The 193,497-nt window shown below is 66.1% G+C and carries 192 protein-coding genes and 1 pseudogene (1 of these 193 only partly in view); 76 read left to right on the top strand and 117 right to left on the bottom strand.

Annotated elements, in window-relative coordinates:
- Positions 1 to 117 precede the first annotated feature (117 nt).
- The 4 genes from LOC56_RS08670 to LOC56_RS08655 form a co-directional block, all read right to left on the bottom strand.
- Positions 118 to 465 carry an RNA polymerase-binding protein RbpA gene (locus tag LOC56_RS08670; RefSeq protein ID WP_229951869.1) on the bottom strand — a complete coding sequence of 116 codons (348 nt, stop codon included), beginning with the start codon at positions 463 to 465 and terminating at the stop codon, positions 118 to 120.
- 245 nt (positions 466 to 710) lie between these two features.
- Positions 711 to 1,676, bottom strand: a complete 966-nt coding sequence (locus LOC56_RS08665) for an SPFH domain-containing protein (RefSeq protein WP_229951868.1) — start codon at positions 1,674 to 1,676, stop codon at positions 711 to 713.
- A gap of 107 nt (positions 1,677 to 1,783) precedes the next feature.
- A complete protein-coding gene (locus tag LOC56_RS08660; protein ID WP_229951867.1) occupies positions 1,784 to 2,263 on the bottom strand; it encodes an NfeD family protein in 480 nt (159 codons plus the stop codon).
- A gap of 209 nt (positions 2,264 to 2,472) precedes the next feature.
- On the bottom strand, positions 2,473 to 3,309 hold the full coding sequence (locus tag LOC56_RS08655; RefSeq protein ID WP_229951866.1) for a methyltransferase domain-containing protein: 837 nt from the start codon (positions 3,307 to 3,309) through the stop codon (positions 2,473 to 2,475).
- A 57-nt stretch (positions 3,310 to 3,366) separates the two neighbouring features.
- Between LOC56_RS08655 and LOC56_RS08650 the strand changes: the two genes are divergently transcribed.
- Positions 3,367 to 5,406: a S9 family peptidase gene (locus tag LOC56_RS08650; RefSeq protein WP_229951865.1), complete on the top strand. Its 2,040-nt coding sequence runs from the start codon at positions 3,367 to 3,369 to the stop codon at positions 5,404 to 5,406.
- A 13-nt stretch (positions 5,407 to 5,419) separates the two neighbouring features.
- On the opposite strand, the gene LOC56_RS08645 is transcribed toward LOC56_RS08650, so the two are convergent.
- Positions 5,420 to 6,049 (bottom strand): peptide deformylase, encoded by a 630-nt coding sequence (locus tag LOC56_RS08645; protein ID WP_331460922.1) that lies wholly within the window; start codon positions 6,047 to 6,049, stop codon positions 5,420 to 5,422.
- 64 nt (positions 6,050 to 6,113) lie between these two features.
- Here LOC56_RS08645 and LOC56_RS08640 point away from each other — a divergent pair, with 64 nt between their 5' ends.
- Positions 6,114 to 6,665, top strand: a complete 552-nt coding sequence (locus LOC56_RS08640; RefSeq protein WP_229951864.1) for an SOUL family heme-binding protein — start codon at positions 6,114 to 6,116, stop codon at positions 6,663 to 6,665.
- Here the strand turns inward: LOC56_RS08640 and LOC56_RS08635 are convergent.
- The 4 genes from LOC56_RS08635 to LOC56_RS08620 form a co-directional block, all read right to left on the bottom strand.
- Positions 6,638 to 7,195: a GNAT family N-acetyltransferase gene (locus LOC56_RS08635; protein WP_229951863.1), complete on the bottom strand. Its 558-nt coding sequence runs from the start codon at positions 7,193 to 7,195 to the stop codon at positions 6,638 to 6,640. The two genes, LOC56_RS08640 and LOC56_RS08635, sit on opposite strands and share 28 nt — an antisense overlap.
- On the bottom strand, positions 7,196 to 7,630 hold the full coding sequence (locus LOC56_RS08630; RefSeq protein WP_229951862.1) for a cytidine deaminase family protein: 435 nt from the start codon (positions 7,628 to 7,630) through the stop codon (positions 7,196 to 7,198).
- Positions 7,631 to 7,719: 89 nt separating this feature from the next.
- A complete protein-coding gene (locus LOC56_RS08625) occupies positions 7,720 to 8,022 on the bottom strand; it encodes a DUF4193 domain-containing protein (protein WP_229951861.1) in 303 nt (100 codons plus the stop codon).
- Between the two features lie 1,125 nt (positions 8,023 to 9,147).
- A complete protein-coding gene (locus tag LOC56_RS08620; RefSeq protein WP_229951860.1) occupies positions 9,148 to 9,984 on the bottom strand; it encodes a class I SAM-dependent methyltransferase in 837 nt (278 codons plus the stop codon).
- A gap of 236 nt (positions 9,985 to 10,220) precedes the next feature.
- Here LOC56_RS08620 and LOC56_RS08615 point away from each other — a divergent pair, with 236 nt between their 5' ends.
- Positions 10,221 to 10,550 (top strand): helix-turn-helix domain-containing protein, encoded by a 330-nt coding sequence (locus tag LOC56_RS08615; protein ID WP_229951859.1) that lies wholly within the window; start codon positions 10,221 to 10,223, stop codon positions 10,548 to 10,550.
- Here LOC56_RS08615 and LOC56_RS08610 read toward each other — a convergent pair.
- Both LOC56_RS08610 and LOC56_RS08605 read right to left on the bottom strand, forming a co-directional pair.
- Positions 10,534 to 11,145 (bottom strand): ClpP family protease, encoded by a 612-nt coding sequence (locus LOC56_RS08610; RefSeq protein WP_229951858.1) that lies wholly within the window; start codon positions 11,143 to 11,145, stop codon positions 10,534 to 10,536. The two genes, LOC56_RS08615 and LOC56_RS08610, sit on opposite strands and share 17 nt — an antisense overlap.
- Positions 11,142 to 11,771: a ClpP family protease gene (locus tag LOC56_RS08605; RefSeq protein ID WP_229951857.1), complete on the bottom strand. Its 630-nt coding sequence runs from the start codon at positions 11,769 to 11,771 to the stop codon at positions 11,142 to 11,144. Before LOC56_RS08605 ends, LOC56_RS08610 begins: the two co-directional genes overlap by 4 nt.
- A gap of 193 nt (positions 11,772 to 11,964) precedes the next feature.
- Here LOC56_RS08605 and LOC56_RS08600 point away from each other — a divergent pair, with 193 nt between their 5' ends.
- The 5 genes from LOC56_RS08600 to LOC56_RS08580 all read left to right on the top strand — a co-directional run bounded on the left by LOC56_RS08600 (position 11,965) and on the right by LOC56_RS08580 (position 16,711).
- Positions 11,965 to 12,408 (top strand): YciI family protein, encoded by a 444-nt coding sequence (locus LOC56_RS08600; RefSeq protein WP_229951856.1) that lies wholly within the window; start codon positions 11,965 to 11,967, stop codon positions 12,406 to 12,408.
- A gap of 2 nt (positions 12,409 to 12,410) precedes the next feature.
- Complete coding sequence (locus LOC56_RS08595; protein ID WP_229951884.1) at positions 12,411 to 13,658, top strand: RNA polymerase sigma factor; 1,248 nt, start codon at positions 12,411 to 12,413, stop codon at positions 13,656 to 13,658.
- A gap of 107 nt (positions 13,659 to 13,765) precedes the next feature.
- Positions 13,766 to 15,397 (top strand): glycoside hydrolase family 13 protein, encoded by a 1,632-nt coding sequence (locus LOC56_RS08590; protein WP_229951883.1) that lies wholly within the window; start codon positions 13,766 to 13,768, stop codon positions 15,395 to 15,397.
- A 144-nt stretch (positions 15,398 to 15,541) separates the two neighbouring features.
- A complete protein-coding gene (locus tag LOC56_RS08585) occupies positions 15,542 to 15,889 on the top strand; it encodes a UBP-type zinc finger domain-containing protein (protein WP_229951855.1) in 348 nt (115 codons plus the stop codon).
- Positions 15,890 to 15,925: 36 nt separating this feature from the next.
- Positions 15,926 to 16,711, top strand: a complete 786-nt coding sequence (locus tag LOC56_RS08580; protein WP_229951854.1) for an SDR family oxidoreductase — start codon at positions 15,926 to 15,928, stop codon at positions 16,709 to 16,711.
- Positions 16,712 to 16,717: 6 nt separating this feature from the next.
- Here LOC56_RS08580 and LOC56_RS08575 read toward each other — a convergent pair whose 3' ends face one another.
- Positions 16,718 to 17,812, bottom strand: a complete 1,095-nt coding sequence (locus LOC56_RS08575; RefSeq protein ID WP_229951853.1) for a lysylphosphatidylglycerol synthase transmembrane domain-containing protein — start codon at positions 17,810 to 17,812, stop codon at positions 16,718 to 16,720.
- Between the two features lie 170 nt (positions 17,813 to 17,982).
- On the opposite strand from LOC56_RS08575, the gene LOC56_RS08570 reads away from it, so the two are divergent.
- The 5 genes from LOC56_RS08570 (at position 17,983) to LOC56_RS08550 (ending at position 21,216) form a co-directional block, all read left to right on the top strand.
- Complete coding sequence (locus LOC56_RS08570) at positions 17,983 to 19,128, top strand: ABC transporter permease (RefSeq protein WP_229951852.1); 1,146 nt, start codon at positions 17,983 to 17,985, stop codon at positions 19,126 to 19,128.
- Positions 19,125 to 19,826, top strand: a complete 702-nt coding sequence (locus LOC56_RS08565; RefSeq protein ID WP_229951851.1) for an ABC transporter ATP-binding protein — start codon at positions 19,125 to 19,127, stop codon at positions 19,824 to 19,826. The genes LOC56_RS08570 and LOC56_RS08565 overlap by 4 nt, the downstream gene beginning before the upstream one ends.
- 25 nt (positions 19,827 to 19,851) lie before the next feature.
- The gene (locus LOC56_RS08560) at positions 19,852 to 20,457 is read left to right on the top strand and encodes a TetR/AcrR family transcriptional regulator (RefSeq protein ID WP_229951850.1); all 606 of its coding nucleotides are present in this window, start codon (positions 19,852 to 19,854) and stop codon (positions 20,455 to 20,457) included.
- On the top strand, positions 20,454 to 20,858 hold the full coding sequence (locus tag LOC56_RS08555) for a DUF3054 domain-containing protein (protein WP_229951849.1): 405 nt from the start codon (positions 20,454 to 20,456) through the stop codon (positions 20,856 to 20,858). The genes LOC56_RS08560 and LOC56_RS08555 overlap by 4 nt, the downstream gene beginning before the upstream one ends.
- Before the next feature lie 76 nt (positions 20,859 to 20,934).
- The gene (locus LOC56_RS08550; protein ID WP_227921514.1) at positions 20,935 to 21,216 is read left to right on the top strand and encodes an Lrp/AsnC family transcriptional regulator; all 282 of its coding nucleotides are present in this window, start codon (positions 20,935 to 20,937) and stop codon (positions 21,214 to 21,216) included.
- A gap of 27 nt (positions 21,217 to 21,243) precedes the next feature.
- Here the strand turns inward: LOC56_RS08550 and trpD are convergent, their stop codons facing one another.
- Positions 21,244 to 22,290, bottom strand: a complete 1,047-nt coding sequence (gene trpD / locus LOC56_RS08545; RefSeq protein ID WP_229951848.1) for an anthranilate phosphoribosyltransferase — start codon at positions 22,288 to 22,290, stop codon at positions 21,244 to 21,246.
- Between the two features lie 160 nt (positions 22,291 to 22,450).
- Here trpD and ctaE point away from each other — a divergent pair, with 160 nt between their 5' ends.
- The 4 genes from ctaE (at position 22,451) to qcrB (ending at position 26,777) form a co-directional block, all read left to right on the top strand.
- Complete coding sequence (ctaE, locus tag LOC56_RS08540; RefSeq protein WP_229951847.1) at positions 22,451 to 23,089, top strand: aa3-type cytochrome oxidase subunit III; 639 nt, start codon at positions 22,451 to 22,453, stop codon at positions 23,087 to 23,089.
- Positions 23,090 to 23,171: 82 nt separating this feature from the next.
- On the top strand, positions 23,172 to 23,972 hold the full coding sequence (gene qcrC / locus LOC56_RS08535) for a cytochrome bc1 complex diheme cytochrome c subunit (protein WP_229951846.1): 801 nt from the start codon (positions 23,172 to 23,174) through the stop codon (positions 23,970 to 23,972).
- 85 nt (positions 23,973 to 24,057) lie between these two features.
- Positions 24,058 to 25,089, top strand: coding sequence for a cytochrome bc1 complex Rieske iron-sulfur subunit (gene qcrA, locus LOC56_RS08530; RefSeq protein ID WP_229951845.1), 1,032 nt, complete (start codon positions 24,058 to 24,060; stop codon positions 25,087 to 25,089).
- Between the two features lie 2 nt (positions 25,090 to 25,091).
- Complete coding sequence (qcrB, locus tag LOC56_RS08525) at positions 25,092 to 26,777, top strand: cytochrome bc1 complex cytochrome b subunit (RefSeq protein ID WP_229951844.1); 1,686 nt, start codon at positions 25,092 to 25,094, stop codon at positions 26,775 to 26,777.
- Between the two features lie 97 nt (positions 26,778 to 26,874).
- On the opposite strand, the gene LOC56_RS08520 is transcribed toward qcrB, so the two are convergent.
- The 7 genes from LOC56_RS08520 to LOC56_RS08490 all read right to left on the bottom strand — a co-directional run bounded on the left by LOC56_RS08520 (position 26,875) and on the right by LOC56_RS08490 (position 33,633).
- Positions 26,875 to 27,432: a hypothetical protein gene (locus LOC56_RS08520; protein WP_229951843.1), complete on the bottom strand. Its 558-nt coding sequence runs from the start codon at positions 27,430 to 27,432 to the stop codon at positions 26,875 to 26,877.
- A gap of 60 nt (positions 27,433 to 27,492) precedes the next feature.
- Positions 27,493 to 28,290: a GntR family transcriptional regulator gene (locus LOC56_RS08515; protein ID WP_442860083.1), complete on the bottom strand. Its 798-nt coding sequence runs from the start codon at positions 28,288 to 28,290 to the stop codon at positions 27,493 to 27,495.
- Between the two features lie 212 nt (positions 28,291 to 28,502).
- Positions 28,503 to 28,904 carry a cytochrome c oxidase subunit 4 gene (locus LOC56_RS08510; RefSeq protein ID WP_229951842.1) on the bottom strand — a complete coding sequence of 134 codons (402 nt, stop codon included), beginning with the start codon at positions 28,902 to 28,904 and terminating at the stop codon, positions 28,503 to 28,505.
- A complete protein-coding gene (gene ctaD / locus LOC56_RS08505) occupies positions 28,904 to 30,628 on the bottom strand; it encodes an aa3-type cytochrome oxidase subunit I (protein ID WP_229951841.1) in 1,725 nt (574 codons plus the stop codon). Before ctaD ends, LOC56_RS08510 begins: the two co-directional genes overlap by 1 nt.
- 8 nt (positions 30,629 to 30,636) lie before the next feature.
- The gene (gene ctaC / locus LOC56_RS08500) at positions 30,637 to 31,494 is read right to left on the bottom strand and encodes an aa3-type cytochrome oxidase subunit II (RefSeq protein ID WP_229951840.1); all 858 of its coding nucleotides are present in this window, start codon (positions 31,492 to 31,494) and stop codon (positions 30,637 to 30,639) included.
- Between the two features lie 182 nt (positions 31,495 to 31,676).
- Entirely contained in the window at positions 31,677 to 32,057 is a 381-nt protein-coding gene (locus tag LOC56_RS08495; RefSeq protein WP_229951839.1) for a HesB/IscA family protein, read from the bottom strand.
- 160 nt (positions 32,058 to 32,217) lie between these two features.
- A complete protein-coding gene (locus LOC56_RS08490) occupies positions 32,218 to 33,633 on the bottom strand; it encodes a dipeptidase (protein ID WP_229951838.1) in 1,416 nt (471 codons plus the stop codon).
- 38 nt (positions 33,634 to 33,671) lie between these two features.
- Here LOC56_RS08490 and LOC56_RS08485 point away from each other — a divergent pair, with 38 nt between their 5' ends.
- Positions 33,672 to 34,265 (top strand): DUF3043 domain-containing protein, encoded by a 594-nt coding sequence (locus LOC56_RS08485; RefSeq protein WP_229951837.1) that lies wholly within the window; start codon positions 33,672 to 33,674, stop codon positions 34,263 to 34,265.
- Positions 34,266 to 34,331: 66 nt separating this feature from the next.
- On the opposite strand, the gene LOC56_RS08480 is transcribed toward LOC56_RS08485, so the two are convergent.
- A complete protein-coding gene (locus LOC56_RS08480) occupies positions 34,332 to 35,402 on the bottom strand; it encodes a quinone-dependent dihydroorotate dehydrogenase (protein ID WP_229951836.1) in 1,071 nt (356 codons plus the stop codon).
- A gap of 78 nt (positions 35,403 to 35,480) precedes the next feature.
- Here LOC56_RS08480 and LOC56_RS08475 point away from each other — a divergent pair, with 78 nt between their 5' ends.
- Complete coding sequence (locus LOC56_RS08475) at positions 35,481 to 36,479, top strand: alpha/beta hydrolase (RefSeq protein ID WP_229951835.1); 999 nt, start codon at positions 35,481 to 35,483, stop codon at positions 36,477 to 36,479.
- Here LOC56_RS08475 and LOC56_RS08470 read toward each other — a convergent pair.
- From LOC56_RS08470 to LOC56_RS08435, 8 genes are all read right to left on the bottom strand, one after another.
- Positions 36,463 to 37,308 (bottom strand): isoprenyl transferase, encoded by an 846-nt coding sequence (locus tag LOC56_RS08470; protein WP_442860082.1) that lies wholly within the window; start codon positions 37,306 to 37,308, stop codon positions 36,463 to 36,465. The genes LOC56_RS08475 and LOC56_RS08470 overlap by 17 nt on opposite strands.
- A 41-nt stretch (positions 37,309 to 37,349) precedes the next feature.
- Positions 37,350 to 38,099, bottom strand: a complete 750-nt coding sequence (gene recO, locus LOC56_RS08465; protein ID WP_229951834.1) for a DNA repair protein RecO — start codon at positions 38,097 to 38,099, stop codon at positions 37,350 to 37,352.
- Positions 38,100 to 38,166: 67 nt separating this feature from the next.
- Positions 38,167 to 39,909 carry a 2-isopropylmalate synthase gene (gene leuA, locus LOC56_RS08460; protein WP_229951833.1) on the bottom strand — a complete coding sequence of 581 codons (1,743 nt, stop codon included), beginning with the start codon at positions 39,907 to 39,909 and terminating at the stop codon, positions 38,167 to 38,169.
- Positions 39,910 to 40,085: 176 nt separating this feature from the next.
- On the bottom strand, positions 40,086 to 41,609 hold the full coding sequence (locus tag LOC56_RS08455; RefSeq protein ID WP_229951832.1) for an LCP family protein: 1,524 nt from the start codon (positions 41,607 to 41,609) through the stop codon (positions 40,086 to 40,088).
- Between the two features lie 90 nt (positions 41,610 to 41,699).
- Positions 41,700 to 42,629 (bottom strand): GTPase Era, encoded by a 930-nt coding sequence (gene era / locus LOC56_RS08450; RefSeq protein WP_229951831.1) that lies wholly within the window; start codon positions 42,627 to 42,629, stop codon positions 41,700 to 41,702.
- Complete coding sequence (locus LOC56_RS08445; protein WP_442860087.1) at positions 42,622 to 43,926, bottom strand: hemolysin family protein; 1,305 nt, start codon at positions 43,924 to 43,926, stop codon at positions 42,622 to 42,624. Before LOC56_RS08445 ends, era begins: the two co-directional genes overlap by 8 nt.
- 20 nt (positions 43,927 to 43,946) lie before the next feature.
- Positions 43,947 to 44,423, bottom strand: coding sequence for an rRNA maturation RNase YbeY (ybeY, locus tag LOC56_RS08440; RefSeq protein ID WP_229951829.1), 477 nt, complete (start codon positions 44,421 to 44,423; stop codon positions 43,947 to 43,949).
- On the bottom strand, positions 44,420 to 45,517 hold the full coding sequence (locus LOC56_RS08435) for a PhoH family protein (protein WP_442860086.1): 1,098 nt from the start codon (positions 45,515 to 45,517) through the stop codon (positions 44,420 to 44,422). The genes ybeY and LOC56_RS08435 overlap by 4 nt, the downstream gene beginning before the upstream one ends.
- 381 nt (positions 45,518 to 45,898) lie before the next feature.
- Between LOC56_RS08435 and LOC56_RS08430 the strand changes: the two genes are divergently transcribed.
- Entirely contained in the window at positions 45,899 to 46,870 is a 972-nt protein-coding gene (locus tag LOC56_RS08430; protein WP_229951827.1) for a GerMN domain-containing protein, read from the top strand.
- A gap of 15 nt (positions 46,871 to 46,885) precedes the next feature.
- On the opposite strand, the gene LOC56_RS08425 is transcribed toward LOC56_RS08430, so the two are convergent.
- From LOC56_RS08425 to hrcA, 3 genes are all read right to left on the bottom strand, one after another.
- Positions 46,886 to 47,653: a 16S rRNA (uracil(1498)-N(3))-methyltransferase gene (locus LOC56_RS08425; RefSeq protein ID WP_229951826.1), complete on the bottom strand. Its 768-nt coding sequence runs from the start codon at positions 47,651 to 47,653 to the stop codon at positions 46,886 to 46,888.
- Position 47,654: 1 nt separating this feature from the next.
- Positions 47,655 to 48,794, bottom strand: coding sequence for a molecular chaperone DnaJ (dnaJ, locus tag LOC56_RS08420; RefSeq protein WP_229951825.1), 1,140 nt, complete (start codon positions 48,792 to 48,794; stop codon positions 47,655 to 47,657).
- A gap of 105 nt (positions 48,795 to 48,899) precedes the next feature.
- Positions 48,900 to 49,913, bottom strand: a complete 1,014-nt coding sequence (hrcA, locus tag LOC56_RS08415; RefSeq protein WP_229951824.1) for a heat-inducible transcriptional repressor HrcA — start codon at positions 49,911 to 49,913, stop codon at positions 48,900 to 48,902.
- 221 nt (positions 49,914 to 50,134) lie between these two features.
- Here hrcA and LOC56_RS08410 point away from each other — a divergent pair, with 221 nt between their 5' ends.
- Both LOC56_RS08410 and LOC56_RS08405 read left to right on the top strand, forming a co-directional pair.
- Positions 50,135 to 50,983, top strand: coding sequence for a DUF3097 family protein (locus tag LOC56_RS08410; protein ID WP_229951823.1), 849 nt, complete (start codon positions 50,135 to 50,137; stop codon positions 50,981 to 50,983).
- 117 nt (positions 50,984 to 51,100) lie between these two features.
- Entirely contained in the window at positions 51,101 to 51,529 is a 429-nt protein-coding gene (locus LOC56_RS08405; protein WP_229951822.1) for a DUF4870 domain-containing protein, read from the top strand.
- 69 nt (positions 51,530 to 51,598) lie between these two features.
- Here LOC56_RS08405 and hemW read toward each other — a convergent pair whose 3' ends face one another.
- The gene (hemW, locus tag LOC56_RS08400) at positions 51,599 to 52,831 is read right to left on the bottom strand and encodes a radical SAM family heme chaperone HemW (RefSeq protein ID WP_229951821.1); all 1,233 of its coding nucleotides are present in this window, start codon (positions 52,829 to 52,831) and stop codon (positions 51,599 to 51,601) included.
- Positions 52,828 to 54,681, bottom strand: a complete 1,854-nt coding sequence (lepA, locus tag LOC56_RS08395; protein ID WP_229951820.1) for a translation elongation factor 4 — start codon at positions 54,679 to 54,681, stop codon at positions 52,828 to 52,830. Before lepA ends, hemW begins: the two co-directional genes overlap by 4 nt.
- A 175-nt stretch (positions 54,682 to 54,856) precedes the next feature.
- On the opposite strand from lepA, the gene LOC56_RS08390 reads away from it, so the two are divergent.
- Both LOC56_RS08390 and rpsT read left to right on the top strand, forming a co-directional pair.
- The gene (locus tag LOC56_RS08390; protein ID WP_229951819.1) at positions 54,857 to 55,531 is read left to right on the top strand and encodes a type II toxin-antitoxin system PemK/MazF family toxin; all 675 of its coding nucleotides are present in this window, start codon (positions 54,857 to 54,859) and stop codon (positions 55,529 to 55,531) included.
- A gap of 174 nt (positions 55,532 to 55,705) precedes the next feature.
- Positions 55,706 to 55,966, top strand: coding sequence for a 30S ribosomal protein S20 (rpsT, locus tag LOC56_RS08385; RefSeq protein ID WP_146361896.1), 261 nt, complete (start codon positions 55,706 to 55,708; stop codon positions 55,964 to 55,966).
- A 146-nt stretch (positions 55,967 to 56,112) separates the two neighbouring features.
- Here rpsT and holA read toward each other — a convergent pair whose 3' ends face one another.
- The 5 genes from holA to leuS form a co-directional block, all read right to left on the bottom strand.
- Positions 56,113 to 57,150 carry a DNA polymerase III subunit delta gene (gene holA, locus LOC56_RS08380; protein WP_229951818.1) on the bottom strand — a complete coding sequence of 346 codons (1,038 nt, stop codon included), beginning with the start codon at positions 57,148 to 57,150 and terminating at the stop codon, positions 56,113 to 56,115.
- Positions 57,151 to 57,323: 173 nt separating this feature from the next.
- The gene (locus LOC56_RS08375; protein WP_229951817.1) at positions 57,324 to 59,741 is read right to left on the bottom strand and encodes a ComEC/Rec2 family competence protein; all 2,418 of its coding nucleotides are present in this window, start codon (positions 59,739 to 59,741) and stop codon (positions 57,324 to 57,326) included.
- A 472-nt stretch (positions 59,742 to 60,213) separates the two neighbouring features.
- On the bottom strand, positions 60,214 to 61,032 hold the full coding sequence (locus tag LOC56_RS08370) for a helix-hairpin-helix domain-containing protein (RefSeq protein WP_229951816.1): 819 nt from the start codon (positions 61,030 to 61,032) through the stop codon (positions 60,214 to 60,216).
- Between the two features lie 249 nt (positions 61,033 to 61,281).
- The gene (locus tag LOC56_RS08365; RefSeq protein WP_229951815.1) at positions 61,282 to 62,430 is read right to left on the bottom strand and encodes a DegV family protein; all 1,149 of its coding nucleotides are present in this window, start codon (positions 62,428 to 62,430) and stop codon (positions 61,282 to 61,284) included.
- A gap of 12 nt (positions 62,431 to 62,442) precedes the next feature.
- Positions 62,443 to 64,944 (bottom strand): leucine--tRNA ligase, encoded by a 2,502-nt coding sequence (leuS, locus tag LOC56_RS08360; protein ID WP_442860085.1) that lies wholly within the window; start codon positions 64,942 to 64,944, stop codon positions 62,443 to 62,445.
- Between the two features lie 343 nt (positions 64,945 to 65,287).
- Between leuS and LOC56_RS08355 the strand changes: the two genes are divergently transcribed.
- The gene (locus tag LOC56_RS08355; RefSeq protein WP_229951813.1) at positions 65,288 to 66,319 is read left to right on the top strand and encodes a sigma-70 family RNA polymerase sigma factor; all 1,032 of its coding nucleotides are present in this window, start codon (positions 65,288 to 65,290) and stop codon (positions 66,317 to 66,319) included.
- Here LOC56_RS08355 and LOC56_RS08350 read toward each other — a convergent pair.
- The 5 genes from LOC56_RS08350 to LOC56_RS08330 form a co-directional block, all read right to left on the bottom strand.
- Positions 66,310 to 67,281, bottom strand: a complete 972-nt coding sequence (locus LOC56_RS08350) for an SDR family oxidoreductase (RefSeq protein ID WP_229951812.1) — start codon at positions 67,279 to 67,281, stop codon at positions 66,310 to 66,312. The genes LOC56_RS08355 and LOC56_RS08350 overlap by 10 nt on opposite strands.
- Positions 67,278 to 68,216: a bile acid:sodium symporter family protein gene (locus LOC56_RS08345; RefSeq protein WP_229951811.1), complete on the bottom strand. Its 939-nt coding sequence runs from the start codon at positions 68,214 to 68,216 to the stop codon at positions 67,278 to 67,280. Before LOC56_RS08345 ends, LOC56_RS08350 begins: the two co-directional genes overlap by 4 nt.
- Positions 68,216 to 69,568 carry a flavin-containing monooxygenase gene (locus LOC56_RS08340; RefSeq protein ID WP_229951810.1) on the bottom strand — a complete coding sequence of 451 codons (1,353 nt, stop codon included), beginning with the start codon at positions 69,566 to 69,568 and terminating at the stop codon, positions 68,216 to 68,218. The genes LOC56_RS08345 and LOC56_RS08340 overlap by 1 nt, the downstream gene beginning before the upstream one ends.
- Positions 69,569 to 69,716: 148 nt before the next feature.
- Positions 69,717 to 71,240, bottom strand: a complete 1,524-nt coding sequence (glpK, locus tag LOC56_RS08335; protein WP_229951809.1) for a glycerol kinase GlpK — start codon at positions 71,238 to 71,240, stop codon at positions 69,717 to 69,719.
- Positions 71,241 to 71,302: 62 nt separating this feature from the next.
- Positions 71,303 to 72,046: an MIP/aquaporin family protein gene (locus LOC56_RS08330; protein WP_229951808.1), complete on the bottom strand. Its 744-nt coding sequence runs from the start codon at positions 72,044 to 72,046 to the stop codon at positions 71,303 to 71,305.
- A gap of 197 nt (positions 72,047 to 72,243) precedes the next feature.
- Here LOC56_RS08330 and LOC56_RS08325 point away from each other — a divergent pair, with 197 nt between their 5' ends.
- Genes LOC56_RS08325 through LOC56_RS08315 form a run of 3 tightly spaced genes read left to right on the top strand, consistent with a single transcriptional unit; the run spans position 72,244 to position 75,101 of the window.
- On the top strand, positions 72,244 to 73,080 hold the full coding sequence (locus LOC56_RS08325) for an aldo/keto reductase (RefSeq protein ID WP_229951807.1): 837 nt from the start codon (positions 72,244 to 72,246) through the stop codon (positions 73,078 to 73,080).
- Positions 73,081 to 74,010 (top strand): alpha/beta fold hydrolase, encoded by a 930-nt coding sequence (locus LOC56_RS08320; RefSeq protein ID WP_229951806.1) that lies wholly within the window; start codon positions 73,081 to 73,083, stop codon positions 74,008 to 74,010.
- A gap of 2 nt (positions 74,011 to 74,012) precedes the next feature.
- Complete coding sequence (locus LOC56_RS08315; RefSeq protein WP_229951880.1) at positions 74,013 to 75,101, top strand: glycosyltransferase family 4 protein; 1,089 nt, start codon at positions 74,013 to 74,015, stop codon at positions 75,099 to 75,101.
- A 3-nt stretch (positions 75,102 to 75,104) separates the two neighbouring features.
- Here the strand turns inward: LOC56_RS08315 and LOC56_RS08310 are convergent, their stop codons facing one another.
- Positions 75,105 to 76,118 carry an NADP-dependent oxidoreductase gene (locus LOC56_RS08310; protein WP_229951805.1) on the bottom strand — a complete coding sequence of 338 codons (1,014 nt, stop codon included), beginning with the start codon at positions 76,116 to 76,118 and terminating at the stop codon, positions 75,105 to 75,107.
- Between the two features lie 44 nt (positions 76,119 to 76,162).
- Positions 76,163 to 76,597 carry a MarR family winged helix-turn-helix transcriptional regulator gene (locus LOC56_RS08305; protein ID WP_229951804.1) on the bottom strand — a complete coding sequence of 145 codons (435 nt, stop codon included), beginning with the start codon at positions 76,595 to 76,597 and terminating at the stop codon, positions 76,163 to 76,165.
- A gap of 105 nt (positions 76,598 to 76,702) precedes the next feature.
- Here LOC56_RS08305 and LOC56_RS08300 point away from each other — a divergent pair, with 105 nt between their 5' ends.
- Positions 76,703 to 77,677, top strand: coding sequence for a phosphotransferase family protein (locus LOC56_RS08300; RefSeq protein WP_229951803.1), 975 nt, complete (start codon positions 76,703 to 76,705; stop codon positions 77,675 to 77,677).
- A 3-nt stretch (positions 77,678 to 77,680) separates the two neighbouring features.
- Here the strand turns inward: LOC56_RS08300 and LOC56_RS08295 are convergent, their stop codons facing one another.
- On the bottom strand, positions 77,681 to 78,169 hold the full coding sequence (locus LOC56_RS08295; RefSeq protein ID WP_229951802.1) for a DUF2306 domain-containing protein: 489 nt from the start codon (positions 78,167 to 78,169) through the stop codon (positions 77,681 to 77,683).
- Between the two features lie 203 nt (positions 78,170 to 78,372).
- On the opposite strand from LOC56_RS08295, the gene LOC56_RS08290 reads away from it, so the two are divergent.
- From LOC56_RS08290 to LOC56_RS08275, 4 genes are all read left to right on the top strand, one after another.
- Positions 78,373 to 80,010, top strand: coding sequence for an HNH endonuclease (locus tag LOC56_RS08290; RefSeq protein WP_229951801.1), 1,638 nt, complete (start codon positions 78,373 to 78,375; stop codon positions 80,008 to 80,010).
- Positions 80,011 to 80,200: 190 nt separating this feature from the next.
- Positions 80,201 to 80,938, top strand: a complete 738-nt coding sequence (locus LOC56_RS08285) for an MBL fold metallo-hydrolase (protein WP_229951800.1) — start codon at positions 80,201 to 80,203, stop codon at positions 80,936 to 80,938.
- Positions 80,939 to 81,088: 150 nt separating this feature from the next.
- Positions 81,089 to 81,565 (top strand): Hsp20/alpha crystallin family protein, encoded by a 477-nt coding sequence (locus tag LOC56_RS08280; protein ID WP_229951799.1) that lies wholly within the window; start codon positions 81,089 to 81,091, stop codon positions 81,563 to 81,565.
- 231 nt (positions 81,566 to 81,796) lie between these two features.
- On the top strand, positions 81,797 to 81,946 hold the full coding sequence (locus LOC56_RS08275; RefSeq protein WP_227921395.1) for a hypothetical protein: 150 nt from the start codon (positions 81,797 to 81,799) through the stop codon (positions 81,944 to 81,946).
- Between the two features lie 160 nt (positions 81,947 to 82,106).
- Here the strand turns inward: LOC56_RS08275 and LOC56_RS08270 are convergent, their stop codons facing one another.
- The 13 genes from LOC56_RS08270 to pyrR all read right to left on the bottom strand — a co-directional run bounded on the left by LOC56_RS08270 (position 82,107) and on the right by pyrR (position 96,991).
- Complete coding sequence (locus LOC56_RS08270) at positions 82,107 to 84,314, bottom strand: primosomal protein N' (protein WP_229951798.1); 2,208 nt, start codon at positions 84,312 to 84,314, stop codon at positions 82,107 to 82,109.
- Positions 84,315 to 84,320: 6 nt separating this feature from the next.
- The gene (metK, locus tag LOC56_RS08265; RefSeq protein WP_229951797.1) at positions 84,321 to 85,544 is read right to left on the bottom strand and encodes a methionine adenosyltransferase; all 1,224 of its coding nucleotides are present in this window, start codon (positions 85,542 to 85,544) and stop codon (positions 84,321 to 84,323) included.
- Between the two features lie 56 nt (positions 85,545 to 85,600).
- Positions 85,601 to 86,878: a bifunctional phosphopantothenoylcysteine decarboxylase/phosphopantothenate--cysteine ligase CoaBC gene (coaBC, locus tag LOC56_RS08260; protein WP_229951796.1), complete on the bottom strand. Its 1,278-nt coding sequence runs from the start codon at positions 86,876 to 86,878 to the stop codon at positions 85,601 to 85,603.
- A 32-nt stretch (positions 86,879 to 86,910) separates the two neighbouring features.
- A complete protein-coding gene (rpoZ, locus tag LOC56_RS08255; protein WP_227921386.1) occupies positions 86,911 to 87,174 on the bottom strand; it encodes a DNA-directed RNA polymerase subunit omega in 264 nt (87 codons plus the stop codon).
- Between the two features lie 26 nt (positions 87,175 to 87,200).
- Positions 87,201 to 87,770 (bottom strand): guanylate kinase, encoded by a 570-nt coding sequence (gene gmk, locus LOC56_RS08250; RefSeq protein ID WP_229951795.1) that lies wholly within the window; start codon positions 87,768 to 87,770, stop codon positions 87,201 to 87,203.
- 41 nt (positions 87,771 to 87,811) lie between these two features.
- The gene (gene mihF / locus LOC56_RS08245; RefSeq protein ID WP_229951794.1) at positions 87,812 to 88,129 is read right to left on the bottom strand and encodes an integration host factor, actinobacterial type; all 318 of its coding nucleotides are present in this window, start codon (positions 88,127 to 88,129) and stop codon (positions 87,812 to 87,814) included.
- A 115-nt stretch (positions 88,130 to 88,244) separates the two neighbouring features.
- Positions 88,245 to 89,114, bottom strand: a complete 870-nt coding sequence (gene pyrF, locus LOC56_RS08240; protein WP_331460921.1) for an orotidine-5'-phosphate decarboxylase — start codon at positions 89,112 to 89,114, stop codon at positions 88,245 to 88,247.
- Complete coding sequence (gene carB, locus LOC56_RS08235) at positions 89,107 to 92,400, bottom strand: carbamoyl-phosphate synthase large subunit (protein ID WP_229951793.1); 3,294 nt, start codon at positions 92,398 to 92,400, stop codon at positions 89,107 to 89,109. Before carB ends, pyrF begins: the two co-directional genes overlap by 8 nt.
- A complete protein-coding gene (carA, locus tag LOC56_RS08230) occupies positions 92,400 to 93,536 on the bottom strand; it encodes a glutamine-hydrolyzing carbamoyl-phosphate synthase small subunit (protein ID WP_229951878.1) in 1,137 nt (378 codons plus the stop codon). The genes carB and carA overlap by 1 nt, the downstream gene beginning before the upstream one ends.
- A gap of 38 nt (positions 93,537 to 93,574) precedes the next feature.
- The gene (locus LOC56_RS08225; protein WP_229951792.1) at positions 93,575 to 94,090 is read right to left on the bottom strand and encodes a PH-like domain-containing protein; all 516 of its coding nucleotides are present in this window, start codon (positions 94,088 to 94,090) and stop codon (positions 93,575 to 93,577) included.
- On the bottom strand, positions 94,090 to 95,418 hold the full coding sequence (locus LOC56_RS08220) for a dihydroorotase (RefSeq protein WP_229951791.1): 1,329 nt from the start codon (positions 95,416 to 95,418) through the stop codon (positions 94,090 to 94,092). Before LOC56_RS08220 ends, LOC56_RS08225 begins: the two co-directional genes overlap by 1 nt.
- Positions 95,415 to 96,410 carry an aspartate carbamoyltransferase catalytic subunit gene (locus LOC56_RS08215; protein WP_229951790.1) on the bottom strand — a complete coding sequence of 332 codons (996 nt, stop codon included), beginning with the start codon at positions 96,408 to 96,410 and terminating at the stop codon, positions 95,415 to 95,417. Before LOC56_RS08215 ends, LOC56_RS08220 begins: the two co-directional genes overlap by 4 nt.
- On the bottom strand, positions 96,407 to 96,991 hold the full coding sequence (gene pyrR / locus LOC56_RS08210; protein WP_229951789.1) for a bifunctional pyr operon transcriptional regulator/uracil phosphoribosyltransferase PyrR: 585 nt from the start codon (positions 96,989 to 96,991) through the stop codon (positions 96,407 to 96,409). Before pyrR ends, LOC56_RS08215 begins: the two co-directional genes overlap by 4 nt.
- Before the next feature lie 145 nt (positions 96,992 to 97,136).
- On the opposite strand from pyrR, the gene LOC56_RS08205 reads away from it, so the two are divergent.
- Positions 97,137 to 98,357: a PrsW family intramembrane metalloprotease gene (locus tag LOC56_RS08205; RefSeq protein WP_229951788.1), complete on the top strand. Its 1,221-nt coding sequence runs from the start codon at positions 97,137 to 97,139 to the stop codon at positions 98,355 to 98,357.
- Between the two features lie 86 nt (positions 98,358 to 98,443).
- Here the strand turns inward: LOC56_RS08205 and nusB are convergent, their stop codons facing one another.
- The 13 genes from nusB to LOC56_RS08140 all read right to left on the bottom strand — a co-directional run bounded on the left by nusB (position 98,444) and on the right by LOC56_RS08140 (position 110,874).
- A complete protein-coding gene (nusB, locus tag LOC56_RS08200; protein ID WP_227921364.1) occupies positions 98,444 to 98,854 on the bottom strand; it encodes a transcription antitermination factor NusB in 411 nt (136 codons plus the stop codon).
- Complete coding sequence (gene efp, locus LOC56_RS08195) at positions 98,851 to 99,414, bottom strand: elongation factor P (RefSeq protein WP_227911484.1); 564 nt, start codon at positions 99,412 to 99,414, stop codon at positions 98,851 to 98,853. The genes nusB and efp overlap by 4 nt, the downstream gene beginning before the upstream one ends.
- 102 nt (positions 99,415 to 99,516) lie before the next feature.
- A complete protein-coding gene (gene aroB, locus LOC56_RS08190) occupies positions 99,517 to 100,638 on the bottom strand; it encodes a 3-dehydroquinate synthase (protein ID WP_229951787.1) in 1,122 nt (373 codons plus the stop codon).
- Positions 100,639 to 101,181: a shikimate kinase gene (locus LOC56_RS08185; RefSeq protein ID WP_229951786.1), complete on the bottom strand. Its 543-nt coding sequence runs from the start codon at positions 101,179 to 101,181 to the stop codon at positions 100,639 to 100,641. It lies immediately after the preceding gene.
- Positions 101,171 to 102,379 (bottom strand): chorismate synthase, encoded by a 1,209-nt coding sequence (gene aroC / locus LOC56_RS08180; protein WP_229951785.1) that lies wholly within the window; start codon positions 102,377 to 102,379, stop codon positions 101,171 to 101,173. Before aroC ends, LOC56_RS08185 begins: the two co-directional genes overlap by 11 nt.
- Before the next feature lie 32 nt (positions 102,380 to 102,411).
- Complete coding sequence (locus LOC56_RS08175; protein ID WP_229951784.1) at positions 102,412 to 103,281, bottom strand: shikimate dehydrogenase family protein; 870 nt, start codon at positions 103,279 to 103,281, stop codon at positions 102,412 to 102,414.
- 2 nt (positions 103,282 to 103,283) lie between these two features.
- Positions 103,284 to 104,498: an endolytic transglycosylase MltG gene (gene mltG, locus LOC56_RS08170; RefSeq protein ID WP_229951783.1), complete on the bottom strand. Its 1,215-nt coding sequence runs from the start codon at positions 104,496 to 104,498 to the stop codon at positions 103,284 to 103,286.
- On the bottom strand, positions 104,495 to 105,067 hold the full coding sequence (gene ruvX / locus LOC56_RS08165; protein ID WP_229951782.1) for a Holliday junction resolvase RuvX: 573 nt from the start codon (positions 105,065 to 105,067) through the stop codon (positions 104,495 to 104,497). Before ruvX ends, mltG begins: the two co-directional genes overlap by 4 nt.
- A gap of 1 nt (position 105,068) precedes the next feature.
- Entirely contained in the window at positions 105,069 to 107,762 is a 2,694-nt protein-coding gene (gene alaS, locus LOC56_RS08160; RefSeq protein WP_229951781.1) for an alanine--tRNA ligase, read from the bottom strand.
- A 95-nt stretch (positions 107,763 to 107,857) separates the two neighbouring features.
- On the bottom strand, positions 107,858 to 108,112 hold the full coding sequence (locus LOC56_RS08155; RefSeq protein ID WP_227921347.1) for a hypothetical protein: 255 nt from the start codon (positions 108,110 to 108,112) through the stop codon (positions 107,858 to 107,860).
- A gap of 27 nt (positions 108,113 to 108,139) precedes the next feature.
- Positions 108,140 to 108,514, bottom strand: coding sequence for a DUF948 domain-containing protein (locus LOC56_RS08150; protein ID WP_229951780.1), 375 nt, complete (start codon positions 108,512 to 108,514; stop codon positions 108,140 to 108,142).
- A 229-nt stretch (positions 108,515 to 108,743) separates the two neighbouring features.
- Positions 108,744 to 109,370 carry a 30S ribosomal protein S4 gene (rpsD, locus tag LOC56_RS08145; RefSeq protein ID WP_104054795.1) on the bottom strand — a complete coding sequence of 209 codons (627 nt, stop codon included), beginning with the start codon at positions 109,368 to 109,370 and terminating at the stop codon, positions 108,744 to 108,746.
- A gap of 208 nt (positions 109,371 to 109,578) precedes the next feature.
- On the bottom strand, positions 109,579 to 110,874 hold the full coding sequence (locus tag LOC56_RS08140) for a replication-associated recombination protein A (protein WP_442860084.1): 1,296 nt from the start codon (positions 110,872 to 110,874) through the stop codon (positions 109,579 to 109,581).
- A 188-nt stretch (positions 110,875 to 111,062) separates the two neighbouring features.
- Between LOC56_RS08140 and LOC56_RS08135 the strand changes: the two genes are divergently transcribed.
- Positions 111,063 to 111,650, top strand: coding sequence for a Vms1/Ankzf1 family peptidyl-tRNA hydrolase (locus LOC56_RS08135; RefSeq protein WP_229951778.1), 588 nt, complete (start codon positions 111,063 to 111,065; stop codon positions 111,648 to 111,650).
- A gap of 26 nt (positions 111,651 to 111,676) precedes the next feature.
- Here LOC56_RS08135 and LOC56_RS08130 read toward each other — a convergent pair whose 3' ends face one another.
- The 3 genes from LOC56_RS08130 to aspS all read right to left on the bottom strand — a co-directional run bounded on the left by LOC56_RS08130 (position 111,677) and on the right by aspS (position 115,477).
- Entirely contained in the window at positions 111,677 to 112,717 is a 1,041-nt protein-coding gene (locus LOC56_RS08130) for a nitronate monooxygenase (protein ID WP_229951777.1), read from the bottom strand.
- Between the two features lie 8 nt (positions 112,718 to 112,725).
- Positions 112,726 to 113,562 (bottom strand): PhzF family phenazine biosynthesis protein, encoded by an 837-nt coding sequence (locus tag LOC56_RS08125; RefSeq protein WP_229951776.1) that lies wholly within the window; start codon positions 113,560 to 113,562, stop codon positions 112,726 to 112,728.
- Positions 113,563 to 113,683: 121 nt separating this feature from the next.
- Complete coding sequence (gene aspS, locus LOC56_RS08120; protein ID WP_229951775.1) at positions 113,684 to 115,477, bottom strand: aspartate--tRNA ligase; 1,794 nt, start codon at positions 115,475 to 115,477, stop codon at positions 113,684 to 113,686.
- Positions 115,478 to 115,554: 77 nt separating this feature from the next.
- Here aspS and LOC56_RS08115 point away from each other — a divergent pair, with 77 nt between their 5' ends.
- Positions 115,555 to 116,904, top strand: a complete 1,350-nt coding sequence (locus LOC56_RS08115; protein WP_229951774.1) for an APC family permease — start codon at positions 115,555 to 115,557, stop codon at positions 116,902 to 116,904.
- A 6-nt stretch (positions 116,905 to 116,910) separates the two neighbouring features.
- On the opposite strand, the gene LOC56_RS08110 is transcribed toward LOC56_RS08115, so the two are convergent.
- On the bottom strand, positions 116,911 to 117,921 hold the full coding sequence (locus LOC56_RS08110; protein ID WP_229951773.1) for an adenosine deaminase: 1,011 nt from the start codon (positions 117,919 to 117,921) through the stop codon (positions 116,911 to 116,913).
- A gap of 154 nt (positions 117,922 to 118,075) precedes the next feature.
- Positions 118,076 to 119,431 carry a histidine--tRNA ligase gene (gene hisS, locus LOC56_RS08105; protein ID WP_229951772.1) on the bottom strand — a complete coding sequence of 452 codons (1,356 nt, stop codon included), beginning with the start codon at positions 119,429 to 119,431 and terminating at the stop codon, positions 118,076 to 118,078.
- A 184-nt stretch (positions 119,432 to 119,615) separates the two neighbouring features.
- Between hisS and LOC56_RS08100 the strand changes: the two genes are divergently transcribed.
- The 3 genes from LOC56_RS08100 to LOC56_RS08090 all read left to right on the top strand — a co-directional run bounded on the left by LOC56_RS08100 (position 119,616) and on the right by LOC56_RS08090 (position 122,568).
- On the top strand, positions 119,616 to 120,374 hold the full coding sequence (locus LOC56_RS08100) for a peptidylprolyl isomerase (RefSeq protein ID WP_229951771.1): 759 nt from the start codon (positions 119,616 to 119,618) through the stop codon (positions 120,372 to 120,374).
- A gap of 53 nt (positions 120,375 to 120,427) precedes the next feature.
- A complete protein-coding gene (locus tag LOC56_RS08095) occupies positions 120,428 to 121,858 on the top strand; it encodes a DUF349 domain-containing protein (protein WP_229951770.1) in 1,431 nt (476 codons plus the stop codon).
- 101 nt (positions 121,859 to 121,959) lie between these two features.
- Positions 121,960 to 122,568, top strand: coding sequence for a type IV toxin-antitoxin system AbiEi family antitoxin (locus tag LOC56_RS08090; RefSeq protein ID WP_229951769.1), 609 nt, complete (start codon positions 121,960 to 121,962; stop codon positions 122,566 to 122,568).
- Positions 122,569 to 122,593: 25 nt separating this feature from the next.
- On the opposite strand, the gene LOC56_RS08085 is transcribed toward LOC56_RS08090, so the two are convergent.
- The 8 genes from LOC56_RS08085 to LOC56_RS08050 form a co-directional block, all read right to left on the bottom strand.
- Positions 122,594 to 124,930 carry a RelA/SpoT family protein gene (locus LOC56_RS08085; protein WP_229951877.1) on the bottom strand — a complete coding sequence of 779 codons (2,337 nt, stop codon included), beginning with the start codon at positions 124,928 to 124,930 and terminating at the stop codon, positions 122,594 to 122,596.
- Positions 124,931 to 125,201: 271 nt separating this feature from the next.
- Positions 125,202 to 126,218 carry a protein translocase subunit SecF gene (secF, locus tag LOC56_RS08080; RefSeq protein WP_229951768.1) on the bottom strand — a complete coding sequence of 339 codons (1,017 nt, stop codon included), beginning with the start codon at positions 126,216 to 126,218 and terminating at the stop codon, positions 125,202 to 125,204.
- A complete protein-coding gene (gene secD, locus LOC56_RS08075) occupies positions 126,218 to 127,945 on the bottom strand; it encodes a protein translocase subunit SecD (RefSeq protein WP_229951767.1) in 1,728 nt (575 codons plus the stop codon). Before secD ends, secF begins: the two co-directional genes overlap by 1 nt.
- A 93-nt stretch (positions 127,946 to 128,038) precedes the next feature.
- Entirely contained in the window at positions 128,039 to 128,458 is a 420-nt protein-coding gene (locus tag LOC56_RS08070; RefSeq protein WP_229951766.1) for a preprotein translocase subunit YajC, read from the bottom strand.
- Positions 128,459 to 128,559: 101 nt separating this feature from the next.
- Positions 128,560 to 129,651 carry a Holliday junction branch migration DNA helicase RuvB gene (gene ruvB, locus LOC56_RS08065; RefSeq protein ID WP_229951765.1) on the bottom strand — a complete coding sequence of 364 codons (1,092 nt, stop codon included), beginning with the start codon at positions 129,649 to 129,651 and terminating at the stop codon, positions 128,560 to 128,562.
- Between the two features lies 1 nt (position 129,652).
- A complete protein-coding gene (gene ruvA / locus LOC56_RS08060; RefSeq protein ID WP_229951764.1) occupies positions 129,653 to 130,279 on the bottom strand; it encodes a Holliday junction branch migration protein RuvA in 627 nt (208 codons plus the stop codon).
- A gap of 73 nt (positions 130,280 to 130,352) precedes the next feature.
- Positions 130,353 to 130,952, bottom strand: a complete 600-nt coding sequence (gene ruvC, locus LOC56_RS08055; RefSeq protein ID WP_229951763.1) for a crossover junction endodeoxyribonuclease RuvC — start codon at positions 130,950 to 130,952, stop codon at positions 130,353 to 130,355.
- An 11-nt stretch (positions 130,953 to 130,963) separates the two neighbouring features.
- A complete protein-coding gene (locus tag LOC56_RS08050; RefSeq protein WP_227921280.1) occupies positions 130,964 to 131,722 on the bottom strand; it encodes a YebC/PmpR family DNA-binding transcriptional regulator in 759 nt (252 codons plus the stop codon).
- A 278-nt stretch (positions 131,723 to 132,000) separates the two neighbouring features.
- On the opposite strand from LOC56_RS08050, the gene LOC56_RS08045 reads away from it, so the two are divergent.
- From LOC56_RS08045 to LOC56_RS08035, 3 genes are all read left to right on the top strand, one after another.
- Entirely contained in the window at positions 132,001 to 133,272 is a 1,272-nt protein-coding gene (locus LOC56_RS08045) for a Mur ligase family protein (protein ID WP_229951762.1), read from the top strand.
- Positions 133,269 to 134,015 carry a type 1 glutamine amidotransferase gene (locus tag LOC56_RS08040; RefSeq protein ID WP_229951761.1) on the top strand — a complete coding sequence of 249 codons (747 nt, stop codon included), beginning with the start codon at positions 133,269 to 133,271 and terminating at the stop codon, positions 134,013 to 134,015. Before LOC56_RS08045 ends, LOC56_RS08040 begins: the two co-directional genes overlap by 4 nt.
- Before the next feature lie 63 nt (positions 134,016 to 134,078).
- Positions 134,079 to 134,711 carry a class I SAM-dependent methyltransferase gene (locus LOC56_RS08035; protein WP_229951760.1) on the top strand — a complete coding sequence of 211 codons (633 nt, stop codon included), beginning with the start codon at positions 134,079 to 134,081 and terminating at the stop codon, positions 134,709 to 134,711.
- Positions 134,712 to 134,818: 107 nt separating this feature from the next.
- Here LOC56_RS08035 and LOC56_RS08030 read toward each other — a convergent pair whose 3' ends face one another.
- Positions 134,819 to 136,507 (bottom strand): HNH endonuclease, encoded by a 1,689-nt coding sequence (locus LOC56_RS08030; RefSeq protein WP_229951759.1) that lies wholly within the window; start codon positions 136,505 to 136,507, stop codon positions 134,819 to 134,821.
- 376 nt (positions 136,508 to 136,883) lie between these two features.
- On the opposite strand from LOC56_RS08030, the gene LOC56_RS08025 reads away from it, so the two are divergent.
- Positions 136,884 to 137,318, top strand: coding sequence for a class I SAM-dependent methyltransferase (locus tag LOC56_RS08025; RefSeq protein WP_229951758.1), 435 nt, complete (start codon positions 136,884 to 136,886; stop codon positions 137,316 to 137,318).
- 244 nt (positions 137,319 to 137,562) lie between these two features.
- Here the strand turns inward: LOC56_RS08025 and LOC56_RS08020 are convergent, their stop codons facing one another.
- Positions 137,563 to 138,891 carry a CapA family protein gene (locus LOC56_RS08020; protein ID WP_229951757.1) on the bottom strand — a complete coding sequence of 443 codons (1,329 nt, stop codon included), beginning with the start codon at positions 138,889 to 138,891 and terminating at the stop codon, positions 137,563 to 137,565.
- Positions 138,892 to 139,005: 114 nt separating this feature from the next.
- Here LOC56_RS08020 and LOC56_RS08015 point away from each other — a divergent pair, with 114 nt between their 5' ends.
- On the top strand, positions 139,006 to 141,030 hold the full coding sequence (locus LOC56_RS08015; protein WP_229951756.1) for a M3 family metallopeptidase: 2,025 nt from the start codon (positions 139,006 to 139,008) through the stop codon (positions 141,028 to 141,030).
- A 101-nt stretch (positions 141,031 to 141,131) separates the two neighbouring features.
- Here LOC56_RS08015 and pgsA read toward each other — a convergent pair whose 3' ends face one another.
- The 5 genes from pgsA to LOC56_RS07990 form a co-directional block, all read right to left on the bottom strand.
- The gene (gene pgsA, locus LOC56_RS08010; RefSeq protein ID WP_229951755.1) at positions 141,132 to 141,749 is read right to left on the bottom strand and encodes a phosphatidylinositol phosphate synthase; all 618 of its coding nucleotides are present in this window, start codon (positions 141,747 to 141,749) and stop codon (positions 141,132 to 141,134) included.
- A 3-nt stretch (positions 141,750 to 141,752) separates the two neighbouring features.
- Positions 141,753 to 142,337 (bottom strand): HIT family protein, encoded by a 585-nt coding sequence (locus LOC56_RS08005; protein ID WP_229951754.1) that lies wholly within the window; start codon positions 142,335 to 142,337, stop codon positions 141,753 to 141,755.
- Positions 142,338 to 142,352: 15 nt separating this feature from the next.
- A complete protein-coding gene (gene thrS / locus LOC56_RS08000; protein WP_229951753.1) occupies positions 142,353 to 144,365 on the bottom strand; it encodes a threonine--tRNA ligase in 2,013 nt (670 codons plus the stop codon).
- A gap of 75 nt (positions 144,366 to 144,440) precedes the next feature.
- Entirely contained in the window at positions 144,441 to 147,866 is a 3,426-nt protein-coding gene (locus tag LOC56_RS07995; RefSeq protein WP_229951752.1) for a DNA polymerase III subunit alpha, read from the bottom strand.
- Positions 147,867 to 147,886: 20 nt separating this feature from the next.
- A complete protein-coding gene (locus tag LOC56_RS07990; RefSeq protein WP_229951751.1) occupies positions 147,887 to 148,198 on the bottom strand; it encodes a DUF6504 family protein in 312 nt (103 codons plus the stop codon).
- 404 nt (positions 148,199 to 148,602) lie between these two features.
- Here LOC56_RS07990 and LOC56_RS07985 point away from each other — a divergent pair, with 404 nt between their 5' ends.
- A complete protein-coding gene (locus tag LOC56_RS07985) occupies positions 148,603 to 148,968 on the top strand; it encodes a hypothetical protein (protein ID WP_229951750.1) in 366 nt (121 codons plus the stop codon).
- Positions 148,969 to 148,973: 5 nt separating this feature from the next.
- Here the strand turns inward: LOC56_RS07985 and LOC56_RS07980 are convergent, their stop codons facing one another.
- A complete protein-coding gene (locus LOC56_RS07980; RefSeq protein ID WP_229951749.1) occupies positions 148,974 to 150,578 on the bottom strand; it encodes an MDR family MFS transporter in 1,605 nt (534 codons plus the stop codon).
- Between the two features lie 33 nt (positions 150,579 to 150,611).
- Positions 150,612 to 152,294: an MDR family MFS transporter gene (locus LOC56_RS07975; RefSeq protein WP_229951748.1), complete on the bottom strand. Its 1,683-nt coding sequence runs from the start codon at positions 152,292 to 152,294 to the stop codon at positions 150,612 to 150,614.
- A 279-nt stretch (positions 152,295 to 152,573) separates the two neighbouring features.
- Here LOC56_RS07975 and LOC56_RS07970 point away from each other — a divergent pair, with 279 nt between their 5' ends.
- The gene (locus LOC56_RS07970; RefSeq protein ID WP_229951747.1) at positions 152,574 to 153,617 is read left to right on the top strand and encodes a DUF2776 family protein; all 1,044 of its coding nucleotides are present in this window, start codon (positions 152,574 to 152,576) and stop codon (positions 153,615 to 153,617) included.
- A gap of 28 nt (positions 153,618 to 153,645) precedes the next feature.
- Here LOC56_RS07970 and LOC56_RS07965 read toward each other — a convergent pair whose 3' ends face one another.
- From LOC56_RS07965 to LOC56_RS07950, 4 genes are all read right to left on the bottom strand, one after another.
- Positions 153,646 to 154,218 (bottom strand): DUF2087 domain-containing protein, encoded by a 573-nt coding sequence (locus tag LOC56_RS07965; protein WP_229951746.1) that lies wholly within the window; start codon positions 154,216 to 154,218, stop codon positions 153,646 to 153,648.
- Positions 154,205 to 155,035, bottom strand: coding sequence for a hypothetical protein (locus LOC56_RS07960; protein ID WP_229951745.1), 831 nt, complete (start codon positions 155,033 to 155,035; stop codon positions 154,205 to 154,207). Before LOC56_RS07960 ends, LOC56_RS07965 begins: the two co-directional genes overlap by 14 nt.
- A gap of 19 nt (positions 155,036 to 155,054) precedes the next feature.
- Complete coding sequence (locus tag LOC56_RS07955) at positions 155,055 to 155,870, bottom strand: hypothetical protein (protein ID WP_229951744.1); 816 nt, start codon at positions 155,868 to 155,870, stop codon at positions 155,055 to 155,057.
- An 82-nt stretch (positions 155,871 to 155,952) separates the two neighbouring features.
- Positions 155,953 to 156,291, bottom strand: a complete 339-nt coding sequence (locus tag LOC56_RS07950; RefSeq protein ID WP_229951743.1) for a chorismate mutase — start codon at positions 156,289 to 156,291, stop codon at positions 155,953 to 155,955.
- 96 nt (positions 156,292 to 156,387) lie between these two features.
- On the opposite strand from LOC56_RS07950, the gene LOC56_RS07945 reads away from it, so the two are divergent.
- Positions 156,388 to 156,825 (top strand): VOC family protein, encoded by a 438-nt coding sequence (locus LOC56_RS07945; protein ID WP_229951742.1) that lies wholly within the window; start codon positions 156,388 to 156,390, stop codon positions 156,823 to 156,825.
- Positions 156,826 to 156,832: 7 nt separating this feature from the next.
- On the opposite strand, the gene LOC56_RS07940 is transcribed toward LOC56_RS07945, so the two are convergent.
- Positions 156,833 to 157,621: an SOS response-associated peptidase gene (locus LOC56_RS07940; protein ID WP_229951741.1), complete on the bottom strand. Its 789-nt coding sequence runs from the start codon at positions 157,619 to 157,621 to the stop codon at positions 156,833 to 156,835.
- 134 nt (positions 157,622 to 157,755) lie between these two features.
- On the opposite strand from LOC56_RS07940, the gene LOC56_RS07935 reads away from it, so the two are divergent.
- Positions 157,756 to 157,980, top strand: a complete 225-nt coding sequence (locus LOC56_RS07935) for a mycoredoxin (protein ID WP_227933722.1) — start codon at positions 157,756 to 157,758, stop codon at positions 157,978 to 157,980.
- Positions 157,981 to 158,100: 120 nt separating this feature from the next.
- Positions 158,101 to 158,610 carry a hypothetical protein gene (locus tag LOC56_RS07930; protein WP_229951740.1) on the top strand — a complete coding sequence of 170 codons (510 nt, stop codon included), beginning with the start codon at positions 158,101 to 158,103 and terminating at the stop codon, positions 158,608 to 158,610.
- A gap of 31 nt (positions 158,611 to 158,641) precedes the next feature.
- Here LOC56_RS07930 and LOC56_RS07925 read toward each other — a convergent pair whose 3' ends face one another.
- The gene (locus LOC56_RS07925) at positions 158,642 to 159,658 is read right to left on the bottom strand and encodes a zinc-dependent alcohol dehydrogenase family protein (protein ID WP_229951739.1); all 1,017 of its coding nucleotides are present in this window, start codon (positions 159,656 to 159,658) and stop codon (positions 158,642 to 158,644) included.
- Positions 159,659 to 159,869: 211 nt separating this feature from the next.
- Here LOC56_RS07925 and LOC56_RS07920 point away from each other — a divergent pair, with 211 nt between their 5' ends.
- From LOC56_RS07920 to LOC56_RS07900, 5 genes are all read left to right on the top strand, one after another.
- A complete protein-coding gene (locus tag LOC56_RS07920; protein ID WP_227921218.1) occupies positions 159,870 to 160,955 on the top strand; it encodes an S-(hydroxymethyl)mycothiol dehydrogenase in 1,086 nt (361 codons plus the stop codon).
- Positions 160,955 to 161,596 carry an MBL fold metallo-hydrolase gene (locus tag LOC56_RS07915; RefSeq protein WP_229951738.1) on the top strand — a complete coding sequence of 214 codons (642 nt, stop codon included), beginning with the start codon at positions 160,955 to 160,957 and terminating at the stop codon, positions 161,594 to 161,596. Before LOC56_RS07920 ends, LOC56_RS07915 begins: the two co-directional genes overlap by 1 nt.
- 54 nt (positions 161,597 to 161,650) lie before the next feature.
- On the top strand, positions 161,651 to 162,202 hold the full coding sequence (locus LOC56_RS07910) for a hypothetical protein (RefSeq protein ID WP_229951737.1): 552 nt from the start codon (positions 161,651 to 161,653) through the stop codon (positions 162,200 to 162,202).
- A gap of 112 nt (positions 162,203 to 162,314) precedes the next feature.
- Positions 162,315 to 162,893 carry a hypothetical protein gene (locus LOC56_RS07905; RefSeq protein WP_229951736.1) on the top strand — a complete coding sequence of 193 codons (579 nt, stop codon included), beginning with the start codon at positions 162,315 to 162,317 and terminating at the stop codon, positions 162,891 to 162,893.
- Between the two features lie 65 nt (positions 162,894 to 162,958).
- Complete coding sequence (locus LOC56_RS07900) at positions 162,959 to 163,777, top strand: DUF427 domain-containing protein (protein ID WP_229951735.1); 819 nt, start codon at positions 162,959 to 162,961, stop codon at positions 163,775 to 163,777.
- A gap of 7 nt (positions 163,778 to 163,784) precedes the next feature.
- On the opposite strand, the gene LOC56_RS07895 is transcribed toward LOC56_RS07900, so the two are convergent.
- On the bottom strand, positions 163,785 to 164,162 hold the full coding sequence (locus LOC56_RS07895; RefSeq protein WP_442860081.1) for a VOC family protein: 378 nt from the start codon (positions 164,160 to 164,162) through the stop codon (positions 163,785 to 163,787).
- 208 nt (positions 164,163 to 164,370) lie between these two features.
- Between LOC56_RS07895 and LOC56_RS07890 the strand changes: the two genes are divergently transcribed.
- Both LOC56_RS07890 and LOC56_RS07885 read left to right on the top strand, forming a co-directional pair.
- Positions 164,371 to 164,646, top strand: a complete 276-nt coding sequence (locus LOC56_RS07890; protein WP_229951733.1) for a hypothetical protein — start codon at positions 164,371 to 164,373, stop codon at positions 164,644 to 164,646.
- Positions 164,647 to 164,667: 21 nt separating this feature from the next.
- Positions 164,668 to 164,958, top strand: a complete 291-nt coding sequence (locus tag LOC56_RS07885) for a hypothetical protein (protein ID WP_229951732.1) — start codon at positions 164,668 to 164,670, stop codon at positions 164,956 to 164,958.
- A 101-nt stretch (positions 164,959 to 165,059) separates the two neighbouring features.
- Here LOC56_RS07885 and LOC56_RS07880 read toward each other — a convergent pair whose 3' ends face one another.
- The 3 genes from LOC56_RS07880 to LOC56_RS07870 all read right to left on the bottom strand — a co-directional run bounded on the left by LOC56_RS07880 (position 165,060) and on the right by LOC56_RS07870 (position 167,720).
- Positions 165,060 to 165,794, bottom strand: coding sequence for an NADPH-dependent F420 reductase (locus LOC56_RS07880; protein WP_229951731.1), 735 nt, complete (start codon positions 165,792 to 165,794; stop codon positions 165,060 to 165,062).
- Positions 165,795 to 165,798: 4 nt separating this feature from the next.
- Positions 165,799 to 166,671, bottom strand: coding sequence for a helix-turn-helix domain-containing protein (locus LOC56_RS07875; RefSeq protein WP_229951730.1), 873 nt, complete (start codon positions 166,669 to 166,671; stop codon positions 165,799 to 165,801).
- Positions 166,672 to 166,913: 242 nt separating this feature from the next.
- Positions 166,914 to 167,720, bottom strand: coding sequence for a PIG-L deacetylase family protein (locus tag LOC56_RS07870; protein WP_229951729.1), 807 nt, complete (start codon positions 167,718 to 167,720; stop codon positions 166,914 to 166,916).
- A gap of 229 nt (positions 167,721 to 167,949) precedes the next feature.
- Between LOC56_RS07870 and LOC56_RS16175 the strand changes: the two genes are divergently transcribed.
- Together LOC56_RS16175 and LOC56_RS07865 are read left to right on the top strand one after the other, a co-directional pair.
- On the top strand, positions 167,950 to 168,084 hold the full coding sequence (locus tag LOC56_RS16175; RefSeq protein WP_269437955.1) for a hypothetical protein: 135 nt from the start codon (positions 167,950 to 167,952) through the stop codon (positions 168,082 to 168,084).
- Positions 168,085 to 168,140: 56 nt separating this feature from the next.
- Positions 168,141 to 169,583 carry a lipase maturation factor family protein gene (locus tag LOC56_RS07865; RefSeq protein WP_229951728.1) on the top strand — a complete coding sequence of 481 codons (1,443 nt, stop codon included), beginning with the start codon at positions 168,141 to 168,143 and terminating at the stop codon, positions 169,581 to 169,583.
- On the opposite strand, the gene LOC56_RS07860 is transcribed toward LOC56_RS07865, so the two are convergent.
- From LOC56_RS07860 to LOC56_RS07850, 3 genes are all read right to left on the bottom strand, one after another.
- On the bottom strand, positions 169,580 to 170,353 hold the full coding sequence (locus LOC56_RS07860; protein WP_229951727.1) for a pullulanase X25 domain-containing protein: 774 nt from the start codon (positions 170,351 to 170,353) through the stop codon (positions 169,580 to 169,582). The genes LOC56_RS07865 and LOC56_RS07860 overlap by 4 nt on opposite strands.
- A 100-nt stretch (positions 170,354 to 170,453) precedes the next feature.
- Positions 170,454 to 171,194, bottom strand: coding sequence for a lipoate--protein ligase family protein (locus tag LOC56_RS07855; RefSeq protein WP_229951726.1), 741 nt, complete (start codon positions 171,192 to 171,194; stop codon positions 170,454 to 170,456).
- A gap of 3 nt (positions 171,195 to 171,197) precedes the next feature.
- Positions 171,198 to 171,983, bottom strand: coding sequence for a thioesterase family protein (locus LOC56_RS07850; protein WP_229951725.1), 786 nt, complete (start codon positions 171,981 to 171,983; stop codon positions 171,198 to 171,200).
- A 98-nt stretch (positions 171,984 to 172,081) separates the two neighbouring features.
- Between LOC56_RS07850 and LOC56_RS07845 the strand changes: the two genes are divergently transcribed.
- Entirely contained in the window at positions 172,082 to 173,056 is a 975-nt protein-coding gene (locus LOC56_RS07845; protein ID WP_229951724.1) for an aldo/keto reductase, read from the top strand.
- A gap of 21 nt (positions 173,057 to 173,077) precedes the next feature.
- Here LOC56_RS07845 and LOC56_RS07840 read toward each other — a convergent pair whose 3' ends face one another.
- A complete protein-coding gene (locus LOC56_RS07840; RefSeq protein WP_227921180.1) occupies positions 173,078 to 173,782 on the bottom strand; it encodes an SOS response-associated peptidase in 705 nt (234 codons plus the stop codon).
- Between the two features lie 97 nt (positions 173,783 to 173,879).
- Here LOC56_RS07840 and LOC56_RS07835 point away from each other — a divergent pair, with 97 nt between their 5' ends.
- Positions 173,880 to 174,209 carry a hypothetical protein gene (locus LOC56_RS07835; RefSeq protein WP_229951722.1) on the top strand — a complete coding sequence of 110 codons (330 nt, stop codon included), beginning with the start codon at positions 173,880 to 173,882 and terminating at the stop codon, positions 174,207 to 174,209.
- A gap of 6 nt (positions 174,210 to 174,215) precedes the next feature.
- Here the strand turns inward: LOC56_RS07835 and LOC56_RS07830 are convergent, their stop codons facing one another.
- Positions 174,216 to 174,551, bottom strand: coding sequence for a TfoX/Sxy family protein (locus LOC56_RS07830; RefSeq protein WP_229951721.1), 336 nt, complete (start codon positions 174,549 to 174,551; stop codon positions 174,216 to 174,218).
- Positions 174,552 to 174,577: 26 nt separating this feature from the next.
- A complete protein-coding gene (locus LOC56_RS07825) occupies positions 174,578 to 175,423 on the bottom strand; it encodes an aldo/keto reductase (protein ID WP_229951720.1) in 846 nt (281 codons plus the stop codon).
- 114 nt (positions 175,424 to 175,537) lie between these two features.
- Here LOC56_RS07825 and LOC56_RS07820 point away from each other — a divergent pair, with 114 nt between their 5' ends.
- From LOC56_RS07820 to LOC56_RS07805, 4 genes are all read left to right on the top strand, one after another.
- On the top strand, positions 175,538 to 176,545 hold the full coding sequence (locus LOC56_RS07820; RefSeq protein ID WP_229951719.1) for an NAD-dependent epimerase/dehydratase family protein: 1,008 nt from the start codon (positions 175,538 to 175,540) through the stop codon (positions 176,543 to 176,545).
- Positions 176,546 to 176,706: 161 nt separating this feature from the next.
- The gene (locus tag LOC56_RS07815; protein WP_229951718.1) at positions 176,707 to 177,270 is read left to right on the top strand and encodes a TM2 domain-containing protein; all 564 of its coding nucleotides are present in this window, start codon (positions 176,707 to 176,709) and stop codon (positions 177,268 to 177,270) included.
- A gap of 88 nt (positions 177,271 to 177,358) precedes the next feature.
- On the top strand, positions 177,359 to 177,778 hold the full coding sequence (locus tag LOC56_RS07810; protein ID WP_229951717.1) for a LexA family protein: 420 nt from the start codon (positions 177,359 to 177,361) through the stop codon (positions 177,776 to 177,778).
- Positions 177,771 to 179,078: a Y-family DNA polymerase gene (locus LOC56_RS07805; RefSeq protein WP_229951716.1), complete on the top strand. Its 1,308-nt coding sequence runs from the start codon at positions 177,771 to 177,773 to the stop codon at positions 179,076 to 179,078. The genes LOC56_RS07810 and LOC56_RS07805 overlap by 8 nt, the downstream gene beginning before the upstream one ends.
- A 10-nt stretch (positions 179,079 to 179,088) precedes the next feature.
- Here the strand turns inward: LOC56_RS07805 and LOC56_RS16170 are convergent, their stop codons facing one another.
- On the bottom strand, positions 179,089 to 179,703 hold the full coding sequence (locus tag LOC56_RS16170) for a M15 family metallopeptidase (protein WP_229951715.1): 615 nt from the start codon (positions 179,701 to 179,703) through the stop codon (positions 179,089 to 179,091).
- A 236-nt stretch (positions 179,704 to 179,939) separates the two neighbouring features.
- Here LOC56_RS16170 and LOC56_RS07795 point away from each other — a divergent pair, with 236 nt between their 5' ends.
- The 6 genes and pseudogenes from LOC56_RS07795 (at position 179,940) to LOC56_RS07770 (ending at position 184,647) form a co-directional block, all read left to right on the top strand.
- Complete coding sequence (locus tag LOC56_RS07795) at positions 179,940 to 180,506, top strand: MOSC domain-containing protein (RefSeq protein WP_229951714.1); 567 nt, start codon at positions 179,940 to 179,942, stop codon at positions 180,504 to 180,506.
- Positions 180,507 to 180,814: 308 nt separating this feature from the next.
- Positions 180,815 to 181,207 carry a hypothetical protein gene (locus tag LOC56_RS07790; protein ID WP_229951713.1) on the top strand — a complete coding sequence of 131 codons (393 nt, stop codon included), beginning with the start codon at positions 180,815 to 180,817 and terminating at the stop codon, positions 181,205 to 181,207.
- Between the two features lie 15 nt (positions 181,208 to 181,222).
- Positions 181,223 to 181,423 (top strand): annotated as a pseudogene (locus tag LOC56_RS07785) (molybdenum cofactor biosysynthesis protein); the annotation flags it as partial.
- Between the two features lie 104 nt (positions 181,424 to 181,527).
- Positions 181,528 to 181,899, top strand: a complete 372-nt coding sequence (locus LOC56_RS07780; protein WP_229951712.1) for a DUF6507 family protein — start codon at positions 181,528 to 181,530, stop codon at positions 181,897 to 181,899.
- Positions 181,900 to 182,039: 140 nt separating this feature from the next.
- Positions 182,040 to 184,088: an alpha/beta hydrolase gene (locus LOC56_RS07775; RefSeq protein ID WP_229951711.1), complete on the top strand. Its 2,049-nt coding sequence runs from the start codon at positions 182,040 to 182,042 to the stop codon at positions 184,086 to 184,088.
- Between the two features lie 52 nt (positions 184,089 to 184,140).
- Entirely contained in the window at positions 184,141 to 184,647 is a 507-nt protein-coding gene (locus tag LOC56_RS07770; RefSeq protein ID WP_229951710.1) for a hypothetical protein, read from the top strand.
- A 318-nt stretch (positions 184,648 to 184,965) separates the two neighbouring features.
- Here the strand turns inward: LOC56_RS07770 and LOC56_RS07765 are convergent, their stop codons facing one another.
- Positions 184,966 to 186,357: a CoA transferase gene (locus tag LOC56_RS07765; protein ID WP_229951709.1), complete on the bottom strand. Its 1,392-nt coding sequence runs from the start codon at positions 186,355 to 186,357 to the stop codon at positions 184,966 to 184,968.
- A gap of 69 nt (positions 186,358 to 186,426) precedes the next feature.
- The gene (locus tag LOC56_RS07760; protein ID WP_229951708.1) at positions 186,427 to 187,419 is read right to left on the bottom strand and encodes a helix-turn-helix transcriptional regulator; all 993 of its coding nucleotides are present in this window, start codon (positions 187,417 to 187,419) and stop codon (positions 186,427 to 186,429) included.
- A gap of 100 nt (positions 187,420 to 187,519) precedes the next feature.
- Here LOC56_RS07760 and LOC56_RS07755 point away from each other — a divergent pair, with 100 nt between their 5' ends.
- The 6 genes from LOC56_RS07755 to arfB all read left to right on the top strand — a co-directional run bounded on the left by LOC56_RS07755 (position 187,520) and on the right by arfB (position 191,111).
- On the top strand, positions 187,520 to 187,948 hold the full coding sequence (locus LOC56_RS07755) for a VOC family protein (protein ID WP_229951707.1): 429 nt from the start codon (positions 187,520 to 187,522) through the stop codon (positions 187,946 to 187,948).
- Positions 187,949 to 188,094: 146 nt separating this feature from the next.
- Positions 188,095 to 188,928, top strand: a complete 834-nt coding sequence (locus LOC56_RS07750) for an SDR family oxidoreductase (protein ID WP_229951706.1) — start codon at positions 188,095 to 188,097, stop codon at positions 188,926 to 188,928.
- Positions 188,929 to 189,059: 131 nt separating this feature from the next.
- Positions 189,060 to 189,842, top strand: a complete 783-nt coding sequence (locus tag LOC56_RS07745) for an alpha/beta fold hydrolase (protein WP_229951705.1) — start codon at positions 189,060 to 189,062, stop codon at positions 189,840 to 189,842.
- Positions 189,839 to 190,408: a DUF1697 domain-containing protein gene (locus tag LOC56_RS07740; RefSeq protein WP_229951704.1), complete on the top strand. Its 570-nt coding sequence runs from the start codon at positions 189,839 to 189,841 to the stop codon at positions 190,406 to 190,408. The genes LOC56_RS07745 and LOC56_RS07740 overlap by 4 nt, the downstream gene beginning before the upstream one ends.
- A gap of 7 nt (positions 190,409 to 190,415) precedes the next feature.
- Entirely contained in the window at positions 190,416 to 190,655 is a 240-nt protein-coding gene (locus tag LOC56_RS07735; protein WP_229951703.1) for a hypothetical protein, read from the top strand.
- A gap of 33 nt (positions 190,656 to 190,688) precedes the next feature.
- Entirely contained in the window at positions 190,689 to 191,111 is a 423-nt protein-coding gene (gene arfB / locus LOC56_RS07730) for an alternative ribosome rescue aminoacyl-tRNA hydrolase ArfB (RefSeq protein ID WP_229951702.1), read from the top strand.
- A 43-nt stretch (positions 191,112 to 191,154) separates the two neighbouring features.
- Here arfB and LOC56_RS16390 read toward each other — a convergent pair whose 3' ends face one another.
- The 3 genes from LOC56_RS16390 to LOC56_RS07710 form a co-directional block, all read right to left on the bottom strand.
- Positions 191,155 to 191,694 (bottom strand): DivIVA domain-containing protein, encoded by a 540-nt coding sequence (locus LOC56_RS16390; RefSeq protein ID WP_442860080.1) that lies wholly within the window; start codon positions 191,692 to 191,694, stop codon positions 191,155 to 191,157.
- A 118-nt stretch (positions 191,695 to 191,812) separates the two neighbouring features.
- Positions 191,813 to 192,457 carry an NUDIX domain-containing protein gene (locus LOC56_RS07715; protein ID WP_229951701.1) on the bottom strand — a complete coding sequence of 215 codons (645 nt, stop codon included), beginning with the start codon at positions 192,455 to 192,457 and terminating at the stop codon, positions 191,813 to 191,815.
- Positions 192,454 to 193,497, bottom strand: the 3' portion of a protein-coding gene (locus tag LOC56_RS07710) for a nicotinate phosphoribosyltransferase (protein WP_229951700.1). 504 nt of this gene lie beyond the right edge of the window; only the last 1,044 of its 1,548 coding nucleotides appear in the window; its start codon lies beyond the right edge, outside the window; its stop codon occupies positions 192,454 to 192,456. Before LOC56_RS07710 ends, LOC56_RS07715 begins: the two co-directional genes overlap by 4 nt.

Below are 193,497 nucleotides of genomic sequence, written 5' to 3'. Positions count from 1 at the left end.
ACCCCCCGGCGGGGTTTGTTAAAACCCACCGGGGGGGGGGGGCCCTTTGGCCCCCCGCCCCGCTTTTTTGTCTCTGCACGCCGGTTGTCCGTTGACCGGACACCGCGCTGCATGGATCTAGGCGCTGGTGCGCTCTCCGCGGCGTTCGCGCAGGATGTTCAGGCGGTCCTGGAGGATCGTCTCAAGTTCCTCGATGCTGCGTCGTTCCAACAGCATGTCCCAGTGCGTCCGCACCGGCTTGTCGTTGCTGGTGTCCGGCTTCTCGCCGTCCACCAGAAGCGCTTCCTTGCCGGTCTTGGAGATCCAGACCGGAGGAACGTCCGCTTCGGCAGCGAAAGTTACGAAAACACGCTCGCCGTCCTCACAGCGGTATTCCACCCGCTGGCGGGGAGCCGGCTCCACACCGGATTCAGTCTCCATGCTCTGCGCGCCCAGGCGCATACCCCGCAGGCTACGATCGCTCATCTTTTCTCCCTCTTCAATCCGCTGGATCCGCTGGCGGATCCCTTGTTATGCCGGTGCCGTGCCCGCCTGCCGCCCGGAGGCGGACCGGCAGGTAAACCTAAGGCTGGCCGTCACAGCCAATACAACGCCGACGACGCCGCAGCTGTTCCCGTCGGCGGTCCCGTTCGGTGCCGCAGCTATTGCCCGGCAAACAACCGATTATACCGGCACCGAACGGGAATCGGCTAACAGGGGAGCGGAACGGGCTAGGCTCCGGCTGCGGGGCCTGCCGCGGCTGCGGGTCCGGAAGCCTGGGCCGGGGTGCTCCCGTTGGACGAGTGCATGGCCGCGTCCGGCACAAAGTCGCCCAATGCGCTGCCGACACCCTTGAGGGCTTCGCCCAGCTCACTGGGGATGATCCACAGCTTGTTGGACGTGCCTTCGGCCAGCTTCGGCAGGGTCTGCAGGTACTGGTAGGCGAGCAGCTTCTGGTCCGGGTTGCCCTTGTGGATGGCATCGAAGACCTTGGCGATGGCCTGCGCCTCACCGTCGGCGCGCAGGATGGCGGCTTTCGCGTCACCCTCGGCAGCGAGGATGGCGGCCTGCCGGCGTCCTTCGGCGGTGAGGATCTGCGACTGCTTGGTACCTTCGGCCGTCAGAATGGTTGCGCGGCGTTCCCGCTCGGCCCGCATCTGCTTCTCCATGGAATCCTGGATCGACAGGGGCGGTTCAATGGCCTTGAGCTCCACCCGGGAGACCCGGATACCCCAGCGGCCGGTGGCGTCATCCAGGACGCCGCGCAGCTGGCCGTTGATCTGGTCACGGGAGGTCAGCGCCTCTTCCAGGTTCAGGCCGCCCACCACGTTGCGGAGCGTGGTGGTGGTCAGCTGCTCCACGGCCTGGATGTAGTTCGCGATCTCATAGGTTGCTGCCCGGGCATCCGTGACCTGGAAATAGACCACGGTATCGATGGAGACCACGAGGGAGTCCTCTGTGATGACCTGCTGCGGGGGGAAGGACACCACCTGTTCACGCAGGTCCAGCAGCGGCAGCATCCGGTCCACAAACGGAACCAGGATGGTCAGGCCGGGATTCAGCGTGCGCTGGTACTTGCCAAGCCGTTCCACCACGCCTGCCCGTGCCTGCGGGACGATCTTGACCGCCTTGACCAGGATGACCAGTACAAAGATCACCAGGACGGCGAGAATTAATAGGACTGCTGTTCCACTCATGTTCCCCCTTGCGTTCCACGCGATCCGGGACGGATTCCGCGGTTTGGTTCAGCGGAATTCCTTCCGGAATTCCCGCATTTGGTTCGGCGGCCATGCCGCCTGATTTGTCAGTGTGCTGCTGTTGATCCGGTTCCGGCCGCCTGGACCAGGGCGGTAGCACCCTCGATCCGTGCGACGCTGACCTCGACGCCCGCGGGCAGCGGGGATCCGTCAACGCTGCGGGCAGTCCACGTGTCGCCGCCGATTTTCACCGTTCCGGAGGAACCCGTCACGGATTCCAGCGTCAGCGCAGGCGCGCCGATGATCCGGTCGATGTTGGACAACTGATCCTTGTCGCCCTTCTGCAGGTGTTTCAGGGCGATCGGCCGTACTACGCCGATCATGAGGACGGAGACCACCGCGAACACCACCACCTGCAGGAAGAGCGGGGCGGCGAAGAACGAGGCCAGCATAGCCGCCAGCGCGCCCACGGCGAGCATTCCGAAGAACAGGTCCAGGGTAAGGGCCTCCACGGCGGCGAATCCGAGGAAAAGAACCAACCAGAGGGCCCAGCCATAGCTGAGCATCCATTCGAAGACTTCCTGCATCCGCTTTCCCCTTATCTTCCGGACAGTTCCGCGTGTCCTGCTTGTCCTGAGTGTCCTGCGTGTCCTGCTTGTCCTGATCGTTCCCGTTGCCTACGGCACCGGCAGCGCGCGCGGCGGCGGTTACCGGGCGTTTAGTACATTCTGCCCGAGACCGTGCCGCAGACCTAGGGCCGCGGGCGGCGGATGGATAACGTTTTGTGCGTCAGGCCTCAGTCGGCGCGGAAGATCTGCAGGGTGAAGGACGCAGTCACCTCGACGGGGTCGGGCAGGGCGGCCAGGGTCCGTTCGAGGGCGGCCGGCTCCAGGTGCCGGGCGGAAGGACCCATCAACACGGCGTTTCGGACGTCCGCAGTGCGCAGCTGCATGGAGTACGTGCACTGCGTGCTGTGCAGGGCGGAGAATCCGGTGGACAGGGACGCACTGACCCGCTCTTCCTTTTCCGCAGCGATACCCAGCATGGCCGCCCCTGCCCGGATTTCCTGCAGGTGCTCCGGGCGCGGAGTCACCACTGCCAGGATGCCGCCGGGAGCCAGGACGCGGTGGAATTCCGGCGGGTTCCTCGGTGCGAAGACGTTCAGCACCACGTCCACGGAGGCATCCCGCAGCGGAAGCCGCCGCCAGACGTCCCACACCAGTGCGTAGGTTCCCGGCAGTGCGCGGGCTGCCCGGCGCAGCGCGTATTTGGAAATGTCCAGTGCCACCGCCTCGGCCCCCGGAAGCGGACGCAGTACCTCGCCGAGGTAGTAGCCGGTTCCCGCGCCGGCGTCGAGGACGGCACCCGCCTGGGGTGCTGAAGCCGACACGAGGCGTGCCAGCTCGGCCGCCATTGGCTGGTAGTGACCGGCCGCCAGAAAGTCCGTGCGGGCCTGGACCATGGCGGCGGTGTCCGCCTGGAATTTAGTGCCGCCGCCGGTAAGGAGATTGAAATAGCCCTGCTTGGCCGCATCATATCGATGGCCTGCCGGGCAGCTGAGGGACCGGAAATCGGGATCGGGTTCGAGGCTGCCGCCACAGACGGGACAGACCAGCAGCGGCAGGGAAGGCATGAATCCATCCTAAGGCGGCGGTTGGCCCCGGCGGCCGCGGACATTAGGCTTCGGAGCGTGAAACCATGTGACCTGCCTCTCCTGAATTCCCTGTCCGCCCCGGCCGTGCATCCCGATGCCCTGCACTGCGTGGTCTCAGTGACCCGCCCGGACTTCACCGCCGATGCCTATACCGGGCAGCTGTGGCGTATTCCGTTGACCCAGGGAGGCCGGCCGCGGCGGCTCACCCGCGGTTTCCGGGACACCTTGCCGAAGTACAGTCCCGATGGTTCCAGCCTCGGATTCCTGCGTGCGGCGCCGGGGGAGCCGGCTCAGCTGTACATCCTGGGCGCCGGCAGCGGGGAGCCCGTTCAGCTGACTGACGCATTGCTGGGTGTGTCCTGGTTCAATTTCTCCCCGGATGGCCGCAGTGTGGTGTTTTCCGCCCGCGTGCCGGAGGAAGGCCGGTACGGAACCACGGACGGCGTGGGTTCCGCCGCTGAGGATCCCCGGCTCATCACCACCTTCAAATACCGGATGAACGGCGTGGGCTACACCAATGACAAGCCCGTGCAGATCTTCCATTTGATGTTGCCTGACCTCGACGCCGAGCCGCACATCGAGCCGCGGGGCAGGGCCAGGGACGGCGGCGAACCCGAAAAGGGCCTGCCCGAGGCCGTGCAGCTGACTTCCGATCCAGCGGACCATCTGCAGCCGGTGTTCACGGCGGACGGCGGCCGGATCCTGTTCACGTCCTCCCCGGATCTGGACGCCTCCCTGGTGTCCGATGTCTTCAGCATCCACCCGGACGGCACCGGACTGACCCGGCTTACCAACCACGACGCCGGCAACCCGCTGACGGTCTCGGACCCGGTGGAAAGCACCAACGGGCACTGGCTGTTCTATCTGGGCCAGGAGGTTTCCGTTACCGGCACCGATTTCGTTGCCCGGAACACCGCCCTGTATGCGGCCCCGGCAGCGGACCCGACGGCGGTGCGCCGGCTGACGGACCCGGAGAGCGTAGATCTGGCGGAGGGCACCGTCGTGCCGCACAACGGTGCCGAGGTGCTGGTCTTCAACCGCACGCGCGGGGCGGGTGAGCTCCTGGCCGTGGATCCGCGCGGACGGGTGGAAGTTCTGGTGGCCGGCCCCCGGGTCGTGGAAGCCGCCGGCTCCGCAGACGGCACAGTGGTGGTCAGCTACACCGACCCGCGGACGGCCGGCGACCTCGCCGTCGTCGAGGACGGCAGCCTCCGCGCCGTCACTGATTTCTCCGAAGCGCTGCGCCGGGAAACCGCGGTTGCGCTGCCTGCCGAGGAAACGCACCCCTCCGGGGACGGCTATCCCGTGCACGGCTGGCTGGCCCTGCCCGAGGGACCCGGCCCGCACCCGGTGCTGCTGAACATCCACGGCGGTCCGTTCGCCCAATACGGGTGGGGTTATTTCGACGAGACACAGATCTACACCAACGCCGGCTACGCAGTGCTGATGTGCAACCCCCGCGGGTCAGCAGGCTACGGGCAGGCGCACGGGCGAAGCATCAAGGAAGCCATGGGCACCCTGGATCTGGCCGACGTGCTGGCGTTCGTGGACGGGGCGCTGGCCGTGCATCCGGAACTCGACGGAAGCCGGCTGGGCATCATGGGCGGATCCTACGGCGGCTACCTCACGGCGTGGACCATCGCGCACGACCACCGGTTCACCGCCGCCGTGGTGGAACGCGGCTTCCTTGATCCGCTGTCCTTTATCGGCTCAGCGGACATCGGCTGGTTCTTCAGCGCCGGCTACACGGGTACGGATCCGGCCGCAGTCCTGGCGCAGAGCCCGATGGCGTGCGTGGACTCCGTCCGCACCCCCACCTTCGTGGTCCATTCCGAAGAGGACCTGCGCTGCCCGGTGGAGCAGGCCCAGCGGTATTACACCGCACTGAAGCTGCGGTCGGTGCCAACGGAGCTGCTGCTCTTCCCGGGCGAGAACCACGAGCTCTCCCGCAGCGGCACGCCGTGGCACCGGCGCAGGCGCTTCGAGCATCTGCTCGCATGGTGGGCCCGCTGGCTGCCGACGCCGCAGAACCCGGCCCCGGAGCAGGCGCGCACGCCGGAGCCGGCCCGGGCCTAGAACCGGCCCGCGCCTAGAAACCCAGTATCCGCTGGGCCTCGCTGATACCCGGCGCGGCCCAGCGGCGGGCGTATTCGGCATTGCTGCACAGGGACCGGGGAAGCATCCTGTCCACGTACACGGTGCCGAAGAGATGGTCCGTTTCATGCTGGACTATCCGCGCCTGCCAGCCGCTGAAGCGTTCCATGCGCGGCCGGGACTTCAGGTCGGTGTAGTCCAGCACCACCGACCGGGGCCGGCGGACCACGCCTTGGTAACCCTCGAAGGACAGGCAGCCTTCGAAGAACTCGGCGGTCTCGTCCCCGTCGGCTTCGTACCGGGGATTGATGATCGTGAAGAAGGGCAGGGGAGACCGCTCCCGGACGGCCGAGGCCTCGGCTCCGGCGTCGAAGGTGTCCTCCAGCACCGCGATCTGCAGCGGAATACCCAGCTGGGGTGCAGCCAGCCCCACGCCGGGGGCGGCGTGCATGACCCGGCGCATAAGTGCTACGAGGGCATCCAGTTCGGCGGCGTCCAGTTCGCCGTCGAAGGGCAGCGCCTCGCGGCGGAGGGCGGGGTGCCCCAGTTGGACTATCGGCACGAGCTCCTGTTCGAGCATCGGCAGGACCAGGTCACGCAGCAGGGCGGTGGAATCTGTGGGCACCGCTTCATCCTAGTAGCCGCTGCGGTGTTCACGCGCAGCCGGGGCGGCGTAACGTGTGACCACCATGACCGAGCAGCAGCCGTATAACCTCCTGGGACGGTATCCAGATTTCGAGTTGCGCCATTACCCCGCGCACCTCGTGGCCCAGGTCACCGTGAACGCAGGCTTCCAAGGAGCCGGCAATGCCGGCTTCCGGCACCTCTACGCGTATATCAGCGGGCGGAACTCCGCTCCGTTGGAACCGTCGCCCGGAACCGAAGGCATGCCCCTGGCGATGACGGCTCCGGTCCTGCTGGAACCAAGTCCGCTTCCGGGTGCCTTCTGCGTGGCCTTCGTCCTGCCCGCGGAGCTGTCCGCTGCGTCCGCCCCGGTGCCGGAGGACCCGGCCGTCAGCATTGTTCCGGTGCGGGGGCGGACAGCTGCGGCGGCGGGGTTTTCCGGCCGCTGGAGCGAAGCCAACTATCAGAGCCATCTCCAGGTCCTCCTGGCAGCTGTGTCTGCCGAAGGGTTCACCCCTCTGGGCCGTCCGCGGTTCGCACGGTTCGACCCGCCGTTCCGGCCCTGGTTCCTGCGCCGCAACGAAGTGGTTCAGGACGTGGAGGGGCCGGGGGATTGAAGCGGCAGCACACTGATGTCCGGAACCGGATCGGATGCCAGCCGCGCGTGGGTTTCCACGTCGAAGCGGGCCCCGCCGTAGCGCAGCTTGGACCGTTCGATGCCTTCCGTCCGGAACCCGGCGTTCAGCGCCACCAGGCAGGATGCGGGGTTGTTGGTCCGGTGTCCCAGTTCGAGGCGGAAAAGCCCGCCGTCGCCTAGGGCCCACTCTGCTGCCGCCGCGACGCCGCGGGAGGCCAGCGAACGTCCCCGCGCGGATGGCGCCAGCCAATACGAGACCCAGGCGGTCTGGTGCCGGCTGTCGATCGCGCTGATTCCGATGTTTCCCACCGCCGTGCCGTCCACGTCAACCGCGAAGCTTCGCCGCTGCGGAGAATCGACCAGGACGGTGTCGAGATACCCGGCGGCCTGTCCGACGTCGTCGAGCCGGCAGCCCAGCTGGTGCTCTAGCGAAGGATCGGCGGCGAAGGCCGCATAGAGGGACGGTGCATCGGCCTGCGCCCAGGGACGCAGCAGGGGAGAGGCGGGCATTTACGCCGCGGGCGGGACGAATCCCAGCGGCAGCAGGTCGCCCGCGGGAATGCTGACCGGGCCGTCCGGCGTCGGCAGGATCACGCGGATACCGGGGTAGTAGTCGGCAAGGACCTGACGGTCCCGTCCGCACGGGCTTTGGACGCCTCGTCCGTGGTTGCCGACGGCAACGATGCAGGTGGGCTCGGCCGCTCCGGCCGCCCGTGCCACGCCCAGGGCAACAAGTTCGGCGCAGGGACCGCCCGTGAAGTGGTAGAGGTTCACGCCCGCGTGCATACCGCCGTCGGCCGTCCTGACCGCCGCGCCCATGGTGTGGATTCCGTCTTCGTCGGGGCCGGCGTCGGTGGCGGCGTCAATGGTGCGCCGGGCCAGGTCCACGAGCGCCTTGTCCGCCGGGGTGAGCGCAAGGGCGGATGGGGGAAGGGAGGTAGACATGCGGAGAGTCTACGGTGCGGACCCGGCGTTAAAGACAAACAGCCGAGTCCGCCGTCTGGCGGAACCCGGCTGTGCGGCGCGGGGAGAGACTAGCCCTCGCAGTCCAGGCAGTAGGCCTCGCCGTTCTTTTCGCGGGCGATCTGCGAACGGTGGCGTACGAGGAAGCAGGACATGCAGGTGAACTCGTCTGCCTGCGGGGGAACCACCTTGATGAGGAGTTCCTCGCCGGAAAGATCCGCACCCGGAAGGTCAAAACCGTCGATGGCGTCTGACTCTTCGACATCGATGACTGCTGTCATCGCTCCGCCACGCTGCTGAGCTTTCAGACCCTCGAGGGAGTCTGTGTGCTGGTCTTCTTCCTTGACGCGCGGGGCATCGTAATCGGTAGCCATTTTCTTGTGCTTATCTCCTGATTGTGGGGGGGGTGAAGCGTAGATCATATAGGGCAACGAAAGTCGCTGCACCAAACCGTACAGGCGTGGCGGACCACGTATGACGAAATACGGCAGGAAAGTGATCAACGTCCCGTCGGAAGTTTGTATTCCCGCTTTCGCGCCGGGAGCGGGGCAGGATCGGGGCGGGCCGAGTCCGGCGGCGCGGCAGGCTGCGGGGGCGGTTACGGGGCAGGCTGCGGGGCGGTTATGTCAACCCGGTGGTCCCGGTCAGCCCAGCCGGCGGAGGCATTATGTCAACCCGTCGAGGTGCTGTGAGCGCGGGTGGCGGAGACGGGAAACTGTCCGACCAGGTCGGCCGGTTTCCCGGGCGGGGCAGGAGCCAGCAGGCGGTTATGTAAAGCCGCGCAGACTGCCCCGGCAGGTTGCCGGGGGACGTTATGTCAACTGACTGGAGAGAGACGGTTCCGGTGCCGGGAGGCCGGAAACCGTGCGACCAGGTCGGCCGTTTTGGGAGCTTCAGCCAGAAGCGGCCTTTCGCCGCAGAACGGCGTCCCGGGCCTGGAGTCTGCACGGAAGAGTCCGAAGTTCGGCAAAAACCGGACAAAGCGCCAAAAACGGGGGATTAGCGGGTAATCGGGGCCGGATGGACGGTTCGGGAATATCTGTGGTTTCCGCCACTTCCGGCACCCCGGTTATAACGCCGATAATCCACATTATGTCAACTAGCGTTGAGGAGGGGGTCCCCCGGGACGTCTGCTGCGCCCCGTAGGGCCACGGGCTCGTTCGGTTGAGCCACGAACGGGTTCCGTTGAGTCGCGCCGGCGGCTGGCTGCATGGGATGCGCAGCGTGCGGTTCGCACAGGGTCCCAGGCTCTGTGACGTATGGGCGCCAATGTGACCCCATCAGTCACATCTGCACCATTTGGTGGGAGGCTGTGCACGGCGATTGGCCCGGTCCGGCACCGGGTCCCAGGCTCTGTGACATTCGGGGGCGGCGTGAACCCACCAGTCACATCAGCACCATTCGGTGGGAGGCTGTGCACGGCAATGCACGGCAACAGTCCCTACGGCGTCACGTCCCGGGATCGCGGCAGTGCTGGAGGAGGCTACAGGCCCACTCCCCTAGGCGCGGTGCGCGGTAACCAGCAGATACTCCCAGTCCATGGCCGTGCCGTCGGTGCCGGCACTGAATCGGCGAACCAGAGCCATCAGTTCCTCGTCCAGTGCTGCCGCCCGGTCGGGACTGCCCGCAATCGACTTGTACACCGCAATGGTGGGCCCGTAGTTCGCCTTGAAGAAAGCGAGAAACTCCTCCGGCGTCGCAAACCGGTCAACGCGCACCGTCCGGCGCTCAGCCCGGAACTCCTGCACCCGGCCGGCCAGCAGCGACTGCACATGGTCCACACTCCCCCAGAGCGGCGGCGGCTGCGCCCCGGGAGGCGGCGGCGGGGCGTACGGCTTCATAGTGGCGAACATCCGTCCGATGAATCCTTCGGGCGTCCAGTTAATCAGGCCGATGCGACCGCCGGGCCGGCAGACCCGCACCAGTTCGGCTGCCGCCTGCCGGTGATGCGGGGCAAACATCACACCCACGCAGGAGATCACCGCGTCAAAGGACCCGTCCGCGAATGGCAGAGCCTCGGCGTCGGCCACGACCCAGCTGAGGTGCGCCCCGCGTGCTTCGGCCAGACGCTTGCCGGACTCCAGGAGTTCCGGGGTCAGATCCGAGGCGGTCACGTCTGCCCCGGTCTCAGCGGCGGGAATGGCCGCGTTTCCCGTACCGGCCGCGACATCCAGCACTTCGTCACGATCAGTAATGTTGCAGGCCTGCACCAGCACGGGACCCAGACCGGAAATGATTTCGGTGGCCACAGCGGTATAGTTCCCGAGCGCCCATACCGCCCGGAGTTTTGCTTTGAGTTCCCGATCGTCTTCGGCACCGATTTGCGTTTCCGTCATGGTCCTCACGTCCTTGCAATGGCGGGACGGAAGACCGCCCCCTGGACTGGCTCTTGGTGGGGCAGCCGCACGCTGTTCCCGGCCATGCTCCACACTGTAGGACTGTGCCCGCCCGGACGAAAGACCCGCCCGCTTCAGGTAGCGGGCAACGACAAAGTTGCCGCCCTCCGCTCTGGGCAGAACTGCCGCTGGTCCGGACCCATGGCCCGGGGCCGCACTGCGTTTTACCATCAAGGATGAGCGAGATTCTTCCTTTCAACGGCCCGTCCGAAACCGCCTCCGACCCTTTGTGGCGCCAGGTGCTCGGAGAACTCCTGCGCCGACTGCGGCACGAACGCGGCTGGACCCTCGGCGGGCTTTCTGCGCGGGCGGGAATTTCGCCGCAGTACCTCTCGGAGATCGAGCGCGGACTGAAAGAGCCTTCCAGTGAGATGGTTGCCGCCGTCGCCGGAGCCCTGGGCATTACCCTGCTGGACCTCACGCTCGGGGTAGCCGAATCGCTGATCTCCACGGACGGCCAGGCAAGCGTTCCGGCGACGCAGGGCACGTTCAGGCTGGCTGCCTAAGGACCGCCCCCTTGGCGGCGATCACGTGGTCCAGCAGGCCGTACTCGCGTGCCGCTTCGGCTGTGAACAAGCGGTCCCGGTCGGTATCCGTCCGGAGCGTCTGCAGGCTCTGGCCGGTGTGGCGGGCGAGGACTTCCTCCATGTCGGAGCGCACCCGCACCAGCTCGTCCGCCTGCAGGATCAGGTCGGGAATGGTGCCGCGACCAGACGCTGCGGGCTGGTGCAGGATGACCCGCGCGTGCGGCAGCGCAGCGCGTTTGCCTTCGGCGCCGGCGGCCAGGAGGACGGCCCCCACAGCCACGGCCTGGCCGACGCACGTGGTGGCAACGGACGGGCGGATGAAGCGGATGGTGTCGTAGATGGCGAGCATGGCGCTGGGATCTCCGCCCTCGCAGTTGATGTACAGCTCGATGTCGGCTTCCGGGTTGTCCGACTGCAGGAAAAGCAGCTGGGCTATCAGCGCATTGGCGACGCCGGCATCGATGGCCGTGCCGACGTAGACAATCCGCTCCGTGAGCAGGTGCGAGTAAATGTCCATGATCCGTTCGCCGCGGGGATGCTGGGCGATGACGTTGGGGACGGTGTATGTGCTCACTGGGCTCCCTCCCGGACCAGGCTCCGGAATCCGGCCGTCACCCGGCCGGCCGGACGGAACTCCGCCAGGGACCCGGCAATGGCGTCAATAAAGCCGTAGTCGAGGGCTTCCTCTGCGGTATACCAGTGGTCACGCAGGGAATCGGCAAAGATCCGCTCGACGGGCTGGCCGGTATCCTCCGCAATCAGGCGCAGCACGGTGTCCCGCGTATAGCGCAGATCGTCCGCCTGGAGTTCGACGTCGGCCGCAGTACCGGCGAGTCCCGCAGACCCCTGATGCATCAGCACGCGGGAGTGTCGCAGAGCCCGGCGCTTGCCGCGTGTGCCGGCAGACAACAGGAACTGCCCGGCACTGCAGGCTATTCCGAAAGCGAGGGTGGATACGTCGTTGGGGATTGCACGCATGACATCGCGGATCGCCAGCATTGCGGGGACGGATCCACCCGGGGAATGGATCCAGAGTGCTATGTCGGATTTCGGGTCCTCAGCCGCCAGGGCAATCAGCTGCGTGGCCAGCAGGGTTCCATTGTCGTCATCCAGCGGCCCGTCCAAAACGAGGACACGGCGTTCGAAAAACTCTTGGCGGATTCTTTCGGTAAACAGCGGGGCTTTTTCGGTTTCATTCATGCCTCCACGCTGCGCCTGCCGGGACGGCAGGAGAAGGGGTATCTGCCCTCGGCGGATCTGCTGTCAGCAGTTCCCGCTGCGGTCCCGGAGCCGGAAAAGATTTTCCGGGCTGTCGATATCCATCCCGCCCGTTCGACGTCATAGTAGGAGGCGCATCAGCACCTTCTACGGAACAAGCAGCAGGGAGAGTGCCATGAAGTACATGTTCATCATGCGGGCCACGGACGAGGCCGTGCAGGCATCCAAGGGCATCCCGTTTGAGCAGATCATCAACCAGATGGGCGCCTACAACGAGTCAATGATCAATGCCGGAGTGATGATCGGCGGCGAAGGCCTGGCAGACGTCTCCGAGGGCAGCGGGTTGGTGGTGGATTTCTCCGAGGATCCTCCGCTGGTCACCGACGGCCCCTACGGCGAAACCCACGAGCTCTTCAACGGGTACTGGATTGTGCAGGTGGGATCCCGTGAGGAGGCGGCGGAGTGGGCCAGCCGCGCACCGCTTGGCCCCGGGTCCAAACTCGAGGTCCGGCGCGTGAACGAAGCCACCGATTTCGCCGACTTTGCGGACAACGAATACATCCGGAAGGAAGAACTGTGGCGTCAGGAAGAGGAGAACCTGACCGCGGAGAACAAATAGCCGTGGATTCCGCGGCAGCAGTCCGGGGACGCCTCGATGCCCTGTGGCGCATCGAAGGCGCCCGGATTGTGGCCGCCCTGGCCCGGGTGACCGGCGACGTCGGACTGGCCGAGGACGCTGCGCAGGACGCCGTCGCCGAAGCCCTGACCGCATGGAGCGGAACGGGTATTCCCCGTAACCCCGGTGCCTGGATCAGCGCGGTGGCCAGACGCCGGGCGATCGACAGGTGGCGGCGGGCCGAGCGGCTTCAGGACCGCTACGAGTTGCTGGCACGCCGGGCGCAGGACGAGGCAGCCCCGGAATGGGAGCCGCTGCCCGACGACGTGCTTCGGCTCCTCTTCACCGCGTGCCACCCGGTGCTCTCCACGGAGGCGCAGATTGCGTTGACCCTGCGGGTGGTCGGTTCGCTGGGCACCGCGGAGATCGCCCGGCTGTTCCTGGTCCCGGCCGCCACTGCGCAGCAGCGCATTGTCCGGGCCAAGAAAACACTGGCGGCGGCGCGGGTTCCCTTTGAACCGCCGGAGCCCAATGAGTGGACGCCGCGGCTGCGCGGTGTCCTGCATGTCATCTACCTGATGTTCACGGAGGGGTATGCGGCCACCGCAGGGGAGAACTGGACCCGGCCGGAACTGGCGAACGAGGCGCTGCGGATCGGCCGGATCCTCACCGGGCTAGTCCCTCGGGTACCGGAAGCACACGCGCTGGTGGCCCTGATGGAGTTCTCCGCCTCCCGCTTCGCCGCCCGCAGCGGTCCCGGCGGCGCACCCGTCCTGCTGGCGGATCAGGACCGTACCCGCTGGGACCGGGCGCAGATCCAACGCGGCGTCGCAGGTCTTGCCCGTGCCGACGAGCTGTCCATGGAACTCGGACGGAGCCGCGGCAGCTATGCCCTGCAGGCAGCCATTGCACAGTGCCACGCCACGGCCGCACGGCCCGAGCTCACGGACTGGCCGCGGATCGTCCTGCTTTACGAGGCACTGGGCCGGCTCTCCCCCGGTCCCGTGGTCGACCTGAACCGGGCCGTGGCAGTGTCCATGGCCACCGGGCCGGAAGCCGCCCTGGCCATCGTGGACCGGCTGGCGGCCGAAGGGGCCCTGCACGGATCCCACCTGTTGCCCAGTGTGCGGGCCGAGCTGCTGTCAAGGCTCGGCCGGACAGAGGAGGCACGGGCCGAGTTTTCCGCTGCCGCCGCGCTGGCCCGGAACCGCCGTGAACGGGAGGTGCTCGAACGCCGTGCCGCCGCTCCCTGAGACGTCAGCTGCGCCACACGCGTTGGTAGAGTCCAGACAACGTCGAAACACCTCCCACCCGAAGGACCGCCTTGACCGCTCCCGCGCAGCCATTCCCAGCCGACCCGATGAAGGATCCGCACTGGTGGCGGCAGGCCGCCGTCTACCAGATCTATCCGCGCAGCTTCGCGGATTCCAACGCAGACGGCCTCGGTGACCTGCCCGGCGTCACGGCCAAAGTCCCGTACCTCGCGCAGCTGGGGGTCGACGCCGTCTGGCTGAGTCCCTTCTACCCCTCGGCGCTCGCCGACGGCGGGTACGACGTCGACGACTACCGCGCCGTGGATCCGAGGCTGGGCAGCCTGGACAACTTCGATGACATGGCCGCGGCACTGCACTCCGCCGGCATCAAACTGATCGTGGACATCGTCCCGAACCACTCCTCCAACCGCCATGCCTGGTTCCAGGAAGCGCTGGCCTCTCCCAAGGGCTCCCCCGCCCGCAACCGCTATATCTTCCGCGACGGAACAGGACCCGGCGGCAGCCTGCCGCCGTCGGACTGGCAGTCCGTCTTCGGCGGCAGCGCCTGGGAGCAGGTGCCGGACGGGCAGTGGTACCTGCACCTGTTCGCCCCGGAACAGCCCGATTTCAACTGGGAGAACCCCGAGGTGCGCGCGGAGTTCCTCACCACCCTGCGCTTCTGGTCCGACCGCGGCGTGGACGGCTTCCGGATCGATGTGGCCCATGCCCTCGCGAAGGACCTCGCTGCACCCCTGGCAACCAGTGCCGAGCTGGCGGCCGAAGGTGAGGGCCTCGACGGCGGCCATCCGTTCTGGGACCGCGACGAAGTCCACGAAATCTATGCCGAGTGGCGGAAGCTGTTCAACAAGTACGATCCTCCGCGCACGGCGGTGGCCGAGGCCTGGGTACATGCCTCGCGCCGCGGGCGGTACGCCAGCCCCGAAGGCCTGGGCCAGGCGTTCAACTTCGACCTGCTGCAGGCGGACTTCGACGCCGCCCGGTTCCGGGAGATCATCACCGCCAACCTGGACCAGGCCGCGGCCACCGGGGCCTCCTCCACCTGGGTGCTGTCCAACCACGACGTCGTCCGGCACGCCACGCGTTACGGCCTGCCGCCCGCTCCGGCGGGCAGCGCCAAGGGACAGGACGGGAAAGCCTGGGTCTTCTCGGGCGGCACCGAACCGGCACTGGACCCGGAGCTGGGCCTGCGCCGGGCGCGTGCCGCCACCCTGCTGATGCTTGCGCTGCCCGGCTCGGCCTATCTGTACCAGGGGGAGGAACTGGGCCTGCATGAAGTGGCGGACATCCCGGACGCTGACCGGCAGGATCCCACGTTCTACCGCAACCCGGGTGTGGACAAGGGCCGTGACGGGTGCCGGGTGCCCCTGCCCTGGACCGTTTCAGGCCCCTCGTTCGGCTTCGGCGCCGGCTCCGCCCATCTGCCCCAGCCGGAGCACTTCGCGTCCGCTGCAGTATCCGCCCAGGAACAGGACGGGGACTCAACCCTACTGTTCTACCGCCGGGCACTGGAGCTCCGCGGAAAGCGGCAGGGTCCGGAGGAACTCGACTGGCTGGACAGTCCGGCCACCGTGCTGCACTTCCGGCGGCCCGGCGGGTGGCAGAGCATCACCAACTTCGGCGCCGAAGCCATCGGGTTGCCGGAGGGGTCGGTCCTGCACAGCAGCGGCCCGCTCGACGGCGGCCTGCTGCCGCCCGACACCACCGCATGGCTGGCCTAGGCCGGACCCCGGAACCGTTGCGCCCGGAACCGTTGCGCTCCGGCACCGGTTGACGGGGACGGCCGGGTAGCTACCGTGGTGGGGACGGCATCTCGACGTGCCGGCCGGTACTGACGACCCACCCGTACCTCAAGGAGGTCCCCCATGGACCAGATTCCCGGTATCAACGTTTCGGTTCCGCCCAGCGGCCCGGGCTGCGTGGAATGCGCCCAACTGGAGGGGTGGTGGTACCACCTGCGCCGATGTGCCGAATGCGGGCACATCGGCTGCTGCGACAGCTCCCCCGGGCAGCACGCCACCCTTCACCAACAGCAGACCGGGCATCCCGTCATCCGGAGCTTCGAACCCGGTGAGGAATGGTTCTGGAACTACGCGGATTCCTCGGTCTTCGCCGGGCCGGAGCTGGCCCCGCCGGCCCACCACCCGAACAGCCAGTCCGTTCCCGGACCGGCCGGCCGGGTGCCTCCGGGCTGGCAGGAGCTGCTGCACTAAATGCCGGTGCCGGGCTGACCGGTCTACACTGTAAACATGACTAGAACCTACATTGTGACCGGATCCGCCTCCGGCATCGGAGCAGCAACCGCCGCCATCCTGAAGGAACGCGGCAACACCGTCATCGGCGTCGACCTGCGCAACGCCGACGTCGAAGCGGACCTGAGCAAGCCCGAGGGCCGCTCCGCCGCCGTCGCCAAGGCCGTGGAGCTTGCCGGCGGGAACGTCGACGCCGTGATCGCCTGCGCCGGCATTTCCGCCCCGGCACCCATCACCGTCGCCGTGAACTTCTTCGGTGTTACGGATTTCCTGACCGAACTGGCCCCGGTCCTGGCCAAGAGCAGCGCGCCCCGCGCCGCCGTCGTCAGCTCCATGGCGAGCCTGCAGCCCAACTCCCCCGAGCTTGTCGACGCCATGCTCGCCGGCAACGAGGAAGAAGCCCTGCGGATCGGCCAGGCACTCGCCGACAACGGCCCCCAGACCGGCTACCTGAACTACCCGTCCAGCAAGCGGGCGCTGAGCCGCTGGGTCCGCCGTGAAAGCATCAGCCCGGCCTTCGCCGGCGCCGGAATTCCGCTGAACGCGGTTGCCCCGGGCACCGTCCTCTCCGCCATGACGCGCGACCTGCTGTCCACCCCGGAAGGCCGGGCCATGGTGGATGCCAACGTGCCGATGCCACTGAACGGCCACTCGGAACCGGAAGTTATTGCCCGCCTCCTGGTCTGGCTGACCTCCGAAGAGAACACGCACACCACGGGACAGACCATCTACACCGACGGCGGCGCCGACGCCACGCTGCGCGGCGACGACATCTGGTCCTAACCTGCCTCACCGCCCATCGGCGGAACCGTTGGCGCCGGTGAGGACTACCTCCCGGCGCCGGCGGCCCGCCCGGCGCAGCACGCCCAGCCGCAGTGAGGCATAGGCCAGCGCCCCTACGGGGATCGGCAGCCAGAACTGCAGGATCCGCCAGGACAGCACCCCCAGGACCGCCGCGTGTGAGGATGCGCCGAATCCGGTGAGAGTGGGTACCAGCAGCCCTTCCACCAGCCCTACCCCGCCGGGGGTCAGCGGCACCATCGACACCAGCCCGGCCAGGCAATAGGCAACCAGCAGCTCCCCCGGCCCCAGCACATGGCCAAACGCGGCCACCAGCACCCACAGGCAGGCGGCGTCCAGGAGCCAGCGGAGCGCCGCCAGCGCCACCCCGGCCAGAAGCCGTCGCGGCTGTGCACGGAACATCTGTGTTTCGCCGGCCACCGTCCGGACAAACTTTTCGGCACTGTCCGGGTGCATCAGCGGAACCGCACCCGCCACCGACCGCACCACCCGCACCGCCCCCGCGAGATGCCGGTCCAGGACGGCCAGCAGAGCCGTGACAAGCACGAACAGTGCCAGCACCACTGCCCCAGCGGCCGCGTAATAGCCGCTTACGTTCACCTGCCCGAGCATGGACAGCAACCCGATACCAAACAGCACACCGAGAACCAGGTTCGCTCCCAGCACCTGGATGGTTGCCGCGCTGAGCGCATCCTGCGGCGGACTCCCGGACAGGGTGAGCAGCCGGAAGCGGGCAGCGGCCGACGTCGTTCCACCGCCGGGCACCACGTGGTTAATGGCGGTGTCACACAGGTCGATCCGCACCAGCGTGAAATAGGACGGCCGGGAGGTGCCCGGCAACACCACCCGCGTCAGGGCGCTGTAGCTCAACCAGGAAGTGACCTCCAGGCACAAAGCACCCACCAGCACTATCAGCGGCAACCCGGCCAAGGACCGCAGGACGTTGTCGATACCGACCAGCTGCGGCAGGACCGCGTATTCGAAGACCAGCACCAGCACCACGCCCACCGCCATCGCGCGCAGGTACCGCCGGCGGCGGGACGAATGCCGGGAACCGCGTGCCGAGAAGCCGTGCCTGGGCATGGATCAAGCACAGCAGACGGTCTGCATCCATGCCAGCCCCCCCCGGTCTTTGCCCGGGCATGCAAGGCGCAACGCGCGCATTTCGCCTCGGCGGGCACTTTCTGACATGATGTTGGTATGTTACCGACACTGTGTTGGCAACATTTCCACCAATCCACCAAGGGGTTCCGATGTTCCTAGCGCTTCGAGAGCTGCGTTTTGCCCGGGCCAGGTTCGGACTGATGGGCGGCGTCGTCGCCCTCATCGCCGTCCTTATGGTCCTGCTATCCGGCTTGTCCTCCGGACTGGTCAACGACGGCGTGTCCGGCCTGAAAGCCATGCCGGCCACCGCCTTTGCCTTCAACGAAGGCACGAAAACCGACAATGCTTTCTCCCGCAGCGTTGTCGACGAACACCAGGCCACGGTCTGGGCCGAACAGCCCGGCGTCGAGGAGTCCGCCCTGATGGGCACCGCCATGATGAACGGCACCACCGGCAACGGCACTCAGGTTGACCTGGCCCTGTTCGGGATCAACGCCGATTCCTTCCTGGCGCCGACGGTCGGCGAAGGACGCAGCATTGCCGCACCCAACGAGATAGTGGTGTCAGCCACTGCAGCCGAAGAAGGCCTGCACATCGGTGACGTCGTCACCCTGGAGCGCATCGGCGTCGAGCTGACCGTAGTGGGCTACACCGACGGGCAGGCGACTTTCGGTCACGTCGACGTGGGCTACCTGCCGCTGGACACCTGGCAGTACCTGGCCAGCGGACAGAGTGCCCCCGGGGCGCCGACCGCTGACACCGTGTCCGGCGTTGACTTCGACACCGCCAGCACGGTTGCGCTAAAAGCAGCCGACGGTGCGGACATCGATTTCGCCGCCGGCGATGAAGCCGCCGGCACGGTCACCTCGACTTTGGCAGAATCCTTCAACGCCTCCCCCGGCTACTCCGCCGAAACCATGACCCTGGAAATGATCCAGATCTTCCTGTACGCCATCTGCGCCCTTGTCGTGGGCGCGTTCTTCACGGTCTGGACCATCCAGCGGAAACATGAACTCGCGGTGCTGCGCGCCGTGGGCGCCTCCACCGGGTACCTGCTGCGTGACGGACTGCTCCAGGCGGCCATCATCCTGGTGACCTCCACCGTTGCCGGCATTCTCGCCGGCCTCGCCATGGGTGCCGGACTGAGTGGTACGGCCATGCCGTTTGCCCTTGAGACCACTCCCATCCTGACGGCCACGGTCCTGACGATCGTCCTTGGTCTGGCAGGCGCCGCCCTGGCCATCGTTCGGATTTCCCGCGTAGACCCCCTGGCAGCCCTTGGAGGACAGAGATGAGCACCACCACTGAAGAACGCACCGCCGGCACGCGTACCGGCGGACTGCTGATCGAGTCCGCAAACCTGGCCCTGGGCGACGGTGACAGCACGGTGCAGGCCCTGGCTAACGTCTCGCTAACCGTCCGCCCCGGTGAGATGGTCGCCGTCGTCGGCCCGTCCGGTGCCGGAAAGTCCAGCCTGCTGGCCGTGGCCGGGGCCCTCACCACCCCCGATTCCGGGACCGTCCGGGTCAATGGAGTGGATCTGGGCACGTTGGGCAAGGCGGCCCGGGCCCGGTTCCGCCTGCAGGAGATCGGCTTCGTGTTCCAGTCCGGGAACCTGATTCCGGCACTGAATTCCGCGGAACAACTGCGCCTGATGCAGAAGCTTGCCGGCACCCGGGACACTCTCGACCCGTTGGAGCTCCTGGCAGCTGTGGGCATGGACCACAAGGCCCGGAGCCGGCCCGACCAGCTGTCCGGTGGTGAGCGCCAGCGGGTCGGGATTGCGCGTTCACTGGTGAACCGGCCGTCGCTGCTGCTCGTGGATGAGCCCACCGCTGCCCTGGACCGCGCCCGCAGCCAGGATGTGGTTGCCCTGCTCGCCCGGGAAACCCATGAGCGCGGCGTTGCTACAGTTATGGTGACGCACGATCACGACGTCCTGCACCACTGCGACCGCGTCGTCGAGATGGTGGATGGACGCCTCTCAAGCTAGCCACAGCACGAACAGGAGGGCATAAGTGCCCCGAATCACTGCCCCCACGGTGGCCGAACACCGGGCGGCACAGCAGCGTGCGCTGCTGGACGCGGCACGCACCCTCCTGGCCCGCACCGGCGAGGCCCCCAGCATGGCCGAAGTGGCCGCACTGGCGGGCCTCGCCCGCCCGAGCGCCTACCAGTATTACAAGTCCCGCCAGGATCTCCTCCACGCCCTGGTGCTGGACGTTTTCCCGCGCTGGACGCAGCGGGTGCGGGAAGCCATGGATGCGGAGCCGGAACCCGCGGACCGCATCATGGCCTACGTGCTGACGAACATCCGCCTGGTCGCGGAGGGTGAGCACGCCGTCGGCAACGCGCTGGCCGCCGTCGCCCCCGGCGAGGAACTGGACAACCAAAGTGCCATGATGCACCGCCAGTTGCTCACTCCGCTGGTGGAGACGCTGACTGTGATGGGCGTTCCGGATCCGGCGGTGACGGCCGAGCTCATCAACGCCATCGTGCATTCGTCCACCAGGCTGCTGGAGTCCGGCACCGGGCCGGAGACGGTCGAGGAGCGCGTTCGGGAACTCCTCGGCCCCTACGTCCGCGAAAACCGCACCATTCCCGTCCGGGAGGGCACCCCATGACAGACACGGCCACCCGATCTGCCCCAGCCGTCCGGACCTGGCCCCGGGTCCTCGCCTCGGACCTCGTCCTTATCGTCGTTTTCGCCGCCCTCGGCCGGCAAAGCCACGAACACGGCCTGGCCGTACTCGGCATCCTCACTACCGCACTACCTTTCCTGCTGGCATGCCTGCTCTCGTGGGGGGCCATGCGCGCCTGGCGGCGTCCGGCACGGCTATGGCCCGACGGCGTCGTCATCTGGCTCGGAACCGTGGCCGCCGGCCTGGGTATCCGTGCGCTGGCCGGCGGCGGCACTGCCGTCAGCTTCCAGGTGGTCACCTTGGCAGTGCTCGGGGCGTTCCTGCTCGGCCAGCGCGCGGCGTGGACAATGATCGCCCGCCGCCGGCGCCGTTCAATCCACTAGGCTCAGAGAGAGCAACAGCAGACAGCGCCGCATTCAGACACAGCCGCACTAAGAGACCCGCAGGGAAGGCCCCTCCATGATCACCGCTTTTGTACTCATCCAGACAGACTCCGCCAGGATTCCGGAATGCGCCGAGGAAATCTCCGAGATCGACGGCATCAGCGAGGTCTACTCGGTGACCGGCGAATGCGACCTGATCGCCATCGCACGGGTGCAGCGCCATGAGGACCTCGCCGATGCGATTGCCAACCGCCTGTCCAAGGTCGACGGGGTGATCGGAACCACCACGCAGATTGCGTTCCGTGCCTACTCGCAGCATGACCTGGACGCGGCCTTCTCGCTGGGCTTCGACAGCTAGCAGCCGCCGGCGGCCTGCCGGCCCCGCTTACTGCGTAACGGCCACCCAGCGCTCCAGTGCGGCCTGGGCCGCACCGCTGTCGATCGAGTCGCAGGCACGGACCAAACCGCGGGACAGCCGGTCAATCAGCGGGCCGTCCGCCTCGCGGTCCAGGGCCACCAGCGCCGCGGCCGCGTTCAGCACGACGGCGTCCCGCACCGGCCCCTTGTCCCCCGCCAGCACACTGCGCACCACTGCCGCATTCGCGGCGGCGTCACCGCCCCGCAGATCCTCCAGCGTGGCCCTGCTGATCCCGAGATCCAAGGGATCCACTACGGACTCCTCTACGGCCCCGTTACGGACCTCCCAGACGGTAGAGACACCGGTGGTGGTCATCTCGTCCAGCCCGTCGCCGCCGCGGAACACCAGGGCGCGCACACCGCGCCGAGCCAGCACGCCGGCCATCAGCGGTGCCAGCCGGGCGTCTGCGACGCCAATGGCCGATGCGCTGGGGTTGGATGGATTCGTCAGCGGCCCCATGAAGTTAAAGGCGGTGGCCACGCCCATCTCGCGGCGCGGCACGGCGGCAAACCGCATGGACGGGTGGAAGACCTGGGCAAAGCAGAACGTGATGCCGGCCTCAACGGCAGCCTGAGCCACCCGCTCCACTGACAGATCCAGCCGGACCCCCAGTGCTTCGATGACATCCGCCGATCCGGAGGCCGACGACGCAGCACGGTTCCCGTGCTTGACCACCTTCGCGCCCGCTCCGGCACACACGAGGGCTGCCATGGAGGAAATGTTGACGGTGTTGTGGCGGTCCCCGCCTGTGCCCACGATATCGAGGGTCTCCCCCGGGATGTTGATGGGCCGCGCACTGGCAACCATCGCCTCGACCAGCCCGGTGAGCTCGTCAACGGTTTCACCCTTGGCGCGCAGCGCCACGAGAAACCCTGCAATCTGGGAGTCCGTGGCATTCCCGGCCATGATGGTGGCCATGGCCCATCGGGTCTGCTCAGTAGAGAGGTTTTCGCCTCCGATGAGGGCATTAATCAGGCTCGGCCAGGTGTCACCGGAACTCGGAATCGTAGTCACACACCCTAGGTTATCTACGTTTCGTAGAAAAAGCTGATTTCTTTCTGTGAGGCCTATTTCCGCGCCAATACTGGGATCCGGGGCGGCCTTGCCCGCTTTGGACGCGCCGTCGGCCCCGATCTGTTGGAGAACTGGGCAGTTTTACCGCCATAATGTCTATGTGACAACAGCGACCCATGCCCCCAGTACCCCGGCTCACCCCACGCTGAACCGCCCCAATATGGTTTCCGTAGGAACCGTGGTGTGGCTCTCCAGCGAACTGATGTTCTTTGCTGCTCTTTTCGCCATGTATTTCACTCTTCGCTCGGTCTCGGCCGATCTGTGGGCCATGGAGACCGAGAAGCTGAACGTTCCGTTCGCTTTCGTGAACACGGTGATCCTTGTTTCCAGCTCCTTCACCTGCCAGTTCGGCGTCTTCGCCGCAGAACGACTTCAGCCTCGCCGCACCGGAGGGCTCCTGAAGTTCTCCCGTTGGGGCATGACTGAGTGGTTCCTGCTGACCTTCGTCCTCGGAGCAATCTTCGTCTCCGTACAGGCCTACGAATACGCCATGCTCGTCTCTGAAGGCGTCTCCCTCTCGTCGAACTCCTACGGTTCCGCGTTCTACATCACCACCGGTTTCCACGGCCTGCACGTGGCCGGCGGCCTGATCGCGTTCCTCTTCATCATCGGCCGTGCCTACGCCGCCAAGCGCTTCGGACACTTCGAAGCAACTTCGGCGATCGTAACCTCGTACTACTGGCACTTCGTCGATGTGGTCTGGATTGCCCTGTTCGTCATCATTTACTTCCTCAAGTAACACTGCTTGAGGACCCGCACCCCACGAAATACTTCAAAGTGGCACCAGTTTCCCAAAGACCACATAAGTTAGGAACTACGAAGTGAAGGCACTATCGCAAAGGCGGCGTCATCCCCTCGCAGCAGTCGCGCTGCTGCTGCTGGGACTCCTCGTTACGGGTGGTCTCTATGCCGTAGCCAACGGAGCCAACCAGGCCCAGGCAGCTACCACCACGTACACTGCCGAAGACGTCAACGAGGGCGAGAAGCTCTTCGTCGCCAACTGTGCAACGTGCCACGGCATTGAAGCCACGGGCACCGAAAACGGGCCTTCGCTGGTAGGCGTCGGCGCAGCATCGGTCGACTTCCAGGTGGGCACCGGCCGTATGCCGATGGCCATGCAGGGCCCGCAGGCCCAGGAGAAGCCGGTCCAGTTCAGCGAAGACCAGACCGCCGAACTGGCCGCCTATGTCTCCAGCCTCGGTGCCGGCCCTTCGGTTCCGGACTCGGAATACCTTGAGCCGAACACCACCGATGAAGAGGCATCCGCCAACGGCGGTGAGCTGTTCCGCGTGAACTGCGCGATGTGCCACAACGCAGCAGCTGCCGGCGGCGCCCTGACCCGGGGCAAGTTCGCTCCGAGCCTGGACGGCGTCAGCGAAAAGCACATCTACGAGGCCATGGTCACCGGCCCGCAGAACATGCCTGTCTTCAGTGACACCAACATCACTCCCGAGGACAAGCAGGACATCATCACGTTCCTCAAGGACATTGAAACCAGCGGCTCCCCCGGTGGAGCCCAGCTGGGCTCGCTCGGTCCGGTATCCGAGGGTCTGTTCATCTGGACCGCCGGTCTGGGAATCATCATCGCTTTCACCATCTGGTTGACCTCCCGGTCTTCCTAACCACAGCCGCGCTCACCTCCACGGGTGACATCACAGTTACATATAGGTCTATAAATGCAGTTTTCAGAGAAGGATGAGGGGGATCATGGGCGACCATAGTCACGGCAGTCCGAACACCTCGGGCACCGTCGCTACGGCTGGCCAGGGAGATGAGGAGAAGTTCCAGAATCCGGGACTTCCCCCACACCGCCCTCGTCTAGCCGACACAAATCCCCGCGCCGAAAAGCGGGCAGAGCGGCAGGTGGCGAGCCTGTTCATCGTGTCGATCATCGGCACCATCGTATTTTTCATCGGTTACTTCAGCATCCACCTGGATGATGCCAGCATCGCTGAACTGCGGCTGCAGAACATCCTCCTGGGGCTCGGCACCGCGTTCGCGATGCTCGGCATCGGCGTCGGCATTGTCCACTGGGCAAAGACGCTTATGCCGGACCACGAGATCACCGAAGAGCGTCACGAGATCCGTCCTGAAGAGGACCGCGTCGTCGCGGAGAAGATGGTTGGGGACATCATCGAGGAAACGGGCATCAAGCGCCGTCCCCTGATCCGCAACACCCTCCTCGGCGCCATGGTGCTGGCACCGCTGCCGGCTATCGCCGTCTTCCGGGACCTCGGCCCGCTTCCGGGCAACACCCTTCGCCACACGATGTGGAAAGAGGGTACCCGCCTGGTGCGCGACCCCAGCGGCACCCCGATCAAGGCATCGGATGTCACCCTGGGCTCGGCGTTCCACGTCATCCCCGACGGTCTGAACGACCTGCACGAGCACAAGCTCGAGGAAAAGGCCAAGGCCGTTGTCCTGCTGATGCGCCTGAACCCCGAGGACCTGAACCCCTCCCCCGGCCGCGAAGACTGGGCAGTGGACGGCATTGTCGCCTACTCCAAGATCTGCACGCACGTTGGGTGCCCGGTTGCCCTTTACGAGCAGCAGACGCACCACCTGCTGTGCCCGTGCCACCAGTCGACCTTCGATGTCACGCAGGAATGCAAAGTCATCTTCGGACCGGCCGGACACGCACTGCCGCAGCTGCCGATCGAGGTCGACAGCGAGGGCTACCTGGTCGCCCAGCGCGACTTCGAAGAACCTGTCGGACCGAGCTACTGGGAGCGTGGCTAACCATGAGTGTTACCTCTGCCACCCCTTACGAGGCCAAAACCCGTCTGGGACGCGTCACCAACTTCGTTGACTCACGGGTCAACGGCTCCGGCATGGTCAAGGGGCTGGGCCGCAAGATCTTCCCCGACCACTGGTCGTTCATGTTCGGCGAAGTTGCGCTTTACTGCTTCGTCATTCTGCTGCTGACCGGAACGTTCCTGACGTTCTTCTTCGATCCGTCCATGGCGGAAACGCGTTACGAAGGCAGCTACGTGCCGCTGCGCGGCGTGGAAATGTCCGTGGCCTATGAATCCTCCCTGAACATCTCCTTCGATGTCCGCGGCGGCCTCTTCATGCGCCAGGTGCACCACTGGTCGGCCCTGCTCTTCGTAGCGGCCGTCTCGGTGCACATGCTCCGCGTGTTCTTCACCGGAGCCTTCCGCAAGCCGCGCGAACTCAACTGGGTGGTGGGCGGTGTCCTGCTGATCCTGTCCCTGGCTGCGGGCTTCACCGGCTACTCCCTCCCCGATGACCTGCTCTCCGGCAACGGCCTGCGCATCATCGACGGCGTTATCAAGTCTGTCCCCGTAGTAGGCACCTACATCAGCTTCTTCCTCTTCGGAGGTGAATTCCCCGGAACCGCGATTATCGGCCGTCTCTACATGCTGCATATCCTCCTGGTTCCGGCGCTGATCCTGCTGATGATTGCGATCCACCTGTTCATGGTGGTCATTCACAAGCACACGCAGTTCCGCGGCCCCGGCCGGACCAACAACAACGTTGTCGGTTACCCGGTCGGCCCGGTCTACGCAGCGAAGGCCGGCGGCTTCTTCTTCATCGTCTTCGGCGTGATTGCAATCATCGCGGGCTTCTTCACCATCAACCCGATCTGGAACTACGGTCCCTACGATCCCTCCCCCGTGTCCGCCGGTACCCAGCCTGACTGGTACATCGGTTGGGTTGACGGCGCCCTGCGCCTGATGCCCGGCTACCTCGGCGCGTTCCCGCTTGAGTGGGTCATTCCGTTCCCGTGGGGCGATAACACCCTGTCGCTGAACGTGCTGTTGCCGGCCCTGGGCCCGGCAGGCCTCGTCTTCACCCTGCTGTTCGCATGGCCGTGGATCGAAGCCTGGCTGACCAAGGACAAGCGGGTCCACAACCTGCTGGACCGTCCGCGCAACGCACCGTACCGCACCGCCGTCGGCGTTGCAGGCATCACGTTCTACTGCGTTATGTGGGCTGCTGCCAGCTCCGACCTCATCGCCACGCACTTCCACGTGTCGCTGAACGATGTGACGTACTGGCTCCGTGTCCTGTTCTTCGTCGGTCCGATCCTGGGCTTCATCATTGCCCGCCGCATCGCCCTGGCGCTGCAGCGCAAGGACCGCGAGATTGTCCTTCACGGTGTTGAGAGCGGACGCATCGTCCGTCTCCCGCACGGCGAGTACATCGAGGTGCACGAGCCGCTGGACGAGTACAAGCGCTACCGCCTGGTGGACTTTGACTCCTACAAGGCGCTCCCGGCCCAGCCGGACGCCAACGGCAAGATCTCCCGGAAGGAGAAGCGACGCGCCAAGCTTTCCCGCTTCTTCTTCGAGGACCGCGTTGCTCCGGTGACGCCGTCCGAACTGGAGAATGCGCATCACCACGAATCGCCGTCCGAGGTTGCAGCCAAGGCTGACGACCAGGTATCGATCGAACAGCGCTAGCCGCAAGGCAGTGTAAGAAGAGGGCCCGACCGGATTATCCGGTCGGGCCCTCTTCTTGTTATCTGCACGCAGCGGCGACGCGCCGGTGCTTAGTTCGCTAGGCCAGCGTGAAGGGCCGCTTGGCCGGAAGCGGATACCGCTGCTTCAGGGCCGTCAGGTCGGCCACGGGCGCCGATCCGATGGTGAGCTTGGTGAAGTCGAGCAGCGGATCCCGCAGCACTACCTTCAGGCCTGCGACTGCCTTATTCACGTCCGGGACCAGGCAATAGATATTCAGCTTCCGCGGTGCGAACTCCGTGTGGTCCACCTCCCCCAGCCCCCGCCACAGGAAGTACGACGAAATGGCCTGGGTGGCCTTGTGCTCGAGGTAGCGGTCCCGCTCGGTGCCGGCGGCGGTCTTGAGTGCGTACTGAACGATGACCCAGTGTTGGTCTGCCGGATCAATCTCCGCGTACCCCTCTTCCTCCGAGGTGACGGCAAAGGCGTGCAGGAGGCCCTCCGCGGCTTCGGGCGCCACGTCCTGGACCTTCGCCGAGCCTTCGTAGCCCACGGGGCCGGAGGACAGCATCAACTGCCCCTCGTCCTCGTCGTAGAGCGCCTCACGGAAATGGAGCACTCCCGCCTCGTCGCGCTTGTACATCCGGATGGTGACCATAGTGGTGTTCCTCTTCCTGCTGTGGTTTCTGGGTGGGGCCTGCGGCCCCCTGGGTGGCGCTCAGACGCTCGGTCGCCGGCGCGGGTGGTAGGAGCGGGGGGTGCGTACTCCGGGCCGTTGCAGCGGAACCCAGAGCTTGTAGCGGTCCGCGCGGTAGTAGGACACCGAGTAGTCGACCATTGCCCGTGACACATAGGCGTGTCGCTGGATCTTCAGCACCGGTGCGCCGAGCTCAACGTTGAGCAGGCGGGCGATGGAGGCCGACGCCGCTGTTGCCTCGATGGTGTCCTCGCCCCACTCCATCACCAGGCCGTACCGCTCGCTCAGCACGTTGTAGAGCGACGTCGGCGGCTCTTCCTCGAGAATGCCGGGTACGTAGTGCGCCGGGATGAAGTTTTCATCCACGCTCATCGGTTCGCCGTCCGCCAGCAACTGCCTGCGGAAGCGGATAACCGGTTGGCCCGGTTCAATCTGCAACTCGCGCGCCACGAGCTGCGAGGCACCGATCTGCTCGAAGCTCAGGACATGTGCGTCAGGGACCATGCCGCGGCGGTGCATTTCCTCGGAGTAGGAGGTCAGCTGAACCTGCAGGTCCATCTTCGTGCGTGCCACGAAGGTCCCCAGCCCGACGACGCGCTCCAGGACGCCGTCCGCCACCAGGGCGTCCACGGCCTGGCGGATGGTCATGCGGGCGACGGAGAAGTGTTCGGAGAGCTCGCGCTCCGACGGGATGATCTCCCCTGCCCCGGCATGCGTTTCCACGAACCGGCGGAGGATGCCCTGGAGCTGCACGTGCTTGGCGATGCCCGCAGCGGGATCGATGCCCTCGGTAATCAGGCGCAGCCGGTGATTGCTCACCGGTTGTATTCCGAGCGAATGAACGGACCCGTAACGTGCATGTTTCTATTCCGCCCCTCCGGCTGGGAAAAGTGCTGCCGTCTAAGAATACCGGTTTCCCTGCACCACCCCTCCCCTGCACCGCTCCTTGTCCTGAGGTGGGCGGACCAACGCAAAAAGAAAGGACCCGCAGTCTCCTGCGGGTCCTTCCTTTTTATGCTGTTATGCAGTCCCTAGTGGGCGTGGTTTCCGCGGCTGTACTCGAAAACCCAGCCAACCAGCGCGATGACGGCCAGGCCGGCCCCGATGTACAGGATCCACCAGCCCACTGCCATGCCCAGGAAGCCGATAGCGGCGGAGGCACCCAGCAGCAGCGGCCACCAGCTCCAGGGGCTGAAGAAGCCCTGTTCGCCGGATCCTTCGTGGATCTCGGCGTCCAGGCGGTCCTCGGGCCGGGGGCCGACGCGCTTGCCGGTGAAGCCGATGTAGTAGGCGATCATGCCGGACATGCCGCCGGTGAGGAAGAGCGCCAGGTAACCGACGGGCTCCGTCCACTCCACCAGGTAGCCGTAGACCACGCCGACGACGACAAAGAACGGCGCCATGTAAGCGAAGAGTTTAGTCTCAACCTTCATTAGACTTTTTCCTTCCGGTCGCCGGGGCCGAATACCTTGGCAGCCGCGGAATCGTCAGTGACGTGCTGCTGCAGCTCGGGGTGGTGCAGGTCCAGTGCCGGACGCTCCGAACGGATCCGGGGCAGCGAGGTGAAGTTGTGGCGCGGCGGCGGGCAGGAAGTTGCCCACTCGAGCGAGCCACCGAAGCCCCAGGGGTCATCCACTTCAACCTTCTTGCCGTGGCGCCAGGTGATGTACACGTTCCAGAAGAACGGGATCATCGAGGCACCCAGGACGAAGGAGGCAATGGTGGAGAACTGGTTCATCGCGGTGAAGTTGTCTTCCACCAGGTAGTCGGCGTAGCGGCGCGGCATACCCAGGACACCCAGCCAGTGCTGGATGAGGAAGGTGCCGTGGAAGCCGATGAACAGGAGCCAGAAGTGGATCTTGCCCAGGCGTTCGTTGAGCATCTTGCCGGTCCACTTGGGCCACCAGAAGTAGAAGCCTGCGAACATCGCAAACACCACGGTGCCGAAGATGACGTAGTGGAAGTGTGCCACCACGAAGTACGTATCCGAGACGTGGAAGTCCAGCGGCGGGGAGGACAGGATGATGCCGGTCAGACCGCCGAAGAGGAACGTAATGAGGAAGCCGATGCTCCAGAGCATGGGGGTCTCAAAGGTAATGGACCCCCGCCACATGGTGCCGATCCAGTTGAAGAACTTCACGCCCGTAGGCACCGCGATCAACATCGTCATGAAGGCGAAGAACGGCAGCATTACTGCGCCGGTCACGTACATGTGGTGCGCCCAGACCGTCACCGACAGTGCGGCGATGGCGATGGTTGCGTAGACCAGGCCCTTGTAGCCGAAAATCGGCTTGCGGCTGAAGACCGGGAAGATCTCGGACACGATGCCGAAGAACGGCAGGGCGATGATGTAGACCTCGGGGTGGCCGAAGAACCAGAACAGGTGCTGCCACAGGATGGCGCCGCCGCGTTCCGGATCGAAGATGTGCGCTCCGAAGCGCCGGTCCGCGCCGAGGGCGAACAGTGCAGCTGCCAGGGGCGGGAACGCCATCAGGACGAGGATGGCCGTCACGAGGGTGTTCCAGGTGAAGATCGGCATCCGCCACATGGTCATGCCCGGGGCACGCATGCAGATGATGGTGGTGATGAAGTTGACCGCACCGAGGATGGTGCCGAAGCCGGACAGTGCCAGGCCGAAGACCCAGAGGTCTCCGCCCACGCCCGGAGAGAACGTGGTGCTGGACAGCGGGGTGTAGGCGAACCAGCCGAAGGACGCAGCGCCCTGCGGCGTAATGAAGCCGGCGACGGCGATGGTGCTGCCGAAGAGGAAGAACCAGAACGCCAGGGCGTTCAGCCGCGGGAAGGCGACGTCCGGTGCACCGATCTGCAGGGGCATGATGACGTTCGCGAAACCGGAGAACAGCGGGGTGGCGAACATCAGGAGCATCACGGTGCCGTGCATCGTGAACAGCTGGTTGTACTGGTCCTTGGTCTGCAGGATCTGCATACCGGGCTCAAACAGCTCCGCGCGGATGACCAGTGCCATCACGCCTGCGAGGCAGAAGAAGATAAACGAGGCAATCAGGTACATGTACCCGATCGTCTTGTGGTCAGTGGACGTAATCCAGCTGACAACGATTCGTCCCTTGGAGACGGGTACTACGCGTGGCGCAACCCTGGTGCCGGAATCTTCCGAAGTGTATTCGAGAGTAGTCATGACGTCACCTACTTCCTAACTTCGCTAGATTCTGAGTTGTACTGGCGGTCGTAGTCCTCGTCGACCTGCCCGGTGGGCAGTCCGGCTACGTACTCGTCGTACTCGGCTTCGGTGACAACCTTGACGTTGAAGAGCATTTCGGAGTGGTACTCACCGCAGAGCTCGGCGCACTTACCGTCGAAGGTTCCGGTCTTACCGGTTTCGAGGGTGATGACATTGGTGCGGCCGGGGTAGACGTCCATCTTCTGCAGGAACGCAGGCACCCAGAAGGAGTGCTGGACGTCGCGGGTGTTGAGCTGCAGCTCGATGGTCTGGTCAACAGGGAGCACCAGCGTGGGGAACTCATCCTGCTCGACTTCCTGGCCGTCGAGGTTTACCTGAACGCCCTGGTAGTACTTGTCTTCGTTGACATAGTTGAAGTCCCAGGACCACTGCTTGGCGCGCACATCAATGATGACCCGGTCCGGGTCATCGCTGGTTGCATTGATTGCCTTGATGTCCTGGTTGGTGAAGTAGAACAACACCAGAACCATGAACAGCGGCACGGCCGTGTAGAAAATCTCCAGCGGCAGGTTGTAGCTGAGCTGGCGCGGGTACCCGGTCTCGTTCTTGCGGCGGCGGTAGGCAACCATGCACCACAGGATCAAAGCCCAGGTGAGGATACCAACAGCCAAGGCAGCGATCCACGAGTTGACCCAAAGGTCAATGATCCGGCCGGTGTGGTTAGTGGTGTCGCGGTCCGTCGGCAACCAGCCCGTTTGAGCCTCCGATGAACACCCCGATAAAAACAACGCGCCGGCCGACGTTGCGGCTGAGATCTTTAAGATCCTGGCGCGTCGGCTGCTGGTTCGGTCCTGCGAACTCACAGACGGCCCTTCCTCTTGTTGCGTGCAAGTGCTGTCCGTACGGAGACAAAAAAGTTCCCGTTTACGGACATTAGTTTTACTACTACGTGTAGAGCTTACCCGTACGCGCGGCGATCCAGTGACAGATCACCGCCGCGCCGGGCGTTTAATGCTCCTATTGCGGGCCGCCGCAGCCATGGTTCCTAGTGGAAGGAATCTCCACAGGCGCATGAGCCGCCGGCATTGGGGTTGTCGATGGTGAACCCCTGCTTCGAGATGGTGTCCTCGAAGTCGATCGATGCGCCGGACAGGTAGGGGACGCTCATCTTGTCCACGATGACCTCGACGCCGTCGAAGTCACGGACGGCATCGCCGTCGAGGACGCGCTCGTCGAAGTAGAGCTGGTAGATGAGTCCCGAGCAGCCTCCGGGCTGGACTGCCACACGGAGACGGAGGTCGGTGCGGCCTTCCTGCTCCAGCAGGCTGCGGACCTTCTGTGCGGCTACATCAGACAGCAGTACTTCGTGTACGGGCAGCTCGGCCTCTGCTGCAGCGGTCGTGTTTTCGCTGGTGGAAACGCTCATAGTTTCTCTCTTTCCTCAGCTGGTCTTTCCGCGTGCACGCCTTGAATCGCCTGCCGCGGGCCGGACCAGTGTCTCAATGGTACGTCTGCTGGCCCCCAACGATCTAACAGGTGCCGGGCCTAAAAGAATTCCCGCCCGGCACCTGCTTTGGTCCTTTTTCCTAGCCTGCAACGGCTCCAAGGCGGGCGAGGAGCAGCGCTTCGGCCAGGATGGCGTTCCGGAAGTCGCCCAGGTCCAGTGATTCGTTGGCGCTGTGGGCACGTGAATCCGGATCCTCGACGCCGGTGATCAGGATCTGCGCCTCCGGGAACAATTCCACGAGGTCCGAGATGAACGGGATGGATCCGCCCATGCCCGATTCCACCGGCTCCACTCCCCACGCCCGTTCGAGGGCCCACAACGCGGTGCGTGCGGCGCTGGCAGTGGTGTCGGTGGCGAAGGCATTGCCCTGCTCCCCCGGTGTGAAGGTGACCTTGGCACCGAAGGGAGCATGAGCCTGGACGTGTGCCTCGACGGCTGCCATGGCCTCCTCCGGGCTCTGCCCGGGGGCCAGGCGCAGACTGAACTTCGCGCGGGCCTTGGGCTGGATGGTGTTGGAGGACATCGCCACGGTCGGTACATCTATGCCGATGATCGACAGGGCGGGTTTGGTCCACAGCCGGGAGGCAATGGAGCCCGTTCCGGCGAGCCGGACGCCGTCGAGCAGCGACGAATCGGCACGGAAGTCCGCCTCGGGGTACTCCACGGCGGCGTCGTCACCGGACACGAGTCCGGCGATGGCGACGTCGCCGGCGTCGTCATGGAACGTCGCAATCAGCCGGGCCAACAGGGTGGGCGCGTCCAGCACCGGACCGCCGAACATCCCGGAGTGCACGGCGTGGTCCAGCACCTGCACCTCCACGGTGCCGTCCACCAACCCGCGCAGGCTCGTGGTGAGCGCCGGTACACCTACCTTCCAGTTGCCCGAATCGGCAACCACAATAACGTCGGCGCGGAGCAGGTCCTGGTAGGTCTCCAGGAAGGTGCGGAAGGTCGGGGATCCAGCCTCTTCCTCACCTTCGATGAACAGGGTGACGCCGACGCCGGACTCCTCCCCCAGGACGTCCTCCAGGGCACGCAGTGCACCGATATGCGCCATGATGCCGGCCTTGTCATCAGCAGCGCCGCGGCCGTAGAGCCGTCCGTTGCGCTCTTCGGCGGTGAAGGGGTCGGATTCCCAGAGGTCCGGGTCCCCGGGCGGCTGGACATCGTGGTGGGCGTACAGCAGGACGGTGGGCGCGCCGGCCCGCGCAGGGCGGCGGGCGACGACGGCGGGGCCGCCGGGGGTGCCGTTGTTGTCCACGCGGAGCACGTGGACGTCTTCGATGCCGGCTTCGCGGACCAGCTCGGCGACGGCGGCGGCACTGCGGTTCAGGTGCTCGGGATCAAAGGAGTCCCACGCGATGCCCGGGATGCTCACCAGGGACTTGAGCTGCTCGACGGTCCGCGGGAAATCCGCGGCCACGCTGGCACGGAGGGCGTCCTCATGGACATCCGCGGATGAGGGATTTGCGTCTGGAGTGGGGTTGGAAGTCATAGCCAAAACCCTACAATCTTTCACGGTATCCTTGGGATGTGTTCGGACGAAAGAAAGAAGCGCCCACCGCGCAGGAAACTGTGGACCAGGCAGCTGCCGCTGACCAGGCAGCCAACGTACGGGTGGGCAAGGGTGCCCCGACGCCCCGCCGCAAGGACCAGGTAGCCGCCCGCCGGCGGCCGTTGGTTCCTGATGACCGGAAGGCGGCCAAGGCTGCCAACCGCGAGGCACTCCGGGAGGAGCGGATGAAGACCCGCCGCGCCCTGGACACCGGCGATGAGCGTTACCTTCCCCTCCGGGACAAGGGCCCCAACCGGCGGTTTGTCCGGGACATTGTTGATGCCCGCTGGAACATCGGCGAATTCATCATGATCGCTGCGCTGGTCTTCGTCCTGTTCAGCTTCATCCCGAGCGTCGATGTCCAGCTGATTGTGATGGCTGCCTTCTGGGTGCTGATCCTTTTGGTCATTGCGGACAGCTTTATGCTGCGCCGGCAGATCCGGAAGCGCCTGACGGCCAAGTTCGGCGGACCCAACCCCGGTGATGTCTGGTACGGGGTTTCCCGTTCCCTGCAGCTGCGGCGTTTCCGCCTGCCCAAGCCGCAGGTCCGCCGCGGCCAGTACCCCTCCTAAAGGTTTCCCAAGACAACTTCCGTATAAAAAATGAAAGGGCCGCCCTCGGGCGGCCCTTTCATTGCGTTAACGGCGGGACCGGGCCAGGCCCCGATTAATCCGTGCCGCCCAGAAAGGACCCTCATACAGGAACGCGGTGTACCCCTGCACCAGGACCGCACCGGCATCGAGGCGCTCCTGCACATCGGCAGCCGTTTCCACTCCCCCGACGGAAATGATGGCCGGACCGTCCTCCCCCAGCCCGGCGCGCAGCCGCCGCAGCACCTCGAGGGACCGTTTCTTCAGCGGTGCACCGCTGAGCCCGCCGACGCCGCAGGCAATGACGCGCTCCGGGTCGGTCACCAGGTTTTCCCGGGTGATGGTGGTGTTGGTGGCGATCACCCCGTCCAGCTTCAGGGACAGGGCGAGCTCGGCGACGTCGTCAATGTCCGCGTCGCTCAGGTCCGGGGCGATCTTGACCAGAAGCGGGACGTGCCGGCCGGCGGCCTCGTCTGCGGCGCTGCCCACCTGGGCCAGCAGCGGCCGCAGAGTGGAAATGTCCTGCAGCAGCCGCAGCCCGGGCGTGTTGGGTGAGCTGACGTTTACGGCGAGGTAGTCCGCATACGGGGCGAGGTTCCGGGTGCTGGCGAGGTAGTCCTCAACGGCGTCCGCGAGCTCGACGGTCTTGGTCTTGCCGATATTGACACCGATGACGGGGCGCGGCGTCCCGAAGGCTTTTGCCAGTGCCTGCCGGGCCTTGTCCAGCCGGGGCGCCACAGCCGCGGCGCCGTCATTGTTGAAGCCCATCCGGTTGATCACCGCCCGGTCCTCGACCAGGCGGAACAGGCGCGGCTTCGGATTGCCCGGCTGCGCGGAGGCGGTCACGGTACCCACCTCCACGTGTCCGAAGCCCAGGTTGCAGAGGGCAACAATGCCCGAGCCTTCCTTGTCGAATCCTGCAGCCAACCCGAACGGGGACGGAAACGTAAGGCCCAGTGCCTCGGTCCGCAGTACCGGGGCAGGGCGCATCAGGCGGCGCAGTACCGGTCCGGCCGGCGTGCGGGCGGCGGCACGGATCAGGACAAAACCGATCCGGTGGGCCAGTTCGGGGTCCATGCCCGAGAAAACGAGCCGGAAGAAGGCGGGATAGATGCGCATACGTCAAAGATTGCAGAACCTGCACCGTGTGCCAAACCCCAACGGCAAACCGGCGCGCGGTCGGCTAATGTCGGTTGCATGCGCCGGAAACACCCCACTTGGAAACCTGATGTTCTCGGCGACGGGTTCCGCAGCCTGACCCTCGAGCTTGGGGAAGACGACGAAGGCCCGGTGGTTGCCACCCTGGTTTCGTACTGTCCGCCGGTTCCGCCCGTCCCGGCCGAAGGCAAAATCGATGCCGTCCTGTACCTGCACGGATGGAGTGACTATTTCTTCCAGGCGGACCTGGCCCGGTTCTGGGCCGAGCAGGGTGCGGCCTTCTACGCCCTCGACCTGCGCAAGTACGGCAGAAGCCTGCGCCCGGGGCAGTCGGAGGGCTATGTGAGCGACCTGGCGGAGTACGACGCCGATATCGAGGCGGCGCTCGAGGCTATGGAGGCCGATATCCAGGCCCGTTTCGGCGCGGGCATGCGCACCACGCTGATGGCACACTCAACCGGCGGGCTGGTCGCCGCACTCTGGGCCGACCGTTTCCCCGAGCGCCTGCAGGCACTGATCCTGAACAGTCCATGGCTGGAACTCAGCGGCAGTTCCATGCTCCGCTTCGCCACCAACGGCCTGCTGGAACCGGTCGCCCGCCGGAGGCCCCGTACACGGTTGAAGATCCCTGAGTTCGGTTTCTACTTCCGGAGCATTAGTTCAGCGATGGACGGAGAGTGGGACGTGGATCCGCTCTGGCGGCCGCCGTTCAGCTTCCCGGTCCGCGCCGGCTGGCTCAGGGCTGTGCTCGCGGGCCACGCCCGGGTTGCCCGGGGCCTCGACATCCGGGTCCCGGTGCTGCTGCTGGCCTCTGCGGCCTCCACGATCGCCCCCACATGGAATCCGCTGATGCTGCGCACCGACAGTGTGCTGGACGTAAACCTGATGGTGCAGCGCGGCGTCCTGCTTGGCCCGGAGATCACCGTGTACCGGTTCGACGGTGCCCTGCATGACACCCTGCTTTCCGCGCTGCCCGTCCGCACCCGGGTCTACGAGGGGATCCAGCGCTGGTCCAGGGCCTTTATCCTCCCGCGCTAACTCCTGCCTTGTCAGGTGCAGCGGCAGATGTCTGGCGATCCGCTTCGTCGGCGTCCGTGCCACCGGCCGCCTTGTCTACGGCACCCCCGTACCTGCGGTCCCGGCGGGCGTAGATTTCCACCGCTTCCCACAGGGTCCGCCGGTCTACGTCCGGCCAGAGGGTATCCATAAAGACCATCTCGGCGTACGCGGACTGCCAGAGCATGAAGTTGGAGAACCGCTGCTCCCCCGAGGTGCGCAGGAACAGGTCGACGTCGGGCAGGTCCGGTTCGTCCAGGTATTTCTGGATGGTCTTCTCGGAAATGGATCCCGGCCGCAGCTTGCCTTTCTGGACGTCGGCGGCAATGGCGGCGACGGCGTCGGCGATCTCGGCCCGGCCTCCGTAGTTCACGCACATGTTCAAGGTGCACACGGTGTTGCTGCGGGTTTCCTCTTCCGCAATTTCCAGTTCCCGCACCACGCTTTGCCAAAGCCGCGGACGGCGCCCTGACCAGCGGATCCGTACACCCCACTCGTTGAGCTGGTCCCGCTGCCGGCGCAGCACATCCCGGCTGAAGCCCATGAGGAAGCGGACCTCCTCCGGGGAACGCTTCCAGTTCTCCGTGGAGAACGCGTACACGGAAACATGGCGGATGCCCATCTCGATGGCGCCGGCCATGACGTCCAGCAGCGCTGCCTCCCCGGCGCGGTGTCCCTCGGTCCGGGGCAGCCCGCGCTGGTTCGCCCAGCGGCCGTTGCCGTCCATCACGATCGCCACATGGGCTGGCACCAGTTCGGCCGGAACCTGCGGCGGAACCGCGCCGGAGGGGTGCGGAGCAGGCCTGCTCACGGGTCCTGCCGGCCTGGCAGCGGAAGATTTTGAACGCAAGGTCAGACACGCTCCACATGTTGAAGGGACCGCAGCACCCGTTCCAGGTGCCACTGAAGATATCCGGCCACCAGGCCGGCGGACTCGTGGCGCGGCTGCGGGCCGGAGGCGTCGGCTGTGGGCCAGTCGCCGGTAAGCAGCGCGCCGAGCAGCACCATGGTCTCCGGGGACGGCGACGCCGAGCCGGGCGGCCGGCAGGCGGCACAAACAGCTCCGCCCAGCGGTGCGGAGAACGCGGTGTGCGGGCCAGGGGCCCCGCAGCGTGCACAGTCGGTGAAGCTCGGTGCCCACCCGGCGGTGGACAGGGCGCGCAGCAGATAGGAATCCAGGATCAGCTCCGGGGCGTGGGAACCGCGGCTGAGGGCCGCAAAGGCGCCGATCACCAGCTGGTAGTGGGCCTTGGCGGATTCGCCGTCGATGTCGGTCAGCCGCTCCGCGGTTTCGGCAATGGCGGCCGCGGCCGTGTAGCGGGCGTAATCGGCTGCAATGCCATGCCCGTAGGCGCCCTTGGTCTGGGCCTGGGTCACAATGTCCATGTTTCGGCCGTGCGCGAGCAGCAGCTCGGCGACCATGAAGGGTTCCAGCCGGGCGCCGAACTTGCTTGAAGTCCGTCGAACGCCTTTGGCCACGGCACGGACCTGCCCGTGCTCGCGGGTGAGGAGGACGAGGATGCGGTCCGCTTCGCCCAGCTTATGGGTGCGCAGGACAACCGCGTCATCCCGATAGGTGCGGGATGCAAAGGATTTGGCCACGAAACCTATTTTCCCATGCCCGGGCACGCCCGGCGGACCGCTGCCGCCCGGCGTGCCTCCGGGCAGCCTAGGACTGGTCCCGGATGGCCCGGTTTACGGCCGAGATGACGGCCTTCAACGCGGACATGGTCGTGTTGGGATCGATCCCCACACCCCACAGCACCCGCTCCCCCACGGCCAGCTCAACGTACGCCGCGGCGTGCGCGTTGCCGCTGGCGGACAATGCGTGTTCGGTGTAGTCGAGCAGCCGGACGTCGATCCCGTCCTGGCCCAGGATTTCCAGCAGCGCCGCAATGGGACCGGTTCCGCTGGCCATCCGCCGCTTCACTATGCCGTCCGCGCTCAGGGTGGCGGTGAGGTTGAAGCGCCCGTCGGCAGCCGAGTCCGCGTTTACCGATGTCAGCTCGTAGTGTCCCCAGGCGGCGGCGTCGGACTCCGGTGTGTGCGGCAGGTACTCGTCCTGGAACACCTTCCAGAGCTCTGCTCCGGTGATCTCGCCGCCGGCGGTGTCCGTGCGGCGCTGGATCACTCCGGAGAATTCGATCTGCGCGCGGCGCGGCAGGTCCAGGTTGTGCTCATTCTTGAGCAGGTAGGCCACGCCGCCCTTGCCTGACTGGGAGTTCACGCGGATCACTGCTTCGTAGCTGCGGCCGATGTCCTTCGGATCGATCGGCAGGTAGGGCACGCCCCACTGCAGATCGTTCACCGTCTTGCCGTCCGCGGCGGCCTGGCTCTCCATGGCCTCGAAGCCCTTCTTAATGGCGTCCTGGTGGGAGCCGGAGAAGGCGGTGAAGACCAGGTCCCCGCCGTACGGTGACCGCTCGGGCACGGGGAGCTGGTTGCAGTATTCGACGGTGCGGCGGATCTCGTCCATGTCGGAGAAGTCGATCTGCGGGTCTATGCCGTGGCTGAACAGGTTCATGCCCAGCGTCACCAGGTCCACATTGCCGGTGCGTTCGCCGTTGCCGAACAGGCAGCCTTCGATCCGGTCCGCGCCGGCGAGGTAGCCCAGTTCCGCCGCTGCGACGCCGGTGCCCCGGTCATTGTGCGGGTGCAGGGACAGGATGACGGATTCGCGGTTCGCAATGTTCCGGTGCATCCACTCGATGGAGTCCGCGTAGACATTCGGCGTGGTCATTTCCACTGTCGCCGGAAGATTCAGGATCATCTGCCGGTCGGGGGATGCCTCCAGGACTTCCGCGACCGCGTCGGAGATCCGCAGGGCAAAATCCAGCTCCGTGCCGGTGTACGACTCGGGCGAGTACTCGTAGGTGACGTCGACGCCGCGCAGCTGCTCCTCGTATTTCCTGCACAGGCGCGCACCCGAGAGGGCAATATCCACAATGCCGTCGCGGTCCGTGTTGAACACAACGCGGCGCTGCAGCACCGACGTCGAGTTGTACAGGTGGACGATCGCCCGGTCCGCGCCCTCGAGGGATTCGTAGGTGCGCTCAATCAGGTGCTCCCGGGACTGGGTGAGGACCTGGATGGTGACGTCATCGGGGATCCGGTCCCCCTCGATAAGCTGGCGCACGAAGTCAAAGTCCAGCTGGGAGGCGGAGGGGAAGCCGACCTCGATCTCCTTGAACCCCATCTTCACCAGCAGGTCGAACATCTTATGCTTGCGTTCGGGCGTCATGGGATCGATCAGCGCCTGGTTCCCGTCCCGCAGGTCCACAGCGCACCAGCGCGGTGCCTTGGTGAGGACCTTGTCCGGCCAGGTCCGGTCCGGCAGGTCCACGGCAATCTGCTCGTGGAAGGGGACGTACTTGGTGATCGGCATGCCCGAGGGCTGCTGTGCGTTACGCATGGTGTTTGTCTGGCCTTTTCTAGTCGATCATCAGAAAGAATGGCCGGGCAACACAGACTCCGCAGCGAGGGGCGGCCTAAGCAGGTGCTTGTGTGGCCTCGCCGCGGCAGCTAAGGAGGAGGATCTCTGCGTGCACGTGATCAGACTAACACGCAGCCGTCCAGGTTCCTGAAGAGCTAGTTCCCAAACGCCGTCTGGCACGTAACCTGGGCCGCTGTTTGTCCGTCCAGGTCTCCCAGATCGCCCAGGTCCCCCATGGTGGAACCGCTGGCGAAGTCCGCGCCGATCTCCACGGACACCCCGGTGTAGGCGCCGCTTTGCACCACCTGCACGCCCGGGATATTAAGTGTCCGGGCCACTTCCATGGCCATCTCTTCATATCCGTAGCCGTAGAAGATCTGGGTGGCCGGGCTCTCGGCACCGGCTGTGCCGCCGGCAAGAGCCTGGATGAACCCTTTGGAGGTGAGGTACTCGAGGACCGCGGTGTCGCGGCCGGCGGTGCCCGAAGCGTTGACCAGTGTCACCGGAACCGCAGCAGGGTCGACGGCGGGGGCGGCAGGTTCCGCCGTCCCGGGGGCGGCAGGGGTGCCCGCTTCGGCCGTCTCCGTGGCCTCCGGTGACTCAGTTGCGCCCGCGGTGATGCCCTGGTCGGAAACCAGCGCGTCGAAGAGCGGCTGGGCCTTGTCCTCGTCGAGGACCAGCCGGTTGGTGTCGTATTCATACGGCACCACGGGAGCCGTTACGAAGGCAACGTTGCCGAGGTCAACGTCCTTGAGCCGGGTGGCCAGTGCAACCAGGTCGGGGATGTTCGCAAGCTCTTCGTCCACGGTGAGGTTCTTCGTGACGGTCTCCGCAATGGAATAGAGCTTGGGCAGGTTGTTCAGCGTTCCCTCTTCCTTGACCTTCCGGACCATGGAAGCCAGGAAGCTTTGCTGCGCGCGGATGCGGCCTTCGTCGCCGCCGTTGCCGAACCCGTGCCGGGTCCGGAGGAAGGCAAGGGCCTGCTCGCCCTGGACGCTGCTCACTCCGGCCGGCAGGTTCAGGCCGGAGAGCGGGTCGTCAACGGGCTGGTTGACGCAGACCTCCACGCCGCCGAGGGTGTTCGAAAGTTCCTTTACTGCATCGAAGTCGGCCATCATGAAGTGGTCGATCGACAGGCCGGTGACCTCGTTGATGGCAGCAACGGTGCAGCCGGGTCCGCCGTTACCCAGGGCGCCGTTCAGCTGGCCCAGGTCCATGGCGTCATACACCGTGCCGGATGCGGGATCCTCGCATGCCGGCAGCGGGACCAGAAGATCCCGGGGGAAGCTGACCACGGTGACATTCGAGCGGTCCGCCGTGAGATTCACCAGCATCATAACGTCGGAGTTGTTCGAGTTCTGCCCGTCACGCTGATCGGTGCCGAGCACCAGGATCTGCATGGGATCAGTGTTGGCATCTACCTGCTCCACCGATGTGTCGTCCGACCCAAGGTTCAGGGGCTGGGTATCGAAGTTACCCCTCAGCCTCAGCAGTTGAACGGCGCCGAACACCACCCCGCCGACCAGTACCAGGGCCAGTGCCGCGGCAATGCCTTTCAGCAGCGGGTGGCCGGCGGCGGCACCGCTCGAGAGGTGCCTGCCGCCTGGTTCTGCTGAACCCTTACCTGCAGTCGGTTTTCCCAAGGGGCCGCCGCCCGTTGCGGCACGGCGAGATGACATAGCCGGTCCCCTTCATGAATCAATGTGCTCAAACGAATGCTTCAAAGTGTACGGCCAGATCCCGTGGATACGGGACCGGGCCGCTCCGGACTAGAAACCGAGCTTCACCAGCTGCTTGGGATCCCGCTGCCAGTCCTTGGCGATTTTAACGTGCAGGTCGAGGTACACCTTGGTGCCCAGCAACGCCTCGATACCGCGCCGGGCGGTGGTTCCGACGTCGCGCAGCCGGGACCCGCCGCGGCCAATAATAATGGCCTTCTGCGACGAACGCTCTACGTAAAGGTTGACCCGGACATCCAGCAGCTGATTATCTTCGCTGCGTCCCTCGCGCGGCACAATCTCGTCCACCACCACTGCAAGGGAGTGCGGCAGCTCGTCGCGGACGCCTTCAAGGGCTGCTTCGCGGACCAGCTCAGCCACCATCACGGCTTCGGGCTCGTCGGTCAGTTCGCCGTCCGGGTACAGGGGCGGGGACGCGGGCATGTGCCCCGCCAGGACTTCCGCCACGGTGCCGACCTGGAATCCGTCGGCTGCCGAAACGGGCACGACGTCGGCCCATCCTGCCTCCCCCAGCACTTCATTGCCCAGCGCGGTGACGGACATCAGCTGCTTGGCCAGGGCGGCGCGGTCAACCAGGTCAGTCTTGGTAACCAAGGCAATTACGGGTGTCCGCTTCAGGGCCGCCAGCTGCGCAGCGATGTAGCGGTCGCCGGGGCCCACTGCCTCGTTGGCGGGCAGGCAGAAACCAACGGCGTCAACCTCGGCCAGGGTATCCGCCACCAGCTCGTTCAGCCGCTTGCCCAGCAGGGTCCGCGGACGGTGCAGGCCCGGGGTATCCACCAGGATCACCTGGGAGTCCTCACGGTGGACAATGCCGCGGATGGTGTGCCGGGTGGTCTGCGGCTTGGCGGAAGTGATGGCCACCTTGGAACCGACCAGCGCATTGGTCAGGGTGGACTTTCCGGCGTTGGGCCGGCCCACCAGGGAAACGAATCCTGCGCGGAACTGCGGTTCAGTCATTACGGGGTACCAATTCTGTAGAGCGGGTGCGCGGAGCAGGGTTTCTGCCCTCATCGCTGATTTCTTCGTTTTCCGTGTTCCAGGCCAGCACATGCGAAACACGGTTGCGCCGGCCCTCCAGACGTTCGGCGTGGAGGGCGATGCCTTCGACCACTACCTCGCTGCCGACAATCGGGACGCGGCCCAGGGCCTTGGCCAGGAGGCCGCCCACCGTGTCCACTTCATCATCCTCCAGTTCGACGCCGAACAACTCACCGAGGTCGTCGATGCCGGTCTTGGAGCTGACCCGGTAGCGGCCGTCGCCGAGGCCTTCGATGTCGGGGCGCTCCGAGTCGTACTCGTCCACGATTTCGCCGACAATCTCTTCGATCAGGTCCTCCAGCGTAACCAATCCCGCCGTTCCGCCGTATTCGTCGATGACGATCGCCACGTGCGTGGATTCGCGCTGCAGTTCCTGCAGCAGCTCGCTTACGGCCTTGGACTCCGGAACGTAGCGGACGCTCCGGGCGTAATCCTCGACCTTCTGCACCGAGGCGCGCTCCGGGTCACTGTGTATCTGCGCGGCGACGTCCTTCAGGTAGAGGATGCCCACCAGATGGTCCGCGCTGTCCTCGATCACCGGGACACGGGAATAGCCCGAGCGCAGGAACAGCGACATGGCCTGGCGCAGCGTGCTGCCGGCTTCGATGCACACCATGTCCGTGCGCGGGACCATGACGGACCGGACCTTGGTGTCGCCGAGTTCAAAGACCGAGTGGATCAGTTCCGCCTCGGTATCCTCGATCATGTCCGCATCGGACGCACGGTCCAGCAGTTCCCGGAATTCCTCTTCCGTGAAGAACGCGGCATCGGGTCCCTGGGTGCCGGGGGCGACGGCGGTGCCGAGGCGGACGAGCCATCCCGGGATCGGTCCCAGGACCGTCCGCAGCACACGGACCAGTCCGGCCGTGAGTACGACGACGGCCGTGACGTGCTTGCGTCCGATCTGTCTTGGCGAGACGCCCACGAGGACAAAACCGACGGCAGCCATGGTCACCGTGGCAAGCAGGCCTGCCAGCCAGATATTGTCCAGCAGCAGCTGGAAGAGCGTCGCCACGGAGACGGCCATGGCCATTTCGAACCAGACGCGCCAGAACCGCAGCGCGTGCATGTGTGCCACCGGGTGCGCCAGGATACGGCGCAGCGGGGCTCCTGCCTTGCCGTGGAGCAGCGCTTCGGCGTCCTGCCGGGGCAGATAGCCGTATGCCGATTCCGCGGCGGTCAGCAGGCCCGCCAGGACCATGAAAGCCATGGCCATGACGATGAGGACACCAATGCTCAACTTCGGGTCTCCTTGGGTGCCTGTTTACCCAGGTAGGCGGAAAGGAGGCGGCGCTGGAGACCGAACATCTCCTTCTCATCCTCCGGCTCGGCGTGGTCGTAGCCCAGCAGGTGAAGGACGCCGTGGGTGGTCAGGAGCAGCAGCTCCTCACCGGTGCTGTGGCCGGCGTCGGCGGCCTGCCGGGCCGCCACCTGGGGGCACAGCACAATGTCGCCAAGGACGCCGGCGGGGGTTATCCGGCCGGCGGTTCCGGGGCGCAGTTCGTCCATCGGGAAGGACAGCACATCCGTGGGACCGGGCAGGTCCATCCACTCGATGTGCAGCTTCTCAATGGCGTCCTCGTCCACGAGGATGATGGACAGGTCTGCTTCCGGATGGACGTACAGGCTGTCCAGGAGGTACCTGCCCAGCCGGGCGAGTTCCTCTTCATCGACAGCCGGTGCACTGGATTCGTTGTTCACTTCGATGCTCATGCGCGGGCCTCCCGGCTGCGTCCGGCACTGGAGTGGCCGTTGCTGTTGGACCGGGCGCCGTCGTTGGACCGGGCGCCGTCGTTGGACCGGGCGCCGTCTCCGCGGGCTGCCCCGGAGCGCCGGACCTCGTCCCATTCGCTGTAGGCCGTGACAATGTCACTGACGAGGCGGTGCCGGACAACGTCCACTGCCTGCAGTTCCGAGAATGCGACGTCGTCGATGCCGCCCAGGATGTCGTGGACAATCCGCAGGCCGGAGGCGGTGCCGCCGGGCAGGTCCACTTGGGTAACGTCGCCGGTGACGACCATCTTGGAGCCGAAGCCGAGACGGGTGAGGAACATCTTCATCTGCTCGGGCGTGGTGTTCTGGGCTTCATCGAGGATGATGAACGCATCGTTGAGCGTCCGGCCGCGCATGTAGGCCAGGGGCGCCACTTCAATGGTGCCGGCGGCCATCAGGCGGGGAATCGACTCGGGGTCCATCATGTCGTGGAGGGCGTCGTAGAGCGGCCGCAGGTACGGGTCGATCTTGTCGCTCAGGGTCCCCGGAAGGAAACCGAGCCGCTCCCCCGCTTCCACGGCCGGACGGGTGAGGATGATCCGGTTGACCTCTTTTTGCTGCAGGGCCTGCACCGCCTTGGCCATGGCCAGGTACGTCTTGCCGGTGCCCGCAGGACCGATGCCGAAAACAACCGTGTTGCGGTCAATCGCATCCACGTAGTTCTTCTGGTTCAGGGTCTTGGGCCGAATGGTCTTGCCCCGGGTGGAGAGGATGTTCTGCGTAAGGACATCGGCCGGGCGGTGCGTGCTCTGGTCCTTGAGCATGCTGATCAACTGCTCGAGAACCTGCGGTGTGACCCGGGTCTGGTGACGGGCCAGTACACGGACTTCATTGACCAGGCGTACGGTCTGCTCCACCTCCGCGGCGGGGCCGGACACGGACAGTTCGTTGCCGCGCACCATCAGGCTTACCTCGGGATTTGCCGTCTCAATGATCCTGAGCGCCTCATCGTTGGCACCCAGCGACTGGACCATGTGTTCCGTGGAGTCAAAGACTATTGTCTGGTTGTCCAGCCGAACGGTGCCGATTTCCATTGAAGATTCGGTCATATAGACGGCCCTTTCAGGCCTTTCATCGCCCCTTATAGAGTCTGGTTTTAAAAGTTCATCGAACTTTTTACGGTGGTGACGGTTGGTTCAGGTATCCGTCCCACGAAAGCAAACGCCCTGATGCGGGCGATTATTTCCCCTGAGCCCGGGTGCGGCCTCTGCGCGCCGCGCACCGCACGCTACCTAAATCTTACTTGATGCACCCCCCGGCGCACGGAACAGCATCCGGTTTTATCTCGGCCCCGCAACGGTGATGTCTCAATCGTGTTTCAGTCCGGGCGCAGGCCCGTCCACAGCGCGGGCGGGCCCCAAAGCATGTGCAAAGGTTGAAGACGTACGTTTTCGAGTTACCCCTTAGGAGGATGGATGGACGCCGGATCCAACAACGCAACGTCCTGTCTCCGAGGGCTTAGCCAGCGGTATTTCCTGGCCGGTTCGCTGGTGGCCGCGGCTGCACTGGGGCTGGGTGGATGCGGCGTTGTAGCCGAGAATCCCACCATCACGATGCCCTCGTCCTTCGACGCCGGCGAGGCCCCCGCCGCTGCTCCCATGACCGTCTCCCCGCCGGCGGAAGCGAGTTCCGTCGGAACCCTCATGCCGGTGTACTGGCTGGGACGAAACGACTCGACGGTCAGTCTCTACCGTGAGTTCCTTCACTCGGACAACACCGGTGATCCCATCGGTGAGGCAGTTCAGGCCATGACGGCGGACAAGCCGCTGGACCAGGACTACTTCACTCCCTGGCACGCGGCGGACAGTGTCACCGCCTCCATTTCCAGCAAGAACGTTATTACCGTGGACATCTCCTCGGATGCGTTCAAGGGCTCCCTTGACTCAGGCATGGCCCACCGTGCAGTGCAGCAGCTGGTCTACACCGCCACGGCGGCAGCCGCCAACGCGGATTTGACCACCGTGGGACAGGAAAGCAGCGTGGCGATCCTGGTGGACGGCAAGGAGGGGTACCGCGCGTTCGGCCATGTCCCCCTGGAGGAGCCCCTGAACAGGGACCCCGCACTGGTGGCACCGATCTGGGTGATTGATCCGCAGGAATCGGAGATCCGCGGCACGGATGTCGAGGTCAGCGGAACTGCGGTGGCGCAGACGACTGAACTGCATTGGCGGGCCGAACCCATAGTGGACGGCAGGCCGTCATCCGGGGCTGCGGCTTCCGGCAGCGTGGAACTGGACAAGGCGCCCGGCAAGACCGGCGAATTCAGCTTCACTGCTTCCCTCGCCCCGGGTGAATACAGCCTTCGGGTCTACTACACCGGGCAGGAGACCGCCGGGGATTCCAAGCGCATTACGGTCTCTGCTTCCCCGCAGGATCCGGGGCACTAGCCGGGCGGGCTTCCTCTACCAGCGGCCGAGCAGTTGATGCAGCACGGCCAGCGCCGCCGGCCCCGCCGTGGAGGAACGCAGCACGTGCGGTCCCAGCCGGACTGCGACGGCCCCGACGCCGCGCAGCGCTTCCAACTCGGCGGGACTGATGCCGCCTTCCGGACCTACGACTACCGCAATGGATGCGGAGGCGTCGTCCGGACCGCGCCTGCCGAGGTCCCGCACCGCATCCGCCAGCGGTACATCGGCCTCCTCATGGAGCACGAGGACAAGGTCAAGTTCCGCCAGCCGGGCCGGCAGGGCACGGCTGTCCAGGGCGGGCTCCACCGCAGGGATGCGGGAACGGCGGGACTGCTTGGCCGCGGCCAAGGTGAGGGCCTGCCACTTGGCCTGTCCCTTGGCCGCTTTCTCGGCCCGCCACCGGACAATGCTGCGGTCGGATTGCCACGGGATGACGGTGTCCACTCCCAGCTCCGTCGCGGCTTCCACTGCCTGCTCGTCCCGGTCCCCCTTGGCCAGTGCCTGCACCAGGAGGAACCGTTCGGGGGCAACCGGTTCGTCGAGAACGTCTGCCACCCGCAGTTCCAGAAGGGACGCACCGGTTTCCGTCACCGTGCCGGTGAGCCGGCGTCCGGCGCCGTCGACCACGTCCACGCTTTCACCGGCTTCGAGGCGCTTCACCGACACCGCGTGCCGCGCCTCCGGCCCCTCTAGGCGGAAGATGTCTCCGGGCCCGGCCGCCGCCACCTGCGCCGGGTCACCGAAGAAAATCGGGTTGGTCATCTCAGAGGTTGCCCAGACGGTCCCGCAGCTTGGCGAAGACGCCGTTGCCGGAGCTGTTCAGCTTTCCTTCGCTGTATTCCTCACCGCGCAGCTTGGCGAGCCGGCGGAGCAGTTCCTCCTGCTCGGAGTCCAGCTTCTGCGGGGTTTCCACGTGCAGGTGCACCCGGAGATCGCCGCGGCCGTGGCCACGCAGGTGCGTGACGCCCAGGTCATTGAGGACGGACACCTCGCCGGACTGGGTGCCGGGCTTCACGGTGATTTCACGTTCGCCGTCGAAGGTCTCCAGTGCAACCGTGGTTCCCAGCGCTGCGGCCGTCATGGGGATGGTGAGTGTTGCGTGCAGATCATCGCCGTCGCGGAGGAACGTCGGGTCATTGTTGACCCGGATCTCCACGTAGAGATCGCCGGCGGGGCCGCCGGCCATCCCGGCTTCGCCCTGTCCGCCGAGCTGGATCCGGGTACCGGTGGCGACGCCGGCGGGGATCTTGATGGTCAGGGTGCGCCGGTTGCGGACGCGGCCTTCTCCCGAGCACTCGTGGCAGGGGTCCGGGATAACGGTGCCGAAGCCGTTGCAGGTACCGCAGGGCGCCGAGGTCATGACCTGTCCCAGGATGGATCGGACGGCCCGCTGGACCTGACCGGTGCCGTGGCAGATGTCGCAGGTGCGCGGGGAGGTTCCGGGCTGGCAGCAGGAGCCGTCACAGGTGGGGCAGACGACTGCAGTGTCGACGTCGATCTTCTTGTTGGTGCCGAAGACAGCGTCCTTGAGGTCGATCCGGACGTTGATCAGGGCATCCTGTCCGCGTCGGCTGCGTGAGGCCGGTCCGCGTCCACCGCCCGGGGCGCCGCCGCCGAAGAAGGTGTCGAAAATGTCCTGGAAGCCGAAGCCCTGGGCACCGAAGCCGCCGCCGCCGAAGCCGTTGTCGTTGCCGTTCTCGTTGCCCGTGGTGTCGTAGATCCGCCGTTTTTCCGGGTCGGAAAGAACCTCGTAGGCGTGCGATACGGCTTTGAATTCGTCCGAGGCACCCGGAGCGTTGTTGACGTCCGGGTGCAGCTTGCGGGCTAGCTTCCGGTACGCCTTCTTGATTTCTTCACCGGTGGCGTCTCGTCCGACACCCAGAACCTGGTAGTGATCGCTCACTCGTGCACATCGCTTTCCTGTATTGCGTGCCTTCAAACTTTGAAGGCGGAGGTTGGGTTCCCGCCGGTTCCCCGGCGGGCGGGTCCGTCACTGCTGGGGACCGCGTTAGTTGTTCAGTATTCGGGACAGATACCTGGCCACCGCACGCACGGCCGCCATGGTGGTGGGATAGTCCATCCGTGTGGGGCCGAGAATGCCGACCTTCGCGGTGGCGTCGGGACCGTATCCCGTAGCCACCACCGATGCTTCCGACAATCCGCCGTGCGGATTCTCCCGTCCGATCCGGACGGCAACGCCGCGGGCATCCTGTTCCATCTCGGACAGCAGCCGGAGCATCACCACTTGTTCCTCAAGCGCTTCGAGCACGGGACCGATAGTCAGCGGGAAGTCTACAGTGGAGCGGGCCAGGTTGGCTGTCCCTGCCATCACCATGCGGTCCTCGCGGTTGATGCCCGCCAGCTGCTCCAGGCAGTGGCCCAGGGAGTTGCCGACGCGCCTGCGTTCGGCCGGCACGGTGGCTAGGGCATTGGCCAGCTGGCTGGTGATGCTGCTCAGCGGCGTGCCTGCCAACGCGGCCAGGAAGTGCTGGCGCAGGTCCATCAGGTCCGGCTCCGTCACCGGCTGCGGAACGGTAATGACCCGCTGCTCTACCCGGCCCGTGGTCGAGATGAGCACCACCAGCACCTGTGCCGGTGCCAGCAGGACAAATTCAATGTGCCGGACCTTGGCATTGCCCAGATGCGGGTACTGCACCACGGCCACCTGGTTGGTCAGCTGGGACAACAGCCTGACGGTACGGTCCATCACATCGTCGAGGTCATCGGCCTCCTCCAGCAGCGACTGGATGGCGCGGCGTTCGGGAGCCGAGAGCGGCTTGACGTCGGAAATCCGGTCAACGAACAGGCGGTAGCCCTTGTCAGTGGGGATGCGCCCGGCGGAAGTATGCGGGGCGGTGATCAGTCCCTCTTCCTCAAGGGCGGCCATGTCATTGCGGATAGTCGCCGAGGAAACGCCCAGGTGGTGGCGTTCCACGAGTGCCTTGGATCCCACGGGCTCGCGCGAATGGACGTAGTCCTCAACAATGGCGCGGAGGACCTCGAGTCGGCGTGGTTCACTCATGGTTTTCCCTCCCTGTTGATCGGCGGTTTGATCGGCGTTTTGACCTGCGTGGCGATCTGCGTCGTGATCTGCGGTGTGATCTTTGGGCAGAGCGCCGGACGTTTAGCACTCACAGTGTTCAAGTGCCAAGTCTAGTACGGATCGGCAGCGTTGCTAGCATTGAGGAACCCGTGGCCTGCTGCGGATTCCGCCCGATCAGAACCGTAAGTGAGGCAACTTCCGTGTCCAGCTTTTCCTGGGGTCCGCAGGACATCACCGCGCCGGCCCGGACCGTCCTGCGCAAAGTCGGCGCCGAAACCGGCCTGGTCCTTGAGGACGTGGCCTCGGGCTGGGTCGGCGCGGTGGTACGCGTGGAGAAATCCGGCGGACTGCACCTGATGGTGCTCGAAGACCGGCGCGGAAAAAAGAAATCCTTCGAACTCGGCTTCGGCTTCCTGCTCGAGGGCGAGCCGGTGGAAGTTGTGCCCGCGGCTGCTGCTTCAGCCAAGGCAGGTCCGGCCCGCACGGCATCCGGCTCCGTGCGCGTAGCCAACCAGCGCGCCCGCACCGCCCGCGCCAGCCGTATCTGGGTGGAAGGCAAGCACGACGCCGAACTGGTGGAAAAGGTCTGGGGCCATGACCTGCGGGTGGAGGGAATCGTCGTCGAGCCCCTCCACGGCGTCGATGACCTGTACTCCGCGGTTCGGGAGTTTGCCCCGGGCCCGGGACGCCGGCTGGGCATCCTGGTGGATCACCTGGTTCCGGGCTCCAAGGAATCGCGCATCGCCGCCGAGGCGATGACCTCCCCCGGCGCGCCGGGCAATGTCCTGATTGTCGGGCATCCGTACGTGGATGTCTGGCAGGCCATCAAGCCGTCCGTGATCGGACGTACCGCCTGGCCGGTGGTCCCCCGTCACCTGGACTGGAAAACCGGCATCCTGCAGGGACTGGGCTGGCCGCACCGGGACCACACCGACGTCGCAATGGGCTGGAAAAAGCTGCTGGGGCAGGTGAACAGCTATGCGGACCTGGAACCGTCACTGCTCGGACGGGTGGAGGAAGTCATCGATTTCCTGACCGTTCCCGGGTGAGACGCGCATCGCACTGCCTGCCTCCTTTCCTTTAGGAAGTGCGCGAACCAGTACCCTTGAGGAATACGTAGTAGCGGACCGACCCTGTGTCACCATGAGCCAAAAGGAATAAACGCCGTGTCCAACACACGCCAGAACCACCGCCCCCGACCTGAAGAACACGGCGGAGCGCAGCGTCCCGTCTACCAGGGCGCCCCGGCCAATGCACTGCCGCTGACCGCGTCCGAGGACCGGCAGTGGGCAACTCTGGCGCACTTCGGGGGCATCCTCGCTTTTGTTCCGTCGCTGATCATTTACCTGGTGTTCCGCGACCGCGGTCCGTTCACTGCACAGGAGTCCAAGGAAGCCCTGAACTTCACGCTCCCGCCCAGCATTGCTGCCCTGACGGTCTGGGCACTGTCCTTCATTCCCGAGATCGGCGGCTTCTTCGCCGTGCTCAATGCCATGATCTGGGTCTACGTTGCCGTGTCCTCGGTGATTGCAGGCATTGAGTGCAACCGCGGCCGGCCGTACCGCTACCCGCTCAACCTGCGCCGCATCCAGTAACGCCGCAGGAAGCAGCGCCGCATCCAGTAGCGGTGCAGGGCAGGTCCGCCGCCGGCACCGCCTCGGAACTCAGTCCGGCAGCAGCCGCCGGACCACCGCGTCCGCCAGCAGCCGTCCCGCGGGGGTGAGGATCACCTTTCCGGTCAGCGCAGCCCGCGGATCCACGAGTCCGTCCGCCATAAGCCCCGCCACGGCAAGCCTGCCGGGCTCACGCAGCCGGTCCAGGGCCAGGCCTTCGGCGAGACGGGTCCGCAGCATAACGTCTTCCACGTACCGGGTATCGGCGTCCAGGGTCTCCCGCCCGACGGCGGGCGACTCCCCCGCGGCGATCCGCTGGGCATAGGCGGTGGGATGCTTGGCATTCCACCAGCGGACGCCGCCGGCATGTGAATGGGCTCCCGGGCCGACGCCCCACCAGTCATCACTGCGCCAGTAGGCCAGGTTGTGGCGGCACTGGTCCTCGGGGGTGCGCGCCCAGTTGCTGACCTCGTACCAGTTCAGCCCGGCGGCGGTCATCATTTCATCCGCCAGCACGTACTTGTCGGCATGGTCGTCGTCGTCGATGGGCGGTACCTCGCCGCGCCGCATCCGGGCGGCAAGCTTGGTCCCTTCCTCGATGATGAGCGCGTAGGCGGAGATATGGTCCGGCTCGTAGCTCAGCGCCTCTTCGAGCGAGTGCTTCCAGTCGGCCATGGACTCGCCGGGGGTTCCGTAGATGAGGTCAACGCTCACGTGCAGGCCGGCGTCGCGCGCCCACTGAACCGCCTGCGGGACCCGCGACGGCGTATGCGTGCGGTCCAGCACTGCCAGCACGTGCGGCACGGCGGACTGCATACCGAAGGAAACCCGGGTGAAGCCGGCGTCGGCAAGCAGCTGCAGGGACTGCGGCGTGACGGAGTCCGGGTTCGCTTCGGTGGTGACTTCGGCGCCGGGAGCCAGGCCCCACTGGTCGACGGCGGTGCGGAGAATCAGCGCGAGGTCCTCCGCCGGGAGCAGCGTGGGCGTGCCGCCACCGAAGAAAACAGTGCCCATCCGGCGTTCCGGCAGTCCCGAACGCCGCAGGGCGTCCGCGGCGAAGACCACCTCGCGGGCCGCCGTTCCGCCGTAGGCTGCCTGCGACGCACCGCCGCCCAGCTCGGTGGCCGTATACGTGTTGAAATCGCAGTAGCCGCAGCGGACGGAGCAGAACGGAATGTGGACGTAGAGTCCGAAGTTCCGCTCCGCTGCTCCGTCCGCGGCCTGTGCGGGGAGGAGACCGTCGGCAGGGGCCGGGTCTCCGAGGGGCAGTGCACTGGGTGTCACTTCTTGGATTTGTCCTTGGACTCGTCGGAGGAAAGCGCAGCCACGAAGGCTTCCTGGGGAACTTCCACGCGGCCCACCATCTTCATGCGCTTCTTGCCTTCCTTCTGCTTTTCCAGCAGCTTGCGCTTACGGCTGATGTCGCCGCCGTAGCACTTGGCAAGCACGTCCTTGCGGATGGCGCGGATGGATTCGCGGGCGATGATGCGGGAACCGATGGCTGCCTGGATGGGCACCTCGAACTGCTGCCGCGGGATCAGCTCACGCAGCTTGCCGGTCATCATGACGCCGTAGGCGTAAGCCTTGTCCTTATGCGTGATGGAGCTGAAAGCGTCAACCTGCTCGCCCTGGAGCAGGATGTCCACCTTGACCAGGTCGGCGACCTGGTCGCCGTCGGCCTTCCAGTCCAGGGAGGCGTAGCCGCGCGTCTTGGACTTGAGGATGTCAAAGAAATCGAAAACGATCTCTGCCAGCGGCAGGCGGTACCGGATTTCCACCCGGTCCTCGGAGAGGTAGTCCATGCCGCCCAGGACACCGCGGCGGGCCTGGCACAGCTCCATGATGGCGCCGACAAATTCGTTCGGCGCCAGGATCGTGGCGGAGACCATCGGCTCGCGGACCTCTTTGATCTTGCCTTCGGGGTACTCGCTGGGGTTGGTCACAGTGACCACCTTTTTGTCCTCGAGCGTCACTTCGTACTCCACGTTGGGTGCGGTGGAGATCAGGTCGAGGTTATATTCGCGCTCGAGCCGTTCACGGGTGATTTCCAGGTGCAGGAGGCCCAGGAAGCCCACCCGGAAGCCGAAGCCCAGAGCCGCGGACGTCTCCGGTTCGTACACCAGCGCGGCGTCGTTAAGCATCAGTTTTTCCAGCGCCTCGCGCAGCACCGGGTAATCGGCACCGTCGATGGGGTACAGCCCGGAGAACACCATGGGTTTGGGGTCGGCGTAGCCTTCGAGTGACTTCTCGGCCGGCTTGGCGAGGTTGGTGACGGTGTCACCGACCTTGGACAGGCGTACATCCTTCACACCGGTGATGAGGTACCCCACCTCTCCGACGCCCAGGCCCTTGGACGGGGTGGGCTCGGGAGAGCTGACGCCGATTTCGAGGAGTTCATGGCTGGCCCGGGTGGACATCATCTGGATGCGTTCGCGCGGGGACAGCGACCCGTCGATCACGCGGACATAGGTGACGACGCCGCGGTAGGTGTCATACACGGAGTCGAAGATCATGGCTCGGGCGGGAGCATTGGGGTCGCCCACCGGTGCCGGAATCTCGCGGACAATCTGGTCCAGCAGGGCTTCAACGCCAACACCGGTCTTGCCGGAGACCCTCAGTACGTCCGCCGGATCGCCGCCGATCAGCTTCGCCAGTTCCTCGGCGTACTTCTCCGGCTGCGCCGCCGGGAGGTCGATCTTATTCAGGACCGGAATGATGGTCAGGTCGTTTTCCATCGCCAGGTAAAGGTTCGCCAGCGTCTGCGCCTCGATACCCTGGGCGGCGTCCACCAGCAGCACTGCTCCTTCGCAGGCGGCCAGGGAACGGGAAACCTCGTAGGTAAAGTCCACGTGGCCCGGGGTGTCGATCATGTTCAGGGCGTAGGACTGCCCGTCCAGCTCCCACGGCATGCGCACGGCCTGGGACTTGATGGTGATGCCGCGCTCACGCTCGATATCCATCCGGTCCAGGTACTGGGCCTTCATGTTCCGGTGCTCAACGACTCCGGTGGACTGGAGCATGCGGTCGGCCAGGGTGGACTTGCCGTGGTCGATATGGGCGATGATGCAGAAGTTTCTGATGATCGCCGGATCCGTCGCGGCAGGCACCGGCGAGAAGCGGGCCATGGGTGACACTGTGGCGGTTCCTTTACTGTTCCGGGACAATCCGGACGCGGCGCGGTGCGCGGGTGTCCTTGGTCCTGGCGGTTCTAGTGGGAGTTCTGTCGAGTTAACAGTCTCCCACGTTTGCCTGCCGCAGCAGGAACCGGACGCACCTGAGGTTTTGCGGCGGGGAGCATAACGTAGTGCCATGCCCTTTAACGCCCGCTCTTTTGCCTCGATTGCCCGCACGGCGCTCCGCCTGCTGCGCTCCGCTTCCTCCTCTGCCGGCCCCGCCGAAAGCGAAACCCGCAGCCCGGACCGCTCCCGCACACCGGATAGCCGCCGGACGCCGGAGACCCGGCGGACGCCGTCGCCCTCCCCCGGGGCCAAGGCAGCTCCCCCGCGCAGCCCGGCGACCCGGCAGCCGTCGACGTCGCCGACGTCGCGGTCATCCGCGCGGGCCATGCCTGCGGCCGCCGGGACGGGTTCCCTCGGTGACTACGCCGGTCCGGTCACCCCGGTCTACGCCCCGCAGCCCGACGGTGATCCTGATCCCGGCGAAGTGGTGTGGGCCTGGGTCCCGTATGAAGACGACCCCAGCCAGGCCAAGGACCGTCCGGTTCTGCTGATCGGGCGCAGCGGCGGCCTGTTGCTGGGCCTGATGATGACCAGCCGGGACCGGAACAACAGCAGCGGTTCCGACCCCCGCTACCTCGACGTGGGCACCGGCCCGTGGGACAGCAAGGGGCGTCCCAGCGAGGTGAGGCTGGACCGCGTGCTGCAGCTCGAACCGGGCAGCGTGCGCAGGGAAGGTGCAATCATGGATAAGAACGTGTTCCAGACAGTTGCCCGTCGGCTGGCCGTGATGCGTCCGGCACGCTGAACCGCCGCTTTAGTTACCGGAGCCCAAACTCTGCTAACATTTATTGCTGTGTGTCCGCGCAGGTCGACGGGCACTTTGGTTCAGGCGCCATTACGGTATCCCCACGCCGCTCAGTCAATGTCTGGGCTGAAATACCCTCACCGACCAAGTCCGCAATACAAAGAGAGTTTATAAGTGGCCAATATTAAGTCCCAGAAGAAGCGCATCCTCACCAACGAGAAGGCGCGTCAGCGTAACAACTCGGTGAAGTCCGAGCTGAAGACCGTCATCAGCAAGGTTGATGCCGCAGTCAAGGCCAGCGACAAGGACGCAGCAGCCGAAGCGCTGAAGACCGCCAGCCGCAAGCTGGACAAGGCCGTCAGCAAGGGCGTAATCCACAAGAACAACGCTGCCAACCGCAAGTCGGCCATCTCCAAGAAGGTCAGCGCGCTCTAACCAGCAGCCAGCATTACAGACTTACTCGGCGTGGCCGGTCCTTCGGGACCGGCCACGCTTTGTTTTAATCGGCGCTGCCGGCGGTGCGGCTGCCTCCGAACGCCGTGTGTTCCGGCAGAGCCAGCGCGGGCCGCGGGCAGCTGCTGCTAGCGCCCGGAGGCCGCCAGGGCGATGACGGTCACGGCCCGTTCCACGGCGTACACCGGGTCCCGTCCTGCTCCCTTGACCTGCGCATCGGCTTCGGCGAGGGCCTGGACGGCTTCGATCAATGATTCCGAGGTGAACCGCTGGGCATCGCGTCGAGCCTGGTCCACCTGCCACGGCGCCATGGAAAGGTCCTTGGCCATCGAGGCGGAGGATCCACGCAGGTTGGCCACCCGCGCCACTGCACGGACCTTCATGGCCAGGGCGCCTACCAGCGGCACCGGATCCACTCCGGTATCCAGCGCATGCCGGAGCATGGACAGCGCCTGCGCCGCGCGGCCGGCAAGGGCAGCGTCGGCAACCTTGAAGGCCGTGGCCTCGACCCGTCCGCCGTAATAGCGCTCTACGAGTTCCTCGGTGACCTCGCCGGTGGAATCGCTGATCAGCTGCTGGCAGGAGGCTGCAAGCTCGGAGAGGCTCGACCCGACGGCGTTTACCAGCGCCCGGGCCGCGCCCGGGTCGATCCTGCGACGGGCAGTGCGGAACTCCGAAGTGACGAAGTCCAGCTTCTCCGCATCTTTCTTGAAGGGCTGGCACTCCACGACGGGGGCTCCGGCAGCCTTGACCGCATCCAGCAGCTTCTTGCCCCGGTTGCCTCCCGCGTGGTGCAGCACCAGAACGGCGTCCGGAGACGGATCCTTCAAATAGGCCAGCGTTTCGGTGAGGAAATCCTCGTTCATCGACGCGAGATTTACGGCCTCGATAAGTTTCGCTTCGCCGAACAGTGAGGGGCTCGACTGCAGTGTCAGTTCCCCGGAGACATAGGTGGAGGCGTCGAAGTGCACCAGCTCCGTGTCGGGCTGCTTCTCCCGGAGCAGCCCGCGCAGCCGGTCCCGGGCCCGGGAGGCCAGATAGTCCTCTGGGCCTGCAAGCAGGACCACGGGGGCTGGTTCGACCTCGCGCCAGGAGACCGTCGCTGAGGACTTGCTTGCGGAGGACTTACTGCCGGAGCTGCGTTTGGAAGGGACTGCCGGATTCACAGCTGGTGCTCCTGGGATTGTGTGGCGGCCTGTTCCGGCCTGCCGGGGTAAAGGATCGAAAGGTACCCGCACCGCGGATAGCCTCCCTCCAAGATTGCCACGGTCCCGGGCGGCGGCCAATTTTTCGGCCTACGGCGGCCGTGTCTGCCGATCCTCAACGGGTTCTACGGAATCTACGGCGGCAGGCTCTGGACCTCAAGATCGTTGCCTTCACGCACAACCACTACTGTGCCGTGCTGGTCGGTGCGCGCCACCGCTGTGCCGGCAGCCCTGAGCTGCGTCAGGATTTCAGGCGCCGGGTGCCCGTACTCGTTGTCGGTACCAACGGAAATCAATGCCAGGGACGGCCGGACTGCGCGGATCCAGCCTTCACCGCCGTTGCGTGCCCCATGGTGGGCTACCTTCAGCACGTCGACGCCGGCACGGAGATTGGCCTGTGTTGCGAGAATCGCTGCGGCGGCCTCCTCCTCGGCGTCACCGGTGAACAGTACCCGCAGCGGCCGCTCCCCCTGGCCCGGACCCCCGACAGTCACCAGCAGGACGGCACTGGCATTGTTCTCCTCCCCGTCTCCGGCCGCAGGCACCGCACTGTCCGGAGCGGGTGGCCACAGGACCTCCCACTGCACGAGGCCGGCCGTTCCGGCCATCCCCTGGGCCAGGCGTGTCCGGGGTGCTGCCGTTCCGGCCAACTCCCCGGCCAGTTTCTCCGGCAGTTCAGGATCCGCCGACGAGTAGCCGACCTGCAGCACAGACCGTCCGGAAAGCACTCCGGCAGCACCGCCGTAATGGTCCAGGTGGGCATGAGTGAACACCAGGAACTCAACGGTCCGCACCCCCAGCCGATCAAGGCAGGCATCCATGGGGCCGGGCTCTCCGCCGGCATCGATCACCACGGCGCTGTCGGGCCCGGCACGGATGGCAAACCCGTCCCCCTGCCCGACGTCGCAGGCAGCCACCATCCACTCATCTTCCTGGCCCGGTTCTCCCTGCAGTGCACGGGCAGCAAGGACCGCGCCGCCCGGCAGGACCAGCGAAGCGGCTGCACCTGCCGCTACCCAGGGCCGATGGGGGAAGTACCACCCTGCGAAGCCGGCCCGCGGGTTTGCCGTCGAAGCCCGACGCCGGGCCCCGGTGTGCCTGTCCCGCTGGTCCGCGTCGTCCTCTCCGTTCACCGGTTCCGCCCGTTCCTCGCCGTTCGCTCTTTCCGCCCATCCCGCAAATACCCCGCCAGCTGTGCGCCGCGAGAGATACAGGATTCCCACAACGGATGCGCCCGCACACATGCTCATGAGCAGCACGCCAAGGCTGCCCTCCGGCCAGGCCACCAATGCACCGGGAACGGACTCAAAGGACCGGGCAGTTTTTGCCACCCACCAGCCTCCGGCAGCCGCAAGCAGAAGCGGCGGCGCCGCCAGCACGGGAGCAAGACCCACCAGTACGACGGCAAGCATCCCCGCAATGGTCACGGCAGGAACAACGGGCGCGGCCACCAGATTCGCAGGGACCGAATACACCGGCAGCTGAGGTTGCAGGAGCACCAGGACCGGAGAGCAAAACAGCTGCGCTGCGATGGGTATGGCCAGGGCCGCGGCCAACCAGCGGGGCAGGCGCATCGACAGCACCCGCACCAGATGCGGTCCCAGGACAATAAGCCCCAGCGTCGCGCAGACCGACAGGATGAAGGCGTAGTTTCCGCACAACCAGGGATCCATGCACAGCAGTACGGAGATCGATAGGAAGAGCAGTGCTGCCGAAAGACGTCCGCGTCCGGAGAGGACGGCGAGGGCGCCCAGCCCGCCCATTACCGCTGCACGCAGCACGCTGGGGTCCGGCCTTACAAGGAGCACGAACGCGGTTAGCCCGGTCAGGGCCAGCAGCACCGCCGGCACCCGCGGCATCCGCAGTGCCCGGGCGCTCAGGAAGATGAATGCCAGCAGATAGCTGCAGTTGGCGCCCGAGACAGCCGTCAGATGGGTCAGGCCGGTATTCTTCATCGCCTGCTCCAAGCCGGGATCGAGGCCGCCCCGGTCACCGAGCACCATGCCCGGAAGCAGTCCCTCGACGTCCGCACCCCGGTCTTTGGCCGCCTGTATAAAGGCACCGCGGAGTCCTGCCGTTGCGGCGTACCAGCCGCCGGCGGGCGTGACGTCGGGTGGAGCGGCAGCCCGCAGGAGGGCAAGGTTCCGGTCCCCTGCAGGGAGGGGCTGCAGGGATCCGGCACTGCTGAACCTGTCCCCCAACCTGATGGGGGCATAATCCTTCCCGCCGACAACCAGGAGTGTTGCCGAAGTTCCGAACCGCTGGCTGTCTGCAGTGCCCGATTCCGCCACGGCGTCAATAAGATAACGCGGCTTTCCCGTGAATCGGTCTGCCGCTGCGGGTCGTGCGTCTGAGGCAGCCCGCAGTTCCGCAGTGATGGCGGCTTCTTCCGCGATGAGCCCGGAGATTGGGCCGTTGGTGCGTGCGGACAGGCTGCCCGTAGCGCCGGCACAGACCAGTGCTGCCGCCGCAGCCGGGACAGCGGCACCTCGCAGGAAGGCGGCCGCTCCCGGTCGCAGAGAGTTGCTTCCGGCACGGTTAGGTGGCGTCATGCGGGGTGATTCCGAACGCGTATTGCCTCCCGTCCGGTTCCGGACCCGACCACGCGATGCCGTCGGGAGGCCACCCGATGCTGCCAGAACCAGAAGGACCGCCAGGACAGCGGCCGAGCCTGCCAAGGCCCATCCCGCCGGCGGCGGTAGCCGGACCGCAGCAAAGGCTGCGGCCCATACCGTTGCTGCTGCAGGCAAGAGCCGCAGTTCACGGAGCGGCGACGGCGCGTCAACGGATGCGGTCCCACGGTTGTCCCAGGCTTCCCGTGCCCTGGCGATTCCCGCACGGGTCCTCTCCCACCGGCTGCCGGCGGTTGCGCCCAGCCCCGCATTCCGCTCCGTGTTCCGCTCCCCGTAACCCGTTTCCGCGCCGCGTGTTTCCTGCGGAACTGAGCGCTGCGCTTCCGGATTCAATGCCGAAGCGACGTACCGTGACCACCTGCTCCTTTCCCGGCTGGACATCCGTCGGCTGCTAGACCGAGACCAACGGGAGCAATGCCGCCATCATCGCTTCCCCGATCCCGGGAACGGCGTCCAGATCTTCGGGCCGGCTGAACTTACCGTGCTCGGTACGCCATGTGATGATCCGCTCGGCCAGTACCGGGCCAATCCTCGGCAGGGTTTGGAGCTGCGTTGAGTCCGCGGTGTTCAGGTTGATGCTGCCCGAAGCACTGCCTTCAGCGGGCGGAACGGAACCACTCCCCGCGGGCGCGCTGCCCTCTGCCGCATTTCCTCCGGCGCCGGCCTGGCTCGGTGCACCCTCACCGATGCGCGGAACCAATACCATCGCGCCGTCCTCAACCAGGGCCGCGAGATTCACTCCGGCGAGGTCTGCATCGGCTCCCGTGCCACCGGCAGCATCAACGGCATCAACGATCCGACTCCCTGGCGCCAGCCGGACGACGCCTGGACGTTGCACGGCCCCAGCCACGTGGACCACCATGGTTGCCGTGCCCCCGCCTGGCTCCCCCGAATCTGACGGCAATGTCGAAGACGGCGGGGTAGCGGAAGCGGACGCAGGAGGCGAAGTACCCCGCGGGCTGCCGCTGTCTTCAGCCGCCAACGAAGGGTCGGCGGGAGGTGCAGACAGTTCGATGCTCGCCACCGGAACCGGACCGCGGTCCCGGAACAGCAGGATCGCTGCCCCGCAGCCCAGCAGCACACACACCGCCAGCACCGCTGCCGGCAGGGAGAACGCCCATCGGCGCCTCACTCCGGGGGTATCCCCATTCAACGGATCCAGGCCGTCCGAGCCGTGAATGTCGGCGGTGTCCCAACGGTGTTGTGCCATGGGGTAAAGCTAGGCTCCTGGGCGGGCCCGGTTCCCGGCGGGTTCGCCCTAGTGGACGAATCGGGGCCAGCCGGACCCACAAACGGCACTGTTGAGGACAAGAGAAACAGATGGGGAAGCAGGTGTGGGCATATTTCATTTGCACCGCTGCCCACGCACCCGCTCACCGGCCGAGTTTTCTGCGGCTTTACCGGCAACTCTTGGCCCGGTTCACCTTTTCAAGGGAAATAGCACCCGCTTTTCAGGCCTCTACGACCGTCGGGCACCCTGTTCTTTAGCGCCGCCGGAGGACTTGCTGCCCTTGGCTTTGGTCCCGGCGGACCTGGTCCGGGACGCCGCACTTGAGGCCGCTGGTTTCCCGGCCGCATTGCCGGTGTCCGTGCGGCCGCCTTCGTCGTCCGTGGCAACCCCGTCCGCCGGCACACCGGCACCAGCCGCTCCCGCGCCCTGCACTGTCTGGCCGGCAGGATCACTCCGGTCTCCTGCAACGGCGACGGCCAGTACCCCCAGCCCGGCATGGGCGGCCAGGACGGCTGGCAGCGGGCAGATGAGGATCTCCACCTCGGGCGCAGCGGCACCGACGATTCCGGCCAGCCGTTCGGCTTCCGAAGCGTTGCCGAAGTGGTGCACCGCGGCGCGGACCTTCCCGTCGCGTCCGGCAATGTCCTGCTGCACCAGTTCAGCCAGCCGTGCCAGCGCCTTGGGCGCCGTCCGAACACGTTCCAGCGGAACAACCATGCCGTCGCGGACCACCAGGATCGGCTTTACGGCAAGCAGGGTACCCAGCCAGCCTGCCGCCGCACCGATCCGCCCGCCACGGCGCAGCTGGTCCAGGCTCGGGACGTAAAAGAGGATAGTGGCATCGGCCGCTACCGAGCGGGCATCTGCCGCCACCTCCGACGCGGAAGAACCGGCCCGGGCGCTCTCCGTCGCCGCCGCCACGGCAAAACCGAGGCCCATGGCCGCCGTCGCACTGTCGATGACCTCCACCGGGACTTCAGCCGAACGGGCGGCAAGCCGCGCCGAATCCACGGTCCCGGAAAGCTGCCCGGAAAGGTGGACCGACACCACGGAGGTGCACCCGGCGGCAGCAAGCTCGCGGTAGGCCGCTTCGAACTGCCCCGGCGCCGGCCGGGAGGTCCGCACTTCATGGCCCTGCGCCATGGCCAGGGCAAGGGCGGGAATCAGTTCCGCGGATCCTTCGCCGTAGATCTGGTCCCCGATCATGACGGGCATGGGAACCACCCGGACGAAATCGGCCGCGTTGGCCGCTTCCGCCCAACCACCCGGCAGCGCCGACGCCGAATCGGTCACCACTCCCACGGACGGCCCGGGGACGGCCGCGGTTTCCCGCTGCCGTCCCCTGGCCCGCGATGCGAGCCGTTCGAGCCAGTCCATGGTTCCCGGCGCCTAGGCCGGGACGATGTTGACGAGCTTCGGCGCCCGGACGATTACCGTGCGGATGCCGCGTCCGTCAAGGAACCGCTGCACCGCGTCGGACGCCAAGGCGGCCTCCCGCAGGTCCTCCTCGCTGATGTCCGCGGCGACTTCCAGCCGGTCGCGGACCTTGCCCTGCACCTGGACAACGGCGGTGACCGTGTCCTGCACCAGCAGGGTTTCATCGACCACGGGCCAGCCCGCGTTTACGACGGAGGCTTCGCGGCCCAGCAGGTTCCAGAGGTCCTCGGCCGTGTAGGGTGCGAAGAGGCTCAGGATGACGGCGACGGCTTCGGCAGCCTCGCGCACTGCCGGATCGGCGGCGCCGGCACCGGAGTCGATGGCCTTGCGGGTCGCGTTGACCAGCTCCATCAGCTTGGCCACCACTACGTTGAACTTGTTGTTCTCCAGCAGTTCGGTGGCATCCGCGACGGTCCGGTGCGTGAGCGCACGCAGCTTCCGGTCCCCGGCCGAGTAGTCCACGCCGGGTTCGCTGGTGATGTCCTGCCCCAGGCGCCACGCGCGGGCCAGGAACTTCGCGGAGCCCGACGGCGACACATCCGCCCAGTCGACGTCGTCTTCCGGCGGGGAGGCGAAGATCATGGTCAGGCGCACCGCGTCCACGCCGTACTTGTCCAGCTGCTGGCCCAGGTCCACACCGTTGCCCAGCGACTTGGACATGGCCTTGCCGCCGTTGAGCACCTGGCCCTGGTTCAGCAGCGAAGCGAACGGCTCGCTGGCTTCCAGCAGCCCCATGTCGTGGACCACCTTGGTGAAGAAACGCGCATAGAGCAGGTGCAGGATCGCGTGTTCGACGCCGCCCACGTACTGCCCGACCGGCATCCAGTTCTTTGCTGCCTCGGGATCGAACGGTCCGTCGGTGAAGTGCGGGGACACGAAACGCATGAAGTACCAGGACGAATCCACGAAGGTGTCCATGGTGTCGGTGTCGCGCTTAGCGGGACCGTCGCACTTCGGGCAGGCCACGTTGACCCATTCCTCGGCGGAGGCAAGCGGAGAGGTGCCCTTCGGCGCCAGTGCTTCGCCGCGCAGTCCGGTGGGCAGCGTGACGGGCAGCTGGTCATCGGGGACCGGAACCTCGCCGCAGTTTTCGCAGTGGATGATCGGGATGGGCGTGCCCCAGAAACGCTGCCGGGACAGCAGCCAGTCACGCAGGCGGAAGTTCACGAACTTCTCGCCGGTGCCCTGTTCCTCGAGCATCCGGACGGCTGCGGGAATGGCTTCTGCCTTCGGCAGGCCGTCCAGGGCGCCGGAGTTGATCAGGGTGCCTTCGCCGGTGGTGGCCACACCGCTGACGGCGGGATCCTCTTCGCCGGTGTCCAGGACAGCCTTGACGGGCAGGTCGAAGGTCTTGGCGAAGTCCAGGTCACGCTGGTCGTGCGCCGGGACGGCCATGATGGCACCGGTGCCGTAGTCCGCCAGCACGTAGTCGGCGGCCCAGACGGGGAGCTTCTCGCCGTTCAGCGGGTTCACGGCGTACCGGCCGGTGAAGATACCGGTCTTGACGCGTTCGGTGGACTGTCGCTCGATGTCCGAAAGTGCCTTCACCGATTCGCGGTAGTCCAGCAACGCCTCGCGGTTTTCGTCCGTCACCAGGTCCAGCGCCAGCGGGGCGTCGGCGGCGACAACGAAGAAGGTGGCGCCGGCCAGCGTGTCCGGGCGGGTGGTGAAGACTGTGACCTGCTCGGCGGGCTTGCCGCCGTCGGCCTCGATGTTGAACCGGACGTGCGCACCCTCGGAGCGGCCGATCCAGTTTTTCTGCATGGCCAGCACACGCTCGGGCCAGTGGCCCTTGAGCTGTTCCATGTCATCGAGCAGGCGGTCGGCGTAATCGGTGATCTTGAAGTACCACTGGTTCAGCGACTTCTTGGTGACCTGGGTTCCGCAGCGTTCGCAGGCACCGTTGACTACCTGTTCGTTGGCCAGAACGGTCTGGTCCTTGGGGCACCAGTTGACCGGGGAGTTCTTCCGGTAGGCCAGGCCGCGCTCGTAGAACCGGGTGAACAGCCACTGGGTCCAGCGGTAGTACTCGGGGTCCGAGGTGTGGATCCGGCGGGACCAGTCAACGCTGATGGCGTAGCGCTTGAAGGACTCCGCCTGTGTCTCGATGTTGCGGTAGGTCCAGTCACTGGGGTGGGCGTTGTTCTTGATGGCCGCGTTTTCCGCGGGCAGGCCGAAGGAGTCCCAGCCGATCGGGTGCAGCACGTCATACCCGCGCTGGCGCCAGTAACGGGCGACGACGTCGCCCATCGCGAACGCTTCGGCGTGGCCCATGTGCAGGTCGCCGGAGGGGTACGGGAACATGTCCAGTACATAGCGTCGTTCGCGCGAGCCGTCGTCGGCAGGGGTGAAAACACCGAGGTCATCCCAGACCTTCGGCCATTTCTGCTCGATGGCCGCGAAACTGTAGACGGCCTCTTCCTGCTGATCAGTCTGTGACTGCGTGCTCACTATGCTTCGCCTCTGTCCTCAAAGAAAATCGATCCGCGCTGCGGGCCGTCGGTAAATCCGGCCCTTAAATTTTTGGGTCCTCCCCAGACACACAAAAGCCCCTCGACAAGCAAGGGGCGGCCGCGCACGGACGGTGCGCGGCTAGCTAAGGAGGAGTACTGCGATCATTTCTCCACTTTACAACAGCGCACGGCCCTCGGAGCCAGTGTGTTCGGGTGAGCCGCAGGCCGGATGGACCCCGGCGTATCTTTTACCCCTTCCCGTGCGTCTACCCGGTAGGACCAACGCAGGAATGCCATTGTTATCGCAGGTGCCGCCGGGGCGGCCGAACGGAATGGAGCCAGGAATGTCAGTAGCAGCAACGAAGCCGGAACCGGTAAACATCCAGGCCGGAGAACTTCGGCAGGCCAGAAGGAACTTCCTGGTAGCGCTCGAGCCTGTGCGCCCGGCCGTTTACCGATACTGCCGCAGATTGACCGGCACTGTCTGGGACGCCGAGGACCTGTTGCAGGAAACCCTGGTGAAGGCCCTCTCCGATGCCTCCCAGCGGCATGAACCCATCAGCAACGTGGAGGCCTGGCTGATCAGGGTCGCCACGAATACCTGGCTGGACACCCTGCGCCGCAGCGACCGGACGGCGCTGCAGGACTTCAGCGAACCGGGCGCGGACATGCCCGATGACGGCGCCGCGGATCCCCTGACGTCTCTGGAGGTGGAGTCGGCGCTGGGGCATTTGATGCTGGTCCTGCCCCCTCGGGAACGGGCCTGCGTGGTCCTCAAGGACGTGTTTAACTACTCCCTGGCCGAGATCGCGGAACTGCTGGACACCACCGCCGGGGCGGTAAAGTCCGCGCTTCACCGCGGCCGGGGCACGCTGGCAGCGGCCCGGGCGGGAGGATCCGTTCCCGCCGACGACGACGGCGCTGCCTCCGGCTCCGGCACCACACCGACGCAGCCGGAGGGGCACCCGGAGCTGCTGCGCCGCCTCGCCGATGCTTTCAACTCCTACGACATTGATGCCATGGTCAGCCTGTTCCTGACCGGCGGGCGCACGGTGGTGATCGGCAACGTCAGCGAAACCGGACACGAGGAGATCCGCACCGGCTCCATGACCCACACCTTCGGACCGGACGCCGCAGAGCTCTACCGGGCCAGCGTTCACCGCTATGACGGCGAGGACGTGATCCTCCTGTGGGAACGCCCCAAGGACGCGCCGGAGACGCCCGAGGTTGTAGCCGATGTCCTTCGCCTCAGCTGCGCCCTCGGGGAACCGCTGATTGCCGAACTTCGGTGGTACTTCTTCTGCCCCGAAGTCCTGGCCGAGGTGGCCGGCGGCCTGGGACTGCCCTTCAAGACGAACGGGGTTTCCTACTTCTGACGTATGTCCCGGGCGGCGTCCCTGGCTGCACGGAACGCGAGGAACGCTTCCCGGCTGGTGCGGGAAGGAGTAAAGCCGAACTCCTGCTTGAGTGCGGTGTTGTCCAGCACCGGCCGGTAGCGCAGGAACCGCACCTGTTCGGGACCGTGGACGGTCAGCCGCAGCAGGTGACCCAGCCAGAGCGCGGCAGCCAGGACGGGTGCCGGAACCGTGACGGTGCCGCGGCCCAGCAGTCCCGCTATCTCCCGGACAGTCAGCGCCCCGTCGCCGGCGACGTTGAAGATACCGCTGCGTCCCGTGACGACGGCCTGCACCATAATGCCTGCCACGTCTTCGTCCCAGATGAAAACAAACGGGGATTCGCTGCCGGCTACCCGCAGCAGTTTCCGCGCGTCGAAAAGGGCGGTTATCTGGTTGCGGACCCGCTCGCCGAGGATGGTGCCGATCCGGAAGATGGTCTGCTGCAGCTCGGGATGTTCTTCGCGGACCCGTGCCAGCTCCTCCTCGACCAGCCGTTTATGCCGGGAATAGGCAAACTCGTCATTGCCGCGCAGCGGATCGGATTCCTTCAGCCACGCGGGGTTGTCCGGGTGGTAACCGTATGCGGCGCCGGAGGAGGAAATGACCACATGCTTCACTCCGGAGGAGATGCAGGCCGCCAGGACATTTCGTGAACCCACCACGTCCACTCGGAATTCCTGTTCCCGGGTGGTGTGCTTGCCTGGATTCACGATGGCGGCCAGATGGACCACGGTGTCGATCCGGTGGGACTGCAGCAGCTGCGCCACGTCCGGGGAACATACATCCGCGAGGGCGTACTCGACCCCGGCCAGCCGGCGTTCCTCCGCCGGTTCCCGGATGTCCAGGCTGAGGACATACGAGATCTCCGGATGGTCCGCCAATCCGGCAACCACCGCACTGCCCAGGAAACCGTTGCCGCCGGTCACGCAGACCCGCGTCATCGTGCTGTCTCCCGCGGCTCTGGCTTGGCCGCCGCACTGCGGCGCGCATCCCGCCGTCGCCACCAGGCGGCCAGCAGCAGTCCGGCCAGGATGTCCCAGATGCCCCACCAGGCGGCCACCATTGCCATCCCGCCCAGCCCGGCGAAGAAGGTCAGAGTCAGCCCGAGCCCGAGCCCGGTATTGCGGGCACCTACTTCGAAGGTAAACGCCCGCCGGCTGGGCTCGTCCAGCCGCACCGCCGCTGCCGTCCAGTAGCCAACAGCCAGTGCCACCGCATCATGCAGCAGCACAACCAGGAAGATGGTCCCAAGATGCTCGCGGAGCGGGCCCAGGTTGCTGGCCGTCCCGGCAATAATGAAAACGAGCAGGGCCAGCAGGCCGATCCGCTGCACCCAGGGCCGCAGGATGTCGGTCACCGCGGGGAAGCGCCGGGCCAGGGGCATGCCGACTGCAAAGGGTACGCCGATGATGAGCAGGACCTGGACCAGCATTTCCCAGCGGTCCAGGGAGAAGTCCCGCATCAACCCGGCAGTGGCCGGATTCAGCCGCGCCCACAGCGCCACGTTCAGCGGCATCACGGCGATGGCCACCAGGTTCGAGACAGCGGTCATGGAAGCGGACAGGGCAACATTGCCGTGCGCCCGGTGCGTAAGCACGTTCGAAATGCCGCCGGGCGGACAGCAGGCAACGAGGATCATGCCCAGGGCGATCGATGCCGGGACCTGCAGGAGCAGCGCCAGCCCTACCGTCACCGCGGGAAGCACCAGGTACTGGGCGGAGATCCCCAGCAGCACTGCCTTCGGGCTGCGCGCCACGGTCCGGAAGTCCGCCGGACGCACCTCGAGGGCGATGCCCAGAATGATGATCGCGAGCACCACGTTCAGGATCAACAGGGAGGCAGGCGTGAAACTCAGGACGACGTCGTCGATGGGCATCAGCGGTTCACCTCTTCACGCGCTGCGGACCCGGCGGACGCCAGCCGGTCCAGGTGTGCTTCAAGTTCGGCCCGGTAGGCGTCCTTGTTCACGTAGTAGCTCATCCGGTCCAGGCCCAGGTAACGGTAGCCGCCGGTGACATCCGGAGACTTCCCCGCCAGCAGCTGCCGGAACTCCCCCGCCGCCTCCGGGGAGTGTTTTTGGGCGGCAAGGTAGGCCGCTGCCAGTTCCGCCTGCCGGAACCTTCCTTCCCAGCCCAGTCCGGAGGCTTCCACCATGCCGATCACGAGGAGGTTCTCCGCCTGTCGGCTGAAGATGTTCAGGTACAACGACGGCGACGGGCCGTCCCAGCCGAGCAGCGCCCGGTCCAGGAACGGATAGTCCAGGGCGTAGCCGGTGGCGAGCAGGAGGAGGTCGTACTCCCCCGTGCTGCCGTCCCGGAAGTGAACGGTGTGCCCGTCCAGCCGGGCAATGTCGCCCTTGACCTGTAGATCCCCGTGTCCCAGATGGTGCAGGATCAGGGAGTTCACCACGGGGTGGGACTCGTAGATGCGGTAGTCGGGCTTCGGGAAGCCGAAGCGGCGCGGGTCTCCGGTGAACATGCGCAGCAGCCGCTTGTCGAAGAACTGCTTCAGCGGCCGGGGCAGCGGCTTGCCCTGGTTCAGGGTGTCGGTGGGCCGGCCGAAGACGTACTTGGGAATGAAGTAGTAACCGCGCCGGACGCTGATATCGACCGCGGCGGCGTGGTGGACGGCGTCCACGGCAATGTCGCAGCCGCTGTTGCCGGCGCCGACAATCAGCACCCGCTTCCCAGCGAGCTCACGGGCATCTTTGTACTCTGCGGAATGGCGGATCTCTCCGGCAAACCGGCCGGGCAGGGCGGGCACTGCCGGCGTGTGCAGGGTGCCGGACGCAACAATGACGGCACCGAAACGGCCGCTACCGGGCCCGTCGGAGCCTTCCCACGAAACCGTCCAGGCGCCGTCGTCGGCCGGCACCGCTGCCGTGACCTTTACACCGAACCGAATGGCAGGGCGCAAACCGAAATGGTCCGCATAGGAGCGGAAATAGGCGTGCAGCCGGCGGTGCCCGGGATAGTCGGGAGTGTCCCCGGGCATGGGGAACTCGGAAAACTGGGTGGTGGATTTCGAGGAGATCAGGTGCGCCGATTCGTAAACCGTGCTGGCTGGATTCTTGATGTTCCAGAGCCCGCCCACGTCCGTGTGCTGTTCAAAGCCCACAAAGTCCAGTCCCTGTCGAGACAAGGCACGCATGGCGGCAAGGCCGCTGGGTCCGGAGCCGATGACGGCGACGGGCAGTTCCGATCGTATGGCGTTTGCTGCGGGAGACACTTCCACCTGCTTCTGTGACCTGCATCACTTAGCGATGCTGCCCGAACGGTACCGAACGGTGGATGTGCGGGTCAAACCGGCCCCGCCCGCGGGGGAAGCGAAAGGCCCCGGCAGTCTCGCTGCCGGGGCCTTTCACTCTGCGTACGGATTACTCAACGTCGTCGTCAACCCAGTCGAAGGTCTTGGTGACGGCCTTCTTCCAAAGCCGCATCTGGCGCTGACGCTCGGCGTCATCCATCTGCGGGGTCCAGCGCTTGCCTTCGGCCCAGTTCTGCTCGAGCTCGTCGGTGTCGTTCCAGAACCCGACGGCCAGGCCCGCGGCGTAGGCAGCGCCCAGTGCGGTGGTCTCGATGACCTTGGGCCGGACCACGTCAACACCGAGGATGTCGGCCTGGAACTGCATGAGCGCGTCATTGGCAACCATGCCGCCGTCGACCCGCAGCTCCGTCAGCGGAACACCGGAGTCGGCGTTCACGGCGTCGAGGACTTCCCGGGTCTGGAACGCGGTGGCTTCCAGTGCTGCCCGGGCAATGTGGTTCTTGTTCACGTAGCGGGTCAGGCCCACCATCGCACCGCGGGCATCCGCACGCCAGTACGGTGCGAACAGTCCGGAGAACGCCGGCACGATGTACACGCCGCCGTTGTCCTCCACCTTGCGGGCAAGCTCTTCGATTTCCGGGGCGCTGTTGATGATGCCCAGGTTGTCGCGGAGCCACTGGACCAGGGAACCGGTGACGGCAATGGAACCTTCGAGGGCGTAGACCGGCTTGGCGTCACCCAGCTGGTAGGCAACGGTGGTGATGAGGCCGTTCTCGGAACGGACAATCTCCTCGCCGGTGTTGAAGATCAGGAAGCAGCCGGTTCCGTAGGTGTTCTTGGCATCGCCCTTCTCGAACGCGGCCTGGCCGAACGTAGCGGCCTGCTGGTCGCCGAGGATGCCGGCCACCGGGGTTTCGCGCAGCAGCTGCGAGCCTGCAACCATGCCGTAGACCTCGGAGGAGGACTTGATTTCCGGCAGCATCGACCGCGGAATCCCGAATTCCTTGAGAATGTCCTCATCCCAGGTGAGGGTCTCAAGGTTCATAAAGAGCGTGCGCGAAGCGTTGGTGACATCGGTGATGTGCACGCCCCCGTCGGTCCCGCCGGTGAGGTTCCAGACAATCCAGGAGTCCGTGTTGCCGAACATGAGGTCCCCCGCCTCTGCCCGTTCACGTGCCCCCTCTACGTTGTCCAGGATCCACTTGATCTTCGTGCCCGAGAAGTACGTAGCCAGCGGCAGGCCCACAGTCTCCTTGAAGCGGTCCAGGCCGCCGTTTGCCGCCAGCTCGTTGACGATGGGCTGCGTGCGGGTGTCCTGCCAGACAATGGCGTTGTAGACGGGCTCACCCGTGTTGCGGTCCCAGACCACTGCCGTCTCACGCTGGTTGGTGATACCGACGGCGGCAATGTCGTGCCGGGTCAGGTTGGCCTTGGACAGGGCGCTGCCGACTACTTCGCGGACGTTCGTCCAGATCTCCATCGGATCGTGCTCCACCCAGCCGGCGTGCGGGAAGATCTGCTCGTGTTCCTTCTGCCCGGTGGAAATGATGTTTCCGTCGTGGCCGAAGACGATGGCCCGGCTGCTGGTGGTGCCTTGGTCGATGGCGATGATGTACCTGGGATTGTCAGGCATTGTTTCTGCTCCTTGCGGTGGGGGTCTTTGGGGGTGGCAGGCCAACAGGCCTGCCGCTGCGCTTATACCGGAAGCGGGAGGGGGATCTGGGCGCCGATCCAGCCGCCCAGCGCGCCGCCGATCAGCGGACCGACGACGGGCACCCAGGCGTAGGCCCAGTCGCTGCTGCCCTTGCCCGGGATGGGCAGCAGGGCGTGCACAATGCGGGGTCCAAGGTCACGGGCCGGGTTGATGGCGTAGCCGGTGGGGCCGCCGAGAGAGGCGCCGATGCCGAGCACCACGAGGGCCACGGCCAGCGGGCCAAGCTCCGTGGGGGTTCCTGCGAAGGCAACGATGGTGAAGACGAGGACAAACGTGCCCACGACCTCGGTCACAACGTTCCAGCCGTAGGACCGGATAGCCGGACCGGTGGAGAAAACACCCAGGATGTTGGCTGCGTCGGGCTCGTCGTCGAACTGCTTCTTGTAGGCGAGCCAGGCCACAAAGGCACCAATGATGGCACCGGCCATCTGCCCGGCGAAGTAAACCATGGCTGCGCCGAAGGAAACCTCGACGCCCGGCGCAAATTCCTCATTGCCGGCTGCCCAGAGACCTACCGTGACGGCGGGGTTGATGTGTGCGCCGGAAATAGCGGCCGCATACACGCCGGCAAAAACACCGATGGCCCACCCCCAGTTGACCATCAGGAACCCGCCGCCGGCACCCTTCGTTTTCGCCAGCGCGACGTTGGCCACGACACCGCAGCCCAGAATAATGAGGATGGCGGTGCCCGCCAGCTCACTGATGAAAACTTCTCCGAGAGTCACCATCGACTCCTCCGATCATTCGTATCTGTCCGCGACCCAAGTGGGAGGGCGGACTGTTGGTTTCTATGCAACCAATCTTTTGCAAGAAGCGCCATTACCTTAGCCGACCTGTTTGGCGCCACGCCAATCTTCACGCGGCGAAACAGGTAGTCAGGGCACGATTCGGCACCGTGCCCGCGCCTCGGTAAAGTCGTCCTATGCAGCCTGCAGCTCGAATACCGCTCAATAACGGCGTCCTGATGGATCAGGTCGGCTTCGGCACCTACAAAATACCGGCCGACGACGCCGCCCGGCTGTGCCTTGAGGCGCTCGGGGCAGGCTACCGGCACCTCGACACGGCGGCCCTGTACGGCAATGAAGCCGGGGTGGGCCAGGCCGTGAACACCTTCACCCGCGCGAACGGAGCCGAGCGCAGTGACATCTTCGTCACCTCGAAGGTCTGGAACACCGACCAGGGCTACGACTCCACTCTGCGTGCCTTTGACGCGTCCCTCACCCGGCTGGGCCTGGACTACTTGGATCTGTACCTCATCCACTGGCCGTGCCCGCAGCGGGGGCAGTTCGTCGACACGTACCGGGCGTTGGAGGAGCTCTACGCCGCGGGCCGGGTCCGTGGCATCGGCGTCTCCAATTTCCAGCCCGGCCATCTGCAGCAGCTGCTCGACGCGACCGGAATTGTCCCGGCGGTAAACCAGATCGAACTGCACCCCTGGCTGGCGCAGGAGGAACTGCGGCAACTGCACCAGCGGCTCGGAATCCGAACGGCTGCGTGGAGTCCGCTGGGCCGCGGCGCAGTCCTCGCGGACCCGGTTGTTGTGCGGATTGCCGCCGAACTCGGCCGCACGCCCGCGCAGGTGATCCTCCGCTGGCACCTGGACCTCGGCAACATCGTTATTCCCAAGGCCAGCAGCCCGGAGCGGATTGCCGGAAACCTGGACCTGTACTCCTTCGAGCTGACCGACGATCACCGGACGGCGTTGAACGGACTGGACCGGGGCCAGCGGTCCGGATCGCATCCCGACGAGGTGAACTGAATGTCCGGTACAGCAGCGCGGAGTTCGTCGACGCCGTCGGGCGCCCCTGTGCCTTTCTCCCGCAAGGCCGCAGTGCGGTCCTTTTCGGTGCACGGCACCGAGCAGGTCTGCCGGGACTTCGCGCCGGTAACGGAGGACGACGCCGGCCTGCCGCCGATCTTCATGGTCCATGGGTTCCGCGGCGACCACCATGGACTGCTGCGGATTGTCGAAGCACTCCCCCGCCACCGCGTCCTGGTGCCCGACCTTCCCGGCTTCGGCGCCGGAGCCGCCCTTCCCGGCCCGCACGATATCCCCGCCTACACGGCATTTGTCCGTGAAGCACTGGCCGACCTGGGCCTGGGCGCGGACACCGTCCTGCTCGGCCACTCCTTCGGCTCCATCATCGCCGCGCATCTGGCGGCCGAGTCGCCGGCGCTGGTCAGTGAACTGGTGCTCGTCAACCCGATCTGCGAGCCGGCGCTGGAGGGCCCGAAGGGGATCACCAGCAAGGCGGCTGAGCTCTACTACCGGCTGGCGGCGGCGTTGCCGGAGAAACCCGGCATGGCGCTGCTCCGCAGCCCGGTGATTGTCCGGGGCATGAGCATGCTGATGGCAAAAACGAAGGACCCGGACCTGCGCCGCTGGATCCATGCCCAGCACGATGCGTACTTCAGCGCCTTCGCGAACCGCCGAGTGGTCCTGGATGCCTTCCGGGCATCCATTTCGGCCACGGTGCGCGACGTCGCCGCGCAGCTTTCCATGCCCGTGCTGCTGATCGCGGCCGAACAGGACGACCTCGGATCGGTTCGGGGGCAGCGGCTGCTTGCGGAACTGATCCCCGACGCAGAACTGCAGATACTGCCCGGCGTCGGGCATCTGGTGCACTATGAAAAGCCGGCTGAGGCAGCCGATAAGATCGAGGATTTCCTGTCCCGGAGGCATGTATGAGGATGCGCCTGGCCGTAGACGCCCGGTTCACCCGCACCGACCACCATGACGGCATCAGCCGCTACGGCGCGAGCCTGATCGAGGCGGTGAGCAGGCACGCCGACGTCGTGATGCTGATTTCGGACGAACGCCAGCTGGGCCTGCTCCCGGACCTGCCGTGGGTGAAGGTCAACAGTCCGCTTTCCCCCGCGGAACTGTTCGTGGCTTTCCGGATCAACCGGCTCGGCGCCGATGCGGTTTTCTGCCCGATGCAGACCATGGGCAGCTGGGGTCGGAAGTATCCGCTGATCCTGACCCTGCATGACCTGATCTATTACCAGAACCCGACGCCGCCGTCGTTCCTTCCGCCGGCGGTGCGCTGGCTGTGGCGGCTGTACCACCTCGCCTACTGGCCGCAGCGGCTGCTGCTGGACAGGGCTGACGTCGTTGCCACCATCAGCGAAACCACGCGCTCATTAATGTCCCGGCACCGGTTGACGAAACGCCCCGTCCGGATAGTGGCCAACGCGCCCCAGGAGGGTGCCGTGCCGCGGGACCCGGACGCGGGAGCCGATGCGTCACTGCTGTATATGGGGTCCTTCATGCCGTACAAGAACGTGGAGACCATCATCCGCGGCATGGAATACCTGCCCGATTTCACGCTGCACCTGCTGAGCCGGATCTCCGATGCGCGGCGAAGCGAGCTCGAAGCGCTGATTCCGGCCGGCGCACGCGTGAAGTTCCACAACGGGGTCACCGATGAGGAGTATGACGCCCTCCTGCGCCGGACCACGGCCCTGGTGACATTGTCGAAAGCCGAGGGATACGGGTTGCCGGTGATCGAGGCAATGGCCGTGGGCACACCGGTGATTGCCAGCGACATTCCGATTTTCCGCGAAGTTTCCGGCGGTGCGGCAATGCTGGTGGATCCGGATGATCCGTCCGCCTTTGCCGGCACCGTCCGGCAGCTTGGCGAGCCGGGGCGCTGGCAGAAGGCGTCCGACGCCGGCGTGCAGCGGGCCGCCGACTACAGCTGGGGTGCCTCTGCAGCCCAGCTCATGGAAGCGGCCGGGGAGGCTGTCCGCCTGTTCCCCGGCCGCCGCCGTCGTTGATCCCTACTTGCCCAGGTTCACGATCATCTTGCCCTTGTTGGCACCCTTCATCAGGTCGATGAAGGCCTGCGGAGAGTTTTCGAGTCCGTCCACGAACGTCTCGTCATAGCGGACCACTCCGTCCTGCAGCCAGCGGATCATCAGGGCGGCAAACTCGTCCGCGTACTGGTTGTAGCTGCCCACCAGGAACCCCCGGAGCGTGATTTCCTTGCCGATGGCAATGGCCAGGTTCCGCGGGCCGACGGGCGCATCGTTGTACTGCGAAATGGCGCCGCACATGGCGATCCGGCCGAACTTGTTCATCACTGACAGGGCCGCTTCGAGGTGCTCGCCGCCCACGTTGTCGAAGTAGACGTCAATGCCGTCGGCCCCGGCAGCCTTCTTCAGCGAATCCTTCACGGGACCGTCGTGGTAGTTGAACGCTTCGTCGAAGCCCAGGTCGAGCAGCCGCTGGACCTTTTCGGCGGAACCGGCACTGCCGATGACCTTCTTGGCACCCATGGCCTTGGCGATCTGCCCGACCAGCGAACCCACGGCGCCCGCGGCTCCCGAGACGAAGACGACGTCGCCTTCTTTGAATTCCGCCACCTTGGTCAGGCCGGCATAGGCGGTCTGGCCGGTCATGCCCAGCACCCCGAGGTACGCGCTGGCCGGAGCGGCGTCCGTATCGATGACACGTGCACGGCGCCCGTCAAGGACGGCATAGTCGCGCCAGCCGAGGCCGTGCAGTACCTTGTCCCCCGGCTTGTGGTCCGGTGAGCGTGACTCCACGACTTCACCGACGGCGCCGCCCTCCAGCGGTTCGTCAAGCTGGAACGGCGGTACATAGGACTTCGCGTCATTCATCCGGCCGCGCATGTACGGGTCCACGGACATGTGCAGGTTGCGGACCAGGACCTGGCCCTCCTGCAGTTCGGGTACCGGTACCTCCGCCAGGCGGAAGTTCTGCTCCGTCGGCCACCCTTCGGGGCGGGAAGCAAGCTGGATTTCGCGGCCGGTTTCGGGGTAACTGCTCATGGAATGAACCTTACTGTCGGGGTTGATGGTAGGTATTGGTGCCGTTACTTCGCCGCGGCCTGCCGCAGTGCGGCAGTGACCTTGGCGAGGGTGTCCTGCAGGCTCTGCAGGTCCTGCGGTGCCAGTCCGGCGGAGGCTGCGAGCCGGTCCGGCAGGTTCCTGGCGTTATGTTCGAGTGCGCGTCCGGCATCCGTGAGGTGGATACGGACGCGTCTCTCGTCCTCGACTGCACGACGCCGCTGCACCAGGTCCGCTGCCTCCAGCCGCTTGAGCAGCGGCGAAAGCGTGCCGGAGTCCAGCTCCAGTGCCTCCCCCAGGTCGCGGACGCTTTGGGCGTCTTTCTCCCAGAGCAGCGACATCACCAGGTACTGCGGGTAGGTCAGCCCCATCTCTTCAAGCATCGGACGATAGAGGGCCGTGGCCGCCCGGGAGGCGGAGTACAGCGAGAAGCACACCTGCCGCTGTAGGGATTCGTTCATGAGCCCACCGTAGGGCACAATTCAATTGTGCACAACCTGTTTGCGGCGGCTGGCTGGATGCGCGTTTGCCTGTTTCGGCACAGGTGCTGCCTTAGGCTGTTCCGAATGCAGAGCAGCCCCGATTACCGCCGCACGGCGGCCAGGCGTTCCTGGGACGGGTTGCCGGCAGTCCTGTGGTCGCGGTTCCGAACGCTTCTGGGCGGCAGCATCACGTCTGTGCAGCCGGCGGGCGGCGGCTTCACGCCGGGTTTCGCCGCGGTTCTCGGGAACGACGCCGGGGCGCGCGTCTTCGTGAAGGCGGCACCGACGTCGGACGCTGTCACTTATCCGTCATACGTGCGTGAATCGCAGGTGGTGCCCTTGATGCCTGCGGACATGCCCATGCCGGCGTTGCTTGCCGCGGAATGCGTGGCGGCGGAGGGCACCGACTGGCAGCTGCTCGTTTATGAGGCGGTGGACGGACACATGCCCGGCCAGCCGTGGACCAGCGCCGACCTGCAGGCCGTCGCGGACTCCTGCAACACCGCCGCCGGCCTCTTGGCGGACTTCCCGCGCGGTGCAGCCGGCCGTCCCGTTGCAGAAGATATGGCCCGGATACCCTCCACTTTCGAGCCGGTAGCCGAGGGTGGTCCGGCGCCATGGTTCCTGCAGACACTGAGTGCCGCACAGGCACGGACATTTTCCGAACTGCTGGAGCTGTGCCCCGAAGCCCTTGCAGGTGATGCAGTCCTTCACGGGGACCTGCGCCCGGACAATATCCTGGTCAGCTCCGGCCGGGCATTGTTCTGCGACTGGAATTTTCTCGGGACCGGCGCTCCCTGGCTGGACTGGGTCGGGGTACTCCCCTACGTGCGTGGTGACGGGTTCGACGTCGACGCCGAACTCCGGCGGTCGGCGCTTACCCGGGACGTCCCGGCTGACCATATTGACGCGTGGCTGGCGTCGCTGCTCAACTGCATGATCGACTCGGGCCGCAAGCCCGAGGTGGCGTCAAGTCCGCACCTGCGCAGCCACGGCAGGCATACGGCACGGTTGATCTACGCGTGGCTGGTCGCCCGCCGAGCGCTTGCCGCCGTGTGAGGCTTAGGCTTTGGCCGACCTGGCAACGGAGCGCCGGTGCCGGCGCTTTCGGGGCCGGACAACGCCGTAAAGACTGATGACACTTCCAATGACGAAGGCTGCGGCCAGCCAGGCGGTCAGTGGATCGCTGGCAAGCAGCCGCGGGATGTTCCGAGACGGAACGATGGTGGCGAAAACGAAGGCGGCCAGCAGGCCGAAATAGCTGCCGATCATGTTCATCCTGTGCCATTTGATATTGCGCCGTACCGCGGCAAGGATGCCAAGGCTGACCGTCACAATGGTGAAGGCGGACAAGCCGTGAAGCCAGCTGAAGTGCCCGTCGGACACAATCCAGAAACTGCATCCGCAGACGTAGTACATCGCTCCGGCCCAGGTGTACCCGAGGATGCGGTGGGTTCTGTCGCGCCGTCGGCGCAGGATGTTGATGGGGCCAATGGCAAGGGCATAAAGAGCGGCGACGGCGTGGGTCGCGATCAGAAGATTCAAGTCCATGCCTCGCAGGATAGTACGACTATCCAGCTGTAGATAGGGGTGGTATCTAGTGGGCTTTGAAGCGCGGCAATACCGGTTCCGGAGCACCATTTATGCCTGCAAACGGTGCCGTGCCCGCAGCTCACAGTGCCCGATAAAAACAGGTACTGAGTCGCGTAGTTTTGGCCTTTTGGGCAGTCCAGCCGAAGGCTAGACTCGAACACATGTTCGAATATCTGCCGTCGGTTGATCATCACAGGAGGGGCCCGCTGGAGGCCCAATCTGCAGTGTTCGACGCCTGGGTGGAGTACTTGGCAGCAGAGTTCGAACCTAACTCCCTTCCGACGCCGGAGGGCTCAATTTCGGAAATCGCATCGGATTCGGAACTGATCGACCAGCTGCGGGCGCTTGAAGAACTGAAGGGTGCCGCTGCCGCAGCGCAGGCACGGATCGCAGCGGCCTTCGATGCCTCGCAGCGGAGCAAGCAGGAACACGCCGGCCTGCGGAAGGAAGAGTTGGGGCGAGGGGTAGCTTCACAGATCGCACTGGCCCGGCGGGAATCCGCCAACAAGGGCGGGCGGCTGCTCGGTTTGGCGAAAGTCCTAACCTCGGAGATGCCGCACACAATGCAGGCCCTGTCCCTCGGGAAGATCAGCGAATGGCGGGCCACACTCCTGGTGCGCGAGACAGCTTGCCTCTCCCTCGAGGACCGCAAACAAGTGGATGAAGAAGTGGCAGGTGATGCCGGCCTGCTGGAATCCCTGGGCGACCGGCAAATCATCGCCCGCACCAAGGCTGCCGCATACCGATTGGACCCGCGGGCGGCAGTGAACCGCGCCGCGAAAGCAGCCTCTGAACGGTTTGTCTCCTGCCGTCCCGCGCCGGACACCATGACGTACCTCACCGGATTGCTGCCCGTGGCGCAGGGAGTGGGCGTCTACGCAGCCCTTTCGCACGAGGCTGACCGGCTGCGCGCCGCAGGCGACTCAAGGGGGCGGGGCCAGATCATGGCGGATACCCTGGTGGAACGGGTCACCGGGCTGGGAGATGCAGGCTCGCCGAAGGTGGAGATCCAGCTGGTAATGACCGACCGGACCTTACTGGCAGGCGATGCCGAACCGGTACTGGTGCCCGGGTACGGCCCGGTTCCGGCACAGTGGGCTAGAGATCTGGTTCGGCGCCGGAACAGTCGGCACCCGAACAGCCGGAACCGGAGCAGGCGGGGCCGGACTAAGGACCAAGCCATGGCCGGCTCCGACAAGCACGCAGAATACTGGGTCCGGAGGCTGTACACGGCTCCGGACACCGGGGAGCTGGTGGCAATGGATTCCCGCGCACGGCTGTTTCCCAAATCCCTCGCACGATTCATCGCGGCCCGGGACACTACCTGCCGAATGCCCTGGTGCGGAGCACCAATCCGCCATCTGGACCACATCCGCCCTCACAACCGCGGCGGACCCACCAGCGCATCCAACGGTCAGGCACTATGCGAGGCATGTAACCATGCAAAGGAAGCACCGGGGTGGAGTGCGGAACCAGTCCGCAGGAGCAGCCCGGAGCCCGAAGCAGACATCGGCATCAACGCGGGCCTCGGAGACCCGGTAAACGCAGCGACTGCAGGACACACGGTGGACACGACGACGCCGACCGGCCACACGTATCGTTCCACCGCTCCACCCCTGCCCGGGACCGCGTTGCCCGGGACGGCTGCGTCCGGAACAGCACCGCGGCCGGCAATCCCGCAATGGAACCCGACGGATCCCCTGGCCCGTTCTCTGGCCCGCCCCTTGGCGCGTCCCCCGGCGCGTTCGTCGGACTCCCCCGTTGAAGCATGCATAGCGGATTTTGTCTGGGCGGCCTAAAGGCGAACCCCCAGAGGGCTGCCGCATATGGAGCACGTGGCTATAGTGACGTCCTACCAGCTAGCGACGGCCAATAAGACAGTGACCAACTCAGCGCTCACGGATCGCCTAATCATCATTAGAAGGACTGCCCATGAAGCTTGGACCGCACCTGCACCGCATCGGCTAATTGCCACCAGAAGGAGTACCCGTGAAGCTTGGACCGCACCTGCACCGTATCGGAAACGACATCGTGGCGGCCTATTTGGTCGACACCGAGGACGGGGTTACCGTGATCGACACGGGACTTCCCGGGCACTGGAACGATCTGCTCGCCGAACTCAAGTCCATGGGTCGAACCCTGGACGACATACGCGGGGTGGTCCTGACCCACGGCGACAGTGACCACATCGGCTTTGCGGAAAGACTTCGCCGGAACCAGAATGTGCCAGTCTTCGTCCATTCCGCAGACGCAGACCGTGCTCGCGGCGGCAAGAAGCCGAAGCCTGCGATGGGCCCCATGTGGCCCGGCCCCGTGGTTCGGTTCTTCGCCTACGCGATGCGCAAGCGGGGCTGGCGCGCAACGTACCTCACCCAGGTATCCGAAGTGGCCGACGGAGATGTCCTCCCGCTTCCGGGTTCGCCGCGTGTTATTGCCCTGCCGGGACACTCTCCGGGGAGCATTGCCGTATACGTGCCGGTGGCGGATGCGGTCTTTGTCGGGGATGCCCTCACCACGCGCAATGTGCTGACAGGGCAGACCGGCATTCGGCCCGCGCCGTTCACCGATGACCCTGCAATAGCCCTGAAGTCCCTGAATCGGCTGGCCGGGCTCGAGGCCACATGGGTGCTCCCCGGACACGGGGCTCCCTGGCGCGGTTCCCCGGGCGAGGTTCAGGAGCTGGCCCGCCTGGCGGCGGCGCGGACAGGCCACCCAGACAGCCGCTGAGACCACAAATTCACCATACGAAAAAGTAGTTGGCACTTGCCCCATGAGAGTGCTAATCTCATTTCGCAAGTTGAGTGCTACTGACTCAACTTTGGAACTGAATCTCGACACCGCTGAAAAAGCGATCACGTTGAAGGAGTTGGTACCACCATGGCTATGAAGTTTGATCCGTTCCAGGAACTGGACCGCATGGCTCAGGCACTGCGCGGCGAAGGAACCCTGCGCGGCATGCCCATGGACCTCTACCGGCAAGGCGACCAGTACATCCTCGCAGCAGATCTCCCCGGGATCGATCCCGGATCCATCGACATCGACGTCGACGGCCAGCTGCTGACGATCCGGGCCCAGCGCACACTGCAGAACGCCGACGGGGTCAAGTGGCTCACGCGCGAACGGGAAGCCGGTAACTTCCTGCGCCAGCTGAACCTCGGCCAGGGGATCGACACTGAGCAGATTTCGGCCCAGTACGAGAACGGCGTCCTCAGTGTCATCATCCCGGTGGTGGAGCGGGCCAAGCCCCGCAAGATCGCCGTCCAAACCTCTGCGGAAGCTTCCGCCATCAACGGCGAAACAGTCGAAGGCAACAGCGCGGTCGAAGGCAGCGACCGTGAAACCGTCGGGGCCTAATCCCTGACTCCACTTTCTGCGACGAAGGGCTCCGGATCTCCGGAGCCCTTCGTTGTACCTGCGACAGGTGCATACCCAGTGGCAAACTTCACCCCGATTCCGGTCAATTCCGCTTTCCGCGGGGCGGGATACTGGGAAATGTACGCCATGAAACGGATCGGGCCGGGGCCAGCGGATGGCAGTCACAGCTGCAGCTACCAGGCTTCGGCTACCGGGAAAGGGGACGCAGCAGTGAGGCTGCCAACTGTCAATCATCGGTACTGGATGATCCACGGAGTACCCCGTGGACTGTTGGGCCGGTTGTCCCGGTTGGGCGGCGCCGCCCAGCTGGCTTTGCTTTCCCTCCTAGGTGCCAGCGCAGTGCTGTTCGAGCTGCTGTAAGTAGGAACTAACTGCAGGAACTCGAGCTACCGTAAGTAAGGACTCCTGCAGGAACTCGCTGCCGGACGCCTGGAGCCATGGGACGCCTGAAGCTGCCGGACGCCTGGACCTAAGAGAGGCCTGAAGCTGCCGGACGCCTGAAGCCAAGGGACGCCCGGCGCTAAAGAACGTCGGTTCCGTCCACTCGAATGTAGACGGGATCACCCGTCCGGCGGGCAGAGGCAGCAGCCTTGGTTGAACGCAGGGCCGCCGTAATCGCGGGAGCTGCCGTGTACGGGAAAAACAGGAGTGTCCGGTACCGTCCACCGGCCCCGCCCAGCTGACCGTCCGGAGACCTGCTGTCCCGTTGCTGGGCGTTGCCGGACGGCGGAACAACTGCGGGTGCAAGAGGCGCCGGCCCCACAGCCCGGACACCCTCAGGCAACTCGAGCCGAGTAATAAAGGCGTCAAGCCCCTCCCTCGACCCGGTCAGTTCGGCATACCGCACAGCCGGAGGCAAACCCAGTTCGCGCCGCAGCTCCAGTTCGCGTTCCGCCGCCGACGCGGGGTCCCAACGGAGCAGATGGCCGACCGTTGCCGAATCATCGGCCGTAACAACGACGAGGCCTTTTTCCGTTGCCGGCCGGACCAGCGCTGCCGCCGTAAACCAGCGGCGCAGGGTGTCCTCCCCCGCCCGCAGCGATTCCCGGGACAGCATCGCGTTGCCGTCCAGCAGGATGGCTGCGGCATAGCCGCCCGGAGCTACGGGTTCGGCACCGGGGGTGGCGACGACCAGTGCCGGGGTATCCGGAATCTCGGTCCGGATGTGGTCGCCGGCGGAAGAAATCACCGTGGTGGAAGGGAACGCCCGGCCCAGTTCCTCGGCGGTGCGCCCGGCACCGGCGGTGGAACCACGCAACTGGGTTCCTCCGCAGTTGCCGCAATGCCACATGGGTTCCGGCCGCCCGCACCAGCGGCATGCCGGAATACCGTTCCTGCTGGCCAGGCCCAACGGACCGGAGCAGTTGCGGCAGCGGGCGGGTTCCCGGCATTCCTGGCAGGACAACGCCGGTGAGAAACCGGTCCGCGCCACCTGGACCAGCACCGGTCCGCGCGTCAATCCTTCCTGCGCTGCCTTCCATGCTGCGTGCGGTATCCGGGCCCGGGCAGCCAAGGGGTCGCGTTCCATCGTGAAGGAATCCGTAGTGCTGACCACCCGCGGGGCATGCGCACGGACAGTGGAACGTTCGGCGGCTATACCGGCCGCCCAGCCGCTGGCGACCAGCCGCTGTGCCTCAGTGCTCCGCGAATGGGACGCCAGGAGCAACGCTGCGTCTTCCAGTTCGGCACGCAGCAGGAGCACGTCGCGGGTGTGCTGGTAGGGCGCCCGCTGTTCGGCGTGCAGGTCGTCGGCGTCATCCCAGATAACGGCCAGGCCGAGATCCTGCACCGGTGCATAGGCGGCCGAACGGGTACCGATGGCCACGCGGACATCGCCGTGCAGCAACTGGAGGAAACTGCGGTACCGCGGAGTGGGCCCGTCTTCGGCCGTCAACCGGACAAAGGCAGCTGCACCGATCCGGGCAGTAAGCGCGGACTGCACCCGGGAGAGGTCCTTGTTGTCGGGAACGACGACGACGGCGCCCCGTCCGGAGAGCAGCGTGGACCGGACGGCCTCGGCAATTTCGGCAGGCCAGTCCTGCGGGCCGTAGCCGCCGAGCGAGGACAGCACAGCGCGGGGGCGGTGGCCCGCAGCCAGATGGGTCAGGAAACGCGGTCCGTGCGGATAACGTGCCAGGGGGTTGGCTCCGGCCCCTTCCGGTCCGAGCACGGCGTTGTCCGGTCCGGGCACGGCGCCGGCCGCTGCCGTGTCCGAGACGGCGACGGTACCGGGGTCGCCGTCGGCACCTGAGCCGGCGTCAGCGGATCCCGCCCGCGCTTCCGAGGTGAACTCCTTGTCCACGCGGGCCGCGCGCGGCGGAATGGCCACCCGCAGCACATCGTGGACCGTTCCGGCGTAGCGTGCGGCGACGGCCTCAGCCAGGCGCAGGATCTGCGGGGAAAGCACGGGCTGCGGGGAGATTACCTTCCCCAGCGGCATCAACCGGGCGGTGGTGTCCGCTTCGGCCGCCCGTTCGGTGATAAATCCGGGGAGTTCCTGGCCGCCGAACCGGACTTTGACCCGGGCGCCGGGCACGGCGTCGGCGTCGAGGTCGGCCGGGACCAGATAGTCAAAGGGACGGTCCAGGTGCGGCAGCGGGGAATCCAGCAGGACGCGGGCAATCGGCAGGGCGGAAGCCGGCTGCGCCTTGCCCACGGGTTTTGCCGACGGCGTGAAGCCGTGCAGCAGGGAAAGCTGCACGGCCTCAGTGGTGTCGTCGGCGGCCATGGCCGGCTACACGTTGAAATAGCTGCGGAGGTCCTCGACCTTGTCCTTGCGCTCCCAGGTGAAACCTTCGTCCTCACGGCCGAAGTGGCCGTGGGCGGCAGTCCGCTGGTAGATGGGACGCTTGAGGTCCAGGCCGTTGATGATGCCCAGCGGACGCAGGTCGAAGACTTCCTTCACGGCGTCGGCAATCCGGGGCGGGTCCACTGTTTCGGTGCCGAAGGTTTCAACGTAGATGCCTACGGGGCGGGCCATTCCGATGGCGTAGGCAATCTGGATTTCCGCACGCCGGGCCAGGCCGGCGGCAACCACGTTCTTGGCCACCCAGCGCATGGCGTAGGCCGCGGAACGGTCCACCTTGCTCGGGTCCTTGCCGCTGAAGGCACCGCCGCCGTGGCGGGCGAATCCGCCGTAGGTGTCAACGATGATCTTGCGGCCGGTGAGGCCGGCATCACCGACGGGGCCGCCGATGACGAACGGTCCGCCCGGGTTGATGATGTGCTCGACGTCCGAGATGTCGAGGTCGGTGCCGGCGAGGACGGGGTTGACCACGTACTCCACCATGTCGGCCCGCAGCTGTTCCAGGTCCAGCTCGGCGGCGTGCTGCGTGGAGACGACCACGGAGTCCACGGAAACCGGGCGGTCGCCGTCATACCCCACAGTGACCTGGGTCTTGCCGTCAGGGCGCAGGTACGGGAGGGTGCCGTCCTTGCGGACGGTGGTGAGGCGTTCGGAGAGCCGGTGGGCCAGCCAGATAGGCGTGGGCATAAGCACCGAGGTCTCGTCGCTGGCGTAGCCGAACATGATGCCCTGGTCCCCCGCGCCCTGGGCGTCGTAGGGGTCAACAACTTTCCCGGTCCGGTTCTCCAGGGAGTTGAACACGCCGGAAGCAATTTCCGGGGACTGCTGGCCGATGGAAACGGAGACGCCGCAGCGGGCGCCGTCGAAGCCGTTGGCCGAGGAATCGTAACCGATGTCCAGGATGGTGTCGCGGACCAGCTGCGGGATCTCGACGTAACCCTCGGTGGTTACTTCTCCGGCGACGTGTACCAGGCCTGTGGTCACCAGGGTTTCAACGGCTACCCGGGACTCGGGGTCGACCTTGAGCAGGCCGTCGAGGATTGCGTCACTGATCTGGTCACAGATTTTGTCCGGGTGGCCCTCAGTGACGGATTCCGAGGTGAAAAGGCGCAGGTTCGACTGCGGCTTAGCGGGAGAGGAAGTAGAAGTCACGGGATTTACTCTACCGGGCCGCACCGACCATCGAAGCACGTGGAGGGTGCGCGGCCTCAGGCGGTGCGTGCAGCGAGCTCGGCGGAAATCCGCGCGATGATGCGTGCCGAAACGTCGGCTTTGGTACCGGCTGCGCTCTCACCGGCATCCTCTGCGGCGTCTGCCGGTGAGAGAATCCTCACCTCGGTTTCGTCCTGGCCGAAGACAAGGGACTTGCCGACCCGGTTGAGGACCAGCAGGTCGCAGCCCTTGCGGGCCAGCTTCTTGCGCCCGTATTCGAGCACATCGGAGGTGGCATCTCCGGTTTCGGCAGCAAAGCCGACAATAAGTTTCGGGGTGTGTGTTCCGGCGGCGTCGCGTGCCTGGACGAGTTCGCGCAGGATGTCGGGATTCCGGACGAGGGTGATCACGGGATCCGCTTCGTCGTCGCGTTTCTTGATTTTGGTGTCCACCACCTGTGAGGGACGGAAATCCGCCACCGCGGCAGCCATGATCACGACGTCGGAGTCCCCGGCGGCCGCATGCACGGCGGTACGCAGTTCGAGGGCTGTTTCGACACGGACAAGCTCGACGCCGCTCGGCGCCGGAACGTCCATGTGCGCCGCTATAAGCCGCACCCGGGCGCCGGCTGCCATTGCCGCTTCGGCCAGCGCTGTCCCCTGTTTTCCTGAGGAGCGGTTGCCGAGGAACCGGACCGGGTCCAGGGGTTCGCGGGTGCCGCCGGCGGTGATGGTGACGGTGGTGCCGGACAGGCCACCTGGAGCAGCTTCGGAGCTTGCACCTTCAACGCTGTTGGCTTCGACGCTGTCAGCTTCGACGGCGGCCAGTGCAGCGGTGAAGATAGCATCGGGTTCCGGCAGGCGGCCGGGACCGGTGTCCTTGCCGGTAAGCCGCCCGGTGCCCGGTTCCAGCACCACGGCGCCCCGGCTGCGCAGGGTCGCGACGTTGGCGGTGGTTGCGGGATGCATCCACATTTCGGTATGCATGGCCGGCGCAAATACCACCGGCCCGCGGGCCATCAGCAGGGTGTTGGTGAGCAGGTCGTTCGCCTGGCCGGCGGCAGCCCGGGCCAGCAGGTCCGCAGTGGCCGGAGCCACCACGATCAGATCCGCTTCATGTCCGAGCCGCACATGGTTAACCTTCTCCACTTCGTCGAAGACCGAGGAGGAGACGGGGTTGCCCGAGAGCGCCTCCCACGTGGAGACGCCGACGAACTGCTTGGAGGATTCGGTGGGGACAACAGTGACGTTGTGCCCGGCCTCGGTGAAAAGCCGCAGCAGCGACGCGGCCTTGTACGCGGCGATTCCGCCGCCGACGCCCAGGACTATGCGCACGCTGCTGCCTTCCCCCTTGTGTCCGCTGAGCTTTACTCGGCGTTCTCGTTCGGGCGCACCACGAGCATGCCGTCGTTGATCTCGCGCAGGGCGATGGACAACGGCTTTTCGTTCAGCTTGGTTTCCACCAGCGGGCCGACGTACTCGAACAGGCCCTCGTGCAGCTGGGAGTAGTAGGCGTTGATCTGGCGGGCGCGCTTGGCACCGTAAATGACCAGCGCGTACTTGGAATCGGCTGCTTCGAGCAGGTCGTCGATCGGCGGGTTGATGATGCCTTCAGACACAGGGTTCTCCAAAATTCTTGAACGGGATTCGCGGTTTGTCAGCGCGTGCGCGGACTGATTCCCATGAGTGATACAAGCTCAGCTGCAGCCCGCTTGACGTCATCATTAATGACGGTGTGATCGAACTCGGACTCGGCAGCAAGTTCCAGTTTAGCGGTTTCCAGCCGTTGCTGCTGCTCTTCGGACGTTTCGGTTCCGCGCCCCACGAGGCGCCGCACCATTTCATCCCATGTCGGCGGGGCCAGGAACACGAAATTCGCCTCCGGCATGGACTTCTTAACCTGCCGGGCACCCTGCAGATCGATCTCCAGCAACACGCTGCGGCCCTCGGCCATGGCTGCCTCGACGGTGCGGCGCAGGGTTCCGTAGCGGTTGCGTCCGTGGACCACTGCCCACTCGAGCATCTGGTCCTTCTCAACCATTTCGTCGAACTCTTCGGCGCTGACAAAGAAGTAATGTACGCCGTCTTCTTCACCCGGGCGGGGCGGTCGGGTGGTGGCCGAGACGGAAAGCCAGACCTCGGGATAGTTGTCCCGGATATAGGTGGATACAGTGCCCTTGCCAACTGCGGTTGGACCTGCCAGAACTGTCAGCCGCGGTTGCGACACGTAAACCTCATTCACTCGTTGTTATTGCTGGCCTCCGGAGCCTAATGGCCCGCCAGCAGGTCTATCAGCGCCTTGCGCTGATGTACGCCCAACCCCCGGACGCGGCGGGTCGGCGCAATACCTACCGTAGCCATTATTCCAGCTGCGCGGCGCTCCCCGACACCAGGCAGGGCGCGCAGCAGGTCCACGACCTTCAGCCGGCCGATTGCTTCCTCTCCGGAACGGGACAGGATGACTTCTTCGATGCTGAGATCACCGGACTTGATACGTGACTTAACCTCGGCACGGACAGCCCGGGCCGCAGTGGCCTTTTCGCGGGCCAGCGTACGCTCGGCTTCGGTCAGTGGCTTGAGGTTCAAGAGACGCTCCCGGACGAAGACACACCGCTGTCAGCGGCTCTGCTGGTAGGTCCGAACCTATCCGCAACCGAAGCCCAAATGCAATGGACACCGCTTCGCTGCACACGCCGCTCCGTTAGCCTACGGATGCCAGCTCCGATCCGGTCCGCAGTGCTGCTTCACGCAGGCCCCGGGGATCGGGGCCTGCCCGCAGGATGCCGCGGCTGGAGGTCGCCAGGACGTTGGGGTACGCCGCAGCGAAGGTTGCGCGCAGGTCGGCAGCCGTTGCACCCTGGGCACCCAGTCCCGGTGCCAGCAGCGGGGCACGCGAGGCGGCGAGGTCGATCTCCAGATCGGCCAGCGCCGTGCCGACGGTCGCGCCCACCACAAGTCCCACGGAGCCCAGCTCCGTCCCGCGAACCACTCCCTGGGCGGCATTTTCCGCCGCTGCCGCATCCACGATCCGGGCCGCTACGGAGCGTGCCCCTCCCCCGGCGCCGACGTGCTGAACGGACGCACCTTCCGGATTTGACGTCAGTGCCAGGACAAACACGCCGCGCCCGTTGGCAGCGGCAAGGTCCAGGGCGGGCCGCAGTGATTCGAACCCGAGATACGGACTGAGTGTCACGGCGTCGGCCGCCAGCGGCGAACCGTCCCGCAGCCACGCGTCCGCATAGGCCGCCATCGTGGAGCCGATGTCCCCGCGCTTGGCGTCGGCGATAGTGAGCACGCCGGCGTCTGAACAGGCCGCCAGCAGGCGTTCGAGGACCGCGATCCCGGCGGATCCGTGGCGCTCATACAGCGCTACCTGGGGCTTCACTGCTGCAACCTGCTCCCCCACCGCTTCGAGGACGGTGAGGGAGAAACGCTCCAGCCCGGCGGCGTCGTCGTTCAGGCCCCACTCGGCCAACAGCCCGGGATGCGGATCGATGCCGACGCACAGCTGCCCGCGGCGGTCCATGGCCGCGCGCAGCCGTGCACCGAAAGCGGGCCGCGCCTCAGGCACCGGCTGCCTTCAACCGGGCCGCGTGTTCCTGCAGTGAGGTCACGTCCCATTCGTAGGACCGCATTGCTTCGATTGCCTGGACGGCAGCACCGAACTCGGAAACGGTGGTGACCACGGGGCAGCCGATGGACGTGGCCGCGGCACGGATTTCGTATCCGTCGCCGCGGGCCTGACCGCCGGAAGGCGTGTTGACCACGAGGTTGATTTCGCCGGCGGTGATGAGGTCGACGACGGTCCCTTCCCCGTTCGGTCCCGTACCTTCGCCGACCTTGCGAACCACGGTGGCGGCAATGCCGTTGCGGCGCAGCACCTCGGCGGTGCCGCCCGTCGAGAGGATCTCGAAACCGAGGTCGGTCATCCGCTTCACCGGCATGATGATCGAGCGCTTGTCCCGGTTCGCCACCGACACGAAGACCTTGCCGGCAGTGGGCAGTGCACTGTTGGCGGCGGCCTGGGACTTGGCGAAGGCGGTGTCGAAGTACTTGTCGATGCCCATGACCTCGCCGGTGGAACGCATTTCCGGGCCCAGCAGGGAGTCCACCACGGTGCCTTCAGGCGTACGGAACCGGCTGAACGGCAGCACCGCTTCCTTCACGGCCACGGGGGCGTCCAGCGGCAGGGTGGAGCCGTCGCCGACGGCGGTCAGCTTCCCGGCGGCCCGCAGCTCGGCGATTGTGCTGCCGGTGCCGATCAGCGCGGCGGCCTTGGCCAGCTGGACGCCGGTGGCCTTGGAGACAAACGGCACAGTACGCGAGGCACGCGGGTTGGCTTCAATGACGTAGAGGATGTCCGAAGCCAGGGCGAACTGGATGTTGATCAGGCCGCGGACGCCCACGCCGGCGGCAATCACCCGGGTGGCCTCGCGGACCCGGTCGATCACGTCGGTGCCGAAGGTAATGGGCGGCAGCACACAGGCCGAGTCGCCGGAATGGATACCGGCCTCCTCAATGTGCTCCATGATGCCGCCCACGTAGAGGTCGGTGCCGTCGAAGAGCGCGTCGACGTCGATCTCGATGGCGTCTTCCAGGAACCGGTCCACCAGGACCGGATGGTCCGGGGTGATCTCGGTGGCGTTGGCGATGTAGCGGGAAAGGTTGGCTTCGTCGTAGACAATCTCCATGCCGCGGCCGCCCAGGACATAGGACGGGCGGACCAGGACGGGGTAGCCGATCTCATCCGCCACCCGCTTGGCGTCCTCGAAGGACACGGCCGTACCGTTCTTGGGCGCGGTCAGTCCGCCCTCATCCAGGACCTGCTGGAACGCACCGCGGTGTTCGGCCAGGTCGATTGCGGCGGGCGAGGTGCCCAGGATGGGCACACCGGCGTCGGCCAGGGCCTGCGCCAGCTTCAGCGGCGTCTGCCCGCCGAGCTGGACGAAGACACCCAGGACACCGCCGGTGCGCTGCTCCGCGGCGATGACCTCCAGGACATCTTCCAGGGTCAGCGGCTCGAAGTAGAGCCGGTCGGAGATGTCGTAGTCGGTGGAAACGGTTTCCGGGTTGCAGTTGATCATCACGGTCTCGTGGCCGGCTTCGCGCAGTGCCATGGTCGCGTGGACGCAGGAGTAGTCGAACTCGATGCCCTGCCCGATCCGGTTCGGGCCCGAACCGAGGATGATGATGGACGGCTTGGCGTGCTCGGCCACCTCGTCCTCCTCGTCATACGAGGAGTAGTGGTACGGCGTGTACGCCGCGAATTCGGCGGCGCAGGTGTCCACTGTCTTGTAGACCGGCCGCACGTTCAGGGCGTGCCGCACGCCGCGCACCACTGCTTCGGGGGTGTTGGTCAGCGCGCCGATCTGCTCGTCGGAGAAGCCGTGCCGCTTGGCCAGGCGGAGAATGTCCTCGTTGACCGACGGCGTGGCACGGATCTGCTCGGCGGTTTCGTTGATGAGCACCAGCTGGTCCAGGTACCAGGGGTCGATGCCGGTGGCTTCGAAGAGTTCCTCGATCGAGGCCCCGCCCAGCAGGGCCTGCTGCACCTGCTGCAGCCGGGCGGTAGTGGGACGCCGGGAAGCCTCAATGAGCCCGGGCACGTCGGCGGCATCCACCGGATCGAAGGACAGCGAAGAGCCCTTCTGTTCCAGGGAACGCAGCGCCTTCTGCAGGGCTTCGGTGAAGTTGCGGCCGATCGCCATGGCCTCGCCCACGGACTTCATGGTGGTGGTCAGCGTGGGATCCGCGGCCGGGAACTTCTCGAACGCGAACCGCGGAACCTTCACCACTACATAGTCCAGGGTGGGCTCGAACGACGCCGGGGTCTTCTTGGTGATGTCGTTCGGAATCTCGTCCAGGGTGTAGCCGAGGGAAAGCTTCGTGGCGATCTTGGCGATGGCGAAGCCGGTGGCCTTGGATGCCAGGGCCGAGGAGCGGGAGACGCGGGGGTTCATTTCAATGACCACCACGCGGCCGGTGTCCGGCTCGATGGCGAACTGGATGTTGCAGCCGCCGGTGTCCACGCCTACCTCGCGGATCACGGCGATCGCGATGTTGCGCAGCTTCTGGTACTCGCGGTCGGTGAGGGTCATGGCCGGGGCCACGGTGATCGAGTCCCCGGTATGCACGCCCACCGGATCGAAGTTCTCGATGGAACAGACGACAACCACGTTGTCGTTCCGATCCCGCATCATTTCCAGTTCGTATTCCTTCCAGCCCAGGATGCTCTCCTCGAGCAACACCTCGGAGGTGGGGCTGTACTGGATGCCGGCGCCGGCAATGCGGCGCAGGTCCTCGGCGTTGTAGGCCAGGCCGGAGCCGAGCCCGCCCATGGTGAAGGAAGGCCGGACCACCATCGGGTAGCCCAGTTCCTCCGCGGCGGCGAAGGCCTCGTCCATGCTGTGCACAATGATCGACTTCGCGGATTCGGCACCGCAGCGCTCGACGACGCCCTTGAACTTTTCGCGGTCCTCACCGAGTTCGATCGCGGCGATGTTCGCGCCGATCAGTTCCACGTTGTACTTCTCCAGCGCGCCGCTCTTGTCCAGGGCGATGGCGGTGTTCAGCGCGGTCTGCCCGCCGAGGGTGGGCAGGATCGCGTCGGGCCGTTCCTTGGCGATGATCTTCTCGACCACTTCCGGGGTGATCGGCTCCACGTAGGTGGCGTCAGCGAATTCCGGGTCGGTCATGATGGTGGCCGGGTTGGAGTTCACGAGGATGACCCGCAGGCCCTCCTCCTTGAGCACCCGCAGGGCCTGCGTTCCGGAGTAGTCGAATTCCGCGGCCTGGCCGATGACGATCGGACCGGAGCCGATGACCAGGACGGACTTGAGGTCGGTTCTGCGGGGCATTAGATGCTTTCCTTGCTCTTGCTGGCGGCCATCAGGTCCACGAAGCGGTCGAAGAGGTACGCGGAGTCGTGCGGCCCCGCTGCAGCCTCGGGGTGGTACTGGACCGAGAAGGCGGGGATGTCGAGGCAGGCGAGGCCCTCGACGACGTCGTCGTTCAGGCTCACGTGGCTGACCTCCACCCGGCCGTAGCGGGCCTCGGGTGCGGTGACGGGGCCGTCCAGCGGGGCGTCGACGGCGAACCCGTGGTTCTGGCTGGTGATTTCCACCTTGCCGGTCCGCCGGTCCATGACGGGCTGGTTGATCCCGCGGTGCCCGTAGCGCAGCTTGTAGGTGCCGAAGCCCAGGGCGCGGCCGAGGATCTGGTTGCCGAAGCAGATTCCGAAGAACGGGATGCGGGCGTCCAGCACTTCGCGCAGCAGGTCCACCTGGACGTCGGCGGTGGCCGGATCGCCGGGGCCGTTGGACATAAACACGCCGTCGGCACCCAGTGCTTTGATGTCCTCGAAGGTGGCGGCGGCGGGCAGCACGTAGGTGCGGATTCCGCGTTCGGCCAGACGCACCGGCGTCATGGACTTGATGCCCAGGTCGATGGCGGCGACGGTGAACAGCGGTTCGCCGGCCCAGCCGTGGTCCGCCGGATCGATGAGGTAGGTTTCGTCCACGCTGACCTCTTCGGCCAGCCGTGCGCCCTCCATACCCTGCTGGGCACGGACCTCGGCGAGCAGTTCGCTGTCCGGACGTTCGGCGTCGGACCCGGAGAAGATCCCGGCCTTCATGGCCCCGCGTTCGCGCAGGTGCCGCGTCACGGCGCGGGTGTCGACGCCGGAGATGCCGACGACGCCCTGTTCCGCCAGCTGCTCGTCCAAGGTGGATTCGGAACGCCAGCTGGAGGGGCGGCGGGCGGCGTCGCGCACAATGTATCCTGCCACCCAGATGCGCCGGGACTCGGCGTCGTCGCCGTTTACGCCGGTATTGCCGATATGCGGGGCCGTCTGGACCACGAGCTGCCGCGCATAGGAGGGGTCGGTGATGGTCTCCTGGTATCCGGTCATACCGGTGGCAAACACCGCTTCGCCCAGGGCCGTTCCCTGCGCGCCGTAGGCACGCCCGCGGAAGCTGCGGCCGTCTTCCAGCATCAGGACGGCGGGGGTGGGATTGATGATCTCGTGCACTGTCACAGTTGTTCCTCGCTAGGGGTGGCCGATTCCGGCAGAAGTTCAGTAATGGCGCGGACAAGGGGTGTCTTCTCGTCCGCTGAGCGGGTGCGGAAGCCGGTGTCGACGCGCTTGGGTCCCAGCTGCCAGGTCACGATGACCAGTCCGTCCTTTTCAACGAATTTTCCGGCCATGCCGCGCTCCAGGCGGACGCTGTGCAGATCCTGCCGCGGAATCCAGAGGTCGTCGGCACCGGAGCGGGCAAAGAGCACGCCTTCGGGGAAAACAGCAGCGGTGGCGTTGGACTTTACGCCCAGCCCGTAAACCGCCACGCGGTCAAGCCAGTCACCGGCGGTGGTGGTGGCGACGTATTGGCCCAGTGCCTGGGAGCCCGGATCGGACAGTTCGTCCGGCAGGGGCCGGGGGCGGGGAGTGTCCTGCTGGCGGCGTCGTCGGCCGCGCCAGCCCAGGGCGAACAGGCCCAGGACCACGACGATAAGGGCGGCCAGGCCCAGGAAGAAAAAGACCAGTTCCATCAGGATTCCTTTGCGGCAGCGGGGTGGGGCGAGTTCAGTCTGCCGTTCAGGACGGTGGGGTGGCCGGCGTAGAAAACCGCTTCGACTCCACCGGGCAGTTCCAGTCCGGCAAACGGACTGTTGCGTCCCTTACTAGCCATCTTAGAAGGGTCAACCCTCCTTCGCGCAGACGGGTTCACCAATATGACGTTGGCCGGTTCGCCGGCAGCCAGGGGCCTGCCCTGGCCCGGGACCCGGCCGATCAGCGCAGGTGTCGACGAGGTGACGCGGGCGAAACCTGCCCAGTCCATCAGCCCCGTGTCGATCATGGCGTGCTGCACCACCGACAGCGCCGTCTCCAGGCCGGTCATGCCCATGGCCGCCGTCGCCCACTCGCCTTCCTTGTGCTCGCTGGGGTGCGGGGCATGGTCGGTGCCCACAATGTCGATGGTGCCGTCGGCCAGGCCGCGGCGGACCGCCTGCACGTCCGCTTCGGTGCGCAGGGGCGGGTTCACCTTGTAGACCGGATCGTAGGTCCGCACCAGTTCATCGGTCAGCAGCAGATGGTGCGGGGTGACCTCGGCGGTGACCCGGATGCCGCGTTCCTTGGCCCAGCGGAGGATTTCCACCGACCCCGCGGTCGAGACGTGGCAGACATGCAGGCGGGAGCCCGTGTGCCGTGCCAGCAGGACGTCGCGGGCGATGATGGATTCCTCGGCGACGGCGGGCCAGCCGGCCAGCCCGAGGACGGCGCTGACTTCCCCTTCGTTCATCTGCGCGCCTTCAGTGAGGCGGGGCTCCTGTGCGTGCTGGGCAACGACGCCGTCGAATGCCTTCACGTATTCCAGCGCACGGCGCATCAGCACCGGGTCCGAGACGCACTTGCCGTCGTCGGAAAACACCCGCACGCGGGCCCTAGAGTCGGCCATCGCGCCGAGTTCGGCAAGCTGCCGGCCCTCAAGGCCCACGGTGACCGCCCCTACCGGACGTACATCCACCCAGCCGGCCCGCTCCCCCAGGTGAAGGACCTGTTCCACCACGCCGGCGGTGTCTGCGACCGGCATGCTGTTGGCCATGGCGTGCACGGCGGTGAAGCCGCCGAGCGCTGCGGCCCGGGTGCCGGTCTCCACCGTTTCGGCGTCTTCCCGGCCGGGTTCGCGGAGGTGTGTGTGAAGGTCCACCATGCCGGGCAGGGCGACCAGGCCCTCCGCCTCGATGACACGGGCGCCCTCGGGCACCGGCAGCGAGGCGGCGACGGCGGTGATGGTGCCGTCCTCGATGCGGATATCCGCACGTTCGGTGCCGAGCACTGACGCTCCGCGGATCAGATAGGTGCCGGAAGTGCTCATCGGGGTTGCTCCTGCTGGGTACGGGCGGTGCTGTTCTCTCCGGAGAGCAGCAGGTAAAGGGCGGCCATCCGCACGGAGACACCGTTGCGGACCTGGTCCAGGACGGTGGAGCGCGGCGAATCAGCGGCACGGGCGGAAATTTCCAGCCCGCGGTTCATCGGACCGGGGTGCATGATGATGGTGTCCGTCAGGCCCAGGGCGTCCAGCCGGTCGAGGCGGACGTCGTCCAGGCCCCAGCGGCGGGAATACTCGCGGACGGACGGGAAGAAGGCCGAGTGCATCCGTTCGCCCTGCACGCGCAGCATCATGACGGCATCCGGCCGGGTCGCCAGCGCCTCGTCCAGGTCGTAACTGACGGTGCAGGGCCAGGACTCGACGCCGAACGGCAGCAGCGTGGGCGGTGCAACGAGGGTGACCTCCGCGCCCAGTGTCCGAAGCAGCCACAGGTCCGAGCGGGCGACCCGCGAATGCAGCACGTCCCCGGCAATCACCACCTTCATTCCGGCCAGGTCGGTGCCGGCGGATTCCGTGCCGTGCAGCCGGGCCCAGTGCCGCCGCATGGTGAAGGCATCCAGCAGCGCCTGGGTGGGGTGTTCGTGCGTGCCGTCCCCGGCGTTGAGCACTGCGGCATCAATCCAGCCGGAGGACGCCAGCCGCGCCGGCGCTCCGGAGGATCCGTGCCGGATCACCACGGCGTCGGCGCCCATGGCTGCCAGCGTCTGTGCCGTGTCCTTCAGCGATTCGCCCTTGGAGACCGACGACCCCTTGGCGGAGAAATTGATGACGTCGGCGGACAGCCGTTTCGCGGCCGCTTCAAAGGAGATGCGCGTGCGGGTGGAGTCCTCGAAGAAGAGGTTCACCACGGTGCGCCCGCGCAGGGCCGGGAGCTTCTTCACTTCCCGCTCCCCTACTGCGGCCATCTGCTCCGCCGTATCCAGGATGGCCAGGGCGTCATCCCGGCCGAGGTCCAGCGTGGACAGCAGGTGCCTCATGCAATGCCCTCGATGACCACTTCGTCTGTGGCCGGACCGCCTGTGGCCGAGCTGTCACTTTCGGCCAGCCGGACCCGGACCTGCTCAATGGAAGCGGTGGGCAGGTTCTTGCCCACGTGGTCAGCCCGGATGGGCAGTTCGCGGTGGCCGCGGTCCACGAGGACCGCCAGCCGGACGATGCGCGGCCGGCCCAGGTCCACGAGGGCATCGAGCGCGGAGCGGATGGTGCGGCCGGAATACAGGACGTCATCCACCAGCACCACCACCTTGTCGTCAATGCCGGTGACGGGGACGCGGGTGGCGTAGGGCGGCCGGGTGGGCCTGCGGGCGAGATCGTCGCGGAACATGGTGACATCGAGCTGGCCGGTGATGGCAGCGGGATCGACGCCGGGGGCCGCGGCCGCGATCTTCGCGGCCAGGCGCTGGGCCAACGGATAGCCGCGGCGCGGAATCCCCATCAGGACCAGGTCTTCGGGGCCCTTGTTGGCCTCGAGGATCTCGTAGGCAATACGCGTCAGGGCGCGGTCAATGTCAGCTGAAGACAAAACAGTACGGCTGGAAATGGCATCTTTGGCCGTCATATTCGCTTCCTCCTTCCCCGCCTCACAGGACGGAACTTAAAGGTTGAATGCGGCACCAAGCTATCACAGGCCACGCCGCCGCCCGCTTGTGTGACGGTAAGTGCCGCAGTGCAACTATCCTGTCTGCTATGAGCAGGCCCAGCGCATGAGCGCACCCGGTATCTTCCCCGCCCAGCAGCAGCATCCGGCCCCTCCGGGCTATGGCCCTGCCGACGGCGCCGCACCCGTCCAGGCATTCTGGTCCCCTCCGGCACCACGCCGGGACAAGGGCCTGGCCGCCACCGTGGTGCTGATTGCGCTCTCCGCCGTGGCACTGGCCTGGGTGGGCATGTACCTGGTTGACGGCCTCGGCCCGCCGGCCTTTATTATCTGCGGGCTCCTCGCGCTGGTTCCCCTGGGCATCTGCGTGCTGGGTATCTGGTGGGTGGACCGGTGGGAGCCGGAACCGCGCAGCAGCCTGGTTTTCTCCTTCCTCTGGGGCGCCGGGGTTTCGGTGGCGATCGCCCTGCTGGTTGGCCCGTACTTCACGTATGCCCTGCTGGAGCTGGTCCCCTACGGCTCGGCGGACCTGCTGGGCGCGGTGGTCCAGGCTCCCGTGGTGGAGGAAATCGCCAAGGGCCTGGGCATCCTCCTGCTGCTGCTGGTGCGCCGGCGGATCTTTGACGGGCCGGTGGACGGCATCGTGTTTGCCGCTGCCGTGGCAGCGGGGTTCGCCTTCACGGAAAACATCCTCTACTTCGGGTCGGCGCTGCGGACGGCCGGCCCCGAAACGGTGTACGAGCTCGGGTTTATTTTCATCCTCCGCGGGCTGCTCTCGCCCTTTGCGCATGTCCTGTTCACCGCCTGCACCGGGCTCGCCCTGGGCCTGGCGGCGCGGCGTGCGGGCAACGTGTGGATCCTGCCGGCCTTCGTGCTCGGCTTGATCCCGGCCATGCTGGGGCACATGCTGTGGAACGGCGGCCCCGCGTTGTTTTTCGGGGACTTCTTCCTCTTCTACTTCCTGCTCCAGGTCCCGTTCTTCGGGGCGGCGGTCACCGGCGTATGGCTGCTGCGCCGCGCGGAGCAGCGCCTGACCCTGCGACGGCTCTCCGAATACGCCACGGCGGGCTGGTTCACCCCGGCAGAAGTGAGGATGCTGGCCACCGGTGCCGGCCGCCGCCAGGCAATGGGCTGGGCCCGGGCCACCGGGGCGGCACCGCACATGAAGGAATTCATCCGGCGGGCCACCCGCCTGGCCTTGACACGGCAGCAGATCGCCTCCGGCCGGGATGTCAGCGCCAATATGGAGTACGAGCGGACCCTGCTGGGTGAAGTTTCCGGCATCCGGACCACCATGCTGGCCGGGCAGGCCCTGCAGCCCCGGTAGGAACTGCTGACGCCTGAAAACGGCTGAGGACGCAGAAAAGACCGGCCCCGCGGGGCCGGTCTTTTTCCTGGCTGTTTGGATCCTGGCTAGGCCAGCAGGGACGGCTTGAGTTCCTGCAGCCGTCCGAGCAGGCCGTTGATGAAGGCCGGGGATTCGTCCGTGGAGAGCGCTTTCGCCAATTCCACGGCTTCGCTGATGGCCACCTTGTCGGGAACGTCGTCGTTGTAGAGAAGTTCCCAGGTGCCCAGGCGGAGGATGATGCGGTCCACCGAAGGCATGCGATCAAGCGTCCAGCCCTGCGAATACGTGCTCAGGAACTCATCGATCTGCTCCTGCATCGCAACCACGCCTTCCACCAGGTCCATGGTGTAGGGGTTGATGGTCTGGTCGGTCTTTTCGCGGCGGGCCCGAATGGCATCGAAGGCAGAAACCGAACGCTGTTCGGCTTCGAAAAGGACCTCCAGTGCCCGGGTCCGTGCTTTACTGCGTGCACTCACTCGTTAACGCGTCCCAGGTAGTCGCCGGTGCGGGTGTCAACCTTGACCTTGGTGCCCTGCTCCAGGAACAGGGGCACCTGGATCTCGTAGCCGGTCTCGATGGTGGCGGGCTTGGTGCCGCCGGTGGAGCGGTCGCCCTGCAGGCCCGGCTCGGTGTACGTGATTTCCATGGTGACCGACGGCGGCAGCTCGATGTACAGCGGCGAACCCTCGTGGATCGCGATGGTGACCATCATGGACTCCATCATGAAGTTCGCGTTGTCACCGACAATCTTGCCGGGGACCGTGAGCTGGTCGAAGTCGGAGGTGTCCATAAAGACGTAGTCTTCGCCGTCCTGGTACAGGTACTGGTAATCGCGGCGGTCCACGGTGGCGGTCTCGACCTTGATGCCGGCGTTGAACGTCTTGTCCACTACCTTGCCCGAAGTCACGTTGCGCATCTTGGTACGGACGAACGCACCACCCTTGCCCGGCTTAACGTGCTGGAACTCGATGATGCTCCAGAGGTTGCCTTCAAGCTTCAGCACGGTGCCGTTCTTGATGTCGTTGGTCGTCGCCACAGTTTCTCTTCCGTTGTTCGTCAGTCGTTAATCAAAGTACGTTCGTTGGTCAAAGTACGTTTTATTCAAGTCCGTCGACTATTCTACCCGCTCGCGCAGAACCTACAGGCTGAGGCGGATTCCGCCCTGCGGCTCGGAGGCGATCTCCTGGTAGGCCGCGAACAGAAGCGAGGTGTCGGGGACCTCGAGCATGGACGGTTTCGCCAGCCCGTCCAGCACCACGAAGCGCAGCAGGTCCCCGCGGGACTTCTTGTCCCGGCGCATGCCGTCCAGCAGGGCGGACCAGCGGTCCTTCCGGTAGGTCACGGGAAGGCCCAGCGAGGAGAGGATTTCCTTGTGCCGGTCCGCCGTGGCGTCATCCAGCCGGCCCACCGTCCGGCCCAGCTCCGCGGCGAAGACCAGTCCGACGGACACCGCAGCGCCGTGCCGCCACTGGTAGCGTTCCGCCAGCTCGATGGAGTGGCCCAGAGTGTGCCCGTAGTTCAGGAATTCCCGCCGGCCGGATTCGCGCAGGTCCGAGGAGACAATTTCAGCCTTGACACCGATGGAGCGTTCCACCAGTTCGCGGACGACGTCGGAAGCGCCGTCGGCCACTGCCTCCGGGTTCGCTTCGACCAGGTCCAGGATGGCGGGGTCGGCGATAAAACCGCACTTGATGACCTCTGCCATGCCGCTGAGCAGCTCGTTCTTCGGCAGGGTGGCCAGGGCGTCCAGGTCCGCCAGCACCCCGGCCGGCGGGTGGAAGGCGCCCACGAGGTTCTTGCCCTCGGCGGTGTTGATGGCGGTCTTGCCGCCCACGGCCGCATCCACCATGCCCAGCAGGGACGTGGGGATGTGCACCACTTTGATGCCGCGCAGCCAGGTCGCGGCCACGAAGCCGGCCACGTCGGTCACGGCCCCGCCGCCGACGGCGACAATGGCATCGGACCGGGTGAAATCGTTCTGGCCCAGGACCTGCCAGCAGAAGGACGCCACCTGGATGTGCTTGCCCTCTTCGGCGTCCGGGATCTCGGCGGTGACGGCGGTCAGGCCCGTGGCGGCGAGTTCATCGCGTACGGTATCGCCGGTGGTGCGCAGGGCGCGCGGGTGGATCACGAGGACGCGGCGTACGCGCTCACCCAGCATGTCCGGCAGCCGGCCAAGCAGACCGTTGCCTACGACGACGTCGTAGTTCTCTGCGGGGTTGGAGCCGGTCACCGGGATGATCGTGGGTTCGGAGGGCATCTAGTCTTCTCCTTTGATGAGGACGGAAGTCAGCCGGTCAATAATGGCCGGAACGGTAAGTCCCCTGGTGTCAATGGTGATGTCGGCCAGGGATTCGTATATGGGGCGGCGGATGTCCGCCAGCTCCTGCCAGCGCCGGACCGGGTCCGGCGCGAGCAGTGGACGGTGGCCTGCACGGGTGATCCGCGGAAGCACAGTGGCAAGGTCCGTATCCAGAAACACTACAGTGGCGCCGCTGAGCAGCTGCTGCGTCCCCGAGTCCAGTACGGCGCCGCCGCCCAGCGAGATGACGGTGGGCACCCTGGATTCGAGCGCCGCGGCAACCGTCCGTGCTTCGACCTCGCGGAAATAGTGTTCGCCGTAGGCGCTGAAGATACCGGCGATGGGCCCGTAGCGCGCCACGACGGCCTCGTCCGTGTCCAGGAAGGGCATCCCCTGGCGGGCGGCGAACCCTCGGCCGACCACCGATTTCCCGGCGGCCATAAAGCCCATCAGGACCAGGTGCCGGTCGAGCCCCCTGGAGCCGCCGTTCCTAGAGGACATCGGTTCCGGCGGATTCCAGGGGCTGCGGGATGGCGGCCAGGTAGGCGTGCAGGTTCCGCGCGGTTTCGGGCACGGAATCGCCGCCGAACTTCTCGATCACGGCTTCGGCCAGGACCAACGCCACCATGGCTTCGGCAACCACGCCGGCAGCGGGGACCGCACAGACATCCGACCGCTGGTGGTGGGCCCGGGCCGGTTCGGAGGTACTTACGTCAACGGTGCGCAGCGCCCGCGGCACAGTGGCAATGGGTTTCATTGCGGCACGTACCCGCAGCAGCTCGCCGATGCTCATGCCGCCTTCAATGCCGCCGGCACGGTTGCCGGAGCGGACCACGCGGCCCTCGGCGTCCTGCAGGATTTCGTCGTGGGCGGCGGAGCCGCGGCGGGTGGCAGTGAGGAATCCGTCCCCTACTTCCACGCCCTTGATGGCCTGGATGCCCATCAGGGCACCGGCGATCCGGGCGTCGAGCCGGCGGTCCCAATGAACGTAGCTGCCCAGTCCCGGCGGCAGCCCGTAGGCCAGCACCTCCACCACTCCCCCGAGCGTTTCGCCCTCCTTGTGGGCGGCATCGACTTCGGCAACCATGGCGGCCGAGACGCCTGCATCGAAGCAGCGCATCGGATCGGCGTCGAGCGCGTCGACGTCGGCCGGGAGCGGCAACGTCGAGTCCCCGGGCGCCATCACGCCGGCAATGCCCACGGTATGGCTGACCAGCTCAATGCCCAGCTGCTTCAGGAAGGCCGAGGCGACGGCGCCAAGCGCCACGCGGGTCGCGGTTTCCCGGGCGCTGGCGCGTTCCAGGACGGGACGTGCTTCGTCAAAACCGTACTTCTGCATGCCGGTGAAATCAGCATGACCCGGACGGGGGCGGGTGAGGGGCGCATTGCGGGCAGAGTCGGCCAGGATTGCCGGATCCACCGGATCCGCAGCCATCACCTGTTCCCATTTGGGCCACTCGGTGTTGCCGATTTCGATGGCCACCGGGCCGCCCTGGGTTTTGCCGTGGCGGACGCCGCCCAGGATGCGTACGGCATCCTGTTCGAATTTCATCCGGGCGCCGCGGCCGTAGCCGAGGCGGCGGCGGGCCAGTGCAGCGGAAATCAGGGTGCTGTCCACTTCCACTCCGGCAGGGACACCTTCAACAATTCCGACCAATGCAGGGCCATGGGACTCACCGGCGGTCAACCAACGCAACATGCTTTCAATACTGCCATGCCCGGCGCGGGCGTTCAGCGCCGTGGAATTCCCACGGCGTCACACATGGCGTTTGTGACGCCGGGTTCGTCAAAAAAGTCCGCCCCGGTAAACAGCTTTACCTGCTCCACGGCCTGGTAGAGCAGCATCTCGATGCCCGGCACCACCGTTCCGCCGAACCCGGACCAGGCGGCAGCGATCCGGCTTGGCCATGGGTCGTACGCGGCATCCAGGAGGATGGCTCCCTGCCGGACTTCGGTAATGTCCTTTGCCAGGCCGTCGGCGCCGTGCGGCGGCAGCGTGCAGATTACGACGTCGGCTGCCGCACAGGCCTCGGCCGCTTCCTCCCACGGGCGCGGCCGGACAGCAAGGCCGGTTGCACTGCCTGCTTCCAGTACCCCGGCCTGTCCGGGCGCCGGTTCCGGGAAGCGACGGGCGCAGACCACCGTTTCAGACGGGTCCAGCTGCGCGAGTGCCGCAATGGCCGCGCACGCCGTTCCCCCCGCGCCCAGCACCACGGCGCGCGGCCGGGCACCGATTCCGGCGTACCGCAGCGCGCCGGCAATGCCCGCGACGTCGGTGTTGTGGCCCGTCAGGACCGTGCGGGATCCCGTCCGGGAGAAGGTCACGGTATTCAGCACCCCGAGTGCCTGCACCAGCGGCTCGACTTCGTCCATCTGCGCCACCATGACCGCCTTCAGCGGCATAGTGACGGACAGACCTGTCCAGCCCGCCTGCCCGCGGAGGGAGGCCGCGAATCCCGCGGCCTCCTCAACACGAACGTCTATTGCCTCGTAGCTGCAGTCGAACCCTAAATGGTCGTACGCAGCCCGGTGCAGCCGGGGCGACTTGGAATGGCTGATCGGATGCCCCAGCACGGCAGCGCGCCGCGCGGCGCTATCCACTGCTAACCGCACCGCCCGGCTTTTTGGGTACTGCACCAGTTCTGGTATTCCTCGACGTACTTGGCGTGCTCGGCGAGGGTGGAGGAGAACTTGGTTTCGCCGCTGTCCAGGTTGACGGTGACCCAGTAGTAGTACGGGACGTCATCCGGGTTGGCCGCTGCCTCAATGGCCTCCCGGCTCGGGGAACCGATGGGACCGACGGGCAGGCCGGGGTTGGCGTAGGTGTTGTACGGGTTGGATTTGTCCGCTTTTTCCTCCGCGGTGAGTTCATAGCTCTTGCGGTTCAAGCCGTAGGTCACCGTGGCATCGGACTGGATCAGCCCGTTGGTTTCCTTGTTGTCCGGGCCCAGCCGGTTCTCAATGGAGCCGGCGACGGCACCGTAGTCGGCCTCCCCGGCCTCGGCCTGGATGATGCTGGCCTTGGTCAGGATCCGGTACTGCTCGGCGGGATCGGTAATCCCGGCCCCTTCGAGTTCAGCGAAGGTGTTATCCACCATCTCGGTGATGATCTCGGTGGCGTCCTTTTCGACGTCGAACCGGTATTCGCCCGGATGCAGGTAGCCCTCAAGGCTTACTGCTTCCTCCGGCAGGCCGAACTGCTGCGGGTCCGCGGCCAGGGCCTGGAACTCCGAAAGCGGGATCCGGGTGGAGGTGTTCAGGACTTCGAAGACCTCGCCCTGGCGCAGGTCGCGTGCCACGGCCGCGTAATGCACCTGGCTGCCGCCGTCCCCGAGCAGGGCATCCACGGCTGCGGACGAGGACATCTGGTACTTCATTTCGTACGTACCGGGCTGTATTTCCCGTCCGTCCGACTGGGCGGTGAAGGCGTTGACGAATTCCTTGGATGTGGCGACGATGTCTTCGGCTTCGAGCTTTCCGCCGATCAGCAGCGGGCCGTCGCCTTCTGCCACGGTAAAGGCCACGGTGCCGTTGCCGGCACCCTCGTAGTCCTGGATCTCGTTCATGCCCAGCAGGTCCCGGAGGAACATGATGAGGCCGAAAACCACCCCTGCAAACACGGCCAGCACGGTGACCATGATGATGGTACGGCGACGGCGGCGGCGCTGCTTTTCGCGGCTCGGCCGTTGGCTCCTGCGGCTGGGCAGGTCCGCGGGTTCCTCGAAGAACACGCCCACGGGGAGTTCATCACTGCCGCCCTGTCCGGGCCTGCGGTCAGGCTCCGCCATGGCCGGGTAATCGGGATATCTGTGGCTCACGGCGTATTACCGCCTTCGCGCTCGATGTCCTGCGAAATGTCGAACTCCTCAGTCGGGGCCGGCACCCCGCCGCTTTCGCGGCGCGGCCGGCGCAGTGTAACCAGCTCCCCTACGTCCCGGTTCAGGGATCGTTGTGTGTCAATAGACTGCTGCAGAATAGCCACAGCGGCCGCTTGATCAACCACTGTACGGTGATTCCGGCTGTTCATTCCAGCTTCGCGCAGGGAACGGTGCGCGGAGACCGTAGTCAGGCGTTCGTCCACCAGCCGCACCTGCTGTTCCTGGCCGGCATCGGCCAGGGCACGGACCAGCGTCTGCGCGTAGTCCCGTGCCATCTGCGTGGAGGCGGTTTCGCCGCCGCCCAGGCTGCGGGGCAGGCCGACAAACACTTCAACGGCACCCCGCTCCGCAGCTTCCCGGACCACCACGCGGATGTCACTGTTTTTCTTCGCGTCCCGCTTCAGCGTCCTGACCGGCATGGCCAGGACGCCGTCGGGGTCGCTGGCAGCGAGGCCGACCCGGACCAGGCCGACGTCGACGCCCAGCTTCACCCCGTGCAGACCGCTCAAGTCAGCTCCGCCCGGCCACGGCTTCGCGGATGGCCGTGAGGGCATCTACGATCCTGCCTGCGTCAGAGCCGCCGCCCTGGGCGACGTCGTCCTTGCCGCCGCCGCCGCCGCCGAGCACGCCGGCCGCAACCTTGACGAGTGCACCGGCCTTGACGCCGGCGCCGCGGGCGCCTTCGTTGGTGGCAACAATCACTACGGGACGGTTGTTGGAGACGCCTGCGACAGCCACCGCTGCGGGTTCGCTGCCCAAGCGGGAACGCAGGTCGAGGGCCAGGGTGCGCAGATCATCCGCTCCCCCGACCTCGCCGGCGTTGTGTGCCAGGAGCCGGACGCCGTCTACGTCCACTGCAGTGCCTACGAGGGCGGCAGCGGAAGCGGCCAGCTGCTCGCGGCGCAGCCGGTCCAGTTCCTTTTCAGTGGACTTCAGCTTGGCCAGGGTGGCGGCAAGGCGGTCCGGCAGTTGCGCCGACGGGACCTTGAGCATCTCGGACAGCTCGTTCACCAGTGCACGCTCGGCGGCGAGGTGGCGGAAGGCATCCATACCCACGAAGGCTTCGACCCGGCGGTTGCCGGATCCCACGGACTGCTCGCCCAGCAGCGTCAGGCTGCCGATGCGGGACGTCGAGGCCACGTGCGTGCCGCCGCAGAGTTCGCGGGACCAGTCGCCGTTCATTTCCACGACCCGCACGGTGTCACCGTAGGCTTCGCCGAACAGTGCAGTGGCGCCCAGGGCCTTGGCGTCCGCCAGGGACATGACCTTGGTCTCGACCTGGTAGTTGCTGCGGATCGCGAGGTTGGAGACCTCTTCGATTTCGGACTTCGCGGCATCGGAGAGGCCTTCGCCCCAGGAGAAGTCGAAGCGCAGGTAGCCGGCCTTGTTGAAGGAGCCGCGCTGCAGCGCTTCCGGGCCGAGGATCTGGTGCAGGGCGGCGTGCACAATGTGCGTGCCGGAGTGCGCCTGCTCCGCTTCGTGGCGGCGCTGGGCATCGACGGCGGCCAGCACGTTGGCACCGGCAGAGATCTCGCCTTCACGGACAATCGCCTTGTGCACGCTCAGTCCCTTGACCGGGCGCTGGACGTCCTGCACCTCGAGGACGAAGCCGTCACCAGTGATGAGGCCGGTATCGGCGGCCTGCCCGCCCGCTTCGGCATAGAACGGGGTCGAGTCCAGCACCAGGGAAATCTCCGAACCCTGCCCGGCGTATTCCACCCGGGAGTCCCCGGAAATGATGCCGCGGACCTTCGATTCGGTCTTCAGCTCGTCGTAGCCGGTGAACACGGTGGAGCCGGCGGCCAGCAGTTCGTTGAACACCGACATATCGGCGTGCCCGTGCTTCTTGCCGCGGGCATCTGCCTGGGCACGCTTGCGCTGCTCGGACATGAGGGAGCGGAATCCGGCCTCGTCGACCTTCAGTCCTGCTTCCTCGGCCATCTCCAGCGTGAGGTCGATGGGGAAACCGTAGGTGTCGTGCAGGGCAAACGCTTCTTCGCCGCTCAGGGGGGCTCCGGCAGCCTTGGAAACCTTGACGGCTTCTTCCAGGCGCTCGGTGCCGGAGGCGATGGTGCGCAGGAACGCCTTCTCCTCGGCGTAGGCAATCCGGCTGATCCGGGCGAAGTCGGCTTCAACCTCGGGGTAGGTGCCCTTCATGGCGTCGCGGGAGACGGGCAGGAGTTCGGGCAGCACGGCGGTGTCCACCCCCAGCAGGCGCATGGCACGCACGGCCCGGCGGATGAGGCGGCGCAGCACGTAGCCGCGGCCTTCGTTGGACGGGCTCACGCCGTCGGAAATCAGCATCAGGGCGGAGCGGATGTGGTCGGCAACCACGCGCATCCGGACGTCGTCCGTGTGGTGCGGGTCCGAGGGGTCTTCGGAGCTGGTGTAGGTCTTGCCGGAGAGTTCAGCGGCCTTATCCAGTACGGGGCGGACCTGGTCCGTCTCGTACATGTTCTCCACGCCCTGCAGGATCATGGCCAGGCGCTCAAGCCCGAGGCCGGTGTCGATGTTCTTCTGCGGCAGTTCGCCTGCCACGTCGAAGTCCGTCTTGGAGCGCACGGCGGAGAGCTGGTACTGCATAAAGACCAGGTTCCAGATCTCGATGTAGCGCGTCTCGTCTACTGCCGGGCCGCCCTCCTGGCCGTAGGCCGGGCCGCGGTCGTAGTAGATCTCGGAGCAGGGGCCGCCAGGGCCGGCCTGTCCGGTGTTCCAGTAGTTGTCAGCCTTGCCGGTCCCGATGATGCGTTCATTCGGAATGCCGATCTTGTCCCGCCAGATGGCGCGTGCTTCGTCGTCGCGCTCGTCGCCGTCTTCATAGACGGTGACCCAGAGCCGCTGCGGGTCCAGCCCGTAACCGCCCTTTTCGACGTCCGAGGTCAGCAGTTCCCAGGCGTAGGTGATCGCTTCTTCCTTGAAGTAGTCACCGAAGGAGAAGTTTCCCGCCATCTGGAAGAAAGTGCCGTGGCGGGCGGTCTTGCCCACTTCTTCGATGTCCGCTGTGCGGATGCACTTCTGCACGCTGGTTGCCCGGCTATACGGAGCCTTTTCGCGGGCGGTGAGGTAAGGGATGAACGGCACCATGCCGGCCACGGTGAACAGCAGCGAGGGATCGTTGGAGACGAGCGACGCCGAGGGCACCACCGTATGTCCCTTATTGCTGAAGTAATCCAGCCAGCGGCGTGCAATCTCGTGGGACTTCATGGTGCTTCTATACCCTTCCGGTAATGGTGTTTCAGCATGCAGGTGGGACTGCGTGCGTAATGCTGTGCTGCCAGTGACGAAGAAGTGCCGGCCGCTCAGCGGCGCGTGGACCTCAGCGTTTCGGCAACGTTGTCGGAGTTGTCCAGGCCCAGGGCGGCGCGCAGCTCGCCCTCGCGCTGGCCCATGCCTTCACGCAGGGCTTCGGCGAAGCTCTGCACGGCACCTGCTGCGGAATCCACCGCACGGTTGATCCCCGCCTGGCTCAGGCTGGTCTTGGCTTCGGATACCCGGCGGACGGCGATGACGCCGATGGCAACGCCAATGGACATCCAAAATACGCGCTTGATCATGGCTGGCTCCTGTAGTTGTTGGTGTGCTTAGCGGCTGCGTCGGCCGCGGCCGACGGTCCTGCGGGAAGCGAGGGCGGAACGGACGCCATAGCTGAACGCCGAGACCTTGATCAGCGGGGAACCCACGGTGGCGGCCACCAGGGAGGACAGAGCGGACAAGTTGGCCGATGCGTCCGAAACGTTCGAGGAGATGCCGTCCACCTTCTGCAGCTGCTGGTTGGTGGTGGACACCGTGGTGGTGACCTCGTCGATCAGCGGTGTGGTCTCCTCGCTGAGCGTACGGATGGCGCCGCGCATCTCGTCAAAGACCTTCCCCAGTTTCCAGACGGGAACGGCCAGCAACGCGACCAATACGGCAAACACACCGGCCGCGATCAGACCGGCTATATCTCCACCCGACATGGGACTCCTTCTTGCGCAAAAATTTGTGGTTCGCATCACCGTGACCGGCTCTGCCCGGAAGGTCCCGCCTGGATACGGCGAAAGACTCCGCTATGTACCTTACCTACTGCAACGCCGCGGCACTTACTTTTGCCGTCTACGCCACGAAAGGAGGAATACGGCCCCTGATAACGGAACAGCCCGCGGCACAAGGCCGCGGGCTGAACAGTAAACGGAAAAGTTTCCGTTATTAGCGTGCGTAGTATTCCACCACGAGCTGCTCTTCGCAGGTCACGGGGACTTCCGAGCGCTTCGGGCGACGCACGAGGCGTGCCTGCAGCTTGTCCAGGGAAACATCGAGGTAACCCGGAACGGCGGGCAGGACGTCGCGGTGGGCGCCGGCTGCGGCAACCTGGAACGGCGTCATGGTCTCGCTGCGCTGGTGCACGTGGATGAGCTGGCCTTCGGAAACGCGGAAGGACGGGCGGTCCACGCGGGCGCCGTCAACCATGATGTGACGGTGCACAACCAGCTGGCGGGCCTGGGCGATCGTGCGGGCAAAGCCTGCACGCAGCACGAGTGCGTCGAGACGCATTTCGAGCAGTTCGATCAGGTTTTCACCGGTCAGGCCGGCGGTACGGCGGGCTTCTTCGAAGACACGGGTCATCTGTGCTTCGCGGATGCCGTACTGGGCGCGCAGACGCTGCTTTTCACGCAGACGTACCGCGTAGTCGCTGTCCTGCTTGCGACGGGCGCGGCCGTGCTCACCCGGGGGGTAAGGCCGACGCTCGAAGTACTTTGCTGCCTTGGGGGTCAAAGCAATGCCGAGGGCGCGCGATGCGCGTGCCTGACGGCGTGCACGTGTGTTGTTAGCCACGTTCACCTTTCACTGTTTGGCGGTTTGGCCACGGCGGTAGAACGTGCCGTGACTGCTGCGAAATATGCTGGCCTCCATTAGGGAGAGCTCCGGCCAACCGCTGCCGTCTGCTACAGCCGAGGGTGTCGAAATCGACAACCGGCTTGCCAGTCAACCATCAATGCTAACACGCACAGCGGGGCCCGCCGGCAGGAGCAGGCGGGGCCGGTCAGGACTTCTCGCCCCGGATGATTCCCCGCAGCCGCTCCAGCCGCGCGGAGATGTCGCGCTCCACTCCGTTGCCGGTGGGTTCGTAGTAGTTCTTTCCGACCAGGTCATCCGGCGCGTACTGCTGGCGTGCGACGCCGTGCGGGGAATCGTGCGAATAGACGTAACCCTTGCCGTGCCCCAGCTGCTTCGCGCCCGGGTAGTGGGCATCGCGCAGATGGGGCGGAACGCCCTGCCCGCGCCCGGCCCGCACATCGGCAATGGCCGCGTTGATGCCGTTGTAGGCAGCGTTGGATTTCGGTGCGGTGGCAATATGCACCACTGCCTCGGCCAGGATGATCCGGCCTTCGGGCATGCCGATCAGCTGGACGGCCTGCGCGGCCGCGACGGCGGTCTGCAGCGCGGTCGGGTCCGCCATTCCCACGTCCTCCGAGGCGGAGATGATCAGCCGCCGGGAAATGAACCGCGGGTCCTCCCCCGATTCCAGCATGCGGGCCAGGTAGTGCAGGGCGGCGTCGACGTCCGATCCGCGGAGGGACTTGATGAACGCACTGGTGATGTCGTAGTGCTGGTCCCCCGCACGGTCGTAGCGCAGCGCCGCGACATCCAGTGCCTCTTCGGCATGCTTCAGCGTGACTTCCGGGATGTCGTCGCCGTCCGCTTTCTCGGAGTAGGCGACGCCGGCGGCGGCCTCGAGCGCGGTCAGGCCGCGGCGGGCGTCCCCTGCCGCCAGCCGGACCAGGTGCTCCAGCGCCTCGGCGCTAAGTGTGACCCGGCCCGCGAGTCCCCGCTCATCCTCGACCGCGCGTTGGAGCAGGGCGGCAATGTCCTCCTCGGTCAGCGGCTTCAGGGTGAGCAGCAGGGACCGGGACAGCAGCGGGGAAACCACGGAGAAGGACGGGTTCTCCGTGGTGGCTGCCATCAGGACCACCCACCGGTTTTCCACTCCGGGCAGCAGTGCATCCTGCTGGGCCTTGTTGAAGCGGTGGATCTCGTCCAGGAAGAGGATGGTGGTGACGCCGTGCAGGTCCCGGTCCGTCAGGGCCTGCTCCATGACCCGGCGGACGTCCTTGACGCCGGCCGTGATGGCGGAGAGTTCCACGAACTTGCGGCCCGCACCCCGGGCGACGACGTGCGCCAGCGTGGTCTTGCCGGTGCCGGGCGGCCCCCACAGCATGACGGAGGAAGGCCCGGCGGGGTTGCGTTCATCGGCGGAGGAAGCCAGAGTGCGCAGCGGGGAGCCGGGGCCGAGCAGGTGCTGTTGTCCCACCACCTCGTCCACCGTGCGCGGGCGCATCCGGACAGCCAGGGGGCTGCGCGGCCGCACTCTCGTGCCCGGGGCTGCCCCGGCGTCGTCGAACTCTGCGTCGTCGTCTCCGTCTACGCTGAACAAATCATTCCCCGGCAAACCATTCACGCTTCAAGGCTACTCGTGCCGTAACCTGAGCAGGTCCACCCCACTTTTCGTTGAAAGCAGACCCTGCCATGCCTGCCTCGCGCACCACCTATGTTCCGGCAGAGCGGCTGGCCGGCTGGCTGGAACGGTTCGAGGCGAACCAGGGGGCGCTTCAGTTCCTGCCCGGAAACGAAGGTATCCAGGTCCGGGCCGCGTCCGGCGCCGAGGCCGAACTGCTCGGACCGTGGCCTGCCGACGGCCGTCCGGGGCGGGGAACCAACGACGTCGAACGCCTCGCCTCACTGGCCGGGCAGGCCCGGACCCTGGGCCTGGTACTGGTCCGCCGCGGCGGATATGCCGTGGGTGTTGCCCGGGAAGGCCGCCTGCTGGGCTCGAAAACGGGATCACCCAACAGCCGCCGGGCCAACGCGGCCGACGCGTTGGCTGCCATCGCCGCGGAGCAGGCAGCAGCGGTATTCAGCGGTGCAACCCCGGAGTACCTCGTCTTCGGCGGCGACCGGATGCTGGCCGAGCAGGTGGCCGGACGGCGGGAGTTTGCGCGCTGGGCCGGCCTGCCCCGGCTGCGCCCGCTGGACGTCGCAGACCCGAAAGCAGCGGTGCTGGCACAGGCCGCCCGCAATGCGGCCTCGGTGTTCGTCCGGATCAGCCTGCCCTAGCGGTCGGTTAGTGCACTAGCGGTCGGTTACCGCACGCCCAGTCGCGCAACCACGGCGGCGGCCGGCTCCCCCACTGCCGACCGGTAACCGGTTCCGGCCCACAGGCTGGTGCCGTGCGGATCCCCGGCGGCAGCTGCCTGCGCCCGAAGCCCCTTGGTGACCTGGTTGACCAACGGGTACGCGGCCGGAGCGTCAGGATGCCCGGACATAAACCGGTTCGCCAGTCCCCGGGCGGTGCGGCCGGAGAAGGCCCGGGTCAGCGCGGTCTGCGTAAACTGCGGATCCTGCAGGGCCGCCCGGTGCACGGGACTGGTCCCGGCCTCCGGGCTCAACAGCAATGCGGTGCCGACCTGCACGGCGTCCGCACCGGCGGCCCGCAGGGTCCGCACCTGTGCAGCAGTGCTGATTCCTCCCGCGGCTATGAGTTCCACCCGGGCTGCGCTGAGGCCGTCCCGGACCGCGCGCACCAGCTCGATCAACGGCTGCTCGGCCGGATCGGCCGCGGCGTCGAAGGTCCCGCGGTGCCCGCCCGCCTCCGGCCCCTGCAGGCACAGCATCCGTGCGCCGGCCGCAACGGCCAGTTCCGCTTCCGCTGCGGTGGTCACGGTGACGGCGACGGCGGTGCCTGCGTCCCGGAGCGCAGTAATAACGTCCCTGCCGGGCAGGCCGAAGGTAAAGGACACCACCGGTACCTGCAGGCGGAGGACCGATTCGAGTTTGGCGTCCCAGCCGTCGTCGTCCTCCGGGTCCGGCAGCGGCAGCAGCTCCGGCGGATAGTCCCGGGTGAGCTGCTCCCGGTAGGCCAGGGCGGCAGCGACCTGCCGGGACGTTCCGGAACCACCGGTGTTCGCGGCGTCCGGCACGAAGAGGTTTACTCCGAACGGCCGCCCGGTCAACGCCCGGGTCGCGGTGATTTCCTCCGCCAGCGCCTCCGGGCTTCGATAGCCGGCGGCCAGGAACCCCAGGCCGCCGGCGTTGCTGACCGCCGCTGCCAGCGCCGGAGTGGACGGCCCGCCGGCCATGGGCGCGCCGACGACGGCGCGCGGAAGGGACCCCAGGGTAAACATGCCCGCAGCTACAGCTTTACGGTGCCGTCGATGCAGGTGGTGGTTTCCCCGCCGACCCAGATTTTCCGGTCCCGGGTAAAGATCCGCACCAGCCCGGAACGCTCCAGTACGGTGCCCTGTGTGACGGTGTAACGCTCCGGTGCCAGACCGGCTCCGATCAGCCACTGCGCCAGTCCGGCGTTGAGGCTGCCGGTGACGGGATCCTCCCGCACCCCGTGCCCGGGTGCGAAGGCACGGACTTCGAAGTCCGTTTCGCCGCCGTCGGGCTGCGGGCCGATGACTCCCACGGCCAGGGACCCCATAGCTGCCGGATCCGGCGTCAGGGACAGCACGGTTTCGGCATCCTTCAGGAGCAGGCCCAGCCAGCCGGGACCGTTGTCGATCCAGTTCGAGGCGGAGACCTGGTCCCGGCTAATCCCGAGGGCCTCCACGGCCTGCTTCAGCACCGCTTCCTCCAGCTCGCCTGAGCGGATCAGCGGCGGTGCACCGAACGCGGCCATCCCGGCCGAGGCGTGCAGGGTCACCAGTCCCACTTCGCATTCGGAGATCACGACGCCGGGATAGTGCGGAATGTTGCCGGCTTCGAGCCAGGCATGGCAGGTGCCCAGCGTGGGGTGTCCGGCGAAGGGGATCTCTCCCCCGGGCGTGAAGATCCGCACCCTGTAGTCGGCGCCTTCCTGCGTGGGCGGCAGCACGAACGTCGTCTCCGACAGGTTCGTCCACCGGGCAAAGGAGGCCATGGCTGCGTCGGATACGCCGTCTGCATCCAACACCACGGCCACCGGGTTGCCCAGATAGGGCTTGGTGCCGAATACGTCCACCTGCTTGAACCAGCGATCTCTCATGCCCAAACACTATCGGGTGCCGGTGCCGGACTGTCCAGCGGAAACGGGCATGTCCAAAACGCGGTTAAAGCACGGTACCCGGCCGCATGCTGCGACCGGGTACCGTGCCTGCGGCGGAAGGCTATGCTTCCTTCGCGGCTGCTTCCTTGTCCTTCTTGGCCTCCGGCTTGAAGTCCACGCCGGCTTCCTTGCGCTGCTGCGGCGTGATCGGTGCCGGAGCCTGCGTCAGCGGATCGTAGCCGCCGCCGGACTTCGGGAAGGCGATGACGTCGCGGATGGAGTCGGTGCCGGCCAGCAGGGCCACCACGCGGTCCCAGCCGAAGGCGATGCCGCCGTGGGGCGGTGCGCCGTACTTGAAGCCTTCAAGCAGGAACCCGAACTTCTCCTGGGCGTCTTCCTGTGAAAGGCCCATGACCTTGAAGACACGTTCCTGCACGTCGCGCTGGTGGATACGGATGGAACCGCCGCCGATTTCGTTGCCGTTGCAGACGATGTCGTAGGCGTAGGCCACTGCCGATTCGGGATCCGTGTCGAAGGTGTCCATGAATTCGGGCTTGGGCGAGGTGAAGGCGTGGTGCACGGCCGTCCAGGCGCCGCCGCCCACGGCCACGTCACCGGCGGCAACAGCGGCCGACGCCGGCTCGAACATCGGCGCGTCGACAACCCAGACGAAAGCCCAGTCCTTGGGGTCGATCAGGCCGGTGCGGTGGCCGATCTCCACGCGTGCGGCGCCGAGCAGGGCACGCGCTTCGCTCTTTTCGCCGGCACCGAAGAAGATGCAGTCACCCGGCTTGGCGCCCACCTTTTCGGCGAGGTTCTCCCGCTCGAAGTCGGTCAGGTTCTTGGCGACCGGACCGGTCAGCGTGCCGTCTTCCTGGATCAGTACGTAGGCCAGGCCCTTCGCTCCGCGCTGCTTGGCCCATTCCTGCCAGGCATCAAGCGTGCGGCGTGCCTGGGACGCGCCGCCCGGCATCACCACGGCACCCACGTAGGGAGCCTGGAAGACGCGGAAGGTGGTGTCCTTGAAGAATTCGGTGAGCTCGGTCAGCTCCAGGCCGAAACGCAGGTCCGGCTTGTCGGAACCGTAGCGGGCCATGGCATCCGCGTAGGTCATCCGCGGGATGGGGGTGCTGATCTCGACGCCGATCAGCTTCCACAGCGACTTCACGATCTGCTCGCCCAGGGCGATGATGTCGTCTTCCTCGACGAAGCTGGCTTCGATGTCCAGCTGCGTGAACTCCGGCTGGCGGTCAGCGCGGAAGTCCTCGTCGCGGTAGCAGCGGGCAATCTGGTAGTACTTCTCGAAGCCGCCCACCTGCAGCAGCTGCTTGAACAGCTGCGGGGACTGCGGCAGGGCGTACCAGGAACCCGGGGCCAGGCGTGCGGGAACCACGAAGTCGCGGGCACCCTCGGGGGTGGACCGGGTCAGGGTGGGGGTTTCGATCTCCACGAAGCCTTCGTCGTGCAGCAGTTCGCGGGCAACGCGGTTGGCTTCCGAGCGCAGGCGCATGGCGGCGGCCGGTGCCGGGCGGCGGAGGTCCAGGTAACGGTGGCGCAGGCGGGCTTCCTCGCCGACTTCCACATGCTCGTCGATCTGGAAGGGCAGCGGGTCCGAGGTGTTCAGGATAACGACGTCGTCCGCGATCACCTCGACTTCGCCCGTGGCCAGCGCCGGGTTCTCGTTACCCTCGGGCCGCTTCTGCACGGTGCCGGTGATCTGCAGGACGTACTCGTTGCGCAGCCCGTGGAAGACATCCTCTTCACGCACCACAACCTGCGCCACACCCGAGGCATCGCGGAGGTCGAGGAAGGCGACGCCGCCGTGGTCGCGCCGTCGGGCGACCCATCCTGCGAGAGTAACGGTCTGTCCAATATGCTCGGCCCTCAGGGAACCAAGGGCATGAGTGCGCAGCACAGCTGTCCTTTCGAAAAACTTGCGGAAACCACTGTTTCCGCCCATTGTAAATACACGGTCTACTTGAGAGTTTACCGGTGAACCGACCCCCACCCCGCCACGCACCTACCGATTGGACGGCCCTGTTGTCCGGCACTACCCAGCCGCGTGTTCCCCTGGGCGGCTTTGATGCCACCACTGCCGGCCTAGGCTCCATCGTCGGCGCCGGCGCGTTCGTCGCTTTCGCTCCGGCTGCGGCTGCTGCAGGACCGGCGCTGGGCGCGGGCCTCGGCATCGCGGCGGTTGTGGCCTTCCTCTGCGGGCTCTCCACCTTCCAGCTCAGCAGGGCCGTCTCACGCCGGCTCCCCGAGGACCGCGGCGGGGACGCCACGGCGCGCACGGCCGCGAGGATCCTGCTGGGGCCGTACAGCGGTTTCCTTTCCGGCTGGACCCTGGTCTGGGCGTTGCTGCTTTCCTCGGCTGTCCTGGCACTCGCGTTCGGCACGTATGTCTTCCCTGAGCATCCCAAGGCCGGCGCGGCGGGAGCCGTGGTTGTTATGGCCGCGGTGAACCTGCTGGGAGTAAACAGGGGTTCCTGGGTTACCCGCTTCATAGTGGCCTTTGTCTTCAGCGTCCTGGCCTTCACCGTGGTGGTGCTCTTCAACGAGGCACCCCACCAGCCGCTGCGGGTGGGTGCGGAGATTGAGGCCTCCGCTTCGGGTGTGCTGCAGGCAGCCGGGCTGCTGTTCTTCCTTTTCTCCGGGTACACGCGGCTGGCCACGCTGGGGTCCGGTGTACGCAATCCCTCACGCAACCTGCCTATCGCGATCCCCGCTGCCATTGCCGTGGCCTTCGCACTGTATTGGTTCATGGATTCCTCAATGCTGGCCTACTACGGAGCGGCTGCACTGTCCGCCGAGACCGCTCCCCTGCTTGATCCCCTGGAGAGTGTGGGCGCAGGCGTGGGCACGGGTGCCGTCATCCTTGCCGTTGCCGCCGCTGCCCTGGGCGGACTGTGGTCGCTGATGGAATCGGCAGGCCGGACAGCCTCCGACATGGCCGCCGACCGAGACCTTCCGTCCTTCTTCGGCTGGTCCAGGGAATCCCGCTTCGGCCGCGGACAGACCCCTTGGGCCGCCGAAGCCGCGGCCGCCGCCGTCGTCCTGATGCTTGTCGTGTTGGGGGATCTGGACGCTCTGCTGGGGATGGCGTCCTTCGCCCTCCTGTTCTACGCGGCCATCACCACGGTGTGTGCTTTCACGCTGAAGGACCGCACGCGCTACGCACCGCGGATCCTGAACCTGGCCGGTGCGTTGGGCGCCCTGCTGCTTGCCCTCGCCCTACCGCCCGTGTCCATCAGCCTGACCCTGATCATCCTCGTGGCGGGGCTCGTGGTCCGGTTGAGCTTCCGGCGCCCTCGGACCCCCAGGACGCCGCCGCCGTTCTAGGCCCGCCTAGGCGCCGGCCGCCTCCCACGCACGGACTTCGCCCAACAGCTCGGCGCGGCGTCCGGCAGACGCGAACGAGGCTTCAATCGAGTTGGCCGCCAACAGGGCAAGCTGCGCCCTGCTGAGCCCGAAGGCTTCCTGCACCGCCCGGAGATTGTCATCGACATAACCGTCAAAGTAGGCCGGGTCATCCGAGTTCACGGAAATATTCAGGCCGTGTTCGAGCATCCGCGGCAAGGGATGCTCGGCCAGGCCCGACACCGCCTGCAGCCGCACGTTGGACAGCGGGCAGACCGTCAGCGGCACTTTCCCGCGGACCAGACGGTCCACGAGGTCCGGGTCATCCAGGCAGCGGATCCCGTGGTCGATGCGGTCTGCCTGAAGCAGGTCCAGTGCCTGCTCAATGTAGGAGGACGGGCCTTCCTCGCCCGCGTGCGCTACGCTCCGCAGCCCTGCCTCCCGGGCACGCCGGTACAGCTCAACGAACGACGACGGCGGGTTACCAACTTCCGCGGAGTCCAGGCCGATCCCGATGATCGGCGCGTCCATTGCCAGCAGTTCCTCCAGCACCTGCAGCGCTTCGGCTACTGGGTGGTCACGCAGGAACGCGGCGATCAGCCCGGTTGAAATCCCGAAATCTTCCTCACTCCGGGCCAAAGCCGCCCAGACGCCGCCGACGGAGACGTCCAGCGGGACTCCGCGGACGAGGTGCGCCTGCGGATCCATCATCATCTCCACATGCCGCACCCCGGCCGCCGCTGCCCGGCGCAGGTAGGCACGTGTCATATCGGTGAAGTCCGCCTCGGTCCGCAGCACATCCATATTCGAGTAATAGAGGTCCAGGAAGGACTGCAGGTCCGTGAACCGGTACCGCGCACGGAGGTCCTCGAGGCCGTCGTAGGGCAGGTCGAGGCCGTTGCGGCCGGCCAGTTCGAAGATCAGCTCCGGTTCCAGCGTCCCCTCGATGTGGAGGTGGAGTTCGGCGCAGGGCGGTGTGGGAAGCAGGTCGGCAGGCATGGGTAAAGCCTAGGGGCCTGTGCGGTGCACCGCCATGGATGCGGTTAGCTGCGCTTCATCCAGTTCCACAGCACCGGCAGACTGATCTCCGCGTTCGTGCAGTCGCCGGTTGCGGCACCGGCTACCGCGAACATCGCTGCTGAGGCCCTGATCGCTAGGCGGACGGCACCTGCACGGGGGTTACCTGCACGGTGAGGTCCTCGGCCGGCGGGGTCCAGAGCGCGGGATCCGCCGGCACCTGCTCACCGGTCCGGATGTCCTTGACCTCGTGGCTGCCGTCTTCGGCGGTGAACCAGACAAACGGGATGCCCCGGCGGTCGGCGAACTTGATCTGCTTGCCGAACTTTTCCGCCTTCGGGGCAACTTCCACCGAAATCCCGCGGCTGCGCAGCTGGGCGGCGGTGTCCTGGGCTTCGGACCAGGACTCGTCGGTGGCCAGGGTCAGCAGCACCGTGGTGGGAACGCTGCGCGAAGCCTGCGCGAATTCCTGGCTGAGGATGCGCATGACCAGCCGGGTGACCCCAATGGAGAGTCCGACGCCGGGGAAGGTGCGGTTGCCCTTGCTGGCCAGGGAATCGTAGCGTCCGCCGGAGCAGATGGAGCCGAGCGCTTCATGCCCAACCAGGACCGTTTCGTAGACGGTGCCGGTGTAGTAGTCCAGGCCGCGGGCAATGCTGAGGTCCGCGAGGACCCGGCCCGGAGCGCGGCGGGAGGCTTCGCTGATGACCTGGAACAGTTCATCGAGGCCTTCGTCGAGCAGTTCGTTGGTCACGCCCAGTGCCCGGACCTGCTCCACGAACGAAGTGTCCTCCGTGCGGATGGAGGCCAGTTTCAGGGCAGCCTCCGCCTGTTCGGGGGTGGCGCCGAGTTCTTCCTGCAGGAGCTCGGCCACGCGCTGCGCGCCGATCTTCTCCAGCTTGTCGATGCTGCGCAGCACTCCGGCGGTGTCTTCCAGGCCGATGCCGCGGTAGAAGCCTTCGGCCAGCTTGCGGTTGTTGACCCGGATCTTAAACTCGGGGATCGGCAGGGCGCCCAGGGCTTCGGCAATCACCAGCGCCAGCTCGACGTCGTACCGGAACGGCAGCTCTCCGTCACCCACCACATCGATGTCGGCCTGCGTGAACTCGCGGGCGCGGCCTTCCTGCGGACGCTCGCCGCGCCAGACCTTCTGGATCTGGTAGCGGCGGAACGGGAAGGAGAGGTGGCCGGCGTTCTCCACCACGTAGCGGGCAAACGGCACCGTCAGGTCGAAGTGCAGGGCCAGCTGGTTGGGATCTTCCTTGCCGGCCGCCTCGCCCTCTTCGGCCTGCAGCCGGCTGAGTGCATAAACTTCCTTGTCGATATCTCCCTTGCGCAGCAGCTGGCCCACCGTTTCCACGGCGCGGGTTTCGATGTTGGAGAAGCCGTGCAGTTCGAAGGTGCGGCGCAGTACGTCCAAAACATGGAGTTCAACAAGGCGCTCCTGCGGTAGCCATTCGGGGAAACCGGACAGTGAGGCCTTGCGTGCCATGATGGCAACTCCTTAGGTGTGCGAAACGGCACAGGCGGAACCCCGCCCGGCCACGGTGCACGCAACCGCGTGCATAAACTATGTGCGGCACTCATTTTAGCCGCTTGGGACGCAGCCCCCGTTTTAGACCCGCGCGCCGGTCCCAGGCCCGATCCCCGATCCCGATCCAGTACAGGAGGCAACGGTGGCAGCAAACCGCACCAGCCGTGAAGACAGGCGCCGGCTGGCCCGGATGGAAGCACGGAAGGCCTTCGCCGCCGCCCGTGCCAAGCGGCGCAGGCGCGACAACCTCTTCGCCGCATCCGCCGCCGTCGTTGTCCTGGCCCTTTCCGTTGCGCTGCAGGTGGCCTGGTTCAGTTCCGACCCCACTGCGGAGGACCTGGAGCTGCTGCGGGACCAGGCCAGCGTCGCCGAACTGCCCGACGTTCCGGATCCCTCCGTCGCCGAGGGCAAGACCTTCACCGGGTCGCTGGCCCTGGGCCAGGGCGAGATCGGCGTGGAACTGGACGGCAATGCGGCACCCCAGGCGGTTGCCTCCTTCAAGACGCTTGCCGATGCGGGCTACTTCACCGGCAAGGACTGCCACCGTCTGACCGCCACCGAATCCACCTCCGTGCTCCAGTGCGGTTCGCCGAACGGGGACGGAAAGGCAGACCAGGACTTCCTGTGGGGGCCGGTGGAGAACACACCCGCCGACGGTTTCTACCCCGCCGGCACCATCGCCGTCGCCCGCGGCGACGACGTCATGAGCCACGGCACACAGTTCTTCATTGTTTACAAGGATTCGACGCTAACGCAGGAAACCGGCGGCTACACGATAATGGGTAAGGTAACGTCAGGTCTTGACGTACTGGAGGCCATTGCTTCCTCGGGGACAGCCTCCGGGGAGACCGATGGTTTCCCGAAAGACCCGGTGACGATCAACTCGTTCACCCTGAACTAAGTGGCGGCGCGGGCTTCGCAAACTGCCATCCATCGAGTGAAAGACTTTTAGCGGTGACAGACAGTCAGAAATCCGACGAAACAGCAGGCCCGTCCACTACGGAGACGTCCCGGCCTGCCACTCCGAGCCCCGCAGCACTTGCGGCGCGACGGCCCTCTCCCGCAGCCGTAGGCCCCCGGCCCGGCGCGGCAGCCCAGCCGGTGGTGGCTGCCCCGGCGGCCCACTCCACCCCGCTGGAGGAAGCCGCCCGCTTCGCGCGGATCGAGGAGGACGGCCATGTCTTCCTGATCGTGGACGGCGAGGAATCCGCCGTCGGCCAGTTCCCCGACGCCTCCAAGGAAGAAGCACTGGCCTACTTCGTGCGCAAGTACGACGACGTCGCCAGCCAGCTCCTGCTCCTTGAGCAGCGGGTGCAGGTCAAGGCTCCGGCTGCGGACATCCACAAGACCCTGAAGCACCTGGCCCAGCAGGTGGCCGAGCGCAAGATGGTGGGTGACATCAAGGCGCTCGATGCCCGCATCGAAGCCCTCGAAGCCTCGCTTCAGGAAGCCGAGGCCGCCGAGCGCGCCGAGGCTGAGGCCGCCAAGGCGCGTGAGCTTGCCGCCCGTGAAGCCATTGTTGCCGAGGCGGAGGAAATCGCTGCCAAGGACCCGGCCACTATCCAGTGGAAGACCAGCAGCAACCGGATGAACGAGCTGTTCGATGCGTGGAAGACCGCGCAGAAGAACGGCCCGCGCCTGGGCCGCAGCACCGAGGACACCCTGTGGAAGCGGTTCCGCTCCGCCCGCACGGTCTTCGACCGCCACCGCCGTGCCTACTTCTCCCAGCTGGACAGTGAAAACTCGTCCGCCAAGGCTGCGAAGGAGGCACTTATTGCCCGCGCCGAGGAACTGGCCACATCCACGGACTGGGGCAACACCGCCGCTGAATACCGGCAGCTCATGGACGAGTGGAAGGCCTCCAAGCGCGCCAGCCGCAAGGACGACGATGCCCTGTGGGCCCGCTTCCGTGCGGCGCAGGATAAGTTCTTCGCCGCCCGCCAGGCAGCGAACGAGGTTATCGACGAGGAATTCGCCGCGAACCTCGTGGTCAAGGAAGAGCTGCTGCGGGAAGCACAGGCCCTGCTGCCGATCACGGACCTGAACTCGGCCCGCAAGGCCCTCCAGTCGATCCGGGAACGCTGGGAAGACGCCGGCAAGGTGCCCCGGGCGGATATGGGCCGCATGGAAGCCGGCATCCGCAAGGTTGAGGAAGCCGTGAAGGCTGCCGAAGACGAGCACTGGCAGCGGAGCAACCCCGAGACCAAGGCACGCACCAACTCGGCCCTGTCCCAGCTGGAGGCGACCATCGCGTCCCTCGAACAGGACCTGGCCGACGCCGAGAAGGCGGGCAACGCGAAAAAGATCGCGGACGCCCGCGAGGCCCTGGAAGCCCGCCAGCAGTGGCTGGCAATGCTGCAGAAGTCCGCGCAGGACTTCGCCTAGGCCATGTAGCGTCTCCACGGCGAAAGCCCCGTCCTTCCCGTTATCCACAACGGGCGGGGCGGGGCTTTCGCTTTGCCCGCAGGCTGCACATGCTGGTGTGTATGCCCGCGCAGCTCTTTCCCTACCCCGGCGCCCTCCCGCAAATCACTTCCACGGGCGGAGCGCTGTTCACCGCGGGTGACGTGTTCCGGCACGAGGAACTCCAGGCCATGGCGATGGACGGGCTGCTCCGCCATGTGTACGCGGGAACCTTTGTACGCTGGGATGTCCGGCCGGACCCGGTGGTCCGTGCCCTCGCGGCGTCGGCCGAGCTGCCCGTGCAGCTGCGCCGCCGGCTGACCATGGGACGAATGACCGCTGCCTGGATCTACGGCTGCGCTCCGCGGCCGTCCCGCCTCGATGTCCTGGCGGACCGCCGCAGCCGCACCAGTGCTCTGCAGCCCTTCAGTACCGCGGTCCTCCACGAGGTCCTGCTGGGCCCTGCAGACCGTGCGGACGTGGGAACGGTGTCCGTTAGCTCACCGCTGCGGACCGCCGTCGACGTCGCCCTCTATGCGGGCACCGCAGACGCGGTCTCCACCCTGCGGCGCCTGGCCGCGCTCCCGGCCCTGACCTGCCGGCTGGACCTCGTGCAGCGTGCCCTGGAAGCCGGAAACCGGATACCGGGCAAAGCAGCGGCGCTGGAACGCGTTGCGGCTGCCGCCGCCTAGCCGATCGGTTAGCGGAACCCGGCGCCTAGACCCGCCGCTGCGACCCAGTGGTGCGGTAGACGTCGAACACGCCGTCGATCTTGCGGACCGCGCTGAGGATGTGGTTCAGATACTTCGGGTCCCCCATCTCGAACACGAACTTCGACATCGCCACGCGGTCGCTGGAGGTGTTGACGCTGGCGGAGAGGATGTTCACGTGGTTGTCCGAGAGGACCCGCGTCACGTCCGACAGCAGGCTCTTGCGGTCCAGCGCTTCCACCTGGATCTCGACCAGGAAGACACTGGACTGGGTGGGTGCCCATTCCACGGGGACAATGCGGTCCGGTGTGGCGCGCAGTTCCTGTACGTTGCGGCAGTCGCTGCGGTGTACCGAAACACCCGAACCGCGGGTCACGAACCCGATGATCGGATCCGGCGGGACAGGGGTGCAGCAGCGGGCCAGTTTGACCCATACGTCGCCGGTGCCGCGCACGGTGACGCCGGAATCGGAGAACTTGGGACGGCGGGCCGCGGTGGACACCGGCGTTTCGGCCAGGTCCTCCTCGGCGCCCTGGTGCCCGCCCATCAGGTTGACCAGGTGCTCAATGACGTTCTGCGCGGAGGTGTGGCCGTCGCCCACTGCGGCGTACAGCGCGGAAATGTCCTGGTGGTGCAGTTCTTCGGCCACCGCCACCAGTGCATCGTGCGTCATCAGGCGCTGCAGCGGCAGGTTCTGCTTGCGCATGCCGCGGGTGAGCAGGTCCTTGCCCTTTTCGATTGCCTCTTCGCGGCGTTCCTTGGTGAACCACTGCCGGATCTTGTTCCGGGCGCGCGGGCTCTTGACGAAGCCCTGCCAGTCCTGGCTGGGTCCGGCGCCCTCGGCCTTGGAGGTGAAGATCTCCACCCAGTCGCCGTGCTGCAGTTCGCTGTTGAGCGGCACCAGTTTCCCGTTGACGCGTGCACCGATGGTCCGGTGGCCCACCTCGGTGTGGACGGCGTAGGCGAAGTCCACCGGCGTCGACCCGGCCGGAAGCGCCATGACCTCGCCCTTGGGCGTAAAGACGAAGACTTCGCGCGCATTGATCTCGAACCGCAGCGAATCCAGGAACTCGTCGGGATCCGAGGTTTCCTGCTGCCAGTCCACGAGGCTGCGCAGCCAGCCCATGTCGTCAGGGGCTTCGGGGCCCTTGTTTCCGTCCTTGTACTTCCAGTGCGCGGCCACACCGTATTCGGCGCGGCGGTGCATGTCGTGCGTGCGGATCTGGATTTCCACGGGCTTGCCCCCGGGGCCGATCACCGTGGTGTGCAGCGACTGGTACATGTTGAACTTCGGCATCGCGATGTAGTCCTTGAACCGCCCGGGCAGGGGGTTCCACCGCGAATGCAGGGCACCGAGGGTGGCGTAGCAGTCGCGGACGGAGTCCACCAGGACGCGCACGCCCATCAGGTCATGGATGTCGTCGAAGTCTTTGCCCCGCACGATCATCTTCTGGTAGATCGAGTAATAGTGCTTGGGCCGGCCGGTGATGGTGGCCTTGATCTTGACCGCATGCAGGTCATCGGCGATCTGCGACCGTACGGTGCCCAGGTACTTTTCCCGTTCCGGCGTCCGGTCCCCCACCATCCGCACGATTTCGTCATACACCTTGGGATGCAGCGCGGCGAAGGAAAGATCCTCCAGCTCCCACTTGATGGTGTTCATACCCAGCCGGTGGGCCAGCGGAGCGAAGATTTCCAGGGTTTCGCGCGCCTTTTTGGCGGACGATTCCGGCGAGACAAACCGCCAGGTGCGGGCGTTGTGCAGCCGGTCCGCGAGCTTGATGACCAGGACGCGGATGTCCTTGGCCATGGCAACGACCATTTTGCGCACGGTCTCGGACTGCGCCGCATCGCCGAAGGTGACCTTGTCCAGCTTCGTGACACCGTCCACGAGCATGGCCACCTCGGGGCCGAACTCGCCCCGCAGCTCGTCCAGGGTATAGCTGGTGTCCTCCACCGTGTCATGCAGCAGCGCCGCGGCCAGAGTGGTGCCGGTCATGCCCAGCTCCGCCAGGATGGTCGCCACCGCCACCGGATGCGTGATATACGGATCCCCGCTCTTGCGCTTCTGGCCCTCGTGGCTGCGCTCGGCAACCACATAGGCGCGCTGGATCAGCTCCAGGTCTTCCTTGGGGTTGTTGACCCGGACCGTGCGGAGCAGCGGTTCCAGCATCGGCGAGTAACCGGGGTGGCCCCGGCCTGCCAGCCGGGCGAGCCGTGCACGGGTGGAGGCACGGCGGCCGGTCGAGGGCGCACGGCCCGCGCCGCTGCCGACTTTCACCGGAGCGGAAGCCGGGCCGGTTACTGGAAGCAGGGCGTCAGTGGTGCTTGCGGCAGCGTCCATTGCCGCAGCTTCGCGCGCTGCGGTGCTCTCGTGCCCCGAGCCGGTTCCCGAGGTGCCGCTGTTTCCTGCCTTATCGGCAGGCGTTGCACTGTTGGCCACTGACGACCTTTCTTCCGTGCTCTCAAAAGCAGGTGGTCAAAACGTTTTGGCGGCCGCGCTTTACGCAGCCCTGTCAACCAGTCTAAGCCTGCCCGCACCGCACTTAAACCGCCGGTTCCGTACTCGCTTGGCATGGAGTACGGAACCGGATGGTCGGAGCGGGATTTGCCCCTTAGGCGCTGACCGCCGTCGAGCCCTTGGCTTCGCTTGCCCGGCGCTCGGCCACCCGCTTGGCCTGCTTGCGGATGTCCGGTTCATTCCGGCGCAGCCACGCGTACAGCGGCGCTGCAATGTAGATGGTCGCAACGGTGCCCAGGATGATGCCCACGAACAATGCCAGGGACAGATCCTTCAGGGTTCCGGCGCCCAGCAGCAGCGCACCGATGAACAGGATGGAGGCCACCGGGAGGACTGCCACCACGGAAGTGTTGATGGACCGCACCAGGGTCTGGTTCACGGCCAGGTTCACTTCTTCCGCGAAGGTCCGCTTGGTCCGCTTGTCCAGGTCCTTCGTGTTTTCCCGGACCTTGTCGAACACCACCACCGTGTCATACAGCGAGTAGCTGAGCACGGTAAGGAAACCGATGATGGCCGACGGCGTGACTTCGAAACCGCTCAGGGCGTAGACGCCGGCGGTGACCACCATAACCACCAACAGTCCGACGACGGCGGCAACCGACATCTTCCAGGTCCGGAAGTACAAGGCCATCAGCACCGCAGCCAGTGCCACGAAGACGACGAGGCCCACCAGCGCCTGCCGGCTGACGTCGCTGCCCCAGGTGGGACCGATGAAGGTGGAGGTGACCTCGTCCTGGCTTACGCCGTAGGTATCCGCCAGTGATTCCTTGACCTCGATCGTCTGGTCATCGCTCAGCTTCTCCGTCTGGATCCGCATGGTGCCCGGGGCGATGTTGGTGACCTTCGGGTCGGCGGTCCCGGCAACCTCGGCCACGGCCTTCTCGCCGCCGCTGACGTCGGTGTTGCTGACGTTGGAGACCGTGAATTCGGAGCCGCCGCGGAACTCGATGCCGAGGTTGAATCCGCCCTTGGCCACCGGTATGGCGATCGAAAGCAGCACGGCTGCCGCTGCGATGATGAACCACAGCTTTGCCTTGCCAACGAAGTTGTAGGACCGCTTGCCGGTGTAAAGGTCGTTGCCGAATGCGGCGAAACTGGGGAGCTTACTCATTACTCGCCGTCCTTCTCGGAGCTGCGGCCGCTACCGGCCATTGAATCCTGCTTTTCGGCAAGCCGCCGTTCGGCGATGGTCATCCGTCGTTCGGCTTCCTTGGCCGCTCCCTTGTTCTTGGCGCGCGCAGCCGGCGCTTCGGAGGGATCCCGCAGGCGTCCTGCACCGCGGTACAGCGGTACGGCGCCCAGCTTGCTCGGATCGAGGCCGGAGAAGCGGTGGCCGTCACCGAAGAACTTGGTGCGGGCCAGAAGCACCATGGTGGGGTGCGTGAACATAAAGACCACGATGAGGTCCGCAATGGCGGTGAGGCCCAGGGTGAACGCAAAGCCGCGCACGTTGCCCACTGCCACGAAGTACAGGACGACGGCGGCGAGGATGTTTACGGCCTTGGAGGCCAGGACGGTGCGCTTGGCGCGCTTCCACCCGTTGTCCACCGCGGAAACCAGGCCGCGGCCGTCGCGAAGCTCGTCACGGATGCGTTCGAAGTACACGATGAACGAGTCCGCAGTCTGCCCGATGGCGACGATCAGGCCGGCCACGCCTGCCAGCGAGAGCCGGTAGTTGTGGCTCCAGCCCAGGATGGCGATGGCCAGGTAGGACAGCAGCCCGGCGACGACGAGGGAGGCGATGGTGACGAAGCCCAGCGCACGGTACTGGAAGAGCGAGTAGACGGCGACCAGGGCCAGGCCGATCAGGCCGGCGATGATGCCCATCCTCAGCTGGTCGGAGCCGAGGGTTGCCGAGACCTGCTGTTCGCTCTGGATCTCGAAGCTGATCGGCAGGGCGCCGTATTTCAGCTGCTCGGACAGCGCTTCGGAGCTTTCCTGCGTGAAGTTGCCGGTGATCTGGGGCTTGCCGTCGGTGATGACCGCGTTGACGGTCGGCGCGGAAATGATCTGCCCGTCGAGGACGATGGCGAACTGGTTCCGCGGGTCGCCCTGCGGGAAGGCGAAGAGACGCTCGGTCACGTCGCGGAACTTGTCGGTGCCCTCTCCGTTGAACTCGATGTTCACGGCCCACTGGTTGGTGGAGACACCGTTGTTGCCCTGTGCCATACCGAAGCTGGCGGTGGAGATGTCTACACCGGGAACTTCAACCGGGCCCAGGATGTACTTGCCGGCGGTGCCGGGCTCGCAGGCCACCATCGGCTGGTCGGCCGGTGCCTGCTCCGCGTTGGCGATGGTGTCCGGGTTCAGGCAATCAGTGGTTTCGAACTGTGTCTGCAGCTCGGGTGAAATCCAGTTGGTGTCCGAAGCATCCGTGGGTTCCGCCGACGGGGTGGGCAGCTGTTCCGCAGGAGTGGGATCCGTTACTGCTGCACCCTGTCCCCCGCCGCCGGTGAGGACCGGACGGAACTCCATGTTCGCGGAAGCCTGGATCAGCTCGCGGGTCTCGGGATCGGGGACACCGGGCAGCGACACCACGACGTTGCGGTTGGACTGCGTGCTGATCTCCGCTTCGGAGACGCCGCTGCCGTCCACGCGCTGGCGGATAATCTCCACGGCCTGGTCGAGCTGTTCGGTGGTGATTTCGGAGTCACCGCCCTGCACCTCGGGAGCAAGGATCATCTGGGTGCCGCCCTCAAGGTCGAGGGCGAGTTTCGGGGTCCAACTGGCGTTGCTCCACATGGAACCACCGCCAAGCAAAAGGGCCAAGGCAGCAAAAATGACGCCCAACCAGAGGAGCGTCTTTTTCGCGGCCGAGCCGGGGCCGGTACGGGGCATAGGGAATTTTCCTTAAGGGCGAAGATCACCGGGACCGTCATGGTCTCCGGGCGGCAAGCGGGGCACCGATGCCCCGCTTGGCTCGTGGAGAGTCTAGTTCTCTTTTTTGTCGTCGCGGTTCAGGCGCTTGAGTGTTTCTTCAGGTGTCTCGTCCTGAACGGCGTCCTGGCGCTCGGAGGTGTCCTTGCCGAGCGTGAGGGAAGAGGCGTCATCGGGGACCGCGGCGGCGTCATCGGCCGGTGTTTCTTCGGCGGGAACGGTGACGACCTTGGTCAGTGCCTGGAGGTGCACCGTGGCGGTGTTGCCGGGGGAAAGTTCCAGCACTGCCTTGTTTTCTTCCTGGTCCACGGAAACAATCCGGCCGAAAAGCCCGAACTGGGTCATGACCTCGGTGCCGGGAAGCATTTGGGCCCGCTGCTGGGTAACCGTCTGCTGCGACTTCTTCTGCTTGCGGAACATCATGATGACGAAGACCGCCAGCAGCAGAGGGAGAAAGAGATCAGCAATATTCACGTGGAGAGTTCCGTTTCTGTTGAGGAAGTGCCGGGCGTCCGGGCATGCTGCCGGGACCATGCCCAAGGGCCAGTCTAAACGGAAAACGTGGGAGCGGACTGTTAAGTTTCCGGCCCGGTCTCCTCGGCGGGAGCGGATGACGTGTTTGTACCGGGGCCGGAAAACATGTTCTGCGGCATGGCGGCGGCAACGTTCTCGGGCATTTGGAGGCCCAGATGCTCCCACGCGGCCCGGGTCGCAATGCGGCCCCGCGGAGTCCTGCCGAGCAGGCCTTCACGGACCAGGTACGGTTCAGCCACCGTCTCCACGGTCTCCGGCTCCTCGCCGACGGCGATTGCCAGCGTTGAAAGTCCCACCGGTCCCCCGTTGAACTTGGTGATCAGCGCGGTGAGCACGGCGCGGTCCAACCGGTCGAGGCCGAGCACATCCACCTCGTACATATCCAGCGCGGCCCCGGCAGAGCGGGCATCAATCTGCTCGATGCCGTGCACCAGCGCCCAGTCGCGGACGCGGCGCAGCAGCCGGTTCGCAATTCGGGGAGTGCCGCGCGAGCGTCCGGCAACCTCGGCGAAGCCTGCGGAGTTGACCTTCATGTCCATCAGCATGGCCGAGCGGCGCAGTACCAGTTCCAGCTCGTCCGTCGAGTAGAACTCCAGGTGGCCGGTGAATCCGAAACGGTCCCGCAGCGGACCGGGCAGCAGGCCCGCCCGGGTGGTGGCTCCCACGAGGGTGAACGGCGGCAGGTCCAGCGGGATGGCCGTGGCACCGGCTCCCTTGCCGACGATGATGTCGACGCGGAAATCCTCCATGGCCATGTAAAGCATTTCCTCGGCCGGCCGGGACATGCGGTGGATTTCATCCAGGAACAGCACCTCGCCCTCGGTCAGGGAGGACAGGATGGCTGCGAGGTCGCCGGCATGCTGGATGGCCGGCCCGGAACTGATCCGCAGCGGTGCGTTCATTTCCGCAGCAATGATCATGGACAGGGTGGTCTTGCCCAGCCCGGGCGGGCCGGACAGCAGGACGTGGTCCGCGCTGCGGCCGCGCAGCCGGGACGCTTCGAGTACCAGCGAGAGCTGTTCCCGCACGCGCTTCTGCCCCACGAAGTCGTCCAGGTTCTTGGGACGCAGTGCGGCTTCAATGGCTTTGTCGTCCGGATCCGGCCCCGGAGCAACCAGGGAGTCAGCGGACACCTCAGCCTGCCTTTCGGCGCGAGGAGGCCCGGGCGCCGTCGGTGCCGAGGCGTCGCAGCGTCAGTTTCAGGATTTCCCCCACGTTGCCGGCGGCAGCGACGTCGGGATGCTCAGCGGCGGTGTCCTCCATAGCGGCAGTGGCGTCCTTTTCGGACCAGCCGAGACCGGTCATGGCCGCCAGGACCTGCTCCTGCCAGCGCGGCGCGGCCGGGTTTTCCACGGTGCCGTGCGGCACAAGCTTGTCGGCCAGTTCGAGGACAATGCGGCGGGCACCCTTGGGGCCGATGCCCGAAACCTTGCTGAAGGCCTTGTCGTCGCCGGTGGATGCGGCCACCCGGATGGCTTCGGGAGTGTGCACGGCAAGGACGGCCAGGGCAATCCGCGGGCCCACGCCGCTGACGCCGAGGAGGATTTCAAAGACCTCGCGCTGATCCGCGTCGCTGAACCCGTACAGGGTCATGGAGTCTTCGCGCACGATCATGGCGGTATGGACGCTGGCTTCACTTCCCGTGCGCAGCGAAGCCAGCGTCTGGGGAGTGGCCTGGACGAGCATCCCGAATCCGTTGACATCAATGACGGCAGAGGTAAGGCCCACGTGCGAAACGACCCCGCGGAGGGAACTGATCATGAAGGAACTCCAGAGGCTGTATAGAACATATCTACGAATACCCTACTTGCTGGCGCCCGCATTCCCCTGTTGTTCAGTAGCTTCCGCGTTTTGCCCGTGCTTCCGCTTCGGCCCAGAGCCGCTGGGCCGGGGTCAGTCCGGTAGCCGGCGCCGTGCCCCGCGACGCAGAGCCTGCGGTGGGTCCGGGACCGGCGACGCCGCGGCGCCAGGCGTGCGTGATCGCCAGGGCAAGGGCGTCGGCTGCGTCCGCCGGCTTGGGCATTTCGTCCAGCCGCAGGATCTTGGTCACCATCTTGCCCACGGCGTCCTTATTGGCCGAGCCGGAGCCGGTGACCGCCGCCTTGACCTCAGTGGGAGTGTGCAGGGCCACCGGGATGCCGCGCCGTGCAGCGGCGGCAATAACGACGCCGGATGCCTGGGCAGTACCCATCACCGTGCTGACGTTGAGCTGGCTGAACACCCGTTCCACGGCCAGGACATCGGGCCGGTGGGTGTCCAGCCACAGCTCGATGGCTTCGGAAATGACCAGCAACCGTGCGTCAAGCGCGGTGCCGGCCACCGTGCCGACAACTCCGACGGCCACGAGGGTGGCCCGGCGGTTTCCCTCGACCTCAACTACTCCAAGGCCGCAACGGGTGAGGCCGGGGTCCACCCCCAGGACGCGTAAAGACACTGGTTCGGCGCTTAGTCGTCTTCTTCAAGCTCGGCCATAACGGCGGCCGGGATATCAGCGTTGGAGTAGACATTCTGCACGTCGTCGAGGTCTTCCAGCGCATCCACAAGCTTGAGGAACTTGCGGGCAGCGTCCGCATCCAGTTCCACATGCATGGACGGGACGAATTCTGCTTCATCGGTTTCGTACTCGATGCTCGCCTCTTCCAGCGCACCGACGACGGCGCGGAGGTCCTGCGGCTCGGAGATGATCTCGAAGTTCTCGCCGGATTCCTTGACTTCGTCCGCACCGGCATCCAGGACGGCCATGAGCAGGTCGTCTTCAGTGAGGCCGTTCTTGGGGAGGTTCACTACGCCCTTGCGGGTGAACATGTAAGCCACCGAACCGGGATCGCCCATGTTGCCGCCGTTGCGGGTCACGGCGAGGCGGACCTCGGAAGCCGCACGGTTCTTGTTGTCCGTGAGGCACTCGATCAGGAGGGCGGAACCCTGCGGACCGTAGCCCTCGTACATGATCGTCTGGTAATCGACGGCTTCGCCGAGCAGGCCCGCGCCGCGCTTGACCGCACGGTTAATGTTGTCGATCGGCACCGACGTCTTCTTGGCCTTGGAAACGGCCAGTTCAAGGGCCGGGTTGCCCGCCATGTCGGCTCCGCCGGCACGTGCTGCAACTTCGATGTTCTTGATCAGCTTGGCGAAGGACTTGGCGCGCTTGGCATCAATTACGGCCTTCTTGTGCTTGGTGGTTGCCCATTTAGAGTGGCCCGACATGCTCTACGCTTCTCCTCTGATCGATAAAAAAGTCCGGCTGCTTGCCGCCCGTCCAGGACTCCGGGGAACCCGGGCCGAACAGGGAGACCAGCTAAGCTTCCCGAACGCACTGCCACAATTCTAGCGACCGATTCCGTTTCCGGGGCCGGAAACGCTTCCTGGCTCCGGGCCGGGGACGCATCCCGAGGGATATAACACCGTTGACATGCCCGGATGCGTGCAGCCTCACCCCTTGCGGATCGGTGCTGTACCAAGGGTGTGCGCTATATTCAGTAACCATGAGTTCTTTCTCCATCCTGGTCGGAAAACTGGTCCGCAGTGCCTCCAAACTGCGTGGCGGCGGCTCCGCCCTGCCGGGCCTGGTAGTGGAGAAGATCGATCCCGATTTCATTCGCCGTACCCTCGCAGACCTGCCGCTCGGCGTCGCCGTCGTGTCCGGAACCAACGGCAAGACCACCACTACCAAGATGGTGGTGGAGCTGCTGGAGAGCCAGGGGCTAAAGGTCTTCACCAACCGCACGGGCAGCAACTTCACCCGCGGCGTCGCAGCGGCGCTGCTGGGCGAAGTGAACCTGCGCGGGCACCTGGATGCGGACATCGCCGTCCTGGAACTGGACGAAGCCCACGCCGTGCACTTCGTGAAACTGATCCAGCCGCGCTACAGCCTGCTGCTGAATGTCCTGCGTGACCAGTTGGACCGGTTCGGCGAGATCGACAAGACCACCCGCCTGCTGGAATCCATTGCCCGCGCGACCACCGAGACGGTGGTGCTGAACCGCGAGGATCCCCGCGTGGCGGGCATTGCCGATTCCCTGAACGGCCAGCGTGCCGTGTACTTCGGTCTCGACGCCTCGCTGCGCAGCACCTTCCCCAACGACGACGAGATGCGCGGCAGCCTCGCCGAGGCACTGGCGGCAACGCAGGAGGCCGACGTCGTCCTTGAACGCGTGAGTGAGACGGATGCCGATTTCCTGGTCGACGGACAGGTCCGCACTTCCGGACTGAAGCTGCGCGGCGTTTACAACATCTTCAATGCCGCCGCCGCCCTCGCCTTTGCTCGGACGATCAAGGGCAAGGACCTCGACTCCGACGCGTTGTTCGAGGCACTTGCCAATGTGGAGCCTGCCTTCGGGCGCGGCGAGTCCCTGACCGTCAACGGCCAGCCGCTGGAGCTGGTCCTGGTGAAGAATCCCAGCGGCTTCCGCCTGGGCCTGAAGTCCTTTGCCGCACACGGCTACTCAACAATGATCGCCATCAATGACAACTACGCCGACGGCCGGGACATGTCCTGGCTGTGGGACGTGGACTTCGAATCCCTGGCCGAGGGCGGAGTCGACGTCGTCAGCGGCGTGCGCGCCTACGACATGGCGCTGCGGCTGAAGTACGACGACGTACCGGTGCGCACCATCGAAGCGGACATCACGGATGGATTGAAGCGTTTCATCAAGGACTCCCCCGGGGTTCCCATGCGGATCTTCTGCACGTACACGGCCATGCTGGCCGTACGCCGGGAACTCTCCAAGATCACGAAGGTAGAGGTGGTCTCATGACCGAGGACCGCACAATCAAGATCCTGCAGCTGTACCCGCGGGAAATGAACATTTACGGCGACTGGGGCAACGTGCTGGTGCTCAAGCAGCGCCTGAAGTGGTACGGCTACACGCCTGTTGTCGAGGAGTACAACGCCGGGGACGAGTTCCCTGCCGATGTTGACATCATTGTCGGCGGCGGCGGCCAGGACAGCGGACAGGTGGTGATCCAGCAGGATCTCCAGCAGTTGGCACCTACCCTTCAGGGACTTGCCGAGGACGGCCTGCCGATGCTGGTGATCTGCGGTCTGTACCAGTTGTTCGGGCGGTTCTTCAAGACGCATGAGGGCGCGCTCATTCCGGGAATCGGCATTCTGGATATGGAGACCCACGGCGGTGACGTGCGGTTGATCGGCAACGTGCTTTCCGTCAGCGAGGAATTCGGTGAGATCCACGGCTACGAGAACCACAGCGGCCAGACGTTCCTCGGCCCGGGCGTGAAGCCGCTCGCGGAGATCCGCAAGGGTGAAGGCAACAACACCAAGGACAGCACCGAGGGTGCGCGGTACAAGAACGTGGTGGCCAGTTACCTGCACGGTTCCCTCCTTCCCAAGAACCCGGCCATTGCGGACTTCCTGATCGAGAAGGCAGCCACGCGGAAGTTCGGCAGCTTCTCCCCTGTGCCCCGTTCGGAAGAGGATCTGGCCGAGCTGTCGAAGCTCTCGGATGCGGCACGCCAGCACGCCGGGCAGCGGCCGCGCTAGCCTGCCTTGCCGGGTGGGCCGCTTTTCGTCCGGGTGCCGGGGCTGCCCGTTAGTCTGATGGTCATGATCCCCAGTGCTGACCTTGATGCCTACGCAAAAAAGATGCGCCGGCTAGTGGAAATAGGAACCGACCTTGAGGTCGATGCACGGTTTATAGACATGCTGGCCCCCCGCAACAGCCGGATCCTTGATGTCGGCTGCGGCATCGGCTCGGCGGTTAATGCGCTGCGTCAGAGTGGGCATCAGGCGTACGGCATCGATCCGGCTCTTGCCGTCTTGGACATCGCCGCCGACATCTTCGATAGCGATTGGTATCGACAGCTGGCCGTGGACGAACTCTCTGATGAGCGCCTGCGTGGTGAGGGTCTGCCCGGCAGGTACGAGGTCATCTTGATGTCTGGAAACGTGCCGGCATTCCTTTCCAGCAAGGCTTTGCAGGACGCTTTCAGGCGGGTCTGTGGGCTCCTGGTTGACGGTGGCCTGTTTGTGGTCGGTACCACCGTTGACACAAGGGGCGGTCCGCAGGCCCAGGATGCTGCGGCGCGTTCCGCAGGGCTACCGCTACTGAATCGATTCTCGGACTGGCACCTCGGCGCTTTCGATGAGGACTCAGGCTGGTCCGTGAGCGTTTATGCGAAACCAGGTGCGCTAGACACTCGTACCGGCCCGGACGGGATATTCATTCTGAAGCGCTGACACGCGGACAAGCTAAGTGGGCAGGGGCGTCAGATCAGTCCAGGACGCCCTCCTCCAGCAGACCGCACCGCGGCGACAGCGACGACGTGGCCGTCTCGGCATCGCACTTAGCGCTGCGGCTCGAACGAGCGGGTGCCCGGCAGCGGCGGCGCCGTGGATTGATAGGTGTGTCCGGTCGGCGTGGTGATTTCGACTGTGTGCCGGCCCGGACTTCCACTGCTTTCAGCACGCCATCCAGGTGCTTCCTTGGCTTGGTTGCAGGCTTCGCAGAGTCCCTGCAGGTTCTTTGCATTGGTGGCGCCCCCGTCCCGGTGCCGGCGGATGTGGTCGCGGTGCCGTATTGGCGCGTTGCACCACGGTGTCCGGCAGATTTGATCCCTTGCGGAGATGAATTTCGCCAACGATTCGGGGACAAACCGCGCCTTCGAGTCCATGCCAATGAGTTCACCGGATGCCGGGGCCGTGTAGAGGCGTCGGAGCCAGAGATCCGACGGGGAAACGGATCCACCACGCCGAGCTGCCCGGCCTTTACGTCCCGCGTTGGACGTCGTGCCGCTTCCGGTCGTTTCACCGCTAAAGCTGCGGCTTCCGGTCTGGTCGGCAACTGCCTGACGGCTTCCGGTCTGGTCGGCAACTGCCTGACGGCTTCCGGTCTGGTCGGCAACGGCCTGACGGCTTCCGGTCTGGTTGTCATCAGCAGCGCGCCATCCGGCCGTCCGACCGAGGGCCCTGCCAGTTCCGGCTTTTCGTACCGCGTCGCGTGCCCACATGGCCGGCACCACACCGTATCCATGGAGGTAGGCCGGCTCATCCGAGCCGGCAAGCAGCGTACGGTCCGTCATAACAAGCTGGACCTCCAGTGGTACGCGGTCGGTCTGGGCAAGACCAGTGATTCTTGCAACCAGCGTGTCAGCCATGATCTGGCCCCGGCTGCGTTCATCTCCACGTGCCCGGAGGGAATCTGCTTCACGGCTGAGGGAGGCAAATACGGCCACACCCTGGGCCACCGGCAATAGGCCGGTCAGGTAGGTCATGGTGTCCGGGGCGGGCCGGCAGGAAACATAGCGGTCCGCCTGCGCCTTGGCCGCCCGGCGGACCATCGCTTCCTGATCAATCCGGTAAGTCAGTTTCCGGATCCTGCCGATCAGGCGTCCGTCGCCCATCCCCTCGAGTCCGGCAACATCTCCGGCTACCTCACGGTCCACCAAGCGCCGGTCGGATACCGACAGGCATGCCGTCTCGCGGACGAGCAGCGTTGCCCGCCATTCGTTGAGTCTGCCCTCGGACAGCGCCCGGAGGGTGCATGGCATTTCATGTGCAAGTGCCTTGGAGAAGCCAAGAATCCGCCCGCCGCGTGCAGGCGACTCGCGTCGGGCAAGGGCGATCTGAGCAGCCACGCCTCTCCCCTGCTGCTCCTTGGGAATGCCGGAGCGGGAGTGCTTCGCACGGACTGAGGCATCGAAGGCGGCTGTGACGCGAACCTGGGCCGCTGCAGCAGCGGCCTTAAGTTCTTCGAGTACGCGCAGACGGTTTATCAGTTCCGCGTCCGTGGCGGAGGTGATGTCAGCCAGGGCCCGCCCGGACGACAGCTCGGCGATCCACGATGTGACCGGTGAGGATGACGGTTCGTTGCCGCTAGGCGCCGCGTCGGCGTTTGCCGTACCAGGGCACCCACTGCTCGACAGCGCTGGCGCAGACGCCGGCCCGTTGCTGCCACCGCGGTATCCAGTGGGTGTACCGACGGAGGGGTCAACGCCGTCAACAGGTGGTGGGTACTCCAAATTTGATTCGAACATGTGTTCGATGCTATGGGTTCAAAACCGCACCTGCAATAGGCGTTTTCGTCCTTGTGGAAAACTACCCACAACCCCGAGTACCCCTGCTCTGACCTGCAGAAACACTTGAAAGAGTGGGACCGTATCCTGCCTCCGTCGGTCGATCCGGGGTGCTCGCCCGAGGCCTGCCAGCGTGGGCTCGAAGGCTAGCCTGGATCCGCGGCAGTCGGCGGCCGGGCGGCCGGTCCCAGCCGTCGGCCGGGCTCCGCTCGCGTGTTACCGTTCGGGCGGACGCCCAACCGGACGCCCAACCGGACGCCCAACCGGATGCCTAACCGGACGCCCAACCGAAAGCCGCAAGCCCCGACTGAAGCGCGACCTCAAAGAAACGAGCCGCATGACTGCATCGAAACCGGCTAACTACTACGCCGTTCCCGAACTTGCGGCCGCCTACGACGCCGACACCGAAGCCCGGCAGGATCTGCCGTTCTATCTGTCCTTGGCCGAGACACTGGGAGCCAGGCGCGTTGCGGACATCGGAGCGGGAACGGGCCTGCTGTGCAGCCTGCTGGCCGGGCAAGGGCATGAAGTGATCGCTGTCGAGCCGGAAGAAACCATGCTCTCGCTCGCTGCATCCCAGCCGCATGCCGACACCGTCACCTGGATCCGAGGTACCGCGGAACACCTGCCGGATGCCTGCGCCGATCTGGTTCTGATGACCGGACATGTCGCGCAGTACTTCCTTGATGACACCTCCTGGGTACAGGTGCTCACGCATGCCAGACGAGCACAGCACCAGCCGGGGAACAGTCACCCAGACCATCCAGCGTAAGGAAGACCGGATCACGCACACCGATACCTGGACCGACGGGACCGGAACCTGGACGACGACAGAGACCCTCCGCTTCCCCTCCTGGGACACGGTTACCGCGGGTTTGGAAGCCGCAGGACTTAGGGTCGATCAGTGCTGGGGTAACTGGGATCGAAGCCCGGTGCGGCAGGATTCACCGGAGTGGATTTTTCTCACCGAAGCGGTTTAGCCCCGTACCCGGCCGCCCACACGCCATACCCCCCGCCTACCCTCCCCCGCCGTCCTGCGACACGAGCCATTCATGTGCCCCGGCGTCGGCCGCCCCCATGGACTCGACCACCGGAATAGTCCGTGCACGCACCGCTTCGCGCTGGGCCGGCGGCGCGCATTCCCCCTGCGGCAGGTCCCCCGCAACGGAACACCACCGGTACGGGTCCCGGACAATCACCGACGGCGCCCAGGCGAGGTCGCTGACCGTCCACGCCCCGGCGCCGTCGCGGGCGAACTGTGCCCGGACTATCAGGCCTTCGTTGTTGACGTCGTACGAAGGCGAAAGCTCCGTCACCGCGTTGCCGAGCCCGTAGACAATCCAGGTGCCGTTGTAGTTCTCGATCGGCAGCACCGAATGCGTGTGGTGGCCGTAAATGAAGTCGAACTCGCCGCTGTCGGCCAGCGCATGGGCAGTTTCCAGCTGCTGGGCATTGGGCACCGACGCGTATTCCTCGCCGGCATGGATGGCCGCGACGACGACGTCGGCCCCCTCCGCACGGGCCGCCCGGGCCTTGGCGATCATCGCCGGGGCGTCGATCAGATCCACCTGCCACGGATACTCGGCCACCAGCCCGTTCAACCCGTAAGTGGCCTCAATGACGGCCAGGTCCCCGGCCGGAGCGGACAGGAGCATGGGTGCGCCGGCACCGGTCTCGGCAGCGTACGAGCCGGTGTGCGCCAGCCCCAGGGAATCCAGCACGCCCAGCGTGCGGTTCAGGCCGGCCGTACCGGCGTCGATGGTGTGGTTGCTGGCGGTGGTGCAGCCGGAATAGCCGACGGCAGCCGCTGCCGTGAGGATCTGCGGCGGCACGTTGAACATGGGATAGCCCGTATACGGCCCGTCCGGTTCCGCCACCGGAGTTTCCATATGGCACACGGCCAGGTCCGATCCGGATATGTAGGTCCGCTGCCCGGCCAGCAACGGCTCGAAGTCCAGCGGTCCCTTGCCCGTGGCACCCGCATCCACCGCGGCCTGCTCCCACAGCTGCGGATGGACCAGCAGGTCGCCGGCAAGCATGAGGGAAAAGCAGTTCTCCGTGGGACAGTCCGGCCCCATGCCGGGGTTGCCGGGCTCCGCGGACGGTAACGACGGCGACGCTGACCGGGCAGGCGACGCTGGTGAGGAGGACGCCGACGACGGCGCGCCGGCACCCCCGCCGCCCTCCGGCCCGTCGCTCCTGTCTCCGCCGTCCACCATGCAGCCGCCGAGCAGCAGGCCCAGCACCAGCACCGCCGCAAGCCCCGGCAGGCGGAGCAGCGCCCCAGGCCCCGCACCAGGCCCCGCACCAGGCCCCGCAGGACGAATACCCAGGTTGCGTTTCATGAACTCCCCCACGCATCTCCCCAGGCCCGCAGGCTGCGGCAGCGGGGAATCGGACCGATCCTACTGCAGTGTCAGGTTGGAGCAGGATGCCCCGCTGTGCCAGTCTTGGGCTTTATGGACAACCCTTTCCTTTACCCGAGTAGCCTGCCGTACCAGCTGCCTCCGTTCGCGCAGATCAACGAAGATGTTTTCCTGCCCGCCTTTGACTCCGGAATTTCCGGGCACGCCGCGCAGATTGAGCGCATTGCCGCGAACCCGCAGGCCCCCGACTTCGAAAACACCATCGCCGAACTGGAGGCCTCGGGACAGGAACTAGGGCGCACCGCCGTCGTCTTCTTCACCCTCTGTGCCGCGGACGCTACGGAGGGCGTGCAGCGGATCCAGCAGGAGATCGGCCCGCGGCTTGCCGCCCACGAGGACTCGATCTACCTCAACCGGCAGCTCTTTGCCCGGGTCGAAGCCGTCGCGGCGAACCTCACCGGCCTGGACGATGAGCAGGCACGTCTCGTATCCGAGTACCGCCGCCGCTTCATCCGCGCCGGAGCGCAGCTCGATGACGCCGGGCAGGCCCGCATGCGGGAGTTGAACGCCCGGCTGTCGGAACTGGGCACACAGTTTTCCCAGCGCCTGCTCAAGGACACCAACGATTCGGCCCTGGTGGTGGACGACGCCGCCGACCTGGACGGCCTGCCCGAGGACGACATCGCCGCAGCAGCGACCGCTGCGACGGAAGCGGGACACGACGGCAAGTACCTGCTGTCCCTCGTGCTGCCTACCCCGCAGCCGGCCCTGGCGTCGCTGACCAACCGTGAGAGCCGCCGTCGGCTGCATGAGGCCGCCCGAAACCGCGGTTTCCGGAACAACGACGGGAACACGCTTGCCCTCGCCGCCGAAATGGCCGCCCTGCGCGCGGAGAAGGCCGCACTGCTCGGTTTCGCCAGCCATGCCGAGTACGGCACGGATGACCAGACCGCACCGTCTCTGGACGCGATCCACGAAATGCTGGACAAGCTCGCCCCTGCAGCCGTGCGCAATGCCAAAGCCGAGGCCGAAGAGCTGCGCGAAGCGGCCCGGCGGGACGGACACGAACTGGCTGCCTGGGACTGGGCGTATTACTCGGAGCAGGTCCGGCGGGAGAAGTTCGACGTCGACTCCTCCGCCCTGCGCCCGTACTTCGAACTGGAACGCGTTCTCACTGACGGCGTCTTCTACGCCGCCAACCGCCTCTACGGACTGACGTTCACCGAACGGACAGACCTCGCGGGCTATCACCCCGACGTCCGGGTCTGGGAAGTGAAGGACGACGACGGCACCGGGCTGGGCCTGTTCCTGGGTGACTATTACACCCGGGACACCAAAAACGGCGGCGCCTGGATGAATTCCCTGGTCCACCAGTCCCGGCTGCTGGACGCCCCGCCCGTGGTCATCAACAACCTGAACATTTCCAAGCCCGCGGGCGGTGAGCCGACCCTGCTGACTTTCGGCGAGGTGGTCACGGCGTTCCACGAATTCGGCCATGCGCTGCACGGACTGTTCTCTGATGTCAGCTATCCCCAGTTCTCCGGCACCGCCGTACCCCGCGACTTCGTGGAATACCCGTCGCAGGTCAACGAGATGTGGATGCTGTGGCCGGAGGTGGTCAGCAACTTCGCGAAGCACTACGTCACCGGGGAGCCGCTGCCGCAGGAGGAAATCGACAAGGTGAATGCGGCGGCCGTCTGGGGTGAAGGATTCTCCACCACCGAGTACCTGGGTGCCGCCCTGCTGGATCTGGCCTGGCACGAACTCGCGCCCGGCGAAACGGTGCAGGATCCGGAAGCCTTCGAGGCAGCGGCCCTGGCGGCGGCCGGCGTCGACCTGGACCTGGTTCCGCCGCGTTACCGCACCGGCTACTTCAAGCACATCTTTGCCGGCGGCTACGCTGCCTCGTACTACGCGTACATCTGGAGCGAAGTGCTCGACGCCGACACGGTCGAGTGGTTCAGGGAGAACGGCGGCCTGACCCGGGAGAACGGGGACCGTTTCCGGACGGAGCTGTTGTCCCGCGGCAACAGCATCGACCCGCTGCAGGCGTTCCGGAACTTCCGCGGACGCGATGCGGAGATCCAGCCGCTGCTGGACCGGCGCGGCCTGGCCTAAGCGCGCCGCTGCCGCAGCGACCCTAAACAGGCAGCGACCATAAACAGAAGGCGGGAACCGGATCACCGGTTCCCGCCTTCTGTTGCGTCTGGTAAGCCTGCCTAGGCCGGATTGGCCATCCGCGCCTGCTTCCGCACGGTGTGCATCCGCTGGCCGATGGTCACGCAGCTGGCCAGGGTCAGCAGGATCAGGACCACCAGCAGCAGGACCTCCGGTACGCCCAGTCCCACCAGTCCGGTGGCGACCAGCAGGGAGACCAGCCGTTCGGCCCGCTCGGCAATGCCGACATTGGCGGAGAAACCCAGTGACTCGGCCTTGGCCCGGATGTAGGAAACCAGCATGCCGACCACCAGGCAGAGAACGGCCGCGGTGCCGATAGCGTCGTTGCCGCCGCCGGTGAAGAACCAGATGGCGACGCCGGCAAACAAGGCGCCGTCAGCGAAGCGGTCAAGGGTGGAATCCAGGAACCCGCCCCAGCTGCCCTGGCGCTGCTGCTGCCGGGCCATGATCCCGTCAACCACGTCGGAGAAGATGAAGACGGTGATGAAGATGGTGCCCCAGAACAATTCACCCAGCGGATAAAAGACCAGGCCGCCGATCATCACACCGAGCGTGCCGGCAATGGTGACCATGTCCGGGGTCACCCCCCGGCGCAGCAGCCAGGTGGCCAGCGGGGTGAAAACGGCAGTGAAGAATCCCCGTGCGTATTTGTTGAGCACGCGTCAGTCCTCGCTGTCCGGGCCGGAGCCCTCTTCAGGCCAGGCGTCGGCCACTTGCCGGCGCACGTCGCCCAGGGTCTGGGTGATGGCCTTGGTCTGCGCGATGATCGGCAGGAAGTTTCCATCACCGCCCCACCGCGGAACGATGTGCTGGTGCAGGTGGGCAGCAATCCCGGCCCCGCCGGTTTCGCCCTGGTTCATACCCAGGTTGAAACCGGTGGGGCTGGACACCTTCCGCAGCACGCGCATGGCGGTCTGGGTCAGCGCCGCGATTTCCGCCGTCTCCTCCGGGTCGATGTCCGTGTAGTCCGGCACATGCCGGTACGGGCAGACCAGCAGGTGGCCGGCGTTGTACGGGAAGAGGTTCAGGATAACGAAGGCATGCTTCCCGCGGTGGACAATCAGCGATTCCTCGTCCGACCGCTCCGGCGCGGCGCAGAACGGGCAGGTCTCCTTCGAGGAGACCTGCTTCTGCCCGCCCTTGATGTAGGCAAGCCGGTGCGGGGTCCAGAGCCGCTGGAATGCGTCGGGGACGCCGGCGAGTTCAAACGTGTCCGTCACCGCGGCGTCGTCAGGCTGTTCTCCCATAGCGTCCCCGCCGCCCTACTTGTCCCGGTTACGGACGGCTTCGACAATCCGCTTGACGGCCTCTTCAACGGGCACCCCGTTGTCCTGGCTGCCGTCGCGGAAGCGGAAGGACACGGCGCCTGCCTCGGCGTCGTCGCCGCCGGCGATCAGGACAAACGGGATCTTGTCCTTGGATGCCGTGCGGATCTTCTTCGGGAAGCGGTCGGTTCCGGTGTCCACCTGGGCGCGGATGCCCTGGGCCTTGAGCTTGTCGACGACGTCGAACATGTAGTCGTTGAACGCTTCGGCCACGGGGATGCCGACTACCTGAACCGGTGCCAGCCAGGCCGGGAACGCGCCGGCGTAGTGCTCGGTGAGTACAGCCATGAAGCGTTCCACGGAGCCGAACAGGGCGCGGTGGATCATGACCGGGCGCTGGCGGGTGCCGTCAGCGGCCTGGTACTCGAGCTCGAAGCGCTCGGGCAGGTTGAAGTCCAGCTGGATGGTGGACATCTGCCAGGTGCGGCCGATGGCGTCGCGGGCCTGGACGGAGATCTTCGGGCCGTAGAAGGCTGCTCCGCCCGGATCCGGAACCAGGTCCAGGCCGGAAGCTTCGGCAACCTCGGCGAGGGTGCGGGTGGCTTCCTCCCAGATGTCGTCAGAGCCGACGAACTTCTCCGGATCCTTGGTGGACAGCTCCAGGTAGAAGTCATCCAGGCCGTAATCCTTGAGCAGATCCAGCACGAACTTCAGCGTGGTGGTCAGCTCGTCCTTCATCTGCTCACGGGTGCAGTAGATGTGGGCGTCGTCCTGGGTCATGCCCCGCACGCGCGTCAGGCCGTGGATCACGCCGGACTTCTCGTAGCGGTACACGGAGCCGAATTCGAACAGCCGCAGCGGCAGCTCACGGTAGGACCGTCCGCGGGAGCGGAAGATCAGGTTGTGCATGGGGCAGTTCATCGGCTTCAGGTAGTAGTCCTGGCCGGGCTTGGTGACCTCGCCGGTCTCCGGGTCGGTGACCTCATCCACGTGCATGGGAGGGAACATCCCGTCGCGGTACCAGTCCAGGTGGCCGGAGACCTCGTACAGGTGGCCCTTGGTGATGTGCGGGGTGTAGACGAACTCGTAGCCGGCCTCGGTGTGGCGCTGGCGGGAGTAGTCCTCCATGGCCTTGCGGATGATGCCGCCCTTGGGGTGGAACACCGGCAGGCCCGAGCCCAGTTCATCCGGGAAGGAGAACAGGTCCAGTTCGGTACCCAGCTTGCGGTGGTCGCGGCGCTCGGCTTCGGCCAGGCGTTCCTGGTACGCCTTCAGGGCGTCCTTGGTAGGCCACGCGGTGCCGTAGATGCGCTGCAGCTGCTGGTTCTTCTGGTTGCCGAGCCAGTAGGCGGCGGCGGAGCGGGTGAGGGCGAAGGCGTTGGAGATCAGCTTGGTGTTGGGCAGGTGCGGGCCGCGGCACAGGTCGCACCAGACGACGTCGCCGGACTTGCGGTCCACATTGTCGTAAATGGTGATCTCGCCGGCACCGACCTCGATGCTGGCACCTTCGCCGGCTTCCTCGGCGCCGTCCTTCTTGCCCAGCAGTTCAAGCTTGTACGGCTCGTTCTTCATGGCTTCGCGGGCTTCGTCTTCGCTGACCACGCGGCGGGCAAACTTCTGGTTCGAGTTGATGATCTTCTGCATCATCTTCTCGAGGGTCTTCAGGTCCTCCGGCGTGAACGGCTCGGCAACGTCGAAGTCGAAGTAGAAGCCGTCCTTGATGTACGGGCCGATGCCCAGCTTGGCGTCCGGACGCAGCTGCTGCACGGCCTGGGCCATGACGTGTGCGGTGGAGTGGCGCAGGACATTCAGTCCGTCTTCGGACTCAATGGTGACGGACTCCACGATGTCGCCCTGCTCCAGCGGCGTATCCAGGTCCTTGAGGACGGAGTGAACGCGCATCACGACGACGTCGCGGCGGTCGAAGAAGAGCTGCGCACCAGTGGTGCCAGTATCCACCGTGGTCTCTTCGCCGTCGACGATGAGGGTGAACTTCTCTGGCACTGACACGGTTGTCTCCTAGATTTCGTTGTACGGCGTCTGCTGCACGGCCTGGACACGGCCGCACTTCCGCCCGTACCGATGTTATCCGCTGCGCTTGGACCCCACCAACATGCCGCGCTGACGGCCGGGCTTCGGAAGCGAGTCCGTGTCCGCCAGGTTCCATGCCTCGAGGGCCTGGAGGCTGATGCCCCGCGGGCCGGTGCGGCGGGTCAACCCGCGGACCAGCAGCAGCTCCGTGCCGAAAAGCAGCGGACCGGATTTCTCCTGCGCCTCATGGAAGAACGTGCAGTCAATGCACCCGGTACCGTCGTCGAGGCTGATGAACACCACCCGGCGTCCCCCGCGCATGGGCGGAGTCTGCGTGGCCACCCGGATCCCGGCGACCAGCACCTCGGTCCCGTTGCGCAGGTCCATCAGCGCTTCCGCGGGAGTGACGCCCAGCCCGCGCAGCAGCGGACCGTAGCTTTCCATCAGGTGCGCGCTGACGTCCACGGACAGCAGGTCCAGTTCGGTGCGGACCTTTTCCCGCAGACCCGGTTCGGGCAGGTGATGGTGCAGGTTCGCCAGCTCGGTATCGCCCAGCGGCAGGGCCAGCTGCCCGGGAATCGGATCGTGCTTCCGGGACGCGGACTTGGCCGGCGCACCGTCGAGGTACTGGATCAGGTCCGCACGGCTTCCCTCGGAGCCGGTCTGCCTGCTGAGCGAATCAAAGGCACCGAGCTGCGCCAGCCGGCGCAGCGTGGGCCGGGAAACCTTCGCGCGTGCCCGCAGGTCCGCCAGGGAGTCATAGGGCTGCCCGGCGGCAATGCGCTTTAGCTCGACGGCAGACAGCCCGTAGATCCCCGCCAGGGACAGCCGGATGCCCAGCCGTCCGTCGTCGAGCCGTTCCACCCGGTAGGTTTCGCCGCTGCGGTTAATGTCCAGGGGCAGGATGGGGATACCCATCCGCCGGGCCTCGGCCACGAGCAGCCGGCGGGGATACATCCCGGGATCGTGCTCGAAAATCCCGGCGAGGAACGCTGCCGGGTGGTGCGCCTTCAACCATGCGGATTGGTAGGTGGGCACGGCAAAGGCAGCACCGTGGGCCTTGCAGAAGCCGAAGCTGCCGAAGGCCTTGAGCGTGTCCCAGACCTTGTCGATGGTCTCCGGAGTGTAGCCGCGGGCGGCGGCCTTGCTGCGGAAGTATTCCTCCACGCCGGGCTCGGCGGTTTCGTTGCCCAGCAGCCGGCGCAGCTCATCCGCCTTCGCCAGCCCGCAGCCGGTGAAGACGTTCAGGGTCCGCAGCACCTGCTCGTGGAAGACGGTGACGCCGTGCGTTTCGGCCAGCACCGGGCGCAGCGCCTCGTGCGGGTACACCTCCGGGGAGAAGCCGTGCCGGTGTTCCAGGAACGGGCGGACCATGTCGGATTTCATCGGGCCGGGCCGGAACAGGGAAATGTCGATGATCAGGTCATTGAATTCCCGCGGTGCCAGCTTGCCCACCAGCTCGCGCTGCCCCGGGGATTCGATCTGGAAGCAGCCCAGGGTGTGCGTGCTGCGGATGAGTTCGTAGGTGGGTTCGTCGTCGAACGGCACGGCATCCAGGTTGATCCGGCCGTCCGCTTCGACGAACTCCGGATCCGGCTCCTCCGGCCCGTCCCGATGCTTCCCGGCGGCAATGACCTCTTCACGGGAGGAGTGCACACGCACTACTTCGCGCACGGCAAAGGCCATGGCGCTCTGCATCCGCACACCCAGCACGTCGAGTTTGAGCATTCCCATGGGGTCCATGTCGTGCTTGTCGAACTGGGACATGGGCAGGCCCAGGCCGCTGGGCTGCACGGGGGTGCGGTCCAGGAGCGAGGTGTCCCCCAGGATCACTCCGCAGGGATGCATGGAAATGTGCCGGGGCAGCCGGTCCAGGCGTTCGGTGAGGTCCACCAGCAGGTCCAGCTGCTGGTTCTTTTCCACCTGGCCGGAGAATTCCCGCAGTTCGGGCTTTTCGGCGAGCGCCTCGCGGAAGTTGCGGGCCGAGAAACGCCACAGCTGCTTAGCCACAGCGCCGATCTCCTCCTCGGGCATACCCAGCGCCAGGCCGGCGTCGCGCACCGCTCCCCGTGCCCGGTAGCCGTTCTGCATGCTCATCAGCGTGACGCGTTCGGAGCCGAAGCGTTCGAAGATGCGGTGATAGACGTTGTGCCGCTCAGCGCTTTCAACGTCAATGTCGATGTCCGGCAGCGTGGACCGGTCCCGGGAGAGGAAGCGTTCAAAGATCAGGTCATGGTCCAGCGGGTTCACGTGGCTGACGCCCAGCAGGTAGTTCACCAGCGAGGAGGCTCCCGACCCCCGGGCAGCGGCGCGTACCCCCATCCCGGTGATCATGTCCGATACTTCCGCAACGGTGAGGAAGTACGAAGCGAAGCCCAGCCGCTCGATGATGCCCAGCTCGTGTTCGAGCCGGTTGCGCAGTTCGACTTCGGCAATGGAGTCCCGGGCGCGCAGTCTGCGGGTAATCCCCGCCTCGCAGCGCTGGCGCAGTTCGATCATGGGTTCGGCCTCGATGCCGATCACTGAGGCTTCGGGCACCACGGGCTGCTTCCAACCCATATCCGCCACGGGGTCTATCCGGCAGTTATCCGCGAGCGCCGCAGTGTCGGCCAGCATCCGTGCCGCTCCCGAGGAACCGTAACCTGCCTCCGAGCTGATCTCGCGGGCCAGTGCAGTCATCTCCCGTGTCCCCTTGAGCCAGCCCTGTCCGTTGGGCTGTAAGTCCGGGAGGTGGGAGAGCGAGGTCAGCGAGCGCGCGGCGTCGAGCACGTCGGCGGTGGCGGCTCCATCCTCATCCACATACCGCACGGCATTGGTGAGGACGCCGGGCACACGCATCTCGTCGGCCAGCCGGAACATGCGTACAGCGTGGGCAAGGCTGAGGTTCTCCCCCGGCGCAGACAGATGCGTGACCACCTCGACGGCGAGCGCCCGGGCGGGGATCAGCGAGCGCCAGCGGCCGAACAGGGTGCGGGCGACGGCGTAGCTGCGGCTGCGCATGGCCTGACCGACGTCGGACTGCGGGCCGACGAGGACGGTCAGGACCGGTTCGGCCTCCTCATCGGGGACACCTTCCCCGGCTCCTACGCCGCGGACGTACCCGGCAAGCTGCTCCATGGTGACGCCTACCGGTTTGCCGGCGCGTGCCCGGGAGGCGGAGGTGGCGGCGTGTGCGGCGGAGATCAGCCGGCACAGGGCCCGGTAGCCCGCTCCCCCGGTATGCCCGTGGGCGAGAATAACCACCCGGCCCGTGACGGCGTTACTGCCATCCAGCACGGCCAGGTCCACGCCCACAATGGGATCGATGCCCGCTTCCATGCAGGCCCGCAGGTGCTTGACCGTGCCATAGAGCCCGTCCCGGTCGGTGCAGGCGAGCGCATCCGCACCGTCGGCCGCTGCGGCCTGCGCCATCTCCTCCGGCCAGGACACCCCGTAGTGGGCGCTGAACGCAGTGGCTGCGTGCAGGTGGATAAAGCTCATTGCTTAGGCGCTGTCTTCCATTAGGCACTGTCCCTCAGGGCGTCATGAATGCGGATCAGGCGCCAGCGGTCGCTGCGGACGTGATGCGACAGGTCCAGGGTGCGCAGGTCGGAGCGGTCATTGACCCGGGCCTGGACCCGCCAGATCTCGGTATCCACCAGCCCGGCGCCGTGGCCGCGTTCGGCGCGGGTTTCCTCTTCCCACCAGTTGCGGCGTTCATACCAGCGCACCGGGTCCGCCCCCACCTTGTAGGTGCGCCCGCCCCAGATAAGCCGGAGAGGCTGGCCCGCGGGCGAGCACACCACCTCGATTGCTTCGCTGAAGGTACCCATTCAGCTTCCTCTCCGCCCCGGTACACAGGCACACCGCCTGCGTTTCTCCCCACTGGTTATCAGTTGGTTATCAGTTGGCAACTAATTCGAACATATGTTCGAACAGCTCCGCCACCAGTGTACGACCAGCCGGGGACAAACGGCACCACTCGGGGATGGATCGGAAGGGGAGACCCGCTCCGGCACAAAAGGCCCGCGGTGCCGCCGCGGAAGTAGATGCCCGCGCATGGTGCAGACTGTTCCCAGACACACCGGATCCGGCGCAGCAGACCGGTACGGGGGCAGTTTTCACCGATTGGGGGCAGAGCATGACGGCAGACAGCAACACACCGTTCAGCGGGCAGGGACCTGAACCATGGGATCCGTTCGGGCAGGAGTCTGAACCGCAGCACCATAATCCATATATGCAGGACGTCCTGCCTGCCCATCAGGGACCGGTTCCTCCCACCTCAGGTCCCCGGCAGACAAGGTTCAGCGCAGCGGCAATCACTGGAATGGTCCTCGTGACGATCGTCTGGGCTATCGTCGTCCGCCCCCTCATCGCCGTCGCCCCCAGGGACATCTCCGACTTCTCCATTTTTGGCTTCTTCGTCTTTTCCGGCCTGTTCACCCTGCTCGGAGGAGTGGTGGGATTCAGCGTGGCGCTCGCCAAGGGCAATAAGAAGCTTGCCGCCCGCCTCTACATCATCCCCTCCCTGATCTGGCAGGGAGGGATCCTGGCTGCACTTCTTCTCCTGGTGATCGCCTTTGTCGGTTATGGCGGCACCTAGCCCGCTTAGCGGTCCGCTTCGCCGCTCACCCGCGCCGTGGTGGACAACGGCGTCTCCTTGATGAACAGGCACAGCACCAGGGCAACTGCCACGATGGGCACGCTGAGCAGGAAGATGGGAGGCAGGGCCTGCCCGAATGCCGCGGCGATGAAGTCCTGCGCCGGCGCGGGGAGCCCGCGCAGCATGGCCGGACTCAGCGAATTGATGTCCCCTCCGAGGGCAGTCCCGGCCCCCGGCGGCGCCGCTGCAATCTCATTGCCCAGCCGGTGGATGAAGATCGACCCGAACAGCGCGATCCCGAACGAGGCACCGATCTGGCGGAAATAATTCGCTGCGGAAATCGCCGCGCCCATATCCCTGCCCGGCACGCTGTTCTGCACAATCAGCACCAGGTTCTGCATCAGCATTCCCAGCCCGAGTCCCATCACCAGCATGCCAATTGCGGTGAAACCGTATGGTGTGGTGTCTGAGATCCGTGAGAGCAGCACCAACCCGGCAATGATCACCGCACACCCCAGCACCGGGTAAATCTTGTACCGGCCGGTGCGGGAAATCAGCTGCCCGGTGCCGATGGAGGTCAGCAGCAGCCCGCCCATCATGGGCAGCATCATCAGGCCCGACTGCGTGGCGGTGGCCCGGTTGACCATCTGCAGGAACGTGGGCAGGTAGGAAATGGTGGAGAACATCGCGATTCCGACGGCGATGCCCACCAGCACCGGCAGCAGGAAATTCCGGCTGCGGAACAGGCCAAGCGGAAGGATGGGTTCCTCTGCCCGCCTCTCCACCAGGACAAATGACGTGCCGGCCGCCAGCGTCACCACGGCCAGGGCAAGAATCTGCGGACTTGACCAGGCGTAGGTGGTGCCGGCCCAGGTGGTGAGCATCACCAGGGCGGCGCTCGCGAGCGCAAGCAGCCCGGCGCCTGCGTAATCCAGTTTCGGGCGTCTGCCCCGGGGTTTGGGCAGATGCAGCGAAGACACGACGACGGCGAGCGCCACCGCGCCGATGGGCAGGTTGATGTAGAACACCCACCGCCAGGACCAGGCATCGGTGATCCAGCCGCCCAGCAGCGGACCGCCCACGGATGCCAGCCCGAAGGCCGCCCCGATCAGGCCCATGTACTTCCCGCGCTCCCGCGGGGAAACCAGGTCTCCCAGGATGGCCTGCGCCCCGATCATCAGCCCGCCGCCGCCGATGCCCTGCAGGGCACGGAAACCGATCAGCTGGCCCATGTTCTGCGCCAGTCCGGACAGGGCCGAGCCGGCGAGGAACACCACGATGGCGAAAATGAAAATGCTTTTGCGGCCAAACAGATCACCGAGCTTGCCGTAGATCGGCAGGCCGATGGTTGCCGCCAGGATATACGCGGTGACCACCCAGGACAGATGCTCCAACCCGTTCAGGTCCCCCACAATGGTGGGCAGGGCCGTAGCGACGATGGTTTGGTCCAGGGCTGCCAGCAGCACGGACAGCACCAGTCCCGTGAAAACCGGCACGAGTTTCCGCTTCGGTTCCTCGCTCCGGGCGGCCTCCACCCGGTGCTTCGGCATGGCGGTCCCGGAGCGGGCAGCGGGCGCCGCTGTGCGCGGCGTTATTGCTCTGTGGGACATGGCGGGTTTCTTCTCTTCATGGTTGTTGTTGGCCTACGTTGCGTCCACGTTCACCCGCGCCGTCCGGGACAACGGCTGCTGCACAAGAAACAGCGTCAGGACAAAGGCCGCTCCCAGGATCGGCACCCCGAGCAGGAAGATCGGCGGCAGCGCCTCGCCGAACGCGGATTTGATGAAGTCCTGCGCCGGAGCGGGCAGCGCCCTGATGCTGTCCGGACTGATCGAATTGGCGCCGCCCGACGCCGCATCGCCGGCTCCGGCCGGCGCGGAGGCCAGCTGGTCGTTCAGCCGGCGGATGAACAGGGAACCGAACAGGGCAATCCCCAGCGAACCGCCCATCTGCCGGAAGTAGTTGGCGGTGGAAACCCCGGTGCCCATGTCCTTGGCAGGGACGCTGTTCTGCACAATCAGCACCACGTTCTGCATCAGCGCCCCGATCCCCAGTCCCAGCACGAACATGCCCAGCGCGGTGAGGGAGTACGGCGTCGTACTGGAGATGCGCGAGAGCAGCAGCAGTCCGCAGATCATGGTGAGTGAGCCGAGAATCGGATAGATCTTGTACTTGCCCGTGCGGGAGATCAGCTGCCCCGTCCCGATCGAGGTGGTGAGCAGCCCCGCGGTCATGGGGAGCATCATCAGCCCGGACATAGTGGGACTGGCTCCGTTGACGATCTGCAGGAAGGTGGGCAGGTAGGCAATGGACCCGAACATGGCCAGGCCTACCGCGAGCCCCACCAGCGTGCAGATCAGGAAGTTGCGGATCCCGAACAGGCGCAGCGGGAGTATCGGTTCGGACGCGCGCAGTTCCACCGGAATGAAGATGGCGACGGCGACGGCGGCCACCGCTCCCAGCGTGAGGATGGTGGGCGAGGTCCAGGCATAGTTGTTGCCGCCCCAGCTGGTCAGCAGCACCAGGGCGGCGCTGCCGACGGCAAGCAGTGCGGCCCCGGCATAGTCCAGCCGGATCCCTTTGCGTTCGGACCGCGGCAGGTGCAGCGCGGTGATGATGACCGCGAGCGCCACCGCACCGATGGGCAGGTTGATGTAGAACACCCACCGCCAGGACCAGTAGTCGGTGAGGTATCCGCCAAGCAGCGGGCCGCTGACGGAAGCGATGCCGAACGCCGCGCCGATCAGGCCCATGTACTTGCCGCGCTCGCGGGCGGGCACAATGTCGCCGATGATGGCCTGCGCACCGATGATCAGCCCGCCGCCGCCTACCCCCTGGACAGCACGGTAGGCGATGAGCTCGGTCATGCTGTGCGCCTGCCCGGACAGGGCGGAGCCGCCCAGGAAAACCACGATGGCGAAAATGAAGATGTTCTTGCGCCCGAGCAGGTCCCCGAGCTTCCCGTAAATCGGCAGCCCGATGGTGGAGGTCAGCAGGTAGGCGGTGATCACCCAGGAGAGATGGTCCATGCCCTGCAGATCCCCCACGATGGTGGGCAGGGCGGTGGAGACGATGGTCTGGTCCAGGGCGGCGACAAGCACCGCCAGCATCAGCCCGGCGAAAACGACGGCGATCTGGCGCCGCGAGTGCCCGCCTCCCGCATCGGCGCGGCCCTGCACGCTGTCCCCGCCCGCTGGCGGGCCGCTCCGGGCCTGCGGCGTGTGCGCCACCAGGGGGACGGCGTTGACCGGCGCTCCCATGGCACCGGCCATCCCGGCTATCGGATGGGTTGCTGCGGTTCCGTGGGGAGTAAACCGGTCGGCCATGCACTCCTCCTTGGAAATTTCCGCCGGATGAGGGCAGTCCGGCCGGAACTTCCATTCGACGCCCACCGTCCCGCCAAGTCAACGGTCGGCGGCGGCCACCCATGCCGGTACCGGCAGGCGTCGTGGCTGTCTGGTCCAGGGCGGAGGGGCGCGAAGTCATATAGCCAGCGAACTGCTCCCTGCCTCGGCGTTGTTCCCCGGGTAGGACAGGCGCACACTGGCACTAATCGCGGACCGGCCATGCTGCCGAAGCCGCACGGATCACCTTCGGGGTACGCCATGAACCGTACAATCAGTGTCATTTTCCGCGCCATACCGCTGCTCATGGGCGCTGTCTGTCTGTCCTTTGGCCTCTACATCCTGGCCGGGCCCAACGATGCCGATCACTTTGTCGCCGGACACGTCAACGTCGGGCTGACCGCCATCTGTTACGCGCTGTTCACTACGGCGGCCACCATCATCAGGCAGCTCATCAACCGCTATGGGCGCGGGTGGGCGATCATCCTGCCGCTCTCCGGCTACGTGGCTGCCGCCGCCGCCGTCATCTGGGGCATCGTCCTGGCCAACCGGGACAACACCGCGGAGAACCTCACGGCGGGCTTCGTTGTGATCGGCATCGGCTTCATCGCCGCGTGCGTCAGCACCGTCGCGGCCGCGTCCACAAAATTCACGCTCATCCAGTCAGCACAGTTACTCGAGCCTCAGGGCGGCCCGCCGGAAGGTGCTCACTCCCGCGCCGCCGGCGCCGTGCTGCTCGCAGTTCCGGTTGGAGCCGCCGCCGTCGGTTTCTCCCTTGCAATCGGCCTGTTGGTGCGCGGAGATACCCCCGGATTCGTTGCCGGCCACGTCCTGATCGGCCTGTCGGCGATCTGCACGTCGCTGATCGCCCTGGTCGCGAGCATCGTGCGCCAGGTGCGCAACGAATTCAGCGACGGCGAACGTTCCGCCTGGCCCTGGTTCGTCGCTGCCGCTGGCACGATCAATGTGCTGCTCGGACTATTCGTGCTGTTCAGCTCACACGAGCCCTATCGGCTGGCCCCGGGCTGTGTGCTGATCGGCCTCGGGCTGATCTGCTTCAGCATCCTGTCGAAGGTGCTGTTGCTAGCCCTCGTCTGGCGTCGCACGTTTGCCCTGGCCAACCGCATCCCGCTGATGCCCATCGGCACAGCGCTCACCTGTCTGTTCTTCGCCGCGTTCCTCTTTGAAGCCGCAGGCACAGACCCGGCGTTCTTTGTCCCCGCGCACGTGCTGGTTGGGCTCGGAGCTGTCTGCTTTACGCTCTTCTCAATCGTGTCCATCCTCGAAGCGGGAACGTCGGAGTAGCAGAGCAGCGTTAAGGCTCGGCGGTAAACTAGGCAAATTCCATTCCTTCCGCCGGGCGGGGACGGGTGAGCCAGTACTGGGTGCCTGCGGCATCCCGGGCCACGATGCCTTCATCCACCAGATAGCGGCGGATGGCAGCGGGGTCTGCGGTGAAGGCCGTCAGCCTGCTGGTGAGTTCCTTCTCCGACAGCACTGGCCTCAGCCCCGGCTCCGGCGGCCGGGCGTGTTCAAACACCTCCCCGGCCAGGAAATGGAGCAGCTCCAGCCGGTCGGAGCGTTTGCGCGGGTAGGACTCGAGCCTGCCGTTAACCAGGAACCGGCGGGCCGACGTGTCGGGTGTGCGTACCCCGGCGGCCAGCAGATCAGCGAAGACGGAGGCTACGGGTTCCACCCCGCGCTCGCCGACGCGGACCAGGCCGGCGTTCTGCAGCACGGCCAACGACTTCGCCTCGGCAGCGGTGAGGTCCGCCGGGTCCAGGCGTACTCCGTCGTCGGCCGCCAGCACGGCGCGGGCGTACAGGTGCAGGCGCCGGCGGTCTGCGAGCGCCGCCGCCACGGGACGCCAGCGGTTTGCCTCCGGCGTCGAACTAGTTTCCCCCATGGCTCCCCTTCAAACCCGTGTCCGGTTCCTGGGCGTCTCTGACCGGCGGTGAAAGCACCTGGACCGGCGGCATCTCATGCATCATCCCCATGACCTGCAGTTCGGCGTACAGGTCCGCCACGGCCGGGGGACGCCAGTCCCTCACTGTGATGAGCGTTCCGTCCGGGTAGTCCTGCACGGCGGCAGCGGCAATGGGAAAGGGCAGCCGCCCGTAGGCCGTCCGGGAGAACCAGTTGAGGTATCCGACGGCGGGTTCCCGGTAAGACGTATGTGCCGGCAATCCCAACCGGGCCCGGCGCTCGCTGACCCTGTCATAGCATTCCCAGCTGGTAAGGCTCGCCGTTTCCGGCTCCCAGATGCGGATCAGCTTCCGGAACCAGCCGGAGGCTTCGTCCGGGGTGCCGATAGTGAAGCCCGCCGGCAGTACCAGGGAGATTTCGTTGGGTCTCGGACCGAGGTTCCGGCCGGCGGTAACGTCCAGGGAGAACAGCGGCACCTTGGCATCTTGGTCAGCGTAAAGCCGGAACTGCGTCTTTCTGGTGCCGGTGGAAAACGGCGAGTCGGGAGCGTCGCGCTCCCGGTTGCTTTCAATTGCCCGGCCCAGTGCGGACGGGTCGGTAAAGTCCGCAGCGTCCCTGAACACTAGTGCCCGGCCGTGCCACTCACTCTCCGAAGCATCAAACCGTCCCCGGAACTGATCCAGCATCCGCAGGATCCGGCCGGCAACCTGCTCCGCCGTTTCCCTCCTGGCACCCCACTCCAGCCGAACACGGACTGCCTTATCCTCCGGAAACAGGTCGGCCACAGTGAGTGTCATGCGGCACAACCTACCCGATTCAGGCCCGGTCTTCGTGGAAGGGCCCATCGAGAACCTGGTGATCCGGCATCTCGTGCAGCATCCCCATGGTCTCCAGCTCGGCATACAGGTCGGCGACGGCGGCGACGTTCCAATCCGGAACCGCAATCAGCGTCCCGTCCGGGTCCTCACGGGTCACCGCATCCAGCGGGAAAGGAAGCCTGCCGTACCCGGTGCGCGAGAACCAGTTCAGATAGCCGACGGACGGAGCGTAAATCGAGCGGTTCCCGCTGCCTAGCCGCTTCTCCATCTCCCTGCAGGCATCCATGGTGTCCGGGGTGGAAAGGCAGGCGGTTTCCGGCTGCCAGATCCGGGCGAGTCCGCCGAACCAGCTGTGGGCCTCCTCCGGTGGGCCAATGATGAATTCTGCGGGCGGCCGCAGGGAGATGCTGTTTGCCGGGGTTCCCCAGACATTACTGCGGCCGGCAGAGATATCGAACTGAAACAGTCCGTTGTCCGGATCGCCGGAACCGGTCAATGAGAATTTTGCCCTGAGGGTTCCGGTGTCCACATGCGAGTCGGGAACATCGCGCTGGCGGGGACTTTGAATCAGCGCACCCAGCGCTTCCGGCGCGTCCGGGATGTCAACCCATTTAGGTCCGGGCCCGAAGAGGGTTTTCACGGACATCTGCCATCGCGCATCGGGATCCGGGAACCTGCTCCGGAACAAGGGAAGCGTCAGCAGTATCCGTTCGGCGACCTGTACCGGAGTCTCCTTGCGCGACCCCCATTCCAGGGACAGCCAGGCATGGACCCGGCGGGTCTTCGGGAACAGTTCCCCCACGGTTTGTGTCATGCGGCACAACCTACCCGATGCGGGCAACCCGCGGTTGAGGCGCCGACGGCGTGTGGCCCGGTGTGCCGGGAGCGGTCCCTCGCTAGCTGCGGCTGAAGGCGTCCAGTTTGCGCTGGGTCTCCATCTCGTGGCGGACCTTCAGCTCGTAGTCGATGAAGGCCTCGATCATGGCCTTGTACGTGCGTTCCACCACATTGCAGTCGCCGTCCTGCTCCTGGGCCGCATGGCGGACATGGGCGATGACTTCCTCCATGCGCTTGGGCGAGCGGACGGCGTCGTCGTTGTCCTTCAGTCCCCCGGCGACGCGCACCAGCCGCTGCCGCCGCCAGATCAGCGCGACAATTTCTTCATCGATTTCGTCAATTGCTGTCCGGACATTGTCTAGCTGTCCCGAAACGGATTTCTGCTCAGCTGGTTCCATGCCTTAAGAGTAACCATTCCCGGGCCGCAGGCACCGCAGCGGGCCTCCGCTACCCGGGTAATGGCCGTCCGGCGCATTCATGGCAGGATCATAGGCGTGAATCCCCACGTTTCCGTGGTCACCGTAGGCGTACGGGACCTCGAAGTAACTTACGCGTTCTACGTTTCGCGGCTCGGCTGGGAAACTGTGCAGTACGTCCCCGACGAGGTGATCTTCTTCCAGATCAACCACGGGCTGCTCCTGGCCTTTTTCCGGGCAGACCATCTGGCGGCGGAAGCCGGTGCGGCCGGCGAGCTCCACAACGCCCCGGTCACCCTCGGGCACAACGTGGATTCGGCCGCAGAGGTCGACGCCGTGCTGGCCAACGCCGCCGGCGCCGGCGGGGTCATCACCGCGCCCGGAACCCAGATGAGCTGGGGCGGCTATTCCGGCTACTTCACGGACCCCGACGGGCTGCGCTGGGAAGTCTGCTTCAACCCCGGCCTCAGGGTGGACGACGCCGGCCGGGTCACCCTGGCAGTGATTTCCGAATAAGTTCCCGCTAGAACAGCACGTCCTCCGTCGGCACCGTCTCCGCCTGGTCCGGATGCAGCAGGTACTCGCCGTCGTTGCGCACGTTGCCCACGGCAGGGTGGGCTTCGGACAGTACCCAGTCCGCCGCCGTCGTGTAGGCCTGCGCCGTAGCCAGGGCTACCAGCGTGCCCGCATCTCGCCGTGCCGGGTCCAGCCAGGCAGCCATTGCGTCCTTGGACAGCGGCAGCGGCAGCCGGTCATGCAGGCCGGCCAGTTCGCGCAGCACCGGTTCGGCGCTGTCTGCCGGGGGCGAGGCGACGGTGAGGATCGACGTCGAGAGCAGCCACATCTCCGGGTCGCCTTCGGCCTTGGCCGGATCCCGCCACCACTCATACAGGCCGGCAAAGTAGATCGGGGCGCCGTCGGCCCGGGAAACGTGGAACGGGCGGCGCGCCTTGCCGGGGCCGGCCTTCCATTCGTAGTAGCCGTCCACCGGCACCGCACAGCGGCGCGAGAGAACTGCCTCACGAAAGGTGGGCTTTTCCAGGACGGTCTCGCTGCGGGCGTTGAACGCACGCACGCCTACGGATGCATCACCTGCCCACCCGGGAACCAGGCCCCACCGGGCAACGTGGATCTGGCGCACCTGCGTCCGGCCCCGGCCCGGCACGTCCACGAAGCGTTCGAGGACAACGGGGACGTCCGACGTCGGGGCTACGTTCCAGGACGCGCGCAGTTCCAGGCGGGCGTCAGCCTCCGCTTCAGCCTCGGCCACGAGGTCCCCCGCGGAGCGGGCCATCACGTATCTTCCGCACATGCCTCCAGTCTGCCACCGGGAATGCCGCCGGCCGGAATACTGTTGGATCAGGCAACAATCCATTTCGACGAAGAGGAGCAACCATCGTGGCTGCCACTGCTGAAGCTTTCACCCCCGCAACCGGAACCATCACCATGTTCTCCACCTCCTGGTGCGGATACTGCCGGCGCCTGAAGTCGCAGCTGGATGCCCAGGGCATCGGCTACACCGAGGTCAACATCGAAGACGTGGAAGGTACTGCGGAGCTCGTGGCCTCGCTCAACGGCGGCAACCAGACCGTCCCGACCGTGATTTTCCCGGACGGTTCCGCGGCCACCAACCCTTCCGCTTCCGAGGTGAAGTCCCGCCTCGGCCTCTAGCGGATAGGGCCCCTCGGGCCCGGCGGACGGCGGAACCACGTGCTTGACACTCGGTTACTGAGTAGTAGTGTGGGGGCTCTTCCAGAGGGAACGGGTATTACCGGGACACGAAGGAGCGAGATGAAGACCACGATGACACGTACCGCCGTCCTCCTATCGACAGCCGGACTGGTCGCCGGTTCCGCAGTTTTCGCGGCACCGGCCTCAGCGTCCGTCACCGAATGCGAACCCGGATCCACGGCAACCACCTTCACCGGGTCCGCCACAAGCCGGGAAACAGCCGGTACGGCAACGCTCACGAACAGTTCCACGGTCACTGCACCTGTCGCGCTCACCAGTGAACGTTCCGTGACCAGCCAGGCGTCTACCAAGGGACCGGTACCGCTCAGTGCGATCCTCCCCGCTGTGCGGTCCGAGGTCAGCCCGCTGGCGTTCGAAACCGCCAGCTGGCGTGCCGGACAGTCGGTATTCCAACTGACCTTGCCGGCGGGCCAGTCACACGATGTGACATACGGGTTCAACCTGATGTCGTTTTCCGGTTCGCAGCAGGAATGTGGACTCGACGGACGCTTCGGTCCCGCAACGGACTTCAGCGGCACCGTTCCAACCGGAACCTTCGTAGACTTCTAGCGCCGCGGGCGGGAAGCCGCCGGGCGGTGAGTCAGGGACGCAGCAGTGCCTTTATGGTCCGCCGTTCGTCCATGGCCCGGTAGGCTTCCGCGGCCTCGCCCAGCGGCAGCTCCAGGGTAAAGACCTTCCCCGGGTTGATCTTGCGCTGCAGGATCAACTCCATGAGCTCGGGCAGGAACCGGCGCACCGGCGCCGGGCCGCCCAGCAGGTGAATCTCAGCGAAAAAGAGCTGTTCGCCGGGTAGCTGCACGCCGTGCGGCACCCCCACGTAGCCCATATGGCCGCCTGGACGGGTGCAGCCGATGCCCTGCAGCATCGAAGCCTGTGTCCCCACTGCCTCCACCACGCTGTGGGCGCCCATCCCGCCGGTCAGCTCACGCACCGCTGCCACGCCGTCGTCGCCGCGTTCCTGGACAATGTCCGTGGCTCCGAACTCCCGGGCCAGTTCCTGCCGGTCCGGGTGGCCGCTCATGGCGATGATCCGTTCGGCGCCCATCTGCCGGGCGGCCAGCACGGCCAGGAGACCCACCGCGCCGTCGCCCACCACGGCGACCGTCTTGCCGGGCCCGGCTTCGGCAGCAGCCGCACCGAACCAGCCGGTACCGAGCACGTCCGAAGCGGTGAGCAGCGACGGGATCACGTCTGCATCCGGTGGTTCCGCGGTCGCCACGAGCGTGCCGTCCGCGAGGGGAACCCGTAAATACTCGGCCTGCGCTCCGCCGACGCCCTCGGCATGGACACATCGGCTTTGATAACCCGCGGTGCAGATCTCGCAGGTGTTGTCGGAGGCGAAAAAGGAGCCCACCACAAACTGGCCCGGCCGGATCAGCGAAACCGCTGCCCCGGTTTCTTCGACTACGCCCACGTATTCATGCCCCATCGGACGGGGCCGGCGCACCGCGTCGATGCCCCGGTACGGCCACAGGTCCGATCCGCAGACGCAGGCCGCCACCACTTTCAGGATGGCGTCAGTGGGTTCCTGGAGTACCGGCCGGGGGACATCCTCCACCCGGACATCCCGCTCTCCGTACAACAGGGTTCCTAGCATGGTGCACTTCCTGGTGTTGGCGGCTGTCACTCCGGACCCGTTCCTGCCTTCCATGCTAGGACGGTGCCCGGCCCGGCGGCAGGCCCTGACGGTTGAGCCGGGAGCGGAAGGGCAATTCCTGCTTCGCCCCCGGCGCCCCGGGTCCATAGGATGGGAAGCGGGATGCTGGACTCAGGCTTCCCGCCCGGACATCGAAAGAGGCAGCACACACATGGTTCATAAGGTTCAGGCCGTAGTCGTCAAGGAAAAGAACGCCCCCGTCTCCCTGGAGACCATCCTGGTTCCGGACCCCGGACCCGGCGAAGCGCTGGTGGACATCCTCACCTGCGGTGTCTGCCATACCGACCTGCACTACAAACAGGGCGCCATCAACGATGACTATCCGTTCCTGCTCGGACACGAAGCCACCGGCGTCGTTTCCGCCGTCGGTCCCGACGTTACCGAGGTAGCCCCCGGGGACCGAGTGGTGCTGAACTGGCGCGCCGTGTGCGGCGAATGCCGCGCCTGCCGCAAGGGCGAGCCGCAGTACTGCTTCAACACCGCCAACGCCACGCAGAAGATGACCCTGGAGGACGGCACCGAGCTGACGCCCGCACTGGGCATCGGTGCGTTCGCGGAGAAGACCCTTGTGGCCGCCGGCCAGTGCACCAAGGTGGACGACGACGTCGACGCCGCCGCGGTGGGCCTGCTCGGCTGCGGCGTTATGGCCGGCATCGGTGCCGCCATCAACACCGGCGCCGTGCAGCGCGGGGAATCCGTGGCCGTGATCGGCTGCGGCGGCGTGGGCATTGCCGCCGTCGCCGGCGCAAAGCTGGCCGGAGCCACCACCATCATCGCCGTGGACATTGACTCGGCCAAGGTTGAACTGGCCATGGCCCAGGGCGCTACGCACGGCATCAACTCCAAGGACGAAGATCCGGTGGAAGCCATCCGCGCGCTCACCGGCGGCTTCGGCGCCGACGTCGTGATTGACGCGGTGGGACGGCCGGAAACCTATAAGCAGGCCTTCTACGCCCGTGACCTCGCCGGCCGCGTGGTGCTGGTGGGTGTGCCGAACCCGGAGATGAAGATCGAGCTGCCGCTGGCGGACGTGTTCGGCCGCGGCGGCTCCCTGAAGTCCTCCTGGTACGGCGACTGCCTGCCCTCCCGGGACTTTCCCATGCTGGTGGAACAGTACAAGCTCGGCCGGCTGGACCTGGATGCCTTCGTCACCGAGCGCATCGGCCTGGGCGACATTGAGGAAGCCTTCACCAAGATGCATGACGGCAAGGTCCTGCGTTCGGTGGTGGAACTGTAATGTTCCGCATCGACAACGTGGTCACCTCGGGAACCTTCTCCCTGGACGGCGGCACCTGGGACGTGGACAACAACGTCTGGATTGTCGGCGACGACCTCCAGGTGATCGTCATCGACCCGGCGCACAACATCAACGCGATCGCCGAAGCCGTGGGTGACCGGGAGGTCATGGCCATCCTGCTCACCCACGGGCATGACGACCACATCCGTGCCGTCGGCAAGGCCCGGGACCGCTTCAGCGCCCCGGTGTTCCTGCACGCCGCGGACCGGATGCTGTGGGACGCAGTGTTCCCCGACGAGGGGCCGGACGATGTGATTGAGGACGGCGACACGTTCGAGATTGCCGGCCACACGCTGCGCGCCCTGCACACGCCGGGGCACTCCCCCGGATCGGTCTGCTTCTCGCTGGCTGCGGGCGAGGACGTTCCGGAGCCCGTGGTCTTCAGCGGCGACACGCTGTTTCAGGGCGGCCCCGGCGCCACGGGCCGCTCCTACAGCGACTTCCCGACCATCATCGAGTCCATCCGGGAACGGCTGCTGACGCTGCCGGCGGAGACGAAGGTGCTCACCGGGCACGGGGATTCGACGTCGATCGCCGCCGAAGGGCCGCACCTGCAGGAATGGATCGACCGGGGTCACTAGGACCCCCGGGATCTTCCATGCGCATGCCTTGACCGTCGGGGTTAGGGTATGCGCATGGGGGATACTCGCGCACAGCTGCTGGATTTGTCCGTCGACGAGGCCGACGCCGAAGCGCGGATGCACGAGGTGCGTTCATGGCTCCGGGCCAGCCGTTGGAGCGCACCCGCGCCCCACAACTACGACTACCTCTACAGCGAGCATGTGTCCGACGGTCCGGGCCCCCGCCTGACGGAGCAACTGGACCCTCGCTCGCCGGATTTTGTCTTCACCTTCATTCCCGGCCGCGATCTCTATCTCCATGGCGACAGCACGGGGGGCCCGGAGTGCCGCAAATGCGGTGAAGCCACGGACATCGACGACGTCGCGGGAATGGTCCAGGAATGGCTGGACTCGCACCAGGAACCGGACCTCGCCTGTCCCCGCTGTTCATGGCACGCGCCCTGGGGAAACTGGGACCTCAGCTGGTCACTGGTGGTTTCCTCGTTTGCCGTCATCATCCACCAGGACTCCCATACCCCGGACCAACAGGCATTTGCCCAGCACCTTAAGTCGCAGTTGCAGGCCGACCTCGGTGGGCGATGGGTGCTCATGCACTTCAAGGGTTAAGACTATTCCGACCGCATCCGCAGGCCCCGGTACGGAAGAGCGTTTCCTGCAGCACACCCCACCGTGTGTAGCGGGTCGGGACAGAAAAGCCATCCCGTAGTAGGGTCAGCGCATGGGGGACACTCGTGCGCAGCTGCTGGATTTGTCCGTGGACGACGCAGGCGCCGAAGCGCGCATGCACGAGGTGCGGAAATGGTTCCGGGACAACGGTTGGAGCGCACCCGACCCACAGGTCTACGACTACCGGCACAGCCAGGAGGTGTCCGACGGACCCGGCCCCCGCCTCATGGGGCAACTGGATCCCCGCCGGCCGCACTTTGTCTTCACCTTCATTCCAGGTCTTGACGTCTATTTCCTGGGCGACAGCACGGGCGGGCCGGAGTGCCGGAAATGCGGCGAAGAACTGGACATCGACATGGTGGCCAGGATGATCCAGGGCTGGCTGGACTCAGGTCAGGAACCGGAGCTCACCTGTCCCCGCTGTTCGTGGCACGCCCCCTGGGGTCGCTGGGAGCTCAGCACCTCCCTGGTTGTCGCCTCGTTTGCCGTCATCATCGACCGGGACTGGCATGTCCCGATCGGCCAGGATTGGCGTACCGCGGTGGATCCGTACGACCTTCCACGACGTTTTGTGGAGGAGTTGCAGGCCGATCTCGGCGGGCACTGGGTGTTTATGTATTTTCACGACTAAGACCTTCGAAGCGGCTGAATCCGCAGGCCCTTGTTTCGGCTGGCGGCCCGCCAGAGACTTGTTCCATGGCACTGCAGATCAGCCCCGCATTCTGGAAGTTCCTGCCCCAGCTGCGCTACGAGCCCACGCCGCGGCGTATCCGTGCGCAGCTCGGCGGCAACACCGTGGTGGATTCCACCCATGCGGTGCTGGCCTATGAACCGAGACGGGTCACCCCCATCTATGCGGTGCCCGCCGAGGACATTGCGGCAGAGGTGACTGCTGCCTCGGAGCCCGACGGCGACCCGCTGGCCGAGGTGCCCCCGGATGCCCTGATGGACCCGCGCTATTCCTTCTCCGCGCACACGGCCCCCGGCCAGCCACTGGACCTCCGCGCCGGATCGCACGAGCTGCCCGGTGCGGGGTTCCGGGCGGATGATGCGGATCTTCACGGATATGTGCTGCTGGACTTCAATGCGTTCGACCGCTGGCTGGAGGAAGACCAGGTGGTTCAGGGGCACCCCCGGGACCCCTTCCACCGGGTCGACGCCCTCGACTCCTCGCGGGCGGTGCGGGTGCATCTGGACGGACAGCTGCTGGCAGAGACCCGCCAGCCGCTGCTCGTCTACGAAACCATGCTCCCGCCGCGGACCTATTTTCCGCGCTCTGACGTGGACTGGGACGTCCTCGACGCGTCCCTAACCCGGTCGGTCTGCCCGTACAAGGGGACGGCGAACTACTGGTCGGTTACCGGGCATCCGGCGGGAACTGACCTGGCCTGGTCCTATGAGGCGGTGCTGCCCGATTCGGCGCAGCTCAAGGACCGGGTCTCGTTCTTCGATGAGCGCACCGAGGTCTACGTGGACGACGCCAAACAGGAGATCACCTCCCTGTTCCGCTTCTGAGGCTGCTTCAGTCCGCCGTATCGGCGATCTGGATGAGGTTGCCCACGGTGTCAGAGAAAACCGCCGTCGTTATTGGTCCCATCCGGGTAGGCAGCTGAGTGAAGGCCACACCCAGGTCCAACAGCCGGTGATATTCGTCCTCCACGCTGTCCACGGCGAAGGAGGTGAACGGGATCCCGTCCGCTACCAGAGCCTCTGTGAACGGCGCGACGGCGGGATGCCCGGCCGGTTCGAGCAGCAGTTCCACCCCGGCGTCCTCCCCCGGCACCCCCACGGTCAGCCAGCGCGCACCGCCCGCCGGCACATCCTGCCGCTGTTCGAATCCCAGCACCCGCGTGTAAAAATCCAGTGCCTTGTCTTGGTCGTCCACAAAAATACTGGTCACCACAATCCTCATGGATGCTCCCTGTCCGTTCGGGTTTTCACGGGCCGACTATCCGGTGGTTCCGTCGGTACACGGCCAGTATCCGGTGCACCAGGCAAATGCGGGAGGGGGTCCTGTCAAACCCCCGGCTGTGCAGGGCACTGGCCGCTGATAACCGGTGTTCGTAGCGTTGTTCCACCAACACCGCATCGAAAAGGAAGGCCACACCATGTCATCGCCTAATGAACCGTATGAACTCGCCCGCAGACGCGTCATCGCGAAGACCATCTACAAGGGGGTGGTCGGTCTCTGGCTGCTGCTTGCGGTCCTTCAGGTCGCTATCTGGTACTTCACGACGCCGGACGGCTACTTCTGGCCGGTCTGGCCGATCCTGGGAACTCTTGTCGCCGCGGTCGTTGCGGGGATCCCCGTCTACGCAGGCCGTCCCGCCATATCGGAGCGCCGTGTTGAAGCCGAAGTGGCTCGGATGCAGCGAAACGGCTGACCCGTACCGGGAGAGGACATCATGGTCCGTGCCGGCCACGCTCACGCGGGAGTGCTCGTCATCCTCGGCCTCCTTGTCATGGTGATCGTGCAGGCGAACGGAGTGCCCGAGCCGTTCGCCACGATCTCCCTCGGCGTCTTCGTGGCTGCCATCCTGATGCCCACCGGTTTTTTCGTCTCCGTGATCGGCCAGGATCCCGCGCGGCCCAACCGGGCCATTATGCTTCTCTGGATTGGAGCGGCTGTGCTGGGCGTCGGTCTGCTCTCCGCGGGCGTCGGGCTCATCATTCAGGGAGTCACGTCAGCGCCATGAACATAACAGAGGCAGTTGCACTGGTAACCGGAGCGAACAGGGGCTGGGGCGGGAGTTCGTGACCCAGCTGGTTGAGCGGGTGCCCTGCCTCCCGAAGCTTTTTACGCAGGCATGGGCCCCTTCGCCTGAGCCGCTGCCGGGGTTGAGCTGACGGACCGTTGAGCGCGCTGCAGATTGCGGATGAGTTCCTCGCGGCTTTGTCCATCCACGTGGTGGCGCCACATCGGCGTACCGGGGCTGCTGCGCCAGGATTCGCTCAGGGGACTGTTATCAACTGCGTCGAATCCGAGATCGTCATAGAACCGGGTCACCAGTTCGACGGCCTCCGGATAGTCGCTGGAGACGACCAGCGCCTTACGGTCAGGTGCTCCGGCCGGTCGCGCCAGCCGCATGATGGCCGGCAGCGCGTCGCTGGGGACACGGAGGTGGAAGCGCTCATGGAACTGGACATGATTGAACGCCTTGACGACCCTCGAGGTGGGCAGCTGTTCCTGACGCAACTCATGAATTGTCTTGAGCCCGGAGTCGACATCGGGGAAGTTCCCGTCGCGCCAGACCATGTAATTGTTGTTATCGATCACGACCTTTCCTGCGAGTTCCTGCACCGGCAGCCGGTCACCGGGCGCGTACGGGAACGCGGTGACGGCGAAGTCAGCTGCAGCCGCGGCCTCTGCCGCGTAGGCGGCGCGTGCCCGCGGTCCCAAGTCCTTGACCAGCCGCTGCAAGGTTTCGGGTCCCCGCGAATTCGCGATGACGACGTCGTAGCCCGCCGCCGTTGCCACCCGGGCAAGCGTTGTTCCGGCCTGGCCCGCGCCGAGGATGCCGATAGTAGTCACGGTATTACTCCTTGGTTGACCTGGCGCCGGTTTGCGGATGTTCCTGGCTCCTGTTCGTTGAGAAGGCCGCGGAGGCAAGGAGCGCAAGTTTCTCAGCATCGTCCGAGCCGGCGTCGGGGTGGTAAATGACGAGCATCAGTCCGTCCGTTCCGTTGATGCCCAGCCGCTCCCGGTTGAGGGTCATTTCCCCGACCTGCGGGTGGTTGAGCCGCATCGGGGTGCCTCTCTGGGGCCCCACTTCATGCCGTGCCCACAATCGCCGGAAGTAGGGGCTCGCCAGTGAAAGCTCTCCGACGAGTTCAATGAAACGGGGATTGTCGACATCCTTGCCCACGGACTGCCGAAGGTTCGCAATGAAGCACTCCGTCACCCCTTCCCACTCCGGATAAAGGGCCTGCTCGGCCGGGTCGAGGAACATGTCCCTCAGCTGGTTCCCCCCGAGATCAAGACGCGGTGAGAGCGCTTTCGCCAGGCTGTTCGCGGCCAGGATGTCGAAGTACCGCCCCTCGATGAAGGCGGGCTGGGCGAGCGAATCCAGCAGCTTGAGTGCACCGGCGGGAGCGGTTTCCTTGGCCGGCCGGCGAACGCGCTGCCGGGGAACGTCCGCGACCAGCGTGAGCAGGTACGCGAGGTGGTCGTCGTCAAGTTGGAGCACGCGGGCGATGGACTCGAGGACCTGCACGGAGGGGTGCCGGTCCCGCCCGCGCTCCAACCGCAGGTAGTAATCGGCGCTGATGCCGGCGAGCATGGCCACTTCCTCGCGCCGCAGTCCGGGCACGCGCCGCACACCTATGTCCGGGATGCCGGCCTGCTTCGGTGTTACCAGCTCGCGCCTGGCCCGCAGGTAGTCGCCAAGGGCGTTCGATGTCTTACTCATGGGAGCCAGCCTAGGACCAGGCAGGGCAGATGGGACAGCGGCAGAGGGGGTCCTGTCACTCCCCCGGCTGGACAGGGCACGGCCGGTGAAAGCGGGCATTCTTAGCGTTGCAGTGGCTCAGCTGGTGTTGGGGCATGTCGTTTACATAAGTGCCCGTGATGCCGCCGAGGGCCGGCTCGATGTCCTGGTCCACAACGCAGGCATCGGCCGCACAACTCGGCATCCGGAAAGTCGACGCCCGTCTAGTCCAGCTCTTCGAACACATCACTCAGCACCGCACCCCCTGGCTGCCACGGCGGCCAGGCAATGACCAGGGGCTCAACTGAGACGGAACGGGCCCAGCCGGCATCCTCTTCCGAATCCGGGGGCACGCCCGGGGAGACCACATGGCGCTGGGTCCGGTGTTCCAGCAGCCCCGCCACAATCCGGTGCGCCACGCTGCCGACGTCCACCTCCATGCCGATCAGGTCGTCCGGAACCGGGCGAAGGTCATACACCCTGTCCTCGTCCCAGGGTGCCAGTCCGCGCCGCACCCGGCCGCGGTTCCACCGATCCCAGGTGGAGCGCCGGACGGCGCCGTGCACCAGGCGCTGCAGCCCCGGACCGCCGCCGTTCCGAAGATCCGCGAAGGCGGCGTCCGTGGCCGCTCCAACTGCAATGTGGTCCGGGTGCCCGGTGATCCCGTCGGGGCCGAAGGTGGCGACGACGTCGGGCCTCTCCTGCGCCAGGATGCCGCCTATCCGTTCCACCAGTTCCGCGAAGGGAACCTGCGCCACTGCGCCGTCGTCGTAGTCCAGCCACTCGTGGCGGTCCGGCGGCCTGCCGTGCGCCGTCCATGCGGCTTCCATTTCCCGCCGCCGGATCCGCCCGAGCGGTTCGTTGACCGGCGGGTAGGACGGATCTATCTGCCCGGCGCCGCCGTCGGTCGCGTGGACCAGGATGAAGCGGAACCCCGGATCGTCTTCGTGCAGCGCCACTGTTCCCGCCAGTCCGTAGGCGTCGTCGTCGGGATGGGCGACAACGAGGGCAAGGACATGCGATCCGGTCATTTCCGGCACCTCCCGCGGCAGAGGGCTCTGCCACCGTTCCAGCGTAGGACGAGGGGCAGGCAAGAGGAACCTGCTGCTCTTTCGGGTATTTTCCCGCGGCATTCGTTACGGTGCATGAGCGATAACCGGGACCAACTGTGAATGGTACGACGGCGACCCCGAGCCTCGGCTTGCCTGTCCCGACTGCTCATGGACGGGACTATTCGGTGACTGGGAACTGGGGAGTTGCATGGCCATGGCGTCCTTCGCGGTCATCATTGATACCGGCACCGGCGGGTATTCACCCGAACTCGTTACGACCCTGCTCGAAGCCCTCCGTACAGACCTCGGCGGACGCTGGGTGTACATCAATAAGTACATTTAAACCGGGCCCCCGGAACGGGCGGCGTCCGCCCGCCGCTGGAGCTAGGCTGACATGCCATGGAGTGGTTCAGCGCCGAAGGATATGAATTCGCCCGCCAGATCCTGCAGCGCGGCATTGCCGCCGTGTACCTGATCGCGTTCCTCTCAGCGGCGGCCCAGTTCCCGGCGTTGCTGGGCGAAAACGGCCTGCTTCCGGCACCTCAGTTCCTGACCCGGATCAAGGGCCGGGGCATCCCTACCCTCTTCCACTGGCACTACTCGGACCGGTTCCTGCTCGCCGTGGCGTGGGCCGGCGCCGCCGTCTCCGCGCTGCTGGTGGCGGGAGTGCCGCAGTCCGGGCCGTGGTGGCTGCCGATGGCAGCTTTCCTATTTATCTGGGGGCTGTACCTGTCCGTGGTGAACATCGGGCAGACGTTCTACGGGTTCGGCTGGGAATCGCTGCTGCTGGAGGCGGGGTTCCTGGCTGCGTTCCTGGGCTCCGACGACGTCGCGGTTCCGGTCGCGGTGCTGTGGGCCTTCCGCTGGCTGGTGTTCCGGCTCGAATTCGGTGCCGGCCTGATCAAGATGCGAGGCGACAGGGTGTGGCGGGATCTCACCGCCCTGTACTACCACCACGAAACCCAGCCGATGCCGAACCCGGCCAGCTGGTTCTTCCACCACCTGCCAAAGCCACTGCACCGGATGGAGGTGCTGGGCAACCACTTCGCCCAGCTGGTGGTGCCGTTCTTCCTGTTCTTCCCGCAGCCGGTGGCTTCGATTGCCGCGGCGGTGGTGATTGTTACCCAGTTCTGGCTCGTCCTTTCGGGGAACTTCGCCTGGCTGAACGTGCTGACCATCCTGCTCGCGTGCACGGCGATCAGCGATTCGGCCGTGCAGGCGGTGCTCCCGGAGGCACAGCTCGCCGCACCGGATCCGGAGGCGACCCCTGCGGCGTTCGCCGTCGTCGTCGGCGCCGCAACCCTGGCGGTGCTGTACTGGGCGTGGGCACCGCTGAAGAACCTGGTCCGCCGCGACCAGCTGATGAATGCCAGCTTCAACCGATGGCACCTCTCCAATGCCTACGGTGCGTTCGGCAGCATTACGCGGCACCGGGACGAGGTGGTCATCGAGGGCACCAACGATCCGCCGGGGCCGGACGCCCGCTGGCTGGAGTACGAGTTCAAGGGCAAGCCCGGGGACCCGCGACGGATGCCGCGCCAGTTTGCGCCCTACCACCTGCGCTTGGACTGGCTGATGTGGTTCCTGGGCCTGGGCGCCTCGGGTGCCTGGTTCCCGGTGCTGCTGCGCAAGCTGCTCGCCGCCGACCGGCGGACCCTGCGCCTGCTGCGCAGGGACCCGTTCGACGGCGAGCCGCCCCGCTGGATCCGTGCCCGGGTCTACCGCTACCGCTATTCCACGCCGGCGGAGCTGCGCCGCGAACGGGTCTGGTGGGTGCGGGAGCCCCGCGGATTCCTGGTGGACCCCGTTGGGGGTCCGGGCACGAGGCCGGGCCGGTCCTAGGCGGTTGCCTTGGTGACCACGTTGTGCGTGGCGTGGTCATACAGGAAAGTCAGCGGACCGCCGGCATGCCACAGCTCGATGTTGCCGCCGTCGCGGTGTGCGTCGAACCCGTAGTTCTCGTCCCACGAACCGTTCAGTGCGACCTTGTAGGTGTACGTGCCTTCGGGCAGGTCCACCGTGAGCTTCCACAGTTCGTCGTGGCGGTCGAAGGTGAACTGCGCTCCGGCCGGATTCCAGTCCTCGGTACCGAGTGCCGCGCCGAAATCGCCGGCGAGGGCCACGGACTCCGGCTGCGGGAAGGACGGCTCCGGGATGTCGGTCTCCGGGTGCGAGCCGTGCTGCTCGGCCGGAGCGGAAGGGACGGCGACGGCGTCGCGCAGGACCTCTTCCACTACTTCCTCAGCCGGGGAAGCGGCTTCGGCCGCAGCTACCGGCTTTCCGCTGAGGGCGGCGGACAGGTGCGCCGGTTCCGGGAAGTCCTTCAGGGCCCGGCGGCCCTCGTTGGTGATGCTCCAGCCGGCGCGGGCTTCCTTGAGGATCCAGCCCGCCTTGACGAGCTTGGTGGTGGCGTTCACCAGGGCACGCTCGCCGCGGGTGGTGCCGCTGGCCAGGGCCTCCGCTTCGCGTCCTGCGAGCGGTACACGGTCCAGGGCGGCACCGAGTACCTTTGCCCTGCTGACCTTGCCGGTAGCTGACGGGTCCTCTGCTGCGAGGATCTCAAGGACCGCCTGCAGCCGCAGCGCAGTGTTTTCAACGGTGTCTGAGCCCAATGGAATTCCTTTGTTACGAATGTAGATAGCCGCTCCGGTTAAGCCGGCTCACCGCCATCAACACTATCCCCGCCAGCCGCAGGGACGAAGCGACGCGGCCCTAGTGTTGCGCAACTCTCCCCCGCAGCGCGGTGAAATCCCCGTCCACGAGGGGCGCGTAGCCGGCGTAGGCCGCCAGCACGGCGTCCAGCACCTGGGCCATGTCCAGACCCGGTGCGAGGTCCCGGGCGGCTCCGGCGGTGCGCGGGTCCCAGTCCAGCCCGAGCTCGGCGTAACAGTCGGTCAACACCCGGCGCAGCGGTACGGCGTTGTCCACCACCAGCACCGAGGAAAACAGCCAGCCGCCGGCAATCACCCGTTGGGCCGTGCCCACCAGTTTGATCCGCTCCCCGCCGGGAGCCTCGCCGGAGACAGTGAACTCCCCGGGGCAGTACTCCCCCGGGATCTCGCCTACACCGGCGGTCAGCCCGACCTTGCGGAACGCGCCGGCCAGCAGCTCGCCGAAGTCCGCGAACCGGCGTCTCGAGCCGGCGAGGGCATCTGCGTCCGGCTCCACATGATCCAGGACCAGGCAGCCCTCGTGGTAGGCGGCGGCCCGGCCGCCGGCCTTGCGGACCAGAGGCTCGAATCCTTGCCGGCGGCTGGCCGCCTGCGCCGCGGCGAAGCCGGGCAGCTTGGCGTCGCGCTGCCCCAGGGCCACCGTGGGGCGGGGACGGTAAATCCGCAGGGACGGGCCGAGCTCCCCGCCGCGGACGGCCTCGAGCATGGCGAGCGCAAAATCGAGGTCGGCGGCCGCGCCCAGGGATTCCTCCTGCCGGAACACTTCCAAGGCGGCGGGCACCGCCTACGCTCCGCCGAGCGGCCGGACGGTCAGGATCTGCTCGCTGCGTCCAAACGGTCCCTGCAGGTCATGCAGGACCGTCGAAGTCAGGCCGATGCCGTCGGCACCGAAAGTCACCCGGGTATCCAGGCCCAGCCATTCCCCCCGGGGCTCGCGGTGCAGGTGCAGCTGCAGGTCCACGTTCGGGAACATGTAGCTGTCCCCGCCCGGGGGCACGCGGGTGGAAATACCGTTGGCGGTGTCTGCCATGCCCACGAGGCGGACCAGGTCCGACGTCGGCGTGCCCTCCACCATTTCATGCGGGGTGCGCAGCCACGCCCGGCCGCGGCCCGGACGCAGCCCCGGCAGCGCCCGCTTCTCCAGGGATTCAATAAACGCCCCGGGCCACTCGGTCATGCCTTCATGGGTGCCCGCCTCTGCCGGACCGGGCATGGCGTCGTCTTCCAGCGCAGCCACCTCGGCCGTCGGGCCGCGGGCGAGGCGCCAGGCGGTGGCGCGCACGGCGGTGCGGCCCTCAACCACCATCTCGGCCTGCACCAGTTCAATGGTCCGTCCGGGGCGCAGGACGGAGGTTTTCACCTCGAAGGCGGTGCGCGGGATCAACCCGAAAATGTCGTAGCTGATCCGGGCCATGCGCAGCTCGGGGCGTGGACGGAACTGCTCCAGGCAGTGGGCCAGCAGGCCGGAAATGGGGGCCATGTGCTGCTCCTGCGGATTCCAGGCCCCCTGGGTGTGAATGGTTGCCTCATAGGCGTCGTTGCCCAGCGAGCGGTAATACGATTCAGCCACGTGCTTGCTTCTCCCTGCCGTTCCGGAATTGGCTTTCAGGCTACCCCAGCACCGCCCGACGGCTGGCCCCGCAACGTAACGGGGAGCACACTGGCCCGATGGAATATACGCATCTCGGCCGCTCCGGCCTGTCCGTGTCCCGCCTGTGCCTGGGCACCATGAACTTCGGACCCAAAACCGACGAGGCGGACGCCCACGCCATCATGGACTCCGCCCGGGAAACCGGCATCAATTTCTTCGACACCGCGAACGTCTACGGCTGGGGTGAGCGTAAGGGCTGGACCGAGCAGATCATCGGACGCTGGTTCACAAAAGGCGGCGGGCGGCGCGAGGACACCGTCCTCGCCACCAAGCTCTACGGCTCCATGAGCGAACGCCCCAATGATACCTACCTCTCGGCCTTGAACATCCGGCGCGCCCTGGACGCCAGCCTGAAGCGGCTGCAGACCGATTACATCGACCTCTACCAGTTCCACCACGTTGACCGGAACACGCCGTGGGAGGAGATCTGGCAGGCCATGGAGGTGGCGGTGGCGCAGGGCAAGATCATTTACAACGGCAGCAGCAACTTCGCCGGCTGGCACATTGCCCGGGCGCAGGAAAACGCCCGCCGGCGGAACTTCGCAGGGCTGGTAAGCGAGCAGAGCATCTACAACCTGATCAACCGGTCCGTGGAACTGGAAGTCCTTCCCGCGGCGCAGCAGTACGGGCTCGGAATCCTGCCGTGGTCACCGCTGCAGGGAGGCCTGCTGGGCGGGATCCTGGCGAAGGAGGCCGACGGCGGCGGACGGCGTGCCGAGGGCAGGGTGCGGAACCTGCTGGAGAAACACGAGGAGCAGATCCGGCAGTACGAGGCCCTGGCCGCGGAACTGGACATCCTGCCCGGCGTCCTGGCACTGGCCTGGCTGCTGCACCAGCCGGCGGTGACGGCGCCGCTGGTGGGTCCGCGCACCCAGGAGCAGCTGGACGAGGCCCTCCTCGCCCTGGACGTCACCCTTGATTCACGGACGCTGGACCGGCTGGACGAAATCTTTCCCGGGCACTCGCCGGCGCCGGAGGACTACGCCTGGTGAACCACGTGGCTTCCTAAAGCGTCAGGCGCTCGCAGGCTCGATCAGTTCCGGCCCGTTGTTGCGCACCGAGTTGACCTCGCGGGACACCACCCGCGGGGTCAGCGTGGGTTCGGGCACGGCGTCCAGCAGCTGGGCCACATCGGCGCCGTCCGTCAGCTTCGGGTCCAGCCAGTCCGTGTAGAGGTCCGGCGGAATGATCAGCGGGGTGCGGTCGTGGATGTGGCCCAGCGCGTCCGTGGCTTTCGTGGTGATGATGGTGACGCTCAGCAGCCATTTGTGTTCGTGGTCCTCCGGCAGCGCCGGGTCCGGCCAGAATTCATACAGGCCGGCGAACGCCAGCGGATCCTGTTTCCCGGAGTACAGGTAGGTGGGGATCTTCCCGTCCGCGGACTTTTCCCACTCGTAGTAGCCGTCCGCCGGCACCAGGGCTCGGCGCTTCACGGCCGCTTTGCGGAACGCCGGTTTCTCCAAAATGGTTTCCCGCCGGGCGTTGATCATCCGGGATCCGATCTTGGGATCCTTGGCCCAGACCGGAACCAGCCCCCATTTAGCCGTCGCCAGCCGCCGCACCGGTGCTTCATTGGAGAACCGCTCGGTGACGATCCGCACGTCGTCCGTGGGCGCGACGTTCCAGGACGGCAGCACGTCCGGTCCCACCGTTTGCTCGACGGCGAACGCCGAGACCAGGTCCGACGTCGCCCTTGCCATTACGTACCGTCCGCACATGGCACCTATTGTGCACCATGGACCGGCCGCCGGCAGGAGCAGGCCAAGGACCAGGGCCGGTTACCCCCTTTCGAACATATGTTCTATTTTTAAGAGTATGAACCAGGACGCCGCCGAGCGGCTGGCGGCCCGCTATGCACGGCGGGCCGAGCCGATCAGCCTTACCCCGGAAGAGCTGGACTTCGAGCACAATCCGGTCACCACGTCGGTGCCCGGGGTGCCCGTCTGGGCCTGGATCCGATTCCCCGGCGCTGCCGAGCGTGTGAAGGGCGAAGCCTGCAGCTGGTCCTCCCGGGCGGTACAGGTGCTCTGGGAGGACGCCGGCCTGCGCCGGGCCACCTGGGTGTGGGCCTCGGCCGTCACCCGCCGGACCAACAACTCACGCAAAGAAACCCTGGGCGACCGCACCGCCCGGGACGCCGGGTGAAGTCAGCTAACCCGGAAGGCTGCGGACATATTCCAGTGCCTCCCGGGTGAGTGCCGTCCATTGACGTGCCGTGGCCCCCGGGTCCGCGGCGGACGGCACCTCGACCCATTCCCGCATGGTGCGCTTACCCATGGTGACCGGCCCTGCGGCGCCTGCAGCAATGAGCTCCTGGGCACGGGCGTTCGGCAGCTTCACGATCAGGTAGTCGCCGGAACCGAGGAAGGCCACGATCTTGGATCCGGTACGCAGCCCCGGGCTGCGGAACATGGTGCCCACGGTCAGTGGACCAAGTTCTTCGGCGATGGCGTGCAGGAGATCCAGTGCTTCCTGAGACGGCCGCATCTACCCTCCCTGGACTGTCCGGCTGGTCAGAACTGGCTGAAGTCCGCCGTCGCCGGATCGGCACCGATCCGGCGTCCACCCTCCAGCCCGTCCAGGAGGTCCAGTTCCTCCTGTGTCAGTTCCAGACCGACGGCGGCCAGGTTTTCCCGCATCCGTGCCGAGTCGGACGATTTGGGAATGACGATCCTTCCCGAACCCAGGTGCCAGGCCAGCACCACCTGCGCTGCCGTGGCTGCGTACTTCTCTGCGAGCGCCGCCACTTCCGCCCCGGCCAGCTCCCTGCCCTGCCCCAGTGGACTGTAGGCCTCGACGGCGATGCCGCGGGAAATGGTGTCGGCGGCGAGCGCCGCCTGCTGGAACCCGGGATGCAGCTCTATCTGGTTCACGGCCGGCAGGACCTGGCTCTGCTCGTACAGGGCATCCAGATGGTCGGCGAGGAAGTTGGAGACCCCGATGGCGCGCATATAGCCGTCCCGGTACAGGGCCTCGAGTTCCTTCCACGCCTGCACGAACATCCCCTGCGAGGGCACCGGCCAATGGATCAGGTAGAGGTCGACGACGTCGAGGTTCAGCGCTCGCCGGCTGTCCAGGAACGCTGCCCGTGCCCTCCCCTGGTCTCCGTTGCGCAGCTTGGTGGTCACGAAGATCTCGGACCGCGGAATGCCGGATGAGGCGATGGCCGCCCCCACCCCGGCCTCGTTGCCGTACGCGGCGGCGGTGTCGATATGCCGGTAACCGGCAGCCAGGGCATCCTCCACCACTTCCTGCGTCCGGTCAGCCGGGACCTGGAAGACGCCGAACCCCAATTGCGGAATCCGTACGGAGTTGCCGAGCGTCAGTTCCGGGACAACGGGGCGGGGACTCTCTGTCATGGCGGTGCCTTTCCTGCCGTGCGGTCATCTAGGCTGGGTGCAGTTCGGAGCCGGGCACCTCCACCTAAGCCCGGCTCCTGCCCCCAGTCAAGGACACCCGTAAGGAAACCCGCAATGACGCATCCCGCGGCTCTTGATCTGCTTTTCATCGGCGGCACCGGCGTGATCAGTGCCGCCGCCGTCGCACACGCTTCCAGCCTCGGGCATCGGGTGACCGTGCTGAACCGGGGCGTGTCCGCGCAGCGTCCGGTGCCGGCCGGCGTCGAGGTCCTGTCAGCCGATGTCCGGGACACAGGTGCCGTTCGGGACGCCCTGGGCAGCCGGACGTTCGACGCCGTGGCGGACTTCCTGTCCTTCACCGCCGAGCATGTGGCAGCGGCGGTGGAACTGCACCGCGGCCGGACCGGGCAGTATGTGTTCATCAGCTCGGCCTCGGCCTACCAGAAGCCGCCCGCGCGGCTGCCGGTGCGGGAGTCGACGCCGCTGCGCAACCCGTTCTGGCAGTACTCCCGGGACAAGATCGCCGGGGAGGACGTCCTGGTGCAGGCCTACCGGAGCGAGGGCTTTCCGGGGACGGTTGTGCGCCCCTCGCACACCTACGACGCCACGATGGTCCCCCTGTCCGGGCACTGGACGGACATCCACCGGATGCGCGCCGGGCTGCCGGTAGTGGTGCACGGTGACGGCACGTCCTTGTGGACGCTGACGCACAGCCGGGATTTCGCGAAGGCCTTCGTGGGCCTCCTGGGCCGGCCCGCCGCCGTCGGCGAAAGCTACACCATCACATCCGACGAGTTCCTGCCCTGGGACGCCGTTTACCGTTCCCTGGCGGCTGCCGCCGGTGTCCCCGACCCGCTCCTCGTCCATGTGCCCTCGGAGACCATCGCAGCACTGGACCCGGGGCGGGGCCCCGGCCTGCTGGGCGACAAGAGCCATTCGGTCATCTTCGACAACAGCAAGATCAAGTCCCTGGTGCCGGATTACCAGGCGGTGATTCCGTTTTCCGAAGGTGCCCGCGAAATCATCCAGTGGCACGATGCCCATCCTCGGGAACAGGTCCTGGACACAGCCTGGATGGAAGCCAGCGACCGGCTCGCGCGCTGGGCACGGGCAGGCGCCTAAGCAAATCCGTCCGGGGCGGGCGGGTCTGAGGCTTCTGTTTCCGGCGGCTGTTAGAGTGCAGACAGCAGGTATATCCGGATGATTGCGGCGATCGCCGCCGGAGTTGAAGCTGAATCTCGACGCCCCGTCCGGATGGCTTCGAAAAAACGTTGGAGGAAACCATGTCAGGTAACGGTCCCGGCCAGGGAAACAACCACGGAAACCGGTGGTCCGACGAGTGGGACGAGCAATACGCCTCCCCCAAGAAACCCGAACCTACCGCCCCCGCGGCAGGCCAGCAGCCTCAGCACTCCCAGCCGCAGAATCCCCAGGGATACGGGCAGCAGGCACCTCACTATCCCTCACCCGGCTACTCGAACCAGCCCGGCCAGGGATATCCCGGCCAGGGCTACCCGAACCAGGCCCAGGGGTATCCCGTCCAGGGTTACCCGTCCGCCGGCCACCAGCAGGCCCAGGGCTACGGCCATGCCCAGTTCGGCCATGCACCGCAGGGCCCGGGTTACCGGCCCCAGAAATCCCGCGTCGCCGCCGGACTGCTCGGAATTTTCCTCGGCGGATTCGGCGTCCACCGCTTCTACCTGGGCAACAACAGCGTGGGCATCGCGCAGCTTGTCCTGACCTGTTTCACGGGCATGGGAGCCGTCTGGGGCTTCGTCGAAGGCCTGATGATTCTCTGCAACGCCCGGTCCTTCCGCACCGACGCGCACGGGATCCCGCTCAAGTAACGAACAGCAGTCCGGTGCTAGGCTGAGGGTTCGAAAGTATGTTCTAGAAATGTCCCCGTTCTAGAAATATCCCTCAGGAGGCCTCGGCATGGCGGTGTTCTCAGCAGACCGTTCCCGCCGCCCCGCTCCGCCGTCGGAGTCCGACGCCGCGACTGCCGCAGGGTTTCCCAGTCCGGCCCGGGACTATTTTGATGGCCGGATTGACCTCAACCGGCACCTGATCCGGGACCCCACCTCTACCTACGTGGTGCGGGTGGAAGGTGATTCCATGGCGGGCACCGGTATCTGCAACGGGGATGAACTGATTGTGGACCGTTCGCTCACGCCGCGCGACGGCGCCGTCGTCGTCGCCGTGGTGGACGGAGAACTTACGGTCCGGCGGCTGCTGCTCGGCGGGCAGCGGATCGTGCTGCGTGCCGAAAGCCCCGGGTATCCGGACATCCTCGTGGCGGAGCCGTCGGAACTGTCCGTGTGGGGCGTTGCGACCCGCTGCCTGCACCATGTCTGAGCCGTCCGCGCCGCCGGCAGCCGCCCAGCGGATCGCGCTGGTGGATGTCAACAGCTTCTATGTATCCTGCGAGCGCGCGTTCGACCCCAAACTGGCAGGGGTGCCGGTGGTGGTGCTGTCCAACAACGACGGCTGCGTGGTGGCACGCTCGGATGAGGCGAAGGCGCTGGGCATCAAGACCGGCACGCCGTGGTTCAAGCTCGCCGAATCCGCGCCGCGCGTGGGCCTGATCCAGCGCTCGAGCAACTACGAGCTCTACGGAGATCTCAGTTCCCGTGTGATGGAACTGCTGGGGCGTTACGCGCTGTGGCAGGAGGTGTACTCGATCGATGAGTCCTTCCTCGGACTGGCCGGCACGCCGCGCGATCTGGAAGCACAGGGGGCAACGATCCGCACCGCCGTCGCCCGCCACACGGGCCTGCCTGTCTGCGTGGGTATCGGCACCACCAAGACCCTGGCGAAGTTCGCCAACCGGATCGCCAAACAGAACCGTCACCTGCAGGGCGTCTGCAACCTCGAGACCATGGACCCGGCCGCCGTGGAAGCCATCATGTCCCGGGTGCCCGTCACCGGCCTCTGGGGCGTGGGGTCCCGGCTGGGCACGAAGCTGGATGCGATGGGGATCTCCACCGTCGCGGATCTGCGCGCCGCCGATCCGGCGCTGATCCGCCGGAAATTCTCCGTCACCCTGCAGCGCACCGTGCTGGAGCTCAACGGCACCGCCTGCATCCTGCACGAGGACGAGCGTGCGGACCGAAAGCAGCTGATCTTCTCCCGGAGCTTCTCGACGCCGGTCACTACCGCTGCCGAGATGCGCCAGGTCATGAGCATCTACGCCCAGCAGGCAGCCGCTCGGCTGGAGCGCGAGGGACAGCAGGCCAGCATCCTCACCGCTTATGCCGGCACGTCGCACTTCAGCGAGCGGGCGGCGTCGTTCCCCTCCGCCACGGTGCGGCTGCACGCCCCGACGGCGGATCCCGTGGTCCTCAGCCGGGCCGCCGTCGGCGCCCTTGAGTCCCAGGTGGTCGAGGGCGTGCCCTACACCAAGGCCGGGGTGATGCTCAGCGGGCTGGAGTCCGCCGGCGCGCAGCCGCTGTTCGAGGAGTTCGTCTCCGCCCAGGAACGGCGGAACCTGGGCGAACTGCTGGGAAAGGTCACGGACAAGTACGGTGCGGCGAGTATCGGGCTCGGATTGGCGGGGATGTCCACGGCGACGCCGGAATGGACCATGTCGCGCAGGTATTCCTCGCCGCGGTACACCACCGAGTGGAGCGAACTGCCGGTGGTCAAGGCGGTATAGCGGCAGCCGGTCAGTAGTTCGGGGCGGCCGGAAGGCCGAGAAACTCCTCCAGCGTCACCCCGGAGTCGTAGACTCCGCCGGCAACGTCTGGCCCCACGTAACGCAGGTGCCAGGGCTCGTAGGCATACCCGGTGATGTGTTCCGCCCCGGCCGGATAACGGAGGAGGAAGCCGTACCGGTGGGCGTTCGCAGCGGTCCAGGATCCGGCTGCCGTTCCTTCGAAACAGGTTTCCAGCGCGCACAGGCCGTCCGGGTTGCCGATGTCCACGGCGAGGCCGGTCTCATGCTCGCTGTAGCCGGGCCGGGCGGAGAGCGAATCGGCTCCCTCCTGCCCGTACCTCTCCGTGTAGGACGTGTGCAGCCGGGACTGTTCTTCCCGTGACCGGTAGCCGCTGACGGGAGAAACGGCGACGCCGTCCGCCGATGCGTCTGCGACCATGCGGGCATAGGCTTCAGCCGCTTCGGCGCGCAGCAGCAGCCCACCCGCATCAACTAGATCTGCGGGCACGTAGTCCGCCGCGAGGGGACGGTGCTTGTTGATCACGAGCGTGAAACTGTCCGGCGGCTCGGCTTCGGGGGCAGCCGCCGCGTCCACGGCCGGCTCATTGGAAAGGTGCGCAAACACGGCGAGCGACACTACCAGGCTCAAACACAGCAGGCCGGCTATGGACGCACATGTCCTCAGGTACAGGTACCGCATTGTTCCCCTACCCATCCTTCGTCCGGCACGGCGCCCTCGCCATTTCGCGCCATCCTCGCACGTGCGGTGCAACGCGGGCGGCACCGGCACGCCCGTGCCGACCTCCCCCACTGATGGAATGGGCGGCGGCCCGTCCGCACAGGAACGGTTAGCGTGGAGGCATGAGTTATGCGTACGACGTCGAGATCCTGCACCTGCTTGTCTCGCCCGCACACGCCTACTTCGGGCGTGCCAAGGACGGGCCGGCCGACGTCGTCACCGCCGATGCGGACCAGGCCGAGGTGGTGGCCGGCAAGGGGATTGTCGGGGACCGGTTCTTCGGCAAGGCCGCCCACATGGATGCGGCCGTGACCCTGTTCGCCGTGGAGTCGTTGGAGGCCATCGCCGCGGAGCTTGGGGCCGATCCCTTTGACCCGCTGCTGGCCCGCCGGAACGTGGTGCTCCGCGGTGCCGAGCTGATCCCACTGCTGGGGCAGGACTTTGTTCTCGAATCGGCGCAGGGCCGGGTGGAATTCCACGGCGGCCGGCAGGCCCACCCGTGCGCCTGGATGGATCGGGTCCTGGCGCCCGGTGCGCACAAGGCGATGCGCGGACGGGGCGGGCTGCGCTGCCGGCCGCTGAGCAGCGGGACGCTTCACCGCGGACCGGCCCTACTCATCAGCCCGGTGCCGCTGGACCCGGGCCGGGCTGCCGTCCCCTCGTTGCTGAGGCCGGGCAGGCTTCCCTAACGGACGCGCAGGAGAACCCGTGCCGTGGCTCGGATCTGCGCGTCCGTTTCCACCGCGGTTTGTGCCATGCGTCGCCGTCGCCTAGCATCGCCCGAGGACGCCGGAAGAGGCGGCACCGATTCACCTGGTATTGCGCTCCGGGGGGGGAGATCGTGAATATCCGCATATCCGCCCTTCGCTGTGCCGCAGCTTCCGCAGCTCTGGGCGCTCTGGTGTCGCTTTCCGCCTGCAGCGCTTCGTCCAGCAGCCCGGATCCGGAGACCACGTCGTCGGCAGCCCCCCCCCCCCCCCGGGACGTACTGCTCGAGATGCTCCGGGTCACTGATGAGCTCTCCCGCCTCCAGGGCGGAGCGTGGGAGCACGAAGGCGGCAAGCCGTTTGATGTGAACCGCACCGCCGGTTTCCGGGGAGCGTTGACCTGCGATGATGAGGTTTCCCGGAGCTTCAGTACCCAGATTCTCTGTCCGGGAGTGTCCGATCCGGAAGAAGCAACAACGGCTGCCGCCGAGCACTTCGCCTCGCAGGGTTTCAAGGAGACCAACAAGTTCGAGAGCAGCGTGGATGGCAACCGCTACGTTGTCCAGACGCTCAGCCGTGCCGACGGGGCATATATGGTCTACCAGCCTGGAACCGGCCACAGCGCTATCGAAGCAGGCAGCAGCTGCTCAACGCATCCGGGCATGACAGAACGGACCACGTGAGCCAGGCCCGCGGTTGGGATTGTCGGGGACCGGTTCTTCGCCATGGCCGCCCACGTGGATGCGGCCGTGACCCTATTCGCTGGGGAGTCGTTGGAGGCCATCGCCGCGGAGCTGGGTGCCGGTCCCTTTGACCCGCTGCTGGCGCGCCGGAACGTGGTGCTCCGCGGCGCCGAACTGTCGCCGCTGCTGGGACAGGACTTTGTCCTCGCGGGCGGCCTGCGGTCCCCTCGTTGCTGAGGCCGGGCAGGCTCCCCTGACCTGCGGCGCATGGGCAGTTCTCCCCATAGACGGTTCCGCTTTTCCCCGTTATCTTTCTGGACATGGGGGAAAACTGGAATATACAGGTCACGGGAGTGTTGTCGCTGCTCCATGACAGCGAAAGCCTGATCGCCGAATGCGAACCGGCCAAAGACAATGCCCAAAAAGCACTCAACGCATTGGAAACGGCGCTGGCGCATTGTCCGGAACTGGCAGACGCCGTTGACCACCTGCGTTTCGAGATTATCGCCAATGACATGAGTGACGTTCTTGTCCGGTGCAACAACGCTGTGCAGGCAACCAGGGAGAGCGTCAACGCATACGTTGCGGGTGACCGGGACATGGCGGACCTGGCCCACAAAGCCGCTTCGCTGGCGGTGTCCGTACCGGAGGCCCCCGGAATATCCGGCGGCGGGCATCGGATGGTGAAGTAGGGATGGGCTACCTTTACATTGACCTCTCAGCCACCCAAACCCTTCCTGATCCCGTGGTACTCCAGGAACAGGCCCCCCTCCTGTCCGCTGCCGGCGAGGCATTCCATGCACAGGTTTCGGATGCGGCAGATAAGTGGCGGGTGCTGGGCGGCCTCTATGAAACGCCGCAGAGTTCCCTGGTCCTCAACGCCATGGCAGCACCGGCATGGCAGGCCCAGGCACTGACGGCCAGCACAGCTGCCGCGGCCCGGACCATCAGCGACTTTGCGGAGTCCGTTCAGAACATACGGACCACCAGAACGGACCTGCAGATCGAAATCAACGCTGCCGAGAATGACCTCGTGTCCCTGCTCGGCAGCGAGGAAGACCCGACCGGCGGCAGTTTCGAGAACGCCCTCTTCAATTACCAAACGGACTTCAGCAAACGTGCCGATGCCTTGGCGACTACCTATGAAGAGGCCCGAGCCGCTTGCCTGGCGGGGTTGTCAGGGATTGGCCGTGTCTCCTCCGACACGTCCTCGTACTATGCCTCGGGCACCCTAGATCTGGTCAGCCACGATGTGGAACGCCTGCACCGGCGTGCGGTCTCGGCCGGAGCCACTCCGGAGGATGTGCAGCACTATTACGATGCCCTCGCTGCCATGGACCCCGCCGATTATGCGGATTATGCCCAGGACTACCCAGAGGCAGCCGTTTATCCTCCCCGTATCGGTCTGGCGGCGGACCAGCAGGCTGCGTTCTGGCAATCCCTGACGCCCGATCAGCAGGAGGCGCTCGCGCAGGCTCTGCCCTCCGTCGTCGGAAATACGGAGGGGGTTCCCTATGGCCTCCGAGCGGCGGCAAATGCCGCCGTCCTGGCCTTGGTAATGAAGCCCTCGTGGCGGGCAACCGATGCCCAGCGCGAAGCGTACAAGAACATTGAGGCGTCGTTGGGGGACCGAAATACGAAGGATCCTTCCGGACGCCACCTGATCGCTTTTGATCCTGCCGACCCGCCCCTCGCCGCCGTGGCCATCGGGAACATGGATACGGCAACTAATGTGACGGTCAACGTGTCCGGGATGGACAGCTCCACGCAGGATATGGAAGGCGCCGTGTGGGCGGCCGACAGCATCCATACGGCGCAGGGGCAATTCTTGTCTGATCATGCAGTGGTGGCATGGATTGGGTACGATTCTCCGGGAGCGCTGCCTTCCACGGAAGTCTTTTATTCAGACGAGGCGCGGGTGGGCGGGGCCAAACTCGCCACCGTGATAGACGGGCTGTACTACACCCGGAGCTCAGATATCCCGTCGGTCAGCATAACTGCACACTCGTACGGCACCACAACTGCCGCCTATGCGCTGAGCCAGACAACCCACACGGTCGATTCGGCGGTCTTTTACGGCTCTGCAGGCATCGACCCAGAAGCTGCACGTACGGCTGCTGATCTGAATGCCCGGGAAGTCTATGCCACCCAGGGCAGCGCCGACATCATAGCCCCGGGAGGCATTTTGGGGTCAGATCTGGGGGATCCACGGATAAGCCCCACTTCGGAGTCCTTTGGGGCGAAGGTGTTCAGCTCCGAGGAACTGGACGTCGAGGGTGAACACCGCGGCGCCAACGGCGGACACAGCATGCGTGGAACAGATGAAAACGCCGCCGCCTGGGAAACAGAGCCGGGTGGGGGCTATCTTGACTCCAAGACCTCGAGCATCTGGCAAATTGCCGCGGCCAGCACCGGCAACGGTTCTTCCGTCGATCTCATTCCCGAGTCCCTCACTGATTCCCGGGTCGAAGCGGCCAAGGAGAGAGCCGAGGACATCTATTACGGTCCGGGAAGGGTCGTCGACGATATTCAGGTGTTTGGAGACCACGCCGCCGATACGCTTCAGGAGGGGCATAATAGGGCGGCGGAGATCATGCAGGAAAGACTGCTTGAGGTGTCAGACGTTCTGCAAGAGCATTATCTGCCTGACTTCGGGCCTTATGAGAATCCGCTGGATCCTTTGGTGGATGAGAAGCAACGTGAAGCTGTGGAAATCGCCGAAGCTGCCCGGGAGCAACATAACCAAATCGTGGACCACGGCCAGCATATGGTTGAGGACATTGTGGACACCCAGCAGAAAGAGGCGGATGAATACTTCAAGAGGCAGTTACAGGTCCTGGAATTCCGCGCGGGGAAACTCGTTGAGATTTTCCGTGACTAGCGTCGGATTAATTGCCCTGCTCACCCTGACTTCATGCGCCCAAGGAGCCTCTGTGCCGAATTCCTCTTCCTCCCCTGCGGACCCGTCATCCATGGCCTCAGCGACGGCCTCAGCCCGGCCGGCGGCAGCGATATTCGAAGACTTCATCGGTCTGTCCGCCTCAGTTGTCGATGCCACCGGCACTGCCGGCTGGTCCTACCAGGACGGTTCCCCGTGGGACCCTGAGGCCCCCAGTATCGCTTTCTTCCCGACGCCCTGCCCGCAGTCCAACAAGGGCCGCTTTATGCAGTTTGAACTGGTGGGTCCCATCCCGTCGAACCCGCGCGAGTCCCGGGAACGGATGAAGGAATATATGAAATCCCAGGGGTACGCTGTCACTCGAAGCATTGATCCTCCTGCAGGAGTCGGGCCGAAGAGGACCTACTTAGTCAGCGCTGAACTGCCCGATGGCAGCATAATCAACTACGGTGCAAATGACGAAGAGCAGCTCCTGGATCTGGCCAGTGAGTGCTCGGACCATCCCAGCCTCGAGGGAGAGGTCAACGCCCGGACGAAGTAGGACTGGCCCCGGGCCAAGTCTCATTCACGGGGGTCTGTATGTCCGTTTTCTGGCCGGGAGTCATTATCGGCTCACTCATTATTGCCGGGTGTTTCCTCGGATATTCCCGACGGGCCTGGCTGGTCAAGACCATGAGCTTAGGGATGGAGGGGGTGTACGGAACGCGGGCCGCCGAAAGGTTCACCGCAGCCAAGGCAAACCTGATCATTCATGCTTACTGCCGGATCATCAACGCTCGGCATGCTCTTCATCGTGGCAGCCGGGGCCGTTTTCTACTTTTCTGCCAACTAAGTACCGCGGGATGGCCGGAATGCGGCGTTATTCCCAGAGAAGCGCAGCACTGGCGTAGCGCTGCGGCGGCCGGCTGTACTCTAGCTGCTTTCCGTCCACCAGCAGCGGCGGCGGCACAAACGTCAGCTCACCGTAGACACTCTGCCGGGTCCGGAGTTCCGCTTCCAGCTCGCTCCGCTCGGTACCCGAGGGCGGAGCAGGCAGCTGCATCAGCTCCAGTGCGGTGCGCGCCAGCGACAGATGGGCCGATCCGCTGATGCCTTGGTTGCGGGCGCCCATGAGCGCCACGGCGGCGGCTGCTGCCCCGAGGCCGTTTGCATAGTCCAGCGCCTGGACCGGCAGCGCCCCGGGCCGCCACGAGTCCCCCTCCCCGCTGCCGTAAATGGCAGCGATGCCGCTGGCAGCCTGCACGATGCTGTCGAAACCCCGCCGGCCCGCCCACGGCCCGGCATCGCCCCAGGCGTCGAAGCTCACCACACCCAGCCCCGGGTAGTCCGCCCGCAGCGCTTCCGGATCCAGCCCGAAGCGGGCGAGGGAGCCGCCCCGGTACCCCAACAGCACGGCGTCGGCCGCCTCGAGGAGTCCGCGGAACCGCCGGTAGGCGGCCGGGCCGGTGAGATCGGCCACCGCACTGCGCTTCGAGAAGCCGGTGTCAATGTGTTGCTCCACCAGCTCCGGGGTGGCCGGCGGGTCGATCCGCAGGACGTCGGCACCCAGAGCGCCCAGGATCCGGCTGCCCGACGGGCCGGCGATCACCCGTGTCAGGTCCAGGACGCGCAGGCCGTCCAGAATTCCGCCGGACCCGCCGCGCAGGGCAGCCGCCGCACTGCGGGGAGGCGCTGGTGCCGGTGCGGTGTCCAAACGGATCCACGGTTCCCCCCGGAGCGCCTCGCCCGCCGGGGAGCCCGCCCACTCCTCTGGCGGACGGACCGCGGCTGCCACTCCCCCGTGTGCCGTCACCCGGTCCTCCACCTCTATGGCCGTGAACCGCAGCAGTGCAGCGTCTACGGCGTCGGGGGAGGCAACGCCCAGTGCCGTGAGCAGGGCACGTTCGTGGTGCGGATAGTTGGCGTGCAGCCGGACCCATCCGTCGATGGTGCGGCGGAAACCCGACAGCGGCGCGAACCCGCCAACCGTTCTGCCGTCCACCCGCAGATGCGAATAGGAAGCGAACGATGCCGCGGCACCGCGTGAGGTCAGCACGATGTCCCGGTTCTTGCCGTCAGCACCGGTGCCGGCGGCGAGCGCCGTAGCCAGCGCCTGCAGGGATGCCAGGGCCAGTCCCTCCACGTCCAGGGCCCCCGCCCACCACCAGCGCGGTCCCGTCCAGGGTGCGGGCGCAGGATTCTCCGGCAGCAGCGGGGCAAGGTCCCGCCAGAGTGCGGGAAGGGGATTCGTGTCCTTGCGGTCGGCAGCCATAACCGCATTATGCAGCCCGATCCCGATTCCGCCGCACCTGCTCGCCCGCGAAGCGGAGATGTCATGCGCCTACCGTGCTGCCGCCGCCGCGAAGCGCGCCGCCAGCGTTCCGAAGGCGGACGCCAGCTCAGGCGGACCAATCACCTCGAGCTCGGCGTCAAACCGGCCGAAAGACGCCGCCAGCGCCGCCCAGGACCAGGAGCCTGCTTCCAGCCGGCACCTGTCGGGTCCCACGGCTTCGACCGTGCCGTCACCGGCAAACGGGACGACGGCGTCCCCCGGAAGATGCAGGACCACGGCGCCGCGGCACGGCCAGCCTTCACCGGAACTCCTGCCCGGTTCCGCTCCCCGGAACCGGGCGGAAAGGAAATCATGCGCGCTGCCGCCGGGCAGTTCCCGCTCCCGGAACCGCGCACCTCCAGGTAGCCGCGGAGTGATCCGGTCGGCCCGGAAGATCCGCCAGTCGTTCCGGTCCAGATCCCAGGCCACCAGGTACCACCGTCCGCGGGAGGCCACGAGGTGGTGCGGTTCCACCCGTCGAGGCGGCGCACCGGCGGCGTCGCCCTCTTCCGGACGGACCGCCGCATAGTTCAAACGCAGCACCTGCCGGGACCGGACCGCATTCGCCAAGGTCAGCAGCCGTTCCGGCGGAACGGATTCGGCCGCATCCGGACGTCCCGGCAGCACGGTGAACTGCAGTGCGTCGAGGCGGTGACGGAGCCGGGAGGGCATCACTTGCCGGACCGTGGCCAGCGCGCGGGCGGCGGCCTCCTCGATGCCGGCTCCGGTCATGGGCGCGGACTGCAGCGCGACGGCGAGGGCCAGCACCTGGTCGTCGTCAAAAAGCAGAGGCGGCAGCTCGGCGCCGGCGTCCAGGCGGTAACCCCCGTCCGGCCCCTTCAGCGCGGAGATGCGGTAACCCATTTCCCGCAGGCGGTCGACGTCGCGGCGCACCGTCCGGGGGCTGATCTCCAGCCGGTCCGCAAGCACCTGCCCCGGCCAGTCCCGCGGGGTCTGCAGAAGCGAGAGGAGCAGCAGGAGACGCGACGTCGTGGTGGGCATACGAGAAAGATAAACGAAATAGCGGCCAGAACCTGACCTCTACTAGGAGAAGAGTGGGTTTTACCGGGAAACACCCGGGCTATCCCAGAAGGAGCAACCCATGTCTGTCACCACCACGCCCCACCTGAACTTCCGCGGCGATGCCCGGGCCGCCCTCGAGTTCTACCACTCGGTTTTCGGCGGGCAGCTTATCGTCGTCACCAACGAGGACGCCTACAGCGTCGAACTCCCGGAGGAGGCCGGCCAAGTCAAGTTCGGGCAGGTCCTCGGCGGAAACGGATTCTCGATCATGGCCTACGACGTTCCCGCCAGCGTGTCCTACGACCAGGGGGACAAATCCTCCTTCGTCTCGGTCCGCGGCGACTCGGCCGAGGAAATCACCGGCCTCTGGGACCGGCTTTCCGACGGTTCCACCGTGCTCCAGGACCTGGCGCCCTCGGCCTTCTCCCCCGCCTACGGAATGGTGCAGGACCGCTTCGGCGTCACGTGGGTGCTCGACGTTGCCGTGGCCTATAACCCTGCCGGTTAACCCACATGCGCCGGTACACCGCGGGCACGGACCGATCCCCGGTCCGTGCCCGCCGCGGCGCCGTGCCCGGGGAAACCGAGACCCGCTAGTCTCAGAGGCATACATCCGGCGGTTTCCTCCGCCGGCACTCTAAGCATGGGAGCGTTATGGCCTCGGACGTACTGGTAGTCATCGGCATGGGCGGCATGGGACAGGCGGTTATGCGCCGGTCCGGCGCAGGACGCAAGATCCTGCTGGCCGACTTCAACGAAGACCTGCTCGAAACGGTGCACACTGCAGCCCTGGGTGAGGGCTACGACGTCGTGTCCCAGCAGGTGGACGTCTCCTCGCGTCAGTCCGTGGCCGCCCTGGCCGCAACGGCCCGTGAGCTGGGCGCGGTGACCGGCGTCGTCCACACCGCCGGGCTCTCCCCCGTCCAGGCACCGGTGGAGGCCATTTGGAAGGTGGACCTGTTCGGTGTGGCCGTGGTGCTGGAGGAGTTCGAAAAGGTCATCGCCCCGGGCGGCGCCGGCGTCGTCATTTCCAGCATGTCTGCCTACATGGCAGGCGGCCAGATGCCCGCCGACGTGCTGGCGAGCCTGGCCACCGTCCCTGCGGACGATCTGCTGCTGATTCCGTTTGTTGCCGGCATCGACCACCCCGGACATGCCTACAGCGTGGCCAAGCGCGCCAACCAGGTCCGTGTCCAGACCGCCAGCCTGCGCTGGGGTGCCCGCGGGGCACGCGTAAACAGCATCAGCCCCGGCGTCATTTCCACCCCTATGGGCCAGCAGGAACTCTCCGGCGAATCCGGCTCGCAGATGCGCGCCATGATCGAGGCGTCCGGCACCAAGCGCCTCGGCACCGCCTTCGACATCGCCAATGCCACGGCCTTCCTGCTCAGCCAGGACGCCAGCTTCATGACCGGCGCGGACCTGCTGGTCGACGGCGGTGCGGTGGCGGCCGTCGACACCGGCCAGCGCAGCAAGATCGCCGGCTAGGTCCGCTGACGGGGCGCGGCGGCGCGCGGCGGCAGGAGGGTGCCGGAGGCGCGGGAAAAAGATGGCCGCCGGGAGCCGCGGATGCGGAGCCACTGATTGCCGGGGCTTCGTCGGCGTGATCGAATCTGGGCATGTTGTACGCAGACTCAGCAGACGGCACCCGGATCGCGTTCGACCAGACGGGCCACGGCACGCCGGTGGTCATTGTCGGCGGTGCGTTTTCAACCGCCGACGCCGGCGCCCCGTTGGCCGCCGCGCTCAAAGCAGCCGGTTTCCAGGCGGTGACGGTGGACCGCCGTGCCCGCGGGAAAAGCACGGATACTTCCCCTTACTCTCCGCGGCGGGAGGTGGAGGACCTCACGGCGGTCCTCAACGCCGTCGGCGGCGACGCGGCAGTCCTCGGACATTCGTCCGGCGCGATGCTCGCCCTGCTTGCCGCGGCCGAAGGGGCACCGATCAGCCACCTGTTCCTGTCCGAGCCGCCGTTCCTCTTCGGCGAGGGGGAACCCTCGATCGACCTTCCGCAGCGGCTTCAGTCCCTCGTTGATTCAGGCAACCCGGCGGACGCCGTCACCACCTTCCAGCGCGAAGGCATCGGCCTGCCCGAAGCGTTTATTGAGCAGATCCAGGCCAGCCCCATGTTCGATTCCCTGGTTCCGCTGGCGCAGTCCGCCGTCTACGACGCGCTGCTGTCGCAGGCCGTGTCCACCCCGACGGCGGCGATGGCCCAGGTTTCGGTACCCGTCACCATCCTGCGCGGTATCACCACCTACCCGGTGATTATGGACGCCACCGAGAAGCTGGCGAGGCGGATGCCGCAGGCTGTCCTGGTAACAGTGCCCGAATCCCACGACCACTCCCCTGATCCGACCGGCACCGTACGCGAAATCCGCCGCCGCATCCCGGTGCAATGACCGACAGCCCGGCCGCGGATATTTTCCCCTATCTGGCTCTCCTGCGCGGCATCAACGTCGGCGGCCGGAACAAGGTCCCCATGAAGGAGTTACGGGGGCATCTGGAAGGCCTCGGGTTTCAGCAGGTGTCCACCTACATTGCGAGCGGGAATGTCTTCCTGGCATCGAATGACGACGCCGGCTCCGTCGGCCGGCAAATCGAAGCCGCACTCACGGATAATTTCGCCCTCGACGACGAACTCATCAAGGTCCTGGTGCTGGGCCGCGCGCAGCTGCAGGCCGTCGTCGAGCAACGGCCGCAGCACTTCGGTGAGCGGCCGGACCTCTACCACTCGGACGCGATTTTCCTCATGGACATCGATGCTGACACCGCCATGGACGCTTTCCGGCCGAGGGAAGGCGTTGACGAGATCTGGGCGGGCGACGGCGTCATCTACTCGCAGCGGCTCAGCTCCGAGCTGACCAAGAGCCGGCTGAGTGCCATCGCGGCCTCGCCGCTGTACAAGTCGATGACCGTCCGCAGCTGGAACACCACCCAGAAACTGTGGGAGCGGCTGCCCGGGTGATGCTTAGGTGTTAGGGTCCTGCCATGTCCGAACCCCTGCCGAATCCCTGCTCGACGAGCTCGGCCTTCGGATGTTCATGGAGCAGTGGAGGCTCGACGACGACGGCCGGCAGATTCCGGTGCCGATCCAGGAAGTCCACCGGGACCGGGTGGTGGCTCCGACAGCAGAGGGCGCGATGGCCAAGGCCGCCGATATGACCACTGCAGTCGATCTGCTGCTGCCCACCGACCGGCTGTACTCGCGTTAGGCCTACCGGATTCGTTCGTGCGACGCTGGAGGGATGGATTTGGTGGTGTCGCCCGCGCTCACGATTCCCGCAGCTGAACTCGACTGGCGGTTCTCCCGTTCGTCCGGCCCCGGGGGTCAGCACGTCAACACCTCAGACAGCCGCGTTGCACTCTCCTGGAACGTAGCCGGTTCTGCGGTGCTGTCGGAACAGCAACGCCTGCTGCTGCTGCAGCGGCTGACACGCAGTCTCGTGGCTGGAGTGCTGACGGTGACGGCCTCCGAGCAACGTTCCCAGCTTCGCAATCGGGAAACAGCCCTGGCCAAGCTCGCCGCGCTCGTGGCAGACAATCTGGCGCCCGGACCTGCCCCGCGCCGGACCACCAAACCTACCCGGGGCTCAAACTACCGCCGCCTCGATGCCAAGAAACAACGGGGTGCCACGAAGCGGCAACGGCAACGGCCGCCCGCTGATTAATTCCACTAGGGCTTCGGCATCAACATGAGGGATGCTGCCCGGGTTAGCTCGGCGTCGTCGAAGTTCCGTACTGGGACGGGCCTAGCCGGCGCCGAAGCTGCTCATTTTCGGAAACCCGGCCCCGAAGACCCGTGGCAATCCGGTCCAGGAAGTCATCCACCTCATTCTGCGCATACCCCTCGCGGAACTTTGTCGGCTGGAACCTCTGATTTATTACCTCTTCAGGGCTAAGAATTGAAGCGGTAACGGCCTGCCTAAAACTGTCCGTCTTTTGCAGTTGAAGACGTTCGTTTTCGAGCCGCCGAAGCTCCTGGACGGTTCGCGCCAGGAAATCATCCACTTCGTCCTGGTCATAGCCCTCCTTGAACTTGGTGGGCTGGAAGCGCTTCGCGACAACCTCTTCAGCTGTGAGAGTTCCGGTTCCGTATGTGACGGATTCCCCCTTGGATTTGGTGGATTTCGAAGCATTCGGTAATACCAAGGTGAGCAGAACTATTACCGCGACGAAAATCCAGATTTTTCCTGAGCCGTCGCTTTCGCTCGCCCCTTGGGCCATTACCGCTGAAACATACTCAAAGGACATGGTGCTCCGACTTTCGTAAGGTCAGTCTGTGTCACAGCTGAACGGATCAAAATCCTGGCGACAATAACTGTAACCGATTGTTCTTTTCAAAAGCCGCCATGGATTTCGATGTTTCCGGCTATGTCCAGGACCACCCTGCAGCCGGACGGCCGCGGCCCGCGGCGACTGCCTCGCTGGATTTGGACAACGCGGGGTTGCGGGCCAGCATCCGGCCCAGGTTGGAGGAGTCCGGTTCGGTGCGTCCGGCGGCAGCCGCCAGGCTCCGGCTCATCCGGGCGGCGTGGGCCGTGGTGAAGTGCTTCCCCAGCAGCGCCCTGGTCAGTGCCGCGTCCACCCAAAGCGCATCCAGCACGGCGCCGGCGGTGCGGCGGATGATGGTGTCGTGATCGAACGGCAGTCCGGACACTCGCTCCACCGGCGTGACCCTTACGGCGGCTTCGTTCAGCCCGGCGTCCGGGTGCAGGACGGCGGTATGGACAATCGAGATGGTGGGCCCGCGCGGATCCCGGTCCGGGTTGTCGTAGACTCCCGCCGTGTCGAGGTGGGCCACCTGGTCCTCCCCTACACCGGTCTTGACCGTCAGCGCCCGCAGTGCGGCCTCGGCCAGCCGTTCGGACGGAAGCAGGAGGACGCCGGGGAGCGCCTGCGCGCCGGCGAAGGGTTCGTTGGCGCGATCCGCGGTCACCAGGCACAGCCCCCCGTCCCGCACGATGAAGGGCACGGTATCGATCGAAACGAGGGGCTGCAGCCTTTCGGAACTCATGAGGCAATGTTACCGAGCACTGCACGGACGTCCGCGAAGGATTGGCGGCGGAGGAACTCGCCGTTGGCCCAGACGGGCTGCAGCAGGGATGCCTCTTCCTGCTCGGGCGTGGCCTTCTCGATGAGGACCAGTTCGCCGGCGTCGTTCCGGGTGACGGCCAGGCGGCCGGTAGCGGAACGCTTGGAACCGAAGCCCTTGGCAGTGATCGGATCCTTGAACACATTGCGGGGCCGGCCGTTGACCTCGATGTAGGTGACCTTGATTGCCGAGGAGAACGTGTCCCGGGTGACGTACTGGTAGGTGAACGAACCGGCGCCGAGCACGACATTCTCCGAGGCGTAGCCCTCTTTCTCCAGGCGTGCAGTGATGTCCGCGGCACGCTCGGGGGTGATGGAGTCGCCGTACATAACGCGCACGTTGTTCAGGACCTTGTAGCCGGCGTCGTTACGGGTGGAGCCGAACTCAGCTTCCAGGAGGGCGACGACGCCGAAGTAGGCCGGGTCCTCTGCCATCGACGGTGTCGCGTCGGGGAGGACGGCGCCGGGTCGGGTGGAGGTGCCGCAGACGATGTCGGCCGGGTCTCCGGAGTCGGGACGGATAACGACGTTGCCGTCGCGCGAGGTGATGATGTCCTTGAGCCCGGGCAGGATGCCCTGCAGTACGTGCCACAGGTCGTACCCGTCGGAGACCAGCGAGATGTTGCCGGTGGGGTTGACCTCAAGGATGTGGCGGAAGGTTTCCGCTTCTCCGTTCTGGCCGCCGGCACACATCACGGCGTGCTCGCTGGCGGGGATGGAGCCGAGGATCTGGCCATTCTCCGCGCCGAAGGAGGAGTTGTAGTAGCGGCGGATGAAGTCGGCCGAGCCGAGGGAGTCCGAGCCCTTGAAGGAGAGTAGGTGGCCGGCGCCGGAGGCCGCGGCCGCTTCGACGCCGGGCATGCCGCGGAAGGAGAAGTCGTGGAGCTGCCAGTCCACATAGGCGGCGTCCGTGCCGGTCTTCCCGGCGGCGGTGTCCAGAATGCCGCGGTACTTGTCGGCAAT

Origin of the sequence: Arthrobacter sp. zg-Y179, assembly GCF_020907345.1 — a bacterium.
In the GTDB taxonomy this organism is placed as follows: domain Bacteria; phylum Actinomycetota; class Actinomycetes; order Actinomycetales; family Micrococcaceae; genus Arthrobacter_B; species Arthrobacter_B jinronghuae.
Note: the sequence above shows the minus strand (reverse complement) of the source record. Positions and strands in the feature narration are given on the sequence as shown.

Excerpts from the sequence above, each read along its gene's own strand:
- LOC56_RS07985 (WP_229951750.1), top strand. The coding sequence starts at position 148,603 with ATGCAGGACGTCCTGCCTGCCCATCAGGGACCGGTTCCTCCCACCTCA.
- LOC56_RS08350 (WP_229951812.1), bottom strand. The coding sequence starts at position 67,281 with ATGACGCGGGTCTGCGTGACCGGCGGCAACGGTTTCCTGGGCAGTGCG.
- aroB (WP_229951787.1), bottom strand. The coding sequence starts at position 100,638 with ATGCCCTCCGAACCCACGATCATCCCGGTGACCGGCTCCAACCCCGCA.
- LOC56_RS08085 (WP_229951877.1), bottom strand. The coding sequence starts at position 124,930 with ATGGACGCTGCCGCAAGCACCACTGACGCCCTGCTTCCAGTAACCGGC.
- LOC56_RS07920 (WP_227921218.1), top strand. The coding sequence starts at position 159,870 with ATGGTTCATAAGGTTCAGGCCGTAGTCGTCAAGGAAAAGAACGCCCCC.
- LOC56_RS07940 (WP_229951741.1), bottom strand. The coding sequence starts at position 157,621 with ATGTGCGGAAGATACGTGATGGCCCGCTCCGCGGGGGACCTCGTGGCC.
- carB (WP_229951793.1), bottom strand. The coding sequence starts at position 92,400 with ATGCCCCGCAGAACCGACCTCAAGTCCGTCCTGGTCATCGGCTCCGGT.
- LOC56_RS08590 (WP_229951883.1), top strand. The coding sequence starts at position 13,766 with ATGAAGGATCCGCACTGGTGGCGGCAGGCCGCCGTCTACCAGATCTAT.
- LOC56_RS08635 (WP_229951863.1), bottom strand. The coding sequence starts at position 7,195 with ATGCCCGCCTCTCCCCTGCTGCGTCCCTGGGCGCAGGCCGATGCACCG.
- LOC56_RS08670 (WP_229951869.1), bottom strand. The coding sequence starts at position 465 with ATGAGCGATCGTAGCCTGCGGGGTATGCGCCTGGGCGCGCAGAGCATG.
- LOC56_RS07935 (WP_227933722.1), top strand. The coding sequence starts at position 157,756 with ATGTTCTCCACCTCCTGGTGCGGATACTGCCGGCGCCTGAAGTCGCAG.
- LOC56_RS08455 (WP_229951832.1), bottom strand. The coding sequence starts at position 41,609 with ATGTCATCTCGCCGTGCCGCAACGGGCGGCGGCCCCTTGGGAAAACCG.
- LOC56_RS16175 (WP_269437955.1), top strand. The coding sequence starts at position 167,950 with ATGGCCATGGCGTCCTTCGCGGTCATCATTGATACCGGCACCGGCGGG.
- LOC56_RS08310 (WP_229951805.1), bottom strand. The coding sequence starts at position 76,118 with ATGAGCAGTTACCCCGAAACCGGCCGCGAAATCCAGCTTGCTTCCCGC.
- LOC56_RS08270 (WP_229951798.1), bottom strand. The coding sequence starts at position 84,314 with ATGGCCGCCGACGACACCACTGAGGCCGTGCAGCTTTCCCTGCTGCAC.
- LOC56_RS07915 (WP_229951738.1), top strand. The coding sequence starts at position 160,955 with ATGTTCCGCATCGACAACGTGGTCACCTCGGGAACCTTCTCCCTGGAC.
- LOC56_RS07955 (WP_229951744.1), bottom strand. The coding sequence starts at position 155,870 with ATGACACAAACCGTGGGGGAACTGTTCCCGAAGACCCGCCGGGTCCAT.
- LOC56_RS08140 (WP_442860084.1), bottom strand. The coding sequence starts at position 110,874 with ATGCGCCCGCGCACGGTGGACGAGGTGGTGGGACAACAGCACCTGCTC.
- LOC56_RS08580 (WP_229951854.1), top strand. The coding sequence starts at position 15,926 with ATGACTAGAACCTACATTGTGACCGGATCCGCCTCCGGCATCGGAGCA.
- leuA (WP_229951833.1), bottom strand. The coding sequence starts at position 39,909 with ATGCGTAACGCACAGCAGCCCTCGGGCATGCCGATCACCAAGTACGTC.
- ruvA (WP_229951764.1), bottom strand. The coding sequence starts at position 130,279 with ATGATCAGTTCCCTCCGCGGGGTCGTTTCGCACGTGGGCCTTACCTCT.
- secD (WP_229951767.1), bottom strand. The coding sequence starts at position 127,945 with ATGCCCCGTACCGGCCCCGGCTCGGCCGCGAAAAAGACGCTCCTCTGG.
- aroC (WP_229951785.1), bottom strand. The coding sequence starts at position 102,379 with ATGTTGCGTTGGTTGACCGCCGGTGAGTCCCATGGCCCTGCATTGGTC.
- LOC56_RS07790 (WP_229951713.1), top strand. The coding sequence starts at position 180,815 with ATGCTCCGGGTCACTGATGAGCTCTCCCGCCTCCAGGGCGGAGCGTGG.
- LOC56_RS07835 (WP_229951722.1), top strand. The coding sequence starts at position 173,880 with ATGAACCAGGACGCCGCCGAGCGGCTGGCGGCCCGCTATGCACGGCGG.
- LOC56_RS08575 (WP_229951853.1), bottom strand. The coding sequence starts at position 17,812 with ATGCCCAGGCACGGCTTCTCGGCACGCGGTTCCCGGCATTCGTCCCGC.
- LOC56_RS08280 (WP_229951799.1), top strand. The coding sequence starts at position 81,089 with ATGGCTATGAAGTTTGATCCGTTCCAGGAACTGGACCGCATGGCTCAG.
- LOC56_RS07795 (WP_229951714.1), top strand. The coding sequence starts at position 179,940 with ATGAGTTATGCGTACGACGTCGAGATCCTGCACCTGCTTGTCTCGCCC.
- LOC56_RS07825 (WP_229951720.1), bottom strand. The coding sequence starts at position 175,423 with ATGACAGAGAGTCCCCGCCCCGTTGTCCCGGAACTGACGCTCGGCAAC.
- LOC56_RS07970 (WP_229951747.1), top strand. The coding sequence starts at position 152,574 with ATGAACCGTACAATCAGTGTCATTTTCCGCGCCATACCGCTGCTCATG.
- LOC56_RS07865 (WP_229951728.1), top strand. The coding sequence starts at position 168,141 with ATGGAGTGGTTCAGCGCCGAAGGATATGAATTCGCCCGCCAGATCCTG.
- LOC56_RS07975 (WP_229951748.1), bottom strand. The coding sequence starts at position 152,294 with ATGGCCGACCGGTTTACTCCCCACGGAACCGCAGCAACCCATCCGATA.
- LOC56_RS08660 (WP_229951867.1), bottom strand. The coding sequence starts at position 2,263 with ATGCAGGAAGTCTTCGAATGGATGCTCAGCTATGGCTGGGCCCTCTGG.
- LOC56_RS08295 (WP_229951802.1), bottom strand. The coding sequence starts at position 78,169 with ATGGACTTGAATCTTCTGATCGCGACCCACGCCGTCGCCGCTCTTTAT.
- LOC56_RS08305 (WP_229951804.1), bottom strand. The coding sequence starts at position 76,597 with ATGAACGAATCCCTACAGCGGCAGGTGTGCTTCTCGCTGTACTCCGCC.
- LOC56_RS08225 (WP_229951792.1), bottom strand. The coding sequence starts at position 94,090 with ATGGAACTGGTCTTTTTCTTCCTGGGCCTGGCCGCCCTTATCGTCGTG.
- LOC56_RS08135 (WP_229951778.1), top strand. The coding sequence starts at position 111,063 with ATGCCTGCCTCGCGCACCACCTATGTTCCGGCAGAGCGGCTGGCCGGC.
- LOC56_RS07815 (WP_229951718.1), top strand. The coding sequence starts at position 176,707 with ATGTCAGGTAACGGTCCCGGCCAGGGAAACAACCACGGAAACCGGTGG.
- LOC56_RS08220 (WP_229951791.1), bottom strand. The coding sequence starts at position 95,418 with ATGAGCACTTCCGGCACCTATCTGATCCGCGGAGCGTCAGTGCTCGGC.
- LOC56_RS08495 (WP_229951839.1), bottom strand. The coding sequence starts at position 32,057 with ATGAGCGTTTCCACCAGCGAAAACACGACCGCTGCAGCAGAGGCCGAG.
- LOC56_RS08315 (WP_229951880.1), top strand. The coding sequence starts at position 74,013 with ATGCGCCTGGCCGTAGACGCCCGGTTCACCCGCACCGACCACCATGAC.
- LOC56_RS07990 (WP_229951751.1), bottom strand. The coding sequence starts at position 148,198 with ATGGGTACCTTCAGCGAAGCAATCGAGGTGGTGTGCTCGCCCGCGGGC.
- LOC56_RS08090 (WP_229951769.1), top strand. The coding sequence starts at position 121,960 with ATGCCCGCGCAGCTCTTTCCCTACCCCGGCGCCCTCCCGCAAATCACT.
- LOC56_RS08320 (WP_229951806.1), top strand. The coding sequence starts at position 73,081 with ATGTCCGGTACAGCAGCGCGGAGTTCGTCGACGCCGTCGGGCGCCCCT.
- LOC56_RS08150 (WP_229951780.1), bottom strand. The coding sequence starts at position 108,514 with ATGTCGGGTGGAGATATAGCCGGTCTGATCGCGGCCGGTGTGTTTGCC.
- LOC56_RS08605 (WP_229951857.1), bottom strand. The coding sequence starts at position 11,771 with ATGAATGAAACCGAAAAAGCCCCGCTGTTTACCGAAAGAATCCGCCAA.
- LOC56_RS16390 (WP_442860080.1), bottom strand. The coding sequence starts at position 191,694 with ATGTCCTTTGAGTATGTTTCAGCGGTAATGGCCCAAGGGGCGAGCGAA.
- LOC56_RS08510 (WP_229951842.1), bottom strand. The coding sequence starts at position 28,904 with ATGAAGGTTGAGACTAAACTCTTCGCTTACATGGCGCCGTTCTTTGTC.
- LOC56_RS08185 (WP_229951786.1), bottom strand. The coding sequence starts at position 101,181 with ATGTCCTCTAGGAACGGCGGCTCCAGGGGGCTCGACCGGCACCTGGTC.
- LOC56_RS08445 (WP_442860087.1), bottom strand. The coding sequence starts at position 43,926 with ATGGCCATGGCTTTCATGGTCCTGGCGGGCCTGCTGACCGCCGCGGAA.
- LOC56_RS07960 (WP_229951745.1), bottom strand. The coding sequence starts at position 155,035 with ATGACACTCACTGTGGCCGACCTGTTTCCGGAGGATAAGGCAGTCCGT.
- LOC56_RS08430 (WP_229951827.1), top strand. The coding sequence starts at position 45,899 with ATGGACGCCGGATCCAACAACGCAACGTCCTGTCTCCGAGGGCTTAGC.
- LOC56_RS08375 (WP_229951817.1), bottom strand. The coding sequence starts at position 59,741 with ATGACGCCACCTAACCGTGCCGGAAGCAACTCTCTGCGACCGGGAGCG.
- glpK (WP_229951809.1), bottom strand. The coding sequence starts at position 71,240 with ATGCCTGACAATCCCAGGTACATCATCGCCATCGACCAAGGCACCACC.
- LOC56_RS08130 (WP_229951777.1), bottom strand. The coding sequence starts at position 112,717 with ATGTTTACCCTGGGGTCCCTTCCGCGCGCCGTCGTCGGCGCGCCCATG.
- LOC56_RS07885 (WP_229951732.1), top strand. The coding sequence starts at position 164,668 with ATGGTCCGTGCCGGCCACGCTCACGCGGGAGTGCTCGTCATCCTCGGC.
- hisS (WP_229951772.1), bottom strand. The coding sequence starts at position 119,431 with ATGGCACGCAAGGCCTCACTGTCCGGTTTCCCCGAATGGCTACCGCAG.
- LOC56_RS08365 (WP_229951815.1), bottom strand. The coding sequence starts at position 62,430 with ATGGACTGGCTCGAACGGCTCGCATCGCGGGCCAGGGGACGGCAGCGG.
- LOC56_RS08125 (WP_229951776.1), bottom strand. The coding sequence starts at position 113,562 with ATGAGAGATCGCTGGTTCAAGCAGGTGGACGTATTCGGCACCAAGCCC.
- LOC56_RS08025 (WP_229951758.1), top strand. The coding sequence starts at position 136,884 with ATGACTGCATCGAAACCGGCTAACTACTACGCCGTTCCCGAACTTGCG.
- hrcA (WP_229951824.1), bottom strand. The coding sequence starts at position 49,913 with ATGAGTGAACCACGCCGACTCGAGGTCCTCCGCGCCATTGTTGAGGAC.
- LOC56_RS07910 (WP_229951737.1), top strand. The coding sequence starts at position 161,651 with ATGGGGGATACTCGCGCACAGCTGCTGGATTTGTCCGTCGACGAGGCC.
- LOC56_RS07755 (WP_229951707.1), top strand. The coding sequence starts at position 187,520 with ATGTCTGTCACCACCACGCCCCACCTGAACTTCCGCGGCGATGCCCGG.
- era (WP_229951831.1), bottom strand. The coding sequence starts at position 42,629 with ATGACTGAACCGCAGTTCCGCGCAGGATTCGTTTCCCTGGTGGGCCGG.
- LOC56_RS08290 (WP_229951801.1), top strand. The coding sequence starts at position 78,373 with ATGTTCGAATATCTGCCGTCGGTTGATCATCACAGGAGGGGCCCGCTG.
- alaS (WP_229951781.1), bottom strand. The coding sequence starts at position 107,762 with ATGAAGTCCCACGAGATTGCACGCCGCTGGCTGGATTACTTCAGCAAT.
- LOC56_RS07780 (WP_229951712.1), top strand. The coding sequence starts at position 181,528 with ATGGGGGAAAACTGGAATATACAGGTCACGGGAGTGTTGTCGCTGCTC.
- LOC56_RS08625 (WP_229951861.1), bottom strand. The coding sequence starts at position 8,022 with ATGGCTACCGATTACGATGCCCCGCGCGTCAAGGAAGAAGACCAGCAC.
- qcrB (WP_229951844.1), top strand. The coding sequence starts at position 25,092 with ATGAGTGTTACCTCTGCCACCCCTTACGAGGCCAAAACCCGTCTGGGA.
- ybeY (WP_229951829.1), bottom strand. The coding sequence starts at position 44,423 with ATGAGCATCGAAGTGAACAACGAATCCAGTGCACCGGCTGTCGATGAA.
- LOC56_RS07840 (WP_227921180.1), bottom strand. The coding sequence starts at position 173,782 with ATGTGCGGACGGTACGTAATGGCAAGGGCGACGTCGGACCTGGTCTCG.
- LOC56_RS08020 (WP_229951757.1), bottom strand. The coding sequence starts at position 138,891 with ATGAAACGCAACCTGGGTATTCGTCCTGCGGGGCCTGGTGCGGGGCCT.
- LOC56_RS07820 (WP_229951719.1), top strand. The coding sequence starts at position 175,538 with ATGACGCATCCCGCGGCTCTTGATCTGCTTTTCATCGGCGGCACCGGC.
- LOC56_RS07950 (WP_229951743.1), bottom strand. The coding sequence starts at position 156,291 with ATGGAACCAGCTGAGCAGAAATCCGTTTCGGGACAGCTAGACAATGTC.
- LOC56_RS08655 (WP_229951866.1), bottom strand. The coding sequence starts at position 3,309 with ATGCCTTCCCTGCCGCTGCTGGTCTGTCCCGTCTGTGGCGGCAGCCTC.
- LOC56_RS08015 (WP_229951756.1), top strand. The coding sequence starts at position 139,006 with ATGGACAACCCTTTCCTTTACCCGAGTAGCCTGCCGTACCAGCTGCCT.
- LOC56_RS07875 (WP_229951730.1), bottom strand. The coding sequence starts at position 166,671 with ATGAGTAAGACATCGAACGCCCTTGGCGACTACCTGCGGGCCAGGCGC.
- LOC56_RS08615 (WP_229951859.1), top strand. The coding sequence starts at position 10,221 with ATGAGCGAGATTCTTCCTTTCAACGGCCCGTCCGAAACCGCCTCCGAC.
- LOC56_RS08630 (WP_229951862.1), bottom strand. The coding sequence starts at position 7,630 with ATGTCTACCTCCCTTCCCCCATCCGCCCTTGCGCTCACCCCGGCGGAC.
- LOC56_RS08665 (WP_229951868.1), bottom strand. The coding sequence starts at position 1,676 with ATGAGTGGAACAGCAGTCCTATTAATTCTCGCCGTCCTGGTGATCTTT.
- LOC56_RS08050 (WP_227921280.1), bottom strand. The coding sequence starts at position 131,722 with ATGTCGGGCCACTCTAAATGGGCAACCACCAAGCACAAGAAGGCCGTA.
- LOC56_RS07925 (WP_229951739.1), bottom strand. The coding sequence starts at position 159,658 with ATGCTAGGAACCCTGTTGTACGGAGAGCGGGATGTCCGGGTGGAGGAT.
- LOC56_RS08155 (WP_227921347.1), bottom strand. The coding sequence starts at position 108,112 with ATGATCAAGCGCGTATTTTGGATGTCCATTGGCGTTGCCATCGGCGTC.
- LOC56_RS07745 (WP_229951705.1), top strand. The coding sequence starts at position 189,060 with ATGTTGTACGCAGACTCAGCAGACGGCACCCGGATCGCGTTCGACCAG.
- LOC56_RS07810 (WP_229951717.1), top strand. The coding sequence starts at position 177,359 with ATGGCGGTGTTCTCAGCAGACCGTTCCCGCCGCCCCGCTCCGCCGTCG.
- LOC56_RS07980 (WP_229951749.1), bottom strand. The coding sequence starts at position 150,578 with ATGTCCCACAGAGCAATAACGCCGCGCACAGCGGCGCCCGCTGCCCGC.
- LOC56_RS08205 (WP_229951788.1), top strand. The coding sequence starts at position 97,137 with ATGAGCGCACCCGGTATCTTCCCCGCCCAGCAGCAGCATCCGGCCCCT.
- LOC56_RS07845 (WP_229951724.1), top strand. The coding sequence starts at position 172,082 with ATGGAATATACGCATCTCGGCCGCTCCGGCCTGTCCGTGTCCCGCCTG.
- LOC56_RS08550 (WP_227921514.1), top strand. The coding sequence starts at position 20,935 with ATGATCACCGCTTTTGTACTCATCCAGACAGACTCCGCCAGGATTCCG.
- qcrA (WP_229951845.1), top strand. The coding sequence starts at position 24,058 with ATGGGCGACCATAGTCACGGCAGTCCGAACACCTCGGGCACCGTCGCT.
- LOC56_RS08435 (WP_442860086.1), bottom strand. The coding sequence starts at position 45,517 with ATGGAAATCGGCACCGTTCGGCTGGACAACCAGACAATAGTCTTTGAC.
- LOC56_RS08345 (WP_229951811.1), bottom strand. The coding sequence starts at position 68,216 with ATGCCCATCGACGACGTCGTCCTGAGTTTCACGCCTGCCTCCCTGTTG.
- LOC56_RS08035 (WP_229951760.1), top strand. The coding sequence starts at position 134,079 with ATGATCCCCAGTGCTGACCTTGATGCCTACGCAAAAAAGATGCGCCGG.
- arfB (WP_229951702.1), top strand. The coding sequence starts at position 190,689 with ATGGATTTGGTGGTGTCGCCCGCGCTCACGATTCCCGCAGCTGAACTC.
- LOC56_RS08005 (WP_229951754.1), bottom strand. The coding sequence starts at position 142,337 with ATGGGAGAACAGCCTGACGACGCCGCGGTGACGGACACGTTTGAACTC.
- LOC56_RS07760 (WP_229951708.1), bottom strand. The coding sequence starts at position 187,419 with ATGCCCACCACGACGTCGCGTCTCCTGCTGCTCCTCTCGCTTCTGCAG.
- LOC56_RS08585 (WP_229951855.1), top strand. The coding sequence starts at position 15,542 with ATGGACCAGATTCCCGGTATCAACGTTTCGGTTCCGCCCAGCGGCCCG.
- LOC56_RS07805 (WP_229951716.1), top strand. The coding sequence starts at position 177,771 with ATGTCTGAGCCGTCCGCGCCGCCGGCAGCCGCCCAGCGGATCGCGCTG.
- LOC56_RS07715 (WP_229951701.1), bottom strand. The coding sequence starts at position 192,457 with ATGAGTTCCGAAAGGCTGCAGCCCCTCGTTTCGATCGATACCGTGCCC.
- LOC56_RS08370 (WP_229951816.1), bottom strand. The coding sequence starts at position 61,032 with ATGGCACAACACCGTTGGGACACCGCCGACATTCACGGCTCGGACGGC.
- LOC56_RS07900 (WP_229951735.1), top strand. The coding sequence starts at position 162,959 with ATGGCACTGCAGATCAGCCCCGCATTCTGGAAGTTCCTGCCCCAGCTG.
- LOC56_RS08570 (WP_229951852.1), top strand. The coding sequence starts at position 17,983 with ATGTTCCTAGCGCTTCGAGAGCTGCGTTTTGCCCGGGCCAGGTTCGGA.
- LOC56_RS07995 (WP_229951752.1), bottom strand. The coding sequence starts at position 147,866 with ATGAGCTTTATCCACCTGCACGCAGCCACTGCGTTCAGCGCCCACTAC.
- LOC56_RS08215 (WP_229951790.1), bottom strand. The coding sequence starts at position 96,410 with ATGAGGCACCTGCTGTCCACGCTGGACCTCGGCCGGGATGACGCCCTG.
- LOC56_RS08490 (WP_229951838.1), bottom strand. The coding sequence starts at position 33,633 with ATGACTTCCAACCCCACTCCAGACGCAAATCCCTCATCCGCGGATGTC.
- LOC56_RS08040 (WP_229951761.1), top strand. The coding sequence starts at position 133,269 with ATGACCGAGGACCGCACAATCAAGATCCTGCAGCTGTACCCGCGGGAA.
- LOC56_RS08520 (WP_229951843.1), bottom strand. The coding sequence starts at position 27,432 with ATGGTCACCATCCGGATGTACAAGCGCGACGAGGCGGGAGTGCTCCAT.
- LOC56_RS07870 (WP_229951729.1), bottom strand. The coding sequence starts at position 167,720 with ATGACCGGATCGCATGTCCTTGCCCTCGTTGTCGCCCATCCCGACGAC.
- LOC56_RS08600 (WP_229951856.1), top strand. The coding sequence starts at position 11,965 with ATGAAGTACATGTTCATCATGCGGGCCACGGACGAGGCCGTGCAGGCA.
- LOC56_RS07830 (WP_229951721.1), bottom strand. The coding sequence starts at position 174,551 with ATGCGGCCGTCTCAGGAAGCACTGGATCTCCTGCACGCCATCGCCGAA.
- LOC56_RS07765 (WP_229951709.1), bottom strand. The coding sequence starts at position 186,357 with ATGGCTGCCGACCGCAAGGACACGAATCCCCTTCCCGCACTCTGGCGG.
- LOC56_RS08110 (WP_229951773.1), bottom strand. The coding sequence starts at position 117,921 with ATGCCTGCCGACCTGCTTCCCACACCGCCCTGCGCCGAACTCCACCTC.
- LOC56_RS08030 (WP_229951759.1), bottom strand. The coding sequence starts at position 136,507 with ATGTTCGAATCAAATTTGGAGTACCCACCACCTGTTGACGGCGTTGAC.
- LOC56_RS08565 (WP_229951851.1), top strand. The coding sequence starts at position 19,125 with ATGAGCACCACCACTGAAGAACGCACCGCCGGCACGCGTACCGGCGGA.
- LOC56_RS08480 (WP_229951836.1), bottom strand. The coding sequence starts at position 35,402 with ATGCGCATCTATCCCGCCTTCTTCCGGCTCGTTTTCTCGGGCATGGAC.
- LOC56_RS08045 (WP_229951762.1), top strand. The coding sequence starts at position 132,001 with ATGAGTTCTTTCTCCATCCTGGTCGGAAAACTGGTCCGCAGTGCCTCC.
- LOC56_RS07740 (WP_229951704.1), top strand. The coding sequence starts at position 189,839 with ATGACCGACAGCCCGGCCGCGGATATTTTCCCCTATCTGGCTCTCCTG.
- LOC56_RS08475 (WP_229951835.1), top strand. The coding sequence starts at position 35,481 with ATGCGCCGGAAACACCCCACTTGGAAACCTGATGTTCTCGGCGACGGG.
- LOC56_RS08555 (WP_229951849.1), top strand. The coding sequence starts at position 20,454 with ATGACAGACACGGCCACCCGATCTGCCCCAGCCGTCCGGACCTGGCCC.
- LOC56_RS08425 (WP_229951826.1), bottom strand. The coding sequence starts at position 47,653 with ATGACCAACCCGATTTTCTTCGGTGACCCGGCGCAGGTGGCGGCGGCC.
- LOC56_RS08355 (WP_229951813.1), top strand. The coding sequence starts at position 65,288 with ATGTCAGTAGCAGCAACGAAGCCGGAACCGGTAAACATCCAGGCCGGA.
- secF (WP_229951768.1), bottom strand. The coding sequence starts at position 126,218 with ATGAGTAAGCTCCCCAGTTTCGCCGCATTCGGCAACGACCTTTACACC.
- LOC56_RS07905 (WP_229951736.1), top strand. The coding sequence starts at position 162,315 with ATGGGGGACACTCGTGCGCAGCTGCTGGATTTGTCCGTGGACGACGCA.
- LOC56_RS08325 (WP_229951807.1), top strand. The coding sequence starts at position 72,244 with ATGCAGCCTGCAGCTCGAATACCGCTCAATAACGGCGTCCTGATGGAT.
- LOC56_RS07965 (WP_229951746.1), bottom strand. The coding sequence starts at position 154,218 with ATGGGGGAAACTAGTTCGACGCCGGAGGCAAACCGCTGGCGTCCCGTG.
- ctaD (WP_229951841.1), bottom strand. The coding sequence starts at position 30,628 with ATGACTACTCTCGAATACACTTCGGAAGATTCCGGCACCAGGGTTGCG.
- LOC56_RS07750 (WP_229951706.1), top strand. The coding sequence starts at position 188,095 with ATGGCCTCGGACGTACTGGTAGTCATCGGCATGGGCGGCATGGGACAG.
- LOC56_RS08300 (WP_229951803.1), top strand. The coding sequence starts at position 76,703 with ATGCAGAGCAGCCCCGATTACCGCCGCACGGCGGCCAGGCGTTCCTGG.
- LOC56_RS08390 (WP_229951819.1), top strand. The coding sequence starts at position 54,857 with ATGCCCTTTAACGCCCGCTCTTTTGCCTCGATTGCCCGCACGGCGCTC.
- LOC56_RS07890 (WP_229951733.1), top strand. The coding sequence starts at position 164,371 with ATGTCATCGCCTAATGAACCGTATGAACTCGCCCGCAGACGCGTCATC.
- pyrR (WP_229951789.1), bottom strand. The coding sequence starts at position 96,991 with ATGACGGCCAAAGATGCCATTTCCAGCCGTACTGTTTTGTCTTCAGCT.
- LOC56_RS08640 (WP_229951864.1), top strand. The coding sequence starts at position 6,114 with ATGACCGAGCAGCAGCCGTATAACCTCCTGGGACGGTATCCAGATTTC.
- LOC56_RS07930 (WP_229951740.1), top strand. The coding sequence starts at position 158,101 with ATGAAGACCACGATGACACGTACCGCCGTCCTCCTATCGACAGCCGGA.
- LOC56_RS08620 (WP_229951860.1), bottom strand. The coding sequence starts at position 9,984 with ATGACGGAAACGCAAATCGGTGCCGAAGACGATCGGGAACTCAAAGCA.
- carA (WP_229951878.1), bottom strand. The coding sequence starts at position 93,536 with ATGCTGGAAGACGGCCGCAGCTTCCGCGGGCGTGCCTACGGCGCGCAG.